At 34.4% G+C, this 230,686-nt stretch carries 192 protein-coding genes and 1 riboswitch (2 of these 193 only partly in view); of the genes, 68 read left to right on the forward strand and 124 right to left on the reverse strand.

Annotated features, from left to right (window positions below; genetic code table 11):
• The 3 genes from ACNFIH_RS02615 to ACNFIH_RS02625 form a co-directional block, all read right to left on the reverse strand.
• Nucleotides 1-130: the 5' portion of a RagB/SusD family nutrient uptake outer membrane protein gene (locus ACNFIH_RS02615; protein WP_426485360.1), read on the reverse strand. It extends 1,481 nt beyond the left edge of the window; only the first 130 of its 1,611 coding nucleotides appear in the window; its start codon is at nucleotides 128-130; its stop codon lies off the left edge, out of view.
• A gap of 19 nt (nucleotides 131-149) precedes the next feature.
• Complete coding sequence (locus tag ACNFIH_RS02620; RefSeq protein ID WP_426485361.1) at nucleotides 150-3,158, reverse strand: SusC/RagA family TonB-linked outer membrane protein; 3,009 nt, start codon at nucleotides 3,156-3,158, stop codon at nucleotides 150-152.
• A 252-nt stretch (nucleotides 3,159-3,410) separates the two neighbouring features.
• Entirely contained in the window at nucleotides 3,411-5,594 is a 2,184-nt protein-coding gene (locus tag ACNFIH_RS02625; RefSeq protein ID WP_426485362.1) for an alpha-N-acetylglucosaminidase, read from the reverse strand.
• A gap of 748 nt (nucleotides 5,595-6,342) precedes the next feature.
• Between ACNFIH_RS02625 and ACNFIH_RS02630 the strand changes: the two genes are divergently transcribed.
• The 5 genes from ACNFIH_RS02630 (at nucleotide 6,343) to ACNFIH_RS02650 (ending at nucleotide 16,421) form a co-directional block, all read left to right on the forward strand.
• A complete protein-coding gene (locus tag ACNFIH_RS02630; RefSeq protein ID WP_426485363.1) occupies nucleotides 6,343-6,720 on the forward strand; it encodes a response regulator in 378 nt (125 codons plus the stop codon).
• A gap of 84 nt (nucleotides 6,721-6,804) precedes the next feature.
• Nucleotides 6,805-8,265 carry an ATP-binding protein gene (locus ACNFIH_RS02635; protein WP_426485364.1) on the forward strand — a complete coding sequence of 487 codons (1,461 nt, stop codon included), beginning with the start codon at nucleotides 6,805-6,807 and terminating at the stop codon, nucleotides 8,263-8,265.
• Entirely contained in the window at nucleotides 8,252-8,683 is a 432-nt protein-coding gene (locus tag ACNFIH_RS02640; RefSeq protein ID WP_426485365.1) for a response regulator, read from the forward strand. The genes ACNFIH_RS02635 and ACNFIH_RS02640 overlap by 14 nt, the downstream gene beginning before the upstream one ends.
• A 119-nt stretch (nucleotides 8,684-8,802) precedes the next feature.
• On the forward strand, nucleotides 8,803-15,177 hold the full coding sequence (locus ACNFIH_RS02645) for a HAMP domain-containing protein (protein ID WP_426485366.1): 6,375 nt from the start codon (nucleotides 8,803-8,805) through the stop codon (nucleotides 15,175-15,177).
• Between the two features lie 20 nt (nucleotides 15,178-15,197).
• A complete protein-coding gene (locus ACNFIH_RS02650; RefSeq protein ID WP_426485367.1) occupies nucleotides 15,198-16,421 on the forward strand; it encodes a sensor histidine kinase in 1,224 nt (407 codons plus the stop codon).
• Between the two features lie 114 nt (nucleotides 16,422-16,535).
• Here ACNFIH_RS02650 and ACNFIH_RS02655 read toward each other — a convergent pair whose 3' ends face one another.
• Nucleotides 16,536-16,721: a hypothetical protein gene (locus tag ACNFIH_RS02655; protein WP_426485368.1), complete on the reverse strand. Its 186-nt coding sequence runs from the start codon at nucleotides 16,719-16,721 to the stop codon at nucleotides 16,536-16,538.
• 251 nt (nucleotides 16,722-16,972) lie between these two features.
• On the opposite strand from ACNFIH_RS02655, the gene ACNFIH_RS02660 reads away from it, so the two are divergent.
• Nucleotides 16,973-18,916 carry a glycoside hydrolase family 97 catalytic domain-containing protein gene (locus ACNFIH_RS02660; RefSeq protein WP_426485369.1) on the forward strand — a complete coding sequence of 648 codons (1,944 nt, stop codon included), beginning with the start codon at nucleotides 16,973-16,975 and terminating at the stop codon, nucleotides 18,914-18,916.
• A 60-nt stretch (nucleotides 18,917-18,976) separates the two neighbouring features.
• On the opposite strand, the gene ACNFIH_RS02665 is transcribed toward ACNFIH_RS02660, so the two are convergent.
• The 11 genes from ACNFIH_RS02665 to ACNFIH_RS02715 form a co-directional block, all read right to left on the reverse strand.
• On the reverse strand, nucleotides 18,977-19,597 hold the full coding sequence (locus ACNFIH_RS02665; RefSeq protein ID WP_426485370.1) for a DUF417 family protein: 621 nt from the start codon (nucleotides 19,595-19,597) through the stop codon (nucleotides 18,977-18,979).
• A gap of 79 nt (nucleotides 19,598-19,676) precedes the next feature.
• A complete protein-coding gene (locus ACNFIH_RS02670) occupies nucleotides 19,677-20,489 on the reverse strand; it encodes a helix-turn-helix domain-containing protein (protein ID WP_426485371.1) in 813 nt (270 codons plus the stop codon).
• Nucleotides 20,490-20,530: 41 nt separating this feature from the next.
• Nucleotides 20,531-21,964, reverse strand: a complete 1,434-nt coding sequence (locus ACNFIH_RS02675) for a glycosyltransferase family 2 protein (RefSeq protein ID WP_426485372.1) — start codon at nucleotides 21,962-21,964, stop codon at nucleotides 20,531-20,533.
• Between the two features lie 10 nt (nucleotides 21,965-21,974).
• On the reverse strand, nucleotides 21,975-22,796 hold the full coding sequence (locus ACNFIH_RS02680; RefSeq protein ID WP_426485373.1) for a hypothetical protein: 822 nt from the start codon (nucleotides 22,794-22,796) through the stop codon (nucleotides 21,975-21,977).
• Nucleotide 22,797: 1 nt separating this feature from the next.
• Nucleotides 22,798-24,012, reverse strand: coding sequence for a YaiO family outer membrane beta-barrel protein (locus ACNFIH_RS02685; protein WP_426485374.1), 1,215 nt, complete (start codon nucleotides 24,010-24,012; stop codon nucleotides 22,798-22,800).
• Nucleotides 24,012-24,377, reverse strand: coding sequence for a response regulator transcription factor (locus tag ACNFIH_RS02690; RefSeq protein ID WP_035644357.1), 366 nt, complete (start codon nucleotides 24,375-24,377; stop codon nucleotides 24,012-24,014). Before ACNFIH_RS02690 ends, ACNFIH_RS02685 begins: the two co-directional genes overlap by 1 nt.
• Before the next feature lie 75 nt (nucleotides 24,378-24,452).
• On the reverse strand, nucleotides 24,453-26,438 hold the full coding sequence (locus ACNFIH_RS02695) for an ATP-binding protein (protein ID WP_426485375.1): 1,986 nt from the start codon (nucleotides 26,436-26,438) through the stop codon (nucleotides 24,453-24,455).
• Nucleotides 26,439-26,771: 333 nt separating this feature from the next.
• Entirely contained in the window at nucleotides 26,772-28,190 is a 1,419-nt protein-coding gene (locus tag ACNFIH_RS02700) for a TolC family protein (RefSeq protein WP_426485376.1), read from the reverse strand.
• Nucleotides 28,171-29,526, reverse strand: coding sequence for an HlyD family secretion protein (locus tag ACNFIH_RS02705; protein ID WP_426485377.1), 1,356 nt, complete (start codon nucleotides 29,524-29,526; stop codon nucleotides 28,171-28,173). Before ACNFIH_RS02705 ends, ACNFIH_RS02700 begins: the two co-directional genes overlap by 20 nt.
• A 2-nt stretch (nucleotides 29,527-29,528) precedes the next feature.
• A complete protein-coding gene (locus tag ACNFIH_RS02710) occupies nucleotides 29,529-31,184 on the reverse strand; it encodes a peptidase domain-containing ABC transporter (protein ID WP_426485378.1) in 1,656 nt (551 codons plus the stop codon).
• Between the two features lie 107 nt (nucleotides 31,185-31,291).
• Entirely contained in the window at nucleotides 31,292-31,696 is a 405-nt protein-coding gene (locus ACNFIH_RS02715; protein ID WP_426485379.1) for a hypothetical protein, read from the reverse strand.
• Between the two features lie 475 nt (nucleotides 31,697-32,171).
• On the opposite strand from ACNFIH_RS02715, the gene ACNFIH_RS02720 reads away from it, so the two are divergent.
• On the forward strand, nucleotides 32,172-32,747 hold the full coding sequence (locus ACNFIH_RS02720; protein WP_426485380.1) for a phospholipid scramblase-related protein: 576 nt from the start codon (nucleotides 32,172-32,174) through the stop codon (nucleotides 32,745-32,747).
• A 738-nt stretch (nucleotides 32,748-33,485) separates the two neighbouring features.
• On the opposite strand, the gene ACNFIH_RS02725 is transcribed toward ACNFIH_RS02720, so the two are convergent.
• The 6 genes from ACNFIH_RS02725 to ACNFIH_RS02750 form a co-directional block, all read right to left on the reverse strand.
• The gene (locus tag ACNFIH_RS02725) at nucleotides 33,486-33,890 is read right to left on the reverse strand and encodes a hypothetical protein (protein WP_426485381.1); all 405 of its coding nucleotides are present in this window, start codon (nucleotides 33,888-33,890) and stop codon (nucleotides 33,486-33,488) included.
• A gap of 20 nt (nucleotides 33,891-33,910) precedes the next feature.
• On the reverse strand, nucleotides 33,911-34,201 hold the full coding sequence (locus tag ACNFIH_RS02730; RefSeq protein ID WP_426485382.1) for a hypothetical protein: 291 nt from the start codon (nucleotides 34,199-34,201) through the stop codon (nucleotides 33,911-33,913).
• Entirely contained in the window at nucleotides 34,180-34,656 is a 477-nt protein-coding gene (locus ACNFIH_RS02735) for a hypothetical protein (protein ID WP_426485383.1), read from the reverse strand. Before ACNFIH_RS02735 ends, ACNFIH_RS02730 begins: the two co-directional genes overlap by 22 nt.
• Nucleotides 34,657-34,658: 2 nt before the next feature.
• Nucleotides 34,659-35,894, reverse strand: a complete 1,236-nt coding sequence (locus ACNFIH_RS02740) for a hypothetical protein (protein WP_426485384.1) — start codon at nucleotides 35,892-35,894, stop codon at nucleotides 34,659-34,661.
• A complete protein-coding gene (locus tag ACNFIH_RS02745; protein WP_426485385.1) occupies nucleotides 35,860-36,126 on the reverse strand; it encodes a hypothetical protein in 267 nt (88 codons plus the stop codon). Before ACNFIH_RS02745 ends, ACNFIH_RS02740 begins: the two co-directional genes overlap by 35 nt.
• Before the next feature lie 212 nt (nucleotides 36,127-36,338).
• The gene (locus ACNFIH_RS02750) at nucleotides 36,339-38,366 is read right to left on the reverse strand and encodes a tetratricopeptide repeat-containing sensor histidine kinase (RefSeq protein ID WP_426485386.1); all 2,028 of its coding nucleotides are present in this window, start codon (nucleotides 38,364-38,366) and stop codon (nucleotides 36,339-36,341) included.
• 144 nt (nucleotides 38,367-38,510) lie between these two features.
• Between ACNFIH_RS02750 and ACNFIH_RS02755 the strand changes: the two genes are divergently transcribed.
• Both ACNFIH_RS02755 and ACNFIH_RS02760 read left to right on the forward strand, forming a co-directional pair.
• Complete coding sequence (locus tag ACNFIH_RS02755) at nucleotides 38,511-39,206, forward strand: response regulator (protein ID WP_426485387.1); 696 nt, start codon at nucleotides 38,511-38,513, stop codon at nucleotides 39,204-39,206.
• Between the two features lie 172 nt (nucleotides 39,207-39,378).
• Nucleotides 39,379-39,999 carry a hypothetical protein gene (locus ACNFIH_RS02760; RefSeq protein ID WP_426485388.1) on the forward strand — a complete coding sequence of 207 codons (621 nt, stop codon included), beginning with the start codon at nucleotides 39,379-39,381 and terminating at the stop codon, nucleotides 39,997-39,999.
• An 85-nt stretch (nucleotides 40,000-40,084) separates the two neighbouring features.
• Here the strand turns inward: ACNFIH_RS02760 and ACNFIH_RS02765 are convergent, their stop codons facing one another.
• The 5 genes from ACNFIH_RS02765 to ACNFIH_RS02785 are packed head-to-tail and all read right to left on the reverse strand — an operon-like array spanning nucleotide 40,085 to nucleotide 45,929.
• Complete coding sequence (locus ACNFIH_RS02765) at nucleotides 40,085-41,179, reverse strand: AI-2E family transporter (protein ID WP_051951312.1); 1,095 nt, start codon at nucleotides 41,177-41,179, stop codon at nucleotides 40,085-40,087.
• A gap of 36 nt (nucleotides 41,180-41,215) precedes the next feature.
• Complete coding sequence (locus ACNFIH_RS02770) at nucleotides 41,216-41,908, reverse strand: ion channel (protein WP_426485389.1); 693 nt, start codon at nucleotides 41,906-41,908, stop codon at nucleotides 41,216-41,218.
• A gap of 41 nt (nucleotides 41,909-41,949) precedes the next feature.
• A complete protein-coding gene (locus ACNFIH_RS02775) occupies nucleotides 41,950-43,518 on the reverse strand; it encodes an MFS transporter (RefSeq protein WP_426485390.1) in 1,569 nt (522 codons plus the stop codon).
• 3 nt (nucleotides 43,519-43,521) lie between these two features.
• Nucleotides 43,522-44,583 (reverse strand): HlyD family secretion protein, encoded by a 1,062-nt coding sequence (locus tag ACNFIH_RS02780; RefSeq protein ID WP_426485391.1) that lies wholly within the window; start codon nucleotides 44,581-44,583, stop codon nucleotides 43,522-43,524.
• Between the two features lie 11 nt (nucleotides 44,584-44,594).
• On the reverse strand, nucleotides 44,595-45,929 hold the full coding sequence (locus ACNFIH_RS02785; RefSeq protein WP_426485392.1) for a TolC family protein: 1,335 nt from the start codon (nucleotides 45,927-45,929) through the stop codon (nucleotides 44,595-44,597).
• Between the two features lie 258 nt (nucleotides 45,930-46,187).
• On the opposite strand from ACNFIH_RS02785, the gene ACNFIH_RS02790 reads away from it, so the two are divergent.
• Both ACNFIH_RS02790 and ACNFIH_RS02795 read left to right on the forward strand, forming a co-directional pair.
• The gene (locus ACNFIH_RS02790; RefSeq protein ID WP_426485393.1) at nucleotides 46,188-46,835 is read left to right on the forward strand and encodes a BamA/TamA family outer membrane protein; all 648 of its coding nucleotides are present in this window, start codon (nucleotides 46,188-46,190) and stop codon (nucleotides 46,833-46,835) included.
• On the forward strand, nucleotides 46,759-47,262 hold the full coding sequence (locus ACNFIH_RS02795; protein ID WP_426485394.1) for a hypothetical protein: 504 nt from the start codon (nucleotides 46,759-46,761) through the stop codon (nucleotides 47,260-47,262). Before ACNFIH_RS02790 ends, ACNFIH_RS02795 begins: the two co-directional genes overlap by 77 nt.
• A 12-nt stretch (nucleotides 47,263-47,274) precedes the next feature.
• Here the strand turns inward: ACNFIH_RS02795 and ACNFIH_RS02800 are convergent, their stop codons facing one another.
• From ACNFIH_RS02800 to ACNFIH_RS02875, 16 genes are all read right to left on the reverse strand, one after another.
• A complete protein-coding gene (locus ACNFIH_RS02800; RefSeq protein ID WP_426485395.1) occupies nucleotides 47,275-48,000 on the reverse strand; it encodes a ZIP family metal transporter in 726 nt (241 codons plus the stop codon).
• 229 nt (nucleotides 48,001-48,229) lie between these two features.
• Entirely contained in the window at nucleotides 48,230-49,297 is a 1,068-nt protein-coding gene (locus ACNFIH_RS02805) for a type II asparaginase (RefSeq protein WP_426485396.1), read from the reverse strand.
• 23 nt (nucleotides 49,298-49,320) lie between these two features.
• Nucleotides 49,321-50,769 carry an aspartate ammonia-lyase gene (locus ACNFIH_RS02810; RefSeq protein WP_426485397.1) on the reverse strand — a complete coding sequence of 483 codons (1,449 nt, stop codon included), beginning with the start codon at nucleotides 50,767-50,769 and terminating at the stop codon, nucleotides 49,321-49,323.
• Between the two features lie 46 nt (nucleotides 50,770-50,815).
• Nucleotides 50,816-52,042 (reverse strand): DcaP family trimeric outer membrane transporter, encoded by a 1,227-nt coding sequence (locus ACNFIH_RS02815; RefSeq protein WP_426485398.1) that lies wholly within the window; start codon nucleotides 52,040-52,042, stop codon nucleotides 50,816-50,818.
• 547 nt (nucleotides 52,043-52,589) lie between these two features.
• The gene (locus tag ACNFIH_RS02820) at nucleotides 52,590-52,841 is read right to left on the reverse strand and encodes a hypothetical protein (protein WP_035644401.1); all 252 of its coding nucleotides are present in this window, start codon (nucleotides 52,839-52,841) and stop codon (nucleotides 52,590-52,592) included.
• Nucleotides 52,842-53,365: 524 nt separating this feature from the next.
• Nucleotides 53,366-54,184 carry a methionine ABC transporter substrate-binding lipoprotein MetQ gene (metQ, locus tag ACNFIH_RS02825; RefSeq protein WP_426485399.1) on the reverse strand — a complete coding sequence of 273 codons (819 nt, stop codon included), beginning with the start codon at nucleotides 54,182-54,184 and terminating at the stop codon, nucleotides 53,366-53,368.
• Between the two features lie 111 nt (nucleotides 54,185-54,295).
• Entirely contained in the window at nucleotides 54,296-54,949 is a 654-nt protein-coding gene (locus ACNFIH_RS02830) for a methionine ABC transporter permease MetI (protein WP_426485400.1), read from the reverse strand.
• The gene (metN, locus tag ACNFIH_RS02835) at nucleotides 54,942-55,973 is read right to left on the reverse strand and encodes a methionine ABC transporter ATP-binding protein MetN (protein WP_426485401.1); all 1,032 of its coding nucleotides are present in this window, start codon (nucleotides 55,971-55,973) and stop codon (nucleotides 54,942-54,944) included. Before metN ends, ACNFIH_RS02830 begins: the two co-directional genes overlap by 8 nt.
• A gap of 258 nt (nucleotides 55,974-56,231) precedes the next feature.
• Nucleotides 56,232-57,716, reverse strand: coding sequence for an aminotransferase class V-fold PLP-dependent enzyme (locus ACNFIH_RS02840; RefSeq protein ID WP_426485402.1), 1,485 nt, complete (start codon nucleotides 57,714-57,716; stop codon nucleotides 56,232-56,234).
• 42 nt (nucleotides 57,717-57,758) lie between these two features.
• Complete coding sequence (locus tag ACNFIH_RS02845; RefSeq protein ID WP_426485403.1) at nucleotides 57,759-58,757, reverse strand: redoxin domain-containing protein; 999 nt, start codon at nucleotides 58,755-58,757, stop codon at nucleotides 57,759-57,761.
• A gap of 287 nt (nucleotides 58,758-59,044) precedes the next feature.
• A riboswitch (SAM riboswitch) is annotated at nucleotides 59,045-59,145 on the reverse strand.
• A 271-nt stretch (nucleotides 59,146-59,416) separates the two neighbouring features.
• Nucleotides 59,417-60,502, reverse strand: coding sequence for an NAD(P)H-dependent flavin oxidoreductase (locus tag ACNFIH_RS02850; protein ID WP_426485404.1), 1,086 nt, complete (start codon nucleotides 60,500-60,502; stop codon nucleotides 59,417-59,419).
• Between the two features lie 17 nt (nucleotides 60,503-60,519).
• A complete protein-coding gene (locus ACNFIH_RS02855) occupies nucleotides 60,520-60,969 on the reverse strand; it encodes a nuclear transport factor 2 family protein (protein ID WP_426485405.1) in 450 nt (149 codons plus the stop codon).
• Nucleotides 60,970-60,974: 5 nt separating this feature from the next.
• Nucleotides 60,975-61,706, reverse strand: a complete 732-nt coding sequence (locus tag ACNFIH_RS02860) for an SDR family NAD(P)-dependent oxidoreductase (RefSeq protein WP_426485406.1) — start codon at nucleotides 61,704-61,706, stop codon at nucleotides 60,975-60,977.
• 5 nt (nucleotides 61,707-61,711) lie between these two features.
• On the reverse strand, nucleotides 61,712-61,930 hold the full coding sequence (locus ACNFIH_RS02865) for a tautomerase family protein (RefSeq protein ID WP_026729644.1): 219 nt from the start codon (nucleotides 61,928-61,930) through the stop codon (nucleotides 61,712-61,714).
• Between the two features lie 4 nt (nucleotides 61,931-61,934).
• A complete protein-coding gene (locus ACNFIH_RS02870) occupies nucleotides 61,935-62,489 on the reverse strand; it encodes a YceI family protein (protein WP_426485407.1) in 555 nt (184 codons plus the stop codon).
• Between the two features lie 332 nt (nucleotides 62,490-62,821).
• On the reverse strand, nucleotides 62,822-63,394 hold the full coding sequence (locus ACNFIH_RS02875) for a Crp/Fnr family transcriptional regulator (protein WP_142449041.1): 573 nt from the start codon (nucleotides 63,392-63,394) through the stop codon (nucleotides 62,822-62,824).
• Between the two features lie 163 nt (nucleotides 63,395-63,557).
• Here ACNFIH_RS02875 and ACNFIH_RS02880 point away from each other — a divergent pair, with 163 nt between their 5' ends.
• On the forward strand, nucleotides 63,558-63,956 hold the full coding sequence (locus ACNFIH_RS02880) for a DoxX family protein (RefSeq protein ID WP_426485408.1): 399 nt from the start codon (nucleotides 63,558-63,560) through the stop codon (nucleotides 63,954-63,956).
• Between the two features lie 210 nt (nucleotides 63,957-64,166).
• The gene (locus tag ACNFIH_RS02885) at nucleotides 64,167-65,756 is read left to right on the forward strand and encodes an ABC-F family ATP-binding cassette domain-containing protein (protein ID WP_426485409.1); all 1,590 of its coding nucleotides are present in this window, start codon (nucleotides 64,167-64,169) and stop codon (nucleotides 65,754-65,756) included.
• Between the two features lie 207 nt (nucleotides 65,757-65,963).
• On the opposite strand, the gene ACNFIH_RS02890 is transcribed toward ACNFIH_RS02885, so the two are convergent.
• The 8 genes from ACNFIH_RS02890 to ACNFIH_RS02925 form a co-directional block, all read right to left on the reverse strand.
• Nucleotides 65,964-66,731: a LytR/AlgR family response regulator transcription factor gene (locus tag ACNFIH_RS02890; RefSeq protein ID WP_142449047.1), complete on the reverse strand. Its 768-nt coding sequence runs from the start codon at nucleotides 66,729-66,731 to the stop codon at nucleotides 65,964-65,966.
• The gene (locus tag ACNFIH_RS02895; RefSeq protein WP_426485410.1) at nucleotides 66,712-67,728 is read right to left on the reverse strand and encodes a sensor histidine kinase; all 1,017 of its coding nucleotides are present in this window, start codon (nucleotides 67,726-67,728) and stop codon (nucleotides 66,712-66,714) included. The genes ACNFIH_RS02890 and ACNFIH_RS02895 overlap by 20 nt, the downstream gene beginning before the upstream one ends.
• A gap of 308 nt (nucleotides 67,729-68,036) precedes the next feature.
• Nucleotides 68,037-68,798, reverse strand: coding sequence for a DUF1223 domain-containing protein (locus tag ACNFIH_RS02900; RefSeq protein ID WP_426485411.1), 762 nt, complete (start codon nucleotides 68,796-68,798; stop codon nucleotides 68,037-68,039).
• A gap of 93 nt (nucleotides 68,799-68,891) precedes the next feature.
• The gene (locus ACNFIH_RS02905) at nucleotides 68,892-69,302 is read right to left on the reverse strand and encodes an organic hydroperoxide resistance protein (protein ID WP_426485412.1); all 411 of its coding nucleotides are present in this window, start codon (nucleotides 69,300-69,302) and stop codon (nucleotides 68,892-68,894) included.
• 81 nt (nucleotides 69,303-69,383) lie between these two features.
• Nucleotides 69,384-70,400, reverse strand: a complete 1,017-nt coding sequence (locus tag ACNFIH_RS02910) for an alpha/beta fold hydrolase (RefSeq protein ID WP_426485413.1) — start codon at nucleotides 70,398-70,400, stop codon at nucleotides 69,384-69,386.
• 349 nt (nucleotides 70,401-70,749) lie between these two features.
• Nucleotides 70,750-71,163, reverse strand: a complete 414-nt coding sequence (locus tag ACNFIH_RS02915) for a cupin domain-containing protein (protein WP_426485414.1) — start codon at nucleotides 71,161-71,163, stop codon at nucleotides 70,750-70,752.
• 34 nt (nucleotides 71,164-71,197) lie between these two features.
• Nucleotides 71,198-72,505 carry an epoxide hydrolase family protein gene (locus ACNFIH_RS02920; RefSeq protein WP_426485415.1) on the reverse strand — a complete coding sequence of 436 codons (1,308 nt, stop codon included), beginning with the start codon at nucleotides 72,503-72,505 and terminating at the stop codon, nucleotides 71,198-71,200.
• A 396-nt stretch (nucleotides 72,506-72,901) separates the two neighbouring features.
• Entirely contained in the window at nucleotides 72,902-73,645 is a 744-nt protein-coding gene (locus tag ACNFIH_RS02925) for an SDR family oxidoreductase (RefSeq protein WP_426485416.1), read from the reverse strand.
• Between the two features lie 357 nt (nucleotides 73,646-74,002).
• Between ACNFIH_RS02925 and ACNFIH_RS02930 the strand changes: the two genes are divergently transcribed.
• From ACNFIH_RS02930 to ACNFIH_RS02960, 7 genes are all read left to right on the forward strand, one after another.
• Nucleotides 74,003-75,811 (forward strand): type VI secretion system Vgr family protein, encoded by a 1,809-nt coding sequence (locus ACNFIH_RS02930; RefSeq protein ID WP_426485417.1) that lies wholly within the window; start codon nucleotides 74,003-74,005, stop codon nucleotides 75,809-75,811.
• A 3-nt stretch (nucleotides 75,812-75,814) separates the two neighbouring features.
• Nucleotides 75,815-77,467, forward strand: a complete 1,653-nt coding sequence (locus tag ACNFIH_RS02935; RefSeq protein WP_426485418.1) for a phospholipase effector Tle1 domain-containing protein — start codon at nucleotides 75,815-75,817, stop codon at nucleotides 77,465-77,467.
• Between the two features lie 67 nt (nucleotides 77,468-77,534).
• Nucleotides 77,535-78,518, forward strand: coding sequence for a DUF2931 family protein (locus ACNFIH_RS02940; protein ID WP_426485419.1), 984 nt, complete (start codon nucleotides 77,535-77,537; stop codon nucleotides 78,516-78,518).
• A gap of 192 nt (nucleotides 78,519-78,710) precedes the next feature.
• Nucleotides 78,711-79,067 (forward strand): DUF3289 family protein, encoded by a 357-nt coding sequence (locus tag ACNFIH_RS02945; RefSeq protein ID WP_426485420.1) that lies wholly within the window; start codon nucleotides 78,711-78,713, stop codon nucleotides 79,065-79,067.
• Nucleotides 79,064-79,516 carry a hypothetical protein gene (locus ACNFIH_RS02950; RefSeq protein WP_426485421.1) on the forward strand — a complete coding sequence of 151 codons (453 nt, stop codon included), beginning with the start codon at nucleotides 79,064-79,066 and terminating at the stop codon, nucleotides 79,514-79,516. The genes ACNFIH_RS02945 and ACNFIH_RS02950 overlap by 4 nt, the downstream gene beginning before the upstream one ends.
• Before the next feature lie 402 nt (nucleotides 79,517-79,918).
• A complete protein-coding gene (locus ACNFIH_RS02955; RefSeq protein WP_026729627.1) occupies nucleotides 79,919-80,335 on the forward strand; it encodes an OsmC family protein in 417 nt (138 codons plus the stop codon).
• 198 nt (nucleotides 80,336-80,533) lie between these two features.
• Nucleotides 80,534-81,304, forward strand: coding sequence for an alpha/beta hydrolase (locus tag ACNFIH_RS02960; RefSeq protein ID WP_142449081.1), 771 nt, complete (start codon nucleotides 80,534-80,536; stop codon nucleotides 81,302-81,304).
• Between the two features lie 141 nt (nucleotides 81,305-81,445).
• Here the strand turns inward: ACNFIH_RS02960 and ACNFIH_RS02965 are convergent, their stop codons facing one another.
• From ACNFIH_RS02965 to ACNFIH_RS02975, 3 genes are all read right to left on the reverse strand, one after another.
• Nucleotides 81,446-82,414 carry a LysR substrate-binding domain-containing protein gene (locus ACNFIH_RS02965; protein ID WP_426485422.1) on the reverse strand — a complete coding sequence of 323 codons (969 nt, stop codon included), beginning with the start codon at nucleotides 82,412-82,414 and terminating at the stop codon, nucleotides 81,446-81,448.
• Between the two features lie 272 nt (nucleotides 82,415-82,686).
• Nucleotides 82,687-83,172 carry a MarR family winged helix-turn-helix transcriptional regulator gene (locus ACNFIH_RS02970; RefSeq protein ID WP_426485423.1) on the reverse strand — a complete coding sequence of 162 codons (486 nt, stop codon included), beginning with the start codon at nucleotides 83,170-83,172 and terminating at the stop codon, nucleotides 82,687-82,689.
• Between the two features lie 2 nt (nucleotides 83,173-83,174).
• A complete protein-coding gene (locus ACNFIH_RS02975) occupies nucleotides 83,175-83,666 on the reverse strand; it encodes a GNAT family N-acetyltransferase (protein WP_426485424.1) in 492 nt (163 codons plus the stop codon).
• 277 nt (nucleotides 83,667-83,943) lie between these two features.
• Here ACNFIH_RS02975 and ACNFIH_RS02980 point away from each other — a divergent pair, with 277 nt between their 5' ends.
• The gene (locus ACNFIH_RS02980; protein WP_426485425.1) at nucleotides 83,944-84,291 is read left to right on the forward strand and encodes a winged helix-turn-helix transcriptional regulator; all 348 of its coding nucleotides are present in this window, start codon (nucleotides 83,944-83,946) and stop codon (nucleotides 84,289-84,291) included.
• A gap of 4 nt (nucleotides 84,292-84,295) precedes the next feature.
• Here ACNFIH_RS02980 and ACNFIH_RS02985 read toward each other — a convergent pair whose 3' ends face one another.
• Complete coding sequence (locus ACNFIH_RS02985) at nucleotides 84,296-84,889, reverse strand: Crp/Fnr family transcriptional regulator (RefSeq protein WP_426485426.1); 594 nt, start codon at nucleotides 84,887-84,889, stop codon at nucleotides 84,296-84,298.
• 152 nt (nucleotides 84,890-85,041) lie between these two features.
• Between ACNFIH_RS02985 and ACNFIH_RS02990 the strand changes: the two genes are divergently transcribed.
• The 9 genes from ACNFIH_RS02990 to ACNFIH_RS03030 all read left to right on the forward strand — a co-directional run bounded on the left by ACNFIH_RS02990 (nucleotide 85,042) and on the right by ACNFIH_RS03030 (nucleotide 93,218).
• Nucleotides 85,042-85,482, forward strand: a complete 441-nt coding sequence (locus ACNFIH_RS02990; protein ID WP_426485427.1) for a GlcG/HbpS family heme-binding protein — start codon at nucleotides 85,042-85,044, stop codon at nucleotides 85,480-85,482.
• 62 nt (nucleotides 85,483-85,544) lie between these two features.
• Nucleotides 85,545-86,540: an L-glyceraldehyde 3-phosphate reductase gene (mgrA, locus tag ACNFIH_RS02995; RefSeq protein WP_426485428.1), complete on the forward strand. Its 996-nt coding sequence runs from the start codon at nucleotides 85,545-85,547 to the stop codon at nucleotides 86,538-86,540.
• A gap of 23 nt (nucleotides 86,541-86,563) precedes the next feature.
• The gene (locus ACNFIH_RS03000; RefSeq protein WP_426485429.1) at nucleotides 86,564-88,027 is read left to right on the forward strand and encodes a glycoside hydrolase family 30 protein; all 1,464 of its coding nucleotides are present in this window, start codon (nucleotides 86,564-86,566) and stop codon (nucleotides 88,025-88,027) included.
• Nucleotides 88,028-88,042: 15 nt separating this feature from the next.
• A complete protein-coding gene (locus tag ACNFIH_RS03005) occupies nucleotides 88,043-88,678 on the forward strand; it encodes a carbohydrate-binding protein (RefSeq protein WP_426485430.1) in 636 nt (211 codons plus the stop codon).
• A gap of 157 nt (nucleotides 88,679-88,835) precedes the next feature.
• Nucleotides 88,836-89,426, forward strand: coding sequence for a TetR/AcrR family transcriptional regulator (locus ACNFIH_RS03010; protein WP_426485431.1), 591 nt, complete (start codon nucleotides 88,836-88,838; stop codon nucleotides 89,424-89,426).
• Between the two features lie 174 nt (nucleotides 89,427-89,600).
• Entirely contained in the window at nucleotides 89,601-90,047 is a 447-nt protein-coding gene (locus ACNFIH_RS03015; RefSeq protein ID WP_426485432.1) for a PaaI family thioesterase, read from the forward strand.
• 55 nt (nucleotides 90,048-90,102) lie between these two features.
• Nucleotides 90,103-91,653 carry a DHA2 family efflux MFS transporter permease subunit gene (locus ACNFIH_RS03020; RefSeq protein WP_426485433.1) on the forward strand — a complete coding sequence of 517 codons (1,551 nt, stop codon included), beginning with the start codon at nucleotides 90,103-90,105 and terminating at the stop codon, nucleotides 91,651-91,653.
• A gap of 69 nt (nucleotides 91,654-91,722) precedes the next feature.
• Nucleotides 91,723-92,310 (forward strand): TetR/AcrR family transcriptional regulator, encoded by a 588-nt coding sequence (locus ACNFIH_RS03025; RefSeq protein WP_426485434.1) that lies wholly within the window; start codon nucleotides 91,723-91,725, stop codon nucleotides 92,308-92,310.
• 95 nt (nucleotides 92,311-92,405) lie between these two features.
• Entirely contained in the window at nucleotides 92,406-93,218 is an 813-nt protein-coding gene (locus ACNFIH_RS03030) for an SDR family NAD(P)-dependent oxidoreductase (protein WP_426485435.1), read from the forward strand.
• Nucleotides 93,219-93,301: 83 nt separating this feature from the next.
• Here ACNFIH_RS03030 and ACNFIH_RS03035 read toward each other — a convergent pair whose 3' ends face one another.
• Both ACNFIH_RS03035 and ACNFIH_RS03040 read right to left on the reverse strand, forming a co-directional pair.
• Complete coding sequence (locus ACNFIH_RS03035; protein ID WP_426485436.1) at nucleotides 93,302-95,506, reverse strand: TonB-dependent receptor; 2,205 nt, start codon at nucleotides 95,504-95,506, stop codon at nucleotides 93,302-93,304.
• Nucleotides 95,507-95,631: 125 nt separating this feature from the next.
• A complete protein-coding gene (locus ACNFIH_RS03040) occupies nucleotides 95,632-96,645 on the reverse strand; it encodes a zinc-binding alcohol dehydrogenase family protein (RefSeq protein WP_426485437.1) in 1,014 nt (337 codons plus the stop codon).
• Between the two features lie 750 nt (nucleotides 96,646-97,395).
• Here ACNFIH_RS03040 and ACNFIH_RS03045 point away from each other — a divergent pair.
• The 6 genes from ACNFIH_RS03045 to ACNFIH_RS03070 all read left to right on the forward strand — a co-directional run bounded on the left by ACNFIH_RS03045 (nucleotide 97,396) and on the right by ACNFIH_RS03070 (nucleotide 102,403).
• On the forward strand, nucleotides 97,396-97,968 hold the full coding sequence (locus tag ACNFIH_RS03045) for an N-acetyltransferase family protein (RefSeq protein ID WP_426485438.1): 573 nt from the start codon (nucleotides 97,396-97,398) through the stop codon (nucleotides 97,966-97,968).
• An 84-nt stretch (nucleotides 97,969-98,052) separates the two neighbouring features.
• A complete protein-coding gene (locus tag ACNFIH_RS03050; protein ID WP_035645151.1) occupies nucleotides 98,053-98,505 on the forward strand; it encodes a carboxymuconolactone decarboxylase family protein in 453 nt (150 codons plus the stop codon).
• A 94-nt stretch (nucleotides 98,506-98,599) separates the two neighbouring features.
• On the forward strand, nucleotides 98,600-98,938 hold the full coding sequence (locus ACNFIH_RS03055; RefSeq protein WP_035644505.1) for a YciI family protein: 339 nt from the start codon (nucleotides 98,600-98,602) through the stop codon (nucleotides 98,936-98,938).
• Between the two features lie 195 nt (nucleotides 98,939-99,133).
• The gene (locus ACNFIH_RS03060) at nucleotides 99,134-100,381 is read left to right on the forward strand and encodes an RNA polymerase sigma factor (RefSeq protein ID WP_426485439.1); all 1,248 of its coding nucleotides are present in this window, start codon (nucleotides 99,134-99,136) and stop codon (nucleotides 100,379-100,381) included.
• 20 nt (nucleotides 100,382-100,401) lie between these two features.
• Nucleotides 100,402-101,274 carry a helix-turn-helix domain-containing protein gene (locus ACNFIH_RS03065; RefSeq protein ID WP_426485440.1) on the forward strand — a complete coding sequence of 291 codons (873 nt, stop codon included), beginning with the start codon at nucleotides 100,402-100,404 and terminating at the stop codon, nucleotides 101,272-101,274.
• A 79-nt stretch (nucleotides 101,275-101,353) separates the two neighbouring features.
• A complete protein-coding gene (locus ACNFIH_RS03070) occupies nucleotides 101,354-102,403 on the forward strand; it encodes an alpha/beta hydrolase (RefSeq protein ID WP_426485441.1) in 1,050 nt (349 codons plus the stop codon).
• Nucleotides 102,404-102,639: 236 nt separating this feature from the next.
• Here ACNFIH_RS03070 and ACNFIH_RS03075 read toward each other — a convergent pair whose 3' ends face one another.
• A complete protein-coding gene (locus tag ACNFIH_RS03075; protein ID WP_426485442.1) occupies nucleotides 102,640-103,518 on the reverse strand; it encodes an NAD(P)H-binding protein in 879 nt (292 codons plus the stop codon).
• 80 nt (nucleotides 103,519-103,598) lie between these two features.
• Here ACNFIH_RS03075 and ACNFIH_RS03080 point away from each other — a divergent pair, with 80 nt between their 5' ends.
• Nucleotides 103,599-103,961: a winged helix-turn-helix transcriptional regulator gene (locus ACNFIH_RS03080; RefSeq protein ID WP_426485443.1), complete on the forward strand. Its 363-nt coding sequence runs from the start codon at nucleotides 103,599-103,601 to the stop codon at nucleotides 103,959-103,961.
• 69 nt (nucleotides 103,962-104,030) lie between these two features.
• Here the strand turns inward: ACNFIH_RS03080 and ACNFIH_RS03085 are convergent, their stop codons facing one another.
• The gene (locus ACNFIH_RS03085; protein ID WP_426485444.1) at nucleotides 104,031-104,471 is read right to left on the reverse strand and encodes a GNAT family N-acetyltransferase; all 441 of its coding nucleotides are present in this window, start codon (nucleotides 104,469-104,471) and stop codon (nucleotides 104,031-104,033) included.
• A gap of 80 nt (nucleotides 104,472-104,551) precedes the next feature.
• A complete protein-coding gene (locus ACNFIH_RS03090) occupies nucleotides 104,552-106,018 on the reverse strand; it encodes a PLP-dependent aminotransferase family protein (RefSeq protein WP_426485445.1) in 1,467 nt (488 codons plus the stop codon).
• Nucleotides 106,019-106,095: 77 nt separating this feature from the next.
• On the opposite strand from ACNFIH_RS03090, the gene ACNFIH_RS03095 reads away from it, so the two are divergent.
• On the forward strand, nucleotides 106,096-106,524 hold the full coding sequence (locus tag ACNFIH_RS03095) for a DoxX family protein (protein WP_426485446.1): 429 nt from the start codon (nucleotides 106,096-106,098) through the stop codon (nucleotides 106,522-106,524).
• A 273-nt stretch (nucleotides 106,525-106,797) separates the two neighbouring features.
• Here ACNFIH_RS03095 and ACNFIH_RS03100 read toward each other — a convergent pair whose 3' ends face one another.
• The 7 genes from ACNFIH_RS03100 to ACNFIH_RS03130 form a co-directional block, all read right to left on the reverse strand.
• Entirely contained in the window at nucleotides 106,798-108,426 is a 1,629-nt protein-coding gene (locus tag ACNFIH_RS03100; protein ID WP_426485447.1) for a DUF5597 domain-containing protein, read from the reverse strand.
• A gap of 92 nt (nucleotides 108,427-108,518) precedes the next feature.
• The gene (locus ACNFIH_RS03105; RefSeq protein ID WP_426485448.1) at nucleotides 108,519-110,720 is read right to left on the reverse strand and encodes an endo-1,4-beta-xylanase; all 2,202 of its coding nucleotides are present in this window, start codon (nucleotides 110,718-110,720) and stop codon (nucleotides 108,519-108,521) included.
• Nucleotides 110,721-110,732: 12 nt separating this feature from the next.
• Nucleotides 110,733-112,097 (reverse strand): glycan-binding surface protein, encoded by a 1,365-nt coding sequence (locus tag ACNFIH_RS03110; protein WP_426485449.1) that lies wholly within the window; start codon nucleotides 112,095-112,097, stop codon nucleotides 110,733-110,735.
• Nucleotides 112,098-112,132: 35 nt separating this feature from the next.
• On the reverse strand, nucleotides 112,133-113,764 hold the full coding sequence (locus ACNFIH_RS03115; RefSeq protein ID WP_426485450.1) for a RagB/SusD family nutrient uptake outer membrane protein: 1,632 nt from the start codon (nucleotides 113,762-113,764) through the stop codon (nucleotides 112,133-112,135).
• 13 nt (nucleotides 113,765-113,777) lie between these two features.
• Nucleotides 113,778-116,945 carry a SusC/RagA family TonB-linked outer membrane protein gene (locus ACNFIH_RS03120; protein WP_426485451.1) on the reverse strand — a complete coding sequence of 1,056 codons (3,168 nt, stop codon included), beginning with the start codon at nucleotides 116,943-116,945 and terminating at the stop codon, nucleotides 113,778-113,780.
• A gap of 528 nt (nucleotides 116,946-117,473) precedes the next feature.
• On the reverse strand, nucleotides 117,474-118,514 hold the full coding sequence (locus tag ACNFIH_RS03125; RefSeq protein ID WP_426485452.1) for a LacI family DNA-binding transcriptional regulator: 1,041 nt from the start codon (nucleotides 118,512-118,514) through the stop codon (nucleotides 117,474-117,476).
• A gap of 103 nt (nucleotides 118,515-118,617) precedes the next feature.
• Complete coding sequence (locus ACNFIH_RS03130; protein WP_426485453.1) at nucleotides 118,618-120,219, reverse strand: Na+/H+ antiporter; 1,602 nt, start codon at nucleotides 120,217-120,219, stop codon at nucleotides 118,618-118,620.
• 328 nt (nucleotides 120,220-120,547) lie between these two features.
• Here ACNFIH_RS03130 and ACNFIH_RS03135 point away from each other — a divergent pair, with 328 nt between their 5' ends.
• From ACNFIH_RS03135 to ACNFIH_RS03155, 5 genes are all read left to right on the forward strand, one after another.
• On the forward strand, nucleotides 120,548-122,026 hold the full coding sequence (locus ACNFIH_RS03135) for an ankyrin repeat domain-containing protein (protein WP_426485454.1): 1,479 nt from the start codon (nucleotides 120,548-120,550) through the stop codon (nucleotides 122,024-122,026).
• A gap of 108 nt (nucleotides 122,027-122,134) precedes the next feature.
• Nucleotides 122,135-122,617, forward strand: coding sequence for a DUF2271 domain-containing protein (locus tag ACNFIH_RS03140; RefSeq protein ID WP_426485455.1), 483 nt, complete (start codon nucleotides 122,135-122,137; stop codon nucleotides 122,615-122,617).
• 48 nt (nucleotides 122,618-122,665) lie between these two features.
• Nucleotides 122,666-124,852, forward strand: coding sequence for a PepSY domain-containing protein (locus ACNFIH_RS03145; RefSeq protein ID WP_426485456.1), 2,187 nt, complete (start codon nucleotides 122,666-122,668; stop codon nucleotides 124,850-124,852).
• A gap of 12 nt (nucleotides 124,853-124,864) precedes the next feature.
• Nucleotides 124,865-125,872: an FAD:protein FMN transferase gene (locus ACNFIH_RS03150; RefSeq protein WP_426485457.1), complete on the forward strand. Its 1,008-nt coding sequence runs from the start codon at nucleotides 124,865-124,867 to the stop codon at nucleotides 125,870-125,872.
• Between the two features lie 87 nt (nucleotides 125,873-125,959).
• Nucleotides 125,960-128,308 carry a mechanosensitive ion channel family protein gene (locus ACNFIH_RS03155; RefSeq protein ID WP_426485458.1) on the forward strand — a complete coding sequence of 783 codons (2,349 nt, stop codon included), beginning with the start codon at nucleotides 125,960-125,962 and terminating at the stop codon, nucleotides 128,306-128,308.
• Between the two features lie 393 nt (nucleotides 128,309-128,701).
• Here ACNFIH_RS03155 and ACNFIH_RS03160 read toward each other — a convergent pair whose 3' ends face one another.
• From ACNFIH_RS03160 to ACNFIH_RS03210, 11 genes are all read right to left on the reverse strand, one after another.
• A complete protein-coding gene (locus ACNFIH_RS03160) occupies nucleotides 128,702-129,736 on the reverse strand; it encodes a DUF2931 family protein (protein ID WP_426485459.1) in 1,035 nt (344 codons plus the stop codon).
• Between the two features lie 8 nt (nucleotides 129,737-129,744).
• Complete coding sequence (locus ACNFIH_RS03165) at nucleotides 129,745-130,023, reverse strand: hypothetical protein (RefSeq protein WP_426485460.1); 279 nt, start codon at nucleotides 130,021-130,023, stop codon at nucleotides 129,745-129,747.
• A gap of 258 nt (nucleotides 130,024-130,281) precedes the next feature.
• Complete coding sequence (locus ACNFIH_RS03170) at nucleotides 130,282-131,253, reverse strand: DUF2931 family protein (protein WP_426485461.1); 972 nt, start codon at nucleotides 131,251-131,253, stop codon at nucleotides 130,282-130,284.
• Nucleotides 131,254-131,255: 2 nt separating this feature from the next.
• Nucleotides 131,256-131,483, reverse strand: coding sequence for a hypothetical protein (locus ACNFIH_RS03175; protein WP_426485462.1), 228 nt, complete (start codon nucleotides 131,481-131,483; stop codon nucleotides 131,256-131,258).
• 85 nt (nucleotides 131,484-131,568) lie between these two features.
• Nucleotides 131,569-132,588 carry a DUF2931 family protein gene (locus ACNFIH_RS03180; RefSeq protein ID WP_426485463.1) on the reverse strand — a complete coding sequence of 340 codons (1,020 nt, stop codon included), beginning with the start codon at nucleotides 132,586-132,588 and terminating at the stop codon, nucleotides 131,569-131,571.
• 58 nt (nucleotides 132,589-132,646) lie between these two features.
• Nucleotides 132,647-134,338, reverse strand: coding sequence for a phospholipase effector Tle1 domain-containing protein (locus tag ACNFIH_RS03185; protein ID WP_426485464.1), 1,692 nt, complete (start codon nucleotides 134,336-134,338; stop codon nucleotides 132,647-132,649).
• A 3-nt stretch (nucleotides 134,339-134,341) separates the two neighbouring features.
• Nucleotides 134,342-136,150: a type VI secretion system Vgr family protein gene (locus ACNFIH_RS03190; protein WP_426485465.1), complete on the reverse strand. Its 1,809-nt coding sequence runs from the start codon at nucleotides 136,148-136,150 to the stop codon at nucleotides 134,342-134,344.
• Between the two features lie 181 nt (nucleotides 136,151-136,331).
• Complete coding sequence (locus tag ACNFIH_RS03195) at nucleotides 136,332-136,775, reverse strand: hypothetical protein (protein ID WP_426485466.1); 444 nt, start codon at nucleotides 136,773-136,775, stop codon at nucleotides 136,332-136,334.
• A gap of 174 nt (nucleotides 136,776-136,949) precedes the next feature.
• Entirely contained in the window at nucleotides 136,950-138,356 is a 1,407-nt protein-coding gene (locus tag ACNFIH_RS03200) for an efflux transporter outer membrane subunit (RefSeq protein ID WP_035644547.1), read from the reverse strand.
• 17 nt (nucleotides 138,357-138,373) lie between these two features.
• Nucleotides 138,374-141,538: an efflux RND transporter permease subunit gene (locus ACNFIH_RS03205; RefSeq protein WP_426485467.1), complete on the reverse strand. Its 3,165-nt coding sequence runs from the start codon at nucleotides 141,536-141,538 to the stop codon at nucleotides 138,374-138,376.
• Nucleotides 141,539-141,544: 6 nt separating this feature from the next.
• The gene (locus ACNFIH_RS03210; RefSeq protein WP_426485468.1) at nucleotides 141,545-142,708 is read right to left on the reverse strand and encodes an efflux RND transporter periplasmic adaptor subunit; all 1,164 of its coding nucleotides are present in this window, start codon (nucleotides 142,706-142,708) and stop codon (nucleotides 141,545-141,547) included.
• A 268-nt stretch (nucleotides 142,709-142,976) separates the two neighbouring features.
• Here ACNFIH_RS03210 and ACNFIH_RS03215 point away from each other — a divergent pair, with 268 nt between their 5' ends.
• The 3 genes from ACNFIH_RS03215 to ACNFIH_RS03225 are packed head-to-tail and all read left to right on the forward strand — an operon-like array spanning nucleotide 142,977 to nucleotide 145,064.
• Nucleotides 142,977-144,020: a sensor histidine kinase gene (locus ACNFIH_RS03215; RefSeq protein ID WP_426485469.1), complete on the forward strand. Its 1,044-nt coding sequence runs from the start codon at nucleotides 142,977-142,979 to the stop codon at nucleotides 144,018-144,020.
• Entirely contained in the window at nucleotides 144,020-144,751 is a 732-nt protein-coding gene (locus ACNFIH_RS03220) for a LytR/AlgR family response regulator transcription factor (protein WP_035644559.1), read from the forward strand. The genes ACNFIH_RS03215 and ACNFIH_RS03220 overlap by 1 nt, the downstream gene beginning before the upstream one ends.
• Before the next feature lie 19 nt (nucleotides 144,752-144,770).
• On the forward strand, nucleotides 144,771-145,064 hold the full coding sequence (locus ACNFIH_RS03225) for a DUF3861 family protein (RefSeq protein WP_426485470.1): 294 nt from the start codon (nucleotides 144,771-144,773) through the stop codon (nucleotides 145,062-145,064).
• A 94-nt stretch (nucleotides 145,065-145,158) separates the two neighbouring features.
• Here the strand turns inward: ACNFIH_RS03225 and ACNFIH_RS03230 are convergent, their stop codons facing one another.
• The 7 genes from ACNFIH_RS03230 to ACNFIH_RS03260 form a co-directional block, all read right to left on the reverse strand.
• Nucleotides 145,159-146,550, reverse strand: coding sequence for a phospholipase effector Tle1 domain-containing protein (locus ACNFIH_RS03230; RefSeq protein WP_426485471.1), 1,392 nt, complete (start codon nucleotides 146,548-146,550; stop codon nucleotides 145,159-145,161).
• Between the two features lie 2 nt (nucleotides 146,551-146,552).
• Entirely contained in the window at nucleotides 146,553-147,599 is a 1,047-nt protein-coding gene (locus ACNFIH_RS03235; protein WP_426485472.1) for a DUF2931 family protein, read from the reverse strand.
• Nucleotides 147,600-147,666: 67 nt separating this feature from the next.
• The gene (locus tag ACNFIH_RS03240; RefSeq protein ID WP_426485473.1) at nucleotides 147,667-147,840 is read right to left on the reverse strand and encodes a hypothetical protein; all 174 of its coding nucleotides are present in this window, start codon (nucleotides 147,838-147,840) and stop codon (nucleotides 147,667-147,669) included.
• 9 nt (nucleotides 147,841-147,849) lie between these two features.
• The gene (locus tag ACNFIH_RS03245; RefSeq protein WP_426485474.1) at nucleotides 147,850-149,658 is read right to left on the reverse strand and encodes a type VI secretion system Vgr family protein; all 1,809 of its coding nucleotides are present in this window, start codon (nucleotides 149,656-149,658) and stop codon (nucleotides 147,850-147,852) included.
• 191 nt (nucleotides 149,659-149,849) lie between these two features.
• A complete protein-coding gene (locus ACNFIH_RS03250; protein WP_426485475.1) occupies nucleotides 149,850-150,461 on the reverse strand; it encodes a thioredoxin family protein in 612 nt (203 codons plus the stop codon).
• A gap of 3 nt (nucleotides 150,462-150,464) precedes the next feature.
• A complete protein-coding gene (locus tag ACNFIH_RS03255; protein ID WP_035644566.1) occupies nucleotides 150,465-150,941 on the reverse strand; it encodes a TlpA family protein disulfide reductase in 477 nt (158 codons plus the stop codon).
• Nucleotides 150,942-151,041: 100 nt separating this feature from the next.
• Nucleotides 151,042-151,359 (reverse strand): winged helix-turn-helix transcriptional regulator, encoded by a 318-nt coding sequence (locus ACNFIH_RS03260; RefSeq protein ID WP_142449160.1) that lies wholly within the window; start codon nucleotides 151,357-151,359, stop codon nucleotides 151,042-151,044.
• A 164-nt stretch (nucleotides 151,360-151,523) separates the two neighbouring features.
• Between ACNFIH_RS03260 and ACNFIH_RS03265 the strand changes: the two genes are divergently transcribed.
• The 4 genes from ACNFIH_RS03265 to ACNFIH_RS03280 all read left to right on the forward strand — a co-directional run bounded on the left by ACNFIH_RS03265 (nucleotide 151,524) and on the right by ACNFIH_RS03280 (nucleotide 154,886).
• Nucleotides 151,524-152,438: a DsbA family protein gene (locus ACNFIH_RS03265; RefSeq protein WP_426485476.1), complete on the forward strand. Its 915-nt coding sequence runs from the start codon at nucleotides 151,524-151,526 to the stop codon at nucleotides 152,436-152,438.
• Nucleotides 152,439-152,609: 171 nt separating this feature from the next.
• The gene (locus ACNFIH_RS03270; protein ID WP_426485477.1) at nucleotides 152,610-153,446 is read left to right on the forward strand and encodes a sulfite exporter TauE/SafE family protein; all 837 of its coding nucleotides are present in this window, start codon (nucleotides 152,610-152,612) and stop codon (nucleotides 153,444-153,446) included.
• On the forward strand, nucleotides 153,433-153,840 hold the full coding sequence (locus ACNFIH_RS03275) for a DUF1634 domain-containing protein (RefSeq protein WP_081909305.1): 408 nt from the start codon (nucleotides 153,433-153,435) through the stop codon (nucleotides 153,838-153,840). The genes ACNFIH_RS03270 and ACNFIH_RS03275 overlap by 14 nt, the downstream gene beginning before the upstream one ends.
• A gap of 23 nt (nucleotides 153,841-153,863) precedes the next feature.
• On the forward strand, nucleotides 153,864-154,886 hold the full coding sequence (locus tag ACNFIH_RS03280) for an LLM class flavin-dependent oxidoreductase (RefSeq protein WP_426485478.1): 1,023 nt from the start codon (nucleotides 153,864-153,866) through the stop codon (nucleotides 154,884-154,886).
• Nucleotides 154,887-155,034: 148 nt separating this feature from the next.
• On the opposite strand, the gene ACNFIH_RS03285 is transcribed toward ACNFIH_RS03280, so the two are convergent.
• From ACNFIH_RS03285 to ACNFIH_RS03325, 9 genes are all read right to left on the reverse strand, one after another.
• A complete protein-coding gene (locus ACNFIH_RS03285; protein ID WP_426485479.1) occupies nucleotides 155,035-157,446 on the reverse strand; it encodes a TonB-dependent siderophore receptor in 2,412 nt (803 codons plus the stop codon).
• A gap of 221 nt (nucleotides 157,447-157,667) precedes the next feature.
• Nucleotides 157,668-158,645: a glycoside hydrolase family 43 protein gene (locus tag ACNFIH_RS03290; RefSeq protein WP_426485480.1), complete on the reverse strand. Its 978-nt coding sequence runs from the start codon at nucleotides 158,643-158,645 to the stop codon at nucleotides 157,668-157,670.
• Nucleotides 158,646-158,756: 111 nt separating this feature from the next.
• Nucleotides 158,757-159,935: an aldose epimerase family protein gene (locus ACNFIH_RS03295; protein ID WP_426485481.1), complete on the reverse strand. Its 1,179-nt coding sequence runs from the start codon at nucleotides 159,933-159,935 to the stop codon at nucleotides 158,757-158,759.
• Nucleotides 159,936-159,956: 21 nt separating this feature from the next.
• Nucleotides 159,957-160,985 carry a glycoside hydrolase family 43 protein gene (locus ACNFIH_RS03300; RefSeq protein ID WP_426485482.1) on the reverse strand — a complete coding sequence of 343 codons (1,029 nt, stop codon included), beginning with the start codon at nucleotides 160,983-160,985 and terminating at the stop codon, nucleotides 159,957-159,959.
• Between the two features lie 311 nt (nucleotides 160,986-161,296).
• Nucleotides 161,297-163,108, reverse strand: coding sequence for a glycoside hydrolase family 2 protein (locus ACNFIH_RS03305; RefSeq protein WP_426485483.1), 1,812 nt, complete (start codon nucleotides 163,106-163,108; stop codon nucleotides 161,297-161,299).
• A 227-nt stretch (nucleotides 163,109-163,335) separates the two neighbouring features.
• A complete protein-coding gene (locus tag ACNFIH_RS03310) occupies nucleotides 163,336-164,376 on the reverse strand; it encodes a glycoside hydrolase family 43 protein (RefSeq protein WP_426485484.1) in 1,041 nt (346 codons plus the stop codon).
• 161 nt (nucleotides 164,377-164,537) lie between these two features.
• Nucleotides 164,538-165,713, reverse strand: a complete 1,176-nt coding sequence (locus ACNFIH_RS03315) for a 1,4-beta-xylanase (RefSeq protein WP_426485485.1) — start codon at nucleotides 165,711-165,713, stop codon at nucleotides 164,538-164,540.
• An 85-nt stretch (nucleotides 165,714-165,798) separates the two neighbouring features.
• Entirely contained in the window at nucleotides 165,799-167,322 is a 1,524-nt protein-coding gene (locus ACNFIH_RS03320; protein ID WP_426485486.1) for a RagB/SusD family nutrient uptake outer membrane protein, read from the reverse strand.
• Nucleotides 167,323-167,340: 18 nt separating this feature from the next.
• The gene (locus ACNFIH_RS03325; RefSeq protein ID WP_426485487.1) at nucleotides 167,341-170,346 is read right to left on the reverse strand and encodes a SusC/RagA family TonB-linked outer membrane protein; all 3,006 of its coding nucleotides are present in this window, start codon (nucleotides 170,344-170,346) and stop codon (nucleotides 167,341-167,343) included.
• Nucleotides 170,347-170,735: 389 nt separating this feature from the next.
• Between ACNFIH_RS03325 and ACNFIH_RS03330 the strand changes: the two genes are divergently transcribed.
• Together ACNFIH_RS03330 and ACNFIH_RS03335 are read left to right on the forward strand one after the other, a co-directional pair.
• Nucleotides 170,736-174,665 carry a hybrid sensor histidine kinase/response regulator transcription factor gene (locus ACNFIH_RS03330; RefSeq protein ID WP_426485488.1) on the forward strand — a complete coding sequence of 1,310 codons (3,930 nt, stop codon included), beginning with the start codon at nucleotides 170,736-170,738 and terminating at the stop codon, nucleotides 174,663-174,665.
• A gap of 126 nt (nucleotides 174,666-174,791) precedes the next feature.
• Complete coding sequence (locus ACNFIH_RS03335) at nucleotides 174,792-176,072, forward strand: acetyl-CoA C-acetyltransferase (protein WP_426485489.1); 1,281 nt, start codon at nucleotides 174,792-174,794, stop codon at nucleotides 176,070-176,072.
• Between the two features lie 131 nt (nucleotides 176,073-176,203).
• On the opposite strand, the gene ACNFIH_RS03340 is transcribed toward ACNFIH_RS03335, so the two are convergent.
• Nucleotides 176,204-176,815, reverse strand: coding sequence for an FMN-dependent NADH-azoreductase (locus ACNFIH_RS03340; protein ID WP_426485490.1), 612 nt, complete (start codon nucleotides 176,813-176,815; stop codon nucleotides 176,204-176,206).
• A 107-nt stretch (nucleotides 176,816-176,922) separates the two neighbouring features.
• On the opposite strand from ACNFIH_RS03340, the gene ACNFIH_RS03345 reads away from it, so the two are divergent.
• The 4 genes from ACNFIH_RS03345 (at nucleotide 176,923) to ACNFIH_RS03360 (ending at nucleotide 183,226) form a co-directional block, all read left to right on the forward strand.
• Nucleotides 176,923-177,294 carry a winged helix-turn-helix transcriptional regulator gene (locus ACNFIH_RS03345; RefSeq protein WP_426485491.1) on the forward strand — a complete coding sequence of 124 codons (372 nt, stop codon included), beginning with the start codon at nucleotides 176,923-176,925 and terminating at the stop codon, nucleotides 177,292-177,294.
• Between the two features lie 76 nt (nucleotides 177,295-177,370).
• Nucleotides 177,371-180,292 (forward strand): PQQ-dependent sugar dehydrogenase, encoded by a 2,922-nt coding sequence (locus ACNFIH_RS03350; protein ID WP_426485492.1) that lies wholly within the window; start codon nucleotides 177,371-177,373, stop codon nucleotides 180,290-180,292.
• 210 nt (nucleotides 180,293-180,502) lie between these two features.
• Entirely contained in the window at nucleotides 180,503-182,410 is a 1,908-nt protein-coding gene (locus tag ACNFIH_RS03355; RefSeq protein WP_426485493.1) for a fumarate reductase/succinate dehydrogenase flavoprotein subunit, read from the forward strand.
• Between the two features lie 69 nt (nucleotides 182,411-182,479).
• Nucleotides 182,480-183,226, forward strand: coding sequence for a succinate dehydrogenase/fumarate reductase iron-sulfur subunit (locus ACNFIH_RS03360; protein ID WP_426485494.1), 747 nt, complete (start codon nucleotides 182,480-182,482; stop codon nucleotides 183,224-183,226).
• Nucleotides 183,227-183,447: 221 nt separating this feature from the next.
• On the opposite strand, the gene ACNFIH_RS03365 is transcribed toward ACNFIH_RS03360, so the two are convergent.
• Nucleotides 183,448-184,197 carry a 4-hydroxy-tetrahydrodipicolinate reductase gene (locus tag ACNFIH_RS03365; RefSeq protein ID WP_426485495.1) on the reverse strand — a complete coding sequence of 250 codons (750 nt, stop codon included), beginning with the start codon at nucleotides 184,195-184,197 and terminating at the stop codon, nucleotides 183,448-183,450.
• A 413-nt stretch (nucleotides 184,198-184,610) separates the two neighbouring features.
• Here ACNFIH_RS03365 and ACNFIH_RS03370 point away from each other — a divergent pair, with 413 nt between their 5' ends.
• The 4 genes from ACNFIH_RS03370 (at nucleotide 184,611) to ACNFIH_RS03385 (ending at nucleotide 188,961) form a co-directional block, all read left to right on the forward strand.
• On the forward strand, nucleotides 184,611-185,045 hold the full coding sequence (locus tag ACNFIH_RS03370; protein WP_035644592.1) for a DUF1810 domain-containing protein: 435 nt from the start codon (nucleotides 184,611-184,613) through the stop codon (nucleotides 185,043-185,045).
• 189 nt (nucleotides 185,046-185,234) lie between these two features.
• Entirely contained in the window at nucleotides 185,235-186,689 is a 1,455-nt protein-coding gene (locus ACNFIH_RS03375) for a sulfatase family protein (RefSeq protein WP_426485496.1), read from the forward strand.
• 268 nt (nucleotides 186,690-186,957) lie between these two features.
• Nucleotides 186,958-187,608, forward strand: coding sequence for a VOC family protein (locus ACNFIH_RS03380; RefSeq protein WP_426485497.1), 651 nt, complete (start codon nucleotides 186,958-186,960; stop codon nucleotides 187,606-187,608).
• Nucleotides 187,609-187,689: 81 nt separating this feature from the next.
• Nucleotides 187,690-188,961: a DUF6624 domain-containing protein gene (locus ACNFIH_RS03385; protein ID WP_426485498.1), complete on the forward strand. Its 1,272-nt coding sequence runs from the start codon at nucleotides 187,690-187,692 to the stop codon at nucleotides 188,959-188,961.
• Between the two features lie 4 nt (nucleotides 188,962-188,965).
• Here the strand turns inward: ACNFIH_RS03385 and ACNFIH_RS03390 are convergent, their stop codons facing one another.
• From ACNFIH_RS03390 to ACNFIH_RS03410, 5 genes are all read right to left on the reverse strand, one after another.
• Entirely contained in the window at nucleotides 188,966-190,966 is a 2,001-nt protein-coding gene (locus ACNFIH_RS03390; protein WP_426485499.1) for a heavy metal translocating P-type ATPase, read from the reverse strand.
• Between the two features lie 398 nt (nucleotides 190,967-191,364).
• Complete coding sequence (locus ACNFIH_RS03395; protein ID WP_426485500.1) at nucleotides 191,365-192,636, reverse strand: efflux RND transporter periplasmic adaptor subunit; 1,272 nt, start codon at nucleotides 192,634-192,636, stop codon at nucleotides 191,365-191,367.
• 2 nt (nucleotides 192,637-192,638) lie between these two features.
• Nucleotides 192,639-193,877, reverse strand: a complete 1,239-nt coding sequence (locus ACNFIH_RS03400) for a TolC family protein (RefSeq protein ID WP_426485501.1) — start codon at nucleotides 193,875-193,877, stop codon at nucleotides 192,639-192,641.
• 152 nt (nucleotides 193,878-194,029) lie between these two features.
• A complete protein-coding gene (locus tag ACNFIH_RS03405) occupies nucleotides 194,030-197,149 on the reverse strand; it encodes an efflux RND transporter permease subunit (protein WP_426485502.1) in 3,120 nt (1,039 codons plus the stop codon).
• A 105-nt stretch (nucleotides 197,150-197,254) separates the two neighbouring features.
• Entirely contained in the window at nucleotides 197,255-197,578 is a 324-nt protein-coding gene (locus ACNFIH_RS03410; protein WP_035644632.1) for a DUF6660 family protein, read from the reverse strand.
• Nucleotides 197,579-197,874: 296 nt separating this feature from the next.
• Here ACNFIH_RS03410 and ACNFIH_RS03415 point away from each other — a divergent pair, with 296 nt between their 5' ends.
• A complete protein-coding gene (locus ACNFIH_RS03415) occupies nucleotides 197,875-198,996 on the forward strand; it encodes a hypothetical protein (RefSeq protein ID WP_426485503.1) in 1,122 nt (373 codons plus the stop codon).
• Between the two features lie 12 nt (nucleotides 198,997-199,008).
• The gene (locus ACNFIH_RS03420) at nucleotides 199,009-199,785 is read left to right on the forward strand and encodes a porin family protein (protein WP_426485504.1); all 777 of its coding nucleotides are present in this window, start codon (nucleotides 199,009-199,011) and stop codon (nucleotides 199,783-199,785) included.
• Between the two features lie 327 nt (nucleotides 199,786-200,112).
• On the opposite strand, the gene ACNFIH_RS03425 is transcribed toward ACNFIH_RS03420, so the two are convergent.
• The 5 genes from ACNFIH_RS03425 to ACNFIH_RS03445 form a co-directional block, all read right to left on the reverse strand.
• Nucleotides 200,113-200,700: a chemotaxis protein CheB gene (locus ACNFIH_RS03425; protein ID WP_035644639.1), complete on the reverse strand. Its 588-nt coding sequence runs from the start codon at nucleotides 200,698-200,700 to the stop codon at nucleotides 200,113-200,115.
• Nucleotides 200,682-201,491 carry a CheR family methyltransferase gene (locus ACNFIH_RS03430; protein WP_426485505.1) on the reverse strand — a complete coding sequence of 270 codons (810 nt, stop codon included), beginning with the start codon at nucleotides 201,489-201,491 and terminating at the stop codon, nucleotides 200,682-200,684. Before ACNFIH_RS03430 ends, ACNFIH_RS03425 begins: the two co-directional genes overlap by 19 nt.
• Before the next feature lie 7 nt (nucleotides 201,492-201,498).
• Entirely contained in the window at nucleotides 201,499-201,864 is a 366-nt protein-coding gene (locus ACNFIH_RS03435) for a response regulator (protein ID WP_426485506.1), read from the reverse strand.
• A 94-nt stretch (nucleotides 201,865-201,958) separates the two neighbouring features.
• Complete coding sequence (locus ACNFIH_RS03440; RefSeq protein ID WP_426485507.1) at nucleotides 201,959-205,549, reverse strand: response regulator; 3,591 nt, start codon at nucleotides 205,547-205,549, stop codon at nucleotides 201,959-201,961.
• Nucleotides 205,542-206,756 (reverse strand): hybrid sensor histidine kinase/response regulator, encoded by a 1,215-nt coding sequence (locus ACNFIH_RS03445; protein WP_426485508.1) that lies wholly within the window; start codon nucleotides 206,754-206,756, stop codon nucleotides 205,542-205,544. The genes ACNFIH_RS03440 and ACNFIH_RS03445 overlap by 8 nt, the downstream gene beginning before the upstream one ends.
• Before the next feature lie 287 nt (nucleotides 206,757-207,043).
• Here ACNFIH_RS03445 and ACNFIH_RS03450 point away from each other — a divergent pair, with 287 nt between their 5' ends.
• Both ACNFIH_RS03450 and ACNFIH_RS03455 read left to right on the forward strand, forming a co-directional pair.
• Nucleotides 207,044-207,892, forward strand: coding sequence for an SDR family oxidoreductase (locus tag ACNFIH_RS03450; protein WP_426485509.1), 849 nt, complete (start codon nucleotides 207,044-207,046; stop codon nucleotides 207,890-207,892).
• 46 nt (nucleotides 207,893-207,938) lie between these two features.
• Nucleotides 207,939-208,199 (forward strand): SemiSWEET family sugar transporter, encoded by a 261-nt coding sequence (locus ACNFIH_RS03455; RefSeq protein WP_142449199.1) that lies wholly within the window; start codon nucleotides 207,939-207,941, stop codon nucleotides 208,197-208,199.
• Between the two features lie 157 nt (nucleotides 208,200-208,356).
• On the opposite strand, the gene ACNFIH_RS03460 is transcribed toward ACNFIH_RS03455, so the two are convergent.
• Together ACNFIH_RS03460 and ACNFIH_RS03465 are read right to left on the reverse strand one after the other, a co-directional pair.
• Nucleotides 208,357-209,151: a hypothetical protein gene (locus ACNFIH_RS03460; protein ID WP_426485510.1), complete on the reverse strand. Its 795-nt coding sequence runs from the start codon at nucleotides 209,149-209,151 to the stop codon at nucleotides 208,357-208,359.
• 359 nt (nucleotides 209,152-209,510) lie between these two features.
• Complete coding sequence (locus ACNFIH_RS03465) at nucleotides 209,511-209,849, reverse strand: hypothetical protein (protein WP_142449202.1); 339 nt, start codon at nucleotides 209,847-209,849, stop codon at nucleotides 209,511-209,513.
• A gap of 226 nt (nucleotides 209,850-210,075) precedes the next feature.
• Between ACNFIH_RS03465 and ACNFIH_RS03470 the strand changes: the two genes are divergently transcribed.
• Nucleotides 210,076-213,282, forward strand: coding sequence for a PAS domain-containing protein (locus tag ACNFIH_RS03470; RefSeq protein ID WP_426485511.1), 3,207 nt, complete (start codon nucleotides 210,076-210,078; stop codon nucleotides 213,280-213,282).
• 62 nt (nucleotides 213,283-213,344) lie between these two features.
• Here the strand turns inward: ACNFIH_RS03470 and ACNFIH_RS03475 are convergent, their stop codons facing one another.
• A complete protein-coding gene (locus ACNFIH_RS03475) occupies nucleotides 213,345-213,776 on the reverse strand; it encodes a response regulator (RefSeq protein WP_426485512.1) in 432 nt (143 codons plus the stop codon).
• A 203-nt stretch (nucleotides 213,777-213,979) separates the two neighbouring features.
• Between ACNFIH_RS03475 and ACNFIH_RS03480 the strand changes: the two genes are divergently transcribed.
• Nucleotides 213,980-214,483, forward strand: a complete 504-nt coding sequence (locus ACNFIH_RS03480) for a pyridoxamine 5'-phosphate oxidase family protein (RefSeq protein ID WP_035644665.1) — start codon at nucleotides 213,980-213,982, stop codon at nucleotides 214,481-214,483.
• 142 nt (nucleotides 214,484-214,625) lie between these two features.
• On the opposite strand, the gene ACNFIH_RS03485 is transcribed toward ACNFIH_RS03480, so the two are convergent.
• The 3 genes from ACNFIH_RS03485 to ACNFIH_RS03495 form a co-directional block, all read right to left on the reverse strand.
• On the reverse strand, nucleotides 214,626-215,339 hold the full coding sequence (locus ACNFIH_RS03485) for a DUF72 domain-containing protein (protein ID WP_426485513.1): 714 nt from the start codon (nucleotides 215,337-215,339) through the stop codon (nucleotides 214,626-214,628).
• Nucleotides 215,336-216,067, reverse strand: coding sequence for a DNA-formamidopyrimidine glycosylase family protein (locus ACNFIH_RS03490; protein WP_426485514.1), 732 nt, complete (start codon nucleotides 216,065-216,067; stop codon nucleotides 215,336-215,338). Before ACNFIH_RS03490 ends, ACNFIH_RS03485 begins: the two co-directional genes overlap by 4 nt.
• 68 nt (nucleotides 216,068-216,135) lie before the next feature.
• Nucleotides 216,136-216,708 carry a ferritin-like domain-containing protein gene (locus tag ACNFIH_RS03495; protein ID WP_426485515.1) on the reverse strand — a complete coding sequence of 191 codons (573 nt, stop codon included), beginning with the start codon at nucleotides 216,706-216,708 and terminating at the stop codon, nucleotides 216,136-216,138.
• 188 nt (nucleotides 216,709-216,896) lie between these two features.
• Here ACNFIH_RS03495 and ACNFIH_RS03500 point away from each other — a divergent pair, with 188 nt between their 5' ends.
• A complete protein-coding gene (locus ACNFIH_RS03500; RefSeq protein ID WP_426485516.1) occupies nucleotides 216,897-217,439 on the forward strand; it encodes a hypothetical protein in 543 nt (180 codons plus the stop codon).
• Nucleotides 217,440-217,536: 97 nt separating this feature from the next.
• Here the strand turns inward: ACNFIH_RS03500 and ACNFIH_RS03505 are convergent, their stop codons facing one another.
• From ACNFIH_RS03505 to ACNFIH_RS03540, 8 genes are all read right to left on the reverse strand, one after another.
• The gene (locus tag ACNFIH_RS03505) at nucleotides 217,537-218,184 is read right to left on the reverse strand and encodes a DUF5661 family protein (RefSeq protein WP_142449209.1); all 648 of its coding nucleotides are present in this window, start codon (nucleotides 218,182-218,184) and stop codon (nucleotides 217,537-217,539) included.
• Between the two features lie 88 nt (nucleotides 218,185-218,272).
• Nucleotides 218,273-218,434 (reverse strand): DUF1328 family protein, encoded by a 162-nt coding sequence (locus ACNFIH_RS03510; protein WP_035644678.1) that lies wholly within the window; start codon nucleotides 218,432-218,434, stop codon nucleotides 218,273-218,275.
• A 105-nt stretch (nucleotides 218,435-218,539) separates the two neighbouring features.
• Nucleotides 218,540-219,625, reverse strand: coding sequence for a DNA topoisomerase IB (locus ACNFIH_RS03515; RefSeq protein WP_426485517.1), 1,086 nt, complete (start codon nucleotides 219,623-219,625; stop codon nucleotides 218,540-218,542).
• A gap of 10 nt (nucleotides 219,626-219,635) precedes the next feature.
• Nucleotides 219,636-219,875: a DUF7218 family protein gene (locus ACNFIH_RS03520; RefSeq protein ID WP_035644680.1), complete on the reverse strand. Its 240-nt coding sequence runs from the start codon at nucleotides 219,873-219,875 to the stop codon at nucleotides 219,636-219,638.
• Between the two features lie 194 nt (nucleotides 219,876-220,069).
• On the reverse strand, nucleotides 220,070-220,753 hold the full coding sequence (locus ACNFIH_RS03525) for a hypothetical protein (RefSeq protein ID WP_426485518.1): 684 nt from the start codon (nucleotides 220,751-220,753) through the stop codon (nucleotides 220,070-220,072).
• Nucleotides 220,754-220,799: 46 nt separating this feature from the next.
• Nucleotides 220,800-221,438, reverse strand: a complete 639-nt coding sequence (locus ACNFIH_RS03530; protein WP_426485519.1) for a hypothetical protein — start codon at nucleotides 221,436-221,438, stop codon at nucleotides 220,800-220,802.
• Between the two features lie 151 nt (nucleotides 221,439-221,589).
• A complete protein-coding gene (locus ACNFIH_RS03535) occupies nucleotides 221,590-222,462 on the reverse strand; it encodes an XAC2610-related protein (protein WP_426485520.1) in 873 nt (290 codons plus the stop codon).
• 24 nt (nucleotides 222,463-222,486) lie between these two features.
• Nucleotides 222,487-222,717, reverse strand: a complete 231-nt coding sequence (locus tag ACNFIH_RS03540) for a hypothetical protein (RefSeq protein ID WP_426485521.1) — start codon at nucleotides 222,715-222,717, stop codon at nucleotides 222,487-222,489.
• A 215-nt stretch (nucleotides 222,718-222,932) separates the two neighbouring features.
• On the opposite strand from ACNFIH_RS03540, the gene ACNFIH_RS03545 reads away from it, so the two are divergent.
• A complete protein-coding gene (locus ACNFIH_RS03545) occupies nucleotides 222,933-223,520 on the forward strand; it encodes a DUF4142 domain-containing protein (RefSeq protein ID WP_426485522.1) in 588 nt (195 codons plus the stop codon).
• A gap of 193 nt (nucleotides 223,521-223,713) precedes the next feature.
• On the opposite strand, the gene ACNFIH_RS03550 is transcribed toward ACNFIH_RS03545, so the two are convergent.
• The 5 genes from ACNFIH_RS03550 to galA form a co-directional block, all read right to left on the reverse strand.
• Complete coding sequence (locus ACNFIH_RS03550; protein ID WP_426485523.1) at nucleotides 223,714-224,697, reverse strand: aldo/keto reductase; 984 nt, start codon at nucleotides 224,695-224,697, stop codon at nucleotides 223,714-223,716.
• A gap of 154 nt (nucleotides 224,698-224,851) precedes the next feature.
• Nucleotides 224,852-225,904 carry an NAD(P)-dependent alcohol dehydrogenase gene (locus tag ACNFIH_RS03555; protein ID WP_426485524.1) on the reverse strand — a complete coding sequence of 351 codons (1,053 nt, stop codon included), beginning with the start codon at nucleotides 225,902-225,904 and terminating at the stop codon, nucleotides 224,852-224,854.
• 250 nt (nucleotides 225,905-226,154) lie between these two features.
• Nucleotides 226,155-226,562, reverse strand: a complete 408-nt coding sequence (locus ACNFIH_RS03560; protein WP_426485525.1) for a cupin domain-containing protein — start codon at nucleotides 226,560-226,562, stop codon at nucleotides 226,155-226,157.
• Between the two features lie 307 nt (nucleotides 226,563-226,869).
• Complete coding sequence (locus ACNFIH_RS03565) at nucleotides 226,870-227,742, reverse strand: helix-turn-helix domain-containing protein (protein WP_426485526.1); 873 nt, start codon at nucleotides 227,740-227,742, stop codon at nucleotides 226,870-226,872.
• 137 nt (nucleotides 227,743-227,879) lie between these two features.
• A protein-coding gene (gene galA, locus ACNFIH_RS03570) for a beta-galactosidase GalA (RefSeq protein ID WP_426485527.1) crosses the window boundary here: on the reverse strand, nucleotides 227,880-230,686 show its 3' portion. Its footprint extends 19 nt past the window's final position; 2,807 of the gene's 2,826 nt are visible here — the last part of the coding sequence; its start codon lies beyond the right edge, outside the window — the gene reads right to left on this strand; the stop codon is at nucleotides 227,880-227,882.

The following is a 230,686-nucleotide window of genomic DNA, read 5'->3' on the forward strand; positions in this document are numbered from 1 at the left end:
GTGCCGAATTCTGAGGAAATACGTCTGGCGTTAATTGTGTCGTAATTGGCACCTCAAGATCGTCGCAAGAACTTACTAAACCACCAGCCACAAGAAGAGGAAGTGCTAAATATTTAAGTATATTTTTCATAGTTTTTACAATTTAATTTTTAAAATACCACGTTCATACCAAACAAAAATGTTGTGGTTTTTGGGTAAAAGTTATTTGAATCTACACCAGGAGCAGTTCCTCCTTGTTCCACCTCAGGATCAATTCCGCTGTATTTTGTGATAACAAAAAGGTTATTTACGGTTTCATAAATACGGATCTTTTTAATGTATCGTCCAACTTTACCAAAATCATAACCTAAAGTCATATTATCTAATCGGATGTAGCTGCCATCTTCTATAAAACGAGTTGAATATTTATAGGCATTAATATCATTTGGCGATTCACCTGCCGCATCTACAAGTATGTTATTAGACATTGCTGTACTCGGCCTAAACAAATCTGCACGAGTTGCATTGAAAATTTTATTACCAAATACACCACGGAAGAAAATATTCAAATCAAATTTTTTGTATGTAAAATTATTGTTCCATCCCATCATGAATTTAGGCTGTGCACTTCCTGCATAATGGTAATCTACACCAATTTGAGGATTAGTTGTTAAACTTCCATCTTTAGCAACATATTGAGAAATACCTGCTGCATTTTTTCCTGCGTATTGAAGCGTAAAGAATTGCCCAAGAGGTTTTCCTTCTTTTAAAATTTGCAACGTACTTCCTGTTTGTCCGCCTCCATCTGGCTGCACTCTTCTAATTGAATCACCTCCAATAAAATAAGGATTTGTCAATTTAGTGATCTCATTTTTGTTGTGTGAAAAATTTAAACTTGTTGCATAACTGAAGTTTTTAGTTTTAACCACATTTGCATTCAAAGTAACCTCGACACCTTTGTTTGACATATTTCCACCGTTTGCAACGATTGTTCCTACTGGTACAAGTACTGGATTTACAGAATAGTTGTAAATCATATCGGTTGTTTTTTTGTCATAAACCTCTACAGAACCAGATAATTTTCCTTTCAATACTGTAAAGTCAAGACCAATATTTGCTGTAGCTGTTTTTTCCCAATTCAAATCTGGATTTGCTGCCTGATTTGGTCCATAAGCTCCAACTTGCTGTCCGTTATAATAAAATGTACCTAGACTTCCTGAGATAAATTGAGCAGTGTAAGCATTAAATCCAGAAGAGTTTCCTGTTTGCCCCCAGCTTGCACGAAGTTTTAAATCGGTAAAGATTTCTTGGTTAGCCATAAAACCTTCTTTGTCAATTCTCCAAGCTCCACCAACTGAAGGAAAGTATCCCCATTGATTATTTGCACCAAATACAGAACCACCATCTCTTCTAATAGATCCTTGTAAAAGGTATTTGTCTTTGAAATTGTAATTTAAACGTCCAAAATAAGAAATCAAACGTTTTTTCTGATAAGCTTTGCTATCTCCGAAATCTACTCTGTAACCTGAAACCGAACTATAATTTCCTAAAGCAAGATTATTGTAACTCACATTGTCTACCGGAAAATTAGTATTTGTTGCCTGAAATCCATCTCCTAAAACATCTTCTTGCCATGAATAACCAAGAACTGCTTTAAGTTTGTGGTTGCCAAAAGCTTTATCCCAATTCAGGAAACTTTCAATAATTGTATTGCTGGTTTGGTATGAATTTCTCAAAGCTGATCCGTTTACACCAAAATTCACTAATGTTTTTGTTTGAGGTGGATCTGGATTATTGTAGAAATTCGAACTATTATATTGTTGATAATAACTGTCATAATATTCACCGTGAAGTGAATTTAATTGTTGGTAAGACAAATTCAAGTTATAAGTGAATCCCCAAGGAAGTTTTACTTCAGACGTTAAACTAGCAACAAGATTATTTGTTTTTGTATCGTCATCTGCATGATTCATCATTGCCACTGGATTAAAATAACCCGTCTGGATGAAATTTTCAAAATAAGTTCCGTTTGGATTCGTTATCGGCGAAACCGGCAAGTGGTTTATCGATTGCTGCAATACCACGTTACGTTGTGGCACATTATTGTATTTACTGTTTGAGTTGGTAACGTTCAAACCAAATTTAACATTATCATCAAAAGCATTCTGCTCAATTGCTAAGTGCGCAATTACGCGTGAAAATTCATTTCCTTGTAATACTCCTTCTTTATTGATATAACTTACACTCGCAAAATAATTACCATGCTCGCCTCCACCGCTCATAGAAAGATTTTGAGTTGTTGACGGTGTGTAACCAGGTCTAAGGATTGCCTTTTGCCAGTCAGTATCTGCACCTTTATCATTTTCAGGAGTAAAACTTAAATTATTTTTGGTTACGAAATCTCTCAATTGAGTAGCATTCATCATATCCAGCTGATTTGATACTTTTTCAAAACCAAAATAATTACTGTAGCTAATTTGAGATCTGTCTTTGCTTCCTCTTTTTGTTGTTACCATGATTACACCATTTGCAGCACGGTTACCATAAATAGCAGTTGCAGCGGCATCTTTCAATACATCAATTGTAACAATATCGTCAGGAGCAATAATAGAAATATCAACACCCGGAATTCCGTCAACTACATAAAATGGCCCTTGAGAACTATTTAATGTCGACGCTCCACGTAAAACAACTGAAGAAGCTTTAGTAGGATCACCACTTGTTGAAACATTCAAACCTGAAACTTTACCTTGCAATAATTGACCAACGTCAGCAATTACACCGTTATTTAAGTCATCTGCTTTTACAGATGAAACTGCAGTTGTTAAGTTTTTACGAGATCCTTTTCCGTATCCTACAACAACAACTTGCTCTAAGTTTGTAGTAGTTGAAGCTAATCTAATTGTGATATTTTGTGATCCGTTAAGTTTGACACTTTGATCTACAAACCCAACAAAAGAAACTAATAGGCTTGCGTTTTTATTTGAAACAGTAAGTTTGAATCTTCCATCAAAATCTGTCATGGCACTATTTTTAGTTCCACTTTCAATTACATTGGCCGCTGGTAATGGCATGCCTTTGTCGTCCAAAACTACACCGGACACATCTGTTTTTTGCGCCCAACAATTCATTGAGAAGCCTGCAAAAAAGATTAGTAATAATAGTTTAAGTTTTTCCATATTATATTTAAGTTAGTTAGTTAAAAAATTGTTAAGCGAAGATAGAATTATGCTTTATTTAATGAATGGACAGATTATTCATAAACATGGATATTTTTGCTTATCCCAATAAAACAAAGGCTTTAGATGCTTATTTCTTCACAATTTATACTTTAAAAAAGGTTAAAATTATTCTAAAGTGCTGTCTGTTAAAAGTTATTAAATCAGGCTTGTTTTATAATTCTCACAAATCTTAATCGAGCATTTTTTCAGTTAATTCATTTTTTCGCTTTCGCACCATTTTGTTTCCCATTCTTTAATAGATTCAACCACTTTCAATTCATCAAATGGTTTGTTGCTGGTAACCGATTCTCTTTGAGCTTGTAAAAACATTTTCCATCTTGGCCAATAAAATCCTTTATACATGCCGCCCCATGCTCTTGAAGCATAATCATTTAAATGTCCTTCGCCTCCCCAAAGCGTAATTATTGTTTTTGCATTTTTTAAATACAATTTCGATTCTGATTCAGAACTTCCGTAATTCCATGCCGACTGCAACCAATTGTTTAAATTATTTAAAGGCTGGCCTTTCATCATATTGTCTATTTCAAAAGCTTGTTTTTCTATCTTTTTAAATAATTCATCTCCTTTTTTCAAGTCTTTCGAATTATAAGCCGCCACACATTCCATTAACATTTCATCAATACAAAGCGAATAATAATGTCTTGACGCATCGATCAAGTCATATTGAAAAAGGTTCTTTTTATCAAAATTCTTAGCTTCTTTATTCAAAATATCCAAAGCCTGTTTCAGCTTTTCCTTATCACCAGGATTTCCTTTAAATTCTGTTATTTTTAAAGTTGGTTTCTTAAAAAACAAATAAGCTCCGGCTTTATCATTCCACCAGCGTGTTTCCCAATATTTCGTGCTGTAAACCGATTCTACCAATAATTGCCAGGCTTTAAGAACGTCGGCTGAATTATCTCTTCCGTATCTGGCTTTCAAATAGTTTTTCAGCCAATCATTTACTGACTCTTTACCCAGCGTCCATGGAAGATCATAAATATATTCGTAAACCGATGAGTTATTATTTAATCCTTCCGGCATGACTCCGTAACCTACAACATTCCCTTTGTTTGTGTTTTTCATCAGGCTAATAAGTTCATTTCTGTAGAAATTAAAATCGCCATAAACAGGATTGGATCCTCCATAATTATGAACATAACCGTATGTCCATTGTTTTCCATAAAATGCCTCCTGATTTTCCCACACTTTATACCTATCATTTGCATAATCCTGAATGATCATTCTATCATTTGGAACTTTGCTCAGGAAAGCTTTTGTTGCTTCTTTCGTCCAAAATTCTTTATTATCGCCAAAAAGCCAGCCCTGCATTACCCATTTTGCTTTTGGTGCCGCATCATTAATAGCTTCAAAAATTGTTTTCCCGTAGTCGGCTAATTCTTCATTTTTATGTCCTTCTGAAACTGGCGGTACTATTTCATTAAAAGAATCGGCGAGATAAAAATCAGATTCTCCATATAACTTCGTATAAATTTCTATAAAGCGTTTTCCAATTTCTTTAAACAAAGGATCTTTAGAATCTAATAAATAAGTACTTTCAAAACCTCCACCCGACCAAGATTTTAGTTCGCTTATTTTTGAATCAGGATGTTTTTCTGCAAATGCTTTCGGAACATATCCACTAAAAGCGGGCACCACCGGATGCATTCCCAATGCTCTCATTTTTTGCAGAATCTTCTTTTGAACAATTTCTTTTTTATTGATCCATTCTTGCGGCAACGGCCCATCAAGACTGTTTATATTTCCCATTCTCTGCCAAGGTAAAAATGCTGGTCCTGCAAAATGCTTTTGTAATTGTTCATCTGTTACGCCATATTCTTTCCAAAGTAATTGCCAAACTGCCTCTTGACCTTCTAATGCAGTAGGCAAATTAATACCATGCAAAGCCATCCAGTCAATTTCTTTTTCCCAGCGCTCCCAATCCCACCACGGAGTCGTGTAACCAAAAGTACAGGCGTTTAAATATTCTCTATATTTAAAAGGAGTAGCTCCTTTTTTTGAATAAACAGGCCACGTTTTAGGCAAATTGATTCTATTTCCTTCCCAACTGACTAAAACAGCACCAATATCTCTCAGAAAATTATACGCCGCATAACAAATTACTGTATTTGATGTTGCTTTAATTTTTACTGCATTTGTTGTTGTTTCAACTTCAAACCAATCTGAATCATCTCCTTCTTTACTTTCTATAATTTCCAGTTGAAAGTCATTTGCGCGATTTCCAATAAGCTTTTCAATTACAGCAAACGAACTTTTTGTTTTTTCTCCATTTTGAGAATACGCATTGAAAATTAAAAAAAATAATACCAGAAAATAAGTAAAACCACCAGCTGAAGCAGTCTCGTTTTTAATTCTCGAACAGTCAGTTTTCATATTATAACACATTTAAAAAATTATTATTTATCATTAATAAAACGCAGCTTAAAAACTCTCCGTTCAAAAGAAATCTACTTGTCTATGAACTAAAATTTCTAAATTTTAAAACTGCTGCAATTCGGTATAAAAAATAAGCTTCAGATTTCAGACTTGTACTTATAAAAAATAGGAGATTATTTTATTAATCTCCCATTTAGTAAAACCATAAAAACAAACTTAATCTTTTAGATAAAAAACCAATGCTTCTCTTGTGTCTGTGAGTTGCAGACTCATTAGATTTTCACTTGAAGTAAAATTATAGATCTTGAATTTTTAATTAATGGACACATTATTCATTATTATAGACATTTTGCACAAATACAGGCTACAAAACCATTAAAGCTATTTGAATTCCAATCATTTTGACCAAAATCAAACTATTTTATAAAAAATCTTTAAACTTAATCATTACGATCTTTTGCTCTTAAATGACTAAATGAAAAATCAAAACATATTAATTATATAACATTAATCTGAAATCATGTAAAAGAAAGGAAAATCTTATTTCTACTTTCATAGATTAATTAACACCAAAAATTCTGAATTCTATGAAACATTTTTACTTCAAAATATACATTGCTGTTTTGTCAATTTCGATAATAAGTTCCCCATTTATTATGTGACAGATTTATTGAATCGCACTTCCTAATTCACCAAAATAATAAGCGCGAAGAATTATCATCTTTTAACAAAACCAAAAACACATATGATTTATAAAAATATACTGCAAATTGACGATGATGTTGACGATTGCGAATTTTTCATGGAAGCACTTCAGGCAGTTTCCGATGCTGATTATACTGCAATGCATAATTCGGTTGAAGCGCTCAACAAATTAATTCGCCTAGAACTTATTCCAGATATTATTTTTCTTGATTTGAATATGCCAATTATGTCGGGTTTTGAATTTTTAGCCGCTATTAAAACACAGAAGATTATTCAGGATATTCCAGTAGTTATTTTTTCTACTTCTCAATTTGAAGAAACAAAACTAAAGGCCAGAAATTATGGTGCAAAAGAATTTATTTCAAAACCGAGTGATTTTAACGAATTAAAGAAGATTATAAGTGATTTTACGGTATAGTGAATTTTTCAAAAATGCAAAATATGCCCATTTTAAAATAAGTCATTTTTTATTATTTAATGCGATTTTCTTAATAGAAAGACAATGAAGTTATCAACTCAAATAATTTTAGCCTTTACACTTATCATTTTGCTTTCTGCTGCAGATTCGTATACCAATTACAGGCTGTCTCTCAAAGTCAATCAAAACTCAGAGTTTCTTTCAAAATCGGAAGCTGTCATCCGAAATTCAAATAAAACTCATAGAGCCATTTTACAAATGCAAAGTGCCGTTCGGGGTTATTTACTGACTAATGACACGACCTATCTGGCGCCTTATTATAGCGGAATAGAAAAAGTTCCTGACTTTTTTGTAGAACAACATACGCTCATTGACAGCAATACGATTCAGTCTTCTATTTTAGATTCGATAAGTATTCTTCATTCGGAATGGCTTTCTTTTACATCCGAATTAATTCGAGCGAGAAGAGAAAATCCTAAAACCTACCAATTCCTTTTAGATACTAAATTTAAGAAGCATATTGGCAAAAATATTAATGATTCGATTACAGAAAAATTTAAAAGATTTGAAAAAATCGAATACAAAACGAGAGCTCATCACAGTGAAATGTTGCTGCATTCTCTAAACAAAGCGCGAAGTTATTCACTGGTTTTTTTATCACTTACCATTTTTGTTGGAATATGCAGCACGGCTTACATCGTAATTATGATTACAAAACGAATAAATTCGATGGTTCGGGTCGCCGATACGATTTCAAAAGGTCGTTTTACTATTGTTCGGGATTTTAAAAAAGATGAACTAAGCGCGCTCGCGGCATCTTTAAATATCATGTCGCGCCGACTCGAAAAGAATATTCAGGAACTGGAAAACAAAAACGAAGAACTTAACAAATTTGCCTATGTTGTTTCTCATGATTTAAAAGCGCCGCTTCGGGGAATTTACAATGTAATAAGCTGGATTGAAGAAGATTTGTCAGGCGAACTTTCTCCTGCTTTAAGAAATTATCTGAATATTATTCCGAAAAGAACACAGCGTATGGAAGCTTTGATTAACGGACTTTTGGATTACGCCCGCATTAACAGAAAGACTTCTCCCGAAATTGTCGATACAAATGCACTTGTTCATGAAATCGCGCAATCTATTGTCCCGAGAGAATTCAAACTCGAAATTATAAACCTTCCTGAACTTGTTACAGAGCGTTTAAAACTGGAACAGGTTTTTTCGAATTTAATCAGCAATGCGGTCAAATATTCAAAACCTGAAAATCCTTATATCGAAATAAAGTGCCAGAAAGTACTCAACTATTATGAATTTTCAGTAACAGACAACGGAATTGGTATCGATGAAGAATATCACCAAAAAATATTTGAAATTTTCCAGACACTGAGAGAGAAAAATGAAATGGAAAGCACCGGAGTTGGACTCGCCATTGTTAAAAAAATCATTGATGATCAGGGAGAAAGTATACATGTAGAATCAAAACTGGGCGAAGGAACCACATTTACTTTCACCTGGAGAAATAACAAACAGCATGAGAAAGCCTAATATTTTATTAATTGAAGATGATGAACTCGATACAATTTCGGTGGAACGTTCATTGAAAAAGCTAGAGATCAAATATATTCTCCATACTGCGTATAATGGTCTTGAAGCACTTCAAATGCTCAGAAACACAGAAAACCCACTTGTTCCGGATGTGATTCTGCTGGATATCAATATGCCAAAAATGAATGGAATTGAATTTCTGAAAATCCTGAGAACTGATGACAATTTAAAAGATTTAAAAGTATTCATCATGACGACTTCTTCAGAAAGCAGTGATCGAATTACAGCCGAAAAATTAGGGATTTCAGGATATATTATAAAGCCTTTAAATTACACCGACAATACCAAAAGACCCGATTCTATGGATGCTTTCGTACAGTTTCATCTTAGGAAAATTTTACTCAATGAAAACGCGTAACAATTATGAGTTATGAATTATGAGTTATGAATTAAAAACTAATAAACCCAAAACTCATAACTCATAACTCATAGCCCAAAATCACCAAAAACAAATCCTTCAGCAAAGATTTACCAATTATGAAAAATAAGACGCATAACGATAAAACATTAAAAAATGACATGCTGATTGCTCTGCCTGTTATTACAGATGAAATAAGACCTAATAGCAAAAGTAGAAAAAGCAAAACTGAGGAATCAATTCTTAGTGACGCTGAGTTTCTTAAAATTTTGCTGAAAGTAAAAAATGGTAATTTCTCCCAACGTTTCCCTACCGATCAGGATGGAACAAAAAGAGCCATTTGCGATACCTTAAATGAAATTATTGACCTGAACGAAAGAATGGTTTTTGAATTTCAGAAGGTTGGAAAAAGCATTGGTAAACAAGGAAAATTAACCAATCGTGTCGTTTTGGACGGAGCGCGCGGTTCCTGGAGTTCCTGCGTCGATTCAGTAAACACATTGATTTCCGATTTAGTTCACCCTACAATTGAAATTGCGCACGTAATTACCTCAGTTGCAAAAGGAAATTTATCACAGGAAATGCCTTTAGCTATTGAAGGAAATCCGTTGCAGGGAGAATTCCTCAGAATTGCAAAAGAGGTAAACGCCATGGTAAAACAGCTGAATCTTTTCTCTATGGAAGTTACGCGTGTGGCGCGTGAGGTTGGTACCGAGGGAAAACTGGGCGGTCAGGCAAAAGTTCGTGGTGTTGGTGGAGTTTGGAAAGATTTGACCGATTCAGTAAATAAAATGGCTTCCAACCTTACCGGACAAGTTAGAAATATCGCCGATGTAACAACCGCGGTGGCAAAAGGAGATTTATCCAAAAAAATTACCGTTGACGTAAAAGGAGAAATTCAGGAATTAAAAAATACCATCAATACCATGGTGGATCAGCTGAACTCGTTTTCTTCTGAGGTAACTCGTGTGGCGCGTGAAGTTGGTACTGAAGGAAAACTCGGCGGTCAGGCTCAAGTAAAAGGTGTTGGTGGAACCTGGAAAGATTTAACGGATTCGGTAAACCAAATGGCATCCAATCTTACCGGACAAGTTAGAAATATCGCCGATGTAACCACAGCCGTAGCAAAAGGAGATCTTTCGAAAAAAATCACAGTTGACGTAAAAGGAGAAATTCTGGAACTGAAAGACACTATTAATACCATGGTGGATCAGTTAAATTCCTTTTCTTCTGAGGTAACCCGTGTGGCTCGTGAAGTGGGTTCTGAAGGAAAACTGGGCGGACAGGCTCGTGTACGTGGTGTCGGTGGAGTTTGGAAAGATTTAACCGATTCGGTGAATCAAATGGCGTCCAACTTAACCGGACAAGTACGAAACATTGCCGAAGTAACTACAGCCGTTGCAAAAGGAGATTTATCTAAAAAAATTACCGTAAACGTTGAAGGAGAAATCCTCGAATTAAAAAATACCATCAATACCATGGTGGATCAGCTGAACTCTTTTGGTGCCGAGGTAACTCGTGTGGCACGTGAGGTTGGTTCAGAAGGAAAATTGGGAGGTCAGGCCAAAGTAAAAGGTGTTGGTGGAACCTGGAAAGATTTAACCGATTCGGTTAACCAAATGGCATCCAACTTAACCGGACAAGTACGTAACATCGCCGAAGTTACAACAGCCGTTGCAAATGGTGACCTTTCGAAAAAAATTACAGCCGTCGCCGAAGGAGAAATCCTTGAGTTAAAGAAAACCATTAACACAATGGTGGATCAGCTAAACTCCTTCTCTTCTGAGGTAACGCGTGTGGCGCTTGAAGTTGGTACAGAAGGAAAACTAGGCGGTCAGGCAAAAGTAAAAGGTGTTGGAGGAACCTGGAAAGATTTAACGGATTCGGTAAACCAAATGGCATCCAACTTAACCGGACAAGTACGTAACATCGCCGAAGTAACAACAGCCGTAGCAAAAGGCGATTTATCACGCCAAATTACCGTTGATACCAAAGGAGAGATTTTAGAGCTTAAAAATACCATTAATACGATGGTGGGTCAGCTGAATTCCTTTGCCTCTGAGGTAACCCGTGTGGCACGTGAGGTTGGTACTGAAGGAAAATTGGGAGGACAAGCACAGGTTGAAGGTGTCGGCGGAACATGGAAAGATTTAACGGATTCCGTGAACCAAATGGCATCCAACTTAACCGGACAAGTACGAAATATCGCCGAAGTTACAACTGCCGTGGCAAAAGGAGATTTATCGCTCCAAATTACCGTTGACGTAAAAGGAGAAATCTTAGAATTAAAAAATACAATTAATACCATGGTGGATCAGCTACGAGGCTTTGCTTCGGAGGTTACAAGGGTTTCGAGAGAAGTTGGAACCGAAGGAAAACTGGGAGGACAAGCAAACGTTCCTGGAGTTGCCGGAACCTGGAAAGATTTAACCGATTCGGTGAACCAAATGGCAGGAAATCTTACCGCTCAGGTACGTAACATTGCCGATGTAGCGATTGCCGTTGCCAATGGCGATATGTCCCGAAAAATTACGGTTGACGTAGCCGGAGAAATTCTGCAATTAAAAGAAACACTAAATACCATGGTGGATCAGCTTCGTGAATTTGCCTCTGAGGTAACTCGTGTGGCGCGTGAAGTGGGTACTGAAGGAAAATTGGGAGGTCAGGCAAACGTGCCGGGTGTTGCCGGAACATGGAAAGATTTGACGGATTCGGTGAACCAAATGGCGGGTAACTTAACTACTCAGGTTCGTAATATTGCCGAGGTAACGATTGCCGTTGCCAACGGAGATATGTCTAAAAAAATTACTGCAGACGTTCGTGGAGAGATTCTTCAATTAAAAGAAACTGTAAATACTATGGTGGATCAGCTTCGTGCTTTTGCTTCTGAGGTAACTCGTGTGGCGCGTGAAGTTGGTACTGACGGAAAATTAGGCGGACAGGCTTTCGTACCGGGTGTTGCCGGAACATGGAAAGATTTAACGGATTCGGTGAACCAAATGGCATCCAATTTAACGGGTCAGGTTCGTAACATTGCTGATGTAACCAAAGCCGTAGCAAATGGCGACCTTTCAAAACAAATTACCGTTGACGTAAAAGGTGAAATTTTGGATTTGAAAAATACGTTCAACACGATGGTGGAACAGTTGAATTCCTTTTCTTCTGAGGTTACCCGTGTGGCGCGTGAAGTGGGTACTGAAGGAAAATTAGGAGGACAATCGGAAGTAAAAGGTGTTGCCGGAACATGGAAAGATTTAACGGATTCGGTTAACGTTATGGCGTCGAATTTAACGGGGCAAGTTCGTGGAATTGCTAAAGTTGTAACTTCAGTAGCAAAAGGAAATCTGAAACAAAAACTTTCTATTGATGCTAAAGGTGAAGTGGCGCAATTGACTGATACAATCAACGAAATGATTGATACACTCGCGACTTTCTCTGATCAGGTTACAACGGTGGCGCGTGAAGTGGGTGCTGAAGGAAAATTGGGAGGACAAGCAAATGTTCCCGGAGCTTCAGGAACCTGGAAAAACTTGACGGAAAACGTAAATCAGTTAGCGGCAAATCTTACGACTCAGGTACGTGCTATTTCTGAGGTTGCATCGGCGGTAACTCAAGGAGATTTAACGAGAACAATTGGTGTTGAAGCAAAAGGTGAAGTTGAGGCGCTTAAAGACACTATCAACCAAATGATTTCAAATCTTAAAGCGACTACTTTACGAAATCAGGAACAAGACTGGCTGAAATCGAATTTAGCTAAATTTACGCAAATGCTTCAAGGTCAAAAAGAATTGAATGCGGTTACTAAAAAAATCCTTTCTGAACTTGCTGCAGTTGTTACGGCTCAGCATGGGCTTTTCTATATTTTAGAAGAAGGTGAAGATTTTATGGATTCAAAATTGAATCTGATCGCTTCTTATGCTTACATTAAAAGAAAAGATTCTATTACGCAATATGCAATGGGTGAAGGACTTATTGGTCAGGTTGCTATTGAAAAGGAACGTTTGATTTTAAGTAATGTTCCGAAAGATTATATCCGAATTAATTCCGGACTTGGAGATGCTAAACCAAAAGACGTTATCATTCTTCCGGTTTTATTTGAAGGAAGACTTAAAGCGGTAATTGAATTAGCTTCGCTTGATACTTTTAACCAGACACACTTAGATTTCCTTGAAGGATTGACTGAAAGTATCGGAATTGTATTGAATACGATTGAATCGAATTCAAGAACCGAAGAATTACTGGTTCAGTCACAATCATTGGCAAACGAGCTGAAAAGCCAACAAGAAGTATTGAAAAATACCAATGAAGAACTCGAAGAAAAAGCGATTTTATTGGCCAATCAAAAAGAAGAAGTTGAACAGAAAAACCAGGAAGTTGAGGTTGCCAGAAAAGCATTGGAAGAAAAAGCAGATCAACTTACTTTGACATCCAAATACAAATCGGAATTCTTGGCGAATATGTCGCATGAGCTAAGAACGCCGCTGAACAGTTTGCAGATTTTGGCCAATGAATTAATCGCCAATCGCGACGGAAATTTATCTGAAAAACAAATTCAGTTTGCCAAAACAATCAATTCTTGCGGTGATGACCTTATTCAGTTGATCAATGATATTCTAGATCTTTCTAAAATTGAATCTGGTTATATTTCTGTGGATTATAATCCGATTAGTTTTGCCGAAATCAGTCGTTTTGTGGAATCAACCTTCAACCCTATTTCTCAGGCTAAACATCTTGATTTTGAAATTTTGATGGACGACAATCTTCCTGAATTAATGGAAACCGATTCACAGCGATTAAATCAGATTCTGAAAAATCTATTATCGAATTCATTCAAATTTACCGAAAAAGGTCAAGTCCGCTTAAGCATTTACAAAGCAGATAATAATTGGAAAACCAAAAACAATAATCTGGAAAATGCAGAAGCTGTAGTGGCATTCGAAATTTCAGATACCGGAATCGGAATTTCAAAAGAAAAACAAAACATCATTTTTGAAGCTTTCCAACAAGCAGAAGGTTCTACAAGCCGTAAATATGGCGGAACAGGCTTAGGATTATCCATAAGCCGCGGACTTTCTGATTTATTGGGCGGAAGTATCGAACTCGAAAGTGACACCAATATTGGAAGTAAATTCACTTTATTTTTGCCATTAAAATCTGTTCATAATCTTGAAATTGAAGATATAAGTGTCAATGAAGAAACGAATGTAATTCACGCCGGAAAAAGCCGTTTAAAATCGCTTCCGTCAGCTAGTTTCAATAAGTCAGATGTTGATTTGTATTTTGTGGATGAGGTTGGTGACGATCGCGCTAATATTAGGCCAAATGACAAAATTCTTTTAATAGCTGAAGACAATATCACTTTTGCCAAAATCCTTCTGGAAAGAGCGCATCAGCATGATATTAAAGCCGTTGTAACGACTAAAGGAAATGATGTAATTGATTATATCAATCAGTTTCAGCCTCACGCCATTACAATGGATTTGAATATGCCGGATACCAGCGGATGGAAAATTCTCGATCGTTTGAAAACTGATTTCACCTTGAGACACATTCCAGTTTATATCATTTCGGGAGAAGATGAAAGAAATAAAGGCTTAAAACGCGGCGCCAGAAACTTTCTTGTGAAACCGGTAAAAAATGATTTATTGACCGCATTATTTAATGACATTCATGATTTCAAAAACAAAAAAGAAAAAAACCTTCTTGTAGTTGATGATAATCCGGTGGATTTAAAACGAATTGTAGAAGCTGTCAAAGGCGAAGACATTTCAATTTCAACCGCTTTAACAGCAAAAGCAGCTGTAGAGCTCATTAAAGAAAAATCCTTTGACTGTATTATATTGGATTTATTTCTTCCAGATGCTGACGGTCTTGACTTAATTAATGATCTCGAAAATAATATAAATAGTCAGGAAACTGCTATCATTATCCATTCTGCAGGCGATGTCAATAAAAAACAAAGAAGCAAACTCAATCGTTTTGCATATAGTATTATAACAAAAAGCGCCACTTCAATTGATGAATTGGTCGATCAGACTGCCCTATTCCTTCATCGTGTGCATAAAGATATGCCTGACAGCATGAGGGAACGAATTGAAACGTATTATTTGAAAGAAGACGTACTTATCAATAAAAAAGTGCTTCTTGTAGATGATGATGTCCGAAATTTATTTGCGCTTACAACTGCGTTGGAACGTTTTGGATTGGATGTTATCAGTGCCGAAAGCGGTCATGAAGCTATTGAAATTCTAAATCAGAATGTCAAAATGGATATTGTTTTGATGGATATTATGATGCCCGAACTTGATGGTTATGAAACCATGAAAATCATCAGACAAAATGCAAAACATAAAGATCTGACCATTATTGCCGTTACCGCAAAAGCCATGAAAGGCGACCGACAAAGATGTATTGAATCTGGCGCATCGGATTATATTACAAAACCCGTTAATGTGGAGCAATTATCTTCATTAATGAGAGTTTGGCTGAAATAATATTTTAAATAAAAAACATCATGGAAAAAGCTCCAGTTAAAATATTATTAGTAGACGACAAAAAGGAAAATTTACTTTCTCTGCAGGTTATTCTTGCTGATTTGGGATATCAATTTGTTGAAGCTACTTCAGGAAAAGATGCTTTGCGAATACTCCTGAAAAGTCAGGATTTTGCTATTATTCTGATGGATGTGCAAATGCCTCTAATGGATGGATTTGAAACGGCTGAACTCATTCGGCAAAGTGAAAAGCTCAAACATGTTCCCATTATTTTTCTTACCGCCAATATGAATACATCCGATTATATTTTTAAAGGATATCAATCGGGAGCGGTTGATTATATGATCAAACCATTATCAGCTGAAATTCTGAAGGCAAAAGTGATGGTTTTTACTGAATTGTATAAAAAAACAAGAGAATTACAACTCAAAGAAGAAGAAACAAATGCACTTAACGCCAAAATTATAAAAGCAAATGAAGATTTGGCTGCCCAATATGTAGCAATCGAAAAATATGCAAACGAATTAAAAAGAAAAAATACCGAATTAGATGCTTTCACGCACATTTCAAGTCATGATCTTCAGGAACCGCTGCGAAAAATTCAGACATTTTCAAATATTATTCTCGCAAAAGAATATGAAAATTTAAGCCCTGACGGAAGATTAAAATTTGATCGTATTTTGTATTCAACCAATAGAATGCGTGAATTAATCAACGATCTTTTGGCTTTTTCCAGAACAAATATTATTGATCGCATCTATGAAAATACAGATCTTGATACTATAATTGAAAATGTAAAAGAAGCGCTCAGAGAAAACATCAAAGAAAAAAATGCTTTAATTATCACCGATTTACACGGAAAAATCAATATTATTCCGTTTTTGTTTATTCAGCTTCTTGAAAATTTAATTAATAATTCACTGAAATTTTCTCAGAAAGAAGTTCCACTTGAAATTACGATTAAAAGCCGAATTGCCACTGGAAAAGATTTGCATAATGATAAATTAATTCCTTTGGAAACTTACTGTCATATCAGTTTTCAGGACAACGGAATTGGTTTTGAACCTGAACACAGCGAAAAAATATTTGGCGTTTTTCAAAGACTACACAGCAGAGATGTTTATGACGGAACTGGTATTGGTTTGGCCATTGTCAAAAAAATAGTTGAAAATCATAACGGAATAATTATGGCTACATCTCAACCTATGAAAGGTGCTACTTTTGATATTTTTATTCCTCAATAAATTTTCTTTAAATAAAATAAAGAAAAACAAATTAAAGATATCCCTCCAAATTGGGATATCTTTAAAATAACTGAATTCAGCCTGTAACTGAGAATTTATGGCTGTTACTAAACATTATTTCCTTAAATTTTTTATTGCTTTTTCAGTACTTTTATCATAATCTTCATCAGTTATTTTTTCTTTTTTAAAAGTTAAGACTTTGCTTTTGACAATAAAAAAGCAGACCGAAAACCCTAAAAAAATAATTGATATTAGGATGATCTCTACTATTAAACTGTTTTCTGCTGTATTACTTATCATATCTTTATTTTAAGATTTTGAAAAAAGAAAACTTAACCTATTCTTATATACGAAAACAACTCAACTTTGGATCAAAAAAGATGGATTTTAATTATTCTTCCCTTTTAGTTATTGTATAATGTTCGAAATATTTGAAATTTTACAAATACTTTCCTTCTCAAAATTTTTCTTTTCAAAAATAGTGTTATTTTTACACTTATTACTATTTTTTGAACATCAAACTTTACTAACCGACCAAAATACTACAAAAAATGAGATATTTCTTTCTTAGTTTTCTCCTATTCATTATTTCAAATTCGCTTCGAGCGCAACAACTTTCTACATTTAGTCCCGATAAAAATTTAAAACTTGAAATTTCTGTCGATAATGGCCTTGCTTATTACCAAGTATTTTTCCAAGGCGAAGAATTTCTTGCCAAATCTCCATTAGGATTAATAAGTTCCGCTGGGGATTTTACCAAAGGGCTCAAATTAATTGGAAGTAAAACAAATAAAATTCAGGAATCGTATCAACTGAATCGCTCTAAAGTAAGTCAGGTAAATTATAAAGCAAATGAAATAAATTGCTCGTTTACAAATGCTGCTAATGATATAATAAACATCATTTTCAGAGTTTCAAATACAGATGTTGCTTTCTCTTATTTGATTCCGAAAAGCAAAAAAAACACTGGAAATTGTACTATTGAAAAAGAAATTACTGGTTTTAAACTTCCTTCAAAAACAACCACTTTTATCACGCCTCAAGCGCCGCCGTTAAGTGGATGGGAAAAAACAAAACCATCTTATGAAGAAGAATATACGAGAGAAGAGCCAATTGGAACAAAATCACAATACGGACTAGGTTTTACTTTTCCGGCGCTTTTTCATTTAGGAAATAAAGGCTGGCTTTTGATTTCTGAAACCGGAATCAGTGGAAACTACGTTGGAACACGATTAAGCGATGCAAGTTCGGAGGGAATTTATACGGTTACTTTTCCGCAAGAAGGAGAAAACAATCATGACGGGCCTGTTACCGCTACTGCCCTACTTCCAATGCAGACTTCATGGAAAACAATAACAATAGGAAAAACGCTGAAACCAATTGTGGAATCAACCGCAGCTACAGATGTTGTAAAACCGCTTGTAAAAACATCAAAAATATTCGATTCCGGCCGTGCAAGCTGGAGTTGGATTGTCTGGCAAGATGAAAGCTGTAATTACAATGACCAAAAAACTTTTATAGATCTTGCCGCTGATATGAAATGCGAATTCATTTTAATCGATGCGCTTTGGGATGTCAATATTGGTAAAGAAAAAATGGCGGAATTGGTTAATTATGCCAAATCCAAAAATGTTGGCGTTTTGCTTTGGTACAATTCGAATGGAAATTGGAATACCGCTCCGCAAACTCCAAAAAACAAAATGAATACTTCAGAAGCCCGACGTTCAGAAATGAAATGGCTACAAGAAATTGGCGTGAAAGGATTGAAAATTGATTTCTTTGGCGGAGACAAACAAGCAACAATGAAATTGTATCACGATATACTCGTCGATGCAGCAGAATTTGGTCTGAACATCAACTTCCATGGTGCTACCCTTCCTCGCGGTTGGGAAAGAATGTATCCAAATTATATGACGAGCGAGGCTGTTCTTGCTTCTGAAAATTTGGTTTTCCAACAAGGATTTAGTGATCGATATCCTTCAACGGCTACTATTTATCCTTTTACAAGAAACGCGGTGGCTTCAATGGATTTTGGCCCTGTTTTTCTGAACAAACGCCTGCATCGCGAACTTAATAAAGGAACAATTCGCAAAACTACAGATGCTTTTGAAATGGCAACCGCAGTTGTTTTCTTTTCGGCGGTGCAACATTGGGGATTAACGCCTGAAAACTTAAAAGAAAAACCTTCTTACTTATTTGATTATCTGAAAAATGTTCCAACCGTTTGGGATGAAACAGTTTATATAGATGGTTATCCTAGAAAATATTGCGTAATTGCCCGCAGAAAAAACACAAAATGGTATATCGCTGCCATTAATGGTGAAAACGCACCAAAAAATATCACAGTAAATTTACCAATGCTAAAAGGTAAAAATGTTTCTATTATAAGCGATGGCGAAGGTCAGGAATCAAAATTCAGTACAAAGAAATTGGATAATGCTTCCTTTAATTTGGAACTTTCTGCAAATGGCGGAACAGTTTTGTATATGCCTTAATTTTTTCGAAAAATAAAAAAATCCCTGTGTATTTAATGCACAGGGATTTTTTATTATTTTTTACTGAATAAACTTTTTTGCTTTGCCAAGAATTCTCTTTGCACTGTCAGAAGCTATAATCAAACCGCCGCTCATCATAATTATATCTTTTAAGACTAATCGTCCTCCGACAGAAAGATATGGAAAACCAAACTCCGGAGTCGGGAAATCACCTCCTAAATTTGGCACATAAGCTTCAGGCGTTGTAATTAAAAATGATAAAGTGACAAAAGACATTCCGAAAGTTAAGAGTCCGCCCCAAAGTCCAATTTTTGGAAACCAAATTCCTAAAAGGACCAATAAACCAATCGAAACAATTACAGTTCCCAATCCGTACGAAAAAATATAAGTGCCATTTTCTTCCTGCCATTTTATGTTTTTTTCTACTGTTTTGCCTTCTAAATTTTTATGCAAGGTGTACGCTTTAACTTGTTTGCCTTCATCATTGGCAACCATTTTATTGGCGTCTTTATAAAAGAAACCCATAAACGGACTATTTGCAACCAACGGAACAATTCCATCGGCTTCATATTTAAAGGCTTTTAAACCTCCAATCCAAGCCATTACAATGAAAATAGCAATTCTTAAAAAGTGAACAAAATTGTTTTGTCTGCCAGCAATAAATCTTATAAATTTTTCCATTTTGATTATGTTTTAAATACACACCAAAATTAGATTACAAGTGTCTGGATAAAAATGGATTTAAAGGAGTTTACATGGACTATTTTGCCACAATAGAAATACCGACTTCTTTTCGGAAATCCTTCGGGGAAATTCCGACATTCTTTTTAAAATATCGGCTGAAATAAAATTCATCTTCAAAATTAAGATCAACGGCAATTTCTCGAATCGGCTTGACCGTTAAATGCAACAGTTTTTTGGCTTCTAAAACAATGCGATCCTGAATAAGTTGCGAAGGTGATTTTCCGAAATGTTTTTTAATTCTTTTACTGAATGTATTCACAGTTAATTTGTATTTCGAAGCGTAAAAAGCTACTTCTTTGGCTTCTCGAAAATGTTCATCAAGCAAATGCTGAAACTGTAAAATAGTAGCATTACCAATCGATTCCTGAATTTCAGAAGGCATTTTCAACTGTTTTTCTTTACTGCTCAATGCTAAAACAACCTGCAAATAGGATTTTAATATCGAATCATCATAATCAAGTTTCGAATCTTCCACCTTTTTCATTCTTTCAATGATGCTGATAATTTCCTCGTAAATAAAATCAGAAATGCTTACGAAAGGTTCTCTATAAATATCATTGAACAAAATTCCGTTGCAGGCCACTTCTTTTTTGTGATATTCAATACAATAAAAATCGCCATGAAAACTCACTTGATTTATAAAAGGCGCTGAAGAATTATTCCATTTAAACAATTGATATGGAGATAAAAAGACAAGACTTTTTCCGCTGCATTCATAATCCGTTAAATCAACTGAAAAAGAAGCATTTCCGTCAAATATCAGAATATAATAATACGGTTCGTTTATTTCTTTTCCAATAAAATCGGTTTTCTTTAATTCAATTTTCATAGCGGAACTCCTTTTTCAGAAATCGGATAATACAAAAATAACTATTCTTTTTTAGTAAATCCTTTTCTGGTCATTTCGCCCCAGCCGTGCGTTCCCTTGATTTTTTCTTTGTAGCCCACTAAAGCTGCGTAAACTGCCATTGGATGAAAATATAGCGGTTCAATAAACGCTGCCAAAAGCAATTTAAAAAAATCGGCATGTTTTGGGTATTTATGAAAAGTACGTTCTTCGCTAAACAATGCCAAAACAGAAAAGAAAACGGCAAAAGTGTACACAAAAAGCAATAGCAAAAGGAAAAAATGCCAATTCAGCAAACCGAAAAGTATAAATATAACCGTTATTAAAAGACCAATAAATTCAATTCCTGGAGCCAGAAACTCAAACAATGTCCAATAAGGAACACTCAGCATTCCCAACAATTTATATTTTGGATTCATGAACATTTTTTTATGGAAACTTAGCGTTTCAATTGTTCCTCTCATCCAACGGCTGCGCTGTTTTTTGAATATCTTAAATTCCTCAGGAGCTTCTGTCCAGCAAAGCGGATCAGGAATATAACTTACCGAATAAGGCAATTTGTTTTCGAGCATATAACGGCGCATTCTAACGACCAATTCCATGTCTTCGCCGACAGTTTTTGTGCTATAACCTCCTGACAATAAAGCAATTTCTTTATCAAATGCTCCAAATGCACCGGAAATCAGCAATAATCCGTCCAGTCTTCCCCAAGCCATTCTTCCTAAAAGAAAAGCGCGCAGATATTCTAAAACCTGAATTCTCGGAATCATGCTGTCTGGAATATTTACTTCGACCAAACGGCCATTTTTAATCACACATTGATTCGCAATTCTGACTACACCTCCCGTTGCAATAATGCGTTTTCCGTGCGATTCTAAGAAAGGTTTGGCAAGTTTTAAAAGTGAATCTTTATCCAAAATGCAATCGACATCGATACAAACCACATACGGATTTTGTGCAATATTTAGTCCAACGTTTAAGGCATCGGCTTTACCACCGTTTTCTTTGTCGGCTACAATCAGTTTTTTGAAAGCGGCATTTCTGGAAGTATAAATTCCTTTTAGTTTTTTGGTTTCAATTTGTTCGTGAAAATCAAAATCGGTCAAAACAAGATCATACTTCTTGATCAGAATTTCCATCGAATTGTCTTTACTTCCGTCATTTACTACAATAACCTGATAATTATTGTAATTTAAAGAAAGTAATGATTTTACATTTTCTTCAATTGTAAAACCTTCATTATAAGCCGGCGCAATTAACGAAAGCTTAGGCGCAAATTCACTTGTAAGAAGCACCTCATAATCAACAAAACTATTTTTTTTAAGATAACTTCGAAGTTCTTTTGTAGAGAGATAAGCTAATATTAGATACGAAGACATGATCAATATAGCATAGCCCAAGATAAGCACTATGTATACATCCAAAAACCATATTAATTCGTTATTTAAAAAACTCATTGACTTGTAATTAAACTGTTAATGTCTGAAACACGTTTTGCGCTTCATATTGAATTAATGTATTTGGCGCGTGATCTATCAATTGCGATACATAAGGAAGTTTCTGCGTAAGTTTCAGCTCTTTTATAAGTTTTAATCCGAGGGTGATAACCGTTGTATTTTTGGATTCTAATAAAAGCTCTACTCCTTTTGTATCTCCAATATCATGCTTTTTAAAAGCGCCAATAATGTTTAATTGTGTCCAGTCATCAATAGGATCAGGATGTTCAGCAAGGTGCACTATACCTTTTGTTCCTGCAAGTTTTATACAAGCATTAATTGATGTGATTTTCAACGTCTTTTTTCGGGCTTTTGAAAATGTTATGATTGTTTCAAATGCTTCGTTTATATTAAATTCCGCCAATTCTGTAATTCCTTTGCATTTTACTTCCCATCTAAAATTTCGAAGTTTTTTGAACGAATCTTTTATCAAACCCGAATCTTGATAAAATTGTTCCAGCTTTTGAGCAAAAACTCCATCGTAATTTTTATGAAGATTTATAATCGTCTCCATTACAACTTCTCTGAAAAAGGCTTTTTTAAAAAGCGCTGCCGAATTTTTATCTTCATTAATAACCGAAAAAGTAACATCTTCAAAAACAACAGCCGACATTAACTTTTCAATTAACTGACTGTATTCAATTCTGCGTTTTTCTCTGTTTATATTTTTATTTCGGCTCCAAATAATGACTACATACAACAAAAAAGAGGCTCCAATAAACAAGTATATTGAAAAAATCAAAAATGGCACCACCCAATCCCCTTTTTCATATAGTTCCCAAACTTTTTCCATATTAAAAACGTTTAGTAACGATTAACTGCAGATTAAACCTGTTTCTGTATTCTCCTGGAGTATATTCCTCGCGCTCATAAAGAAAAATTGGACGCACGAAAAACGAATCGCCTAAACGATGCTGATACTGTATTCCAACTCTAAAAGCTTCTAATGGCTGTGTGAAACCGTTATAAAGATATAAGTACGGAACAGTTCCATATTGAAGTTCCAATCTTATGATTCTTTCTTTTTCTTCATTGGTTTTCTGTAAACTTAAAACATGAGAAAACAATGAATTTCCTGTATCGTAATACGGCCTATATGCCAATGTATAACTTCCTGTATTGTATGCAACTTGTCCTGTAAGTAACGTAATATCATCGCTTTCAAAATGCATAAATCGTGCTCCAAATGCAAAATCAAATTTTTTAACCGGAGCAAAATAATATTCTAAACCAGCCTTTCCAACGGGAAATAGTGTTTCTCCTGTTGAAAGTCCGGCGTTGGCATATAAATAGCTTTTGTTTGAAAATGTTTGGTAGAAATCAGTTTCAAAAAGCATTTGTGTATCATTTCCTGTATTTCCAATATTTGCGCGACCTACAATTGCCGATTTGCTGAATTTATGTGAATATTCAACATACCCATAATGCAAAGGCGATTGCCCTGGCTCTGACGTAGAAATGTTAAGATAAGACGCTGCAATTGCATTTTTAGCTTTTTTGCCAATAAGTGTTCGAATGCTTCTAAACGGCTGAGTGCTATTATCTGCAATTGATGCTTTTTCAATAACTTCCAACGCTTCCTGATCGCGATTCAGTTTTTCAAGACAAGATGCTTTTGTTTTAATTACGTCCACCGATTTTGGATCAATTGCTAAATATTTATCGCAATATGAAATACATTTTTCATATTGTTCCGACCAAAAATAAGTATTGATAATTGCCTGTAAAGCATCAGGATTTGGATTTGCTCTGTCTGTTAATGGTGCTAATATTTTTATGGATGATGGATAGTCTTTTTTCCAGCTGTAAATTCGTCCTGTATACACCTGAATATCTTCGTTTTCAGGGAATTTTGCACGCAAAGGTTCAATTAATGATAATGCTTTATCAAAATTTCCTTTTTCTGTTTCTTGTTTTACCTGAGCCAAAACGGCATCAATATTTATTTCCTGTCCAAAAGAAATGGACGAAACAAACAACAAAACTATTGAATAATATAGAAATTTCATTAAGCTTTGATTTTTAGCAACTTATTAATTCGAACTAAAAGTACAGCAGGACTGATTGGTTTTGCAATAAATTCATTTGCACCAATATCAAAAGAATCCAGTTCTGTCTGTTCAACACCTGAAGAAGTAAGTATAATTATAGGAACATCTGAATTAATAGTTTCCCTGACATATTGCGTAATTTCCATTCCGCTGATACCAGGCATATTTATGTCGGTCAAAATCAAGTCGTAATTGTTTTTTTCGATGGCTTCAAGCGCATCTTTTCCATCAGAAAACTGGTCAACAGCAAATCCTTTGGATTCTAAGAAAAATGATAATGATTTGCGTAGGATATCATTATCTTCGGCTAAAATGATTCTCATTGCTATGATATTTTTGAGGCAAAAATGCCATTTATGTTAGGCGTATATGTAAAGCTAAGGCTTATTTCTTTTTTATCAAAGCTCCTTCAGGATTTTAACGGTCTCTTCGATTCCGCAATGCAAAATATTTATTTTATCAGCACTTTCAGAAGTAAATTGATTATTTATGGCTTCTTCTTCAATAATCGATAAACAATTCGTCAAATCAGTAAGCATGAAAATATCTAAACTGGATTTCATATTATGCGCCAGTTTCTTTACTGTATCATGATCTTCATTTTTAAATGCTTCTTCAAGCTGAGCCGTTTGACTCGGAATTTTATCTAAAAAAAGATCAATCATTTCTTTTCTAAAATCTGGACTTCCGCATGCCATTTCATCCAAAATAGAAAAATCAATAATTCTTCTTCTTCCATGATCAGCATCTTGGCTCATAACCGTTTTTATCGCTTTTAAAAGCACAGACTGTTTAAAAGGTTTTGGTACATATGCATTCATTCCGACTTTGTAACAACGTTCCTGCTCTCCAACAAGAGAATGCGCTGTCATGGCAATAATCGGAATATCTGATTTCATTTCATTTCTGATGTATTCCGTTGTCTGATAACCATCTTTAATTGGCATTTGGAGATCCATCAAAACTAAATCATATTTGTTCTTCGATAAAAGTTCAATGCCTTCTTCCCCGTTTTCAGCGATATCCAATTCAAAACCAAAATTTTGCACAACGCTTTTTGCTAATTTCTGATTTAGCACATTGTCTTCGCAAAGCAAAATTTTCAGATTTCCAAGATCATTTTTTGATATCGTTTTAACTGAATCTACTTTCGCGTCTGCTTTTTTATACGAAAGAACAAAAGAAAATTCTGAACCTCGGCCTTCCTTGCTTTTTACTTGAATTTCAGATTTTTGAAGTTCAATTAACTGTTTTACAATATTTAATCCGAGTCCAGTTCCGCCAAATCTGCGTGTTGTACTTTCTTCAGCTTGTGTAAAACGTTCAAAAATGGAATTAAGTTTATCTTCTGGAATTCCAATTCCGGTATCTTTTACAGAAAATCGAAGCAAATAATGATCTTCTGTTTCTTCCACTTTTTTTACAGAAACCGTTACATCGCCGTCATGCGTAAACTTTAGCGCATTTCCGATAAGATTTACTAAAATCTGATTTAATCTTCCTTGATCGCCAATAACCATATCGGGCATATCGGCATCTAAAAAAAGATTGAATTCTACGTCTTTATGTGCTTTTACTTTTAATAAATTATAAACATGCTTAAGCGTTTTTTTCAGATTAAAAGGCTCGGAATCAATCGTTAAATTTCCTGATTCCATTTTAGAAAGATCCAAAATATCATTTACAATCAAAAGCAGATTTTCTCCTGCAATTTGAACACTTTCAATATAATCACGCTGCGTTTCATCTAGTTCTGTTTGCGCCAAAAGATCTGTAAAACCGATAATGGCATTTAATGGCGTACGGATTTCATGACTCATATTGGCCAAAAAACTATCTTTTGCCAAAACAGCACGTTCCGCAATTTTTTTCTGAGCGGCCAACTCAATATTTTTAGTTCGAACTTCCAGCTGATTTATTACGTGTTTTGCAACAATCGAAAGCGCATTACGCTGATTTTCATCTAATGTTTTTGTAACATGATCTATGGCGCAAATAGTTCCGATGTTGAATCCGTCCGGCGTTGTAAGTGGAACTCCAGCATAAAATCTTACCTTAAAACCTCCGGTAACATTAGGATCATCTTTAAAACGGTCGTTCAAAAATGTATCGTTAATTTCGATCATTTTTGATTCCATAATCGTGTATTTGCAAAAACTGATATCGCGGGGAACTTCGGAAACCCCTATTCCGATTTCTGATTTGAACCATTGTCTGCTTTCATCAATAAAAGAAATATGGGCAATTGGCACGCCGCAGATATAGGAAACAAGCTTTGTAGCATCGTCAAAAGCATGATCTGGAAGTGTGTCTAATATATTATAACGTTTTAGAGCTGCTAAACGTTCAAATTCGTTTTCTGGAATTGGATTTTCTGTACTCATTAATTAAGTGGTAAAGGGTATAAAGTTAAAGTATTTCCACCAAAATTCAGCATAAATCGCCGTTTCAAGGCAATGTTTTACGCTATAATATTCCATAGAGAAAAAATGTAGTCGGTTTCAGACTTCACGTGAGTAACTAATAGCTTAATAAAGCACACAGATAACGCGGATTAAACGGATTTTCACTGATTATTTATAAAATCTGTTTAATCCGCGTTATCTGTGTGCCATTTACAAATGGTTAAAAATTATTAAAAACAAAAACAGCAGTAACAAAAATTACTGCTGTTTTCTCCTAATATAACCAACAACTAAGCGAACAAATAAACTTTTCTAATCTGGATTTGCCAGTATTTTGTATAATTCTGCATTTGAAATGTAAAATTGATTTTCAATGCTGATTTGAGACAGTTTCGCGCTCACCAAATTATTTTCTCTGGAATTAATCAAGAAAATGGAACTTTCGCCAAATGAAAACAGTTTTTCCTCTGAATTTAGCATTGTTACATAATCCTTTACCAGATTATCAATTACCTTTTTTTGCCTTTTTAAAGATGATATTTCAGTTTGCTGGGCTTTGATTTTATTTTTCAGCTCCAATCTTTGCTGTTCGATATCAAATTGTATGTCCTGAATTTTGAATTTTGCCAGTTTAAGGCTTCCTCTTTCTTTTCTCAAAAAAATCGGAATACTGAAATCGACATTAAACTTGTAATCATCAGCGTTGAATGAGCTCCAATACGAAGGCTCTGAAATATAATTATAACCGACATTTAATTTAGGAAGCAATGAATTTGCCTTCAATTTTCTGTTGATTTCCAACATGTCCATCTTCGTTTCCAAAGCCTGAAGTTTTGGATGCGAGTCTAAGCCTTCAACCTCCACCATCATAGCATCGGTTTTTAAGGTTGTTTCCAATGTCTGAATCAGATTTTCTTCTGGTTTTACATTATCTTCCAATTCTACAGGAACATTTTCAATCCATAAATAATTGGACAGATACAATTTGGCTTTGGCTAATTTCAGGTTTCCATTTTCAACATTCAGTTGTCTGTTTCTTACTGTAATTCCAGCTTCAACACTGTCAATTGCCGGAGCGTCTCCTAATTCAATCAGCTTTTTTACGCCTTCAAAACGTTTGCTTGCAAAGCCTAAATATAGATTATAAAGTTCGGCTTCATTATAACTTTTTCTCCATTCAAAATACGCTTCGCTTGCTTTGTACAACACTTCAATTGCTTTTAATTTTCGTTGTGCATCGCTCAATTTTAATTGCAGTTTTCCTTCTCGAACGTCAGCCATTCTTTGATTGATGAACATTCCTTGCCCTAAAGCAACATTTATTCCCAAAGAAGTCAAACCCGCTTCTGGAGTTTTATTCTGTGGATTATAATATTGTCCATCAGTATCGTCAAAACCTGCTTTTATTTCGATTCCGTACCAAGTCGGGATTTTGAAACTGCTGTTTAATAGCGAATAATATTCAGTTCCTTTAAATTGTTTTTTGCTGTAATCTACTTCAATTTTAGGATCAAATCCGCCACGCGCAACCATCAGCGCAGCTTGTGCATTGCTGATCTCAAGATTCGCTTGTTTTACCAGCGGATGATACTTTTTTACATATCCTAAAAATTCGCTGTAACTTAATTCCTCTTTATTAAAATCCTGACCGTATGAAACAGAAAAACCGAATAAAAACAAAAGAGAAAATAGTCGTACAACGTATTTCAATTTATTTTTTGTCCTTTTCATATTTTGCCTCTTTTACATCTGACTTATAATAATTTGGTGGAAAACCATTCAGATTTCGCCATATTTCATACCAAACCGAAACGGTTTCCAGCAAAGCAATACTTTGTGCTCCTGCTCCAATACTCAATTCTTTAGGCCATTTATTGTCCTCGCCATCTGGCGAAATAAGTACTCTGTATTTTCCGTTGGCACTAATAAAATTTTCAATTGCTACAATTTTTCCGCCGTAAGTTCCATAAGATAATCCCGGCCATCCTGAAAACACAATTCTTGGCCATCCATCAAACCAAACTCTTACTTTTGCACCACGATGCACTAACGGAAGATCGATTGGATCTACATAAGTTTCAACCGCTATATCATAACTTGATGGCATGATACTTACAATTGGAGTTCCTTCTTTAATTGTTTCTCCCAAACCAGCCAATAAAGCACGGTTTACATAACCACTTTGAGGTGCTGTTATGTAATACAAACCGTTTCTCAGACTGTAATTTACATATTGATTTTCAAGTTTATTTACCTGAGCTTCTGTGTCATATTGTGTGCTTAGAGCTGTGAATTTATCACTTCTTGATTTCGAAATTTTCTCGGCATATTCGGCTGTAATTCGGTTAATTTCAACTCTTGCGTTTATAAGCTCGTTTTTACTGCTTAAAAGCTTGTTTTGCTGTGTGATGATATAAGCCTCAGATTCCTGAAGTTTCAATCTTTTTTGTTCTACATCTGTCAGCGGTTTTAAACCTTCTTTATTTAAAGCAGTTGAACGATCAAATTGTGTTTTGGCAATTCTCAACTGTGTTTTTACAGCTTCCAAATCCATACTGTCGCTTTTTATTTTAAGCTGTGACTGCTTTATTTTATTTTGCGCCTGCTGTAATTTCAGTTCTCTTTCTGTACTAAGTGATTTTGCCTGAACTTCAAGAGAATTTACTTTGTCGCCATAAGATTCTACAGCCATTTTTTTAGCATCGACCTGCTGTTTTGTATTGCCTACAAGGTTTGGATCCAGATAATCTTCTTTTACTTCCGAAATGAAAACAATCGTATCACCTTTTTTCACATAATCACCTTCCTGCACATACCACTTTTCGATTCTTCCGGCAATGGCGTTGTGAACCGTTTGTGGTCGCTGATCTGGTTTTAAAGTCGTAACCGAACCGCTTCCTGAAATATTCTGTGTCCATGGAAGAAACAGACAGCCAACGGAAAACACTAAAAATCCGATGATGACTCTGTTTAAAATTTTATAATGAGGTCTTCGGGCAACACTTGTTATAGAGGTGTACTTTCCCGGAGTTATAAGTATATTGTTGTCTTTTGATATATTGAGCATGATTATAGCTTTATGTCGTTAATGATTTTTCCGTCGTCAATGGTTATCATTCGGTCGCATTTATTCTTCCAAATATCATTTTTAGAAGTTACGATTACCGTCCAGTCATTTTTTTGAGAAAGTAAAAAATCAACAATTTTTCCCGATGTCAGTTCGTCCATTTTATCAACAGGATCTTCAAGGAATAAAATATTTGGTTTATGAACGATACTTCGCGCAAGCAATATTTTCTGAATATCTGAAGCTGAGAGTTCATGTCCGCCCGGATGAACTTGGTGTTCTAGACCGTTAGGAAAAGTTTTGATGTCCGGCGTTAAGCCAACACTGTCCAAAGCCCATTTCAAATCCTCATTATTTAGTTCTTCATTTCCAAAAAGAATATTCTCTCTGATTGTACCGGCAAAAAGCGTATCACCCTGTAAATACGTACCTGCTTGTGCTCGGTAACTGTCTTCATCAAGTCGGTTCATAAAAGTGTCTGTCACATACATGTCACCGCTTTCTGGCTCAAGCAAACCAGCAAGCAGTCTAAGTAAAGTACTTTTTCCGGCACCATTCGTTCCTCGCAATATTATTTTTTCACCCTGATTTATTTTCAGGTTAATATTTTTAAGTGATTTTTTGTTGTGATCGGGATAATTATAAGCAACACTTTCGGTTTCGATTGTAATTCCAGCTTCATTCACAGTCGATTTTTCCGGAATACACGAAATTTCCATATCCGTTACCTGGCCGATTTTTTCTACAGATGTCAATACATCGTAAAAAGATTCCAGTCCGAAAATGATTTTTTCTACCGAATTGATCAACAATACGATAACAATTTCAGCTGCTACAAACTGCCCAATGTTCATTTGATGGTGAATTACCAGAAAACCACCAATCGACAATAAGGCAGCCGTAACAATAACTTTAAAAATAGTAAGCTGAATGTATTGTTTTTTCATTACCTGAAAGTGCTTTTCACGATTATCGACATATTTCGTTACATAGCCATCATTGCGTTTCAGCGCATATTCAAAACCTCCTTTTCTTCGAAAGCTTTCACGGTTTCTTGCGATTTCCTGAAGCCATGCTGCTACTTTATATTTGAATTTTGATTCGTTAAGACTTGTTTCAAGACCATCTTTATAAGAAAATTTAAAAATGATATATAAAATGGCAATAAACAAAAGTCCGATTACCATAAAAAAGGAATGGTACAAAACCAATAATATGATTCCGAGTCCGACTTGCAAAAAGGCTGTACAAAAATCCAGAAGCAATTTTGCAGTTCCTTTTTGAACCATTAATGTGTCGAAAAATCGGTTTGCTTTTTCTGGCGCATATTCAGAATACATTTCCTTATATTTAATCAAAGGCATTCTGTATGCGAATTCAAACGATGAACGCACAAAAATTCGCTGTTGCAAATTCTCTACAATTCGAAGCTGCAAAATGGTCAAAATACCACCAAAACCAACTCCAATTGTTACCAGAATTACGAGAACAATCCAGGAAACACTAAGTTGCCCGCTTTGAATAAAATTGATAATAGCCTGAATTCCCAAAGGAAGAGAAAGATTTACTAAACCGGCGAATGCGGCATAAAATATAATTTGATATACATCTCGCTTATCCAATGTAAGCAAGTTATAAAAACGTTTAAAAGGTGTCATAAATTTATGTATAAGTATTACATTAATAAATAATTATTAATGTACGAAAAAAAATAATACCCTGGATTTCAGGTATGTGTGATTTTTAATATCAGGAAAAATACTATTTACGCAATATTTTGAGGAGGTCGCAGATGAATTTTGCCATGAAATCCAAAGGAGAAAATTGGATTATTGATATAGTTTTTTCCTTTGGCGTGAACCTGAAAATATAGATCAGCCAATGCGGAATCAAATGGAATTATATATTCAAACAACGGAATACCTTTTGCTTGTTTTGTTGATTTGGTTTCCTTTGTTTCGTAATCATCCAATTCTTCCGAAATGCCATCGCATTTGAATATTTTTTTTAAGAAATTGCATGTGATTCCTTTTACAGAATCCTGTTCGGTATTGTTATTTACAATCCTGACAAATGTTCCGGAAAAATTAATACTGTTCATTAAAAAATAGCCAATCAGCAATGCATGAACGCATTTACAAAAGATACTATTTCTAATTTTACTCAACATTTTTCTGTTCTTAAAGTGGCGCAAGTTAGAACGAAATTTTCGGTGCTACATTAAAACAACATTAGAATTGAATCTGGTTTTGTTATTTTTTTCTTAAAGAAAAAAAGAGTGAAAAATGGCTTATGTTGTATTTTCTTCTGATTTTATTTTTGCACCAAATGTTTAATAGTTTTTCTTTTTTAGAGAACGCTTGTAAACAATTGTTCGAATGGAGTTCCGTTTACCGAAGCACAACATCAAATGAACAGACGAAGCGAATTTATTATTACTAAAATGTAATTTCAGTCTTAAAAGACGCTTTTTTAAAAAAGTTTGAATCGTATATTTTAGTACATTGATTACCAGTGTAGTTATTTTCTTTCAGTACTGTTATTTATTTTATTTTTTAACATACAAACAGGTATTTATACCTATTTCTAACTGTAACTTAAATTCTAATTTTGAGTTCCAAAAATTAACTAACCAACTCAAAACTATGATTTCAGATTTCTTTGAAACTAATAACTATTTTGTGGACAAAAAAGATGGCTTTCAGGAAAGTTGCCATATTTATAACGAAAAAAGAGAAAGAATAGGCCGAATTAAACAAAAATTCAGTTTTATTCAAAAAATCCTTCCAGCAACTATTGGCAAATCAATACTTCCTTTTAATATTGAAATTAGAAGTGCAAATGGTGGTTTAGAAGCTACTATTTCAAAGAGAGGCAATTTCTTAAAATCTGAAATTGTGATCCAAGATGCTACTGGAAAAAAAATAGGCGCAATAAATCCAAAATTTAGCTTTTCTAAACCAGAATTTAAGATTCTAAACACTTCCAATCATGTCATTGCAGAAATTTGTGATGTCTGGAAAAAATCAAATTTTATTATCAATGATTCCTCTGAAAATCAGATTGGATCAATAAACAATAACTGGAACGGAACTCTGAAAAATAAATCTACAGCTACAGACAGTTACAAAATAAGTGTCATGCCAAATTATTCTAAATATGAAGAAAAGATAGCTGTTTTATCTAGCGCAATTGTTCTCAATATGTGTTTTTTAAGCTAGAAAAACATCTATTAACTAAATATAAAAAAGGCTAACTGTAAAAAGTTAGCCTTTAAAATTTACTTGCTTATTTTTTTATAAAGCTTAGACATAAAATAAATTCCTGCTACAAAAAGGGCAACAATAAAGATTTGCCATAAAAGTAATCCAATCTCAAAATCGTCAATTAGTTTATCTATAATACTGTTAATTTTTATTTTTAGCTCTTAATTTAAAAAACTTAATCCCAAAATAAATATTGCCAATTATAAAAAAAGGTAAAACAAAATAGTAATACTTAATAAATCGAAAAGAACCGTTAAAATAGGCGAAATAAATACAATCTGTTATGTACAAATAGGCAAACAAAAACATACAAATTATTACAAAAATTAAATAATTCCTATTTAAAGTGTTTGATCTAAAATATAAATTCGGTGCAAAAAAATACAATAAACATTTTGAAAAAGAGTAATTTGGAGATTTCTTTATTCCTTTTTTTAATCTCACAACTAAAATTTGTTTTAGATAAAAAAGAGCCCCAATAATATATATTGGGAACATCAAATAAAAGTAACTTACGATATAATAAGTATCATAAATATTAATTGTAAAAGAGTATTGAACAAAATAAAAATAGACAAACAGTAAAGTACAGATTACTACAAAAATCAAATAGTTCCTATTTAGTATTTTCATATATTTTCGTTATTAAAAAAAATTATACATTTTAAAATGACCTAGGGAGATGTCCTATAACTATTCAATTTTAAAAACCGGTTCTACTTCAACATATTTTTTTTCCTCATCTTTTTTATTTACTATGACAACAATATAATTATCAAATAGATTCATGATTTTAAGTTCACTAAGCTGTTTCTTGTTGTTAATGCGATATAACTTCGCTGATTCCGCAAATTTTTTAAAACAAAAGACTTCTTGAGGTTTAGTGCACTTTACAACCTTATATTCTTTAAAATAAACTGCACCTTCTCTTACATCATAGTTATTCTTTATGATATAGAGTTTAGACTCCTTATCTTTCGATTTCGAAAGATATTTGCCATCTAATTTAAAAAAAAGGGTATCCTTTGCTTTTTCCTGAGATTTTATGGTATTCACAGAAAGAAGAAATAAAACAATTATAAAAGTATATATTTTCATTGCTAATGTTTCTTAAATGATTAGTTACAAGGCGTCATTTTACTTAATATTGTAGCTCTACTTGCAAGTCTTGTAATTTCTTCTTTTTTAGCTTCTGTCAAATCTGTCCATTCTTTAATATTATTCTCTTTTAAACCTCTCCATGCCATTGCTTCATAAAAAGCATCATTTGGAGCTTCTCCATAATAATTGATGTACTTATTATAATCTTCTGCTGGTGCGAGCGTCTCGCTCGTGCAATAATTGAAATCACAAGCGAGACATTTAACGTTAGCGGATGATTTTTCTTTTATAAATCTGAATATTCCCAATCTACCTCGTATTTAATTACTTTATTATCCTCACTTTTCTCTAATATGTAGACTTTAAAATAAGAATGAATACTAGTAACGGGAAAAGGAGGTGAAAACCCTGTTTCTTTATAGTCAGCTGTTTTTTTAATTTCTTTTTTATAAAATGTAACTTCATTTTCTCTCAGTTTAGAAACATTTTCTAATTTTATACTACCTAAAAAGTCTGATGAACAAGTGTCAGATCTGTGTTTCTTATTATTAAAATAAAATCGTTCAGATTCTATTTTAAAATATATTTCCCCTTTTGCCTTCTGAGTTTTTATATAATTTTCTTTTGGGTAAAAGAAGATATACTTTAAAGGCTTTAAATGTTTGTTTCCTCCTTTATAGAAAGTATAATAATCGCTTTCTTTTACTTGTGCATTTATAATATTAACAAGTAGGAAAAACAATATAGTCATATTTATTTTCATAATTAATTACAGGTTGATGGTCCTTGATAAGCGTTCTGACCGATTAAATTTAAAATTGTCGTTTGTTGTACTGAAGATAAATTAGTCCATGCTACAGTCTTTTGCCCATCTCCTAATTTTCCTAAACCAAACCAAGTTACAGCTTCATAAGTAGAACGAGGAAGGCGGTTGTTGTCAAATTGCTGAATTATATCTGCAATAGTACCCCTATAGTGGCTTGCCATCATGTCGTGATTCCACGTAGGATGAGTTCGGTTATAATAATAATCCATTAAGCCTGGGTAATTATTTTTTAAGGAATTTACATATGCAATTTGTTGCTGAGGTGTCATAGTTTGAGGATCTAAACTTCCATTTTGTGCAGCTGATAACATTTTTCTAAATATCTCGGCATGAATAATCTCATGGGCGAAAACTGTTGCATTTCCTAAATCTGACAAATTTGCTAGTTTAGTATTATCAAATTGAATTTCTGTTATATAATTTACAGGAGGTACCGTAATGGCAAAAACATTTGTATCCAGATTATTATTAATAGTTAATTTTAAATGACTTACAGCAAAATCTCCATCAAATTTTTTTACTGCAGTGCTAAACAAGCCTGAAACCATTAATTTATCATACATACATTTTGCTTTTCCTGTAAGTTCATTAAAAATTTTTTCAGGTGTTGGCGCCGTTATACCTCCCCCTCCAGTATTAGCCCCACCTCCATTTGGAGAAGTATAACCGCCAGTTGTTGGTCCACCAATTTCAGGATTTCGTGGTCCGTAATATTCAACAGGACTTCCCGTACTCGGTGCTTGTACAACAACTTCCCTTAATACTATTCCTTCAAGCTTCGGTGGTGTATTATCACCACCACCTGATTTACCACCGCATCCACCATCACCAAAATCAGCATAAACACAAGGTGCTTCAACTGGAGCTTTGTTTGTTGAGTTTCTCTTTGTATAATCTATGACTTCTACAACACCAGTTTCTATAACTTGATTGTTCTCAAATCTAGCTGCTCTCACAAAACCAGTCTTTAAATTCCAAACACTAATAAAACCCGTAAAGTCACGGCCATCTATAGAATGTTTTTTTAGTGGAACATATTTATTCGTAACAATTTCGTAAACTAACGCCTTATATTCTTCCTTTCCTGTTTTATAAATATACAATCTTTGCTCCCAAAATTCACGATCATCTTTTTTAGATTCAATTATTAGGTACAATCGTTGTTTCCGTGCCATCTTCTGAATTTGTGATTTTTGCTTCATCCCAGTTGTACTTTAAATCAGCCAACAAAAAGTAATTCTCACCCTCGGATTCATATTTGCTAAACCACTTTTGTGTTTCTTTTAATTTAGCGCTTGAATTTCCATCTTGCCTTTCTAAGTTTTCATCATTTGTACAATTAGCAGAAAGCATCATAATACACAAGAAAAGCGCAATTCTCTTTAAAATTTTAATTTTTTGGCTCATAATTTTAAGGTTTAATAATTAATTAAAACCAAATTATGACTCTAAAAATCAAAGACTTGACACTAAAAGCCTGAAAAATATTAAAATAAGATTATTCTTATATTTTAAATCTACTTGCGATTCTGAAAGACAATCACAATTATAAAAAGTCATTTTGTTAATGACTTAAAATTATTCTAAGCATATTAAAAAGTTCAAGACGACTTTTTATTCTAAACATCAAACAAAACAGTAATTTGCGTTCCCTTTCCTCTTTTAGATAAAATTTCAAGATGACCTTTTAAAGAATTTGTTCTTTCTTTAATGTTATTAAGGCCAATTCCTTTTTTTTCAGCAACAACATCAAATCCTTTTCCATTATCTTTAATTGATAATTTTAAAGTTTTGTCATCAATCATTTCAATTTTTATAATGGCTTCTGAAGCATTGGAATATTTATGGATATTCAAGATTCCTTCCTGAATTATTCGGTAAATGTTTATCTTGTAAATATTTAAAATCGTATCCCATTTAAATGCTTCGTCAATTAAATAATGAAATTCTATATCATTTACATCCTTTTGTTTCTCAACTAAATTTAGCAGCAAAGTATTAAAATCGCTATTTTCAAGAAAAGATTCCTGACTCAAATCATGAGAAATTGATCGAATTTCGTTTTCTACATTTTGCAATTCAAAAATATATCCTTTCCTTTTTTCAATTGTATTTTCATCAACTTTGGCATTAAAAAAACCTAAATTCATTCGTATCGAATATATTTTATTCATTACACCGTCGTGAAGTTCTCTGGCAATTTTGTTTTTTTCTTCCTCTTTTGCTCTGTTTATTTTTTCGTTCTGTTCGCTTAAAAGCTGAAATATTTCATCACTGTCACTTTGTTGTTGCTTTACAAATCGCAGTTCTTTGTTTCTATATTTCAAATAAATGTAAAGTGAAATTGCTGAAAGCACTAAAAAAAGGGAAAACGAGAAAATTAAGGTATAAAAGTTCTTTCTGGTCAAAACCCTATTTTCGTTCTCAATACTTTGTGTTTCATATTCGATTCTGGCATATCTATTACTCGAAATTGCCTTAACCCTTTCAATACTATCACGCATTTTAATGTATCTATTGGCATAAAAAAGACTCTTTTTTTTATCTGCTTGAGACAACAATTTAAGACTTGTTAAAACCTCATTTGTATTTCTCTGACCAACAGCGCTTTCATGAGCTTCTTTTAGACTTTTAACTGCTTTTAGGGTATCTTTTTGCGTAAGATAAAATTCTCCTAAATGGATTTTAGCATATATGGTTCCCCCTGGGTCATTACTATTTTTTTTAATTTTAATCGCCTCAAAAAAAAGAGCCTCAACATTTTTATAGTCTTTGTTTTTCATCTTACAATGCGCCAAATTTGTTAGAACAGTAGCGTATGCACTGGGAGACCTATGAAGTAAATCTTGCGTTAACAACTCACTCAAATTTTTTATTACTAAAGGATATTGTCCTTTTCTCTCATAAAGATTACAAATATTAATAACAGAGGTTACCTTGTAATCGTTTACAGCGTCTTTTGTTCCTAATCCTTTTTCTTCCATTGTTTTTAAAACTTCTGATGCCTTTTGATGATACTTTAATGCTTCATCGTACAAAAAAAGTTTTTCTAAACAATTACCCATCATATTATTACACGTAAAAACAGCTGTTAAATTGTCTGTTTCCTCGAAATAATTCAACGCTTTTGTAATTTCAATTTCACATTCAGGATAGTTTCCGTCATAGAATAAAACATAAGCTTTATTAAAATGTACCCGACCTAATTTATCATCGTCGTGGATTTTTTGATAAATTTTTTGAGCCTTTAAATAATAAAAATAAGCACTGTCTTTTTGGGCATTTTCGTAACAATCTCCCATATAATAAAGCGATTTTGCCATTCTCGAACTATCATTTTCTTTAATAGAAAGCTTTAAAGCAACTTTACTATACTTATAGGATTTGTCTAAATTATTTAAGAAGTAATATTCTGCTCCTATTTTTAAATAAAGATTACGAAGAACAGTATCATTCTTTTTATCTGGTAACAGCAATGCTAATGAATCTAAATATTTTACTTTTTTCTCATTCGAAAGTGATTGAAAATATTTCTCCTTAAAAAGGTTTTCTTTCTGTTCGTAATAACGTGATTTATCGAGAAAAAGAAGACACACTAGGGTGATTAAAAAAAAGACTAAAAGCTCTAATTTTAAATTAAACTTCACAATATTCAATATTTATTGGCTCAAATATAAAGCAAAAATAAAATCAAAAGAATAATAAACTTTTTAAGCAGAAATAGATGTACCGAATCAACTTAAATTAGAAATTTTTAAAAAAATATGAATATTTTAACATAATCATTATTTATGTTTGTAAAAAAATTACGCAGAAAAATGCCACTAAATATTCTGATTGTTGATGACCATCCGATGACCGTAGATAGCTATGTAAATCTTTTATCAGACGATTCATTCAATAAAACCGAAGCCGATTTTTATAAAAATTATAACTGCGAAAGCGCATATAAAAAAATACAATTCCTTAAAAAGCAAAATCAAAACATTGACTTTGCGATTCTTGATGTTAATTTACCTGCCTATCCTGAATTGAATATTTTAAGCGGTATTGACTTGGCTGCTGTTATTAGAAAGACACATCCTCAATGCAAAATTTTATTACTTACAATGCATACGGAAGTATTTATTGTCAATAGAGTATTAAGTGATATAAAGCCCGAAGGATTCATTTATAAAGGCGAAATAAACTTTGAATCGTTTCCTTCAACATGCGAGAAAATTTTATCTGGAGAAACGATTTACAGTTCCGAAATCATAAAATCACAGAGAGCATTCTCTAAAAAAGATTATGATTGGGATCAATTTGATACAAAAATTTTAAGTCTTCTTGCAAAAGGCGTAAAAACAGTTGATATGCCAAGCCACATTCCTTTGTCTATGAGTTCAATAGAAAAACGAAAAGCCAATATAAAAAGTAGACTTTTGTTGGGAAGAGGAAGCGATACGGAATTAATAAACAAAGCTCGGCAATTAGGTCTTCTTTAAAATTAATTTTTATTCAATTTTAAAAAATCGAGATTATTTTTCTATTCTGAAATACAAGTACGATTATACAAAATCCATTCTATTGATATTCTAAAATTGGCTTAAAAGGCAATAAATACTTTAATTAAATGTTTATACATAATAGAGATAAACAAATTAATTTTAAGAATATATGCATTTAGTACAATTGAAAAATAGAATAGGATTTTTGTCTTTAATTCTTGCAATCGGAATTTCGATTCAAGGTTATGCGCAAAAAGAACTGGATAACAAATACAAGCCAATTCCGGCGAAAACTCCAAAAACAAAAGAAGTTGTTCCGCCAAAAGAAGAAGCTCCGAAAGTTAATCCGCCTGCTCCTGTTGAAAAGCCAGATCCTTCGAAAATTGATCCAAACGAATTATTCAAGGATACCAATTTGTATAAGTCACCAGCAAATGTAGAAGGGATTTTTTACAGACAAAATCAATTTTTAGGAAGCTTTAAAACGGCAACTTTTACCTCAACAATTCGTTATCGTGACGCCGCTTTTGTAGATGGCGACAAAATAAAAGTATATTTAAACGATAAGGTAATTGAGCCTGAAGTTACAATGAATGGAGAATATCAGGGCTTTAAAATAACTTTGGTTCCAGGAATTAACAAAATTGATTTTGAAGCTTTAAATGAAGGTTCAGCTTCACCAAATACTGCAGAATTCCAAGTATATGATGACAAAGGCGCAGTAATTGAATCCAGCCAATGGAATGTTGGAACTGGATACAAAGCTACAATTGTTCTGTATAAAGAATAATTCAGGCTTAAGAAATAAAAACAGAAATCAAAAATCCCACTTTATTGAAGTGGGATTTTTAGTTCTATACTAATTCAAAAAAAACTTATTCCAAAGGTTCTGGAATTTCCAAAGGATCAACTACAGGTTCTTGATGATCGTTAACCCAAGCAATAAATAATTTATAACCAATTGAAAAAACGATTGGCCCGACAAATAATCCAATAAATCCTGACATAATAAATCCGCCTATAACTCCGAGGAAAATAACTAACATTGGCACAAGAGCACCTTTTCCAAGTAATAACGGTTTTAAAACATTATCTGAAAGTCCACTGATGATGAAAAATATAGTCCAAAAAATGGCATAACCCGAATCTCCTGTCGAAAACAAATAAACGATAACGCCAATATTTATTATAATTGGCCCAATCTGTAAAATTGAAAATATCAGACAAATCAAAGTCAAAATTCCCGCATACGGAATATCGGCTAAAAACAATCCGATTGCCTGAATAATGGTCTGAATAACCGCAACTCCTAATATCCCTTTTACAACCTGATAAATTGTCGAAACTGAAATGGTCATGATTTCTTCTGCTTCATTACCGGCAATTTTTCTTAGAAATTTCATTGCAAAAGCTTTAGCTCCTGGCGTCACCAACAAAATTCCAGCAATAATAACCGACAATATAAACTGTAAAAAAGCTGCTCCAGAACTTAAAATACTTCCCATAATTTTTGCCGAAAATTCTTTGATCTGATCCTGATATTTAATTACGCCTTGCTCCAGATCTGTTGACATAGCAAGCAAAAATTCATATAAAGGTTTCCCTATTATCGGCCACTCTTTTATGGATTGCCCCGGAGGCGAAATTTTAAGTGTTCCTGCTTCAAAACTGCTTTTCAGTTCTAAAAAATTAGCTGTTGCTGCCTTTAAAAAATAAATTAATGGCACTAACATTATTGCGATAATTACAATAGTTATAATTACGGATGCCAATGTTTTTCGTCCCTTTAATACTTTCTGCAGAAACTCAAATAAAGGTAGAAATACAACTGAAAGAATTACCGCCCAAAGAATCGGCATAAAAAACGGCAACAATAATTTGAGACAAAATCCAACAATCAGGAAAATGAAAAATAATTGTAAAATAGTATCAAAGAGCTCTTTGCGTTTAATTGAATTTGAAGTTTCCATGTTTATTTTGATTTAGATATGATTGGTTTAATTTGATTATTCTTGTTTTTTGGTAGAAAAATTGGCATCAGAAACCAATCTTCCTATTAAGATTACGGGATATAAAACTCCAGTAAGAACTTCGATCTGAACTAAAGAACGCGCCAAAGGATGCAACGGTACTATTTCGCCAAAGCCTGTAGAAGTAATACTGACATAACTGAAATACATAAAACTGGCCTGGTCGCTATTAATTTCAAATTGAGACTTGACAATGTTAAAAGAACCTTCAATATGTCTAAACAGAAATAAATATAGCGTACACCAAAGCTGCACCAGCAACATATAAACCACAACTGAACCTATAATGCGATAGGTTGTGACAGGTCCTGGCTCTAAAACCTTTCTTAAAACCAGCAGAATTAAAAGTCCCATAACCGCTATCGTCAAAAAGAGATCTGCGAACAAAATAATGATGTTTCTGTTGAAATAATCGATCCACTGAATGATGACAAACAAAATGGGAATGATAGAAATAATAAACGCCTGCTTTTTATGCTTTGAAAGCGAAAAAATTCCCGCAAACAAAAACAGCATCCAAAAAATATTAAGTCCGACCATAAAACGCGGATAACTTCCAAAAAATGGAATGGCGATAAAATGCATAATGCATAGCAAAATCAGCATACCGCCGAGTCCGCTTTCTTTTTTCCATAAGCCAAATAAAAAGCGATTCTCTTTATCTTTCATAATAACTCATTTTATTAGTTCAATTGCTTTCTTCTAAACCCTCAAATTGGTATTGGCTCTACTTCCACTCTGCCAATTGGTCTTCGCCATAATTTGAAAAGCAGAATTATAAAAATGGGCAAAAAACATATTGCCGACATAACCAGATAAACGTCTTTATAAGCTAATAATATTGAAGCTTGCGAGGTTTGGTTTGAAAGGCTTTTTTCGGCTTTTTTTTGTGCCTCGGCATCCGATAATCCTATATATAAAAAGTTCTTTTTGTAGCTTTCTAATTGATTTTCTGCCATTTTATTAACCGATGATAATTGCTGGCTCAAACCTGTTTTATGTTGCACATTCATATTCGAAATAAAAGTTCCTAAAACAGCACCGCCTAATAATGAAGCAAAAATGGCTTGTGCAATAATTCCGCTCATCATTCTTGAAGTGCTCAATTGTGGCGGCACGCCTTCAGAAATATATAATAGCGAAACAGGAAATAGAAATCCCATTCCTAAACCTTTAAAAACGAGAGGAACAAAAAAATCAGAAGAATCAATTCCGGGATAAAATCTAAAAAATAGAATAATATGATAGAATCCATAGCAGGCAAAACCCATAATCCAAATTGTTGCTAAATAGATTCGTTTGTACAAAAGATAAGTCGAAAGCGGAATCGAAATGCATAAACCAAACAATATTGCCAAATGGGTTAATGCATTGAGAACCGAATCAAAACCTAAAACGTTTGTCATATAGCCTGTTATAACACTTCCAGTTCCGTTTATTATTCCGATATAAAACATTAAAAAAGCACCTATAACTACATTTTTGAATTTATAAACATCAGGATTAATAATAGGATCGTTGGTAAAACGAACATGCAACAGATAAATTCCTGCCATTATAAATAAAAGACCAATTGCTAATACAATTTTAGGATCATTAAGCCAGTTTCTGGTTTGTCCTTCGGCACATAAAAAAAGAATAATCAGAAAAAACAAAAGCATGATAATCCAGCCGCGCCAATCAAATTGAAAGGCCGTTTTCATTGGAGCAACATCAGCTTTATAAAAATACCAAGCCAATAAAATACAGATCAAAAAGTTGACATTCAAAAAATAAATCCCGAATGTCCAATTGTGAAAACTAGTAAAATGAGCTCCAAAATATTGATAAAGATGCTGACTTCCTTTTTGAATAAACTGCAGTATTCCGTACAGCAAAGCCATATTAAAAGCCGGATTATATTTTATTAAAATAGGCACCATTGAAGCAAATATTCCAATCACAGAAACAATTGCCAAAAGCGACCTAAAAAAGACAAACCATTCAATACTTGGCACAAACAATAAAGCCGAATTAAAAATCAGCGACAAAAAACCAGCAGATAAAATCATGGTGCGAACTTTTATCTGTTTTCCTAATTTTAATCCCAAAGGCATAAAACCAAGCATCACAAAAATTGGAATATAAACCGAATATGTAAATACAGTAGTCGAAGCTCCAAAATGGCCCATGACTTGAGAATTATCATAAGTTGTCACGTTGAGGCCATTAAAAAAAGGAATCGTAAGGATATATAATCCTATGAGAGTAAATACGCTTCCTTTTTTTCCTGCAAACATTTCTTATTTTTTTACATCAACGGTTACATTCATTCCTGGTCTTACATCCTGCAACTCTTTTGCTGGCGTTTCAAATTCAATTTTAACTGGAATTCTTTGTGTGATTTTGACAAAATTCCCAGTTGAATTATCCGGTTCAACCATTGAAAATTTTGCGCCTGTTGCCGGAGAAAATCCAACTACTTTTCCTTTAAACTCTTTTCCGTCAAGGGCATCGATTGTAATGGTAACTTCTTGTCCGCTTTTGATTTTTTCAATTTGAGTTTCTTTGAAATTCGCCGAAATCCATAATTTTTGATTGAGAACAATTGTTGCCACGGTCTGATTGGTATTAATTAATTCACCAATTGATAAATTGCGTTCGCCAACAAATCCGTCGCCTGGTGCAATAACACTTGTATAAGATAATTGAAGTTTTGCGGCCGCCAAATCTGCTTTTTTTCGTGCAACTGTTGCTCTTGCTGCTTCAAGATTAATAGTACTTTGTTTCGTTACTGAAGTGCTTGCTTCAAGATTTTTTTGACCGGCTTTTACATACGCTTCCTCCGACTTTAATTTTGAAATTACCTGATCGTATTGGTTTCTTGTCACGGCCGAATCTGCATACATATTTTTGAAACGCTGATAATCTTTTTGTGCTTTTTCGAGACTTGCCATATCGCCTGCCAGTTTTTCTTTTCCAGAAGCCTGATTGGATGCTGATGTTGTAATATTTTGTTCCAATGAATGAAGATTTCCTTCGGCTATAGCCAAATCTGCTTCGGCCTGCATGACTTTTATCACATATTCTGAATCATCCAAAACGACCAGTGTATCTCCTTTATGAACCGATTGATTGGCTTCAAATCTGATTTCTTTAATATGTCCTGTCGCTCTTGCTGCAACACTGTTGATATAAGCTTCAACCTGAGCATTATTGGTCGTTTCATAAGTACTGAAGTCAAAAAACAAACTCAAAATCCACAAACCACCCGCTATCAAAAAAGCAAAAGACAGGACAGTCAAAACGGTATTTCTCCTTTTATCTTTCTGAATGTTTTCATTTTGTGCATTTGCTTCGCTCATACTATTTTATATTAAAGTTTTCCCATTGCATATTGCAGCGAATAATATTGAATGATCAAATCCAAATTGGCATTGACCAATGAAATTCTGGAATTATTTAGCTGTAATTCGGCATCGACTATTTCACTGATTAACGCAAAATCATTGTCATATCTACTTTTTACAATTTTATAATTGCTCATTGAAAGCTCGACATCTTTCTTATATGTTTTAATATTTTCCTTGCTTTCTGCATATCTGACGTAAGCATTCTTAACCTCCGTACTGATTTGATCTTTTGTAACCTGAAGGGCAATATTGCTTTTATCAATTTCCAAACGATCGCCTGAAATACGATGCTTTAAATTGTAAAAACTCGAAACATCCCAATTCAATGAAACGCCAGCCGCCCAGTAATTCAGAAGATTTACATAATTTGGCCATTGTGCCGGATATTCCGTATTCAGGATAAGATTGGCATTTATATTGGGCATAAAACCACTTTTGGTCAAACTCAAAGAAGATTCAGATAATTTGATTTTTACTTCGGCGCGTTTTATTTCTTCTCTGTTTTGAAAAGCTTCTTCCAAACTTTCCTGTAGGTTTATATTTTCGGTCGGAAGCATGCTTTCTGCAACGACGGGTTTCAGAATTGTATTCGTTGGAAAACCAATTAAAATATCCAGATAATTGCTAATCAATTCAATCGTATTTGTGCTTCTAAAAACCGAAACTTTAAAATTAGATTGCTGCAATTCGGTTCTTAAAAGATCACTTTTTATATTTTGACCATTATCTACACGCGATTTCAATTGTCTGATTCGAAGATCTGTATTAATGATATTCTGTTTCGTTACTTCAATTTGCCTGTATAATTTTTCGAGGGTAAAATATTGCTCTGTAATGGCATTTTTGACATCTGCTTCGGTCATTTTAACCGCTGACTGCTGCATTTGGCTTAAGAGTTCCTGTTGATCGATTCGCTTGTTAATGGCGCTTCCGGCGTAAATGGGCAATGATGATATGATATTGGCGAAAGCTTGATGATTATAATAATCTACTGTAATATTGCTTTGATAAAAGCCTTCATAAATTTTTGGATTTCCAATATAAGTATAACCTCCATTTACGCCTATGCGTGGCATTTTTGCAATTTTTGCCTGATCGACATTTTCATTGGCAATGGCCAAATCTGTATTCGCAATTTTGAGTTGACGGTTGTTCTGAATTCCTAATAATATTGCTTCATCCAACTTAATTATTTTTGCATTTCCAAGACTATCCTGCTGTGCAAAATTCAAGTTGAAACAGCAAAATGCCAAAGCCAGAAACTTTGATTTTAAATCTATTAATTGCCAATACCTCATCGAATTTTATGCATTTAATTTGATTTTTGGGAATTGTTTTGAAACCTTCAGAAGCCAACTTTATTCATTTAGGATTTTAACTTTTTTAGGAATATTTTAAGAATTAAATTTAGAGAATTCTTGAAAGCCAAATTTTAATAACTTGTTCCATTTTATAAAATGGAACGTCTTAAATACCTCTTAAGTTTCACGGAAAATAAATTGGTTTTAAATTAGATGTCAGACAATCAGCTGTAACGACCTCATCTCTGAAATCACATGCAAAAGACTCTATTGATTACACTTCTTTTACTTAGTTTTTCATACTCTTGGGCACAGGAAAAAACAACTGATAGCACTAAAACATCAAAAACTAAAAACAAAAACATTGACTTTAATGTTATGCCGTATATCAGTTATAACAGAACTTTGGATTTTATGTTTGGGGCAATTCCGATGATGATGTATAAAACGGATAAAACCGACACCATTTCGCCAAAATCGCTCTCTGGCCTAACCGCTATTTACACAACAAATAAATCTTATTTTGTATGCTCTTTCAATAAATGGCATTTCAATGAAGACAAATGGCGTGCTCAACTTTTTGCTATGACCGGAAATCAAAATTCACAATTTTTCATGGATGATTTTGATGCTCCTACTTTTTATGATTTTAGTACTAAAACAACTTTAGTGAGTGTGAGTGTACTGCGAAAAATCTTCAAATCATTTTATGGCGGATTAGGTTATTCGTATGCGCATTATGACACCACTTATCAAGATGATATTCAGCCCGCTTCTACCTCACACACAAACGGACTGCAAACAATTTTGCTCTATGATACCCGAGATGCCATTTATTATCCAACCAAAGGAAATAAAATTAAGAGCAAGATGGATTACTTATCCGGAATGGTTTGGAAATGAAGTCAGTGCCAATAAAATTATCTCTGAATATAATTCTTATTTTTCCGTACGAAATAAAACAGATGTAATTGCAGCGCGTTTTGCCGGCAAATTCGGATTAGGAAATATTTCTTTTGAACAGCAGGTAACAATTGGTAACGATGATATCAGAGGCTATTCTGAAGGAAAATACCGTGGTGACGGACTTATGGCGATACAAGGCGAATACCGATACAATTTTCATAAAAGAATGGGCGTTGTTGGTTTTGCCGGAGTCGCAACAATTTATGGATCTGATACACCAAGTTTTGACTGGAAATTATATCCTGGCGCCGGCATCGGTTATCGATATAGAGCATTCAAAAATGAAAAATTCAACGTGGGGCTTGATGGCGCGGTAGGAAAAGGTGATTGGGGAGTTTATTTCAGAATTGGAGAGGCTTTCTAAAAACCTCAAAAATCAATGTGCCCTATTTTCGTAAACCACAACACAAACTGAAACGAAAAAACCAATTACGGTATAAACTCCAGCCGATTTATGTCCGTGTTCATACGCCTCCGGAATCATTGAATTAGCAAGCATCATCAAGATAGCACCGCCAGCAAAAGCCTGAATAAAGGAAAGCCATTCGTTTGAGGCATCACCAAAAAATGCATATCCCGCCAAAGAAGCCAAAGCACACAAAACCGTAATAAATATCCAAAGTGAAATAATTTTTAGATTGCTCCAATTTCCTTTTTTCATTCCTGACGAACCGGCAATAGCTTCAGGGAGATTCGAGATAAAAACAGCTACAAGCATTGCCAGACTTCCCGTTTGATGTTTGAAAAAACCTAAACCTATAATTATTGATTCTGGAATTCCATCGAGAATAATAGCCAAAACCATTGGAATAATTAAATTTGATTCTTTTGCTGCGCCAAGTTGCAAGCGATTTTTAGCTCCAAAATGACCTATAAGCCTGTCTGCTCCATAAAATAACAACGCTCCGCCAAAAAAACCAAAAGTTGGATAATTAGTGCCTCTTCCAAGTTTTACCGCTTCAAAAATCAATTCATATGAAATGGCCGAAATCAAAGTTCCCGCTCCAAAACCCATAATTTTTCCGATAAGACGATTACTTAAATTAAACCGAATGGCAATAATCCCTCCCAGAATTAAAGAAGATGTCGCTATTAAACCCATTAAAAAAGCCTGCACCATAGTAATTGCTTAAGATTCAAGTTGCATTATTTCAAAAGATAGCTTCATAGGTTTTATTTTAAACCCCATATAATAAAACCTACTCTGCCATCATTAACTAAACCAATTATAAAAAAAAACGAAACATTAATTAAAGTGTTATGAGGGGCAATTAACTAACTCTTTATCTAAAATATAGCTCAAAAATTGAGTATTCGCGTGTTCATTATTCTTAATATTCCAAGAATATTTTTTGAAGTTCATCTAGTTTTCGAGGTTTCAGCAAAGCCACTGTCAATAAAATTCTAGCCTTTTGCGGATTTAATCCATAAGAAGCAATTAACCCTAATTCATCATCGTTGCATTCTACGTTTCGTCCTACTATTCCAGTTGCCACACGCGTGCTTCGAACCACAATAATTCCTTTTTTACTGGCTCTGGCACAGGCATCCAGCGATGCTTTATTCATATTTCCGTTTCCAACTCCAGCAATTACAATTCCTTTGGCTCCTTTTTCAATTGAAGCATCGATTAAATCTGGTTTCATATCAGCATCGGCATAAATAATATCTACGCGTGGAAAAGAAGTCACACCTTTTACATCAAATTCTGAAGTTTTTCCAAATTTTTGATCAGGATAATGGTAAAAATCATTTACTCCATATGCTGTTGTTCCGATAAGTCCACGTATTGGTGACATAAAAGTCTGAACCGCTGTAGTGCTCACTTTTGTTAATGATTGCGCAGAATGTATCCAGTCGTTCATTACTAAAAGTACACCATGACCTTTTGCATTTGGATCTGCTGCAACGGCAATTGCATTGTATAAATTCAAAGGTCCATCTGCACTAATTGCTGTTGATGGACGCATAGAGCCTACAAGCACAACAGGTTTATCCGTTTTTACAACTAGATTTAAAAAATAAGCAGTTTCCTCCATAGTATCTGTTCCGTGTGTAATTACGAAACCATCTACATCTTTGCTTGAAGCCAATTCATTAATTCTATTTGCTACTTTCATCATAATATCAAATGACATATCCTGAGATCCAACATTGGCAATTTGCTCTCCTTTTATATCTGCCAATTTCAGTGCATCTGGAACCGCGTTTACCATTGCATCAATAGTAACCTGACCCGATGTATATCCTGATTGTACGCCGCTTTTAGCTGCTCCGGCAATTGTACCTCCCGTTGCCAAAATAAGAACTTTAGGCTTTGCCTGTCCAAACACACTGATACTTAGTGATAACATCACCAAAAGAAGCATTCCTTTATAAAAATTTATATTTGATTTCATATTTTTTACTTTTTAAGTTGATGTTATTTTTGACCTGTTAAACTTGCAGGATCCAAAAGTTTTTTGATTTGATCTTCTGTCAGCAATTTCTTTTCGCGAATAAGCTCCAGAATTCCTTTATTTGTAGCAAGTGCTTCTTTGGCTAATTCAGTAGTTTTTTCATATCCTAATACCGGATTCAACGCTGTAACAATACCTACACTTCTTTCCATATAATGACTTAGAACATCTTTATTTACCGTAATGCCGTCAATACAATTTTTTCTGAATAAAGGGAAAGATTTGAAAAATAATCCTTGTGATTCCATCATTGCAATGGCTTCAATAGGTTCATAGGCATTTAATTGCAATAAACCAGAATGCGCTGCAAGAGTCACAGTAAGATCATTTCCCATTACTTTAAAGCAAAGCTGATTCATAAGTTCCGGCATTACCGGATTAACTTTCCCTGGCATAATTGAAGATCCAGGCTGAAGCGCTGGCAAATTGATTTCAAAAATACCTGTACGAGGTCCTGAAGTCAGAATGATAAGATCGCTACTAATTTTAGACACTGCAACCGCCATACTTTTTAGTGCCGAAGAATAAAGCACAAACCCTTGCTGACTGGTTGTCGCAGCAATAAGATCTTTGCTCATTACAATTGGTTTTCCTGTGATTTTTGCCAAATGTGTTGCAACCTTTTCCGCATAACCTGGCGAAGCTGTAATTCCTGTTCCAATTGCAGTTGCACCCATATTTTGCTCACATAAAAAAACTTCGACCTTGCGTAACGTATTCACTTCTGCATCCAGCTGATTTCCAAAAGCATGAAATTCCTGTCCAACAGTCATTGGAACAGCATCCTGCCCTTCTGTACGCCCCATTTTTAAGACATCTTTGAACTCGTCTCCTTTTTTATGAAAGGCCTTAGCAAGCAAATCTGCTTCTTTTACAAGCTTATCATTATGAAGCAATAATGCCACTTTTATCGCTGTCGGGTAAACATCATTTGTAGATTGTCCCATGTTTAAATCATCATGAGGTTCTATATATTGATATTCTCCTTTTTTATGACCACTCATTTCTAAAGCGATATTGGCAAGTACTTCGTTCACATTCATATTTGCCGACGTACCCGCCCCGCCTTGATACAAATCAACAAGAAATTGATCATGGTATTTTCCGTCAATGACAGCCTGACAAGCTTTTTCTATTGCTGCAAGTCGGTCTTTTTTTAGTCGGCCAACATCGGCATTCGCTCTTGCGGCCGCTAATTTTACCATTGCAAAAGCTCTAACATAATCAGGGTAAAATTGTGTTGTCATTCCGCTGATCTGGAAATTCTCCAGTGCACGAGCCGTTTGAACTCCGTAATAAGCATTTGCGGGAATTTGTTTATCGCCCAAAAGATCTTTTTCAGTTCGGGTTTGAGCTTTTAGGGAAGTAATACAGAGACCGCACAGTAGTATGTATTGTATTTTTTTATACATGTTTTCTATTTTTTTTGTTTTATTGGGAACATTCTACAGCTTTTAATTATTGATTTTTTCTATAGAATGTTTCTGAGAAATTGTATTTAAACGAAAATTGTACTTTTGTTATCGAAGTACTCCAACCATCTCTAAAATTATCACGGTCTCCCCATTGAAATTCACCCCCAACCAAGCAGTTTTTTGCTGGAGAATAAAGCACATTTGCTACAATGTATTGTCCTTTTTTGAAGGCATCATTAGTCATTGCGCTAGAGTTGTCAATATCGATCATTGAGTAGCCTATCGAGGTTGTAAATTTTTCATTCCAGGAATGATCAAGAAAAGCAACTACTCCAAGTAAAGGAAGCGCAACACCTTTTACAGGTTTTGTTGGATTCCCTGTGTTTTCAATTCCAATATCAACAGGAGCATCATTCATGTAATTCTGAATGCCTTCTCCGTAAACGACCTGACCTCTGAAAACATCATTTTTTCCAAATTTGACATTTGTACTCAAATTTAAACCCCATCCAACAGCATCTCCTGACAAATCGTATTGATCGTTGTTTTGATCTTTCCACTCTATTTTTCTCACAATCCCAGCTAATTCAAGATAACCCCAGTTGAATGCATGACGATATTCTGCAGATAAATCTGGAAAAGGAAATCTGGCATTCACCCCCTGAAGCTCAATACGATCTTCATAAATTCCCTGATCAGCACTTGCTCCGGGTCTTTCTAATGCAATGGTTAAACGAGTGTCGCCTTGAATTGGCATATAACGAATTTGGATATTTCGGAAAAAGACCATTCCTGTTGGTCCCCAATATTCCAATGTGTTAGGAAACACATCAATATCCATGAAAGGGCTCCAGGTTTGCCCAGCTCCAAACTTTCCTAATTCAGCATAAGCGTGGCGCAAACGAAAAGTGGTTTGTCCGGCATCAACTCCGGTTCCGAACAATTCAAATTCAAAATGAGTTTTTAATTCTCCAATTCCGGTATCAAAATAATTTTTTATACCGAATCTTGTCTGACGTACAGATGCGTAGTAACTTCCATCAACACCATATTGATCTTTGTAAGAGGGTAATTTCGTAGGTCTTACAACATCATACCAATCAGATTGAATCTGATTAAAATTATAGCCAACATCAGTCATGATAAATCCGTAGATTTCCATGCTTTTTTTAGCTCCATCATCCTGACCATGTATGAGGTTTATGATCAGAAGACAAATTAAAATGGTCAGATGCCTGATCTTAACCAGATTTAAAAACTTTTTTTTCATAATGATTTATAGTTTAAAATTGTTTGTTTAATAATAATGAACTAAAACTTATCTCTTATGGGGTAAAAGTCTGGCTGATATTTCTAGGAACTTGGCATTTAAAAAGGGTTTATAACGGAATTTTCATAAATCGATGTTTACAAAATTTCTTTTAAAAAAGAATCTTTTATTTCATGTAGTAGTCAATTTCAAAAACAACAACTAATACATTAATTTACAAATAGTTGTGTTTTAAATTTTATCTTAAATAAAGCATAAAATTACGAAGTAAATTCACATAAGAATATATTATTTTGTTTCATTTTATAACTTGAAACATCTTGAAAAGTATTCTTTATTTTATAAATACGCACCGCAAAGCACTGCAAATACTGGTAATTTTAAAAAGTAAAGAAAAAAGAGGACTGTGTCTTTAAAAACATACCTTAAACAATAGTTAAAGACAGCGATTGTTTTTACGTCTTTCATTCAAAAAAAAACTCATTTCTAATGAAATGAGTTTTTACAGCTTACTAATTAAATAAATGAAACAAACTTCTATGAATTTTTATTTTTTATCCCATCCATTTCTAATCAAATAAATCAGGATTTCTTCTTCTAATTCTTTAGCCAAATTTTCGGCTTCAAGTTTGTATTGAAAGTATTTTTCAAATTTCTTCTTGTACTTCTCTGTTTTAAGCATATTGGAACAATAGTCATCGCAGATCGTTTTAAAATTATCATCTACCAAATACAAAACCTTTAACGATTCTAAGTATTCTGAAAATTTTAAATTATATAACTCTTTGGGAACAGACATACTATACAATTTATAAAATTAAATGAATTCTGCTTTTTGGAATATTTTGAAAATCAACTTCTTGTATTAGAAACTAAAAAACTGTATTTCAACATTATGTATTCTTATCGAAGTATAAAGTTAAGAAGCAATAAAATGTAAAATATCTTTTTTCTACCGCAAGTCTGTTTCATATTATAAAATGAAACCTAAAGTTTTTTAACAGCTTAAAATGCATCATTTCTATTAAAAGAAACTTTTAGTGTAAAAAATTTAACAATCACAAGCTGGTAGCTGTTTTTCAGTCCATAATGAAGTATCTATTGATGATGTTTGAATACCATAATTATATTTTTGCCTTAAAATATATTTTTTAGAATTGTACGAATTACTTTTCGCAATTGTTCCATTTCAGAAAGCAAAATGCAACGTTGACCTTCAGAATCTTAAAAATTAATCTTCCTTCTTTACTCATCAAATAAAAAAAGACGAATAATATCACCGTTGATACCATTCGTCTTTCTTTTATTTAGCAATTTAATTTATTACCAGCCTTTTACTGCGCCGCCTTTAAATTCTTTTTCAGCCGCTTTTTCAACTTCCGGAGATTGAAAAGCCAGCAAAAACTGTTTTACTTTCTCCTCATTTTTATTGTCTTCACGACTAACTACCAAATTCACATAAGGTGATTCTTTATCTTCAACAAATAAAGCATCACGTGAAGGAACCAATCCTGCCTGAGAAGCAAACGTATTATTGATAATCGCAATTGAAACATTGGCATCATCTAAAGCTCTTGGTAATTGTGGCGCTTCTAATTCTAAAATTTTCAAGTTTTTAGGATTACTTATAATGTCTGTTACTTTTGGCAATAAACCCACGCCATCTTTCAATTTCAATAAACCATTTTTCTGCAAAAGCAATAATGAACGCCCTCCGTTTGTTGGATCATTCGGAATAATAATCGTGCTTTCGTTTTTCAATTCTGAAAGGTTTTTTATTTTTTTCGAATAAGCTGCAATTGGGTAAACAAATGTTTTTCCAATGATTGCCAATTTGTAACCACGTTGTTTAGATTGTTCGTCCATGTATGGCTTGTGCTGAAAAGCATTCGCATCGATATCACCCTGGCTTAAAGCTTCATTTGGAATTACATAATCATTAAAAGAAACCAATTCTACTTCTAATCCAAATTTTTCTTTTGCTACTTTTTTAGCTGCTTCAGCCACTTTCAATTCTGGTCCGGCAGCAACTCCAACCTTAATAAAATGTGGATCATTCTTTTTATCATTTCCACAATTTGATAAAACAAGCGCCAAAGCCAAAACTCCAGCCGTTCTTAAAATATTTAATTTATTTTTCATTTCTATATTAATTTTTAATGTTCAATTTCAGGTTTCAGGTTTCAGGTTTCAGGTTTCAGGTTTCAGGTTTCAAGTTCTAACTCATAATTCATAACTCATAATTCATAATTCCTATCGGTGATCGAATCGTTTTGATAATCGATCTCCCACAAACTGGATCAAGAATACCAAAATAACCAGTAAACCCAAAACCGAATTCATCGTTACCGCATCATAACCTATATATCCGTATTGATAACCAACTTGTCCTAATCCGCCAGCGCCAACAGCTCCACCCATTGCAGAATAACCTACAAGAGTAATTAAGGTAATCGAAGCCGCATTGATTAAAGAAGGCAAAGCTTCCGGAAGCAAAACTTTATAAACAATTTGAAAAGGAGTTGCACCTAAAGCTCTTGCCGCTTCAATCAATCCCGAAGGAAGACTTAATAAACTGTTTTCGACCAAACGAGCAATAAACGGCGCTGCACCAATGCTCAACGGAACTAAAGCTGCACTAACACCAATTGAAGTTCCAACAATAGCACGTGTAAACGGAATCATCCAAACGATTAAAATGATGAATGGAATCGAACGAAAAATATTCACCAAAACCGATAAAGTTCTGTTTAAAACAGGCTGTTCTAAAATTTGATTTTTACGCGTCAGGAAAAGTAAAATTCCTGTTGGAAGCCCCAATAAAAAGCCAAAAAAGCCCGATACAAAAGTCATAACTATGGTTTCCCATGTTCCTTTTACTAATAAATCTATAATTGAATCAGACATAACCTAGAATTTCTGTTTTAATGTGTTTTGAATTAAAATATTGAATTGCAGCATCGTAATTCTCGCGTTTTCCTGAAAGTTCAATCAGCATAACACCAAAATTTACTTCGCCAGCCTGATCCATTTGTGCGCTTACAATTTTGAAATCAGTATCAAAAAGTCTTGAAACTTCAGAAATTACAGGTTCATTAACTGATTTTCCTGTCATTTCTAATTTTAATAACGGATTCAGGTTTCCATTGTCTTCTTTTTGCAATTTTTCTTCGTAAACCGATGGAACTTCTATATGTAAAGACGAAGAAATAAATTCTCTGGTCAATTCCTCTTTTGGATCAGCGAAAATTTCTCCGACACTTCCCTGTTCTATCAGTTTTCCGTGGCTGATTACGGCAACTTCATCACAAATCGATTTTACGACTTCCATTTGATGTGTAATAAGTAAAACTGTAATGTTCAAACGTTTATTGATATCTTTCAATAAATTCAAAATTGAACGTGTTGTTGCGGGATCTAAAGCACTGGTCGCTTCATCACACAACAATACTTTTGGATTATTAGCCAAAGTTCTCGCAATCGCCACTCTTTGTTTTTGTCCACCAGAAAGACTTGCCGGATAATCGTTTGCTTTTTCAGCCAAACCTACTAATTGCAGTAATTCCAAAACACGTGTTTTGATTTCACTTTTTGAAGTTCCGGCCAATTCTAACGGAAAAGCAACATTCTCGAAAACAGTTCTTGAAGAAAGTAAATTGAAATGCTGAAAAATCATTCCGATTTGTCTTCTTTCGATTGCTAACTCTCGGTTTGAAAGTTGCATCAACGCTTTTCCATCCACAATAATTTCACCCGAAGTTGGTCTTTCCAACAAATTCACACATCGGATCAAAGTACTTTTTCCAGCACCCGAAGTTCCGATAACACCAAAAATTTTCCCCTGCGGAACTCTCAACGAGACATCAGACAAAGCAGTCACAACTCTGTCTTTCTGATGGAAAGTTTTGGTTACATTTTTTAATTCAATCATTTCTCAATCAAGGTTAAAAACAAAAAAGCCTTTCAAATATTCGTGAAAGGCTTTTTGAAATAAATAATATCATTTTATATAGAAGCCAGCTCAATGAATCGCATTACAATAGTACAGCACATCATACTGTTGTTATAATAATTCTTCATATTCTGGTCGTTTTTTCTCATTGCGATTGCAAATTTAAGTAGTAATTTCCAATTTTAGCACAAAAATCATTAAAACTTTTATTACCCTATCAAAATAATAGATTATTTTTTATTGCAATCTAAACCAATCGTTCACTTCTCTCGAAATGGTATCTTTTATTTCAGGGTTTTCAAATTCATTTGTTGCAGGATTATAGACGTAATCTTTCTGCCATTCTTTATAATACAAAGCCACTTGCTTAATAGCATTACAAATAAATAAAAGCTCTTCATCTGTAGTAATTGGATGCAGTGACAAACGTACCCAACCTGGTTTACTGGTTTGATTTTTATCCAATAATTCATTGGTAATCAAATTGGAACGTTTTTCATCAATATTGAACAGATAATGCGCATAAGTACTCGCGCATGACCAGCCACCGCGAACCTGAATTCCGAAACGATCATTTAAAAGTCTTACGATTAAATTGTAATGAATATCTTCGATCACAAAAGAAACACAACCAATTCGCTTGCTTTTTAAGTCTCCTAAAATGGACAAGCCTTGTATTTTTTGAAGTTTAGAAAAACAAACATCTAATAATTCTTTTTCTCTTTTTGCAATCTGCTCCACTCCCATTTTTTCTTTTAATTCTATTGCCAATGCAGTTCGAATCACTTGCAAAAATCCCGGAGTTCCGCCGTCTTCTCTTACTTCAATTATGTCACTGTACGAATATTTTCCTAACGGATTTGTCCATTTTACATTTCCTCCTCCCGGATTATCAGGAAAATCTGATTGGTATAATTTTTCATTAAAAACCAAAACACCGCAAGTTCCTGGTCCACCCAAAAATTTGTGAGGCGAAAAGAAAATCGCATCTAATTGTTGTTCCGGATCTTTTGGATGCATATCGATTTTGACGTAAGGAGCCGAAGCTGCAAAATCTACAAAACACAATCCACCGTTTTGATGCATGATTTTGGCTAATTCATAATAAGGTGTAATAATTCCAGTAACGTTTGAGCATGCCGTAAAAGAACCGATTTTTACACTTCTGTCAGCGTATTTTTTTATTTCTGAAGAAAGAATTGCCGGATCCACCAAGTTATTTTCATCCGGAGGCAAAATTACAACATCGGCATTGGTTTCATACCACGAAACCTGATTTGAATGATGCTCCATGTGTGTGATAAAAACAACAGGTTTATCATTTGCATTTTCTTTTTGATGATTCTTTCTCAAGCCGATAATGCGCTGTAATTTCGACAAAGCAGCCGTCATTCCGGTTCCGGTTGTAACTAAAACATCAGATTCGTTTGCATTAACCGACTTTTTAATAATGTCTCTTGCTCGTTGATAAGCATAAGTCGAAGCTTTTCCGGTTTGACTTGAAAACGAATGCGTATTGGCAATCATCGGACCAACTTTATTGAGCATAATATCTTCAATCGGGACGTATAATCTTCCGCTGGCAACCCAATCTGCATAAAGCAAATTTTGTTCTCCGTAAACCGATTCAAAAATATGATCAATTCCTAATGTGTTTTCTCTAAACTTATTAAAGTAACACTCAGATTCTGTTGGTTTTGTTGTTGGCTCAATAGCATTCATTTCCCTATCATTTTTAAATTAACAAATTGTATTATCGATTGATTAGTTGTTGCTGACTTTTTTGTCTAAAAGCGATTTTAAAGTTGATTGTAACTCTTCTCCATGAAGATTTTTAGCTATAATAGTTCCTTTAGAATCCACTAAATAATTCGCCGGAATTGCTCTTACGCCATACAATTTTGCAACTGCGCTGTTCCAGAAAAGCAAATCAGAAACATGTGTCCATGTAAGTTTATCGTCCTGAATTCCTTTAATCCAGTTTTCTTTCTTTTTGTCTAAAGAAACGGCGATTATATTAAATCCCTTATCGTGGAATTCTTTGTAAGCTGCCACAATATTTGGATTTTCTCTTCGGCATGGACCACACCATGAAGCCCAAAAATCAACTAAAGTGTAACCTTTTAAATTTTCAGAAAAATGAACCGGTTTTCCTTCTGTATCATTGGCCGTAAAATCTGGCGCTTTTTTTCCAACCGCTAATCCGTCTAATACAATAGCCAAATCTTTTAGTTCTTTCACGTAAGTGATATTCTGAAGACTTTTATCCAACAAAGCAATATTTTTTGTGATTTGCTCTGGAGTAAGTCGATATGACCAGTTTCTATACAAAACATAAGCTGAAACAATCGATTTTGGATTTTCTGTAATGAATTTGCTGATTTCTACATCTTTTGATTTTTTATATGTTTCAAACAAATCTTGTGCAGCAGAACCTTCAACAACTGAATTTGTATAATACTTTTTCGGACTTAATTTAACTGTAATTGGCCCTTTTTCAAGAAAAACATACAATGGCGAATCTGCAGTATTTACACTTAAACCGTATAATTCTGGCGTTTTTACTTTTGTTCTAAAACTGAAATTCCCATCCTTCACTTTTACCGAATCAATTGTGGTAAACATTTTATTATGAAACTTTTGCAAATACACATATTGTGTAACCGTATCGACAACAGTTCCTTTTAACTGCAAATTACTTTCTTGTGCCTGAATTTGGATTGTTCCAAAAAATAAAGCAAAACCTAATAGTATTTTTTTCATTTGTTTTTGATTTTTAGTGATTAATAAGTTTATGATGATTTTTTAAATTGTGTTTTTAAATTGAGCAAAAGACTTCCTGTGCCAATCCTGAAAGACTTGGCAAATCTTGTTTTTAAAAGAAAAATGAAAATCTAAAACCTTTGCATTCGGAAAACTTGAATATTATTTTCTTGAATGAACAAATTGAAACGATCAGAATCGGCGTGTAATAGAACTGACTTGGTTTTCATTTTTTTTAAAATAAATTTTAATACTGATGATCTCATTCAGATTTGTTTTAGAAATCTTTCTTATCTGTCCCGCAAGGCGGGAAGGATTTAGCACCTTGTTTAGCAACAGGTTGCTAAGACTTCACAGGGCCTACTCCCTCAGTCTTTCTGGATAAGTATCATTACAGAAATATTCTGCGTTACAAATATATATTAATTCTACCGAATTAGTCAAGTTTAAAGTTACTTTTTTTGAATTTTATTTTTAATTAAGCGAACTTCACTCAATAATAAACTCAAAAACAATGATTTATAAAACATAAAAATTAGCTTATTATCGATCAAATTAAGTCTATTTTAGCTTTTATATTTAAAAAAAGACATAAAAAAAACTCATTCCGCTTCTGAAATGAGTTCATTATTATCTTAAAAAGTAGCGTAAATACATTATCACGCTTTCAAATCATCAAAATAAGCTGTTGTTTCTTCAATCAAAGAATGCATTAATTCCCCTGCCCTTCTGTGTTTTAGAATTGGTGAAATTTGTCCGCCCCAAAAAAGTATCATATCCCATTTTTCCTGATCTAGTGCCGCTTTTCGCAAATGAGACATAAAAGTAGTCTGCAATGGGAATGGAAGAACATCTGCTTCTTTTCCCATAATTTCTTTTGCAATTCTGCTCGTAATACCACGCCCGAGCCTTCCTGTATAAGCGCGCGATAAAGTTGTATATTTTGATGCATCTGAAAATAACATCTCTCTGTGAATTGGCAAAGCATTTGATTCTTCGGTAGCTAAAAATGCGGTTCCCAATTGAGCGGCGCTTGCTCCTAAAGCCAATGCTGCGGCAATTCCTTTTCCGTTTGCAATTCCGCCTGCAGCAATAACAGGAATTTTTACTTTTTCTCTAATTAATTGCAACAAAACAAAAGTTCCAGTTACTGAAGATTCGGCAGAAGCCAAAAATGAAGGTCGGTGTCCGCCTGCTTCAAAACCTGATGCGATAATCATATCGACGCCTGCATTTTCTAAAAATAATGCTTCGTCTAAAGTTGTTGCAGCGCCAACGGTTACAATTCCTAATTTTTTACATTGTTCCAAAATAGCTGTAGAAAGCGTTCCAAACATAAAACTGAAAACCTTCGGACGAATATCCAGAACAACTTGCAACTGATTTTCAAATCGGGATTGAAATGACGCCGGTTTTTCTGGCAATGGAATTCCGACTTCGTCAAAATAAGGCTTGAACAATTCTTTTGCTTTGTTATATTGTTCATCTGTGATTCCGCTTGGTTCCATATCGGAATCCGAAACCCAAAGATTTAGATTATACGGTTTATTGGTTAAGGCTTTTATCTGTTTGTCAGCTTCATAAATCTCCTGCGGACTCATAGTGTATGCGCCATATCCCCCCAAACCGCCAGCATTTGAAACGGCCGCCGTCAATTCAGGCGTGGACAAATTTCCGCCAAATGGCCCTTGCATAATCGGATATTGAATTCCTAATAATTCTGAAGCTTTAGTATTGTACCACATCACTTTAAAATTTAAAATTATTCGCTTAAATCAGTCAGCATTTTGTTGACAATAAGCCATTTTCCGTTGATCTTATGGAAAGATAAAAAATCACGATAATTAAAATCGTACATTTTCACATTTAGTTCTGCAATCGCGATTGAATTTACGACTTTTATATTCAAAATTTCACCTTTAAAAGGTTTTCCTGAATCTTTTGGACTTTGTCTGTTTTTTACACCATCCAAATAAAGATCCACAGTTTTAAAATACGGCTGACCTTTTACATCTCCAAAAACAAAACTTCCCGGATAAAAAATACTTCCCAAAAGCAATACATCGCCTTCATAAATTCCTTTAAAATAATAGTTTTCAACTGCATCTCTTATCGCTGCAATTTCTGCCTGATTTTCCATTTTGATCGTATTTTGAGCTTTTATGCCCTGAAAACTCCAGAGCATAAAAGCAGTTAATAAAATAGTTTTCATTTTAATTATAAGTTGTGCCCTGCTGCTTTTCCACCGTCAACATTGATAATGGCACCGGTAATAAAATTACTTTTGGCAACAGTGTACACCATTTCGGCAACATCGTCAATTTCTCCAACTCGATTCAGTAAGTGTAAACCAGCGGCCGCATCAGCATTATCACCGTGCATTGGCGTTCTGATTACTCCCGGAGCAACTGTATTGAAACGAATGTTTTGTTTTCCAAATTCCGCCGCTAATTGAACTGTAATAGCGTGAATAGCTCCTTTACTTGCGATAGGTGCCGAAGCTGGCCATCCGCCCAAACCGTGATTTACAAGCGGTGTTCCAATATTGATTACAACACCACCTTTTTGTTCCAACATTTGAGGAACCACAGCCTGAGTTGTAAAATAAGTTCCTTTTAAATTGGTTGTCAAAAATTTATCTAAATAAGCTTCATCAACTTCCAAAAAAGGTTTACTGTCAAAGATTCCGGCATTGTTTACCAAAACATCAACTGAACCAAATTTTTCGATTGCAATTTTTACTAATTGTTTCCCTGTTTCTTTGTTGCTGATATCTCCGGCATACATTGCCAAATTATCGCCTCCGCCAAATTCATTAAAAGCACTTTCTAATGACGCTGGTGTTACTGAATTGATGACAACATTATCTCCTCTGTCCAAAAAGTATTTTGCGATTCCTTTTCCAATACCAGATGCTGCTCCGGTAACGATTATAGTTTGTTTTTTCATGATGTTTATTTTTTATCGGCTGTTATGCCTTTTTCTCTTAATACTGATACTTGTTCTCCTGCGTAACCCCAATCGTCTAATTCAACTTCCTGAATTACAACATGAGTCAAATGCGGATCTTTATTTAAAACCTCGGTAATCAAATTCGTTATTCCGCTTATTAATTGCTGTTTTTGCTCGCGTGTTACGCCTTCGCGAGTCAATTCTAATTTTACGTAAGGCATGGCTTTAGTTTTTAGATTGTTCTGAAAAAATGGCTTCGGCAGTGATATTAAAATCAAGATCAAAGTCATTGTAGATTAATGTATCGCCTAAATCGACAAAGAAATTTCCTGAGCGGAATTTGATATCGTATTTGGTACGATCAATAATCATTTTCCCTGTAAGGGCAATTGTATTTCGATTGTTTTCTAACGTTGCTTCAAAACCTGCAACGTGTGTAATATCTTTTATGGTAAGATTACCTTCAAGATAAAAAGTGGTGTCTGATAATTCTTTTACAGAAAGAACATCAAAAGTTGCTGTTGGAAATTTTTCGATTGAGAAAAAATCATCTGAGGCAAGATGACCTCCGAATTGTGTGTTTGTTGCCGGATCTGTTACGTCCAGAATTTTAATAGAAGCGGTATCAATTACAACTTTCCCGCCTTTTACTTTTCCATCTTGCAAGATGAAATTACCTTCTTTGATACCAATTGTACCATTATGTGCACCGGTTACTTTTCTTCCAGTCCATTCTACGTTGCTGTTTGAGCTTACGATTTTATAATTTGTTGTTTCCATTGTGATTGTATTTAAGTGTATTTAAAATTACAGTACAAAGGAACGACGACTATGGAAATGGGTTACGTGACCTACATCACATTCTTTTTTGAGGTTCTAAGATGCTAAGATTCTAAGGCGCTAAGGTTTTTTTACAGAATGCTTATTTTGGTCTCTCGCAGATTTGGCAGATAAAAAAGATTGAAAAAATAATCCGCTCAATCTGCAAAATCTGCGAGAGCCAATATATTTGCTGTTTTGCGAGATTAATTAGTAGCTACATAATTTGCAAAATCTGCATGAAACAAACTATTTTAATCCATTTCATCCATAAAATCTGTGGTCCATAAAATCTACGAATTATAAAGCCTGCTCAGCGTTTCTCTGGAGACTCCTAAATAAGCCGCAATCAAATGTTTCGGAACAAGATTATACAATTGAGGATATAATGCCAAAAGCTCTTCATAACGTGCTTTGACATTATTATTCATAAACGATAAAAGCCTTTTTTGGGAAGCAATATATCCTTTGTTCGTTCTCCAACGGAAGAAATGTTCTACTTGGTGATATTCTTTGCAGAGTTTTTCGCGGTCTTCGTTTGACAGGCAAAGCACTTCAGCATCGGTAATGCAATCAACGTTTATGGTTGCTTCGGTTTGATTGTACAAAGCGCTGTAATCAGATGTCCACCAGGTTGGCATTGCAAACTGTAATATGTACATTTTGATTTCATCATTTATAAAAAATGCTTTCAGACAACCTGAAATCACAAAATATTCGCAGTTTACTTTATCTCCGGCACTAATAATGGTTTGGCCTTTTTTAAAAGACAATGGCTTAAAATGAGAATAGAAATAATCAAATTCTTCTTCTGTCAATACAGCAGTTTTGGCGATATGTTGTTGCAAAATGGCTTTGGTTTCCATTATTAAATTTCGGTTTTAAAGTATTCTGTAAAGTTATGAAATCAGATGAACTTTCGGATTGTCTATTTCAGAAATCAATTTGTCCGTTTCACCAAAAAACTCATATGTTTTCTGTTGCATCTGACGCAATTTTGTCCTGTTTAACAACTTAAAAATTAAAATCATGAACACAAAAACGACAAAAATTATTTATTGGACAGGAATTATTTTAACTTCTTTATGGTTTGGTGCCAGCGGGTTTTTCGAATTAACTTCAAATCCAATTGTTTGGGGAATAACACAACAATTGGGCTATCCAGCACATTTTATTTACATTCTTGGTGTGTTTAAAGTCGCTGGAGTAATCACATTATTAATTCCGAATAAATTATTACGATTGAAAGAATGGGTCTTTGCCGGAATTTTCTTTGACATCACTTTTGCTTTCTTTTCAAAATTAGCGGTATTAGACTTTCCTTCGACAATCGATGCTATTATTGCTTTTGCCATGGTGAGCGTAACATACGCTATGTTTAGAGAATTATATTCAGCTAATTATTCTAAAAATGCGATTGTAGGCTAATTTTAAGGCTTTTTAAGACCCAAAAAATATAAAAGCGTCTCAAAACCTCTGAGACGCTTTTTGTTTTATTATGAGTTTTTAAAACATTTATTATCTTTGCACTTTCAAATAAACCACTTCCGTACATGTGAATAAATAATTTCTTTCAGATATAGAGACAGCAAGCCAGACTTGGTTTTTGCTGATTTATTAATGCTTAAGAAAGAGATTATGATCATTCTGCAAAACATTTCATATACACATTCTAATACAGAATTGCTGTTCGACGCAATCAGTTTAACAGTAAATACAGGCAATAAAATCGCCTTAACAGGACATAACGGTTCTGGAAAATCAACTTTGCTTAAAATTATAGCAAAAGAATTATTTCCGTCAAGCGGAACAATCGAAATCGAGACTGAACCGTATTATATTCCGCAAATTTTCGGGCAATACAATCATTTAACGATTGCTGAAGCTTTACAAATCGATCAAAAATTGACCGCTTTCCACGAAATTCTTGAGGGAAATGTAAGCGAAACCAATTTAAATCTGCTCAACGACGACTGGACAATTGAAGATCGTTGCAATGAAGCTTTAAATTATTGGAAATTAAATGGTTTAGATTTAAATCAGAAAATGGAACTTTTAAGCGGAGGCCAGAAAACAAAAGTCTTTCTTGCCGGAATTGCTATTCATCAGCCCAAACTTATTTTATTGGACGAACCAAGCAATCATCTTGATGTTGAAGGACGAAATTTATTGTATCAATTTATAAAAACCTCAACTACAACAATGTTGATTGTAAGCCACGACAGAAAACTGCTGAATTTGCTTGATACAACTTGTGAGCTAAAATCAAACGGAATCAAAACGTACGGTGGTAATTATGATTTTTATTTGGAGCAAAAGAATATCGAAAAGAATGCTTTAGCACTTGATATTCATTCGAAAGAAAAAGCACTTCAAAAAGCCAAAGAAAAACAGCGAGAAACGATCGAAAGACAACAAAAATCAGATGCAAAAGGCAAAAAGAAGCAAGAAAAAGCCGGAGTTGCCCGTATTATGATGAATACTTTAAAGAATAAAGCCGAAAACAGCACTTCGAAAACCAAAAGCGTTCATGAAGAGAAAATTGGTGGTATTTCACAGGAATTACGTGAATTGCGTGAAAATGTTTCGAGTTTGGATAAAATGAAATTCGGCCTTGATAATTCACGTTTACACAAAGGAAAAGTGCTCGTAACCGCCGAATCGCTGAATTATAGTTACAACGAAGAAAAGATTTGGAAAACCAATTTAAATTTTCAGATTCTTTCGGGAGAAAGAATTGCGTTAAAAGGAAATAACGGTTCCGGAAAAACAACGCTGATTAAATTAATTTTAAAAGAATTACAGCCAAAATTAGGAAATCTGAAAATTGCAGATTGCAAAAGCGTTTATATTGACCAGGATTATTCCCTAATCAATAACGCGCTAACGGTTTATGAACAGGCACAGCAAAGCAATACGTCGGGTTTAGAAGAACACAATATCAAAATGAGATTGAATCGTTTTCTTTTCGGCAAATCAGATTGGGATAAACCTTGCCAGTTTTTAAGCGGAGGAGAAAGAATGCGTTTAATGCTTTGCGGATTAACAATCACAAATCAAGCACCCGATTTAATCATTCTCGATGAACCTACAAATAATCTTGACTTGCAAAATATCGAAATTCTGACTGCTGCTTTAAATGAATATCAGGGAACTTTAATTGTGGTTTCACACGATGAAATATTCTTAAAAGAAACAAACATAAACAACAGTATTACTTTAACTTAGAATGCTATATATAAATAAAAACTTGAAATGTAATTTATAAATATTTCATACTGAAAGATAGATAATCTAACCGCAAAGGACGCAAAGGTTTACGCTAAGTTCGCAAAGTTTTTTACACATAGCTTTGCGTGCTTTGCGATTATACTAAGTCTTGAATGTAAAAATCTTAGCGTGCTTTGCGGTTAAACTATTTACATTTCACAATTATCAACGGTTTTCCAGCCAGCTCAAAAAAGCCGTCGCTTTCTCTTTTCCCACCAATAATTTTTCCTCTGTTGGAATGGTAAGTTTAATAATCAACTTGCGCGAAAAATAATGCTCCGCTTCTCTTATTGCTGAAAAATTCACTAAATATTGCCTGTTCATTCTGAAGAATTGAATTGGCGACAACAACTTATGAACCTCATCTAACGACTGCGTAATCTGATATTCATTTTTATCAAAAGTCATAATCGTTGGCGTTTCATTTTTGATGTAAAAAAACGCAATATTCTCTGTCTGAATCGTTTGGTATTTATTGTTTTTAAAAACTAAAAAGCTGCTTTTACCTGTATTTTCGCCTGTTCTCGTTAAAAGATAATCGAAATCCGGCATCATTTTTTTATTTCTTTGGAAGAAATTCTTCAATTCGCCCGCTTTTTTAATCGCTTGTGAAATACTGTCTCTCGAAAAAGGCTTCAATACATAATCGATTCCGTTTGATTTAAAAGCCTCAATCGCATAATCATCGAAAGCCGTACAAAATATCACCGGAGACAAAACCTCAACGTTTTTAAAAATCTCAAAACAAAGTCCGTCTGCCAGCTGAATATCCATAAAAATAAGATCAGGCTGATCGTTTTCCATAAGATAACTCACCGCGCCATCAATACTCTGAATGTACGATAAAATCTGGGCATCAGGTCTGATACTCAAAATAAGCTGACCAAGTGCTTTGGCCGTTTTTACTTCATCTTCAATTATTACGATATTCATAAATAAGCGGTATTTTTACTTTAAAAGTCGTGTCGTTTTTATCAATTTCGATTTCCTTGTGAACCAAATGCATAAAACGCTGATTAATATTATCCAACCCAACACCTGTTGACAAAGCGCCTCTTTTCAACTGAATTGGATTTTCAATTACAAGAAAATCATTTTCGGTATACAATTTAATTCGCAGTGGTTTATCCAAAGAAACCACGTTGTGTTTAATACAATTTTCAATCAGCAACTGCAATGAAAAAGGCGGAATGGCACAATCGTATTGTTTTTGATCAATCTCATTTATCACTTCAAATCCGTCTTCGAAACGTGCTTTCAGCAAATAAATATAGGAATCCAATATCTGAATTTCTTCTTTCAGTGATATCAAGTCAAGCTTTCGGCTCTCTAGTGTAAAACGGTAAAAATCAGATAATTTCAAAATAAAATCAGAGCTCTGCGGATCCTGCATATCTACCATTGATTTTAGTGTATTCAAACTATTGAATAAAAAATGCGGATTCACCTGCTGCTTCAAAAGTTCGTATTGTGCACCAAGATTTAAGGCTTTCGTTCGTTCGAGTTCGACTCCAATTTGTTGCGTCTGATAATTCTGAAAAAGCAAATGCAAAAACATATACACAATCAAATTAATCAAAACACCGCGTAGTTCAAACATTATTGGCGCATCCATTTTTGAAACCTGAAAAAGCTCCTGATGCGCGATTACCAGTACAACCATAAGCAAAATCCCCAATACAACACTCAACAATAACTTCCAGTTAAACAAGCTTTTATTAGTACGTTGCGCTGAAAATTTTGGCAAGCTGTAAATGTTGTAATACCAAATAAAAAGAGAAAATAACAAAGTAATCGAAGAATTGATTACCAGATCGCCAGGTGTTGAAACCATGTCGAACAATTTGGGTATTGAGGCAAGAATTGCAAGTGCTATAGAACTTCCCCAAATGACACGTTGGGAAACCTGAAAGCGTTTTACTTTTTCCATAATTTTTGTTTTGTTTTTTAACTCTTGCTTTGCCAAAGATAGCAATAAATTAACGGGATTTGAGTGGACAAATAAAAAGAATTAAATTTGAATCTTCATTCTTTTTTATATTTTTAAAACTTAAATTTTTACTTTTTATTAATGGTTACAAAATACTGGTTTACAAAACATTAAATTGCAAATAAAAACACTAACTGCCATTTCGTCAGAGCTCAAAATAAAGCTTTTTTCACTTTAAATCATGCTCAAAATGGCAGTTTCTGATATTCAAATTTCATTTTAAAAATATTAACCCGTTGCTCATTTTTCTAAAGTAAATTTTGCGTAAAAACTGCTCGGTTTGCGCCCAAAATAATTCCCGAATTCATGTCCTGAACGAAGCCGATAATTTCAAAATCTTTAGCATTAAAACCTTTTGGCAAAGACAAGGAAACATTCCCTTTTTGATTTCCGGTCAAAGCGAAACCATTCAGACTTCTGACAATTTGAAAATGCGACAAAACATGATTGGCATTCTCTCCTCTTTTCACATTGCTTTTAGCTGCTTTTTGAACCACAGCAACATACAGACGATTGTTTTTTGAAATCTTATTTATGTTATAATTTAAATTCAGTTTATTCTCCTGCTGGCTTGCTTCCAAAGTTATTTCGGCAACAGCAGGTTTTAGAAGTGCTGTACGAATTCCGTTTTGAACTGCCGTTTCCTGAGAACCGATATAATCTATTTTCCCATTGATAATAAGTTGTGGCGTATAAATAGGATCTTTTTCCATGAATTTAGCGTAATCGTATTGTCGCTTGGTATTTGCTGCACTGCTAAAAACATCTTTCCAACCTTGTTTGTCCCAATAATCAACATGATACGATAAAACATAAACATTGCTATCTTTGTATTCATGCTGGATTTTTCCCATCAATTCATCTGCTGGCGGGCAACTTGAGCAGCCTTCGGAAGTGTAGAGTTCTAAAAAGGCAAAACCTTTTTTGTCTTTGTTATTTTGGCTGAAAATACTATTCCCGATTAAGAAAAACAGCATTATAAAAGCGCTTATTATTTTTATCTTTTTCATGATTGTAAAGTTAAGAGTTAGACGTTATCAGTTAGGAGTTAAAAGTTAGTTTCAAAAACAACTCATAACTCCTAATTCATAACTTATAACTTTTTAAAGAATATTAAGCTCAACATTAATGTTTCCTCTTGTCGCTTTTGAATAAGGACAAGTTTGATGTGCCTGAGCTGCTAATGCTTTAGAAGTTTCGAGATCCAAACCTGGCAAACTGATATTTAATCTTGCCTGTAAAGAATATTCGCCTTCAGTGACACATAAATCAAACTCAGCATCTACTGCAGTTTCTGCCGGAAGTTTAATTCCTTGTTTTGAAGCTGCGATTCCTAAAGCTCCTATAAAACAAGCCGACCAACCTGCAGCAAACAACTGCTCAGGATTTGTTCCAGGACGTGATGATCCCGGTGAACTTAATTTAATATTCAATTGTTCATCTGAACTTTGAGAAGCTCCTTCTCTACCACCTGTTGTATGTGTTTTTCCTGTGTATAAAACTTTTGTTTCCATGATTTTTTGTGTAAAATGTTATTTGTAAAAAGTAAAATGTTAATTGTTGTTTTTATTGATTTTTAATATTGTTGTTGAAATTTATTTCAAGTTATCTACATCTACAATTGCTTGCGCAAATGCTTTTGGATCTTCTTGTGGCACGTTATGTCCGATTCCTTTTAAAATTCTGTGTTCGTATTTTCCTGTGAATTTGTTGGCATACGCTTTTCCATCCGCGAAAGCGCCGTCAAAATCGCTTCCAATTGTAATTGTTGGAACTTTAATCGCAGGTTTTGAAGCCAGACATTTTTCAAGATTGTCATATTTTGATTCTCCTGCTTCAAGAGATTGTCTCCATCTGTAATTGTGAATCACAATCGCCACATGATCCGGATTGTCAAAAGATTGCGCTGTTTGATCGTAAGTTGCTTTATCGAAATTCCATAACGGAGAAGCGATTTTCCAGATTAATTTATTGAAATCGTACGTATTTTGAGTATAACCTTGTTTTCCTCTTTCGGTTGAAAAGTAATATTGGTACCACCATCCTAATTCAGCCGTTGGAGAAAGCGGTTTTAAATTCGCTTCTAAATTTACCACCAAATAACCGCTTACAGAAACCAAACCTTTTACGCGTTCTGGCCAAAGTGCTGAAACCACAACTGCAGTTCTTGCTCCCCAATCAAATCCGCCAATTACGGCTTTGTCTATTTTAAGTGCATCCATAAAAGCAATAATATCACTCGCTAAGGCCGCTTGCTGTCCATTTCTGAACGTATCTTTTGAAAGAAAGGTTGTTGTTCCAAAACCTCTTAAATAAGGCGTAAAAACGTGATATCCTTTTGCAACTAAAATCGGAACGACTTCGTTATAACTGTGAATATCATAAGGCCAGCCGTGAAGTAAAATCACCGGAGTTCCGTTTGATGGACCTGCTTCTGTATAACCTACGTTTAATAAACCAGCGTTGATTTGTTTTAAAGTCCCAAGTGAACTGCTTGCTTCAATTGTTTGTTTTGGAGCTTGTGCGTTCGTTACATTCACATTCATAAAAAGAATGGCAATTAAGATTGATTTTGCAAAAATGTTGTTTGTAATTTTTAATAGCGTTTTCATAATTTTTATTTTTTGATTAGTTGATTATCAGTTAATTTCTTCGTCAAAGGTATCTTGATAATCCTCGTTTTAAAAGGAGAAAAAAGGTGAAGTGGACAAAGTTTGGGGTGAAATGGACAGGCTTTTAGTTATGAGTTATGAGTTTTGAATTATGAGTTATGTGTTATTGAATGCTGATGATTTAACCGCAAAGCACGCAAAGTTTTTTTGGCTCGTAAGGCTTTGTAAAAGCGCAAGGGACGCAAAGCTAGATGTTGAACAAAATTTTGCGCCCTTTGCGTATGCCTTAGCTCCCGATAGCTATCGGGATTGCGGTTAAACTATTCGCATTTCAACCTGAAACCTGAAACTACTTCTTCAAAACCAAAACAGGTTTTCCTTTTTCTACAATATAAGTTGCCAGTTCAGAAGCTTTTGTATTTGTATTATTTCTTGCTGAATGCACAACGCCTGCCGGAATAAAAAGAACTTCTCCGGCTTTTAGCGTAACCGGCGCCTGACCTTCAACCTCATATTCTAACGAACCTTCGAGTACGTAAATAATCTCTTCACCCGGGTGAAAATGTTTCCCGAAAGCTGAATGACCTTCAAAATCTATTCTGGCCTGAACTGCTTCGCGTCCCGGAATGCTTAAATCATGTTTTTGTAAATCGGTGCGTTTTATTCCGTTTTGAGCTGCAATTTGATTCGGAATCAAAAAGGCTATTATTCCTAAAATGATGATCGCGATTATAACCCAGGTTTTTTGTTTTTTAGTTTCCATAACTTTTTATTTAGTGATTAGTTAATTTTTAGCATTAGTGTTTTCCTCTTAGTCCTCTAAAAGCGTCACGTAATTCAACTGTAAAGATTTGTGGTTCTTCCCATGATGCGAAATGTCCGCCTTTGCTTACTTCATTGTAGTAAGACAGGTTTTTATATGCTTTTTCAGCCCAGCTTTTTGGTGCCTGATAAATCTCTCCAGGAAAAACTGTAATGGCAACTGGAATTTTAATATCAGCTGTTTTTTGTTCCAAAGCATTGAAATTGTTATTGTTATTTTCCCAATACAATTGTGCCGAAGAGTTAGCTGTATTTGTCAACCAATACAATGAAATATCATCCAGCATTTCGTCTTTTGTAAGCGATTTTTCGGCATTTCCTCCGCTGAAGGTCCAATCGTTGAATTTGTCTAAGAAAAATGAAGCCAAACCAACCGGAGAATCCGTCAATCCATAACCCAAAGTCTGCGGACGTGTTACCATCATTCCGGCATAACCACCACCTTTTGTATATAATTTATTAAGCGAATTAAACGCCGCTTTTTCCTTAACCGATAATCCCGCTGGAGCTGAATCACCATTTTTTAAAGCTTTGGCAATATCTGCAGGAACTGTAGCCGGCATGTTTACGTGAATTCCCAATAAACCTTCCGGAGCCTGGCGTGCCATGGCATCAGCAATTACAGAACCCCAGTCACCACCTTGCGAAACATAATGTTTGTAACCCAAACGTTTCATCAAAACATCCCAGGCGTTTCCAATTTTTTCTGGTCCCCAACCTGTTCCTTTGGGTTTTTCAGAAAAACCATAACCTGGCATTGAAGGAATAACTAAATCAAAAGCATCTTCTGCTTTTCCGCCATAAGCAGTTGGATCTGTCAATGGTCCAATTACTTTTAAAAGTTCAAAAAATGAACCCGGCCATCCGTGAGTAATGATCAACGGTAAAGCATTTTTTTGTTTTGATTTGATGTGGATGAATTGAATATCCAGTCCATCGATGTTGGTTACAAACTGTGGAAGTGCATTTAATTTGTCTTCTGTTTTATGCCAGTCATAATCGGTTCCCCAATATTTAACCAAGTTCTGGATCTGATCTAGTTTTACTCCCTGCGCTTGATCTGTTACCGTTTCTTTTTCCGGCCATCTGGTAGCATTTACACGATTGCGAAGATCTGTAATCGCTTCCTGTGAAATGCTGATGTGATATGGGCGAATTAAAGTAGCATCTGATGGAGATTGTTTGTCTTTATTTTGAGCAAAAGAAACCGAAGCTGCCAACATAAAAGCGCCGGTTGCAATTGCGTTTATAAAACTGTGTCTGTTTTTTTGAAGTGTTTTCATTTTTTTTGATTTTTAAATTATGAGTTATCAGTTAATTTCTTCGTCAAAAGTATTTCGATAACCCTTCTTACGAAATGAGAAAACAGTCCAACCGGACAAAGTTTGAGATGAAATGGACAGTCTTTGAGTTAGGAGTTAGGAGTTTTGAATTATGAGTTATGAGTTATGAGTTTTTGAATGCTGGTGATTTAACCGCAATCCCGATAGCTATCGGGAGCAAAGATTTTTAACTCATCTGGCTTAAAAAAAACGCAAAGATCGCAAAGCTATGTGTTCATAACTTTGCGATCTTTGCGTATCCCGATAGCTATCGGGGTTGCGCGCTTTGCGGTTAAAAAATTTTGCGGTTACAAATCAACTCATAACTCATAACTCATAACTCATAATTCATAACTTTTAAGCAAGCACCATTCCCCCATCCATAATGAAATCAGCACCGGTGATGAATTTTGCTGCGTCACTGGTTAAATAGGAAACCATTTTAGCAACATCTTCCGCTTTGCCCATTTCTTTAAGTGGCACTTTTTCGATTACGACATCCATAATACCTTTTACGGTGGTTTCGTCTAAACCGACTTTTTTCATTACTTCTGTTTCTGTTGGTCCCGGACTAACGGAATTCACTCTTATTTTTCGTGGCGCTAATTCCAACGCTGCCGATTTCATAACCGAATTCAGAGCCGTTTTGCTCGCCGAATAAACCGAAGATCCCGGCCCCGGCATACTCGCAGTATTCGAAGAAAGAAATACCACTGAAGCACCGTCTTTTAAAACTGGAATAAATTTGCTTAAAGTAAAATAAGCGCCTTTCAAGTTGACATTCATAATACTGTCATACAATTCCTCAGAAGTTTGTTCGATAGTTCCCAGACCTGCAATTCCGGCATTGATAAAAAGAATGTCAACCGCACCGAAACCAGCTTTCACTTTAGAAACCAGATTCTCAATATCTGCAACACTCGACTGATCTGCCGTAAATGCTGTCACGCCTAATTCCTGACCTGCTTTTTCAATTGCTTCTTTTCGTCTTCCGGTAATGAGAACCTGAGTGCCTTGCTCTTTTAATTGTTTTGCTGTTGCGTAACCAATACCGCTGTTTCCGCCTGTAATTACGGCTACTTTATTTTTTAAATTGTCCATTGTTTTATGTTTTTAAATTAATGGGACAAAGTTAGATTGGAAATTGGGTTGTTTTTTTGGTGGTATCATGGAGTATACCTAATCGAGTTTTATTTATTATGATTTTTTAGGAGCTGTTTCCTGCTGTCCATTATATCTTTTGTGCCGAACCCCGCCACAAAAGGATGCCGCTTCCATCAGGGCTAGGGAATTCGCTTTTATAAGAAGCAGTTTTAAAACAAACCTTATTCTATTGTTTTTAAACCTTATAAAGGCAATTTATCAAAAATTACAAGTATAACTTCACATACTTGGCACAACCCACTTTCAACGGAAAAACCAAAATTCTTTTATTACTTAACCAATCACCAAAAATTTATGGCACATTTCTCAGACCAGGTTCACATTACTATTGGAGGCTTTACCCAAAACATTATTTATTATGATTTGAAGCTGTCGCAAAAAATGGCAGATCATCATTATTTTTCATTTGTCTGGAAATATAACGCAAAAGCAGTCATACCACCAGGAGAGCAAGATAAGGCAATGAAAAGCTACAATGGAAATGAAGTTATTTTTACTTTCAAAAGTCTTACAGGAATCAAACTGATGAGCAAAGGGATCATAACCGGACTGACTTCGATAGACAAGAATGGAAGCCCGGTCGGACTTCACGTGACTGGTACAAGCCACAGCATTGTTATTGACGGTATGCCAAAATCCAGAACCTATCTGGAAAGAGGAATGGATGATATTGTGCTGGATCTTTTGTCTGAAGGCCCTACCGAGTTTTATCAGAGAGATGCTATCAGGTCGACCTATATGAAAGAATTCAGTTATATGGCACAATATAACGAATCCAATTTCAATTTTCTCAAAAGATTGGCGCAGCGTTACGGCCAGTGGTTTTATTTTGACGGAATGCGCATGCAGTTCGGACAAATCAAAAACACAAAGATAAAACTCATCAACGGGGCATCACTCCATGATTTTACCATACAGACCAATATGAGTGCGCATAAAATTTCATTGGCAGGCTACGATTACAGCATTGCAGCCAATATCCGAAATTCATCTGCCAGAACCACATCAGGAAGCAAAGACGGTTTAGCATCAAATATTGGATTTAATCAAGGAACCGTTGCTCAGCCTGATTTGGCTGTTGGAGCCTATACCAACAATGCACAAAACAAAGATGAGCTTGAAGAAATGATTGCACTGCAGACTGCAGCAAGCGATGCTAACAGTGTGTACTACAGCGGAATATCTTATTTTCCTTTAGGGCTGGGACAAATGTTTGCTATCATAGACCAAGATACAGAACGCCATCTGGTTTGTATAGAAGCCATACACCACTCCGAAGTGCATGGCAATTATACCTGTGAATTCAAAGCTATTCCTGCCGATGTTTCAGCACCGCATTATACAGATACAAAAGTTATTGCTAAAGCAGAAACCCAGCCAGCAAAAATAAAAGACAACAACGATCCTGAAGGACTCGGACGCGTTAGAGTTGAATTCTACTGGGCATCAGGAAGCACATCAAGCGAATGGATTAGAATGATTCAGCCTCATACCGGAGCGGGAAAAGGATTTTATTTTATCCCAGAAATCGGTGAAGAAGTATTGGTTGGCTTTGAAGGTGGAAATACACAGTGTCCTTATGTTATGGGAGCGCATTATAACGGGCAGGAATCATCTGGATATTATACTCCAAAAAATGATATTAAAGCGATAAAAACCCGAAGCGGATGCAAAATTGTTATCAACGATACTGACGGTTCTATTCTAACGGAAGACAAAGCAGGAAGCAAAGTTTTTCAGGACGGACAAGGAAATATTGAGGCCAGTGCACCGAAGAATTTTACGATAAATGCAGGTGAAAATATTAATATAAATGCCGGAAAAAACATGAATACCAATGTAGGTCTGAATAAAACAAATACGGTTGGAGGAGATTATACCGAGACCATAACTGGCTCGAAATACCTTACTATTGGAATTAATTTTATTCTCAATGTTACCAGCAATATGTTTGAATGGATAAAAGGAAATAAAGAAACCGAAAGTAAAGATATCAAAGAAATGGCTCAAGAAGTCCTTTTAAATAGTACCGAAAAAAGCATAAGTCTCAGAGCATCTAAAGATGTAAACAGTCATAGTGGTGAAAATTCAAGAAATTATTAAATTATGAGTATAACAAGAATAATTGGCGGTAAACTCACTAAAACTGCCATAGGAAATATAGATATTCATGCTACAAATGGAAACGTACATCTTGCTGCCACTACACATAACAATTGGCATGGAGAGGAAAATGGTATTTTTTATCATGATTATGAGCCTTCGCATCCTGCTGACTCATTGGCAACTTCGATCGACGTTACACTGAACATTTTTTTTGACGGCACACAAAATAACAAGACCAATACCTTAGAAGGCAAATTCTATAAAAAATCAAACCAAAAAGACGACAGCTATACCAATGATTTTACCAATGTAGCACGAGGCTATGATACTATTGACGCTGATGCACCTTTTAATATTAACGTATACATAGAAGGTATTAGCACACACGATTTGGAGAGTGATGATATTTTTCCTGATGTAGCTCTGGGTATGGGTGATCGCGGTGTAAAAGCCAAAGTAGTGAAAGCCTGCGTGGAAGCTGGGAAAAAAATACTAAAATATAAAGGAAAAGAAATCGATGAGCTTATCGTTAATGTTTTTGGTTTCAGCCGTGGCGCCGCTGCGGCCAGGCATTTTTTGCATGTTGCCAATAGCAATGCAACTATTTTTAGCAGAGACGATAATAACAATGCAATTATAATAGCACCTCATGCATACCAAGGCATGACTTCTGGTGATTTAAAAATTAATATTAAATATCAGAATATAGTGGATAAACATGGCTACTTTGCCGCCTGTTTATTAAAGAATAATATTAATCCAAAAAAAATCAAATTCAATTTTGTTGGATTATATGATACCGTTGCTTCTTATGGTCTCTATCACGGTAATGATGTTGCTGATTTGCATTTGGATGCTATAAAAAAAGCTCATTTTGTTTTTCAGCTTTCGGCTGACGATGAATATCGCGAAAATTTTGACCTGACTGATATTACCAGTGCAGGTTTAAATGGATTAGAATATACTTTGCCAGGTGTACATTGTGATATTGGAGGTGCTTACAAAGATATGGAAGATGAAACATCTGTCTTATATTATAAAAGAGAATCAATTTACAACCTAATGATTCACAGCACAGATCAGGAAGTTCAGAAATTCAGAGAAATTGTAATCAAGGATGGCTGGTACAAACCGCATCAAATAACTGCGGGCGTCTCCCATGATTCAGATTTAGACGATGAAGTAGCAAAAGGAAGTGTTGAAGATTCCGAAACATTCTATACTGTTGTAGGAATAAGAAAAGAACTTCGAAACATATATGACAAAATACCACTCAAAAAAATGCTTTACTACTCTAATCAATTTGGGGTAAAATATAATACCATAATTATTGAAAAATCACATGAAATCAATGAGCCTTTTTTGCAACAGGTTTACAATCAATTATTAAATTATATGGTAGCCTGCAATGATTTAAGGAACAAATATGTGCGAGAAAAATCAGCAGATTCGCAAAGTTATTTAAACGAATTAAGACAAATATCCTATCTCGATTATATAAAAGAAGAAGATTTGAAAACATTACGGAATGAGTATTTGCACTGGTCTGTAAAAGCCAACAAGTTTGGTCTGGATACTCGAGAGAGCCAGGCACCTACAAAAGAGGGTGCACTAGAACAGAAATACAGAAAAAGAGAAATACATCATGGTTAAAACAAAAATATTACTTAAGAATTCCTCATTACTTATCGTTTTATTCACAAACTTAATAAGCTGTCAAATGAAAAAAGAATTGCCACAATTTCATGTAGAAATGTGCCATCCGGAAAATAAATACCGAATCGAGCCTGTTTATGACAAAATAAAAACTTTGGAAGGTGTTCACGCCTCTTTCCCTTACGGAGGATCTTCTGGTTCTTGGGGTGATTCCCGAAAATCTTGGACAGAACAATATGGAACTCCAATTGGTGCTGATATTACTTATTACGTAGACTACGAGGATTGCTTTTATAAACTTGATGTAGATTTTCCTGTTGAAACCATGAAAGATTTAACCACAAGGTTTTATGCTATCGATGAAGATTTGAACAATGACGAGCCACTAAAGGAATATGTCTATGAACGAAAAGACAATCAATATGCTGCTTATTCAGAATTTAGCGATATTATTTTTGGCTTTGCACCAAAAGGCATGGTGGTGGTCTGGCTTCGTTATGGAGCGTCGCAAAAAGAATTAGGACGTTATCAAGCGAAAATTGTTAAAGATGATAAAGCCTTGGAGGAAAAATTATTCGCATCTTGGTCTATGAAACGTAAAGAAGTGCGTGAAAAATTTTTAAACCCAAATGCCAGTCCAGAAAAATGGGATAATTATCGCATTAAATATGTATGGAAGCCAGTCATAAGTTCCGAAAATCCAAAATTCAAACTTTTCTGGGTCTTAACAGAATATTTCAATGGTGAGTCTGAAAATGCAGTTCGTCCTATATTATTGCATCCAGCCACGCGAGAAAGAGCAATACCACGTTTAATCACTTTTTTTTGGGAAACGGGAAAAGGCGAAAAATTTGAAGGCAGGGCTTTTTTTGATTGGCAAAAAACCAACGAGAAATTTAAAATTGAAAATAATGGAGATAATCAAATTCAGATAAAAATAGCGCCCAGCAATAATAATTTTGAAGTTTTGATAAATGGAAAACCTTTGGAGTTGATTAACAAAAGAGTTTTTAGAAGTGAATGGAGTTTTAAAGAATCGTATAAGTAATTTTCATTAAGGCTACAAAACATTTGTTTTAGTATACAAAAGCCAATAAATTCTGTTTGGATACCCTGCTCCCGCACGAATCCTTTCGTGTGGTAGCAAGTATGTAAAAGTCTAGTTTTCTTTATAATGGCTTAATATACTAAAAATGAGTATGAATAATGAATTTCAAAATACTGAACGCTTAGTTGGAACGTGCCACACGAAAGGATTCGTGCGGGAGCGGGGGAATCAAATGGTAAATTATTCCAATCTTTAAAAGATAAAAATGTAAAAAGCCCTATTTTTGATGATAATACAAGCGGTTTAAGAATAGCAATAAACGATGTATGGACATATCAGATTTACATTACGCGATATAAAGTAAACGGGAACCATTTTGAGATGGGTCTTGAGTATATTAATTACGATCATTTTGGGTTAGATTTTCCTGATATTCATAAATATGATCAAGATATTTTTTATGCTTCGTTTGTTTTACAACATTTTAAAAATTATAAACCATTCATTACAAAAATAGATATTGTAGGAGAACTAAAAGGAATATTATGAAAAAACACATAACTCTTATGCTCATATTATTTTTTATTTCTTGCAATAATAAAAATTTATCTATAGAGCCTATTGATAAAAAATTTAATTTTGAAGGGTGGCAATTTCAGTACTATGAAATATCGAACTATAAAAATTTTTCAGAGGAAGATTTATTAAATAAATTAGAAAATTTTGTAAAAAACAAATACCCTCTTCAAAAATATAAGAATAAAAATCTAATTGTATTTTTTTATAAAAAATCAATATTTGAAAATTATAAAGATGATCTAAACGAGATAATGGACAAAGACCCAGATTTTGGAACAATTGGTAAATATCGAGGGAATTTAATTGCAAAAATAAATTATTGGAAAATCGATGATTATAAAAAAAGTTATACTCGTATTCTATTTGACAATGATGATAATCAAAAAATGGTTAGAAAAGATACTCTTTTAATAAATTAATATTCAGCATTCTAAAGAATAATTAAATAAATAAAACACAAAAAAATAAGCGTCATTCTAAACTTCAATTTGCTTAATATAAGCATCTTGATCTATATTCTCCTGATTTAGAAAAATAAATTCACGTACTAGTGAGCGTTTTTTTTATTATAAATAACATTATTCTCATAAAAAACTTTAAATTGTATTAAATCAATCGTCCTAATAGCGCACCTTCTTAGAGTTTGCGCTATTTTTATTTTTATCCCCCCATCCTCTCTAAATTCAATAATTATAAATTAAATTAATAACGACAAAAAATTATTAATTTGATTAATAAGCACCTTCACCATACCTTTGCTTCATCAAAATCAAAGAAATGATTTGATCATCTTAAAAAATAACTTTAAAAAATTAGCAATCATGAAATTTACAAGAAGAGCAAACGCAAACTGGAAAGGTACAGGAATGGAAGGAAAAGGAACCATCAGTACACAAAGCACAACTTTAGATAATGCACAATTATCTTTTAAAACTCGTTTCGAACAAGGTGTTGGAACTAATCCTGAAGAATTAATCGCTGCGGCACATTCTGGCTGTTTTACAATGCAATTAAGCTTTTTATTATCGGAAGCTGGTTTTGTTCCAGAAGATTTAGACACAGTGGCTAAAGTAACTTTTGAAGACGGAACTATCACTTTAATTGCTTTAGAACTTACTGGAAAAGTTCCTGGAATCTCTGAAGAAGATTTTCAGAAAACAGCTCAAAAAGCAAAAGAAATTTGTCCGATTTCTAAATTGCTAAATACCGAAATTACTTTGGCTGTAACCTTAAACTAATTTCTAAATAACAAAATTTCAACGCAATCTTGTCATTCTGAGGAACGAGGAATCTCCACGAGAAACTCCGTCCGGTAAGTCGCCAATCTTTGTAGAGCTTCTTGTGAAGATTTCTCCTCCGTCGAAATGACAAGATTGTGTTGAACTTTCAAATAAATAACACAACAATTAAAATCAACAATCTAAAATTTTATAAAAATGAAAACAATATTTAAAAGCTTTTTAGCATTCGCAGTAATAATCTTCAGTTTAGTATTTACAACAGCAAACGTAAACGCTCAAACTGCTCCTAAAATTAAAAATGTAGTATTAGTTCACGGTGCTTTTGCAGACGGTTCTGGATGGAAAGGTTTGTATCAGGTTTTGACTAAAAAAGGGTATAATGTAACCATCGTTCAAAATCCGTTAAGCTCTTTAGAAGACGATGTTAAAGCAACAAATTTAGCCCTTGACAAACAAGACGGACCAACAGTTTTGGTTGGACATTCTTGGGGCGGAACTGTAATTACAGAAGCTGGAAATCACCCAAAAGTTGCTGCTTTAGTTTATGTTGCTGCTTTACAACCTGATAACGGAGAAAACTCTATCCAATGGTTACAAACTGCGCCTCCAGCTCCTGAAAATGGTGTTTTGGCTCCAGACGATAAAGGTATTGCTTATTATGATAAAGCTAAATTCCACGCTGGTTTTGCAGGTGATTTAAGCAAAGAAGATGCTGAATTTATGTTTGCTTCGCAAGGTGCATTTCACGCTCAAGGTTTTGGAACTCCAATTACTAAAGCAGCATGGAGAACTAAACCTTCTTACGGAATCGTAGCAACTGAAGACAAAAGTATCAACCCTGATATCGAACGTGCAATGTACAAACGTTCAAACACTAAAATCACTGAAATAAAAGGAAGCCACGTGGTTTTCATTTCTCAACCTGAGAAAGTTGCGAATGTGATTATTGAAGCATCTAAAAAATAATTGTTAATTATTAATTGTTAATTATCAATTCAATATAAGCTTGTCATTTCTCCCTTCGGTCGAAATGATAAAAACATAAAATTCCAAATTCCAAGTCTTAACAAAATTGGAATTTGGAATTTTTATTTTGGAATTTCAGCATTACATAAACTTACTAACTGCTTTTATAAAATAAGGCGAATCGTTCCAGCGTATTTTTTTATAACTGAAATTTTTTTTGAGTGATTCAGGAAGACAGTTCCAGATCGCTTCATTCATTTTTTCGAGTATTAACTTTTTTGAAAACGAATCGGAAACTACTAAACTTATTTCCCTTACCGGAACTGGTTCTTTAAAAGGTTTGAAAAGTCCAGCCGATTCATTCAATGTCGAAAGCTTCGGAATAATCGCAAATCCTAAATGCGCACGAACCAGATTTTTTAAGGTTTCAATGGAATTGATATCGTACGTGAATTGTTCTTTTATTTTATCCGACGTTTTTAATCCGCAGATATCCAGAAGTTGTGCGTTGTAGCAATATTCATGATGCAACAGTAATAATTCGGTTTTATCGCTAGGTTGCATTTCATAAAATTCTTCATTCGCCATCGGATGGGTCTGATTCAAATAAGCAACAAAAGGTTCTTCAAAAATAACATGTTCTATCAAATTTGGATTTCCCGTTGGCGTCGCCATAATGGCAACGTCAATCGCGCCGGTTTCTAACTCTTTCATTAAAACTCCGGTGTAAGCTTCTTTGATAATAAAATGCACTTTCGGCGCTGCTTCTTTCATGGCCTGAATGAACAACGGAATCAGATATGGCGATAAAGTCGAAATTATACCGAGTTTTATTTCTCCTTCCAATAGATTTTTTTCATTTATCACAAAATCCCGAATTTCATCTACTTCACGAAGAACCTTTTTGGCTTTATTGATAATCTCAATTCCTAAAACGGTTGGCGTGAGTGGTACTTTATTTCGGTCAAAAATCTTGATTCCAATTTCTTCTTCGAGATTTTTTAGCTGAATCGTAAGTCCGGGTTGTGTTACCATACAAACTTCGGCGGCTCTCGCAAAATGACGTTCTTCGTCTAAAGCGACAATATATTTTAATTGCTGAATGGTCATCTTTATAATTTTATTTTATAAAGATACATAAATATCAATTTCATTTATAAACCAAAATTTCGCAGATGTTAAAGTTTTGCAAAAACATCAAAATTACAAAACCAAAACATACGCTTTATCGTACATAATAGAAACGATTTTTAGGTATGTGGTAGATGAGAATGGAGTAGTTTTTGGAGCATATCGAACTTTATCACATATCCTGAATATCAATTTATTCTACGCCAATTATAAAAAGGAAAGCGATCTTAAATTAAGATCGCTTTTTATTTTTACTCCTCTCCTTCACTCTTCAATTGCAAAGCCCGCTGCAAAAAACTCTGATGCAAAATTTTATTTTCGGCTTCTTCAATTGCTCTTAACAGATTATTTTGGTTGGTTGTAATTTCGGTTAAAGCGCTTTTCATGACTTCCCAAACGGGTTTCATTTGTTCAATTAACTCCTGCCCTTTTGCGGTCAGCTGAATTAGTCTTTTTCGTTCGTCAATTTTGTCTTTTTTGGAGCGAATCAGTTTTTGTTTTTCCAGTTCTTTCAACAAACTTATCGTTGACGGATGTGTGTATCCAATTTCATTGGCAATCTCCACAACGCTTAAAGTATCTTTATGATATAAGGTGTAAATTACTGGAAACCATTTCGGTTCAAAATCAATTCCGTATGATTTATAAACCAATGCGCCGTCTTTTCGTAATTGCTCGCTCAAGCGCTGTAATCGCGTCGAAATGGCTAAAATTCCTGATTCGTCTATAATATTCATCTTTATTTCTTTAAAGTTAAATGGCAGAAAACATTATCGGGTTTCATTAATGGAAATTTTTCTGGAAGCGATTCTTTCTCAATTCGCACAAAATCATTCTTTTCATAAAATCGTAATGCGGCTTCTAAAATCGCAACGGTTCCCAAATATAAATCATCGATTCCGGTTTCTTTGCAATATTCTATTAAAGTCTCAAGCAATTTTTGTGCTATGGAAAACTCTTTTCCGCGGAATTCCTTTTTTACAAACATCTTTCGAATTGCCGCCGCATTTTCATCAAATTTAACCAAAGCTATTGTACCAACTAATTCATCATTAATAAAAGCGCCCCAAAAACCGCCGCCTCCAGCATAATAAAAATTCTGAATATTGAATAAATCCGGCTGATCTTCTCTCGTAATCGGAACATTGAATTCATTAATCTGAATGTTTAATATTAAGTCGGCAATTGCATTTTCGAACTTGTTTTCTATCGGAATTATTACAGGTTTCATTTGTTTTAAAATTTTATTATACAAAACTACGTAGTTAAATACATAAATGCAATTATTTATGATTTATTTATACTTTTGTTTAAGTCATGCCACCAAGACGCTAAGACACAAAACTTAATTTGTTTCCCGCAGATTTGGCAGATAATGCAGATTTATCAAGCTGAATAAAATGAATTAAAATATTTTTAATCAGTGGCAAAAAATTATCTGTGCAATCTGCTAAATCTGCGGGAGTAAAAAAAAATATCAAAATTTTCAGTACGCAAAAACTAAAATTATGGCAAGAAATCAAAAAGAAGAATTTCAGGCGCTTCAGGACACTTTGTATGTTTTGGGCGGAAAATGGAAACTTCCAATAATTAATTCGATATGCAACGGAAATAACCGATTCAAAGACATAAAAGAAAGTATTCCTGGAATCACGGCCCGAATGTTATCGAAAGAATTAAAAGACATGGAACTGAATAATTTAGTCAAAAGAACTGAAGATCCAGATGCGCTAATCCCGATTCTTTATGAATCAACGTCGTATTGTCAGTCTTTCGGACCTATAATTTCTGAAATGATCAAATGGGGAATTTCGCATCGAAATCATATCAAGAATAGAGAAGCTTCAAAAAGCTAAGTAGTTATTCCTGTGCTTTTCCGCTTTTTAAGTGTTTTGTGCGTAATCGGCTTAAAAATTCAGGAGTAATTCCGAGATATGAAGCGATATAGTGTTGTGAAACGCGCTGTGAAATAGTTGGATATCGCGTAATAAACTCGACATATTGTTCCATTGCTGTTGAAGAAACGGTTTTAAACAATCGTTTCTGCAGTTTTGACAAATGTCGCTGAATCATCAAACGAAACATTCTTTCTAAATGAGGTACTTCGTTGATTAGATTTTCTTTAGATTGTCTGGTCAGCACTAAAAGCTCACAATCTTCCAGAGTTTCAATATACATATCACTCGGCACTTGGTCTTCAAAACTCGTAATATCGCTCACCCACCAGTCTTCAATGGCAAACTGAAGCGTTAATTCTTGCCCGTTGCGGTCAATAAAATATTCGCGAATGCATCCTTTATTGATATAAGCTTCAAAATTGCAGATTTCTCCAGCTTTGAGCAGAATCGTTTTCTTCGGAACCATTCTGAATTCAAGATTTTTTTCAAAGATTTTTACTTCTTCTTTAGAAAGACGCGCAGATCTGGAAAGGTAATCGTGAATTTTCTGAAACATTTTATCTCTTTTTAGGAATTGGCAATAACTTCATTTACAAACAAAAAGTAAATATAAGAGGTTTTATTTATTATTATTTCTTGATCTAGTTTAAGAAATGAAATAATTTATTACTGCAATTTTGAAAAAATTATTTGCTATAACCTAAAAAAATGAACGAACAAACTATAAAAGCTCAAATTGCTCTGGCTTTCGCCGAAATTGAAAAACTGATTCCAGAATATCTTCAAATAGAAGAAGACAAAAGAATTTCAAACGGAAATGTTGCGGTTTGCATCATTGATGAAAATGGAAGTGTACACGGCAAAATGTACGGAAATGATAAAGCGCGTCAAAGACAATCTTATAAAATTGCCTGGACAAAAGCTAGTCAGGTTTGGCTTACCGGCGTAAAAACAGGAGAATATGAGAAAATGGTTTTCAACGGAATTGTAGATGAAAACGCCAACGGAATCGAAGCTCCAGATTTAATAGGTTGGCAAGGCGGACAACCAATAACGTTAAGCAATGGAACAAAATTATCTATTGGTTTCAGCGGCTTCAGAGGCACAACCGATTTAGAAATTGCTGAAAAAGCTTTTGAACAGCTATAGCCTTTAAGCTTAAAAATAATTCATAATTCATAATTCATAATTCATAATTCATAATTAAAAAAATGACCTATATTCCAGATTCAAACCGTTATCAAAAAATGCAATACCGTCGTTGCGGAAACAGCGGATTACTTTTGCCAGCTCTTTCGCTAGGATTGTGGCATAACTTTGGCGGAATTGACAACGTTGATAATGCACGCGAAATTCTGCATACTGCCTTTAATAATGGTATTACACACTTTGATCTTGCCAATAATTACGGTCCGCCGGCGGGTTCTGCAGAAAGCACTTTTGGCGAAATATTCAAACAAGATTTCAAAAATTATAGAGATGAACTTTTGATCTCAACAAAAGCCGGATGGCCAATGTGGGATGGACCTTACGGTGATTTTGGTTCAAAAAAACATTTAATTGCAAGTTTGGATCAAAGTTTAAAACGAATGGGACTTGGCTATGTTGATATTTTTTATCATCACAGGCCAGATCCAAATACGCCTATGGAAGAAACAATGGCTGCTCTGGATTTGATTGTTCGTCAGGGAAAAGCTTTATACGTTGGAGTTTCCAGTTATAGTCCGGCTGAAACCGAAAAAGCATATGCTATATTGAAGAATTTAGGAACGCCTTGTGTAATTCATCAACCTAAATATTCTATGTTTGAACGTTCTGTTGAAGATGGACTTTTGGATGTTTTAGAAGTAAACGGAATTGGCGGAATTGCCTTTTCGCCTCTCGCGCAAGGGCTTTTGACCAACAAATATTTAAACGGAATTCCGGAAAATTCAAGAGCTAATGCAAATCGCGGGAATGGTGCAATGGAAAAAGATGCTATTACCGAAGAAAATATTGCTAAAGTTCGCCGATTAAATAAAATGGCCGAAGAACGCGGTCAAAGTTTAGCGCAAATGGCATTGGCGTGGGTTTTGAAAGACAAACGAATTTCATCTGTAATCATTGGCGCAAGCAAACCAGAACAAGTAATGGATTCTTTAGGATGTCTTCAAAATACTTCATTTTCAGAATATGAACTGCAGACTATCGATCAGATTTTAAGCTAATATCTAAACCAAAAACCTCAATTATGACTATTAATACGAACAAAACATGTCTGACCATCATGTTATCCGGATTTTTATCTGTTGGTTTACTGGCACAACAAAAAGCTAGTAAAACAACAGATTATAAAAGCGTTACCGTTTATGTAACGGCTAAAAATACGGACAAAAAACTAAGCAAAACCGAAACACTTTCTTTTTCTGCAAAACCACAAACAACAGAAAAAGAAATTGCGGTTTTTGTTGATCCAGCCAAAACTTATCAAACCATGTTAGGAATTGGAGGCGCATTAACTGATGCTTCGGCAGAAGTTTTTTATCAGCTTCCAAAAGATAAACAGCAGGAAATCCTGACGGCTTATTATGATACGGACAAAGGAATTGGATATACTTTAGCACGTACAAACATGCAAAGTTGTGATTTTTCGAGCGATATTTACAGTTATATTCAGGAAGGCGATAAAGATTTGAAAACCTTCGATATTAGCCACGACAGAAAATATAGAATTCCGTTTATTAAAGAAGTTATTGCTAAAGCCGGAGGCAAAATAACGTTGTATGCTTCACCTTGGAGTCCACCAGCGTGGATGAAAACCAATAATAATGTTTTGCAAGGCGGAACTTTAAAACCTGAATATCACCAAAGTTGGGCTAACTTTTTTGTGAAATTTATAAAAGAATACGAAAAAGAAGGCATTCCGATTTGGGGTTACACAGTTCAAAATGAGCCAATGGCGGTTCAACGCTGGGAATCTTGCATTTTTACTGCTGAAGAAGAACGTGATTTCATCAAAAACTTTCTTGGGCCAACCATGCAGAAAGCCGGACTTTCAAAAAAGAAACTGATTATGTGGGATCACAATCGTGATTTAATGTATCAGCGTGTGAGTACGGTTTTGGAAGATAAAGATGCTGCCAAATATGTTTGGGGCGTTGGTTATCACTGGTACGAAGACTGGATGAAAAACGGAATGAATTTCGAGGCTGAACGCCGAGTTGCCGAAGCTTTTCCAGATAAACCTTTAATTTTAACAGAAGGCTGTGCAGCCGATTTTGATCAAAAATTATTAACCGACTGGAGTTACGGCGAGAAATACGGAATGTCGATGATCAACGATTTTAATATTGGAACCGTTGCCTGGACAGACTGGAATGTTTTATTAGATGAAAAAGGCGGACCAAACCACGTTCAGAATTTCTGCATGTCCCCTATTCACGCCGATCTTAAAACCGGAAATTTAATTTATACCAATGGCTATTATTATTTAGGACATTTCTCTAAATTCATTCGTCCGGGAGCGAAACGTATTGCTTGTAATTCAAGCAGTAATAAACTTTTATCTACGGCTTTTGTAAATGAAAACAATAAACTAGAAGTTGTCGTAATGAATTCAGGAGAAACTGATGTTGACTATTTTCTTTGGATAAAAGGAAAAGCGGCGAAAGTAACCAGTGCTGCACATTCAATTGCAACTTTAGAAGTTCAATAATTTAAATACAATTCTATGAAAGCATTTTTAATAGTGAATATCATTTTATTGAATTGTTTTGTTTGTATGTCACAAACATCAAAAGCTTTTAAACCGCAACAGATTCCAGGTAAAATTGAATGCGAATTGTACGATCAAGGTGGCCAAGGAATTGCTTATCATGATACTGATGCTGTAAACAATGGAAGTGGAAAGTTGAATCCCGTAAATGGAAATCCGCTGAATGAATTTCGTATAAAGGAAGGTGTTGATATTTCGTATTCGAAAGACGGTGACATTGATAATAATCCGTATAATAAAGTTCCGAGAAGCATTGGAGATCTTTACATAGGCTGGACAATGCCAGGAGAATGGATTAATTATACGGTTGAAGTAACCAAATCCGGAACTTATAAAATAAGTGCGCTTTATACCGCAAACGGTGATGGCGAAATCAGTATCGAGGTTGACGGAAAAGATGCGACAGGAAAAATGAAAATTACCTCAACACATGATGACAAAGATCCAATCGATTGGCGACAATGGCATCATTGGAACAGTTCAGATTCCATTGGAACAATTAAATTGAAGAAAGGCAAACAAACGCTTCGTCTTCATATTGTTTCAAATGGTAATATGAATTTTGATTATTTGACCTTTACTGCCCAATAATTTATAATGCCCCCAAAAGCTCCCAGTACTAACCAAATGGGAGCTTTTATTTTTTTAAAAAAAATATTTTTCCTCGCTGATTTTAAAATAAATCCAAAAAAAGATTAAAAAATAATACCGATTGGTATATATTTGCATTGTCGAAATGATTTTTATCATGAGTAAAGCAGAAAAAACCAAACAATTTATTATAGAGCAAACTGCGCCCATCTTTAATATGAAAGGCTACAGCGGCACTTCGATGAGCGATATTACGGAAGCAACCGGATTGACAAAAGGAAGTATTTACGGGAATTTCGAAAATAAAGATGAAGTGGCACTTGCGGCGTTTAAATTTAATGTAAAGAAACTTCAGGACGCCTTTTCGAGAGAAATTGACCAACAGACTACTTTTAAAGGGAAATTATTAGCGTACCCAAAGTTATACTCTGAATATGCAAATTTGAAAGTCACAAAAGGCGGTTGTCCAATTTTAAATACCGCAACAGAATCTGATGATACACATCCAATCCTGAAAAAATCGGCGGAAAGAACCCTTAACTATTGGAAGGAAAAAATAATGTATTTCATCGATCAGGGAATTCAAAACGGAGAATTCAAAGCAAAATCAATTGATACTGAAAGAACTGCATTGACTATAATAGCTTTAATTGAAGGCGCTATAATGATCAGCAAACTAACTAACAGTCTAGATAATTTGTCAAGTATTATGACTTCGGTTTACAAAATAATAGACGATTTAGAATAAAGCAATTTCAGATAGTTGCTTTTTTTTAGCAAACAAAATATACCAATCGGTATTATCTAATTATAAATTGTTAATTATGAATTATAAATGTAATTGTCAGGCTGAGCAAAGTCGAAGCCTCTGATAAACTTTAAACTTTAAACCTGAAACCTGAAACTTTAAAATTAAAATAAAATGCAAAAAACAAGATTACAAGTACTTCAAGATCATTTAGACAGAGAATTTACAGCTTCGCCCTCACCTTTTATGCTTTGGATGAAACCAATCGTTATGGTAGCTGAACCTGGTACCGTCACTTTTAAATATATCGTGAGAGAAGAAATGTCAAATCCGATTAAATCTCTGCATGGAGGCGTCACTGCAGCAATTGCAGACGATTGTATTGGTGCTACTTTATTTTCTTTAGATGAAGAACATTTTTACACTACAATCAACCTCAACATTGATTATTTTGCTCCGGCGCATGTTGGCGATACGATTTTAGCAAAAACCGCTATCATCAAAAAAGGAAAACAATTTGTAAACGCCCAATGCGAAATCTGGAACGAAGCTGAAACCCGACTAATTGCCAGAGCTTATTCGAATCTATTTAAAACCAATGTAATCAAAAAAGTGCTTTAATTTTTCAAAGCCTTTTTTTTAATCAAAAATATACCAATTGGTATAAAATATAATTATGACACCATTACAACGAAAACTTCTGATTTTAACCGTAATCCTTGCCGCGATTATGGAACTTATTGATATTTCAATTGTCAATGTTGCGCTTTCGCACATGAGTGGCAATTTAGGCGCAACTTTAGAAGATACCTCTTGGGTCATAACTGCTTATGCCATTGCCAATGTAATCATTATACCTATTACGAGTTTTTTAAGTGCCAATCTCGGACGTCGAAATTATTACATTGGCTCGGTTATTTTGTTTACTTTCTGTTCTTTTATGTGCGGGCATTCATCGAACATCTGGATGCTCGTCTTTTTTAGATTCTTTCAGGGAATTGGCGGAGGCGCTTTATTATCTATATCTCAGGTCGTTGTATTTGAGCTTTTTCCGAAAGACAAACAATCAACGGCAGGCGCTTTATTTGGAGCCGGAATTTTCATCGGACCAACAATCGGACCAACACTTGGCGGTTACATTACTGAAAACTACGATTGGCCCTGGATTTTCCTGATCAATATTCCTATCGGGATTTTGGTTACAATTTCTTGTCTTTTTCTGCTGAAAGAACCACCCGTAAAACCAGAAATCGCCAAAGTAGACTGGATTGGAATTGCGTTATTGGCAATTGGAGTCGGTGCTCTTCAAACTGTTTTGGAGCGAGGCGAAGTCGAAGATTGGTTTGAAACCCGTTATATTGTAGTTCTTGCTGTTATTGCATCAATTTCCTTATTGACTTTCATTTATTGGGAATTAACGATTGATAAACCTGTAGTTAATCTTCGGGTTCTTAAAAGCAAATCACTAAGTATTGCTGCCATTCTAACTTTTGTCACCGGATTTGGAATGTTTATTTCGATATATATCAGTCCCGTTGTGGCACAACGTCTTTTGAGTTTTTCACCATATCAAACTGGTTTGCTTTTGTTACCCGGCGCTTTATTTGCATTGGTCGCCTTAAAACTCTGCGGAACATTATTACAAAAAGGCGTTTCTCCGGTTCTTATTATTGCTTCAGGATTTCTTTTGTTTATTTATTTCAATTGGAGAATGTCTGAAATAACCTTGGATACGAGTGCTTTTGAAGTATCAACAGCTTTAATTTTTCGCGCTTTAGGAATGGCTTTATTGACTGTTCCATTAACGATGCTGGCAGTTTCTTCGCTTGATGATAAAGATGTTGGACAAGGCGCTGCACTCAATAATATGATGCGTCAATTAGGCGGTTCTTTTGGCGTTTCTATTATCAATACCTATATCGCGCATCGTTTTGCAGAACACAGAAATGTTTTAATTTCGAATGTAACTTTGGATAACACAAAAGCCATGAACCGAATTAATGCTTATATCAATTATTTCCAACATAGAGGCTTTTCATATAACGAAGCAAAGTCAAAAGCATTAAAACTAATGGAAAATATCGTGACCAGACAATCTTCTTTATTGAGTTATCGGGATGCTTTTCTTCTTGTAGGTTTATTTTTTGTCATCACGCTTCCCTTGTTATTGCTGGTAATGAACAAGTCTAAAAAGCCAAAAACGAATATAATTTTATCCGATCATTAAAAAAAACATCAAAAAATTTGTTTTTATGACCAATCGGTCATATATTTGTACCGTTAAATAAAAGCTATCATGGCAAAGGGAGAAGAAACCAGACAATTTATCATAGAAAAAGCAGCACCTATTTTTAATACAAAAGGGATTGCAGCAACATCTATGAGCGATATTATGGAGGCAACCAAATTGTCAAAAGGAAGCATGTACGTTCATTTTGAAAACAAAGAAGTCCTGGCCTGCGCTGCGGTCGATCATAATATGAAAGTGTTAGGTGATAAACTAGTGTCAGAAGTCAGTAAAGGCAAAACAGCGAAAGAAGAATTATTTACGTATATCGATTTTTTTAGTAATGCTGTAAATCCACCTTTAACAGGAGGTTGCCCATTATTAAATTTTGGAACCGAAGCTGACGACACCAACCCTATTGTAAAAGAGAAAATCAATAAAGGCTGTAATGCTAATCAACAATTATTAGCCAGCAGTGTCAATAAAGGAATCGCCAACGGAGAATTCAAACCAAACTGGAATGCCGAAGAATTTGCAGTAATCATGTTTGCCATGATGGAAGGCGGTCATTTAATTTCAAGAATGTCAGGCAACAACGATAAAATGAAAATTATCGCTAAAACCCTCAAAAATATAATAGAGAAAAACAGCCTCTAATTTTTTTTATCAAAAAAATGACCGATTGGTCATAAATTTTAAAAATTAAATATAATAATTCACAACTCATCATTAACAATTAAAAATTAGAAAACATGTCAAAAACAATTTTAATTTCAGGAGCATCAAAAGGATTCGGAAGAGCCTGGACAGAAGCATTTTTAGCAAAAGGATACAAGGTAGCTGCAACAGCCAGAAATATTGATACCCTAGCCGACTTAAAAGCACAATACGGAGACGCGATTTTACCTCTTAAACTAGACGTAAACAACCGCTCAGAGTCGTTTGCAGTGATAGAAAAAGTACAACAGCATTTCGGAACTATAGATATCCTGATTAATAATGCAGGTTACGCTTTAAACGGAGCTGTAGAAGAAGCTACAGAAAGCGAAGCAAGAGCACAATTCGAAACTAATTTCTTTGGTACACTTTGGTTAACACAAGCGGTATTGCCAATTATGAGAAAACAACAAAGTGGCCATATTATTCAGGTTTCTTCTATTTTAGGAATCGCTACTTTACCAATCATTGGTTTATATAACGCTTCTAAATTTGCCGTTGAAGGTCTTACTGAAACATTAGCTTCAGAAGTAAAACAATTCGGAATTAACGTTACTTTGGTTGAACCAAATGGTTATGTTACTGATATTTGGGGCAACGGAATCATTAGCGAAAGCATTCCTGCTTATGATGGAATCAAAAAAGCGATTGCAGATGGACATGATCCTGATACTTTCGGAAAAACAAGCGCTACAGTTCCGGCTATCATTAAATTAGTCGAAGCCGCAAATCCTCCTTTACGCCTATTTTTAGGAAAAGTAGCTTTACCATTTGCTAAACAAACCTACGAACAAAAACTAAAAACCTGGGAAGAATGGGCAGATATTTCTGTTGCCGCTCACGGTTAATTTGATTTCTGATTTTAATTGAAAAAGCGAGACCAATTCTGTATAGAAAGTCTCGCTTTTTTTATGCTTAAATTTTTAAGTTTTTACCAGCTGTATTTCAAAATCAATCGGGCATTAAATGGAGTTCCTGCTGTAAAATGAATTTCTTCAACTGGAGCTGTTTCATTTGCTAATCTTGATTCGGTCAAAAATTGGGTTTCTTTCCATTTGGTATCAAAAATATTGTCAATGTTCACTCCTATTGATACTTTTTTAATCTGATAATTTACAGAGAAATCCGTGATGCAATATCCTTTTGCCACAACCGAATTGTCTTCATTTGCTGGACGATCACCCAGGAAACGGGTTCTTAAACTTCCAGAAAAGCCTTTTAAATCTTTTACCGAAAATCCGTTCATCAAAGTATGAACCGGCGCTAATGGCAAATAATCATTTCCTTTTGGCTCGTCAAGCGAACGTGCATGCGTATACGTATAATCAGTATTCCAGAATAACCAATTTGTTAATTGATATCTGAAACCAAAATCAAAACCTTTTCGCTGTGTTTTACCGCTTGGTTCTACAACTGCCTCGTCTCCTACATACACAAATTCCTGTGCCAAATACAAATACCAAATTGCCGAATTCACAATCATTCTTGGAAATGGTTTCCAGTTAATTCCCAAATCTGCTCCGTAAGTTTCAGGTAAAATTTCCTGTCCTTTTTGTGCCACTACAACGCGGGTATCGTTACTATGAAAGCCTTTTCCTAATTTCAGAAAATATTGCAAGGTGTTATTTTGCGTATATAAAAAATTCAGTTTTGGACTTACAATTGCTTTACTTTCAGTTTGATTTGTATATACCGAAGCCAATTGATCTTCATAACCAAATTTGAAATAATCCATGCGCAAGCCAGCATTTACAAGCCATTTCCCAGAAGTAAAATCAAAACTCGTAAAAGAGAAAAGATTCGTCTGATTCACATTTCCTAAACTTAAATAATCTAAAACTGTTTTTCGGTTTAAAGTGTGCGATAACTCGACATCTTTATTATTATCATTTCGTAATCCTGCACCCAGTTTAAAACGCCAATTTTCATCCAATTTCTGGTCATATTCCGACTGAAAACCTACAATGGTTCTGTTTTCTTTCTGTTTGATTTGATCGCCATTTACCGGATCATTCAAGAAAAAAGTAAAATTAGAATACAATTCAAAATCATATTTGCTCAAATAAGCCGTATTTTTTATCTGTGTATTTTCATCAATTTTGGCGTCGTACTGCAAATTAAAATTGGTTCTGTCTGTATTTCCGCCTTCATTTGGATCAATTGCTCCAAAATGTGAAATTGTGCCATCATTCACCGCACGATCCGGAATTTGTCCGCTGGCATCCCACTGGCTTTTAAAATGAGATACAAACAAGGCTATTCGATCGCCGTTGTTTAATTTGGCGTTGTATTTAGCAAACAAATTGATTCGATTAAAGTTTTGAGGCGCGTCAAAATAACCATCGGTCATCATGTATTCTCCCGCAAAATACGCCGACTGATTTTCTTTATTCAATAAATTAAACAAAGCAACCGTTCTAAAAGTATCAAACTGACCGCCTTCAAAAGAAACAGAACTATGTTCCAATGCATTTTTGGTATTAAAACCAACATAACCCGCCGTTGTAAAATCTCCTTTATCAGCAAAATAAGATCCTTTGTCAAAATCAATATTATCAACTGTTTCCGGAATCACAAAGTGAAGATCAGAATATCCTTGTCCGTGCGCGTGCGAAACCATATTTACCGGCATTCCATCAACCGAGATATTAATATCTGTACCATGATCACAGTCAAATCCTCTTAAAAAAATCTGTTCTGCTTTTCCTCCACCAGCATGCTGACCGATGAATAATCCAGGAACTTTTCGCAATAAATCCTGAGAATTTGATATTGGCTGAATTTCTAAATCAATTTTTGAAATTGTATTCAGATATTTCAAATTGTTTGTAATCGTAACCTCTTCAAGCAAAAAAGGTTTTTCTTCTAATGAAATTGTCAAAAAATCTACAGAGACAAGCTTGATTTTTTGAGTAATAAATCCTTGTTTGCTGATTTCTAAACTATCATTTAATTGAGCGCCTTCTAAAGTAAATTTTCCGTTTACATCACTGTGTGCATGATTTTTTGAAACCAAATCACGAATTAAGACTTCAGAAAGTGGTTTTCCTTTTATATCATTAATAACTCCATTTATAGATTGTGCGTGGATTGAATAAGACAGAACGAAAAAAAGAATTGCAGATAAAAATTTCATTAGATAAGAGAAAATGATTTTGTAAATTTTGGTGTAAAAATAGGCCATCAAATACACTTTTCATAAAAAAAACTCCCATTTCTAAAAAGAAATAAGAGTTTTCAGTTTATTCTCGAAAAAATAATTTAGAATTTAATCGCAATTTTCCCAATCGTTTTTCCCGATTCCAAAAGTTGATGCGCTTTCTTTAAATTATCAGCTGTTAGTCCGTTTAAAGTCTCATTTAAAGTGGTTTTTAAAATTCCGTTATCAAGTAAATCCGCAACTTTGTTTAAAATGTGATGTTGCTCGATCATGTCTTCGGTTTGAAACATAGAACGTGTGTACATCAATTCCCATGAAAAAGAAACACTTTTGCTCTTTAAGCTGTTTAATGCAACAGGATTGCTACTTCCTGTAATTGAAGCAATATGACCTTGAGGTTTAATCAATTCAGTCATAATCTCCCAATAAGCATTGGTATCAACAAAATCCAAAATAAAGTCAACATGTTCAAAACCTGCTTTTCTAACTTCTGAAATCAGGTTTTTATGATCTACCACATAATCAGCGCCTTGATTCTTGCACCAATCAATTGTTTCAGGACGCGACGCTGTTGCAATAACCGTTAATCCGGCAATTTTCTTGGCCAATTGAATGGCAATCGAGCCAACACCGCCTGCTCCGCCAATAATTAAAATTGATTTCCCTTTGTCTTTTTCAGCATTAATTCTGATTCGGTCGAACAAAATTTCCCAAGCAGTCAAAGCGGTTAACGGAATTACAGCTGCTTCTTCAATACTTAATGATTTTGGTTTTCTGCCTACAATTCTTTCATCAATAATTTGAAATTCGGCGTTACTTCCTTGTTTTGTAATATCTCCGGCATAATAAACCGGATCTCCAACCTCAAATAAAGTCACTTTTTCGCCAACAGCCTGCACAATTCCAACGGCATCCCAACCAATGATTTTTGGTGTTTCAAGAACAGTATCTTTTGCGCTGTTTTGGCGGATTTTAAAATCGACGGGATTTACAGAAATCGCATCAATTTTTACTAATAAATCATGTGCCCCTGGCACGGGTTTTAGAGTTTCAAATTCTATAAAACTCTCTTTTTCTTCTATGGGTAGCGATGTTTTAAATCCTATTGCTTTCATTTCTTTTTAATTTTATATTAAAATATACTAACAAAGATACTAGTGGTTTAAATTATTGAAGTTGTATATTTTTATCCAATATCGGTAGAAATTTAGCAATCGTTAATTAGTTTCTCGCAGATTACAGATCCAAATCCTTTTTAAACATAAACAACTGAATTCCAAACACTTTAATTCGAGCTGTTTTAAAATTAAAAATATTTCGAACTTTTTTTAATAATTCAAAATCCAAGTTTCAACTTTTATCGTAGTTAAGGAGAAAATAGCTGGGATTCAGGTAAACTCAAATATCACTTTTTGGTCATTTTGAAATTTATCACATTTCTGGCTTTCGCTTGTTTTATTAATTTTTAGGAAATTACAGTTTGGACAAATTAGACATTGAAAGGTTAAAAAAATCTTTACACTATTTAAAGAGTAAACAAAGGGAATTGAAAAGGCATGATGAAAATGAAATCCGAAGTTTAGAATCGATTATTAAACATCAAAAAAACTACATGGTGGAGCAATATAAATTATTGTATTATGAACCATCAATCAAACAAGAAATCAAAAACACCGAAATTTTCATCGGCAAAGTACAGAAAATTATAGACATGTACCCCTAAACTGTTTGCAAGAATTTAATTTGGTTTATAATTCATCAACACTTCTAATTTTTTAAACTTTGACAAAATTTTATGCAATAGCTATATTTATATGGGTTTAAAATAAAGCCTTAAATTTGGTAATTCTAAAATACTTCAAAAAATGAATATCAGAAAAGCCAAAATATCAGATTCAGAACAAATTGCTCCCATTTTATTATTGGCAATGGAAGATATCATTTATAAATTCATCAAAAAAGAAGATTACGCTTCCGCGAAAGATTTCCTGCAGTATTTCATTGGAAGAGAAAACAATCAATATTCTTTTCAGAATTGTTTTATCGCTGAAGAAAATAATGAAATCATTGGCGCTGTGAACATTTATAATGGCGCTGATTTAGAAGCTTTAAGAACTCCAATTATCGAATATATCAGAAAGCATTTTAATCCCGAATTCGATCCTGAATTAGAGACAAAAGCCGGTGAATTTTATATTGATTCTTTGGGCGTGAATCCGAAATATCAGGGAAAAGGAATTGGTTCAAAACTGCTTCTGTTTCTTATTGAAAAATTTGTAACCAAAAACAATCAGACCTTAGGATTATTAGTTGAAGAAGATAACCCGAATGCCAAAAAACTATATTTAAATCTCGGATTTCAGCCTGTTGGCGAGAAAACTTTGGTCGGAAAAAAACTCGAACACCTTCAAATTAGCCCGAAAACATTGGTTTTTTAATTTTTTTTATATTTTTTTTCAAAATTTTGTCCAATTCTGAAACTTCAGTTGTCATTAGGGTATAAACAATTAAAATTATACAACATGGAAACTAGAATTAATGTATTCGAAAAAGGTCAAAAAGCAATCTCAACATTATTTGGCATCAGCGGTTATTTGAAAAAATCAGAACTAGAAAGATCACTTTTCGAATTAGTCGAAATTAGAATTTCTCAAATCAACAATTGCGCTTATTGTCTTGATATGCATACTAAAGAAGCGATGGCGCATGGTGAAACAACACAACGTTTATTTGGTTTGAGCGCATGGAAAGAAACGCCTTATTTTACACAGCGCGAAAGAGTTGCACTTGCTTATGCAGAAGCTGTAAATGCATGTGATGTTCCAGACGAAATCTATGATATCGCTAAAGCCGAATTTTCTGAAGAGGAATTAATCGATCTTACGCTTGCCATTGGTACAATCAACATGTGGAATCGTCTTAACATCGCTTTTGCGAATACTCCAGGAACTTACAGAGTGGGTCAATTTGGATAAATAAACCGAGCTGTTTTTATATTTGGTAAAAACACTAAATTTATATCATTATAAAAACAGCTTCTTTTTTATAAAATCATTAAAACGTATCAAAATGAACGAATTCATATTAATTTTCAGAAGAGATTTTACGACTAAAGAACTTCAGCCTTCGCCAGAAGAATATCAGCAACATTTGCAACAATGGCAAAACTGGTTTGGCGGACTTGCAGCGCAGGATAAATTAGCAAGACCTTTACAACGTTGGGACGGAAAAGGCAAATTGGTAACGTCAAACAAAGGAATCACTGACGGGCCTTTTGTTGAAATTAAAGAATCTATTGGCGGATTAATTGTAATAAAAGCCAAAGATTATGATGAAGCGGCAGCAATTGCACAAGGATGTCCAGTTTTGGACTTTGGTGGCAATGTCGAAATTAGAATGGCTGTTTAAAAATAGTTATGAGTTTTGAATTATGAATTATGAGTTATGAGTTGATAATTCTTAACGCAAAACTCATAATTCATAACTCATAATTCATAACTCATAACTCATAATTCAAAACTCATAATTCAAAACTCATAATTCAAAACTCATAATTCAAAACTCATAATTCAAAACTCATAATTCAAAACTCATAATTCATAATTGGAAAACAAAGAGCTTATACCCAATTTATTCAGAACAGAATACCAAAAAATTGTTTCGGTACTTTGCAGTTTGTTTGGCATTCATCATATTGAAATTGCCGAAGATATTGTGAGCGATACTTTTTTGGCTGCTTCTGAAACTTGGGCTATAAAAGGAATTCCAGAAAACCCAACGGCTTGGCTTTATACCGTTGCCAAAAACAAAACCAAAAATCATTTTAAGCGAAATGACATTTTTGAAAAGAAAATTGTTTCTGAAATCAAACACAATTCACCATTGAATGGTGAGGAAATTGAAATTGATTTATCGGAACAAAATATTGTGGATAGTCAGTTGGCGATGATTTTTACAGTCTGCAACCCTTGCAATTCAGACGAAGCGCAGATTGCATTGGCGCTGAATTTATTATGCGGATTTGGAATAAGTGAAATCTCAGATGCTTTTTTATCTAATAAAGAAGTGATTTACAAACGTATAAATCGTGCCAAAGAAAAACTCAAAGAAGAAAACATCAAAATCCAAAGTCCAAATCCAACTGAAATTATAGCACGAATTGATACCGTTTTAAAAACAATTTATCTGCTTTTTTCTGAGGGCTACTACTCGACTTCACAAAATACCACGCTTCGCAAAGATCTTTGTGCCGAAGCCATGCGCCTGAACTATTTACTGATTCAGAATCAAGCAACAAATTTACCCGCTACTAATGCTTTAATGGCATTAATGTGTTTTCATTCGTCCCGATTTGAAGCCCGAACATCAGAAAGCGGTGAGATTATTTTATATCAAGATCAGGATGAAAAACTTTGGAATCAGGAATTAATTGATCGCGGCACTTATTTTTTGGGTAAATCTTCCATCGGAAATACACTTTCAAAATACCATCTTGAAGCTGGAATTGCGTATTGGCACACCTTAAAAAGTGATACTTCGGAAAAATGGAAACATATTCTGGAACTTTACAATCATTTAATCATTTTAGAATATTCTCCAATTGTAGCTTTGAACCGCACTTTTGCCTTATCAAAAGTTATGGGCAAACAAGAAGCTATAATTGAAGCAGAAAAACTAAATTTGACTGATAATCATTTTTATTATTCTTTGCTCGGGAATTTATATATTGATATTGATAACCAAAAAGCAAAAAATCATTTTGAAATGGCTCTTAAATTGGCCAAAACAGTATCGGATAAAAATATTATCAGTAAAAACATTTTGGAACTTTCGTCCAAAACAAAGAATTAGAAATTAAAATAGCTTTGCCAATGCTCAACCATAATTTTTTTGAATCTAATTATAAAAAACTCGGCTTCTTTGCCTTGAATGAGGATTTTATTGAAGAAATTAATGGCGAAACGTACAAACCTTATATTAAAGTCCTTTATCTTCCTGAAGGATATTCTATCACAATTGATTTTAAACAATATCAGACTTCATGTCCTTCCCTATTCTTTATCAACAGCAATCAATATTTGCAAATTAACAAAGAAGGACAGAAACCAGGTTATTTTATGTATTATAACCGTGATTTTTATTGTGTTCAAATTCATGATGCCGAAGTCGCCTGCGATGGATTACTTTTCAATAATATTTTTGAAATGCCAATGACAGCCATTCCGGATAAAGAAGTTGTTTTTATTGATGGCATTTACAAGCAATTGCAACAAGAATTTGATTCACCCGATTCTTCTCAGGAAGAAATGATCCGAACGTATTTAAAACAGTTGATTATCAAAGCAACCCGAATCTGGAAAATACAGCAATTGGGCGTTTTGAATGATGAACCTTCAAAAGAAATGGATTTTTTCAGAGACTTCAGCCGATTGGTCGAAATTCATTTCAGAACCAAACATACCGTTGCTGATTATGCTGATATTCTTGGTGTTGCTCCAAAAACACTTTCGAATAAATTCAATCGATTAGAACTTCAGCAGCCAAATGATATTATAAAAGATCGCATTATTCTGGAAGCAAAACGACTTTTGGGCTATTCTTCATTAAGCGTAAAAGAGATTGCATATCAACTTGGTTACGAAGATCCGGCCTATTTTAACCGACTTTTTACCAATAAAGTTGGCGACACTCCGTCGAATTTCAAGAAAAAATACCTTCAAGGGAAAAATGTACAATTAGAATAGACTTTTATCTATTTTTAAGGCTTCATAACCACCATATCTTTGTCCTATCAAATTATAAATAATTAAAAAGATAAAAGATATGAAAACTATTAAAGTATTACAACAGCGTTTATTTATTGCAGCATTGTTAATTGTAAGTACAATTGCTTCAGCACAAGAAAGACCTTATAAAGGACAAAATGACCCGGAAATTTTTACAGAAGTCAGAGGCTTTTTAAACGCATTAAATTCAGGTGATGGAAAACCTTTGGAACAATTGCCAGTTGCTGATGCAAGAAATGTATTAGTTGGTGCACAAAAATCAGTGGAAGTTGATTATTCAGGCATTGAAGAATCTGAAAAAGTAATTTCTCAAAACGGATTAAAAGTAAAAATTCATATTACGAAACCTAAAGGCGCAAAAGGAAATGCACCAGTATTTATCTTTATTCACGGCGGTGGCTGGGTTTTAGGAGATTATCCAACTCATAGAAGATTAGTGAGAGATTTGGTTGTTGAAAGCGGTGCAGTGGCGGTTTTCCCAGATTATACTCCTTCTCCAGAAGCAAAATATCCTGTTGCAATCAATGAAATTTATGCAGCAACACAATGGGTTTCTGAAAACGGAAAAGAAATTGGTGTTGATGGTAAAAACCTTGCCGTTGTTGGAAACAGCGTTGGAGGAAATATGACTGCCGCAATCACTTTGATGGCAAAAGATAAAAAAGGTCCGCATATTAAATTACAAGTTTTATTATGGCCTGTAACTGATGCTAATTTTGAAACTGAATCTTATAATTTGTATGCAAACGGACGTTTCCTTACTAAAAATATGATGAAATGGTTTTGGGATAATTATTTACCAGAAACTTCAAAAAGAACTGAAAAATACGCTTCTCCATTACAAGCTAGTTTAGCTGAACTTAAAGATCTTCCTCCTGCATTAGTTCAAACTGCTGAAAATGATGTTTTAAGAGATGAAGGTGAAGCTTATGCAAGAAAGTTAAACGAAGCTGGAGTTCCTGTAACCTTGACAAGATACAACGGATTGATTCACGATTATGGACTTTTAAACCCAATTTCAAATGTTCCCGCTATTCAGACTGCTATTCAACAAGCTGCAATCGTAATCAAAACAACTTTAAAATAATAATCGAATATAAAATTAAAAAATGGGCAGAAATCATTCTGCCCATTTTTATTGCTCAAAAAATTAAAATAGGAAACTGGCTTATAAAAAATATCTTCATTAAATAAACCGTACTTTATCTTCGGGCATACTATTAAAATAAAAAAACAAAAAAAATCCTGTGGCAAAAGTAGCAAGTCATAAAACAGAAAAAATCACTATAAATAGTGATTTTTCGTTTTGGATCTTTTTAATTTTTAGAAATTTGAAGCAAACTCTTTTGCAAAATCTTCCAATTTGATTTTTCCATCGACAGTGGTTTTATTTTTCAGAAAATCTTCGGCAATTGCTCCACTTCTTAAGCCTGTTCCCATTTCTGTGTACAAACCTGCAATTTCTTCGGGCAATCCTGCCTGAGCCATGCCGTTTAAAGATTGTTCATCGGTAAACTCAATCCAAGGCAGTTCTGGTTTGCTAATTGCTGCTCCTAAGACTTTTGCAGCATCGCCTGGCGTACGAACGTCGCTAACAATATAACGGACATTTTTTCCTGATTCTGTTTTCTCTAATTCTTCGGCAACGGCAGTCGCAATATCTTCTGGATGAACATACGGAACAACAGTTGATGCTGGGTAATTTGCACCAATAATTCCGGCTCCTTTTATCATTGGAACATCATTATAAAAATTGGTGAAGAAAAATCCGGCACGTAAAAATGTTATTGAAGTGTTTTCTAACTTTTCGTATATTTTTTCAATGTTGTAAATTCCAGCGATTGGGCCAGTTCCACTTGGTAAATCAGCGCCAATACTACTTAGCATTACTACTCGCTTAATGCCTGAATTTTTAATTGCTCTTGCAAAAGCATTTCCTGCTTCGGTCATATTCGCCAGAATATTTGAACCTCCCATATTTGGTGGCGTCATAACATAAACTGCATCTGCCCCTGTGAATGCTTTTTCTAAAAAAGCAGCATCGCTCACAGAACCAATTGCAGGTTTTCCTCCCAATGCTTCAATAGCTTCGCTTCTATCAGAACTACTGCTAATAACGGTAACTTCATGCCCAGAAGCAATAAGTTTTTTCAATAATGGTTTTCCGATGTTCCCTAAAGAACCTGATATTGTAATTTTCATAAGTATATTTTTTTATTATCTGAAACAAAGGTATATTTGTACTTACTTTTACACAAGTACTTACCCTAAAGTATGCACAAATGACAGCGATCAAAGAATCTTCGACAATTCAGGAAAATAAGCAATATGCATTAGATAAATGTCCCGTAACGTACGTAATGGAGAAAATTGGCGGTTATTGGAAACCTATTATTTTATATCACCTTTCTAGCGGAAGTCAGCGTTACAGTGAATTAAAAAGAGCAATTCCGGCCGTTAGTGAAAAAATGCTGATTCAGCATCTTAAACAACTTGAGGCTGATAATCTTATCATTAGAGAAGCCAAACCTGTTGTCCCTCCTTTTGTAACGTACAGTTTAAGTCCCGCCGGAAACGGTTTGATGCCTGTTATTCAGGCAATGGCAGAATGGGCTTTTATTGATAAAGAAAATGGATTTTTTTGAAGGCACAAAGAGGCAAAGGCACAAAGGTTTTACTGCACTTTTAACTTTGTTGCTTTGCCCCTTTGTACCTTAGTTTTTCAGTTTATTAGATAAATGAACGGCTGTCAATGCAAATCCATTTTTAAGATATACTTTTTGGGCAGTATTGTTTGTGAAAGCAGTGTCTAGAACAACATAATCTTTATCAAGAGAAACTGCAATTCTTTCAACATGTTTCAGCAATTGTGTTGCAAAACCTTTTCCGCGGTGTGTTTCTAAGGTGCACAAATCATCTATATAAATGATATTTCCACTGTGCAGTGAAGTCATAACTCGATAACCGGCAAAGGCAACAACTTTGTTTTGATCCACTATTCCGGCGATGCTGTACTTTTCGTTTTGCATCATTTCGGCAATAGTTGCTTGCCATTTTGTTTTATCCAAATGTGGTCTTAAAACAAAAGCAACATCCCAGCATTGTTCAATTTCTAATTTGGTTTCAATTTTTTTGATTTCATAAATCGTTTCCATAATGTGTTTTTATCCAAAATTACAGCTGTAATCAAAATCCAAAATACTCCAATTTTAAAATCAATACTGGTCCAGAAGTTTTATTGAAGGACTTTCTTCAGAATCACAAAAGCTTTTTCCATTTCATTTTCATTTAAAGAAGCAAATCCCATTCTGATTGCATTTGTGTCGAAAAAATCATTTTTATAAAACTTTCCATTACTTATTGAAAGTCCTTTTGCAGAAGCATCATTTGACATCTTTTCCAAATTAATATTTTGATGAAAATTTGCCCAGACTGCCAATCCGCCTTCGGGAATTTTAAATTCAATTTCATTTTTAAAATCAGATTGAAGAATGTCGCAAAAATGGTTTCTGCGCTGTTTATAGATTTTCAATGATTTTCTGAAATGTCTTTCCATTTCTCCGTTTTCAAATAATACCGCAAAAGCTTCTTCCAAAAGCGTATCGCCCTGCCTGTCAATCATTTTTCGTAAAGCTGCTGCAGCTTCAATAAACATGGGAGATGCAATCATAAAACCAATTCGCAATGCCGGCGCAAAAGTCTTCGAAATAGATCCGATATAAATCACATTCTGATTGTGGTCAATACTCGCAAGAGGCAAATAAGGTTTGTTTTCGTAATGGAAATCAAAATCATAATCGTCTTCAATGATTGCAAAACGATATTCTTTAGCAAGATTTAATAATTTCAAACGACGTTCCATGCTCATTGTAACGCCTGTAGGACAATGATGATGTGGAATAATATAAACCGCTTTTATCTTTTTGTTTTTCAGAATTTCTTCTAAATAATCGGTGTCCATTCCGTTTTCGTCAATCGGAATTCGTTCTAAATTGGCGCCGGAATATTTGAAAGTTTCATCAGCAGTTGTAAAACTCGAAACGCCTACAGCAATGGTATCATTCGGATTCAAAATCAATTGCGAAGCCAGATAAATTCCCATCTGACTGCCTTTTGTGATGATAATGTTTTCGGGAGAAACCGATAGACCACGCGTATTTGAAAGATAGTGACAAATGGCCAAACGCAGATTTTCTGAGCCCATTGTACTGCCATACTTCAGAAAATTTTTGCCATAAAATTTTTTGGACAAACTTCGATATTCGCGCATCAGCTGGTCAATCGGCGCTAAGCGAACATCGGGAAAACCATCATCAATAATGATTTGATCTTTCTGAATACTTTTCCCTGAGATAATAATTTCTTTCTGAAATTTATTTTCCCAAATGAAACCTTCCTGGCGCTGACTTTTATCTTTTTCGGGCAATTTTACTTTTGAAATTATAGGTAATTTAGAAAGTACAAAAACGCCTTTTCTGTCAATTGATTCTGCCCAGCCTTGGCTTATTAATTCTTCGTAAGCTAATTTTACGGTATTTCTGTTAATACCAATGAGTTCCGATAATACACGAGAACTCGGCAATATATCGGACGGTTTCAGAGTTCCGTTTGTAATCAGCGTTATAAAAGTATTGCAAACCTGAATATACAATGTTACAGAAGATTCGCGGTCAATTTGAATTAATGATTTATATGGCAACATCTGGGCTGTAGTTTTTATAAAAATTGGCACACAAATTTACCCAACATATTTTTACTTTTACATAAAAAATTATCCAAATGAAAAATATATCCTTATCAAATGCCGGTTTTATTTTAAGAATCTTTTTAGGAATTACCATGCTTTCTGCCGTTGCAGACCGTTTTGGTTTTTGGGGTGCGCCGGGAGCGCCGGGTGTAGCCTGGGGAAATTGGGAAAACTTTATCGCTTATACACAAACGCTGAATTCTTTTGCGAGTAAATCTTTTGCAGAAATTTTGGGTGCAATAGCTACTTTCCTAGAAATCACCTTTAGTCTTCTTTTAATCATCGGATTTAAAACCAGATATGCCGCTTTAGGAACAGCTGGACTAATGTTGCTTTTTGCAGTTTCTATGACAATAGCAATTTCTATAAAAGCGCCTTTAGATTATTCTGTTTTTACCAGTTTTGCCGCGGCATTAACGCTTTCTTCTATTGAAAAAACTTCTTTTTCTGTCGAAAAATAAATTTTTATTAGGTTCAAAGAGGCAAAGGGACAAAGGAACAAAGGTTTTACTTTGAAAATAGTAAACCGGACTAAAGTCCGGCCCTACAATATGGTTCGAGCTAAAGCTCTTTTCTCGTTCCAAAGGAACAATTATATGTTGTAGAGCTGGACTTCAGTCCAGTTTATTATAAATCAAACCCGACAGATTTTAAAACCTGTCGGGTTTCCTTTGTGAAACACAGTTTAGAAACCTTTGCACCTTTGTCCCTCTGAACCTTTGAACCTTTGAACCTCATTCAAAAGAGTACAATTTTAATTTTTGAATTTCATAATCATCTACAGCAATTCTTAAATGTCGGCCTTGATGTGTTTGATCGCCATTGAAATGACGAATGGTTTTCCAGACTCCATTTTCAAAAATTCCCTGATCTGTTTTTAGAATTCCTGCGTGTAGTTCTTTATTTTTTAAAGGCTTAAAAGTCACTACAATTCCGGAGCCGGAAATATAGAATTCATCTGGAGTAATTTCAATTATAATGGCACTTGTCATTGGCCAAACTGCTTCTTTGGCACCATCTGACCAATTTAAAGTATAATCATGCTTGAATGTAAATTCATAATTTCCCAACTGAATAATTTGCGACTGATTTTCTTTATCCAATAAAACGCCTTCAATCTTTCCTTGTCCTTTATTTGCTTCAATAACAGGCGTTAATTGTTTTACCAATTCATAAATTTTGCCCAAAGGTTCTTTTTTAGCATCTACTACAGATTCAATCGAAAAAGGCGAAAAACCAATTGCTTCATAATGTCCGATTGTATACAAACCTTTGAACGGCGCAGTTGCATCAAAACGATGTTCCGGAATAAACAATGGATCGCCTTGGCGTGTGAACAAGTCATTCCAATGCTTAAAATTAGGATTGTAAAAATCTGGCGATAAAAAATCAATTGATTTTCCTGCAGCTTTCCAAACATCCATAAGATGTGGTAACGGCCCAGCACTTGGATATTCACCCGGTTTTTTCTCTGGTGCATTCAAAGCCGCGTTTACAAACATCGGAATTGAATAGGCTTCTTTTCCTGCTTTTGCCACTTTATTTGTAAATTCTGAAAAATACCAAGCCATAAAAATTTCATCGGTAGAAAGACTTTTTCCGAAAATTTCTTCCCAGTTTCCTTTCGTTTTAAAACCATTTTTTTTCCAGATTTCTAAAAACTCAGGAACTAATTTTTCCTTGTTTGATTGCATGTGTTTTAGGAAATCAGCTGGAACTTCTTTCTGAAAAGCAGTATTTGCAAGTGGAGAATAATCTCGAGCCGTTGGCAACATTCCAATTTCATTTTCAACCTGAATCATGATTACGGTCTGCTCCTTTTGATCAAAATCTTTGATGTGTTGCATCAATTTCTGAAAAGCCTTCGCATCGGCCATTAGATTATTTTCACTGAAAGGCGTCAGGATTTCATGGCTTCTGTTTTTATCATCTTTGATTCTTGGATATTTTTTCTGATTGAGTTTCACCCATTCAGGTGCATGGCTTGACATACTGTTTTTCCAGGAACCAAACCAAAGAAATACTAATTTCAGATTTTCTTTTCTTGCTCTGATAATCAAATCATCGACCAACGAAAAATCGAATTTGCCTTCCTCCTTTTCAATCAATTCCCAATAAATTGGCGTCAGTACCGTATTTAAATTCATATTGGTCAGTTTGGGCCAAATTGGCTCCATGCTTTCTATCGTAGTTGCAGAAGAATTTCCCAATTCTCCTCCACGAATTAGAAACGGGTTTCCGTTGACGATCAACTGCGTTTTATTTCCTTTCTTTTTAAGATTTGGATTTTTTTCCTGAGAAAATCCAAACTGAATAAACAGTGCAAAAAGCAGAAAAAAACTCTTTTTTAGAAAATACTGCATTCTTATTTATTTTAAAAAATTACGAAAACAAATAATCCATGCCACAAACCCTAAATTGAATTTGTGTCATGGATTATTTTAGAATGAAACTATTACTTTTTTACTAATTCACCAGAGAATCCAGTACTTACATCTTTTCCTGCAAGTCCGTCAGCAGTTCCTTTGTATGCATGTTTGCGAACATAATTTGCATCCCAAAGATTTGGAGACTCGTTAGGAAGCCAGTATTCGTGCTCCTTAACACTATCTGAAACACCCCAAATCGTAATTCCGTATTGTTGTGCTGCCGGAATGTATTTTTTATACATATCGATAACATATTGATACATTGCCGCTTGAGATGCCTGTTGCTCAACAGTTGGTGTTGCAGTTCCTAATCTAATATCAAGCTCAGAAATTTTAATCAATTTTCCTGAAGCTGCTAATTTTTGGAACATCTGAACAATTTTGTCTTTATCGGTTGTCAACGAAATGTGCATCTGAGTTCCGATTCCGTCAACCGTAGCACCTTTGCTTTCAATATATTTTACATATTCAATCAAACCATCACATTTGTCTAATCTTGATTCAAGATTATAGTCATTGATGAAAAGTTTATCTGTAGCATTTCCGTTTGTACGCGCTAATTTAAAAGCAGTGACGGCGTAATCTTTTCCTAAATATTTAATCCAAGAAAAATAATCTGTTGCTGTATCGCCTTCATTTCCGCTTCTCAACGTTCCATCTTCTTTCATTGGCTCATTCACAACATCCCAAGCAAAAACGCTTGTTTTATAATGCGCCATCATTTTAGTAATCCAGTCTGCCATTGCGTTCCCAATGATGGTTGTTTTTTCAGCATCTGTTTTATCGATGTTTACTGGTGGAGTTGCGCCTCCGCTTGAACTTCCGTCAGAAACGACCACATTATCAATATAATACGTTCCGGCAGTTCCTCCTAAATCAAAATTCAATCCAGTTTCTGTTCCATTTCCTTTAAACTTCCATTCAATTAGTTTCCATGTTGGTGAAGTGGCCTGATCTCCTTGATAATGCGCTGTTGTTCCAGTTGTTGAACAACGTACAGAACCTGTTGCTTCTGAACGAATCATAAAAGAAATTGTATAATCTTTGTCTAAAGTTAACGTAGAAGTAAAATCAGCGTGAATCTGTGTTTTCCATTGATTTGCTGCGTCGCTTGTAGCATTTACTACTTTCATCGCGCCGTTTCCTTCGTATGCATTTGCGGCTCCAGCAAGACTTAAAGCATCAGTTGCTCCATTGTATTTTGACCATCCGTTGATATCTGTGTTAAATTTACCATTGGAAACCAAGTTTGTAACTCCTACAGGCGCATCTAAATCAACAACTGCCAAAGTGTTTACATCAATTAAATAGGTCACATTTGGCAAATAACCCAAATCGATATTAAACTGAAAAGTGGTACTTCCTGCTTTAAAATCGCCTGGAGCTAATTTAATTTTGACTTGCTGCCAAGATGAAGTTGTTGCAAAAGCTTCTGTCCAGGATCCTCCTGTAGCATACCAATCTTTATAAGGATATTGATTTGTCAAAGATGCATTAAACGAAAGTCGGCCTTTTCCAGCAACATCCGATTTAATGTAAAATGAGATTTCGTAATTATGAGCAGCATTAATAGGAACATTTGGCGATGTCAACTGTAAACTATATGCTGCCGAAGATGTTGCACTTGACTGCAACTGAACTGCTTGTGAAGTACTTGTAAGTCCAGAATTTGCAACCACCGAAATTCCTTTTCCAGGATTATTTCTTGCCCAGTTTGTAAATGCACCGCTTTTTAAGCCAGCAATATCCAGAATATTAGTGCCACTTGAACCAGGAATTACCGTTGGCGCAATAATACTGTTCAGATAACTTGCATTTTGATTCGAATGCCAAACTAAAGTATGACCAAAAACTTTTAAACCAGCTTCTTTAGTTTTAGCTATAAAAGCATCCATTGTTGCGAAGTTTATTTCTCCTTTTGAATTTACCATTGCGCCGTGTTTCATCTCATAACCCGGTGTCACTTCGTCAAAATTTTCATTTACAATTTTGCGATAAGCGGCATCGTTCAGGTATAAATCTGCTCCAATTCCGTTTCCTAAAACGAAATTGGTGTAATTTTTTAACGGCTCGTAACGGCTAATTTTTTCAACTAATTCTAATGGAAGCTCTGCGCCAGTTACGGCACCGTGCTCCGGATCTTTTTCCCAGTCCATTAAATTATCATCACAAGATGATAAAAGTATTAATGACAAGGCAGCTATTGGAAGTATATTTTTATATTTCATTTTGATGCTTTTTTAGTTAAAATCGTTATAAACTGGTGTGTTTAAAGAAACTATTCTCCAATTGTCTGTGTACACTTTTACAGAAGTTGCTTTTGCTACGAATTCTACTTCACTTGCAGTTCCTGTAACATCTTTAAGCTTCACATTAGAGTTTTCGAAATAGATTCCGAAATTCTGATACGTTGCAGCTTCGCGGAATGCCAAAACGGTTTCGAATGTATACGCTTCTTTAGACCAAGCGTAGAATTTATTTAACGGAATTGTTACAGTCTGCCAGCCAGTTGTTTTAAAATCAACTGATTTTCCGTCAACAATCCACGGAACATAATTATAAACAGCGCCTGCCCATTCTCCTCCATTAAAATTATTAATCATGCAAATTTTTAAGAAACCAGACTCTTTCCAAACATCCGGAACAAAAACATCAAATTGAAATGCTACTTTATCAAGCGGTGTATTTGCTGGAATATATGGCGTTAATTGTGTTCTCCAATTATCAACTCCGTTTCCTGCAGTCCAGGTTTCTGAAAGACGATTTTTTCCAGCATCAAAAGAAGCAATACGAGCCGGACGATGCGGAACATATTTTCCTTGCGAAACATTCACTGTTCCAATGGCAGCCGATTCTAAATCTTCTGGCTGAATCATGCTTGTACCTGTTCCCCAATATCCGTGTTGTCCTTGTCCGTCAAAATTAAGAAGCAATCCTTTTTTGAAATTGAAATATGCTGGCGAATAAACTCCACCGTTTGAACCTTCAACAAATAATGAACCTCCAAGATCTGAAACTCCGGTTGGCATTTTAACTGTAAAAAATTCACCATCAGGATCAGAAACAATTCCTGTTGTTACAGTAACATTTCCAGGGAAAACTACTTTTTTAACTTCTGTCAAACCTGAGCCAGAAACCGTAATAATTTCACCCGGATTTGGCATTGTATTCGAAATATCATCAATAACAGGTTTTCCTGAACGAATGTCAAAATTGAATGTCGTTTCAGTATTATCATTTACAAAACGAATTGTATTTCTTACCGCCGGATCAGCTTCAATTGTTGGAGTATCAGCAGAAACACTGATAATCATTGAATTATCAGAAACAAAAACGACATTAAAATAGGTTGAATATCCGTTTATAAAAACTCTTCTAAGTCCGGTAAATCCTGAACCTTCAATACGCAATGTCTGGCCTAATCGGGCAAAATTCACTTCTCTATCGGGAACAGTTGAATTTACATCCTCCAGAAATACTTTGCTTATTACTATTTGGTTACTTGCTCCATCGCTATTGTCACAGGCAGTAAACAGCATACTAAAAACCATCATTCCAAGAAATGCGATGGGTGCCCAATACTTTTTATTTAAAATATATTTCATATTAATCTTTCTTTAGATTTATTGTTTTCAGCTTATTAGAATAAGTCTTTGATTTTTTCTTCCTTAAACTCATAAGGAACGGGATTTTCTCTCAACAACGGATTCTGAACCAATTCTGATTCCGGATAAGGTAAAAGGAAAATAGTCGCATCAATTACACCAATAGAGCGTGTGCTATTACTTCTCGTAGCATCAACTGAAACTGTATTTGTTGCCGAATCATATAAAATTGGTACAATAGTTCCTCTGTTTTGAGATGTTACATAGTTTATTACTTCCTGTTGTTTGTAATACGATCTGCGAACCAAATCATACCAATATTGACCTTCCATACATAATTCTACTCTTCTTTCGTGAATAATATCTGCATAAGTCAAACTTGCTTTTGGATCAAGTCCTGCACGTTGGCGAAGCACGTTTACACCACTAATTGCAAGAGGATCTGCAGTTGAAGCATTGTTCCCTAAAGCAGCTTCAGCATAATTCAAATAAACTTCTCCTAAACGCAACATATAAGTATTTAAACCTGAATTCATACGAGTTGTTTTCGGATTGTCTTTTGTAGAACCCACAACACCTTTTTTCACTGTCAGGAAATCTTTTGAATGATCAACTGTATAACCTCCGTTTGCTTTGTTTATCTCTGGATAAAAATCATCATCAGCCATCCATGTTGCTTTACGGCGGGCATCTTTAGATTCATATTCATACAAAATATTATTAGAAGCTCTTGTCCAATATCCCCAAGCTGCGTCATCTCCTGTAACATCAGAACCTAATGCAAAATAAGCCTGATGCATATTATTCACTCCATAATCACCATTTGGAACCCATTGAAGCGCAAACATTGATTCGGTATTATTGTTATTGTCAATTTTAAACAAATCAGCATAATTGGCCATTAATTTGTACGGCCCAGAATTGATTACTTTTTCGGCTGCTTTTTTAGCCAAATCAAGATATTCTTGTTTTCTTGTACCGCTGTTTGGATTATCGCTTACTCCAGAAAAAGACAAATAAACACGAGACAGCATTCCGTAAGCGCTATATTTTGTCAAACGTCCAGCCTGACCCGCTTGTTCTGGAAGATATTTTGCAGCAAATTCTAAATCGCGAATTGCAAATTCATAAACATCTTTCATCGGATTTTTATTTACAATCGGATTTTTAACCAATTCTCTAGGATCTGTAGTAATAATGGCATCACCCCAAAGCGATGCTAAATACCAATATGCAGTTCCTCTCATAAAACGAGCTTCGGCAATATATTTGTTTTTAATAGTCGTATTTACATTACTATCAGAAATACCAATAATGACATTATTAGACTGTTGCACAACATTATATAATGATCCCCAAGCCGAAACTAAAGGTCCTGTCAATCCTGTTTCAGATAAATCTGTAAATGGATAAACATAATCTGAATATGGTGCATACAAATTATCCGAACGTCCATCGCCTAAACCATAATAGAATTTGTCATTAAAATCGAACCAAACTTTATTGTAAAGTGGCCCAGTAGCTGCCTGAAAATCGGCCTCTGACTGATAGAAATTTTCTTTTGTAATTTGATCTTCGGGTTCAACATCTAAAAGATCACTGCAACTAGTCCAAACAAATGGTAATGCGATCAAAAGAACCGAGTATATTATTTTTTTTGTTTTCATCGTTAGCAATATTTTAGAAATTAACATTTAATCCAAGTGTAGTAATCATTGGCGAAGGATAACGCCCGTTATCGATACCTGTTAAAAGAGCATCTTGATTTAACGAACCAACTTCTGGATCATACCCTTTGTATTTCGTGAATGTCAAAATATTTTGAGCATTTGAATACACTCTGATATTCGAAATTCCGTATTTAGAATATAATTTCTGAGGCAGATTATATCCAATCGAAATATTTTTAATTCTAACATAAGAACCATCTTCTATAAATCGGTTGCTGAAACGGTAATTTGAAGAAGATGAAGCTGATGATGCCGCAATTCTTGGCATATAAGGATCTCCTCCAACAATGTGAACGTTACGATAATCGTTTGGTCCTGTTGGGTCAATTAATTCCAATTGTGCATATCCTAAAGCTGAAGACAATAAGTTAGTGTTTTCACGAGGGTTTTCTAACCAACGTCTTTGGTAGTTTGCAACATCATTCCCGTAAGAACCAGTTACCAAAACACTTACATCAAATCCTAAGAAAGAAAATGAGTTATTAACACCAAAAGTAAAATCAGGATTTGCATTACCAATGTAATCGCGGTCTTTTTCGTTGATTACGCCATCTTTATTGATATCTTCAAAAATATAATCTCCAATCCAAACTCCGCTTTCACCAATTTTCATTCCTTCAGGCAAAGCAGTTGGCTGTACCACACCGTTTTTATCTTTATAATAAAAGTCTGTAGCATTTTCAAAACGGCCGATTACTTTGTATCCGTAGAATTGACCAATTGGTTCCCCAACAGCTGTACGTGTAACAATCGTCACATCAGAACCTTGCTGAATGCTTTTATTCAAAATTCCTGTTTCAGTATTTAAAGCAAGAACTTTGCTTCTGTTCATTGAAAAAGTAACGTTAGATTTCCAAGTGAAATCTTTTCTGTCCATGTTCAAAGTATTCAATGTAAACTCAATACCTTTATTTTCAAGTGAACCAACGTTTACCCAAGGAGAAGATGTTGCACCTTGACCTGTTGTACCAACATAAGCTGGAAGAGGTAATTGTAAAAGTAAATTATCAGTTTTCTTATAATAAACATCTGTTGTAAGCTCGATTCTGTTATTTAGGAATCCTAAATCAAGACCAACGTTAGTTTGAGAAGACGTTTCCCATTTCAAATCTTTATTTGCTGTATTTGCTGCAAGAAGTCCAGTTCCCCAATTTGTTGCAGAAGCATTATATGTTGAAGTGTAAGCGAAATTTGGCACATTCTGATTACCTACTTCTCCCCAACCAACACGTAATTTCATATTGTTGACCACTTTGCTATCTTTTAAAAATTCCTCATTTGAAATTTTCCAAGCTACAGCAGCAGATGGAAACCAACCCCAACGATTTTCTTCATCAAATTTTGAAGAACCGTCACGACGAATAGTCGTTGTCAATATATATTTGTCACTGAAAGAATATATTAATCTAGCAAAATAAGATTTTAAAGCACTTGTATTACTTGCATTTGAGTTTTTAGCCGTTGTCGCATCACCAGCATTTAAGTCTGTTGCTCCATTAGTCAAATATCCTGAACGATAACCGTAAAGATTTTCCCAATGTGACTCTTGCATCTCTTGAGAAACCATTGCATTAATATTGTGCGAACCGAACGTTTTATTATAATTCAACGAATTTGTCCAAAGCCAAAAATCACTATTTGATTTTGTTCTGGTTCCTTCACGAACATCATTTACAAGCGCTCCAAAAGTATAAGATGGACTGAAAGTATAATTATTTGCAAAACTATAATCTAAAGAGTATTGCGTTTTGAATTTCAAGTCTTTTGTAAAACTGATTTCAGCATAAGTGCTCGCTCTCATATTATAATTGATATTATGATTGTCTTTGATAGAAGCTAGACCAATTGGATTATTTTGAACAAATTCAGTTGTATCTGGACCGTCAAAAGTTCCGTCTGCGTTACGTACAGCAACATTTGGAGTTTGTTTAAGTGCCGTCAAAATCAAAGCATCATCATTAACAGTTGTCGTTTGATTAGTTTTGCTCATTGCAAAATTTACACCCACTTTAAAATAGCTTTTTAATTGAGAATCAATAACTCCTCTTAAGTTGAAACGGTCAAAACCAGATCCGATAGCAATACCTTCCTGATCTAGATATCCAATTCCCATTGCATAAGTTGTTGCATCATTACCTCCAGAAGCTGATAAGTTATAACTCTGCATTAGGGCAGTTGTGAAAAGTTCTTTTTGCCAATCGGTTCCTTCTCCTAATAAATCAGGTCTGATGAAAGTATTGTCACGTTGTACAATTCCTAAATCTGAACGCGTGTTTTTAAGCGTACCATATTCTTTTAAATTTAGCAAATCCAAGTGTTTCGGAATTTCCTGCCAACCTACATAACTGTCAAAATTAAGCGCTAAATCTCCTTTTTTTCCACGTTTTGTTGTAACGATAATTACTCCATTTGCCGCTCTTGATCCATAAATCGCAGTTGCTGAAGCATCTTTTAAGACATCCATGGAAACAATATCTGAAGGGTTGATAAAAGATAATGGATTTGAAGTCGTTGAACTTGCCGTACCATCGATGATAACACCATCAATTACATATATAGGTTCGTTTGATCCATTCAAAGAACTGATTCCACGAATACGAACCGAAGAACTTGCTCCCGGCGCACCGCTGTTTGCCTGAATTTGCACACCCGCCACACGTCCTTGCAAAAGCTGATCGACAGTAGTTGTTACCGATTCTGCAACTGCTTTACTTGATATAGAAGATATAGCACCGGTCAAATCGCCCCTTTTCATTGTACCATAACCTACTACCACTACTTCTTTCAAATCATTTAAATCTTCTTCAAGCGTAACATTTATTTTGGTTTGATTAGCAACAGCTACTTCTTTGCTTTTATATCCGATGAAGCTGAAAACTAAAACTCCATTAGCCGGCAATGTGTGAATGGTATAAGCTCCATCAAAATTAGAAACTGTATTAATATTAGTTCCTTTTACAATGATGTTAACTCCAGGGATTGGACCATTTGCATCTGAAACTACTCCAGATACTGTGGTTTGGGCATTTACTGCAGCAGAAAACACAAACATCAGGAACAGCATCCCCAGATTTTTAAAGTATTTCCATTTGCTTTTAGCAATTAAAAAGTTAGTCATAAATGGTTAATTTAATTAGTTAATAGTTATGGTTAGTTAGTTATTTTTTGCAGACTCATTATTTAGTATACATTTTGATTAAATGAAGCCAAAACAAATCTTTATTTGAACAAATATATATAAAATGCAATAACACACAACCGGTTGTGCAATTTTTTTATTAGAATAATTAAAAAAAATACTGTTTTAAAAACACATAATATAATTATTTTGCTAAAATTTTAAAAATAATACAAAACAGGTTCAATTAATCACGAAAACGTTGTAGATAAATTAGAGATTGGATCGATTAGTTAAAAAAAATACAAAAATTAAAAATCAGTTTTCTTTTAAATTCTACTTACAATTATAAGGCAAAGGAAATTGTAAGTAATCTGACAGTTGTACTTAAGCATTGTGGGAAAATTGCCAACGAACCTATTTTATTCAGAAAAATAGACCTAAAAGACAATCGGTTGCTCATAAAGCAAAAAAAATCCCGCCATTTAAATAGCGGGATTGTTATAGTATTGAAATTTATGTCTTAAATTACTTAGGATCTTTTCGATGCGAAGATTCCCTAACCAGAACTTCAGTATTTAAGAATGTAATTTCCTGAACTTCACTCTCTTTAAGTGATTTTAAGTTTTTTATGATGATTTCTGCAGCTGCTTTTCCCATTTTTTCTGCCGGATGGGTAATTGTCGATAAATTGGGATCGATAATTTCAGAAATCGGGTCGTTATTAAAGCCAATAACCGCTAAATCTTCGGGAACTTTTATTCCTCTTTTTTTCGCAGTCTGAACGGCGCTCACCGCTATAATATCTCCCGATGCAAAAATTCCGTCTGGAATCGGTTTCAAATCAAATAATTTGTTGCTGGCTTTTACTCCATCTTCATAAGTAACCGATTTCAAATCAACAATCAATTCCTCAATTATGGGCAAATTATGATCCCTTAAGGCTTCCATATAGCCTCTTCTTCTTTCATTATACAGATTTCCAAATTCTGCGCCAGCAGTTAAATGTGCAATTCTAAGACAGCCTTGCTCAATAAGATGCTTGGTAGCTTTATAACCAGCCGAATAATTATCAATTACAACTCTAAAAGTATTGTAATCTTTTGGAACCCTGTCGACAAATACAAGCGGAATATTATTATTTGAAAATTGTTCAAAATGAGACGTATCACGCGTTTCCATGGCAAGCGAACAAATAACACCGCTCACACGGTTGCTGTATAGTGATTTAGCCATATTTACTTCATCTGCATACGAGTCATGCGACTGCATAATAATTACAGAATAGTCGGATTTTTGTGCCGTAATTTCAATACCACTAATTAGTGATGATAAAAACGGCTGAGTAACCGTTGGAATCAAAACTCCAATGGTTTTTGTTTTATTACCGCGCAAACCTGCTGCCAGAGTATTAGGAACAAATCCCATTTCCTTGGCTGCTTTTTTGACTTTTTTTATGGTTTTATCACTTATTGAATGATGGTCTTTTAAAGCTCTTGATATTGTGGAAGTTGCTAAATTCAACTTCTCTGCAATATCGTAGATCGTTACATGTTTATTCTCTTCCATGAAATAAATAATATGAGATGTAAATATAAGTTATTTTACAACATTATATGATTTCTAAATTTGACTTAAATTAATTGCCTAATTATCTAATTTTCAAATTATCTTATTCTTCATACATTTCCATCCAAAGTCGTGTTTCCTCAAGATCCAGTTCTTTTTCTATTTTTCTAAAAATCTCTTCATTTACAGCACCATTTTTATGCATTACTTCTAGTTTAGCTCGTTCAACATTCAACAGATCAATCTGAAGTTTTGTAAAATCATTAAAAATCTCCCCTCCCATTACATTACCTTTTCCGAAGAAATTTGCCGGAAGTTCCGTTTTCTGCAAACGATTAAATTTTACTTCATATTTGCTTTTAATATTATGGAGTAAATCGTCATTAAGCAATGAAAAATTATCTTCAATGTGTGCAATAGTCTCAGAAACAATCACATTCCGAATTTGATATTCCTCGGCCAAAATAGAATATGGTTGTAATTTTAATTTTCGGATAAGCCACGGAAGTGTAAGTCCCTGAATGACCAATGTAGAAAGGATCACACAGAAAACTAAATAAATTATTAGATTACGAAATGGAAATGCTTCTTTCTCGCTTATCATTAATGGTAAAGCCAATGCAGCAGCCATAGAAACCACGCCACGCATTCCGGACCAGCCAAAAATAATCATATTGCGATAATCAAATTCTTCGTTTTCACGGATTCGTTTGCTGAGAAATCTCGGAAGCAATGTTGCCGGAACAATCCATAAAAAACGCACCAAAATAACAACCGCACTTATACTCGCTCCCCATAAAAACAAAGCAGTTCCCGAATAATTACTGATTCCTGCAATAATATGACGCAACTGGAGTCCGATTAAAATAAAAATCAGCCCGTTTAAAATATTCGTCAAAATATTCCAGATTGTTCCAGCCATCATTCGGCTTTCATGAGTAAAAATTTTACCAGATCTTGCTGAAAGAAAAAGGCCCGTAGTTACAACCGCAAGCACTCCCGAACATTCAAAATGTTCTGCTATTAAATAAGATGCGAAAGGCGTTAAAAGTGTCAGCGTCGCCTCGATTATATCATCGCAAACAAATTTTGTATGAATAATGCTCATCACATATCCAACAAGCAATCCAATTGCGATTCCTAAAGTCGACATGATAAAGAAGTTCAAACCTGCTTCCCAAAGCACGAAATTACCTGCTACAATAGCTGTAAGCGCATATTTATAAGCTACAAGTCCGCTCGCATCATTAAGCAGACTTTCACCTTCAAGAATTGCAATTAATCTCGGATGCAATCCAAGCCCTTTTGTAATTGAAGTTGCTGAAACGGCATCTGGAGGAGAGACAATTGCACCAAGCAAAAATGCTAACGGCCAAGAGATATCATCTATAAGCATATGTGCCGCTAGAGCAACGGCAATTGTGGTAAACAAAACCAGTCCGACTGCAGCGAGTGTAATTGGGCGAATTGTTTTTTTAAACTCAAACCAGCTTGTGTACCAGGCTGCATGATATAAAAGCGGTGGCAAAAATATAATGAAAACTACTTCCGGATTTAAGGCTATAACCGGCAAATCCGGAACTGTGCTGATTGCCACACCGCAAAGAACCAATACAATAGGAATTGGAAAATTATACTTTTTGCTTATTAAGCTTAAAAAAGCGACTCCAAACAGTAACATGATAATTACGGTTATATTCTCCATGTAAAAATTGTTTTTTGGTTTTTGAATTTTAATTCCATTCGGAAATGGCCACTAAATTAATATTTAATGAGAATTATATCCATTTTTGTTTTATAAAATAAATTTTGAACTGAATTAAACTTTTATCTCTCTTATATGTCTTATAGAAGAAAAAAATCTTAAAATATGCTTAAGACCAAAGTTTCTGAGCCAAATAAATTGATTTACTGAGATTAATTTTTACATTTGCGTTATTTTTATTTATTCTAAATAGAATCATTTATTGGAGATGATTTTATCCAAAAGAATAGAAAAGTTTAACTAATTGAAAAACAACAAATACCAAAATATGAAAAGGAATATCTTTCTTTCTTTAGCATTAACTACTACTTTATTTGTTAATGCTCAGCAAAAAAACACATTATTAGAAGCTTCATTTTGGAAAACATCTCCAAATACAGAGACAGTTAAAGCTGAAATTGCAAAAGGAAACAATCCTGCAGAAGCTAATGCAAATGCTTTTGATGTTACAACATTAGCCATTAACAATGATGCACCTTTCGCAACTATAACATTCTTATTAGATCAGCCGGGAAATCCTATAAACAAATCGACACACGATAATCGTATTTATTTGCACTGGGCTGCTTACAGAGGCAATACCGAATTAGTAAACTATTTAATATCAAAAGGATCTGATGTTAATTTTGAAGACAGTCACGGAACTACACCACTTGTTTTTGCTGCTGGCAACGGACAATCTGATCCAGCGCTTTATGAAGCTTTTTTCAAAGCAGGAATCGATCCGAAGAAAAAATATAAAGACGGAGAAAACTTATTGCTTTTAGGTATTCCATCTGACAAAGATTTAAAACTTGCCGATTTTTTAACGACAAAAGGCTTATCTCTAAAAGATACTGATAAAAATGGCAGCACAGCATTTGATTATGCAGCCAGAACTGGAAATATTGTCCTTTTGAAAAAAATATTAGACAGAAAAGTAAAAGCTACTGACAATGCGCTTTTATTTGCGACACAAGGAAGCCGTAGAGAAACAACTTCGCTTGAAGCTTATAAATTTTTAGTTGAAGATTTAAAATTAAGGCCAACTGTAACTGGAAAATCTGGTGAAAATGTACTTCATTTATTGGCTGGAAAGCCAAATCAAAAAGAAATTATCGCTTATTTTCTTTCAAAAGGCGTTGATGCAAATAAAGTAAACAATGACGGAAATACACCATTTATGGTTGCTGCAGGCGCGAGAGAAAATGGCGCTTTAGAATTGTTATTACCAACGGCAAAAAACATCAATCTTCAAAATCCAAAAGGAGAATCGGCTTTAACAATGGCAGTAAAATCAGGAACTCCTGAGGCTGTTGCGCTTCTTTTAGGAAAAGGTGCTGATGTTAAAGTTCTTGATAAAGACGGAAATAATCTAGGTTTTTACTTAGTTCAAGCTTACAGACCAGACCCTAAACAAGATACTTTTGATGCTAAAGCAAAACTTTTACAAGAAAAAGGATTGAATCTTGCTACTCCACAAAAAGACGGAAGCACTTTATATCATTTTGCAGCCGCGAAAAACGATCTTTCTTTAATAAAAAAATTAGCTTCTTTAAATATTGATGTAAATGCAAAAAATAAAGACGGAATCACTGCACTTCATAAAGCTGCAATGGTTGCAAAAGATGACACTATCTTGAAATACTTGCTTTCTATCGGTGCTAAAAAAGAACTTACAACAGAATTTGACGAAAGCGCTTATGCTTTAGCAAAAGAAAATGAGTCTTTAACAAAACAAAACATATCAATCGAATTTTTAAAATAAATTTAAAAAGTTATGAATTATGAGTTATGAGTTTTGAGTTCAATTCGTAACTCACAATTCTTAACTCAAAACTCATAACTCATAACTCATAATTCATAATTGAAACACATGAAATCAATTCTAAAAATCGCACTTACAAGTGTTCTTATCTGCCTAATCTCTTTTCAGTCTAATGCACAAGCAAGTAAATATAAATGCATGCTTCAAATGGCAAATTATATGGGAGAAGGTGCCTATATTGTGGTTTCTTTAATCAATCCAAAAGGCGATTACGAGAAAACACTTTATGTTATGGGAGATGATAAAAAATGGTACAAATCATTAAAAGAATGGAACAAATTTCATACTGCAAAAGGCGATGATGTTAGCGCTATTTCAGGAGCGTCAGTTACTGGAGGAGACAGAAGTGTTACCACTTTCGAAATTGACGATTCAAAAATCAATAAAGGATACAAATTACGATTTGAATCGGCTGTTGAAGATCAAAAATATTATGTAACTGATTTAGAAATTCCATTGACAACAGCTGGTCTTGCTGATAAAACTGAAGGTAAAGGTTACATCAGATATGTAAGATTAAACAAAATTTAATACCTTACATTCCAGATTTATATTTGATTACCCTTTAGCTTATATTCAATGACTCTTTCTTTTTGGCGTTACACACACTTAGCCTTGGCTTTGTTTTCTTCTTTGTTTTTACTGCTGGCATCCGTTACAGGAATTATTTTAGCCGTAGATGCTGTACAGGAAAAAACTTTGCCGTACAAAACAGAAAATTTTGATACCTTAACTTTAGGTCAAACGCTTCCTGTTTTAAAAAAGAAATATGCTGAAATTACCGAATTAAGTGTCGATTACAATCAATTTGTAACGCTTCAGGCAATTGATGAAGATGGAAACGACATCAATGCTTACATTGACGCTAAAACAGGAAAAACATTAGGAACTCCTGCAAAAAAAAGCGAATTTATTCAATGGATTACAAGTCTTCACCGCTCTTTGTTTCTTCATGAAACGGGGCGTTTTTTTGTTGGTGTAATTTCGTTTTTATTATTCCTGATTGCAATTTCAGGTTTTATGCTTGTTTTGAGCCGCCAAAGAGGAATTCGTAATTTCTTTTCGAAAGTAATCAAAGAATATTTTGCGCAATATTATCACGTAATTTTTGGAAGATTAGCTTTAATTCCGATTTTAATTATTGCCCTAACCGGAACTTATCTCTCGCTCGAAAGATTTAATTTTTTCATGGGAGATGAAAAAGCAAAACCTGTAAAAACCGAACTTTCAGCAGAAGCCAAAAAAACTTCAATCTTTGAAAAAACACTTTTGAAAGATGTAAAGAAAATCGAATTTCCCTTTACAGATGATCCTGAAGAATATTATATCATTGAATTAAAAGACCGCGAAATTGAAGTGAATCAGGTTACAGGTGCTGTAATTACTGAAAAGCTTTCACCAATGTCAATTCAACTTGCGGCCTTGAGTCTTGATATTCATACAGGAAGAATAAATGCTATTTGGGCTGTTATTCTCGCAATTGCCTGCTTAAATATTCTGTTTTTCATTTATTCTGGTTTTGCAATAACTTTAAAAAGAAGATCAAGCCGAATCAAAAACAAATTCAAAGCTGCAGAAAGTTCTGTTATTCTTTTAGTTGGTTCTGAAAACGGAAGCACTTTACGTTTTGCGAATGCTATTCTGAAACAATTAATCGATCACGGGCATAAAGCGCATATATCTGAATTAAATAATTTTACTGTTTTTCCAAAAGCAGAGCATATTATAGTTTTTTCATCTACTCATGGTTTGGGTGATGCCCCATCTAATGGAGGGAAATTTGTTTCACTACTAAAAAAATACAATCAACAACAAAAAATCAATTTTTCTGTAGTTGGTTTTGGATCAAAATCGTATCCTGATTTTTGTGGATTTGCTATTGAAATCGATCAGCTTTTAGAACAACAAAATTGGGCAGAGCGCTTTTTAGAATTGCAAACTGTAAACGATAAATCAGCAACCGAATTTGTAGAATGGATTAAGTTATGGAGTACCAAAACTGGAATTTCATTATCGACAACGCCATCTGTTTATAATCATGTTCCAAAAGGATTACAGAAATTAATGGTTTTAGATAAAACTTTGGTTTCAGAATCGGAACAGACTTTTTTAGTGACTTTGCGAGCCAATATGAGAGCCAAATTTACTTCTGGAGATTTACTGGCAATTTATCCCGCAAATGACAGCAGAGAACGCCTCTACTCGATTGGAAATCATTCTGGAAACATACAATTGGTTGTCAAACTTCATCCGCACGGATTGGGATCTGGTTTCTTAAATAATTTAGAAGTTGGAAAAGTAATAAAAGCAAGAATTATCAATAATCACGCTTTTCATTTTCCGAAAAAAACTTCGAAAGTAGTAGCTTTAATTTCAAACGGTACCGGAATTGCACCATTTCTTGGAATGATCGAACAAAACAAGAAAAAAATCGAAACGCATTTGTATTCTGGATTCCGAATGGAAACGGAAATGGTTTCAGGCTACAAAAAATTTGCTTCGGAAATGATGGAGAAAAAACACCTTCATAATTTCCATTTGGCTTTATCGCGCGAAGCTGAACATTTTTACGTCATGGATTTAATTAAAAAAGATGCCAATTTCTTTGTTGATTTATTAAGAGAAAATGGTATTATCATGATTTGCGGTTCTCTTGCTATGCAAAAAGATGTTGAAACTATTTTAGATGAATTATGTCTTGCAAATGGACTGAAAAATGTATCCGAATATAAAAATAATAGGCAATTACTAACTGATTGCTATTAAAAAATTTATATCATGAAGCCTAAATTATTATATAGAATGCTATTGCTTCTTGCAATTTTATGCTTCTTTTCGGGCAATGCTCAGGTTTTGCGAAAAAGAACTACTCTTTTGATGGGCGGGCGTTTTGACATTACAATTGTAGCAAATGATTCATTAGCAGCAGAACAAAATATTGATTTGGTAATTGCAGAGATCTCGCGAATTGAAAATTTAATTTCCGATTGGAAACCAACTTCACAAGTTTCCGAGGTCAATCAAAACGCTGGAATAAAACCCATAAAAGTTGACCGGGAAGTTTTTGAACTTGCGCAAAGAGCCATTAAATTATCTGAAATAACCAACGGCGGATTTGATGTAAGTTTTGCAGCAATGGACAGAATCTGGAAATTTGACGGTTCAATGACTGAAATGCCTTCGGCGGAAGCCATAAAAAAATCGGTTGAGAAAGTTGGTTATAAAAACATTATTCTGGATAGCGTTCAATCGACAATATTTCTGAAATTAAAAGGAATGAAAATTGGTTTTGGCGCTTTAGGCGAAGGTTATGCGACAGATAAATGCCGTGATATGATGCTTGCAAAAGGAATTAAAGCCGGAATTATAAACGGTTCCGGAGATATGAGTACTTGGGGAAAACAGCCAAACGGAACATCTTGGAAAATTGGTATTACAAACCCATTTAATCCTGAAAAACTTCTTGCAGTTGTGCCACTTGAACAGCAAGCTGTTACTACTTCTGGCAGTTACGAAAAATTTGTCGTTTTTAATGGCAAACGTTATTCGCATATTATTAATCCTGCAACAGGTTATCCTGCAACCGGTTTATGCTCTGTTTCAGTTTTTGGCCCAAATGCCGAAACTGCGAACGGTTTAAGTACTTCGCTGATGGTTTTAGGACAAAAAGAAGGTTTGCTTTTGCTTCAAAATTTTCCTGATTACAGCTGCGTTATGATCACCGATAATGGAAAAGTTATCCAATCAAAAAACTTCCGCATTAAAAAATTCAAAGCTAAATTTTAGTTAAGTTTTTCCTTTATTTCCTTACTAATAGTAAGAAGTCGCTTAAAAAAATTTAAATTTGAAAACCCCTAAATTCATTCTTAAATTATGATTCAAAAAAGAAGTTACCTCTATTTATTTGCCTTATTAACTTTCTTATTTTTCGCGCCACACACCTACTCGCAAACTGATACGAAAAAGAAAGAAAGCCGTTCTAAATTATTCGAAGAAACTACTACAGACAGTGATTACTTAATGGCAATTGAAAAAGCCGGCGAAGTAATGGAATCTGCCTATAATGACGCCGATTTTGACAGCGCTTCTCACCATCTTTTTGGAGAAATCAAAAGAACGCAAAGTAAACTTGACCTTATTTTAGCAAGTTTAAAAGGAGCAAATCCTAATGTGCGTAATCAGCAAATGTATCATACGGTTCTAAAAGAGCTTCAATTGCAATTGGACGAGCAGAATACGGCTATTAATTTACGCAACCAAAATCTTGAAAAAATCAAAAGGCGATTTATAGATCTGCGCAAGGACAAAACTTTAACCGGACTTTTAAAAGATACAATTCGACGTAAACAGTTCAAAAAAGAATTTGCGAATCTTAAAAAAAGATATCTCGCCACTGACAGTTTAATGACCAAAAATCAAGGGATTTTAAACGCGAAGAAAAGATTGACGGTGCAAAGAAAAATTGCAGTTTCAAACGCTTTAATTACGGTAGAAAATAATCTGGAAAAGTCAGGAATTAGTATGCTGCATAAAGAATATCCTTTCTTGTGGAACATTAACGATTCAATTCCTAAAAAAACGGTCAAGCAAAATATTGGCGCTAAAATAGCCATTGAAGAAAATGTCGCCGCTTATTATCTCAGCTATCGCACCGGCGGTTTAATTACTTTGATTTTCTTTATAGGGCTTTTGTGTTGGTATATTTCCCGAAATTTAAAATATCTAAAAACCAACGGTTACGAAGAAAACCTCTCTCATTTTAATTTTAAATATTTAAACAGAGGCGTTCTGCTTCCGGCCATCGTAATTGGTCTTAATATTGCCGTTGTCAGCAATTTGTATGCTCCAGCGATGTTTTTAGAATTAATGCAGTTATTTCTACTCGGAATCCTGACTTTGTTGTTTAAAAATAAATGGTCGGTAAAATCGATGAAAAACTGGATCCTTCTTTTAGGATTGTTTTTTGCACTTTGCTTCCTCGACTTATTTATAGAAGTGGGATTATTACAGCGTTGTGCTTTTATCATCATTAATATTTTGGGAATTCGTTATGGTTTAATTCAAATTAAAACGATAAAAGATCAATTGTATATTAAAGGTTTCTTTAAGTGGGCTAGCATAATTTTTATTGGCTTAAATGGCTTGTCGATACTTTATAATTTGTTTGGAAGAGTTTCACTTTCCAATATGTTGAGCCTGACTGCTTTTATTTCGCTTACGCAGATTGTTGCTTTGAGTGTATTACTGAAAATAATTTTGGAAATCGTTATTTTACAGATTTATACAACAAGAATCAAACGTGGTTTCGAAAAGATTTTTGATCACGAAAGCTTATCTGATACATTAAAAAAACCGTTCATCATTGTAATCAGTTATATGTGGCTCGTGGTAATTGCATCCAATTTAAATGTTTGGGAATCGCTACGCACTTCTTTGGGTTCGTTGTTGAGTCATCCGAATACTATTGGAAGCATTACTTTTACTTTAGGAAATATCGTTTTGTTTTTCATTATCATCTGGATTGCGCATCTTTTACAAAAATATGTCGCTTACTTTTTCGGTGAAATCGATGATGAAAACGAAGAAAACGTCAACAAAAGACAACATTCTAAGTTATTAATTACCCGACTTATTGTTTTGATTGCTGGTTATCTTTTGGCCGTTGCGGCTTCAGGAATGCCATTGGATAAACTGAGTATTCTTTTAGGCGCACTTGGTGTTGGTGTTGGACTTGGACTTCAAAATGTAGTAAATAATTTTGTATCCGGAGTGATTTTAATTTTTGATAAACCAATTCAGATTGGAGATGTTATCGAAATTAGTTCAGAATCCGGCCGAGTGAAATCAATGGGATTACGAACTACCAAAATCAATGCGCCAAATGGTGCTGAAATCATTATTCCGAATGGAAATTTATTATCTCAAAACATCACCAACTGGACGTATACAGATAACTTTAAACTTGTTGAAATTTCAATCGAAATTAGTGACGACACAACTCCAGATGCTATAAATGCAATTGTAATGCAGGCGCTTGAAAGTCTTCCTCTAATTAATCTGGAAAAAGCACCTCAACTATATTACACTGCAATTTCAGACGGAAAATATAAACTGCTGATTAAATTCTGGTGCAGTATTTACCGTACCGAAGAAACTATTAGTAGTGCGCGTCAGGTTTTGTTCAGCAATTTTAAAGCAAAAGGATTGACCTTTTCTACTTAAAATTTTAGAATAGAATACATTAAAATCAAAAAACGTCCCGAAATTCGGGACGTTTTTCTTTATGATACTTAGAATAGGAATAGTTCAATGCTAAAAAATATTTTAGGATAAGACAACTTTGTGTTCACGAGCGAGATGCTCGCGGTAGCGAGTGAAAAAAAAGAGGAGAAATTTTTAAGTTTTCTACTCGTAATATATCAAATGTCGAAGCAGATGGAAGAATCATAACCAGACAAAATTTTCAATCATCAAGCGGAATCATATCAAAAATCATAGAATCAATAAATGACACAAAAAAAGAGTAATAATCTTATTTCGTTTTAATTTATTTTTCATCTTGCAAATAAAAAAAAACTTTCAAGATTTCACCTTAAAAGGCTTTCTTTCTACAAATTAATTGTCAATATTATTTCCCCTTGCGACTGGGGAAACATATATATAAGAAGGTAAAATCTTTAACGATCTTTTATCGTTTTTTAGCGTTGCACTTATACTGTCGTTGGAGTTATTTATCTTTAACTCTAACAATAATGGATTTGGTTCTTGCAAAATTTTTAGTTTTCTAAAGGCATTTAAAGTTTCATCACCATTAAAATAAAATTGAGATGAAAATTCCTTTTTACCATTACTCCATGATAAACGGAAACAATCAGGGATCTTATGGAAAATTGGTATTTTTTCAGGTTTCTTGCTTTTGAAATACCAATCTTTTTGATTAAAAAAAGTAAAATTGGAATCACTTAAATAAAATCCGTTCGGCAATTTAATTTCAATTCTGTAAGGATACTGCTCCATTACCAAAGCTACTTTTGTTGATATATCAATAGTTGAAGTAGAATCAATTTGGTCACTTTTATCAAAAATATGCCAGGTTTCATTTACTTCTTTAGCTTGGTAATTTCCAATTTTTAATTTATTTTCATCATTAGAAATCCATACTGCGAGTTTTCCATTAGGCATTATTTCAACTAAAAATCGAAGGATAACTTTGTTTGAATCTGCTCCAAAATAATTATCTCCATCTTGGTTCGTAGTCATTCTCAACTGTTTTGCTTTTTCCAAAATAATTTTATATGGCAAGATGAACTTCCCTTTATAGAACTTTCTTTCAATGTATGAAAACCAACTTATTGACAAACTATCAGGATAAAAGGCATTGCTTTGAAGATTAATGTGATTTATATTATCCCAGCCATCATCAATTATGTTTTCCTTTTGATCGTCATAATTCCAATCTTTGGCATGATGGAAATGACAGCTACTTATTTGAACCACATTTCCTTTGCTACTTAATACGCCACTGCCCCATTCAAACCTTTCATCAGCTTTATAATTGTATTTTTGAATAGTAATGGCAACTAAAATTAACAGTAACAAAATCGAAAGTAATCCGTTTATAATATCTTCGCTTTTGTTAAAATATTTCATAATTATAATTAATGTGAAAATGCTTTTCCTAATTGTGCTACATATAAAAAACCAACAAAAAAAAGTAAAAAAAGAATAGCGCAAACAATTATTATGACACCAATCGTCTTGCGATATTTTGTTTCCTGCGAACTAAAAAAATAAATCAACAGCATCAATATTGCAGTAGTAATAGGAGCTGTCAAAGTTTTTATAATTTCAGAATAGCTCTCTTGAGTATTGTCAAGATAAAACTGTAACGAAAAAGCAATAGCAGTTAATAAAAATAAGGTTACAAATACTTTCATTATGTTATTTTTAATTAAATCTTTAATATCCATAGACTATTTTTATGTTTTTTTTCTATGCAGGCGATAGCGCCACTTCCGTGCACATGACATTCAATTAAATCTTATTAAATCCTATTAAATACACTTTACGTTCACGAGCGAGACGCTCGCGCCAGCAGGGGGAAATCTAGGATTTTCAGAAGTAAATACAAGTTTCCAATTGTAACGCAGACTATAATTTGTGCAATAGCAGAGAATATACTTCCGTCAAGTAAATTAATACTTATTATTAAATTTAATTTTTGAATTTGTTTTCTTATTTATGAGTGAAGCTTTTACAAAATTATAACGATCGCTTAAATTTAATTCTAAAACCAGCAATTCTGATTTGCTACTTTCTTTTCTAAAAGCATTTAAAACTTCATCTTCATCAAAATAAAATTTTGTGGAGAATCTTTTTTTTCCATTTCCCCATTGCAAATTAATTTCTTTTGGCAGGAAATTAAAATTTAAGTTTTCTCTAAAATCATTTTCGCTAGAATACCATATGCTTTGATTATATAACTTAAAGTAGGAATTACTTAAGAGATATCCACTTGGTAATTTAATTTCTAATTTATAAAAATGTTGCTCCATTACTAAAGCAACTTTTTTAACGATATCAGCATCAGAAGTTTTGTTAGTTTGTGAATAATCATCAAGAATATTCCATGTTTCCTTTGTTTCTTTGGCTTTTAATGTGGTGATTTTCAGTTTCAGGTTTTTGTCTTTCTTGTCATACTTTTGTATCCAAAGTGATACTTTTCCTTTTGGTTCAACTTCAGCAACAATGTAAACATGATAATCATTTCTTGTACTATAAGTTATACCCAATTGCTTTGCCTTTTTCAAAATAGACTCGTAAGGCAAAGAAAAAAAACCAGAATAAAATTTTTGCTCGTTGTAAGAAAACCACTTTATAGATAAGCTGTCTGGAAGAAGAGTGTTTTTCTTTTCATTTTCAGAATTGTTTTTTGTCTCCCAACTATTCAGAATCATATTTTTATTAATTCTGTATGAATTTCCATTGAAGTAACAATCCGACACCTGCACAATATTTCCTGCACTGCTTACAACAGTAGTAGTCCAATCAAATCTTTCGAAAGGATTGAATAAATACATCTGTACGCCATTTGCAATTAATGTTCCTAACAGAATTACAAAAAGGATTTTATTTGTTAGGTCTTTAAATTTAACTTTTTTTTTCATAATTAATTTTTATAAGCACCTCCCAAAGCCATCCCATACAAAAAAAATGCACAATAAATACCTGAAATAATTGCGAAATAGATAAAGAATTTTTCTATAGCTTTTCCATATTCAGAATCATCCAGATGACAAATCCAAATAAGGAATAATAGTGCATTAATCATAATAGGAACTGTTAAACCAACAGTCTTTTCGGAATAACCATCATGATTAGAAAGGTAGAGTTGCATTGATATTCCTATTAGTATTAATAGTATGATGGTATTAGTTGATTTTTCCAAAATATTTTTTTTAAGATTTATGAAACCTATTTATTTATTTATAGGAATCATTAAATTCCCGTTTACTGTTAGGATAAATTCTAATGCTGTCAACTTCCAATTTTTTATTGTTTAATAAAACCTCCAGACTTGTGTTGTCTTTGGCAATTTTTATCTGAATTTCATTATCTCCTGAGAGCCCTTTAAAATGGCTGAAGATTTCGTCTTGGCTGAAGAAAATCCTGCCTTCAAATTTTTCTTTAACTCCGGTTTCCCAGAAAAACTGGAAGACGTTTGGCAGTGCCCTGTCTCTCATTTTGTTTTCCAGCAGCCATGGACGCATCATCTGGTCTTTTTCTCCATTGTAATATTCTGTATTTATTTTAAATAATCTGAAATTAGGATTCTCAGAGGTAATTACGGGTTTCCAATTGTATCGCAGACGAAACATATCCCATAAATCACAGGTAGCGTTTGGAATGGAAAATTCTTTTGCCAAATCATCAAAGCGGGCAGACGAAAAACGCCAGATATCTAAATATCTTTTTTTTGCCGATTCCAATTCTTTTGGGTCAGTTACTGCTTTAGCCTGATATCTGCCGATTTCTATCACCGTCAAGCCATAATTTACCCAAACCACCACCATGCCTTTTGGCGCAAAACCAAAAATAAGACTGGACATTCTATGGTATGAATTATAAGCCGCATCTGCATCACTCAATAAATCAGGATCACCTTCATATTTATATTCCTCGATTGTTTTATCTTTTGCTTCCCTCATTGCATAATTTCTCCTTACTAAATCTTTCATCCGCTCTACAGGAAAATCAATTTTTAACCTGTAAAAGGCATTGTCATAACCGGCATAATAGGTTATGTCTGCCCCTATGGGCGTACCATGCTGTTCCGTCCACATTCCTCCCGAATCTCCCCATGTACCTGAGGAACCTCCGTACGGCATGCCTGCAGGAATGCCTTCGAGGGTGACAATTTTGTCTTTTACCATGTCAACTCTATATTTATTTGCAGGATGGCACATTTCGGCATGCCACTCGGGTGTTTTTTCATTTTTCATATGGCAGCTGTTTATCTGTATGCCTATTAAAAAGCATAGTATTATTTTTATAGATCTATTACCCATTGTGTATTTCTCTTTTTCTGTATCGGCCTTCATAAGCGCCGTCTTTGGCAGGTGCCTGACTCTCGCGAGAACCAAGCCCCAGTTCGTTAGCTTTTACAGACCAGTGCAGATACTGGTTTCTTAATTTTTTTAGTACCTCTTCGTCAATATAATTCAGGTAAGATTTTCGTTTGAGTTTCGATAAATACTCTTTATTTATAGAATTTTTATCATACAGATCGCCATTATACATTTCGACATAGCTATTCCGCAAATCGTTACAGGCGTTTACATAATTATTTAAGTTATTGCTTACTGATTTGATAAATTCATCAATGATGGTATGTCTTTTTTCTAGATTTACATCATATTTTACATCAGCATCTTTAGAAAAGTGAAACATTAAATGCAGTGGAATCTGGTCGTAAGTATTATACAGATTTCGTGTTCCTACTACTGCATAAAATCGTTCTAAATCTTCTACAGATCCTTTTTTTATTTTATCGTCAATAGCAGATTTATGCACAACTCCAGCTTCAATTTGGTGTTTTTTATACCAGCCTTCGCTAATTACTATTTTTTTTAGTTTTTCAACTTCTTGATCAGAATGGTGAATCATTTTGTTGTAAAGCGATTCCCTTTTATAGTAAAGAGCCGAAACTTCTTTGGCATTGTTTATATAAGAGCCTCCAATATCTGAGTGCACCCCTGGCAAAGTAAGTTCTAAACCGTGTAGGCCAGCACTCTCTATATTAATTAAATCGAAGTTTTCGCGATATTCATCATCAGATGACAGCTGTAGAACAAAACGTGCTTTTTTAACGGCATCTAGATGCAAATCTATACTGTCGTTGCCATGATAAAGTCCATAAGAAGCCACAGTATCATAAAGCCCCACAAAATTGATCTCGATTTTTTTAATATTAAAATTCTCTTTTAACAGACAAGCGGCGAAGTAACCATGTTGGTCTAAAAGTGGATGATTAGATACAGTAATTATGTTAGTTTTACCCTCCGCCTCCTGAAGATATAATGGTGCCATTACCTTTACTTTATTATCAGGAAGCTGGCTGTATATAACAGCCGGACTATTGGCAATATGCAAAAAATGCCTGGCCGCGGTTGCGCCACGGCTAAAGCCATACACATTCAATTTTAAAACATCTATTTCTTTATCACTATACGGCGATAACGCTTCTGGAGCTTTTACGCATGCTTTTACCACTTTTGCCACTACACCGCGATGGCCCATACCAATAGCAACGTCTGGAAAAACATCATCGCTTTCCAAATCCTCGGTACCAATACCTTCTATATAAAGTCTCTTTTGAAAATCAGCAGTGGGATCTATTGCATCATAACCTCTTGCAACATTGGTATAATCGTTTTCAAAACTATCATCTTCCTTATTCCCTACTTTTAGATAAGCATCATGATCTTTTGAATCTGGTTTTTTAGCATCGGTATTGGTTTTATTATTCTGAGTGCCGTCAAAAAAAATATTTAAGCTTACATTAATAGTGTTATTTAATGAATCTTCAGGATGTAGAGGCTCATAATCTTTCTCAAAAATGCCTTCTTCGCCGCCATGCCAGCGGTTTTTGCCCATAGCATGAATCGTATAATCTCCATCTGTGGCACGCAAATCCATTTTTCCTGTTGTAGTGTTTGTCATTTCACCTTCAACAATTCTTAGAATACTCATGATTTATGAATTTATTGAGTTTTCGCCACTGTATTTATTCAAGTTTTTAGAAGCGTGCACGTTTATATGTTCTTCTGTGCTTATTAAGGAAGCTGTTTTGGCAATTTCCTTTCTTTCTCCTGTTTCAGATTCTCTATTCCCTTTTATAAATTCTGCAAAATTTCCAATTACTTTTATTGCAAAGTCAATTCCAATACTTAAAAATTTTGCACCTGCAATTGTCTCAGTATAATTACCTCCAATTGTATTTGTTTTATTAAGACCAACATTGGTATTCATATTCTGCCCAGCGTTTATATTGATGTTTTCCCCCGCATTTATAGTGAAATTCTTGGGTGCACTAGCCTCAATATTTCCCTGTCCATCCTGAAAAACTTTGCTTCCTGCTTTGTCTTCCGTCAGAATAGAACCATCAGCATCATTGATAATAATTTTGCATCCGCTTCGGGTTCTTATCGCTTTAATATCATTTTTTGGAGTATAATAACCTGATGATTCCTGCCCGTTATAATGCGCTCCCATAACATAAGGACACTGTGCATTTCCACCTTCAAAACCTACCAATACTTCCTCACCGATTTCTGGGATAAAATAAAATCCTTTTCCGACTCCGGTATGAGGCTGAATCATTCTCATCCATTGGCTTTTTGTACTTCCCATTCCCCAATAGAATTCAACTCTAACCCGTCCGAGTCCTTCAGGGTCGTTGTTGTCTTTTATTTTTGCCGGCTGGGTTTCTGCTTTAGCAAAAACTTTTGTATCTGTATAATGCGGAGCGGAGACATCGTCTGGAATTGCTTTGAATTTGCAGGTGTAATTGCCGTGTACTTCTGAGTGGTGTGTGGCTTCTATACAAACCAGATGACGTTCTGTATTTTCGTCTATAATAGTAAACATTTGCCCCAGTCCTAACGGAAAATAAGATATTCCGCTGTAATATACACTGTTTGCATCGCTTGCTGCAGTCTGCAGTGCAATCATTTCTTCAAGCTCATCTTTGTTTTGTGCATTGTTGGTATAGGCTCCAACAGCCAAATCAGGCTGAACAACGGTTCCTTGATTAAATCCAATATTTGACGCTAAACCGTCTTTACTTCCTGACGTGGTTCTGGCTGATGAATTTCGGATATTGGCTGCATCATGATAGTCATAACCACCCAGCGAAATTTTATGCGCACTCATATTGGCCTGTATGGTAAAGTCATGGAGTGATGCCCCGTTGATGAGTTTTATTTTTGTGTTTTTGATTTGCCCAAACTGCATGCGCATTCCGTCAAAATAAAACCACTGACCGTAACGCTGCGCCAATCTTTTGAGAAAATTGAAATTGGATTCGTTATATTGTGCCATATAACTGAATTCTTTCATATAGGTCGACCTGATAGCATCTCTCTGATAAAACTCGGTAGGGCCTTCAGACAAAAGATCCAGCACAATATCATCCATTCCTCTTTCCAGATAGGTTCTGGATTTTGGCATACCGTCAATAACAATGCTGTGGCTTATACCGCTCACGTGAAGTCCGACCGGGCTTCCATTCTTGTCTATCGAAGTCAGTCCGGTTATGATCCCTTTGCTCATCAGTTTGATTCCTGTAAGACTTTTGAAAGTAAAAATAACTTCATTTCCATTGTAGCTTTTCATTGCCTTGTCCTGCTCTGCAGCAGGTATGACTGTTTTTGCGTTATATTTCCAGACAAATGAAAAGTAATGATGATCTGCCATTTTTTGCGACAGCTTCAAATCATAATAAATAATGTTTTGGGTAAAGCCTCCAATTGTAATGTGAACCTGGTCTGAGAAATGTGCCATAGTTTTGATTCGAGTTTTAGTTAGTTAAATAAAAAATTAAAAATCTATTTAGTAAACCTATGCTAGCGAATCAAGAATTTAAACCTGATTAAGTCTTATTTACAACATAATAAGACACACTTTTTCAAAAAAAAAACGTCCCGAAATTCGGGACGTTTTTCTTTGTCATGTTTAAATTTGATTAATGGTGATCGTGGTTTTTATTTGAATGTTTGTCGTTTCCTTTATGTTTCCCGTTATTATGTTTCTCAGGTTTTTCACCTCTGTTTTTCTGAGGTTTTCCATGATATCCTTTTGGATATTCTGCTCTGTGTTTAGAATGATAAGTGTAAGGAGCATCTCCTCTGTAATCATTCAAAACCACTTTATAACCTGAATAAAGATCATAATTTCTGTATCTATCCGGAAGCCTTTTTGCGCGTACCCATCTTCCGTTATTATCTGAAATAAATACGCTTTGATTTATATCATAATAAACATCAATATCTGGCAAATAATAGTATCTGCTGTTATCATAACCAACTGGTCCCCAATTTGGAGGCGTTCCAATATTTACATTAACTGAAACCTGTGCCTGAGCAAAAATACTTGTAAAAAGCATTAAGGCGAATACTAACTTTTTCATCTTTTAAAATTTTAAATATTAATTACAGTAAATAGTAATCTAAAGTAATGCCAAAAATCGATTTAATTGCATTAATTATACAAAACCACCAAACCAATCGACGAAAAGTACTTCACAACCGATATACATTACTAAAAAAAAACATCTCATAATTTGAGATGTTTTTTTTCATTTTTATTTCCAACCGCCGCCTAAAGCTCGGTATAAATCAACAACAGCCTGCAGTTTTTGCAGATTATCATTTACACCGCTCAATTGTGCTGCCAAAAGGTTTTGTTCCGATGTTAAGACATCTGTATAATTCGTAGCCGAACTATATTCCAACAACTGTTTTGTATAATCAACCGCCTTTATTAAAGCTTCAATTTGTTTAGTTCTCGAATCTTCTTTTTCGGCCGCCATTTGATACGTGTACAAAGCATTCGAAACTTCCTGACCCGCTTTTAAAAGACTTTGCTGAAAATTATTGTAGGCCTGTACTTGTTGAGATTGTGTTGTAGTCAATCTCATTTTATTAACGCCTTGATTAAATATCGGCTGTGTTAATCCGCCTATTAACGAGTAAAATACTGAATTAGCAAAAAAGTCTTTTAATTCTAAATTCGAAAAACCACCACTCGCTGTAAGCGTCAAACTAGGATAAAAATACGTTTTAGCCATATTTGTCATTTCAAAAGCAGTTCTGAAATTAAATTCCGCTTGACGAACATCTGGACGATTCTCTAATAATTGCGAAGGCAATCCTAAAGCCAGTTTTTCAGGAACAATCTGTGAGCCTAATTCTCCTCTGTCTATTGGCCCTGGCGCTTGTCCCAGTAAAATATTTATTGCATTTTCAGTTTCGCGAATACTTTGTTTTAAATCTGGAATCAAAACTTCCGCCGCATGCTGATTGGCTTCACTCTGCACAACAGCCGCGCCTGTAACGATCGCACCTTCTTTTAAATCTTTGATTGTCTGAACGTTTTTGATTCGACTTTCTAGGGTTTCCTGAGTTATCGCCAATTGTTTGTCATAAGCTAATAATCGGAAATAATTATTAGCAATATCAGCAATCAATTGTGTTTGAACTGCCTGTTTCGCTGCATCTGAAGCTAAATATGTTGCCAATGCAGCTCTTTTTTTACTGCTTAATTTCCCCCAAATATCAGCTTCCCAAGAAGTGCTTAAACCTAATTTATACGTTGTTGTTAGCGTATTGATATTAATTCCTGCCGGAAAATTAAGTCCTGCTTCAGATTGTTTGGTATGTGTTGCATTTGCATCCAATTGCAAAGTTGGATAATACGCTAATTTACTCTGACGCAACGAAGCATTTGCCTGAACAATATTTTCAATTGCATTTTTAAGATTCAAGTTTTGATCAAGTCCTTTTTGAATCAAAGCATTTAGTTTTTCATCTTTAAAAACAGTCTGCCAAGGCATACTCGCAATTGTAGTCGAATCAGCAGATGTTTGATCTCTATATAACTTGTCTGTTGATAGCGTTGTGGGGCGTTCGTACTTTTTGGTAACAGAGCACGCACTTAAAAGTGCGGCTGTCATTACCAGTAAAATATATTTATTTGAACTATTTGTCATTTCTTTTGAATTAAATTTTATGCTTTATGAGCTTCTAATAAATGATCTTCGTCATCATCGTCATCATCATAACTTTCCTTTGCCGGACCGCTTACTTTTTCCTGTAATGTCTGGAAAATGATAAACAAAACCGGAATCACAAAAACTCCTAAAATGGTTCCAATCAACATTCCGCCAACCGCTCCTGTACCAATTGATTTGTTTCCTACCGCTCCGGCTCCAGACGCAAACATCAATGGCACAAGTCCGAGAATAAAGGCGAATGACGTCATCAAAATTGGTCGCAAACGTGCTACGGCTCCTTCAATTGCGGCTTGAACAATTGGCAAGCCTTTTCGCCTTCTGTCCAACGCAAATTCGACAATCAAAATACCGTTCTTGGCAAGCAATCCAATCAACATGATTAAGGAAATCTGCAGATAAATATTACTGTTCAATTTGAAAATAATCGAGAATAAATAAGCTCCCGCCAATCCAAACGGAATTGATAATAAAACGGCAAAAGGCAAAATATAACTTTCATATTGTGCACTCAACAAGAAATAAACAAACACCAAACATAGAATAAAAATGAAAATCGTTTCACTTCCTGAAGCTAATTCTTCACGTGTTAATCCTGAAAATTCATATCCATAACCTGCTGGAAGATTTTCGGCAGCCACTTCCTGAATGGCTTTAATTGCATCTCCTGAACTGTAACCCGGTTTTGGCGCTCCAGTAATCGAAATAGACGTAAATAAGTTGAATCTTGAAATCGATTCGGGTCCAAAAACTCTCGTCATATTAACAAACTCAGTAATTGGCGCCATTGTTCCGGCATTATTACGAACGAAGATTTTATTCAAGCCTTCTGTATTTGTACGAAATTCTGGAGAAGCCTGAATCATAACACGATATTGTTTTCCAAATTTATTGAAATTCGATGCATACAATCCGCCATAATAACCTTGCATGGTTGACAGAATCGTGTTTACAGAAACTCCTGCATCTTTGGCTTTCGCCAAATTAATATCCATCATATACTGAGGAAAACCAGGGTTAAATGGCGTTGTGGCATATTGAATTTCCGGACGTTCTGATAATTTTGCTAAAAATTCATTATTGACTTTATAGAATTCGGCAGTCGTATGTCCGCCTTTATCTTGCAACTGGAATTCAAATCCACCACTTTGTCCAAAACCTTGAATCGTTGGAGGCGAAATAAAAAATATATTCGCTTCACGAATACCACTTGTTTTCGCAAAAAGCTGCCCGATTACATCATCAACACTTAAGTCACGTTCGTCCCATGGTTTCAATTTCACAATAACCATACTGTAAGCACTTCCCGCTCCTGCTGTAAAGTTTTGTCCAACAATTCGAAGTGTATTTTTTACTCCCGGAATCGTCTTTGCAATACTGTCTACTCTTTTAGCGATAATATCAGAACGCTCCATAGAAGCTGATGGTGGCAAACTAATATTAGCAAAAACAGTTCCCTGATCTTCCGAAGGAACGAAAGCCGATGGAGTGGTTTTCATCATATAAAATAAAGACAAACCGGCAATAATAATTGCAGCTAATGCAATCCATTTTTTTACAGAAAGAAAACTTACTGAACGTTTGTATCTTTCGGTTACATTATCAAACGCAACGTTAAATGAAGTATAAAAACGCTGTAAATAACTTTTATGTTTATGATCATCTGCATGCGGTTTAAGCAAAAGCGCACATAATGCCGGACTGAGCGTCAAGGCGTTTACCGCCGAAAGGATAATCGCCACAGCCAATGTAATACCAAATTGTTTGTAGAAAACCCCTGTTGATCCATTAATGAAAGTAACCGGAATAAATACGGCTGCCATTACCAACGTAATCGAAATAATCGCTCCAGAAATTTCGTCCATTGCGTGAATGGTCGCTTTTTTAGCCGATTTATATCCGTGATCGAGTTTGGCGTGAACCGCCTCGACGACCACAATCGCATCATCGACGACAATACCAATGGCGAGAACCATCGCAAAAAGCGTCAATAAATTGATTGTAAATCCGAATAAATTCAGGAAGAAAAATGTTCCCACAATCGCAACCGGAACCGCAATCGCCGGAATTAAAGTCGATCTGAAATCCTGAAGGAAAATAAATACTACAATGAAAACCAATATAAAAGCTTCAATCAACGTATGAATTACTTTCTCTATCGAAGCATCCAAATTTTCGTTGACATCTACCATAATGGTATATTTCATTCCTTTCGGAAAACTCTTCGCTGCTTCTTCAATTAACTTTTTAGAATTGATAATTACGTCACGCGCATTTGAACCTGGAGTTTGGCTGATTGCCATTGCTGCCGATTCTACACCATTTGTTTTAATTGTTGAAGAATAACTTAACGATCCTAACTCGACTTTAGCTACATCTTTAAGTCGCAACATTTGTCCGTTCCCAACCGATTTGATAATTATATTTTCAAATTCCTGAGCGCTGGTTAAACGTCCTTTGTATTTAATTACATATTGAAACGCCTGATTTCCGTTTTCTCCAAATTTACCTGGAGCCGCTTCGATATTCTGCTCTGCCAAAGCTGCTGAAATATCACTCGGAATCAATTTGTATTGTTGCATTACATCTGGTTTCAGCCAGATTCTCATCGAATAATCTTTTGCACCAAAAACGGTTACATCTCCTACTCCAACGACACGCTGAATTTGAGGAACCAAATTGATCTTCGCATAATTTTGAAGGAATGTCTGATCGTACGCTTTATTATCACTGTATAAAGAGAAAATCAGCAAGTTACTACTCTGGCTTTTGGTTACCGTAACACCTGCCTGAGTTACCTCAACAGGCAATAAACTTGTCGCTCTTGAAACCCTATTTTGCACGTTTACCGCCGCTAAATCAGGGTTTGTACCTACTTTAAAGAAAATTTTGATCGAAGCATTTCCATCATTTGTGGCTGTAGAAGTCATGTACGTCATGTTTTCTACACCATTAATCTGTTCTTCCAATGGAATTACGATACTTTTCAGTACCACATCGGCATTGGCACCTGTATAACTCGCTGAAACATTTACTGTTGGCGGTGCAATATCTGGATATTGAGATATAGGCAACTCAATTAATCCTAAAACACCCAAAATAACAATAATAACAGATATTACTGTTGAGAGTACAGGTCGTTGTATGAATTTTTTAAACATTTGTTTTTATTTTAAATCGGCGTAAACTTTATCTGAAGATTGATTTTGGCTTTTAATTTCTGTTCCGTCTTTAAGTGTTGCCACTCCTTCCAGAACAATTTGATCTCCTGCCTGTAAACCGCTTGTTACCACATAATAATTTCCTGCGCTGTTGTCTAAAATGGTAATATTGGTACTTTTTGTTTTACCATCTTTTCCAACAGTTACTGCAAATATTTTATCCTGAAGTTCATAAGTTGCGGTTTGCGGAATAATTAGAGCTTCTTTTACTTCATTCGGAATACGAACGGTTGTACTGCTTCCGCTTCTAATAATACTTTTGGGATTGGCAAAACGCGCTCTAAAAGTAACCGAACCCGTTTCAGTATTAATTAAACCATTTACCGTTTCAACTCGGCCTTTTTCTGAATAAGGTGTTCCGTCAGAAAGCACTAATGAAACTGCAGGCATATTTTGGATTTTTTGTGCCAATGTCGTACCTGGCGTTTTGCTTTCTGTAAAATCTAAAAGTTTCTTTTCATTGATAGCAAAATAAGCATAAACATTTCCGATGCTAGAAACCGTAGTCAAAGGATCTGCGGTATTTGAACTTACCAAACTTCCTAAACGAAACGGAATTGAACCAACAACTCCATTCACCGGACTTGTTACAGTGGTATAACCTAAATTAGTTTTAGCATTAACTAAAGCTGCATTCGCCTGAGCCAAAGTTGCCATAGCCGATTCATAAGTATATTGCGCTGATTCTAAATCGTATTTACTGATAATTCCTTTTTCAACTAAAGGTCTCACTTTATTCACCGCCAGTTTTGCAGCACTTACTTCTGCCTGAGCGCTTTTAATACTGGCACTTGCGGTTCGAACTTGTTGTTCGTATTCTGGCGCGCTAATTTTAAACAATGGCTGTCCCACTTTTACAACAGCGCCTTCATCGACAAAAATCTTATCAATATAACCTTCAACTCTAGGACGAATTTCAATATTTTGTTGTCCTTGAATACTCGCAGGATAATCGCTGTATAATGTTGCAGATTCTGGCTGCAATGTCAGCGTTTTATACTCTTTTACCTGTGGCGCAGCGCCGGCCTGAGCCGATTTGTCATCTTTCTTACCGCAAGAGGCGATAATAACTGAGGCTGCGAAAATGCTTAAAAACGATTGCTTATTCATTGTGAAAATGTGTAATTATCTATTTATTAATAAGCAAAAGAACTAAAATTGAATGCGCAAAATTTTTCAAATAGACGAAGAGCAAAAGACAATCGATAGAAATAGCCTGACACCCGACGGATTTTTTTTCAGAATTAAACAAGCGTTTAATTTTTAGGCTCGTCGGCTGGAAAATGGTTTTTAATGGCTGTAAATGTATTTTGGGCGATTGGTTCTCAATCATATTCAAATAAAATGTAATATTGTCTTTAAAAAATCATAACTCATAATGGCTTCAAACATCTACAGACCTTATTTATTTATCGGACTGCACATTCTCGGGTGGCTTTTGTTGGGCTTTATCATGCTGTTTTACATCCCTTTAACATGGAATGTAATTCTTCCTGGCGTATTTTGGCTTTGGCAGATCATTGTATTGTTTTTGCTAATAGTCATTTTTTATACTAATGCCAAAGTCATAGTTCCAAAAACCATTATTAAAGACAATACGTCGCCATTTTTGCTGTGGACTTTTCTTGCCATCTGTGCTTTGCAATTCATAGCTTATTTTTATAACACACAAACCGATGTTCATACAAAAGTTAGTTTAGTTTTAGGCTTCAAAAAATACAGAAATCCTTATTTCGACAATTACGTTTTCATGCTTACTTTATTGGTTCTAGGAATAAGTACGAGCTGGGCAATGCTACAACATTGGCAAAAAGCCGCGCAGCACAAACAAAAATTGGAGCAGGATAAAACCATGGCCGAATTAGCAATGCTGAAGGCGCAAATTAATCCGCACTTTTTTTTCAATTCGCTAAATAGTATTTATTCGCTTACTTATACTGATATTGAAGATTCAAGAAATGCACTTCATACTTTAAGCCGAATGATGCGCTACCTACTTTATAGCACAGAAGAAACAACTTCTTTATTGAAAGAAGCCGAATTTATGAAAGATTTCATAGCACTTATGAAACTTCGGGCAAACAGCAAATTGACGATTATTACTGATATTCCTGAAAAATTGCACGATTATCCAATTGTTCCAATGTTATTGCTTCCTTTAGTTGAAAATGCTTTTAAACATGGAATTCACGCAACAGATAAAAGTGAGATTTACATTAAGCTGAGACAAAACGGAAGCAATCTTGATTTTGAAGTAGAAAATACTTATTTCGAAAAATCAGGAACAGCAGCCGAAGGCGGAATCGGTTTAACCAATACCAAACGACGACTTCATTTGATTTATCCGAATAAACATAGTTTGAAAGCCGGCGTTGCTGAAAATGGAAAATACAATGTAAAACTGCATCTAAATTTAGAATAATGATGATATTAAAATGTATAGCAGTTGACGATGAGCCACTGGCATTAAAACTTGTGGAAACCTTTATCCAACAAACGCCTTTTCTGGAATTGGCAGCAAGTTGCGATAATGCTGTAGAAGCAATGGGATTAATTAGAGAAAAACAGCCTGATATTGTCTTTTTAGATATCAATATGCCTAATTTAACTGGTATGGAACTTGCCCGACTTTTGCAGGATACTCCGGGATTAATGCCTAAAATAGTCTTTACAACCGCTTATAATCATTATGCTATTGAAGGTTACAAAGTAAATGCAGTTGATTATCTTTTAAAACCTTTTAGTTATGAAGAATTTCTGCGCGCAGCCAATAAAATTTTACAAATAACTGAAGAATCTTCAAATAACTTTCAGCCTATAACAGCCGATGATGAATTTATTTTTCTGAAAGTAGAATACAATTGGGTCCGAATTTCGCTGAAAGATATTTTATACATCGAAAGTTTGAAAGATTATGTAAAAGTGCATCTCGACGATTCGCAAAAAACGGTTCTTTCTTTAATTTCTTTAAAAGCTTTAGAAGAAAAACTTCCTTCTGCTAAATTTATGCGAATTCATCGTTCGTTCATAGTTTCGCTTGATAAAATAAGCGCCATCAGCAAACATTCTGTCTTTATCGGAAAAACCGAAATTTCAGTTGGAGAACAATATAAAGAACCCTTTAAAACCATCGTTGACAAATGGTTAAAATAAAATAGATTTTTAAATTATCATGGAAAAAAGATCAAACAAATACTATTTAACATTAAGCTTAAAAGAGTACGCAAACGGTGAAACTAAACCTGCAAAAGAACTCGGAATCGAATTTTCTAATCACGATGAGATTTTTGGCATCATTCAAAAAATGAAAGAAAAAAACTTATTTGATGATCCGTCTGAAGCAACTCAGTTTGCAATCGGGCTAAAATTATTCAGTGAAATCAAATTAAAATACCGCAAAAATCCTTTGTTTGATGAATTGAATGAAGTTTTTCCGGTTTTTATGAAAAAGCTGAAAAGTTTATAAAAATAAAAAACGCCTCAAGAAATTGAGGCGTTTTTTGTTTTACAAAATTATTTTTTGAACTATTTTTTTATTTTTTAATATCATTAGTTTTATTCTAAAACGTTTTTCGCTTCCTATCTTTTGTTGGTTCCATACCAAGAGATCCATAATCAGCTGACCAATGCAAATATTTGTTACGAAGTTCTCTTAAATCTTTTTGCTCTTGTAGTTGTTGCTGATAGGCACCAAAGTTTCTATCACCTTCATGAACACCTTTATATTTTTCATGAATATCTCCAAACCATTTAAAAGTATAAGGTTTTCCTTCTCCAAAAACGTAACCACGCAAACGCTTTTTTACACGCATAAGCAACGCATCATCAGAAATACTGTATTTATTAGTTTCTAATTTTTTCATATTGAAAGGTACATTTTGCGCTAAAGATGATTCTGCCATAAAATGCAAAGGAATATAACTGTATGTTTTTTTTAGATTTCTTGTACCTTTTAGCTCATGTTTGGGGCCAAAAAAAGAAATATCTAATTGATCTTCTAAATACCAAGATTCTTTTACCAATTTTTCTGAAAATTTTTCTAATTCTTTTTCATAATTTTTTTCTAGAGCCTTTACTATTTCAATTCCATCATTGTAGCTCCCTCCAACATCTGAATGTACTCCTGGAAATTCCTTTTCATTTCCTGTTGTAGTTTTAGTAAGCGAAAAATTATTGCGATGTTCGTCTACAGCTGTAAAATGCAATACTGTTTTTGCTTTAGCTAAATTATTCAACGGGAGTTGAGTAGTATCGTTATCAAAATTAGGCTTTCCGTCAATTAATGTTGAATAAGACGAAACCGTATCAAAAAGTCCTAAAAAACGAATTTTTATCAAATTGACTTTGATTCCTTTTTTCTCCAAAAAATATCCGAGATAACCACCTTTATTTTTTCTATTAATAGATAAAGGATGAGCTTTTAAGCTGATTTCATCTAGAAAAACTCTAGCTGCAGCTGCTCCACGACTAAAACCAAAGACATCCAAATAAAGTATTGGTATTTCTTTATTTTTACTTTTACTTACTTTAGCTATCCTATCAGCTAAATTTTTGCATCCTTCTTCTACCTTACCTAAAATACCAGTACCATTTAATATAAAACCAGTACCAAGACCCGCTCCTAATAAAGAATCGGCTTTTTCAGTCTCGGTACCAATACCGTCAACATACACAGCAAGGTTTTCAGGATAAGCATCACAAAGCCTTGCCACATTAGACCAGGCATTGTAATAACTGCTACTTTTAGCATCTCTGCCATTTTTTCTATAAGCCTCTGCCGAAATCTCCTCTTTAGGGGTTAGTTTTTCGCCTCTCGCCCTTTTATCATAATATTCTTTGGCCTTGGTGTTATTTTTATTATTATTGGTACCATCAAAAAAAATACCGATAACTATATCATCTTTTCTTGTTTCTACTTTAGGTGGAGTGTAATCTCCAAATATTATACTCATAACTAGTCGTATTTTCCAGAATCATGGCAGATTTGATTAATGCTATAATTTTGACCTGATTGCTCTAAATACATATTCATCTTCCAATCTCTACTATTTTCTTCTATAGGGTTTAATTTTATAACTATTTCTGCAGATTTATTTTTGTCAATATGCTCTTTAAATAAATTTCTAATCTCGTTTTTATCAAAGTCTACAGGAATCTCATCTTCTCCATTGTTTTTATGTGATTTTGCCCAAAACTCAGTATCACTAGTGAAAGCAATTCTTGAGACAAACTCCTGTTCTTTTTTACCACTGCCAATTGACCAGTATATTTGAAAAACATAAGGAATAGCCCTGTATTCCATGCCTATTTCCCTATCCAAAGGGTCTTCAATATCTCCGTTACACATTTTAATATATATTGAAGTTATGTTGCTTCCTTCCGGCAAAATAACTTTAGGTTTCCAAAGATATTTTTCTCTATACGCTTCATAAACTTCGGGAGCGGGATAACCATGTTGTTGAATTTGTTCTCTTAAGTCTTTATTAATTACAAAATCATTATTTAGTTCATCTTTAGCATAGTTTTTCCTAAACATATACTTTTCGTCTTCTGTAATAAGTCTCGGATCAATAACTGTTTCATGAGCCTGAAATCTGGCTACTTCGACTTGTCGTCCATTTCCGGCGACCCAAACTATTACCATTCCTTTTGGAGCAAAACCAATATTTACATATTTATAAGGCTCTACTATGATTTTCTCTCCTATTTTAGAATAAAAACCTTCATCAAAGAGCTGTTGTATTTTTTCGGTTGGGAGTTTCCACTCGCCTGTATAAAATTTATCATCTACATAAGACAACCATGTCATATCAAGACTATCAGGTAATGGAGCTTTTATAAAATTTACACTGCCAGCATTTCCCCAGCCAGCGTTAGTAAAACCTCCCATTTGGCTAAAAAAATAACCGCCTACGGCTCCCGTATATACTTCTATAGGATATTCTCTCGGTGCAGAAATATCTGCAGACCACTCATATTTTTTTTCTATGTATGAACTCATTGTTATTGTTACTACAGTTATCACTATTATTATGATAAAACATAATAATATGTTATACTTTTTAATACTATTTTTTCTCACCGCTAATTATTATTTTTTTTCCACTTACTAAATTCAAATCGTCTTTAGTTGCTTCAAAGTTTAATTTATTTGCACTTTTTTTAAGTTTACCACCAACAATTAATTGATAACCATCTATTACTTTTATTTGAATATTTTTTGCCTTTTTTGTAATCGCCATAACATTAATTTAAAAAAGATTAGAATTTTCTGCACTGTTAATCAAGACTTGTTTGCCACTTTGTATCGTCATGTTTTCTTGGTGGCTATAAAGGCTGGCTTCTGTGGCAATTTCATTTGAAGTATCAGAAGTTCTATTAAAATCTTTATCAGCAATTTCAGTTCGATTATCTGATTTTTCCAAAATATTCCCAATCGCACTAATAAATATATCATTCTCTGCTTCCTGAGAAATATTATTCCCTGCCTCGATTTCAATATTTTCTTTGGCATTTACTTTTACATCTCTTCCTGCCCTAACAATAAAATCCTCGCCAGCTTCAAACTCAATATTTTTTGGTGCTTTAAATCTAATGTTCCCGTCCCCATGAATAACTGCTATAGTTTGTCCTTTTTGACTTTCTATTGTGATATCACCTGTAGAATCATCTGAAATAATTCTGTTTCCACTTCGTGTCTGCAAAACTTTCAAATCATTCTTTTCAGTAGCATAATTACTTTTTGCCTGCCCATTATAATGCGCTCCCATTACATAAGGACACTGCACATTGCCTCCTTCAAAACCAACCAAAACTTCCTCATCAATTTCTGGAATAAAATAAAACCCTTTTCCGGCTCCCGTATGTGGCTGGATCATTCTGATCCACTGGCTTGACCTGCTTCCATTTCCCCAAAAAAATTCAACTCTTACTCGTCCAAGTCCTTCAGGATCGTTGTTGTCTTTTATTCTTGCCGGCTGAGTTTCTGCTTTGGCAAAAACTTTTGTATCTGTATAATGCGGAGCTGTAACATCTGCTGGAATGGCTTTGAATTCACAAGTATAATTACCGTGCACTTCTGAATGATGTGTAGCTTCTATACAGACGAGATGATGCTCGGTAGTTTGGTTAATGATTGTAAATGTCTGCCCAAGTCCTATTGGGAAATACGATATTCCACTGTAGTAAACACTGTTTGCATCGCTTCCTGCGGTCTGCAGCGTGACCATTTCGTCTATTTCGTCTTTGTTCTGCGCGTTGTTGGTATAGGCGCCGATACTCAAATCCGGCTGAGCAACGGTTCCTTGATTAAAACCGACATTTGACGCAAAACTGTCTCTGCTTCCTGTGGAGGTTCTTGGTGAAGAATTTTTAATATTGGTAGCGTTATTATAATCGTAGCCTGCGAGCGAAATCTTGTGAGCAGTCATATTAACCTGAATCTTGAAACTGTGCAGTGAAGCTCCATTTATGAGCTTTATCTTAGAAGTTTTGGTCTGCCCGAACTGCATGCGCATTCCGTCAAAATAAAACCACTGCCCGTAGCGCTGCGCCAGCCTTTTCAAGAAATTGAAACTCGTTTCATTATACTGGGCCATGTAATTGAACTCTTTCATGTAGGTTGATCTTATGGCGTCTCTCTGATAGAATTCCGTCGGACCTTCATATAGAATGTCCAGAACAATGTCATCCATTCCTCTTTCTAGGTAAGTCCTTGATTTTGGCATATCTTCCAATACAATACTGTGGCTTGTTCCGCTCACATGCAAGCCAACGGCACTTCCGTTTTGGTCAACTGATGACAAACCTGTTATGATGCCTTTGCTCATCAGTTTGATTCCTGTCAAGCTTTTGAAAGTAAAAATAACCTCGCTTCCGTTATATCTCATCAGCGCTTTAGCTTGATCTTCAGGTTTTATGACAGCCTTGCCGGTATATTGCCACACAAACGAAAAATAATGATGATCTGCCATTTTTTGAAAGAGCTTCAAATCATAATAAATAATGTTTTGAGTAAAACCTCCTATGGTAATGTGAACTTGATCTGAAAAATGCGCCATAATTTTTATGCGAGTTTTAGTTAGTTAAATAGAGAATTAAAAAAATCTATTTAGTAAACATATACCTACAAATTAAAAAGTACAGCGCAACAAAGTTTTATTAATAACAGAATAAGACTTTTCGAAATTTTATAAAAAAAGGGCTATCTCATTTTTGAGACAGCCCTTTTCACAAATTAATATTCTAAAATTTATGCTTTCGCTTTTCTTTTTACTGTACAGCCAATTTCTTTTGTCTGCGTAATTATTGGCTTTTTGTTGCTTTGCAAAGCAGCAATCACATCTTCGGCATATTTTGTTTTTTCAGCTTTTGTTCCTTCTGGATCATTATCGATTGCTCCCACATATTCAATAACATTTCCTTTTGGAGTTTTAGATACAATAAAAATATGCGGTGTATGTTTTGCACCATATTGATCTGTAACTACTTGTCCTGCATCAAATAAATATGGGAAAGGATAACTTTTATCTTTTGCTAAATCCTGCATTTTATTGAATGCATCTGCTTTTGAAGCTTCAGGATCATTTGGATTAATTGCAATTACAGGATACCCTTGAGGTCTGAATTTTTTATCTAAATCGATAATACGTTGCTCATATGCAACTGCATACGGACATGTATTGCATGTAAAAACCACAATAAAACCTTTTGCTTTAGGAAAACTTGCAAAAGAAACTTCTTTATTGTCAACATTTTTAAGTTTAAAATCTGGTGCTGCATCGCCTGCTTTCAGCGTTGCTGTCTGCGCCTGCGATAACCAGGCTGTAAATACCAATACTAATAAAGTGATAATCTTTTTCATAATTTATAGTTTTTTATATTCAGTTAATAGTTGTTCGTAGGTCAATTCGGTTTCAACAAATTTTCGTTTATCGTCTTTAATGAAAAGTGTTGCAGGAATACTTCCTGACCATGAAGGATCGATTCGGTCAATATATTCCTGCGGGCTGCTTTCGTTTAATAAAAACACTTGATTTTGAAGGTTTTTTCGCTTGACGAAAGGAATTACAGCCGAATTCAATTTGGATTTAAAATCAACACTTACCAATAAAACTGCCAGTTTCTCTGATTTAAATTCGGACTGAAGTTTTTCAAAATGAGGTAATTCCTTAACGCAAGGCGCGCACCAGGTTGCCCAGAAATTGACAACATAAGTGCTGTCTTTTCCATTTTTAATTCGTTCATGAAGTTGGTCGACCGTAATAAGTTTTACGTTCTGACCATAAGAAACTGTCGATAAAACGACCAATAAAAAGAGGCTTAAAAAAGGCTTTGCTTTCATAAAAAACAGTTCTTTAGATTTAATTTGTTCTCTTACAAATATAAACTAATGAAAAGGTATTTTTTGTTAATGAAAATTTAATGAATGTAAATGCTGAAAATTATTTTTCAAAAAAAGATTCTAATTGTCTAAAAACCGGAATTAAAGATTTTCCTTTTTCCGATAAATTGTATTCAATATGAAGCGGTTTTAATTTGATGACTTCCTTATCCAAAAGCCCAAATTCTTCGAGTTCGCGCAGTGCTACTGCAATTGATTGTTTGTTAGAGCCTTTCATATCTCTTAAAAGTCCGTTGAAACGTATTGGTCCATCAACCGCTAATAAGAAAATTTGAGGTTTCCATTTTCCTGATAATAATTTTAGAAGTCCTTCTGCCGGACAACCGCTTTCTTTTTCTTCTTTATTTTCTGTAGTCATATTTTTTTGACTAATTGACTTTTGATTAAACACTAGCGAACTTTGTCATAAAAATATGAAAATTTAAAAGCTGAACGCTAATTTTTCAACCCGTTTTTATGAAAATAGGACTATTATTAATCCTGATCTGCAGTTTAAACTGTAAATCGCAAACGAATTTAAAAATGACAGAAAATAATTCAAATCCGTTAATATGTAATCCTGTAACTGGAACATGTAAAATGCCTTCTAACGAAAAATTAAATGAAACAGCCGTTATTCAAACAGAAAATAAACCCGTTAAAATAATTTATTATACTGATCCTATATGTTCATCTTGCTGGGGAATTGAACCTCAACTAAGAAAACTCAAACTTGAATATGGCGATTATTTTGAAATTGATTATCGTATGGGCGGTCTGCTTCCGGATTGGAGTTATAATAGCGGAGGAATCAGTAAACCGTCAGATGTGGCACATCATTGGGACGAAGCAAGTTTGCATTATGAAATGCCAATTGATGGAGATGTCTGGCTCGAAGATCCACTTGATTCTTCCTATCCTTCTTGTATTGCAATGAAAGCAGCTCAAATCCAAAACAAAGAAAAAGCAATTCATTTCATGCGTATACTTCGTGAGAAATTATATTTAGAAAAGAAAAATATTGCTAAATGGAACAACATTGAAGAAGCTGCAAAATTGGCAAATCTTAACATTGAAAAGCTGAAAGCAGATTATGACGATGCCGAGGAACTTTTTCAGAAAGATTTAGATTACGGAAAAAAATTGGGCGTAAGAGGTTTTCCAACATTTTTCTTTGCCGATAAAAATGACAATCGATTTATGGTTTACGGCTCAAAATCTTATGATGCTTATGAAAATGCTTTATTAGCTGTATTTCCAGAAGCAAAAAAGAAACCAATTCCAAATGAAAACCCTTTATCGCTTTTTGAAATTTATCCCACACTAACACCAAAAGAATATGCTGTCATTTTAAATAAATCTTATTTTGACGCCAGAATGATTCTTGGAAAACTACATGAAAAAGGTGAACTGGACAAAATATCCACAAAAAACGGATCGATGTATATCAAAAAATAAAACTTCTTTAAAGTCACAAAAATGAATCTTTGTGGCTTTTTTGTTGTCTTAAAAAGTTATTTTTAGTGCTTCTGTAAAAAACGTTTTCGCTTTTTTAAGGATTTTTTAAGCTCCTAAAAATTCCTTCACCAAATATCAATTCGTAAATTAGCCAAAACAAAATTTATTCGAATGACAGTACTTACGTTTACGCTGATTATGATTCTTGGTGCTTTTTTAGCAGGTTTTATTGGTTCATTATCAGGATTAGGAGGCGGTATCATTATTATTCCACTTTTAACTGTCATTTTAGGCGTTGATATTCATTATGCAATTGGAGCCGCTTTGGTTTCGGTAATTGCAACTTCTTCAGGTTCTGCGGCAGCGTATGTAAAAGAAGGAATAACTAATATGCGATTGGGAATTTTCCTTGAAATCGCCACAACAATTGGCGCTGTTGGCGGTGCGTTGCTTTCGGCTATTGCTCCAACTTCTTTCATTGCCGTTTTATTCGGACTTACCTTGATTTTCTCGGCAATAAATTCACTTCGAAAAAAAGAAGAACATATTGTTTTAGAATCAAGTCCAATAGCAAAAAAACTAAAATTAGACGGAACCTACCCAACGCATGACGGCCAAGTGGTAAGTTATGGCACTAAAAATGTAATTGGCGGTTTTAGTATGATGGGACTTGCCGGAATGATGTCTGGCTTACTCGGAATTGGATCTGGCGCTTTTAAAGTAATTGCGATGGATAATATTATGCGTATTCCGTTTAAAGTTTCGACTACTACCAGTAACTTTATGATGGGTGTTACTGCAATGGCGAGTTCTGTAATTTATATTCAAAAAGGATATATTGAACCCGGAATTTGTATGCCTGTTGTTATTGGTGTTTTATTCGGTGCAATGGCTGGTGCCAAAGTATTAGTGCGAACAAACCCTAAAAAACTAAGAATATTTTTTGCCTGCTTAATTTTTGTTTTAGCAATTAATATGATTTATAACGGACTTAATGGAAAAATCTAAAAATATGCAGCACGAAAAATTTGGAGAAAAAGATTTTCAGGCTATTGTTGGAAATTTATTGCGATATGGTGTCTGGATTTCACTTTCAGTAGCTTTCATAGGCGGAATTGTTTATTTGATGCATCACGGAAATGATATTGAAGATTATTCTGTCTTCAAAGAAAATGACCGAAATATATTTGAAGTAATTGCCGATGTTTATCGTGGCGTAATTCAGGGAAATGGTGAATTTTTGATTTTCTTCGGAATTATATTATTGTTTCTTACGCCTGTTTTCAGGGTTTTACTTTCATTATTCTCTTTTCTTATTGAAAGGGATTATCTTTATGTTGTTATTACACTGATTGTTATTTTAATTATTATAACCAGTATTTCATTTGGTTTTTCTCATTAGAAAATACATCTAATTTAAACAGTATGGAAATAGGAATTGACAGTTTTGCTTCGGCAATGTACGGAGACAACAACACTTTAAGCAGTGTTGATGCGATGGAACAATTACTTCAAAGAATTGAACTTGCAGATCAAGCTGGTTTGGATGTTTTCGGAATTGGAGAACATCATAAAAAAGAGTTTTTAGATTCGGCTACAGTTGTGATATTGAGCGCAGCCGCGGCAAGAACAAAAAATATACTTTTATCGAGTGCGGTTTCGGTTTTAAGTGCTGCAGATCCTGTGAGAGTTTATCAAAGTTTTGCAACATTGGATTTAATTTCGAAAGGAAGAGCCGAAATTGTTGCTGGACGCGGGTCTTCAATTGAAGCTTATCCCCTTTTCGGATTTGATTTAAACGATTATGATGCTCTTTTCAAGGAAAAATTAGATCTTTTTTTACAAATCAGAGATAATGAATTTGTTACTTGGTCAGGGAAATTTCGTCCCGCTATAAATAATCTTCCGATTTATCCGAGAGCTTTGCAGGAAAAATTACCTGTTTGGCTGGGTGTTGGCGGAACTCCGGAATCTTTTATAAGAGCAGGAAGTTTAGGATTACCTCTAATGGTTGCCGTCATTGGTGGACAAACGCATCGTTTTCGTCCATTGATTGATTTATATCGCGAAGCTGGAAAAGCAGCAGGTTATAAACCTGAAGAACTGAAAGTAGGATTACATTCTCCTGGTTATGTTGGAAATACAACAGAAAAAGCGATTGAAGAATACTATCCTGGTTATGCTGAACTTTGGACAAAATTAGGCTACGAACGTGGCTGGCCTCCTGTAACAAAAGGAAAATTTGACGGACTTATTGATGATTTAGGTGTTTTAATTGTTGGTGGTCCTGAACGTGCAGCCGAGAAAATCCTAAGACACAGCGAAGCTTTAGGAGGCGTTGACCGATTTACTTTTCAAATGGATAATGCCGGATTGACACACACGCAATTAATGAATGCAATTGAACTTATTGGATCAAAACTGATTCCGTTAATTCAAAAAGGATAGTTTTTAGCCACAGATTACACAGATTAAAAGGATTTTTTTTAAACTTAGAACCTCAGAGAATCTTAGCAACTTAGTAGCTAAAAAAAAAGCATCTGCCAATTAAGACAGATGCTTTTTTGATTTGTAATTTTTCAACTAGAACAAACCATTAAAATTTATATGTTACACCAACTCTAAAGTTTGTTGGCGCTTCAGTTTGCCAATAATAAGCATCTAGCCACTGGTAGTAAGAACCGCTGTAAAGGTATTTGTTCAAGATATTAAATACGTTGGCCGTTACTTTAACTTTACCAGTTTCATAAGATAAGCCTCCATCTAATTTAAAATAAGAAGGCAATTTTTGAAGACCTTCACTCCAAGTATCCGTTTGGCGTCCGTCAAGGAAAGTTCCTCCAATAGAAGCTCCAAAACCTTTTAGTTTTCCGCCCTGAACTGTATAATTTAACCATGCATTTGCTGTATGTTTAGCATAACCTGGTACGATATCTCCTTTTTCAATTCCCGTTGCAGCAGAAACTAATGGGTCAACTTTATTTACAATAGATTCTGTAAAAGCATAATTTGCAATAAGGTTTAAACCATCAAATAGTTTTCCTCTAACGTCAAATTCAACACCCTGAGCTCTTTTTTCTCCAAGAACAATTTTATATTGTTCGTTTGGTGTATTTCTAGGATCACCTGTAAGCTCATTCTTTTTCAAGATATTATAAACAGATAAACTTGTATTCCAAGAACCGTCAAACCAGTCTTTTTTAATTCCAAATTCAACATTATTTCCTGTAAGCGGCTTAACCTGACCATCTCTAACAACTCCTGATTGAGGAGAAAAAGCCTGATCATATAATCCGTAAAAAGCTGTGCTTTCGTTTAGAGAATAGCTAACTCCTACACGAGGTGTAATATGACTATCTTCCTGTGGATCATCATAACTACTAGTCTGTTTAATCCATGTATATCTTGCAGCAAGAGTCAATCTTAATTTGTTTTGGAAAAATCCAAGTTCATCCTGAATATAACCAGCCGCATATTCTGAACCATAAAGTCCGCCAGCTCTTTGGCTTAATGGTGTATCGTGGTCAAAAGCAGGAAAACCGTTAGATGGTGTTCCATAATTTGGATTATAAACATTGAATGGATTAGCTGCTGTATCAAGATCATGAGATTGTCCCCAATCTGCCATATAATCTTTACTTCCTAAGTCTACTCCACTTAATATTTTGTGGCTAACAGATCCTGTGTTAAATTTCCCGTTTACAAATATTTGTCCTAAATACATGTTACTTTCTGCATCCCAAATACCAACATTTCTAATAATATTTCCTTTTCCAAGAGCATTATCATCAGAACCAACCATGCTTGGCCATGAACTATATCCTTGTTGAATATATTTAAAATAAGAAGTCTGTGCTGTAAGTTTCCAGTTGTCATCAAACTTATGTTCAAACGTAAAATAACCGCTGTGATCCTGAATATTAGTATCTGGAAGTCCCGGTTGTGTCATGGTAAATCCAACTGGCAATGTTGCATATCCATCAGATGCAGGTCCAAAAACATAGTACGAACCAACCTCAGTCATGTTTGCATACTGAAAATTGTATTCAGCAGTAATTTTTGTTTTATCGTCAATTTGATATGAAATTACCGGAGCAATTACATAACGATTATTATGTTCAAATGCACGGTGCGAACCTTTATTTTGAGCAGTTCCGTTGAATCTGTAGAGCAATTTTCCTTTTTTATCCAATTTCCCGTCAAGATCAAGGCTAACTCTGTAAAAGTCATAGCTTCCTCCAAGTACAGAAACTTCTCCTTTTGTAATTCCGGTTGGTTTTTTAGTCACCACATTATAAAGTCCGCTTGGGTCACCACTTGAAAGCATGAATCCAGCAGGTCCTTTTACAAATTCGATATGATCTACAAAACTCATATCTTCAGTTAATGGCCCCCAGAAAGAAGAAACTACATTAAATCCGTTTCTAAAAGCCTGAATTTGAGAACCACGCATTGTAATATTTGTGTACAAATCGCCCCAGTGTTCCAAACGTACCGCTCCACTCACGTTACGAATAACTCCGTCGCTCATACTTGTAATTTGCTGATCTTTTAAAGTCTGACCGCTTACAATCTGAACGTTTTGCGGGATTTCCAAAACCGGAGTCTGAAGACGCAATGACAACGAAGGTTTATCCTGTTTGTATTTGTTTTTTGTGATAACAACTTCGTCAAGATCTTCCTGACTTTCAGAAAGTGCAAAGTTTTTTGTTGTGACTTGTTTTGCTGTTACAACAATGGCCGCCTCTTGACCATGAATTCCAACTGAATGAATGCTGATCGTGTAAGAGCCTGGTTTGACATTTCTAATGTCGTACTGTCCATTTTCATTGGTTACAGCACTATATTTTGTTCCTTTAAGAGCAACAGATACACCTTCCGCCGGAGCATTTCCGCTCAAAGATACTTTTCCTGTTACCCTGCCTGTATTTTGATTTTGCGCCATCATCGTTAATGATGTTACGAAAAGTACAAAAAAACAGATTTTTTTAATGGTTAAGCTATTCATTTTGTCTGGTTTTAAATTTCGTTGGCAAAAGTAGTTTCTAAAACTTATTTTTCCTAATTATTTTTAATTATTCTAAATAAGGATAATTAAAAGATGTAAAACCAACACTTATAACACAATGACTATCAATAAAAAAGCCTGCTTTAAAATAAAACAGGCTTCATTGAAATTTCTATGATTCTAAATAAGAATGGAATGATTTTTTAAATAACGTTTTGAAGTTAATTTTTGTTCAAAAAAATAAAACTCTCTGGATTTGCTACTAATTTATCTCCTTTAAATTCAATTGAAATCATTCCGGCTTTTCTAGGTGAAACGGCACTTTCATTAAAATGCGTGTGCAATACGTAATGCATTTTATTGTCTTTGTCCCAAAATACATCACCATGCCCTATTCCATTTTGTTTGGTATTTTTCCTGCTGATAATTGGGCTGTCTGTAGCTTTTTCCCAAGGTCCAAGCGGACTTTTGCTTGTTGCGTAACCGACGGCATAATCGATGTTTCTAAAATCATTTGCCGAATAAATCATGTAATACAAACCATTGTGTTTTAAAACAGTTGGACCTTCAGTAACTGGCCAGCTTACGTTTTGTGTATTTTCCCATGGTAAAACTCCTGAAATACACTCAGTTAATGTTTCTGGTTTAATACTTTGAAAATCATCATTTATTTCAGCAACAAAAATTCGGTTTCCATTTGTCAAACGAACATGATATAAGTATTTTTTTCCATCTTCATCAATAAAAATAAAGGGATCAATTTGGTTTCCTGTTTTAATTATCGGCTCTTTAGATTCGTTTTTAAATGGCCCAAGCGGACTATCACTTGTCGCAAAAGCTATATTTTCATTGGCCGTATAAATCATATAAAATTTGTTTTTATACGAAAGAATTTGAGGTGCCCAGAAACCTTTGTCTCCAAAAGCATCTCCTTTTTTCAGCGCTAAACCATTTTGAGTTCCCGCGGGACCTTTCCAGTCTTTTAAATCAGAAGAAGTATAAACTTGAAATCCTTCACCATTTGGAAAATCCCCACTTGTAGTTCCATACAAATAATACAATCCGTTATTGTAGAAGATGGTTGGGTCCGCTAGGAGAATTGTATTTGATTTTGCTTCTTTGGGTTTGTCTGTACTTTTTTCCTGTGAACAAGCTGTAAAAGCACAAAATAATATTATAATGGATAGTGTTTTTTTCATGTTTTATTGAGTTTAAATTTTTAACCGCAAAGAGCGCAAGGAATTACGCTAAGGGCGCCAAAGTTTAAAATGATTTGCGCTCTTTGCGCTCTTTGCGGTTAAATTATGTTGCTACTTTTTCAAAGAAAACTGATAATAAGAAACCGTATGATATTTTTGTCCCGGTTTTAAAACAATCGGAGCAAATTTTGGCTGATTTGGTGCATCTGGAAAATGTTGCGTTTCCAAAGCAAAAGCAGTTCTGAAATCATCTTTTGCACCGGATTTAAATGTATTTTTTGACTGCATGAAATTTCCACTATAAAACTGCAACCCCGGTTCTTCTGTAAAAATGTCCATTGTAATTCCCGATTTATCTCCTGAAATTGTCGCTGCATGATTTAATCCGTTTTTCTTCGTTCCGTTTAAAACGTAATTATGATCGTAGCCTTTTCCGAATTTCAATTGTTCGTCTTTAGTTTCGATTCTTTCCCCAATAGTATGTTTTGAAGTAAAATCAAATACCGTATTCTTTACCGATTTTAATTCGCCACTCGGAATCAAGCCTTCGTCAACCGGGGTAAATTCGTTAGCGTAAATTTGTAATTCATGGTTTAAAATTGTCCCGCTTCCTTCACCATTCAAATTAAAAAAAGCGTGATTTGTTAAGTTTACAAGCGTCGTTTTATCAGTCGTCGCTTCATATTCCATTTTTATTGAATTATCATCTGTAATTGTATAAGTCACTTTTACAGACAAATTTCCAGGAAAACCTTGTTCTCCATTTGGTGAAACATAAGTAAAAACCAAAGTGTTTTCATTTGTTTTTTCGGCATTCCAAACTACGTCCTGAAAGCCTTTTACGCCACCATGCAAAGCATTTTTACCATTATTTAACGGCACTTGGTATTGTTTTCCTTCCAAAGTAAATTTCCCTTTTCCGATTCTGTTTCCGACTCTTCCGATTGTAGCTCCAAAATAAGGTTCTGTAGATGTTTTAAAACCTTTTGCACTGTTCATTCCGACTACAACATCGGTTGGTTTTCCATTTTTATCATTAACCCAAAGTCCAATCAATCTTCCACCATAATTGGTAAAAGCAGCTTTAATTCCTTTATTTTCTATCCAATATAAATTGACTTTTTTACCATCAATAATCGTATCAAAATTTTTAGTTTCTAAAACGGTTTTTACCGAATCTGAACTTATTTCGGTAGTTTCTTTTGAGGCTGCATTTTCCTTTTTATTGTCTTTACAATTAAATTGAAAAAGTGCCAGTAAAATGACTGCAGCAATTTGAATATTTTTCATTTTTATGATTTTATGATGATTTTATTTTGATGGAATTGCCAATTTGGTTTCTTCACTAACTGGTTCACCTAAAACCGGAAATCCGTTGGCATCCCAATTAATTTTCTGCATTCTTGGAGATCTTTTATTTCCGCAACCTTCTCCGGGATTTGAATTGGCGTGATATAAAATCCAGTCTTCTTTTCCGTCAGGAGATTTAAAAAATGAATTATGTCCAGGCGCGTAAACTTTGTTTTTATCGGATTGTTTGAAAATTGGCTCAGGCGATTTTTTCCACGCATTTGGGTCTAATAAATTATCACCTCCATTAAACGCTAACAATCCTAAAGAATAGAAATCAGTCCAGCATCCACTTGCCGAAAAAACAATAAATATTTTGCCATTTCTTTCTAAAAACTGAGGCCCTTCGTTTACATTCACTTGTGGCGGATTTACATCATCGTGCAATGCTCCGTGTGTTTCCCAATCGTTTGTTGGCGAAGAAAGCTTAACGCGATCACCATCAATTTCAAGCGGACTTTTCATTTTAGCGATGTAAATATTTTGTTGTCCGTTGGTGTCGCCTTCCCAGCCAGCCCAAATCATATAGAGTTGTTTTTTGTGTTCAAAAACATTTCCATCAATTGCCCATTTATCGGTTTTGGCAGCGATTTTTCCTTTAAACTCAAAATTCCCTTTAAACGGATCTGATGCTTTATTTTCTAAAACATACATTCTGTGATTGTTGTTGTCGCCATTATCTGCAGCAAAATAACAGTACCATTTTCCGCTGATAATATGAAATTCTGGTGCCCAGATTTCAGCCGAATAATTAGTATTTTTTGGCGGTGTCCAAATCACTTTACTTTCAGCATTTTTAATGTCTGACAAGTCTTTTGTTTTCCATAAAACCAATTTATTCCCAAGCGTATTTGTATAGTAATAATACCCCTTATAGTAGGTACTGTAAGGGTCTGCGCCCGATGGCAAAATGGGATTTGTGAATGTTTTTTGCTGTGAATATCCAGCCGAAACAATCACTAGCAAAAAAAGAAATAGATGTTTTTTCATTTTTAGTTTTTTTATTGTGGGGCGCGTTTTTTTTTTAAACACATAGAAACATAGTTTTGCTTTGTCTTAAAAAGGCGTTTCACTTAATTTAAATAAACAATAGAATACAGCCCATTTTGTCATTCCGAGGAACGAGGAATCTCCGCAAGTAGCTCCGTATAGAGAATCGCCAATCTTTGTAGAGTTACTCGTGGAGATTCCTCGTTCCTCGGAATGACAAGATTGTGTGAACTATGTGTGGAAACTAGTTTCTTTTACTTCCTTTTTTTCAAAACTAAAAAACTATGTCTCTATGTGTTTAAAATCAATAATTATTTATTCAAAGCATTTATAACTTCAGTATTAATCTTATTTACAGCTTTGAAATCCATTTTGTCCACTTTTCTATCGTATGTCATAAAACCATTTACTTCACCTTCAACATCAGTTGTTTGCGTATAAACTGCAGCTGAGAAACCCGTTTTTACGTAGTTTTTAAGAATCTTGGCATACTTGATATATTCGGCAGTAACTTCGGCTTCATTTTTAAATTTAATGTAGCCCCAGTTGTCATTTGCTCTCCATAAATGTCCTTCCAACGGAAGCCCGATTCCTCCATATTCTCCTAAAACAGTAACTCTTCTTGCATCATAAAGATACATTTCTGGTCCAGGATAATTATGCAAATCTAAAATATCGCCCGTTTGGAAATGATTTCCTCCACTTGATGAATTTGTTAATCGGCTTGGATCATGATTTTTAGTCCATTCAGTTATCTCAACCGTTTTGAATTGTCCCCAAGCTTCATTAAATGGAACCCAAACGACAATACTTGGATACGAATACAAATGATCCATTATTTCCTTCCATTCTTTTCTGTAGATTTCTTCTGATTTTGCAGAACGATGCAATTCTGTTCCGTCAAAATATTTTCTGTTTTGCCAAATCGGCTGATCGTCTCCACTTGGCATATCCTGCCAAACCAGAATTCCTAATTGGTCGCAGTGTGTATACCAGCGTTCAGGCTCTACTTTTACGTGTTTACGAATCATATTAAAACCTAATTCTTTTGTTTTAATAATATCGTATTTCAACGCTTCGTCAGTTGGAGCGGTGTACAATCCGTCTGGCCACCAACCTTGATCAAGAGGTCCGTACTGAAAATAATCCTTATTATTCAACTGCATTCTCATGATTCCGTTTTCATCTCTTTTTGATGAAATTTTTCGCATTGCAAAATAACTTTTCACCTCATCAACGACTTTATTTTTGCTGATTAAACGAATTTTCGTCTGATACAAAAACGGACTTTCAGGCGACCATAATTTTGGAGCATTCAAAACAATATCATTGCTTTCGCCAACAATCGCTTTTTCTTTTGCAATTTCTTTTCCGTTGTCTAAAACCGAAATTTCAACTACATCTCCTTTTTCAGCTCCATTTACATCGGCTTTAATGCTGATTGTATTTTGATCAATGTTCGGAGTTGTTTTTAATTCAGTAATATTTTTAGCATTTACAGGTTCAATCCAAACCGTCTGCCAAATTCCCGTTACTGGTGTGTACCAAATTCCTTCTGGATTTTTGACTTGTTTTCCTCTTGGCTGAGGCCCGTCATTTGAAGGATCCCAAACTTTTACAACCAGCTTTTGATTTTTTCCCTTTTGAATAAAAGGTGTAATATCAAACGAAAACGGTGTATATCCGCCAGTATGCGAACCCACTTTTACGTCATTTATAAAAACTTCCGTTTTCCAGTCGACAGCACCAAAATGCAAAAGAATGTTTTTACCGTTCCAGCCTGATTCAATCGAAAAATTGGTTTCGTACCAAAGTTCATTTTTGGCTCCAACATTTTTCATAACACCAGACAAACTTGATTCGGCCGCAAACGGAACCAGAATTTGCCCATCATATTTTGAAGGCGCTGCTTTTCCAAATTCTTGAATGGCGTAATTCCACAAACCATTCAGATTTTTCCATTGGCCGCGCTCCATAATCGGACGGGGGTATTCAGGTAAAGTTTTGTTCGGATCAACCTGCTCTGCCCATTTTGTTTTGATTTTATCTCCTTGTGGCTTCCATTGTGCATTTGCTGCTAACACTGAAATCAAGGCTAAAAAAAAGATACTTTTTCTTTTCATGCTATATATGTATTGGGCATTTTTATTTGAAATAATGCCATAATATTTCTTCTAAATCAAAATGAATTACCAGACTTATAACCAACATAAGCCTGGTAAATTCTCAAACTAACTTAACTAACCAAATCTTCTTAATTATGAGTTTTGAGTTATGAATTATGAGTTTAACTTAAACACCACTAAACTTGTAATTCATAACTCATAACTCATAATTCATAATTTATACTTTATAACTTTTTCGTAATTCCGAATTTCTTCACCAAACTGTCGTATTCTTTTTTTGAAATTGTAATCATGCAACCATGACGCACTTTTTCTGGAAGACTGTATTTGTCCCAATCAGAGAAAAAAGTGTAGCCTGAGGCTTGAAACCAAGGTCCGTTTAGGTTATCTGCGATTGATAATCCGTACGAAACGCCTGGGTATTGTTCGTAATACATGTACCATATTTTGTCATCAGGAGAAGGAATCAACATTGGTGCTTCTCTGAAGTTTGGACTGATAGATTGCTGGGGCAAAGAATACGGTCCTAAAAGGGATTTTGATTTGGCAATTCGGATGGTTTTTCCGGTTGTCCAATACAAAGTTGGATAGGTTTCGTCTTTAATCACGGCGTAGTAGGAATCGCCGATTTTACGGATGAAAACATCAATTGTTCCCATATCCCAATCGAATAAACGGTTTGGAGTTCCTTCGAAGGTTTTTAAATCTTTAGACAAAACATACAACGTGCGTTGACTTGCCCAATAACGTTCTCCATCTTCTTTTGTTCCTTCCAAATGCGGCGTGTGCCAAGTCATAATGAACTTTTCAGAATCTTTGTCGTAATATAATTTTGGCGCTCCAATTCGCTGTAAAGCATTTGAATAATCTGGGGTACTTTTTAAATCAGGAGTATAATCAGAATGTTTTTTCCAAGTGATTAAATCATCCGAAACCCAAATATTGATACTTTTAGCATCATCACCAGTATTTCCAGCAATATAATATTTCCCGTCTGGCCCTTTACAAATGTCGGGATGCCCTTTGTATTCTTCGAAAACGCGTTTTCCATTGTTCAGATTTTCCCAATGAAGTCCATCTAAACTAACTGAATAATACAATCGGCCGTAATCATTATGCGTCATGTGCGCAAAAAGATAGGCTTCGTTTTTCGGTTTTTCATTTCCCTTCACTTGTCCCGGCGGATCTGGTTGTTGCGCTTTCGCGGAAAATCCAACCAAAATCATCGCTAGAAAAAAGAGTTGTTTTATTGTGTATATTTTCATTGCTGTTACGTTTTATTTTATTGCCCACGGATTTTACAGATTAAACAGATTTTCACTGATGTAGTTTAAAATAATCGGCGGAAATCCGTTTAATCCGTTTATCCCGATAGCTATCGGGAGTGGCCAAAAACAATTATCTAATTATCAAATTGACACATTATCTAATTCTTCTTATTCGCTTCAGAAGTCATTTTTTTAATCAAGTCAGTTTCGGCTTGAATATATGGCGTTCCGTCAGTATGAAGCACTTCATGAAACCATAATTTTGGTTCTGCAGTATAGGTTTTAGTCCAACTGTCCCAAGCGTATTTTGTTTGTGTTTTTCCATCAACAAATCCCCAGTTGATCATACCAATATTATATTTTCTGGCAATTGGAAGAAATCCTTCGAAAGTACTTCCGTTTGGTCTTGCCATATATTCTGTACAGATTAATGGTTTTCCGTAACGTTGTAATTGTTTGATTACTTTTTCGAAATCCTGAGGTGTGTTGTAATTGTGGAAAGAAACTACATCAGACTGCTCAATCTGCATTTTGTGCATTGGTTGCATTTTAGCTTCGTCGCTCCAATCTCCAACCCAAACTCCAGAAGTCAATGGTTGTGACGGATTGCTTGATCTTGCCCAAACAAAAACATCTTTTAAAAGTGGCAGAATCAAATCAACTTTGTTTTTGATTTCTACTTTTTCGTAAGATGGTCCTGTCATATTATCTGGTTCGTTCCAAACGTCCCAACCTAAAATTCGTTTATCATCTTTAAAATGACCAACCGTTTCTTTTACATATTTCTCTAAACGAGGATATTGTGTTTTGTCTTGAAGTGCTTTTTGTCCCGGAGCCTGAACCCATCCAGAATTGTGTGTATGCGGTTTTGGCGCACGTTGTTTTCCTAAAACAGGAAACGGATCCCAGCAAGAATCAAACAAAACAAAAAGTATTTTAATATGATGTTTATCTGCAATTCCTAAAAAAGTATCCATGCGTTTATAAAGACCTTCTGCATCTTGCTGGTGCAATAAATCGTGCAAATAAACACGCATTACATTCATGCCAACACCTTCTGCCCAACTTAATTCCTGATCAATTCTTTTTGGATCAAAAGTATCTTCCTGCCACATCTCTAACTGATTTATAGCTGTGCTAGGAGAATAATTTGCGCCTACTAACCAAGGTTGTTCTGCGTACCATTTATTGGCCTGATCTTTAGTCCAGATTTCTCTTTTTTCTACTGAAGTGTTTTCTGTTTTGTTTTCTTCAGAATTACTTTTTTTATTGTTGCAGCTAAGCAATACTAGCCCTGCCAACACTAATGTCAGACACAATTTTACTTTCTTCATTTTCAATATTGTTATTATGAACAATTGTTCTTTATGATAAGGGAATCAGATTTGAAGCATCTGATTCCCTCAAAAAATTTAATTTTTAATATCCTGAGTTTTGATCTAGATTTGGATTATTATCAACATCTGTTTGTGGAATTGGCATTCTGTGATTTTTACCCACTTTAAAGTTTTTAAAATCTGAATCACGAAGTGCGATTTTATCAACAGAAGCCTGAGTATTCAAATCTCCCCAACGTTTTAGATCTTCCCAACGAACACTTTCACCAGCTAATTCTAAAACTCTTTCCGTTTTTAATCTTTCCAAGAACAAATCATGATTATTTCCAATTTCAGGATGCGCTACGGCTAATGTGTTCATGTTAGCACGCGCTCTTACCATGTCAACATATTGATACGCTTGCGCAGTATTTCCTAATTCGTTCAAAACTTCTGCGTAGCGCAACAAAATATCACCATAACGAACTAATCTGTAATTTACTTGAGAATAGTAGTCTTCATTATCTCTGTAATAATCACGGCTTCCTTTTCTGAACCAAGCTTCGTTATTGTTCCATTCCCAGTTTCTATTGTATGTTTTGTCTCCAAAATCAGCTAACAATTGAGGATAATACAAAGTCCATCTTAAACGGATATCAAGATTTCCATCCTTGTTTTTTTCTTCCTTGAAAGCATTTACTAACCAAAAACGAGCTTGTCCGTCAGACCATCCAATTCCTCTTGGCGCAAAAAACTGACAACGGTTGCTTGAAACTGCAGCATTTTGATCTTCTCCAGTTCCGCCTTTTCTTTGATCTCCAAATTGAATTTCAAAAACAGATTCGCTATTGTTTTCATGCAAATCTGTAAAATTGTCTCTGTAGTTTGCTTGCAAGCTGTATTTAGCTCCTGCTCCAGAAATCAAATAGTCTAAAGAAGTTTTTGCTTCAGCCCATTTGTGTTGTTGCATATAGACTTTTGCAAGAAAGGCTTTTGCTGCTCCTTTATCAGGTCTTCCAATATCTGCACCTGACCAGTCTCTTGGCAAATCTGCGAAAGCTTCGTTTAAATCTTTTTCAACTTGAGCCCAAACTTCAGTTACTTTTACTTGCTTTGGTAAATCTGCCGGCGTAGATGGTTCTAAAACCAACGGAATATCTTCCCAAATTACTGCTGCATAATAGTAATGCAATGCTCTCAAAAATTTAGCCTGCGCTATAATTCTCTTTTTTGTGTCTTCATTTTGGAAAGTAATATTTGGAACATTTGCCAAAACTTGGTTACATCTAAAAATCGCTTTGTAAGTATCTCTCCACGTTACAGCATTTCCTTCCCAGAAGTTATAATTGATGTAATTGAATCTTGTCCAATCTGCTAATTCTGTCCACGGGCTTACGCTATATCCTTCATCAGAAGTCAAATCCAAACGGAAATAAATCCATCTTGCCCACAAACCATCTTTGTAAAACATGGCGTAAATTGAATTTACTCCGGCTTGTGCGTCACTTTCAGTTTTCCAATATTGGTCAACTGTAATATCATTTGGGCTATTTAGGTCAAGTTCTTTTTCGCATGAAGCAAAAATGAGACCTAGAAGAGCTACGGTTATTATGATTGATTTTTTCATTATGCTATTTTTTTTAAATTAAAAGCTAAACTCTACACCAAAAGAATATGTCTTAAGATTTGGGAAAGCCCCATTGTCAACACCTCTTTCAAAAATATTACCGTTTGTAAATTCAGGATCTAAACCTTGATATTTTGTAATAGTAATAATGTTTTGTGCTGAAATCGTTAATCTTGCTCTTGTAATACCAGAGTTTTTCAAGACACTGCTTGGCAAATTATAGCCAAATCCGATGTATTTAAGTCTGATAAAATCACCGCTTTCTAAGAAACGGTCGCTGTCTCCCCTTGAGTTTAAAGTGGAACCTTTTGTAATTCTAGGGAAATCAGTATTTGGATTTTCTGGCGTCCAAGGCTGAATTCCTGTTCTGTAATTACTATTGTCATCAAAACGATCTACAACGCTTCTAAATCCGTCATAAACAGTTGCTCCGTGTGAAGCAATCCAGTTCATAGAAAAATCAAAACCTTTGTAATCTGCTCCTGCATTGAATCCCATTTCAAATTCTGGCCACGGACTTCCAACAACAGCTTTGTCTTCATTCGTAATTTGTCCATCTCCGTTATTATCTTTAAAACGAATGTCTCCAGGAACAGCATTTGGCATAATTACTTTTCCGCCTGCAGTTTTATAATTATCGATTTCTTGTTGATTTTGGAACAAACCATCTGTTTCTAAAACATACCACATTCCTACTGGCATACCAGCTCTTGTAACTGTATTTCCAGAAAAGTTTTCGTTTTGTCCGTTACCCAATGAAACCAGTTTGTTGTTTACTTTTGTAAAATTCACAGAAGCATTAAACGAGAAATCATTGATTTTTTTGTTATAAGCTAATTCTAATTCAAAACCTTTATTTTCAACAGTTGCAGCATTCGAAATTGGGTTTCCTCCATCATTTCCTGTTGTCAATAAAATTGGGAATCCAAACAATACATCTTCTGTACGAGCAATAAAATAATCTGCGGTAAGACGCAAATCATTATTTAAAACGCCAAGATCTACTCCAAAATTCGTTTGTTTTAATTTTTCCCAACGCAATTCTGAATTTGATAATTTTACCTGAGCCGCAGATGGATACAACTTTTGTTCGTTACCCATTACGATTTGTCCAAAATTATTTACGAAGCTTTTGTATTCGTAATTTCCAATGTTTCCTGAACCCAATTCTCCGTAACTAGCTCTTAATTTTAAATCTTTAATAAATTCTGATTTAAAGAAAGATTCGTTGCTTACTCTCCATCCTGCAGAAAGTGAAGGGAAATTACCCCATTTGTTTGCGTCGCTGAATCTTGATGATCCATCACGTCTTAAAACAGCATTAAATAAATAACGATTGTCATAATTATACTCTAACCTTCCTAAGTAAGATGCCAAAGCTGCTTCGTTAATGAAACCACCAACAACTGGCGAATCTCCTTGATTTAGAACTTCGTAATATTGACCTGTTCCAGAATTCATAGGAAGATTTCTCTTTGTTCCATAAATTTGGTTGTAGTTGTCTTTTTGGTAAGTCTGACCAACTAAAAGAGTAAAATCATGTTTACCGAATGCCTTTTTGAAAGTCAATGTATTTTCAAACAACATTGTTTCTGAACGACCTTTGTTTTGATCGGTATACGATTGATCAATTGGCTGATTTAAAGACCAGTTTCCAACTTTTCTTAAGAATTTATAAGAGTCGAAACTTGTTTCATATCCAAAATTGAAACGGTATTTTAACCATGGAGCAAATTTTAATTCTGACCAGATATTTCCTCTAATTCTGAAATTTTCATTAATAGTATTTGCAAAATCAGCGATCGCCAAAGGATTTGTTCCAAAAGTATCTGCAACGCCTTGTTTTCCGTAACCGTATCCACCAGGATTTGATGCATCGTAAAGCGGAATTGTCGGTGTCATTCTGTACACATCAATAATTGGGTTTCCAGACATTTCATCTGTTTTAGAATTACTGATGGCCAAGTTTTCTCCAATACTGAAAATTCCTTTTGTGCCGCTTGAATTTACACGGAAAGAGATTCTGTCGAAATCAGTTCCGACAACAGTTCCTTCATTTCCAAAATAATTCCCAGACATAAAGAAAGTTGAGTTTTCATTTCCACCAGAAAAACTTGCGTTGTAATCCTGCATCATTCCTGTTTTGAAAACAGCATCTTGCCAATCTGTATTTACAGCCATGTTCAAGTTTTGTCTTGTAAATCCAGCATTGTCATAAGCCATGTTATTGTATTTTGCAAACTCTTCAGTTCCCATTAAGTCGTAACGTGGCATAACTTGAAAGCTCGTTTTAGCCGAAACCTCAACCTGAAGTGGTCCTTTTTTTCCTTTTTTAGTAGTAATGATGATTACGCCATTTGCAGCACGTGAACCATAAATTGCAGCAGCCGATGCATCTTTCAAAACTTGAATACTTTCAATATCATTTGGGTTAAAATCTCTGTTTGCTGATGTTACTAATCCATCAATAACATATAACGGATTTGTGTTTTGAAGATTCTTTAAACCACGAATTTCAACGCTAGCTTCCTGTCCAGGGCGCCCGCCACCACGAACTTTTACTCCGGTAACTAAACCTTGAAGTCCGTCAGCAACTGTTGTAATTTGTCTTTTCTGAATTTCATCTGGCTTCACTAAAGAAACTGCTCCTGTAAGGTCTTTTTTCTGTTGAGAACCATAACCTACAACAACAATTTCGTCGAGTTTCATGGCATCTTCTTCTAACGTAACATTTATAGAAGTTCGATTGTTAATAGCAATTTCAGTTGTTTTATAGCCTTGTGAGCTAAAAACTAAAGTTTGGTTTGCGCCAGCGGTAATTTTATAGCTTCCGTCAAAATCAGTAACGGCTCCATTTGATGTGCCTTTGATGACAACATTCGCAAACGGAATCGATTCGCCAGAAGCGGCAGAAACTTTTCCGGAAATTGCAATTTGCTGCGCATACGTTTGCTGGAATAATAAACTAAAGAAAAACAAGAGGTAATATCTCTGCTTTAAAATTTGAGTGAACTTTGTTTTCATTGATTTTTCATTTTAGATAGTTTTCATTTTTTGGTTGGTTTTACAATAAATAGTTAAAATTTTAATCATCTCTGATTCGAGCAAAAAGGGAATCGATCATGCTCTTTGGTAATAATGTGTTCATTTGGTTTCAAAATTGTATTTGGTTCTATTTTTTAAACAAATAATTATTGATAGTATATTTTTTCCTCTTAAAAATTATCAATATCATTTATTTGAAAATTCAAAGTAGATGATTTTAATTCAAAATAAAATGCTTCATTTGTGTCAATATCTCTCTCAAATGATTCAAATTGTATAAAAAAGGTCAGAAAAACAAAGGCTTGCAACATTTGGTAGAATATTGACACGATTTGAAGAAATTTATTTTTTTATAAAAAAACATAACAATGCGTAAATTCTTTCTTTTTACATTTTTATTCCTTTTTTCTATAAATTTTATTCACGCGCAGGAATATTATTTTAAACATTTTCAAGTTGAAGAAGGACTTTCTAACAATACCGTTATTACATCGACTCAGGATGAAGATGGTTTTATGTGGTTTGGAACTAAAGATGGTTTGAACAGATTTGACGGTTATCGTTTTAAGACGTACAGAAGCCAATCTGACCCAATTCACAGTCTTGGAAGTAATTATATCCAATCAATTCATGCTTTTAACGGAATCATTTGGGTAGGAACTGATAAAGGATTGTATCAATACAATAAAAAGACGGATCAATTTGCAGTTTTGAACGAAGCCATAAATGACAGAATCAATGATATCAATCATGATAAAAAAGGAAATATTTGGTTTATTTCGGGAAATATACTTTATAAATATTCGACAAGCAAAAAAGAAACTAAGACCTTTAATCCGAATAAATATTTTGTTACAACCTCTATTTCTAGAGATGAAAATGGCGAAATCTGGGCTTCTTCCTTAAATAAATTATATCATTATTCTGAGGAAAATCTTTCGTTTGAAAATATCACACTGAATCCGCCAGCTGATAAAAGCAATTTCAGAATCACGGTTATTTATGCATTAAATAAAAACAGCATTTTGATTGGTACACAGGATCATGGCGTTTTGGTTTATAATAAAAAAGATAAAACTACAACTGCAATTCAATTTTCAACAAAAGAACCCGTTTTTGTCCGCCAATTCAAAAAACGTGGCGACAACGAAGTTTGGATTGCGAGCGAATCTGGCGTTTACGTATATAATCTGAGAACAAAAACAAGCATTAATCTGAAAAAAAATTACAACGATCCGTATGCAATTTCAGATAATGCCGCCTACTCGATTACGATTGATAAGGAAAACGGAATCTGGATTGGAACTTATTTTGGCGGAATCAATTATCATCAAAAACAATACACGCAGTTCAAAAAATATTTTCCACAGAAAAACCAAAATTCTATTAGCGGAAGTGCCGTACGAGAAATCCACAAAGATGATTACGGCGATTTATGGATTGGAACTGAAGATGCCGGAGTAAACCGTTTCAATCCTAAAACACAGCAATTTACTTCTTACCCTGTTTCCTATTATAATATTCACGCTTTAATGCCTCGAAAAGATAAAATTTGGGTAGGAACTTTTGAGCATGGTTTAGATGTTTTAGATCGAAATTCTGGCGCTGTCATAAAACATTATAGCGCCAATAATCCTTCTTCTGGATTGCACAGTAATTTTATTTTTTCATTTTATGAAACGAATAAAAAAGACCTGATTGTGATTACAACAATGGGGCTTTATCGCTATAACGACCTCAACGATAATTTTGATATTCTGAAAACTTTTCCCGAAACTACGCACTATACAACATATAAGGAAGATAGCCAGGGAAATTGCTGGGCAGGAAGTTATCGCGACGGTTTGTTTTATTACAACCCAAACACCAGAAAAAAAGAAGTTTTCACATACGATTATAAAAATCCTGACGGAATCAGTAATAACTCTATCAATTATATTTTTGAAGACAGCTCTAAAAATTTATGGTTTGCTACAGAAAACGGACTGAATTTATTCAACAGAAAAAACAGGACTTTTAAAAAATTCACCACAAAAGACGGACTTCCAAGTAATGTTGTTTATTCGATTTTAGAAGATGACAACAAGAATTTATGGTTGACAACTTCAAAAGGTTTGGTGAAATTTAACCCAGATCATAAAAGCGTAAAAATTTATACAACCGCAAACGGATTATTGAGCGACCAATTCAATTATGCATCGGCTTTTAAGGATACAAATGGCGATATGTATTTTGGAAATCTTAACGGAATGATCAGTTTCAACCCGAAGAATTTTACCAAAAACAAATACACGCCTTCCATTTTCATTACCAATCTACAAATCAACAATAAAGATATTGATGCCAATGAAAATGATTCGCCAATAAAACAATCCATTTCACATTTAGATGAATTAGAATTGAACAACGATCAATCTTCATTTAACCTGGAATTTGCTTCTTTAAATTACACTGCGCCAGAACTTACCGAATATTGGTACAAATTGGAAAATGTCAATAATGAATGGGTTTATTTGGGCAGAAACAATAAAGTTTTCTTTACTGAACTGGCGCCAGGCGATTATGTTTTTAAAGTAAAATCGTTGAACAGTTTTGGCGTTTGGAGCAAAGAAATTAAAATGAAAATTACTATTCTGCCTCCATTTTGGGCAAGTTCTTATGCTTACTTTTTCTATTTTCTTCTGATTTGTGGTTCGTTTTACTATATCATTCGTTATTCTCAAAATCTGACGCAGATTAAAAATAACCGAAAAATAAAGCATTTAAACGACGAAAAAGAAAAAGAAATCTATCAGGCAAAAATTGACTTTTTTACCAATGTAGCGCACGAAATTCGTACCCCTTTGACACTTATCAAAGGACCTTTGGAGAAACTTTTAGTGATGGAACACCAATCGGCTGAAGTTCCTCAAAATCTTTCGATTATGAAGAAAAATACGTCCCGATTATTAAAATTGGTGAACGAATTGCTTGATTTTAGAAAATCAGAAATCGGAGGGCTTAAACTTACTTTTGTTGAAGCGAATATTTCGTCAATTGTACGAAATCTGCATTTAAGATTTACGCCATTAATTGAAGAGAAAGAGATCGATTTTGAATTAGAATTGGGCGAAAAAGACATTTTTGCTTTTGTAGATAAGGAAGCTTTCAAAAAAATCCTAAGTAATTTAATTAGTAATGCTATAAAATATTCTAAAGAAAAAGTTTCTATTTCGCTTTATAGAGATGATAAAAAACTGACTTTAATTGTCAAAAATGATGGAAATCTGATTCCGTTTCAACTGAAAGACAAGATTTTTGAACCCTTTTTCAGAGTAGACAATATGGATAATACTTCGGGAACCGGAATTGGGCTTTCGCTTGCGCATTCGCTCGCACAACTTCATAATGGAAATCTGCAGTTAATTGCGAATCCAAAATTAAACATCTTTGAACTCGTTGTTCCATTACATCAGGAAGAAGAATTTATGTTTTATACAGAATCCGAAAAAGAGCTTAATCAGTCAGAATCCGAAAAAACAGAATTGGAAACCAAACTGGAAAAACCTCAGATTTTAATCGTTGAAGACAATCTTGATCTTTTAAATTTCATTACTTCTGAATTGGCTTCAAGTTATACCATTTTAAAGGCTGAAAACGGCGAAGATGCATTAAAAGTAATTCATAATCAAAACATTCAACTCGTAATCAGCGACGTTTCAATGCCTATTATGGACGGAATTACGATGTGCAAGGAAATTAAAACAAATTTAGAAACCAGTCATATTCCGGTTATTTTATTGACGGCCAAAAACTCACTAAAATCTCAGATTGATGGTCTAGAAGTTGGCGCAGATGCTTATGTTGCAAAACCTTTTTCAATGGATTATTTGAAAGTTCAGGCCAATAATTTGATCGAAAACAGAAAACAGATTATGAACTATTATGCGAGTTCACCGCTTTCGCACATCAAAAGCATTGCGCACAATAAAACAGACGAAAAATTCCTTAAAAAACTGGATGATGAAATCCTCAAAAACATCACCGATCCTGATTTAAGCGTAGAATCTCTAGCAGAAATCATGAACATGAGCCGTTCTACTTTGTACCGAAAAATTAAAGATTTGTCAAATTTGAGTCCGAATGAATTGATAAACATTGTACGTTTAAAAAGAGCTGCAGAATTGCTTTTAAACGAAAATTACAAAATGTATGAAATCGCTGAAATGGTTGGTTATAAATCACAAACAAGCTTTGGTAGGAACTTTCAGAAGCATTTTTCTATGTCGCCTTCGGATTATATTGCGATGAATAAGTAGAATTAGATAATGTGCCAATTTGATAATTAGATAATTTATAGATGTTTATAATTTTCTAATTGGCACATTATCTAATTATCACATTTTCCACTTATCTTTAATCTTCAAAACAAATCTAGTTTTAAGATGAACAATACCACAACAATTAGAAAAGTCGCCATTGTAGGCTATAATCGAATTCCCTTTGCGCGAGCAAATACAGCTTATTCGAATGTTGGAAATCAGGAAATGATGACCGCCTCGTTAAACGGACTTATTGATAAATACAATTTAAAAGGACAATTATTAGGTGAAGTCGCTGGCGGAGCAGTCATAAAACATTCCTATGATATGAATTTGATCAGAGAATGTGTTATGAAAACTTCTCTTGATCCCGCAACTCCTGCCTGCGATTTACAACAGGCCTGCGACACCGGAATTGAAAGCGCCGTTTATATTGCTAATAAAATTGCACTTGGACAAATTGATTGTGGAATTGCTGGTGGTGTAGATTCGATAAGTGATATTCCTATGGCATTCAGCGAAAAACTTCGAAAAATTCTATTGGAAGCGCGACAAGCAAAGTCATTTGGCGGAAAAATTAAATCTTTTCTGAAAATTCGTCCGAAAGATTTATCACCATTAGTTCCTCGAAACGAAGAATCTCAAACCGGACTTTCGATGGGCGGACATACCGAAATTACTGCCAAATATTATAAAATACCAAGAGAAGATCAAGATCAATTTGCATTGAAAAGCCATTTAAATATGGCAAAAGCTTATGAAGAAGGCTTTTTTGATGATATGATTACCCCTTTCAACGGACTTGAAAAAGACAACAATTTAAGAAAAGACAGTACAATTGAAAAATTGAGAGGCCTGAAACCAGCATTTGACAAAACAAATGGAACATTGACAGCTGGAAATTCAACTCCGCTGACAGATGGCGCATCTTGTATTCTTTTAGCAAGCGAAGAATGGGCAAAAGAGCAAGGACTTCCTATTTTGGCTTATATCACTTTCGCAGAAATTGCAGCAATCGAATATGTCAAAAATCAGCAAAATCTTTTATTGGCACCTTTATTTGCCGCATCACGAATGCTTGAAAAAGCAGGTTTGAATCTTCAGGATTTTGATTATTATGAAATTCATGAAGCTTTTGCCGCACAGACTTTAGCAACTTTAAAAATTTGGGAAAGCCCAGAATTAAGTGCCGAAATTGGTTTAAAGAAAACACTTGGCGCAATCGACAGAGAAAAACTGAATGTAAAAGGAAGCAGTCTCGCAGCCGCGCATCCTTTTGCAGCAACAGGAGGCCGAATTATTGGCGTAATGGCTAAACTTTTGAACGAAAAGGGTTCAGGAAAAGGTTTTGTATCGATTTGTGCCGCTGGCGGGCAAGGTGTTACAATGATTATTGAGAAATAATACTGATATTCAAACCCGACAGGTTTTTAAAAACTGTCGGGTTTACTTTATAAAAATCTGCTAAATCTGCGAGATCTGCGTGAAAAAAAATACTCTCGCAGATCTCGCAGATTTAGCAGATTTTTTTCTTCTTAAAAAGCAAATTCTTCTACAGAAGACAAGGCTTTTGGCAATGCATTTGCAGCAAAATCAGGGATTGCTGTTCCTTCAACACGGAAAGTAGTAACATCTGTCATGCCTAAAAAACCAAATACGGTGCGCAAATACGATTCTGAGAAATCATAACTTTTATATGGTCCTTCAGAAAATATAGCTCCGGAAGCAATAGATAAATATACTTTTTTATCTGTAACCAATCCTTTTGGACCTTCGGCACTATAACTAAAAGTTTTTCCTGCTCTGGCAATTTGGTCAATCCATCCTTTTAAAACTGCTGGAATTCCAAAATTGTACAAAGGCACTCCAATTACAATAACATCTGATTCTAATAACGTTTTTATCGCCGCATCAGAATATTTCAATGCCTCGGTTTGTTCTGGCGAATGCGCATCTTCAGGCGTATAAACGGCATTAATATGCGAACCCGTCAAATAAGGTAAAGGTGTTTTAGTAAGATCCAGTGTCTGAACTTCAGTTTCAGGATTTGATGCAGTTAATTTTTCAATAACTGCATTAGATAATTGATTACTAAACGAAGTATCTCCGTTGGTACTAGTAATTATGCGTAGAATTTTTTGGCTCATAATTTATATTGTTTGTTTTACAATACAAACTTATCTACATTTGCTATACATTTTATAGTACTATCCTCGAGGATAGCGCTATCATTGAGGATAGTAAAGCAATACGTATGAAAACAAAAACCGAAATAACAAAAGAAATGGGCTGTGAGCCAGAAGGATGTCTGGCCGCATTATTACCAGTAAGAGATGCATTAGAAGTTTTAAGCGGCAGATGGAAATTGCCAATTTTGATTGCATTATCAAACAGGCCAAAACGATTCAAAGAGATTTCTAAAGATATAAATGGAATTACAGATAAAATGCTTTCTAAAGAGCTGAAAGATTTGGAAATGAACAAACTGGTTACCAGAACGGTTTATGATACTTTTCCGCCAACCGTTGAATATGCAAGAACAGAACATAGCCATACTTTATATAATGTCATTGGAGCGTTAAATGAATGGGGAACTTTACATCGAAAAGAAATTATTGGCAAATAAGTAATTGTTAGATAAGTAATTAAGAGGAAAAAGATTAAATTTGGTTACCCAAATTTATTAATCCTATTAAATACTTATGAAAAAAAACTTACAGGTCCGAATTAAAAAAAGGCGACAATTACTGCATTTATTTTGTGTTTTCATTTTATTAATGACCTCAAAATCCTACAGTCAGTACATTACACAAAATCTTGCTCCTACAGCAGTTATCAAAGAAGGACTTTCGCTGGAACAATCTTCTGACGGAAGAATTTTCATCGCAGAAAGAGGCGGTATTGTAAAAGTTTTTCAGAACAATGCTGTTTCTACCGTTTTTACTGTAAATACCGTTACAGACAATGAACAAGGTCTACTTGGTTTGACTTTGCATCCAGATTTCGCTACAAACGGTTATATTTATGTTTTTTATTCGATCAACGACGGAACTGTAATCAGACATCGTATTGAAAGAATTAAAATTGATAATGCCAATCAGGTGGTAAACAGACAGGAAATTTTACTTTTAGAACCTATTGGCGGTGGTTTTCATAACGGAGGTGATTTAAAATTCTTTAACGGTTTTCTGTATGTAACTGTTGGTGACAGCCAGCAGAATACCAATTCTCAGGATTTGGATACATACAAAGGAAAAATCCTCAGACTTACAGAAAATGGACAGCCTGCACCAGGAAATCCATTTTATGGAAGCGGTTCTTTACAAAGACAAAGCATCTGGGTTTATGGTTTTAGAAATCCGTGGAGGCTGGTTCCGAACATAAAAGCCAATAAATTATTTGTTTTGGATGTGGGAACTTCTTGGGAAGAAATAAACGAAATCAGCAATCCGACCATTCGTAATTATGCCTGGGGACATCCACAAGGAGGTGACGGAAAACAGACAGAAACCAATTTATTTACCAATCCGATATTTACCTACGGAACAGGAACTATTGGTAATGCATTGACCAATGGTGTATTATATAATCCTGATACGCCACGTTATCCTAATCTTGAAGGCAAATTTATTATCAAAGATTTTGTTCGAAATGCCATACGCTATTTTGACCCAAATATTGCTGATCCTGTTTCTACTGAATTTTATTCGGCTCCACAACAGCAGGCTCTCGGAATGATGCTAGGCAATGACGGCTATATTTATTATTGTGCATACGGAAACAATGGTGCGCTTATTAAACTTGATTACATTGCAACTGCTGCTCCTACTATTGTAAATCATCCACTTTCCCAATCCATAATGGAAACAAAACCTGCAACATTTACAGTTTCGGCCAGTGGTATTGGACTTACTTATCAATGGCAGTATAACAATGCGAATATTAACGGTGCAACTGCCGCTAGCTATACAATTCCAAATGTGACCACTGCAAATGCAGGGAATTATCGCGTTATTGTCACAAATACAGCCGGAAATGTAACCAGCAATAATGCAGTTTTGACAGTAACACCTTTTACAAATGCACCAACAGTTTCTATAGTTTCTCCTTTGCCTTCTTTAAAATGGAATGCTGAAGATATTGTCCATTTTGAAGCAACGGCATCAGATATTGAAGACGGCACATTACCTGCAAGCGCTTTTTCATGGAGTATAGATCTTTTTCATGAAGATATTCCGGGAGCCGGACATTCGCACCCAGGTGCAAGTCCACAAGGCGTAAAATCAGGAAATTTTACAGCATCAAATCAAGGCGAAAAAACACCAAATGTATGGTATCGTTTTACGGTAAAAGTAACAGATAGCAATGGTTTAACAGCTACGGCTTTTGTTGATATCAAACCTAATCTGGTTGATGTTACAGCAGCTTCTTCACCTGTACCTCTTAATTTAGAATTTAATCAAAAAACAGTTACAGCGCCTTCAACAAAACAAGTTGTGGCAAACGCGGCTTTACAGACTTTAAATGCGCCAACTCCGCAATATGTTGGAAATATTCGTTATGACTTTGATCACTGGAGTCAGGGTGGAACGGCCAATCAAACTTTTAAAGCTCCAGCAACAGGGACAATTACTTATACCGCTTCTTATACAGCAACTCAGCTTCAAAATGCACCTTATCAAGGATTAGTGGCTCAGATTCCTGGAATTATTGAAGCCGAAAATTATGATGTCGGTCCCGGTGCTTTTCTGGATAAAAATGGCGGTGGTGATACTGCATACAGAGCTGGCGACGGCGTTGGAACAGAAATTTGTAATGAGGGCGGATTTAATCTGTCTTACGTAACAAAAGATGAATGGCTGAAATATACCGCAAAAGTAAACACTACCGGAACTTATACTATTAATTTAAGAATCGCAACACCTTACAATACCCGAAAATTACATTTAGAAGTTGATGGTACAAATGTAACGGGTGTTGTGAACATTCCAAATACGGGAGGTTTTCAGGCTTGGCAAACTGTTGCTATTCCAAATATTAATTTAACACAGGGCGATCACATTATTACTTTGTATTTTGATGAAAACGACATCAACGTCAATAAAATGGAATTTATTCTCACAGCAGGCACTGCAGCTCCTATTGCCGATTTTGAGTTTACGCCTCAAATGGGTTGTACAAATACTGCTGTCACTTTTACTTCTGTTTCTGTCGGTACTATAGATACTTATACTTGGAATTTTGGCGTAAATGCACAGCCTGCGACAGCAGCAGGAATTGGTCCGCATTCTGTTATTTACAGTACAGAAGGTGATAAAGAAGTTTCTTTGACTGTAACTAATTCTGGCGGAAGCAATACTAAAGATGTATCCTATATGGTTCATGATTGCCATCTTGGTGTAGAAAATCCGGATGAAACATCCAATAAAATCATCGTTTTTCCAAATCCTTCTAAAGGAATTTTCCATTTATCTAAAGAATTGGAATGGACAGTATTTTCTCCTTTGGGAACTAAAATCAAACAAGGCAAAGGAAATCTGATTTCGATCTCTGAACATGCTGCAGGAATTTATTTCATCAAAACAAATGAAACCAGCAAAGCAATACCAATCGGCAAGCAATAAATTTTAGAAAACAATTATAAACCCGCATAACCAAAAAAGAATGGTTTTGCGGGTTTGTTTTTTTGTTTCAATCTTAAAAAACACTTTATAAAATGAAGTTTAAATTTTGACAAATTATTCGTAATTAAATAATTTATAGTAAATTAGAGTGCCCTTACAATTTCGATTTCTTTAAAATTTTGTCTCAACTATTTTAAACAGCTGAAAAGAATGGAATCAAAAATACCCGAAGGACCTCTTGTCGAAAAATGGAGTCATTACAAAGAAAAAGCTAAACTTGTAAATCCAGCCAACAGAAAAAAATTAAACATAATAGTTGTTGGAACTGGACTTGCAGGTGCTTCATGCGCTGCTTCTCTGGCAGAACAAGGCTATAACATCAAATCATTTTGTTTTCAGGATTCTGCCCGAAGAGCACATTCCGTTGCGGCTCAAGGCGGTGTTAATGCCGCAAAAAACTACAAAAATGATGGCGACAGCACTTACAGAATGTTTTATGACACCATCAAAGGGGGAGATTTTAGATCTCGTGAAGCAAATGTTTATCGTTTAGCAGAATGTTCTGCTGCGCTGATTGATCATGCTGTAGCCCAAGGCGTGCCTTTTGCAAGAGAATATGCAGGTTATTTGAATAATCGATCTTTTGGTGGTGTACAGGTTTCAAGAACTTTTTATGCTCGAGGTCAAACCGGACAACAGCTTTTGCTTGGTGCTTATCAAGGTTTACTTCGACAAGTTTCACTTGGAAAAGTAGATTTACATACTCGACATGAAATGCTGGAATTAATAGTTATTGACGGAAAAGCAAAAGGTATTATTGCAAGAAATCTTGAAACTGGTGAATTAGAACGTCATGCCGCCGATGCTGTTGTTCTGGCTTCTGGTGGCTACGGAAAAGTATATTATCTCTCAACATTAGCAATGGGCTGCAACAGTTCGGCTATTTGGCGAGCGCACAAAAAGGGCGCTTTTATGGCTGGAGTCAGCTGGATTCAGTTTCACCCTACTTCTTTACCACAGCATGGTGAGAATCAATCAAAATTAACTTTGATGTCGGAATCACTACGAAACGATGGCCGAATCTGGGTTCCAAAAAAAGCCGCTGACGACCGAAATCCAAATACAATTCCAGAAGAAGAACGTGACTATTATCTGGAACGAAAATATCCTTCCTTTGGAAACCTTGCTCCCAGAGATATTTCTTCAAGAGCCGCAAAAGAGCAAATTGATGCCGGACATGGCGTTGGCCCAATGAAAAATGCTATTTATCTCGATTTCTCCGATGCTATAAAAGCGCAAGGAAAAGATAAAATTGAAGCCAAATACAGTAATCTTTTTGCGATGTATGAAAAAATCACCGGAATCAATGCCTACAAAGAACCAATGCTGATTTCACCTTCGGCGCATTTTACAATGGGTGGACTTTGGGTTGATTACGAATTAATGACAACAATTCCTGGTTTATTTGCTTTAGGAGAAGCCAATTTTGCCGATCACGGTGCTAACAGGCTTGGGGCAAATTCATTGCTTCAAGCTTGCGTTGATGGCTATTTTATTGCCCCTTATACAATTCCGAATTATCTTTCTGGAGAATTAAATGTGCCAAAAATAGATATTTCGCACCCTGCTTTTGAAGAAGCCGAAAAAACAGTCAGAAGACAATTGGATCGTTTTTTACATACCAACGGAACTCTTTCAGCTGATTATTTTCACAAAAAAATCGGGCGTCTTCTTTACGAAAAATGTGGTCTTTCGCGAAGCAGAAAAAAGCTGGAAGAAGCTTTAATCGAAATTCGAGAACTCAAAGCTTCATTTGAAAAAGATCTCAGAATTACTGGTGATAACACTTTAAACAGCGAATTAGAAAAAGCCGGCCGAATTTCCGATTATATCGAATTAGCCGAATTAATGTGTTATGATGCCTTGCAACGTGAAGAATCCTGCGGTGCACATTTTAGAGAAGAATATCAAACCGCTGACGGAGAAGCTGTCCGCAACGACGATGAATTTTGTTATGTATCGGCTTGGGAATGGAAAGGGCTGAATAACGAACCTCAACTTCACAAAGAGCCTTTAACTTTTGAATCGGTAGAACTTGCAGTGAGAAGCTATAAATAAATGGTGAATTGTTAATTGTAAATTATTAATTAACAACTCATAATTCAAAACCCATAACTCATAATTACTATGAAACTTTATCTGAAAATATGGCGCCAGTTTAACTCTTCATCAAAAGGAAAAATGACAGATTATGAAATTGATGGAGTATCAGAACATATGTCGTTTCTGGAAATGCTGGATCTTTTGAATGAATCTCTTGTTCAAAATGGAGAACGCGTTATCGAATTTGATCATGACTGTAGAGAAGGAATTTGCGGACAATGCGGTGTAATGATTAATGGAAGAGCTCATGGCCCTTTAAAAAACACTACAACTTGTCAGCTTCATATGAGAAGTTTTAAAGATGGCGACACCATTTATATTGAACCTTTTCGCGCAAAAGCTTTTCCCGTCTTACGCGATTTAAAAATTGACAGAAAAGCATTTGATTCGATTATTGCAGCCGGTGGTTTTATTGGAGCTGCAACGGGTCAGGCGCCAGAAGCAAACAGTATTCCTATTTCATACGAAACCGCCGAAGCTTCTTTCGATGCTGCTGCTTGTATTGGCTGTGGAGCTTGTGTCGCCAGTTGCAAAAATGCCAGTGCGGCTTTGTTTACGGGCGCAAAAATCACACATCTTGCTTTGCTTCCACAAGGTCAAATTGAGGCTTCAAAAAGAGTTTTAACGATGGTTCAGCAAATGGATGCATTAGGTTTTGGTAACTGTTCAGATACTAGAGCTTGCGAAATTGAATGTCCACAAGGTATTTCGGTACTTTCGATTGCAAAAATGAATTATGAGTATAGTAAAGCTATTCTTCTTAGAAAATAACAATTGATTAATTATTATTCAAAATAATACATTCCTATTTAGAACAGTTTGTCATTTCGACGAAGGAGAAATCTCTTTAAGAAGCTCGACAAAGATTGGATTAACATTGCGGAGTTACTTGTGGAGATTTCTCCTTCGTCGAAATGACAAAAATGAGAAAATACGTTGCACTTATCCTTCGACTTCGCTCAGGATGACAAAAAGTAGCTTATTAAAAATTTCTAAACAACAAAATACGGCGTCAGAATATCTTCAAAATTATAAAGTCCTTTTTGTTTGTCTTTTAAATTTTCGGCTACGAAAATAACTCCGTTTCCAAAAGCTTCTCTCGAAATAGACTCGTGAATTAATCTGACGGTTTGAAATGGGAAACCAAAAATAACTTCGTGTTTTCCAACAATTCCTCCTGCTCTCACCGAATTGATATTTTCTTTTTCAACCTCCAAAGCTTCAGCGATTTTTATTGCCGTTCCTGATGTTCCTTGTTTCGTTTTAAAATGTTCTTCATTTACTTCAATATCAACCCACGGCGCGATTTTCTTCAAAAATTTGGCGGCAAACAATAAATAATTAACTCCGAGTGTAATATTTGGCGACCAAAATACAGTCGTTTTTTGCGAAAGCTTTTTTAGAAATTGCAGTTCCTTGTCTTTATAATGTGATATTGCCGAAATAATTTTGACCTTCTTTTTGGCCGCTGTTTCGCCATAAGTATAAATTCCTTCATTTGATGAAAAGTCAATTATGGCATCAACCGGATGATTTTCAAGTAATTCTTCAATTGAAGTTTTGGAACTCGAATAAATTAATCCGGGTTCGTTTGACTCAATACCAAAAAATTCAGGAACAGATCTATGTTCCAAAACACTGCTTTGTCTTAAAACCCATTCGAGTGAGAATTTTTTATTTTCAAGTAATATTGATGCCACTGATTTTCCAGTTTTCCCGAATCCGATTAATCCTATTCTCATATTTTATTTATTTTTTTGGACGAAATGTCCGTTAGTAGAAATTGGCATTTTATTGAAATTAATGCCGACTAAAAACGATAATTAGTAAAACTGTTAATTATCGTCTTTTGCTAAAATAGGAAAAATATCACGGGAATCCCATCAAAATCCCTCTTATGTAACCACAAAAAAAATGCTTAATAAGAATAATATTGCTAAATTGATTTACTCCCTCAAATTCATTTTTCCATTATTGTTTTCTAAAAGTCGTCTTTTTTAGCAATCTCTAAATCGCAGGCAGGATAAGCCTTACATAATTATATTTCTGTTATTTCTTTAAAAATTAAGAGTAAAAAAAGTGATTTTGAAGTGTACAACTAAACATATTTTCAGTAGTTTTATCTCGTGATTGTCCCAAACAAAATCATCATATAATGGCCTACAATACAAATGAGTTAATGCGTTTTTTAGACGCACAAAATAAATTGTACCTATCAGCGCTGGCTGAAATTAAAAAAGGTAAAAAAGAATCGCCATGGATGTGGTTTGTATTTCCGCAAATAAAAGGATCAGGATCGTGTGATACTTCAAAATTCTATGAAATTAAAAATGCAGATGAAGCAATTGCCTTTTTGGAACATCCCATTTTAGGAAAACATCTCATTGAAATTACTTCAGAATTAATTAAGACTGAAGAAAAAACAGCCGAAGAAATATTTGGTACTCCTGATGATGAAAAACTTCAATCGTGTCTGACTTTATTTGCCAGCGTACAAAATACGGAGCCTGTATTTCAGGAAGCACTCCATAAATATTTTGACGGTTCAACCGATTTTCATACACTGCAATTATTATACAGTAACTTATAATTCCAAAAAAAATAAAGATTAAAAGTTTGTGAATGCGCCCCAAAATTCACAAATTTTCAAGCCTGTTTCTATTTTTGAAACAGGCTTTTTGTTTTATCTCTAAGTTTCTAATCTCACTTTTAAATATATTTGTAGCCAACCAAACTTATACAAGCCATTACACTATTTAAAATCCTAAAACCGTAAATCATGAAAAGAAGTTTCTTTTTAATGCTTCTTTTGGCAATTACTTCCTTTAGTATTGCTCAAAGTAAAAACTCAAATGCTAAACCCAACATCATTATCATCAACATGGATGATATGGGTTACGGCGACACCGAGCCTTATGGAATGACGGGCGTAAATACGCCTCATTTTAACCAAATCGCGCAGGAAGGAATGCGATTTACTAATTTTAATGCCGGGCAAGCCATTTGTACAGCATCGAGAGCGGCTTTATTGACAGGCTGTTATCCTAACCGAATTGGAATGTCGGGCGTATTGCTTCCCGGAGCACATCATGCATTAAATCCAAATGAAGAAACAATTGCTTCACTTTTAAAGAAAAACGGATATAAAACGGCTAATTATGGAAAATGGCATTTAGGTAATCAACTACCATATTGGCCAACAAATTATGGTTTTGATGAGTTTTATGGCATTCCTTATTCGCATGATGTTTGGCCAATTGATTATGATGGTTATTCAAAAGTTACGGATTCTAAAGATATGCGTTCGAGCTTCCCTCCGCTTCCGTTAATCAGCAATACAACCATTATTGATACGATTGAAAATATAAAAGATGCTTCAAAATTGACGACTCTTTTTACCGAAAAAGCAATTGGTTTTATCAAAAAAAATAAAAAAGATCCTTTCTTTTTATATCTCACGCATCCGTTGCCACACGCACCTTTGGCGGTTTCTGATAAATTTAAAGGAAAAAGTGATTTAGGACTTTTTGGCGATGTAATTATGGAACTAGATTGGTCTATTGGTGAAATAATGAAAACTTTAGATCAAGAAGGAATTGCTAAAAATACCGTTTTAATCATAACCAGCGATAATGGTCCATGGTTGGTTTTTGGCGATAATGCAGGTTCTTCGGGCGGTTTTAGAGAAGGAAAATCTACAACTTGGGAAGGTGGCACTAGAGTTCCATTCCTGATTCGTTGGCCCGGAAAAATAAATGCAGGAACCGTAAACAGCTCTTTAATGACAAACATGGATTTGTTGCCAACAATTGCAGCAATTACAGGAGCTTCATTACCAAAAAACCAAATCGACGGTTTGAATTTTCTTCCTTTGTTAACTGGAAAAACAGCTAATGGGCCAAGAGAGATTTTTTATTATTATTTTGGAGTTGGAAGCAACAATCTCGAAGCGATTCGGTACAAACACTGGAAATTGGTTTTTCCTCATAAAGGCACTACTTACAATAAAAAATTACAAGGAAAAGATGGACTTCGTGGTGAAGGCGCTTCCGCAGAATTTCCGATGGCGCTTTACGATTTAGCACATGATCCCGGAGAAGTTCGCGATGTTCAGCAATTGTATCCTGAAATTGTATCTCAAATTCAAAAAATTGCCGATACAGCGAGAGAAGATCTTGGTGATGATTTGAATCAAAAAGTGGGAAAAAATGTTAGAAAACCTGCTACTTACTAAAACACAAAAGCCCGATAACAATTGGGCTTTTTTATTTAAACTAATCGAATACAAAATGAAAGTTTTTTCGATAATCTTACAACTATGATAATTTGTCTTTTTGTAACTTTAATAAAATATTTAGAGATGCTATTTAACTCCAATCAATAATTATTTACTATCCTTTCATTGACGCATAAAATAACGCCACATCCTTGATATCATTAGCATTTTTTAAATTTGTCTGTCACGCTAAAGAAGCTTTTTTCTTTTATAAAAAATTACTGCCATGAGAATAGATCAGATACAAATTAAAACAAACGATATTCAAAAAACAAAAGCATTTTATCAGAACCTTTTTGGGCTTTTTATTCTGGAAAATGACCAAAAATCGATAACGTTTCAGGCTGGAACTTCTATTTTAAAATTTATTGAAGATCCAGAATTTAATTCTATATATCATTTTGCCTTTAATATTCCTGAAAATCAGCTTGAAGAAGCTATTCAATGGTGTAAGAACAAAGTTGATTTAATTGTTTTGGATGATAAAAGTGTCGTTACTCATTTTGAAAACTGGAATGCGCATTCTATTTATTTCTTCGATCACAATGGAAATTTACTAGAATTCATTGCCCGTCATGACCTTAATAACGAACAACTTGGTGAATTCAGCTCTGCTTCTATTTTAAGCATAAGCGAAATCGGAATTGTTACGGAAAGTCCATTAAAATTAGGAAACCAATTAATCGAGGAACACGGATTGCATTTCTTTTCTCAAAATACAAATACAGAAAAATTCGCAGCAATTGGCGATCATGAAGGTTTATTGATTCTGGTGCAACCCAATCGAAATTGGTATCCAACTCAAATTCCTTCTGAAAGTAATCCAATGAAAATATCACTGGAAAACAATGAGAATTTAATTGAATTACGTTTATAAATCATTTCATATCAAATAGATAAAAATATAATTTGTATTTTCATCACAGAAAAAAATATTTATAATATAGTTTTAACCTGTATGAAAAGATACTTCTTCCTCATATTATTATTTTGGAGCTTTTACGTTTCTAACGCGCAAACCAATCTCGCATATGAAAAATTAATCGCAGAAGCTTCTTTACTTCATCTTCAAAAAGATTACAAAAACGCTATTATAAAACTGGAAAAAGCTTTTTTGCTTAAAGAACCTGATGCATTAAATGCTTATAAAGCTGCGGGAATGTATTCGTTAGCTCAAAATGAAGCTGAAGCTTTTAAATATTTAAATATAGCTCTAAATAAAGGATGGACTGAGGCAGAGCAACTTTCCATAGATCCGTATTTTGATTTTTTACTTGCTAAATATCCATATAAGTGGAAAACGATTAAACAAAAAGCACAATTGAAAGAGCAGCAATATGAAAAGAAATTAAAACTTCCAGAATTGCGTAAACAAATCAATGCAATGGGAATTGCAGATCAGAAAATTAGATATTGGAAAATACAAACTTCAGATCCTGTTCTCTTGAATGAATTACAGCTGAAAATTAACGACTTAGATTTTAAAAATCTGTCGAAAGCAAAAGAGATTCTGAAAAACTATAACTGGCCAAAAATATCAGAAATAGGAAAAGACGGTGTCCATAATTTCTGGCTAATTGTACAGCATGCAGATCAGGATATTTTATTCCAGAAAGCAGCTTTACATGAAATGGATAAATTAAAAGGGACGAAAGAATTGGACATGGAAAACTATGCTTTTTTGTACGACCGAGTGCAATGCAATCTCAATTATAAACAAGTTTACGGAACGCAGGTAAATTGGACACAAAATGGTGAAGCTTCAAGTTTTAGAGGTATACTTAAAGAAAATGAAGCTGATAAAAGAAGACATGAATTTGGACTTCTTCCTTTAAAAATTTATGCTTTAAATTATGGTTTTAAATACACGATTCCAACAATTGAAGAAGCATCAAAAAAGGATAAAAAAGATACTGAAAGTACATTAAATTTAATAAATGAGGCTAAAAAGTATTACGAGAAAAAAGAGTTTCAGAAAGTATATGATAATTATAATAATGCGTCCATGATTTTGGGCGGAATGACAAGTGAACAAAATTTTGAAGCTTCTGAACTGTTTGCAAAAATTTACAATCAAACTCGTGACGAACAGTACAGAAGCATTTCTTTAGATTTTTTAAATTTGAATTATCTCAGAGGTGATTTGGATAAAAAAGTACTCTTATCAAATAAAGAATTTAATACATTTTATTCCGAAAAAAGATGGAAAGATATTATTGATTCTTTATGATACTCTAAAACTTCATCTTCTGAATTCTAACCGCATTCAAAATCGCCAACAACGCCACACCAACATCAGCAAAAACAGCTTCCCACATAGTTGCTAGTCCGCCAGCGCCCAGAATTAAGACAAAAGCTTTTACAACAAAAGCCAGCGTAATATTTTGCCAGACAATTTTTTTGGTTTGTTTTCCAATGTTGATTGCCATTGCAATTTTACTTGGTTTATCATCCTGAATTACAATATCTGCGGTTTCAATAGTAGCATCACTTCCTAAACCTCCCATTGCAATTCCGACAGTACTGAGCGCAATTACAGGCGCGTCGTTAACACCATCGCCTACAAATGCGACTGATTCGTTTTTGGCTTTAATTTCGTTTACCTTATTAACTTTATCTTCAGGAAGCAAATCTCCAAACGATTTTGTAATTCCAAGGTTATCAGCAACAAATTGAACTACATTGGTTTTATCACCACTTAACATCGTTAGTTTGACACCTAAAGATTTTAATTTTGAAACCGTTTCTTTTGCATCCTCCTTAATTTCATCTGCAATAGTTAAATATCCGGCAAATTTTCCGTCGTAAGCAATCGCAATTGTGGTATAAACTATTGTTGACGGATCAATATCATAAATAATATTGAATTTATCTAGAAGTTTAAAATTCCCAACGTACAATTCTTTTCCGTTATAAGAAGTTTTTAATCCATGTCCGGAAATTTCTTCGATATTTTTCAATTCTACGGAAGAATCAATTGGTCCGACATGATTATGAATTGCAGTTGCCACAGGATGTGTACTTCGGCTTTCTAAGGCATTTACAATTTTCAGGATTTCTTCTTTATCAAATTCAGTTTTTATAATAACTTCCTGAACTTTAAAAACACCTTCTGTCATCGTTCCGGTTTTATCAACCACCACATTCTGAATTGTCGAAATACTGTCCAGAAAATTACTTCCTTTAAACAGAATTCCGTTTTTACTTGCAGCACCGATTCCTCCAAAATACCCAAGCGGAATACTGATAACCAGCGCACAAGGACAAGAAATAACTAAGAAAACTAATGCTCTGTATAACCAGTCGCTAAAAACGTAATTGTCTACGAAAAGCATCGGAACCAAGCAAATTGCGATTGCTAAATACACCACAATTGGCGTGTAAATTTTGGCAAATTTTCTGATGAATAATTCCGCAGGTGCTTTTTTGGTTGTAGCGTTTTGCACCAACTCCAAAATTTTAGATAATTTACTGTCGTTGTAAGCGGTTGTAACTTTTACTTCAGCAATCGTATTTTCGTTTATCATTCCTGCCAAAACAGTTTCACCTTTCTTCTTGGTATCAGGTTTACTTTCTCCTGTTAAAGCTGCTGTATTAAACGAAGCAGAATCTGATAATAATTCGCCATCTAAGCCTAATTTTTCACCCGCTTTCAGTTGAATAATCGCTCCAATCTGAACGTCTTTTGCCTTGATTTTTACAGCAACATTATTTTCTAAAATCGTAACCTCATCAGGACGCTGATCCAGCAAACTTTTAATACTCGATTTCGCCCGGTTGACTGCCATTCCCTGAAAAGTTTCTCCAATTGTATAAAACAACATAACTGCAACACCTTCTGGATATTGACCAATTGCAAAAGCGCCAATTGTTGCAATACACATCAGGAAAAATTCAGAGAAAACATCGCCTTTTACAATGCTTTCATAAGCTTCTCTCAAAACGGGAATCCCAACCGGAAGATAAGCAATAATATACCACGCAATTCTGATATATCCTGTAAACCATTCTTGCGGAAAATAGTTATCAAATCCAATTCCGATTAGCAGTAAAACAAGAGAAATTATGGACGGCATAAATAGTTTAAAAAGCCCGCCTTCAGTATTGTGTTCATGATCATGACCTCCGTGATCGTGTCCATCATTTTCTAAATGTATTGGTTCATCGTGCGAGCAACAGCAGGAAGGTTTGGGCTTGCTTTTTGTATTTTTTACTTCTTTATCTTGATGTATCATTTTTTGAGTTTCAAGTTTCAAGTTTCAGGTTTTAGTAGCACCGAAACTTTTTTAAATAATGTTCTAAATTTAAGCATTTTGTATTAAAGTTTATTGCTACAAAGGCGCTAAGTTTTTTCAGTTCGAAGGAATTAATCTCGCAAAGTCGCAGAGCCGCAAAGTTTTTTTCTCATTTTATGTCATTTCGACGAAGGAGAAATCTCCACGAGAAACTCTACAAAGATTGGATTTTAGGAACGGAGCTACTTGAGGAGATTTCTCCTTCGTCGAAATGACAAATAATACATTTATTCTCTATGTGAAAAACTTTGCGGCTCTGCGACTTTGCGAGCAAATTACACTCCAACAAAAAAACTTAGTCCCTTAGTATCTTAGCAACTTAGCCCCTTTAAAAAAAATCAATGCTCATGCTCTCCTCCGCCTTTCATTGCTGAAAGCAGATAAAAAGCACCTTTCGTTACAATTTTAGCATTCGCAGGAATTTCATTTACAAACTTAACTTCTGTAAAACCTAAATCTGTTGTTCCGGGAACTACTTCTATAGCTTTAAAATGGACTTCCTGTTCATTAACTTCTTCTTTTTCGCCAGCTGCATAATCGTGTTTTTGCTCTGTTTTTTCATTCTCTTGCATAAATACAAAATACTTATCTGCGTTTTTAACCACAGCATCTTTTGGCAACGCAGGAACCGTAGCATTGGTAATATTAATATTCGCCGAAACATACATTCCCGGAATTAAACCTTTTGCGTCAGCAGGATCGATTTTAGCGTGAACAGCAACGGTTTTACTTTCATTAGAAAATGATTTATTAACTCCGAAAATCTTTCCTTTAATCGATTTATTCGACTGATTTGTTAATACAAAATCAATTACCTGACCAATTGAAATCGAACCTAAATCTTTCTCATAAACATTTAAATCCAAATGCATCTGGCTATTATCAACTACTTCAAAAAGTGAAACCCCTGTATTTGCAAAAGCGCCTTTGGCAATATTAATTTTTCCAACATAGCCATTTATTGGTGAAACAATCGGCACTACTGACGTTGTTCCTTTTGTGCTTACATGCAAAGCATCAAGTTTATTTTTTGCTGCCTGTGCGCGTGCTCTTTCAGCGGCTAATTTTGCTTTTACTTCCTGAAAAGTCTTTCTCGGATTTACATTTTCATCGCTTAAAATTTTCTGACGGTTGTATTCCAATTGCAAATATTCCACATTCGCTGTAGCCGAATGGTAATCTTCCTGCATTTCTATTACTTCCAGATTTTGAATTGTTGCCAAAACTTTTCCTTTATTGACAAAAGTTCCTTCCAAAACATAAATATCTTTTACCGTTCCGCCAATTAAAGTCGAAACCTCAGCAGAATTTTGCGGAGGAACTGTTGTGTATCCATTCGCTTTAATGATTTTATTCAGATTTCGGTCTTCGACAATTCCGGTTTCAATCCCGACTGTTTTGTATTGAGAAGTGGTTAAAACAACTTCTGTACTTGATTTTTCTTCTTCTTGCGGTTCTTCAGTTTTCTTATCATTACAGCTTGTTAGAGTAATATTAACCGCAAGGATCGCAAAGGCAAAGCGCAAGGCACGAAAGGAAATTAAACTTTGCGAACTTTGCGTTAAAATCTTTGCGTTCTTTGCGGTTAAATAATTCAGTATATTTTTCATTTTTAATTGTTTTTGATGGTTGGGAATTGAAGTTCAATCGCACTTTGATTATAGCTGTGCGTAGCCTCTGCAAATTGTTTTTTAATATCAATTGCCTGATTTAAAAAACTGATATACGACCAATAACTCATATCGCCATTAGCATAACTTTTCTGCGCCGTTTCAATAATCTGATTGGCGTATTGCGAGCCTTCACTCTTAAAATAAGCTAAATTTTTCTGCTGCTTTTCGAAATTGTTCTGCAATTCATCTCTTTGCAGATTCAGTATCATTTTATTTTTGTCTAAAGCCAATTGTGATTGGGAAATGCTGATTTCTGCCGCTTTGGCTTTCGTTGTATTCACACCTCCAAAAAGCGGAATCTGTAATCCTGCTGTAAAACCCTGAAAAAGAGATTCTGTATTAATGGTTTGAGCAAAATAACCTAAACCAACTTTTGGTGTTCTTAGAGCTTTAAAGGTTTGAGCTTCTTTTTGATAAACTGAAATCTGTTGTTGATACAAATCCGTTACTAAAGTTTCTGCTTTTGTGGTTTGTTGATTTTCTATGAAGGTATATTGCAATGCTGTATTTTGGTCGGGAACAATATTTTCATTCGTCTGAATAAAAAACTGCAATTGTTTTTGATAAATCGCCAAATCATATTCTAATTGTGCTTTCTGCGTTTCAATTTCTTTTACTTTGGCTTTTGCACTAATTACTTCAATATTTCCGCTTTCTCCGGTTTTAAAACGAAGTTCAGCATTCTTAAGGAATTTGGTATAAATCTCATTCAGTTCAGCGTTCAATTTCTGAATCGAAACGCCATACAAATATTGATAATACGCCAAAGTCACCGCTTTTTCAATTTCATAAGAAGACAAAGCTTTTCTTTTTTCAGCCAATTTTGCCAACTCTTCCTGTAATTGCCGATTGGCTTTTGTAATATTTCCTAAAGGAAAAAATTGTTGTACTGAAACGTTATGATCATAATCGGCACTATTGAATTGCCCGCCTTGATATTGTACTTGCAGTGGATCTGGCTGAAAAGCTGCTTTTTTCAAAACCGTTTGTTTTTCGATTTCTTTATCTGCAATTTTTAAGTCGATGTTGTTTGATTTTGCGAGTTCTATTGCTTTTTCAAGACTTATAGATTGCTGTGCTGAAATAGTGGAACTTACCAGTAGGAACATGCTTAACCGCAATCCCGATAGCCATCGGGAGCAAAGTTTTTTCTGTATTTTATAAATTGAATTTTTCATTTTTATATTTTTTGTCTCTCGCAGATTGCGCAGATTAGGCGGATTGATTTAAAAAGAATCAAAAAAAATATGCTCAATCTGCCAAATCTGCGAGAGAAATTTATCTTCTACACGCAGTAATAAATTATCTAATTATCAAATTTTCTCATTTACTAATTATCTCTGCGGTTAAATTTCTCCAGCATTAAATAAAAAATCGGCAAAACGATCAAGGTTAATAAAGTTGCCGAGATTAATCCACCAATAACCACGGTTGCTAATGGTTTTTGTACTTCTGCCCCGCCGCTTGTTGACAATGCCATTGGCAAAAATCCTAATGAAGCTACAGAAGCTGTCATTAAAACCGGTCTTAATCTTGTTTTGGTTCCGATTAAAACACGTTGTAACGGATCTAAAATTCCTTCTGTTTTTAATTGATTGAAATACGAAATCAGCACGATTCCATTTAAAACCGCAATTCCGAATAAAGCAATAAAACCAATTCCGGCTGAAATGCTAAACGGCATTCCTCGCAGCGAAAGCGCAAAAACACCTCCGATCGCTGATAATGGAATGGCACTAAAAATCAGCAACGCTTGTTTTACGCTTTTGAAAGTAAAATAGAGTAAAACTAAAATCAATCCCAGAGCAATTGGCAGCGCGACAGAAAGTCTTTTCGAAGCTTCAATTAAATTTTCAAATTGACCGCTGTATGTTACGTAATAACCTGCGGGAAGTTTAAAATTTTTATCCAATTTTAACTGGATTTCTTCAACGACACTTTTTATATCTCTTCCTCTCACATTAAGTCCAACTGTAATTCTTCGTTTTCCGTCTTCGCGGATAACCTGCACCGGACCTTGTTCGTATTCAACCGAAGCCACTTGAGAAAGCGGTACTTGCTGGCCATTTGGAAGCGGAATAAACAAATTGCTTACATCTGTAATATCACCGCGATTGTCTTCATTCATTCTTACGACAACATCAAATCTTTTGCTTTCTTCATAAATTTTTCCGGCGCTTTCGCCAGCAAATGACGAACGAATGATTTGATTGATATCTGAAATATTCAATCCGTAAAGCGCAATTTTATTGTAATCGTATTTAATTGTAATTTGAGGCAATCCTGTGACTTTATCTGCTTTTAAATCGCCAATTCCTTCAATGTTTTTGATTTTCGAAATCAATTCTGTTGCTTTCGAATCCAGAATATCCAAATCGTCACCAAAAATTTTAATGGCAATATCCGATCGGCTTCCGGTCATTAATTCGTTAAAACGCATTTGGATTGGCTGTGAAATCTCAATATTGGCACCAGGAATTACTTCCATTTCTTCTTTCATCGCATTCGCCAATTCTTCCCAATTATGATATTTGCCTTTCCATTCTTTTTTGTCTTTTAAAACAATAATTAAATCGCCACTTTCAATTGGCATTGGATCGGTTGGAATTTCGCCGCTTCCTATTTTGGTTACAATCGTTTTGATTTCAGGGAATTTAGCTTTTAAAATCTGTTCAAATTTTGTAGTAGTTTCGACCATCTGCGTGAGCGAACTTCCGGTCATAATTGTGGCATTTATAGCTAAATCACCTTCTTCGATTGTTGGAATAAATTCGCCTCCCATATTTTGGAAAATAATAAATGCCAAAGCAAACAATCCTAAAGCGATAGAAAGCACCACTTTTTTAAATTCCAAAGCTTTATTTAACAAAGGCGTATATTTATTTTCTAACCAGGCAATCATTCGATCACTAATATTTTCTTTATGATCTGTTTTTTTAGATAAAAACAAAGCACTCATCATTGGAATGTAAGTCAGCGAAAGAATAAACGCCCCAATAATAGCAAAACCAACTGTCATTGCCATTGGCTTAAACATTTTCCCTTCAGTTCCAATTAAAGCAAGAATCGGCAGATAAACGATTAAAATGATTATTTCTCCAAAAGCGGCACTATTCCTGATTTTTGAAGCCGAATTATATACTTCGGAATCCATTTCTTCCTGCGTTAATTCTTTTTTGTTTTTCAATTTCTGAAGATGATGCATTGTGGCTTCGACAATGATTACGGCGCCATCGACAATGATTCCGAAATCTATTGCGCCTAAACTCATCAAATTCCCGCTTAGGCCAAAAGCATTCATCAGAATAACAGCAAACAACATCGCTAACGGAATTACAGAGGCAACTATCAATCCGGCGCGAAGATTTCCTAAAAATAAAATCAGTACAAAAATGACGATTAAAGCTCCTTCTAATAAATTCTTTGCAACAGTTTTGATTGAATTATCCACGAGTTTTCCTCTGTCTATAAAAGCTTCGGCAACAACTCCTTCCGGTAGACTTTTGTTTATCTGAGCCATTTTTTCATGAACACGGTTCACAACTGCACTAGAGTTTTCTCCTTTCAACATTAAAACCATACCTGAAACAATTTCTCCTTTTCCGTCTTTTGTAGAAGCGCCATATCGCAATGCCACTCCTTCACGCACCTCAGCTACATTACGCACTAAAACGGGTGATCCGTTTCGGTTTTTTACCACAACATTCTCAAGATCTTTTATGCCTTTTGCCATTCCTACTCCACGAATAAAGTAGGTATATTGATCTTTTTCAATATAAGCGCCACCTGTATTTTGATTGTTTTTTTCTAAAGCATCAAAAATTTCGGTAATGGTAACGCCTAAACTATTGAGCATATTTGGGTTTACGGCGATTTCGTATTGTTTTAATTTTCCGCCCCACGCACTTACCTCAGCTACACCACGAACACCTTGCAATTGCGGAATAATAATCCAATCCTGAATTGTTCGTAATTCGATGGCGCTGTATTTGTTTTCGTAGCCTTTTTTGGCATAAACGTCATATTGATAAATTTCGCCCAAACCTGTAGAAATAGGCGCTAATTCCGGAGAATTTACATAATCCGGAATATTTTCTTCGGCTTGTTTTAAACGTTGAAATATCTGTTCACGAGCCCAGTAAATATCTACATCGTCTTCAAAAACAACAGTTACAACTGATAATCCGAAACGGGAGATACTGCGGAGTTCGATTACATTCGGAACTGTTTTTACAGCTCTTTCCAAAGGATAAGTAATTAATTGTTCCACTTCCTGACTCGCCAAAGTTGGCGCTGTAGTGATAATTTGCACCTGATTGTTGGTCACGTCTGGCAAGGCATCAAGTGGCAATTTTTTAAGCGAATAACTTCCCCATGCAATGAGCACAAGGGTAAATAATAGTATAACGAATTTGTTCTTTATACTAAATTGAATGATTTTATCTAGCATTTGAATAATATAATGATATGAGAAATTAGGCAGAATATTGCCCGAAATGTGCGGAAGGTTCGCAACTCTCTATCCTGATCCTAATTTAAACTAGGTCAGGCATCATTATGCTATCTGAGGGGGTTGCCAAATACTTCCATAGAAATTGGAAGCAAAAACAGAATTATAACTTGGTAAAGGAATTGAAATAAGATGATTTTCTGAAGGAAACTCAAAAACTGCAACATTTTGATAATTTAAGACCTGAGCTCCACAGCAGTTACAGGCACAAAATGGTGAGCATAAATCGTTGTCTTTATCGTGAGAATGATTTGCCTCAGAAGAAAACTGAGCTGTTTTATGCGCAGCACTATTCACTTCCATATCTGCACAAGGCATACTTGAAAGTGCTATCAAATAAATTGATAATAATACTGTAATCCATTTCATGTTGTAAAAATACTATTATTTTTTAAAAATATAAATTATTGATATTGATAAATGTAAAAACAACAAACCAGCTTTTAAGAACTGTTAACTTATTTTTTAAGCGAATTGATACTTTATTAAGAAATTTTGCAAGAGGTAAGAAAATTTCGTTAACTTTAACATTAATTAACACATTATGAAGCCTTAAGCATAATTAAAAACCTACACTAGTATAGCAGATAAAAAGATTACCCCATAATTATTAGTGCATATTTATTTTTCGAAGTTTATTAATTAACATTAAAACACTCTAATCAATGAAATGTAAAACATTAATATCAGCCTTTTTATTATTATTTAGCATACAAATTTTCGGGCAGGTTTACACCGACAAAATTGTAGGAAAAAAAAATGAAGAATTAAAAGACAGTCTAGCTGTCGAAAAATACCCTTATGCTTTGCCAATCTGGGGTGAAAAAGTAGCCCAAAAAGGATATAAACTTCCTTATTCTGCTGGAGTTTCTGTTAATTATTTTTGGCAAGAATCTGAGATTGTAATTAATAATCTGGAAGTTGGCTTTAATCACGGTCCGCTTTATAATTTAGACGAAATTGTACGATTCGATAAATCTACTGTAGAAGCTGGCGCTTTGACCGTTAGACCTGATATTTGGTTGCTTCCCTTCTTAAATATTTATGGAATTTTTGGAAAAGCTAATACTTCCACAAAAATTAATGCCGGTATTTGGGTTCCCGATGCCGATAATAACTGGTCTGAAATTGCAAATTTCAGCACCAAAGCAAATTTTGATGCTACGACTTTTGGTATTGGTATGACGCCAACAATTGGTATTGGTGGAGGCTGGCTGGCACTTGATATGAATATGGCCTGGACTGATATCAGTTCGCTTGATAAACCTGCATTTTCTTATGTTTTTGGACCGAGATTAGGAAAAACATTTAAATTCAATAAACCAGAACAAAATATTGCAGTTTGGGTTGGAGGTTTCAGAGTTCATATTTCTGGTGATACTAACGGAGATTTGCCTTTGTCTGATTTTATTGATTTAAGCAGCGCTCAGGCGAAAGTAGATAGCGGACTTCAAAAAGTATCCGAAAACCAAACAAAAGTAGATAATTGGTGGGACAGCTTGAGCCCAGCTGAACAAAAAAATCCTGTTAATATAGCCAAACATAATACTGCCGACAGAGCTTTAGATAGAGCAGGAACTTTCCTTGCAACTCTCGACGGAGCATTGAGCACAGCCGGAGATTCATCTGTACAGTATTCACTTCAAAAAAGACCAAAAGATATGTGGAACTTTATTATTGGGTCGCAATTTCAATTCAACAAACATTTTATGTTTCGTGCAGAATGTGGTTTTTTAGGAACCCGAACTCAAGTTCTGGGAAGTCTTCAATATCGTTTTGGACTGTAATTCATCCATTTTATGAAAAAGATTTTATTAATCGTCTTCACTTTTTTCATCATTTCATCGGCACGGTCACAAGTTTTAATTTCCTTGATTTTTGGAGACAAACTGAACTCTGAGTTTTTGGAATTTGGTTTAGAAGGTGGCGTTAATTTTTCTACGATTTCAAATATGGATTCTTCAGGAACGAATCCTGGTTTTAATCTTGGATTTTATTTTGACCTTAGATCAAGAAAAAATCCTGCCTGGATGATTAATACTGGTGTAATCGTAAAATCTCCTATGGGTGCGCAGGGAATTCCGGTTTATCCTACTGGCGATGTAAATTTAGACAATACTTTTGCCGGAGGAAGTGTGAACCGAGAAATACGTTATTTTAATGTTCCGATTTTAATCAAATATCAATTCAAAAACAATATTTATGTTAAAGCCGGACCTCAGTTTGGTTTATTGGCGAAAGCCTTTGATGAATTCAAAACTGAATATGAAAAAGATGATGTAATCTACAAAAGAAATATCCGCGATCAAATTCACGTTATTGATGCTGGGCTTGCTGCAGGTCTTGGATATCATTTAAATGTTGGAAACGGACTTAATTTTACTGTTCAGTACTATTATGGCCTTGTAACTGTAATGAAAGGCGACGGACCAAATAATCAATATAACAGATCTTGGTATATTACGGCTGGATTACCAATTGGAAAAGGAAAAGCCGCTAAAAAAAGAGCCGCAGAAGAAGCTGAATTAAATAAAGTTATTCTTCCTGAAGATGAAAAACCAGCGCCGAAAAATTAAGACATAAATTCCTGAAAGGTTTCCAAAACCTTGTAGGTGTCTATAAATATGCAAATAATACTTACAAGCTTGCTAACAAATTTGATTAAACTTGTAAAAATTCATTCGGACTATTTTTTTGTCCCGCTAGGGATTAAATATTGGTAGAAAAAAAATATCCCAGTTTTATTTTGTCCCGTAGGGACTATATGTTTAATGCCATTTTTATTTGAATTTATGCAAAATGTAGTCCCTACGTGACAAATGGGTGTGAGGTAAAACTAATTTCTACCAATATTTAATCCCTAACGGGATAAAAAAACAAAATAATCTAACTCAGACTCTGGTCTATTTTGTATTTATTGAAGCAATAAAATGAAGTATTTCCTGAGTATTTAAAATGAAATCAGGATTTGTGTATAAAATGGCGTTATTAGGCATAAAAGGCATTTCGGCTGAAAGAGGATTTTGAACCGCAATTATTCCGCCTGCTGCTTTAATCGCTTTTAAACCTTCTGTTCCATCTGAATTTGAACCCGATAATAAAATGGCAATTAAGGAAGATCCATAAATTTCTGCCGCCGATTCAAAAGAAACATCAATACTCGGACGGCTGTAGTTTATTTTTTCTGAAGTATCTAAAGCCAGAATTCCTTCTTTTTCAAACAGCAAATGATAATTGGATGGCGCGATATAAATAAACCCAGGCAAAAGTGGTGTTTTATCTTCAACGGGCTTTACTTTTATATTTGATTTCAGTGTAATTAAATCTTCTAAAGTCTCTTCATCTGTACTTTTTCTGTGAAGAACAAGTACAAGTGCAAAATCATTGAGTTTTATAAGCTCCGGCAAAATCTGCATTAAAGCATTCAGACTTCCCGCAGATCCTCCAATGATCACTACTTTACAATCTGATATTATTTTAATTTCCTCCATATTTTATCTTTATCCAATTGTTTGTATTTATTTGGAGCAATAGAATATTTTATAGTTTCTTTAGTTCCTAAGGCCAAGAAGCCTAAAACAGCCAAACTTTCATCAAACAAATTAATTACACGTTTTTGCAAATCGGCATCAAAATAGATCAAAACATTTCGGCACAAAATCATATCAAATTCATTAAATGAAGTATCTGAAACGAGATTGTGTTGTGAAAAAACCATCTTCTCTCCTAAATCGCTATTAAATTTTGCGATACCATAATTGGCCGTATAATAACTTGAAAAATCCTCCTGACCTCCTGAATCACGATAGTTTTGCGAATACTCTTTCATCATTCGGAGCGGGAAAATTCCTTTTTTGGCTGTTTCTAGAACCGTTGCATTTATATCGGTTGCATAAATTAAAGATTTATGCAGAAGCCCGGCTTCTTTCAGCATAATCGCCATCGAATACACTTCTTCGCCTGTAGAACAGCCGGCATGCCATAATCTAATAAAAGGTTTTGTTCCTAATAAAGGAAGAATTTGTTTTCGCAAAACATTATAAAATGCGGGGTCACGAAACATCTCGGTTACATTCACCGTAATTTCGTCGACCATTCTTTTATAATATTCCGGATCTGAACGAACTTTTGAAAGAAATTCATGAAAATGCTTAAAACCATCCAAATGAAAAATCCGGTTTACACGACGTTTTAGTGAAGCTCTGGAATAACTTCCAAAATCAAAACCATAGTATTCGTAAACTTCATTGATAAGCAGCTCTAATTCAATATCCTCAATCATATTTCGTTCAAATTTTGCTTAAAACAAGCAGTAACTTATCAACATCAACTGGTTTTGAAATATAATCATCTGCCCCAGCCTCTAAACACTTTTCTTTATCACCCGTCATTGCCTGAGCTGTTACCGCAATAACAAAAATAGATGCTCTTGACGGAATCGCTTTTATTAACGGAATTGCATCATAACCATCCATTTCCGGCATCATCATATCCAATAAAACCGCATCAACCTTTTCATCTGATTTTAGCAGTTTTAAAGCTTCTTCGGCACTTGTACAAGACAAACAATCGTATGATTTGACACGCAAAGTATGTTCTAATGCGAAGATATTTCTGGAATCGTCATCAACAATTAAAAGTCGTTTTTTACTCATATTATATTTTTTTTTTGCCACTGATTACACTGATTAAATGTTTTTTTTTAAATCAAAATCTTATATAATCTTTTAATCTGTGGCATAACTTTTTTTAAACTTTATCATACAACCAAACACGCAATAATGACAACAGCTGATCAACATCAACTGGTTTTGTAATATAATCTGATGCTCCTGCTTTAATACATTTTTCTCTGTCTCCTGTCATAGCTTTTGCAGTTACGGCAATTAGCGGCAAATTCAAAAATTTAGGATTTGACCTAATTTTTTCTGCTGTTTCGTAACCATCCATATTCGGCATCATCATATCTAATAAAACAACATCCGTATCTGAATTTTCATTTAATATTTTGATAGCTTCTTTTCCGTCAAAAGCCGTAATAATATTCATTTTAAATACTTCTAAAGCTTTTGTAAGCGAATAAATATTTCGAACATCATCGTCAACAATCAGCACTTTTTTATCGTGCAGAACGTTATTCAGTAAATTTAGTTTTTTATACCCTTCTTTTTGGTCTTTTCCTTCTTTTTTGTCTTCAACCAAATGCAGAAAAAGAGAAACCTCATCCAACATTCTTTGATACGAATGTGCCGTTTTTACAATAATCGAATCGGCATATTTCTTGATTTTTACTTCTTCTTTAAGTGATAAACTTTTTCCTGTAAAAACAATTACTGGTAAATTCTCCAGACCTGGATTTTTCTTTACACCATCCAAAATCTGATAAGCTTGTTTATCTGGAATTCCCATATCCAGAATTACACAATCAACCTCAGTTTTATTTAAAGCCTGAAGACCTTCAGAGACTTCGCTTTTTATCTCTGAATTAATATTATAAGTTTCTAAGAAATAAGCTAAAGCTTTGGCATGTTTTGGGTTATCTTCAATAATTAAAACCTTTTGCGCTTCTTTATTGATGATATGTTCGATTCGCAAAAACACGTCTGGAATTTTTTCAAAAGCGACAGGTTTATCTAAGAAATCAACTGCACCTTTTAGCAAACTTTCCTGTTTTAATTTGTGCGACGACATAATATGCACCGGAATATGTTTTGTTTCGGCGTGGTTTTTTAATTCTTCCAAAACCTCCCAACCGCTTTTTACCGGAAGTTCAATATCCAACAAAATACCAACTGGCTTATAAAGAATTGTAAAATTCAATGCATAGTCACCACGAACGGTAACAACTCCTTTGTATCCTTTTTGACGTGTAAAAGCCAAAAGTGACTTCGCAAAATTAACATCGTCTTCCACTATTAAAATCACCTTATCGTCTTCTTTAATTGAATTTCGGTCATCGTCGATTTCATCAGGAATTACAAGACTTATGTATTTTTTAGCCGGAGCTTCTTCTTCAGGCTCAACTTCTGTAAAATCCGTTGGAGGTATTTTCTCTACATTTACTTTATTGTATGCTGCTCCAAAAACGGGCAGACACAATGTAAACGAACTTCCTTCATTAACTTTACTGTGCAGGATAATTTCTCCTCGAAGCAATTTTGCCAATTCTCTACTTATAGAAAGCCCTAAACCAGTTCCGCCATATTTACGTTTTGTTGAGCCATCTGCTTGCTGGAAAGCTTCAAAAACTAGAGGTTGTTTCTCTATTGGAATTCCTATTCCGGTATCTTTCACAATGAAACAAATGATTTTTTCATCATCTGTATTGACTTTTATTTCCAGACTAACTTTTCCTTTTTCGGTAAATTTAATGGCGTTTGAAATTAGGTTTTTCAAAATTTGCTCCAAACGCATCTTATCTGTTTTGATGACAATTGGTGCTTCTTTCGCAATAATTTCAAATTCAATTCCTTTTTCTTTGGCAACCAGATTAAATAAGTTCCAAAGCGAATCTGTAATTTCTTTAGTCGAAACATCTAAAAATTCCAGTTCCATTTTTCCGGCCTCGATTTTAGATAAATCCAGAATTTCATCAATCAAGCCCAATAAACTGTTTCCTGAACTCTGAATCACTTTTGCAAATTCAATTTCTTCCTTATTCATGCTTTGATTATTATTTTCAGATAATAATCGGCTTAAAAGCAGAATGGAGTTTAACGGAGTTCTTAATTCATGCGACATATTGGCTAAAAACTCTGATTTATATCGTGTTGTAAGTTCCAGAGCTTCCGATTTTTTCTGAATTTCATTGTTTTTTTCTTCCAATAAAACGCTTCTTTCCGACAATTCTTCATTGGTCTGTTCCAATTCTTCTTGTTGCACTCTTAATTCTTCTTCAGATGCCTGAAGTTTTTCGGTTTGCGCTTCCAATTCTGCATTAATTGCTTCCAATTCACTGTGTTGTTGCTGTAACTCTTCAGATTGTGCTTTGGTTTCTTCAAGCAATTCCAGTACTCTTCTTCTGTTTTGAGTTGATCGTATCGCAATCCCGATGTTGTTTGTAACGGTTTTCAAAAACTCTAAATGCAGTTCTGAGTATCCGTAAATACTAGCAAGTTCAACTGCACCTTCAATTTTATTATCATACAATGGCAATGCTACAATATGAGTTGGCTTAATTTGTCCTAAAGCATAATTAATTTGAATATCATCTGGTGTTAACGTTTTTAATTCTAACATTTTGCCAGAAGTAACAGCCTGACCAATAAGTCCTTCTCCTTTTTTTATGCGTTCTCTATTTTTACTTGGTATATAACTATAACCAGCAGCAACGGCAAGTTCATCTCCGTCAATCACATACATAACACCTGCACTGCTGTTGGTATAATTACATAAAAATTCTATAATATCTTTTGATAATTTCTGCAATGGTTTTTCGCCTAACATTGCATTATTCAATTCTGCAATTCCAGTTTGAAGCCATTCTTTTTGCGATAATAAATCAAATGAATTTTTCAGATTAATACCCATTATATTAAGCGATTCACCTAAGCTTCCCAGCGCATCCGCTTTTGTATCATCTACACGAATATCATAATTTCCGTTCGAAATATTATTAGCAATAGTACTGATTGCATCAATTCGCTCCGCTGTTTCCAAGTCTTTCTTCTCTAATTCAAGTTGTAAAGCAGTACGTTCGTTGAAATCTTTCAGAATTCTGATCAGGAAAACAATTGAAATAATAAAGGCGATAAAAAAAGCAGTGATAATCAACATTAAACTGTAATTCCCGTATCGTTCTGAATTGGCATTGCGTTCTGCTAAAAGTCCTTGTTCAGTAGCTTCGACTTTCTTAATTACGGCCCGTAGATCGTTCATCATCTTTCTGCCTTCATTTAAATCGAAAACGGCAGTATTTTTTCCAAGACGTTTTTTGACTATCTGATTGTTTAAATATTTAAAAAAATTAGCGCGCATTACTCGTAATTCTTTCAATTGTTTTTGCTGCGAAGTATTATCAACAGTAAGTTCGTCTAATTTGTCAAAATAACTGTTCGATTTAGCTTCAGATTCATTGTATCGGTCCACAAACTGTTCGTCACCCGTGATCAAATAACCGCGCATACTGGTTTGTGCTTCTGTGATAATTGCTGAACCTTCGTTTAAATTATAAATAACTTCCTGAGTATGATTGACCCAAAAATTGCTGTGCAATAAACTTTTAATGCTGATAAACGAAGCAACAGAGCTGATTGTAAGTACTAGTAACGAAACTAAAGAACTGATTAGCAGATTTCTTTTAAAATTATTCTTCATATTTGTTGATACTGTTTTATTCATATTTTAAAGGAAGTACAATAATAAAGCTTGCGCCTTTGCCTACTTCGCTTTTAGCAGTGATTAATCCGTTGTGTTTTTCTATGATTTTTTTCGCAATTGCAAGTCCAATTCCGGTTCCTTCATAAGTTTGACGATCATTCAGGCTTTGGAAAATGATAAATATGCGATCCAGATAAATTTCATCAAAACCAATTCCGTTGTCTTTTACAATAATGCGGCAAAACTTTCCATCGGGAGAAGTTGGACTATCAAATGATTTTTCGGCAATAAATTCCGAAGTAATTTCAATTAAAGGCGGCTCATTTGCGCCGGAGAATTTTATCGCATTCCCGATCAGATTTTGAAAAACCTGTCGCAATTGGCTTGGAATACTATCTATAGTTGGAAGTTCAGAGGTTTTGACCGTCGCGTTTTTTCGGTCAATTAAATAATCAAAATCCGATAGCACTTCCTGTAAAACCACATTAAGATCTGTAGTTTCTGGTTTAACTTGTGCCGATAATCGCGAATAAGCCAAAAGATCGGTAATCAAAGTCTGCATTCGCTCTGCCGATTTTATCGTTCGGTCAACATAATCGATTGCTTTTGCATCGGTTGTCAAATAAAGATCTTTGATGATTTTTATGAAAATCTGAATTTTCCGAATTGGTTCATTTAAATCGTGCGAAACCACCCAGGCAAATTGCTGCAATTCGTGGTTTTTCATCTCCAATTCTTCATTTTTTAAAACCAGTTCTTTTGTTCTTTCGGCAATTTTAATTTCAAGATTATCCTGCGCTTCCTTTGTAATTTTTATTTCTTTTGAAAGAAGATCTTTAATGCCTTTTAATTCGTTTTGTTGTTCGTAAATTTTGATAAAAGTTTTCACTTTTAGCATCAGCAAATCAGTATCTACAGGCTTTGTGATATATTCAACTGCACCGGTTTCGTACCCTTTAAAAATGTATTTTTTTTCAATGTTTAAAGCCGAAAGGAATATAACAGGAATATCTTTTGTACGTTTATTTCCGGAGAGAATTTTCACTACTTCAAAGCCGTCAAGTCCCGGCATCTGAACATCCATAATAATGAGGCAGTAATTTGTCTTTAAAATTTTCCTCAGTGCTTCTTCCCCAGATTCGGCAGAATCGACATCAATATTATGCAGCTCTAATGTTTTTTTTAAGGCAATAATATTTGCCTTTATATCGTCTACAATTAATACCATCTGTTAGGGGTAAAAGTGTTATGAAATTAAAATGTTTTGGTTTGAATGCATTCAAGCAACGAGTTCAAAACATCTGATCCTATTTTGAACAGCTTTGGCGCAACTTTCAAATTTATAAAGAAAAGTTAAAATTATATTTCATCAGAAATCTAATTCGTTATATAATTCCCATGTCTTGATTGAAATAATATAAAATCATTTATTGAGGCAATCAAAAAATTCTTTAGGTCAATTCATTTATATAAAACGATTTAAATTAGAATTGAATTGTTTTAAATGAAATTAATATGGAAAAGAGAAAAACATTTCCTGAACAAAAACAGGAACTTCCCGGAAATGAATATTTAATGCATCCAGAGCCTGAAATCATTCGGGAAAATTATACTGGAAGCGGTAAACTTCTCGGAAAAGTTGCTTTTATTACGGGTGGTGACAGCGGAATAGGAAGAAGCGTTGCTGTTCATTTTGCAAGAGAAGGCGCCAACATTGCAATTGTTTATTTAAAAGAAGATAAAGATGCGCTACTTACAAAAGAATTAGTCGAAAAAGAAGGACAGCAATGTCTTTTGATAAGCGGTGATTTAAAAGAGGAAAAATTCTGTAAAAGTGCCGTTAAAAAATGCATCAGCTCATTTAAAAAAATAAATGTTTTGGTTAATAATGCTGCGGTTCAATATCCGCAAAACGAATTAGAAAAAATCACTGCTGCACAGCTTCAAAAAACATTTGAAACTAATATATATCCGTATTTCTATATAACAAAAGCGGTGTTGCCATTTCTAAATGAAAATGACACTATTATCAATACAAGCTCCGTAACGGCTTACCGAGGCAGCGAACATTTAGTAGATTATGCCAGTACAAAAGGCGCTATTGTAAGTTTTACCAAATCACTTTCGGCTATGCTTGCAAAAAGAAAAATCAGGGTCAACGGCGTTGCGCCAGGTCCTATCTGGACACCGTTGATTGTAGCGAGTTTCGACAAACTATCTGATTTCGGAAAAGATAATCCGATGGGAAGAGCCGGGCAACCCTCAGAAGTTGCACCAGCCTATGTGTTTTTAGCCTGCGCGGACAGCAGCTATATTACAGGACAATTTATTCATATTAATGGCGGGGAATTAGTTGGAGGTTAAAAAAATCTTAGCACCTCAGCATCTTAGCACCTCAGAACCTTAAAAAATGAGCTACATAGACATCATAGGATTATTTGCTGGAACCTGCATTACAGTATCGACAATTCCGCAGATTTTAAAAGTTTGGAAAACTAAGAAAGTAAAGGATATTTCGCTTAAGACTTTTGGAATTTTGACTTTTGGAATCATTGTCTGGATTATCTATGGAATTTTGAAAGAAGATCTTCCTATCATAATAACCAATAGTGTTTCCTTATTCCTGAATTTAGTGATGATCTATTTTATAATTTACTATGAAAAAGAGTGATCTAAGATACTAAGGGACTAAGATACTAAGGGACTAAGTTTTTTTAGCTTAGAATCTTACAAAAAAACTGAGATGCCAAGTTAAAAACTTGGCATCTCAGTCCCGATAGCTATCGGGATAGCATCTTAGTATCTCAAGATAAAATATATAATGCTTGCTAGCTAGCTAATTTCTGGTTATAAAGTTTAAATGACCAATGATGTTTGGCTCTAAAAAGTTTTACAGAAGCCATTACATCAGAAAAACTCATAGCCGAAATTCGTTTGATTTCGTTAATTCGTTTTATGGCTATATCCACAATTGGTTCTACTGTTTTTAAATAATTAAAAGCATGTTGTTCGATCTCCATTTCTACGATATGGCTCAGAATGCTTTTTTTAAGAAGTGTGCCTACAATTCCTTTTTCCGGCATTGTTTTAAATTGCTCAATCTTTTTTGAAATCCGCGAGTTTTCTTTTCCAATGTAAATGTAATTTCCGGAATCATTTGTAAAATGCTGTTTTACCTGAGATACTAATGGCACATTTTTATTGTCCATTGTTGGCATTCCCAATAAAGTAAATTGGATGCGTTTATGACTCTCAAAGTATAAAACACTATTTATAACAGAAGAATTGTTTAAAACTGCCGATTGATTTTTATGCAGAACTTTCTTTTCTCCATTTGAACCAAAACTGTGGCATACATTTCCGTTTTCGCAGTACACAAAAAATACTGGCGCCGACTGGAATGCTTCTATACTCAAACTTACATCCTGGTGAAAAACCAAGTCAAAGTGCATAAACAAAATCTTATTATCAAAGCGAGTGCCTTTTATAGAACCTTTAGTCCATTTTGACTGAATATCTAAATTATAATTATTATCGTTAGCACTCAACGTACCATTAAAACTATCTTTAAGATCATTAAAAACAGTATCAAATTCACCATTGTTTAAGTATAGTTTTTTCATTTTAGTTCGGTTTTACAAAGTAGTCAATACTTGATTAGTTTTATAAAAATTAATTGAATAACAATTCTCATTTTCTATAATTCAAATTTCGTACTAATTGCAAATCAAACTCTTACACAATTTCAGTCAGATATTTCATAATTTTTATTTACATAGATTCTAAGATTCTGAGATGCTAAGGTTCTGAGATGCTAAGGTTCTGAGATAATAAAATATATACTGAATGTTTTTGCAAAGTTTTAAAAACTTAGTGCCTTAGAATCTTAGCATCTTAGCATCTTTTAAAAAAAAACAGCTGCCCCAGAATAAATCTGGAACAACTGCTCCTCAGCAAAATAAAAATACCTATTTATTTTATCTTATGTAAGTTCACTGATATCGGCGTTTTTTGAATAATTCTTTTTAGGAATATCTTTAAAAAACTCCGCTTCATCTAAGTCAGCCGTAGGGCCGTATCCTAATAGATGTGTCCCTTTTATATGATCCTTTGTTTCGATTACATACAATATCGACATGTCGTCAGGATTGCTCATACCTTCATATCTATGATGTGCGACAATATAAATTTCATCGGGCTGATAAGCGTATTTTGAATCAGTATCGATCAGAGAGCCGTTGTCAAATAAAAAATTTGTGGTATAGCCTTCATCCTGATATTTCTGAATATAATCGGTTTCGTGTTTTTGCTCTTTTTTCATGATTTTAAATTTGAATTACCATTTCTGCAATCTTGGTTTATCAAATTTCATCATATCTTACAAATAAAATTAACTCAAACGATTTTAAAATTAGCTCATTCAAAAAAGCGCTTTTTCAGTCCTGAAATTTTTTATTACTTTTAATTTCTAGGTACTTACAAAGTAAAAAGTATTATATTTAGTATATAAAATTTATTTTTTCAACTCCCAGCAAAAACAAATTTTAATGAACAATTCAAGTTACGATTTTCTTTCAAAAGGAGGCGAAATGGGTGCCCTCACCCGTGCCAAAGATTGGAGTAAAACCGCTGTTGGTGCAGTCGAAACCTGGCCACAAAGTCTTCGAACAACTTTAGGAATTCTCCTGAATTCAAAATTCCCCATGTTTTTATTTTGGGGACCGGAACATATATGCTTTTACAATGATGCTTATCGCCCGAGTCTTGGCAATGAAGGAAAACATCCTGACATTTTAGGGCAAAAAGGAGCTGAATACTGGCCAGAAATTTGGGATTTCATTGGTCCATTAATAACTCAGGTTTTAGAAAATGGAGAAGCTACCTGGCATGAAGATCAACTGGTTCCTATTTACAGAAATGGAAGTTTAGAAGATGTTTACTGGACCTTTAGTTATAGCCCCGTAATCAATGACGATGGCAAAATTACAGGAGTTTTAGTTGTATGCACCGAGACAACTGATAAAGTAAATATCCTCAAAAGTCTTGAAGAAAGCAATAAACGCTATCGTGATAATATACTGCAGTCGCCAAATGCAATGTGTATTTTGAGAGGAAAAGATTTTGTTGTTGATATTGCCAACCGGCTAATGCTTGAAATTTGGAACCGCGAGGAACAAGAAGTTCTTAATAAACCCATTTTTGAATCATTGCCAGAAGCTGCCGGACAAGGTATAGAAGATATTTTGCTGAATGTTTTTACAACGGGCGAACGCTTTACGGCAAATGAACTTCCTGTAAAATTAACCCGAAATGGCAAAATTGTAAATACTTTTATTAACGTTGTTTATGAAGCTTTTAAAGAGCCTGACGGCACTATTTCCGGAATTGTAGCAATTGCAAATGATGTCACGCTTCAGGTTATGGCGCGCAATGCAATTGAAGAAAGTGAAAAACAATTTAAAAATATCGTACAGCAAGTACCATTGGGAATTGCAATCCTAAAAGGCAAAGATTTAATTGTTGAATTAGCAAATGATACTTATTATCAAATTGTAGATAAAACCGAAGAAGAAACCCTTTATAAATCGGTTTTTGCGTCGGTTCCTGAAAGCAAAGAAACCGTTTATCCGTTGATTTCTAAAGTGTATGAAGAAGGAATTCCTTTTTTTACAGATGAATTGCTCGTAACTTTAAATCGATATAATAAACAAGAAGAATGCTATTTTAATATCGTTTTTCATCCTTTGAGAGAAGAAAATAATGAAGTCTCAGGCGTTATTGTTGTTGGTTATGAAGTAACAGAATCTGTACGGGCTAGATATCTTTTGGCAGAACAGGAAAAAGCTTTTAGAAATTTAGTGATGCAATCGCCCATTGCCATGACGATTTTTAAAGGAAAAGACCATATTATTGAATTAGCAAATACTACAATGCTAAATGATATCTGGCAGAAAAAAGAAAGTGAAACGATTGGCAAACCCGCCTTAGAAGTTTTTCCAGAATTGTTAGATCAAAAATATCCGAAGCTGTTAAACGATGTATTGAACGACGGAAAAATTATTCGCGAAAATGAATCTGTTGCTTATATTAATATTAAAGGAAAACTGGAAAAATTTTATCTGGATTATCAGTATACACCTCTTTATGAGCCAAATGGTGAAATTTCGGGTGTAATGATTAATGTTAATAATGTTACTGATAAAGTAGAAACCCGAAAAAAAGTAGAAGATGCAGAAGAACGGGTTCGATTAGCTTCAGAAATTGCCGAAATCGTAACCTGGGATTTGAATGTTCCAACACAGGAATTAATTTATTCTGAAAATTTATTATCCCTTTTCGGACTTGAAAAAAACAAAAAAATTGCGCGTTCACAGATTTTAAATCAAATTATTCCAGAAGATATTCCTGTTATCGAAAAAGCATATGCAAAAGCATTAAAAACAACTATTTATAAATACGAAGCCCGAATTATCAAACCCGATAATTCAATTGCGTGGATTCGCGTTCATGGCAAAATGTTTTTTGATGAACTAAAAAATCCTGCAAAAATGCTCGGAATTGTGATGGACGTTACAGACGAGAAAAACAGTCAGGAAGTTTTAATGAAAAGTCAGGAAAAATTCAGGCTCCTCGCCGACTCTATTCAGCAATTTGTTTGGACTAGCGATGCAATGGGAAATATGAATTATTTTAATCAGTCGCTTTATAATTTTTCTGGTCTTTCAAAAATCAATATCAACCAAAACGGATGGCTCCAAATTATTCATCCTGATGATCGCGAAGAAAATATAAACCGTTGGATGGAATCCATAAAAACGGGCAATGAATTTTTATTCGAACATCGATTTCAGCGTCATGATGGTAAATACAGATGGTACGCCAGTCACGCCATTCCGCAAAAAGATGCCGATGGAAAAATCCAGATGTGGGTAGGAACAAGTACTGATATTCAGGAACAAAAAGATTCCACTACTCTTTTAGAACAGCAGGTTTTACAGCGTACAGAAGAATTAGAAAGCAAAAACAGAGATCTGATTAACATGAATATTGAACTTCAGTCTTTTGCCTACATTTCAAGCCACGATTTGCAGGAACCTCTTCGAAAAATCCAAACTTTTGCAAGCCGATTAACCGATTTGGATGAACAAAATATTTCGGCCAGAGCCAAAACTTATTTAGAGCGTATTGAGTTTTCAGCCAAAAGAATGCAGGCATTAATACAAGATTTACTTACCTATTCGAGAACAAATTCGGCTGACCGGACTTTTATAAAAACGAATTTGGATGAAATTGCAGAAGAAGTTCTTATGGATTTTTCGGATCGTATTGAAGAAAAAAATGCCGTTATTGATCTTCATCCAATTGGCGAAGGAACTGTAATGCCTTTTCAATTCAGACAATTGTTGCATAATTTAATTGGGAATGCTTTGAAATTTTCCCGTAAAGATATCCCGCCTCATATTCAGATTAAAGCGAAAAGAGTAATGGGTGATAAATTAAATTTAAAAGTCGACTATCCGGACAAAATGTATTTCTGCCTACGAATCGCCGATAACGGAATTGGGTTTGATGACGAATACAAAGAGCGCATTTTTGAAGTTTTTCAAAGACTGAATACCGAAAGTGAATTTGTAGGAACCGGAATCGGACTGGCAATTGTGAAAAAAATTGTCGAAAACCACAAAGGAATTATTAAAGCCCACAGTGAAAAAGACAAAGGAGCAACTTTTGAAATCTTTTTACCTGAGTTATAAAAAAAACACCAGATTCATTTTAGTAAATAAATCTGGTGTTTCTTTTGTAATGTGTGCTGAGATTATAACTTGTAAACAAAAGTTTTTCGATCTGGAGTAAATTCTTTCCAATTTATGGTTAAAGAATATTCGATAGCTTTTATAATATCTTTCATTAAAACTGGTTTTGTAATAAAAAAATTCGCTCCTAAAGTGAGACATTTTTCAATAATACCTGGTTCATTTGAAGTTGAAAAAATGATAACCGGTATATCATTGTTCTTTTCAGATCCTTTGAGTTCTGTTAAAACATCAAAGCCATTTTTGCCCGGCATATTGAGATCTAAAAAAATGACATTGGGTTTTGGAGGCGAATGTGCAATTGCATTTAGAAGCTTTTCTCCACCCGAATAAGTCTGTAGAATGATATCTTTTTCTAATGATTCAACGGCATCAGCAAAAATGCTTAAATCATCTTCATCATCATCTGTGTAGAAAATTAACAAATCGTTCATGTAGAATGGGTTAAAACTGTTTCGTAAAGATAAAAAAAATATTTTTATATGGAGTAATGTGCTGTTTTATTCTGACAAAAACTGAAAAATTGAAATCTGATAATTTTAAAAGACAATTCTATAATTTTTTCAGATTCAAAAATCCCAACTTTGTTTAAAACTAATACTATCAAACATTTACAACAACATTAAACATAAAAGTCATGGGAGATCATAAAAATCTTACCGAAGAATTAGCGGTAAACAAAATAAAAGAATTGGCAGAGAATATTAAAACCTGTATGTTTTGTACTTACAACAGCGACCGTCTGCAATCAAGACCAATGTCTGTTCAAAAAATTGATGATTTGGGCAATCTTTGGTTTTTATCGGACCGAAACAGCAGCCAAAATGCTGAAATTACATTGAATCCAACCGTAGAAATATTTTTCTCTGAACCACACGACAAATTCCTGACACTGCACGGATCAGCTACTATTTCTTATGAAAGAGAAATTATCAAAGATCTATATGATCCTATTGTAAAAGTCTGGATGCCTGGCGGTATAGATGATCCAAATTTAAGTGCTATAAAAGTAGTTCCTGAAGATGGCTATTATTGGAATAATAAACATGGAAAAATGGTTGCAATCGCAAAAATGACTGCGGCATTAGTAACCGGAAAAACCATGGATGACGGAATTGAAGGAAATTTGCAATTGCAGTAATTTTTTTTAACAGAAAAAAATATCCTCATTTTTGTCATTTCGAGGAACGAGAAATCTCCGCAAGTAACTCCACAATGAGAATCCAATCTTTGTCGAGCTTCTCGTGGAGATTTCTCGTTCCTCGAAATGACAAAACTATGTCTTAATAAAAAATTCTCTTCATTTCTAAAGCATCTAAAATTCCTGCATCACTTGCCGTATTGTTAAAATACACAAATCCAGATTTTAGCGCAATTTCTCGTTTTATATGAAATAATTCATCGAAGGAATAACTGGAATAAAACATTTTAGGAATGCCGTGAAACCGAATATAAATCAAAGGAAAATCGGTAAAAATAGTTTGTGGCAATTTGGGATGGCTGACACTGCAAAACGTAATATTGTTTTCTAAAAATAAATCCCAAACTTCCTGATTCCACCAGCTTTCATGGCGAAATTCAATTACGTTTTTGAAATTTAAATCCAAATTCTCAATAATATGCAGCAATCGCTCAGAAGTAAAAGAATAACTTGGCGGAAACTGAAATAAAACACAAGCCAACTTTTCTTTGAAGCCATCTGCACAGCATAAATAAAAGTCTTTTAATAAATCTTCACAATCAACAAACTTTCTGATGTGCGTAATTTCTTTTGGCGCTTTTACAGAAAATAAGAAGTTATCTGGTGTTTTATTATACCAATTTCCAAAAATTCTTAAAGTTGGAAATTTATAAAAACTTCCGTTGAATTCGTACGTATTAAAATGTTGGCAATAAAAATCGAACCATTTTGATGAAGGCAAATTTTCAGGGTAAAAAACGCCTTTCCAAAATCGATTATTATAGCTTGAACATCCTATTAAAATATCATTTTTCATATGTGAAGTTGTTGACAATTAGTACAGAAAAAACTTCTGCGATTCCATTTTCCTGTTTTCTTTCTGATGATCGGCAAATTACAGCGCAGACAAGTACTTTTTGTATAAGCAAGCCAATGTTTCTTTAATTCAAATTTCTTCTTCCAATACAAAAATTCGAAACTATAAACAGAGCATTCCGAGATAATTTCAGTAATTTTTTCGGATGGAATTTTCCCTACCAATGATTCAGGATGAACAAAACATCGGTACAAAACTTCATTTTTAATGATATTTCCTACTCCCGAAAATATATTCTGATCCAAAACTGCATCACAAATCATAAATTCCGGAATTTTATCCAGGCTTTCTTTTGCTTTTTTCGGATTCCAGTTTTCATTCAATACATCTTCGCTCCAGTCGTAATACTGATTTATATCGCCTTCCAGAATTTTAATCGAACAGGTGTAAAAATTGATTTCGCCATTGGTAAATTGTAAATGCAATCTCGGCTTCGTTTCTTTCTGTTCATTAACTCGGTAAGTACCAAACATCAGTAAATGAATTTTTACAGTAAAATCATCAAAGCAAATTAAAAAATGTTTTCCCCAGGTTTTAAACGACACTATTTTTTTGTTTTTTAAACGCTGAATATCAATGCTGCTGTTTCCTGAAACTTCAATAACTTTTTGGCCTGTAAACTGTTGTACTTCTTCTTTTAAAATTAATATTGATGGACCTTCAGGCATGATTTCTCTTTTTAAATTATTAAAAAAGTGCAGCTTACACTGCACTTTTAGATTTTGACTTTATAATCTTAATCTGCTTCGGCAGCTTCAAGATTTACGGCATTTACGGCAACTTCTGTTAGTAATTTGTCGGCTCCTTTTTCTTCATCGAGCGTTAATTCTAATAAAGATGCGGCTTCTTCTAAACCAAGCGTTTCGGCAAATTGTCTCAAAGTTCCGTAAGTCGCAATTTCATAATGTTCGATTTTCTGGCTTGCGGCAATAATTCCGGCATCTCTTACAACGCCGATTTCAGTTTCTTCCAAAATTCCTTTTCCTTCTTCAATCAAACCTTCCATTGCATCACATTTTTTTGCAGTTGCTTTTTTGCCAATTAGCTCAAAAACTTTTTCTAAACGTGTTACATGTTCTTCTGTCTCAACCAAATGATTATTGATAGCCGAAATCAATTCTTCTGATGTTGCGTTTCTTGCCATTATTGGAAGTGCTTTCGTTAAAGCTTTCTCAGCCCAATAAACATCTTTCAGTCCATCTTCAAATAATTCTGTCAAACCCGCAGCTGCATTTGATTTCGGTTTTGTAACGCCTCTTTTCACTTCTTGCTTAATCGGAGCTGCTTTTTTCTTATCCGTCGTTTTCATGGTAATTGTTTTTATGATTAATAGATGATAAAATTACCATTCGAAATTCCAGCAGGGTTATAGCATTCTTTAATTAAATTCTATTCTACACATCTGATAATTATGCAATTACACCAAACAATTCTATAAAGAATTCTCTTGCATTTCGAAGTAGATTTGTTTTATAGAAATTATAAAAATCAGATATCATGAATACTATAAATAAAAACAACAGCATTCTTAACAGAAATCCTAACGCCGCAAACCGAAATACGGTAATGAATGAAGAGTTATACGATTTAAATGATCAAAAAGATATCGATAACAGCATTGAAGAAACTGCAAATCGCGGTTATACGGTAAGAAACGGGCATAATCCTGATAAGCCAAATCCTGATGAAAACGCTTATAGCGATGATGATTTAGACGATCTGGATGATGATTTTCATACTGATCGCGACTTAGAAGACAATAATGATGACGTCTACGAAATTGAGCTTGAAAATGATGATGATTATATAGACGAAGATCTTGACGAAGAAGAAGAAAACGACGAATTTGATAACCCCGCCGACACTTTTGAAAACGACTTTAATGAAACCGAAGATGACTTGGAAGATTTAGAAGATGAGGATGAAGATGACGACGATTTTAATGATGAAGACGATGATAACGATGATGATACTACTTATGTTGAGGACGACGTTCAGGAAGATGATGACGCGTACTCAGATGACGATTTACGAAGATAAAGTTTAAACTTTTAAAAAGAAAAGCCGTTAAGATTAGATATTCTTAACGGCTTTATTTATGCTTTTTATTGAGTAAATCAGATGTTTAATTTTAGTATTAATCGCCTATTTTTTCCAGCGTTGGAATATCATCCATTTTTTGAAGACGCTCTGTTAAGCCGGCTCTGGCTTCGGTTAATTCGAGTTCGGCTTTGCCTAGTTCTTTGTACCATTCTTCTTTTCCTGTTGATGCGTTTTCAATTTTTCGCATAATTTCATAAATCTCACCTTCGGCTTCCATTACTTGTAAACGTTTGTAATACGTCAAACTTTCGGTCATATGAGCAAGCGCAATCATTGCCGTTAGAAACGGATGATTGTTGGTCACATTCACATCTTTAATTTTTCCGTGCTCTAATTCGACCTTCAAGGCATAGGCGAATTCTTCCATATTAAATTCGGCATGTTTGCTTTTCGGATTTAAATAGGCCTTAATTGCCTCGACATTATTCATCGTTGATAAATCAACTTCGGTATGCTTATTATCCATTAAATCTTTGTAAACTACATTTGCAATCGCCCGTGCTTCGGCATTTGTAGGGTCGTTTTTTGGATTTTCAAAATCACGAACCGACCAGTCCCAGTTTTGAGGATGAACAGGTTTGATGTATTTTTCACAAAAATCTGTCACATCATTTTTCAAGCTTACCATTTCGTCTTCTCTTTTTACATAGACATCTTGATAAGCACCGCTTTTTGTTCCCATGATATTTTCTTTTTTAAAGGAAAAACGACACATTTATCGAAATATATGTGTCGTTATAATTTAATCTAATTCACTGAGATTATCAGTACTAAACACTTCTTCTTCCGCTGATTAGCGAAATGATAAATAATACTAAGAATATAAAAAATAAAATTTTTGCTATACTAGCGGCTCCAGCGGCAATACCACCAAAACCAAATATTCCCGCAATTATTGCCAGAATAATAAATATGACTGTCCAACGTAACATAATAATTGATTTTTAGTTAATAACGATTTTGTTTCTCTAATTTCATGCTTTTAAAGGAGATGCATTAACTCTAAACAATTTATTTCTAGTGCTATAAATGACTATTTACTTTAAATTGACCTGATAATTTTCAATCAATTCTGCAAAGGCACTTTCAGAGCGTGAGAAGTATTTTTTATTGCTTCGGCTCTTTTTTACTTTGTCAAAATAAGGTTGAATAGATCCATCTTCGTAAGTCGAAACCAATAGCGGATGAACGTAATAATTTTTGCATACATTTCTTGTGTTGCCAAGCGCTTCGGCAGTGGCGTCGTATGCGGTTAAAATGTTTTTTTTAATTTCTTTTTCGTCAGATGAAATTCCGATTTCCATTAAATTTTCAAAGAATAATATCGATGCAGCCCAGGTTCTGAAATCTTTGGCGCTGAAATATTCGCCCGAAATCTGATGCAAATATTCATTGACCATATGGCTGTCTAAAACTTTTCTTTCTCCATTATTGTCATAATATTTAAAAACTTCCCAACCCGGAATTTCTTCACAGCGACTCACCAACTTTATTAATTGTTTATTTCTAGTTGTAATGGTATGTTGTTTTCCTTTTTTTCCGATGAATTCAAAACGGAGGGAATTTTTATTGATGTTGATATGGCGCTTACGCAAAGTTGAAAGCCCGTATGATTTATTGTCTTTAGCATATTTTTCATTTCCGATTCTAATATGCGTTTCTTCCATTAATCGAATTACGAGTGCAATAACCTTATTTTTAGACCATTCTTTTTCTTCTAAATCCTGATCGACTTGTTTTCTTATTGCAGGCAGTTTTTGTCCAAATTCAGCGATTTTATAAAATTTAGTCTGATTTCGGATTTGATTCCATTTTGGATGATAACGGTATTGTTTTCTGTTTTTTACGTCTAAACCAACGGCCTGTAAATGCCCGTTTGCTAAATCTGAAATCCTGACATTTTCCCAAGCTGGCGGCAAAACCAAACTACTGAAACGCTTTAATTCGCTTTTCTGTTTAATATATCGTCCGTTCTTTTTATAAACAAATCCATCTTTTTCCTGCAATCGCTCAATTGGCAGTTTTTGATTGCTGACATAAACCAAATCCAATTTTTCAAGTACCAAATGTGGAGACTTGATTAACTGATTCATAAGTTTTTGCTGAGCGATTTTTACAGGCATGGTTTCCGTTTTAATTATTTCTTAAAGAATTGATCAAAGCTTTTTTGTTCATATACGAACGTCCTTTTATACCAACTCTGATTGCTTGTTTCAGCAATTCATCTTTTGTCCATTCTTCATACGGCTTTGCTTTTCCGCCTTTTACTCCTGCATCTGGCGTATTGGCAATTCGGGCCGATTTCTCTTTGCTGTATCCTTTTTCTACTAAAGCCTGATACTGCTTTTCATTTTTAATTCTTGGATTAGGCATGACTTTTAATTTTAGGTTAATGATTTAAGATGTATGGTAATCCAAAGTTCCCAAAAAGAAAGATTTTTCTGTTATATAATTTTTGGTTTAACTTTCATAATTTGAGTTAGTTGAAAAGTCATAAAGTCGAAAGTTCAGAGCAAAAAAAATCCCAATTCTTTTGGAATTGGGATTTTGTAATTTTAAAAGTGAGATTATTTAACTTTTTTAAAACTAAATATTTTTTCCTTTTTTATCTGAGTTTCATAAGAAATATCAAATCCTATTTTATCTGCATTTAATGTCAGCAGAGAAATTTCATCTTTTTTAATTTTCTTTCCTTTAATAATTATATCAGTGCCAAAATAACCTTTAAACTCAATTTCCAAATTTGTTTTTTTTATTTTATATTCAATTTTGGTAACTGTAAAATCTGCTTTATTTTTAATAGATGCGGGATTTAGTATTTTAATTATTTTTTGATCAAAACCCAAAGAAACTCCTTGCGCTCCAATCTCTATTCTACCGCTTCCTTCTTCATTATCTCTATCTATAAGCTCCTCAAAAGTAACAGGAAAAGAAGCAGATTTCTCTCTTAAACTCATGTTGAATCTTAAAAACACTCCCGAATTTAAAAAGTTATACTCACGCACAGAAGTTGGTACAACTTTAAAAGCATAAAAACCACTAGATCTGCTCGTAGATGTTTGTGCGTCGCCCACATAAATGGTTTTACTGGCAACTTTTAATTCTTCTCTAAAATAATTAAGCTCCGGACTAAATAGAGATTCATCAGGGTCGTTTAAAAAGAAATCTGTAAATCTTGGATAATAGGAATATCCTTGCGCAGAAACACTAAGATTTAAAAGAAACAATATAAAAAGGAAAAGTTTTTTCATTATTAAATTAATTAGCTCCAGTTTATTTTTATTACTGTTTCATCAATTACAATGCTTTGTCAAAAGAAAGTTTAATTGTATCATCATTTTTTGCTGCATCCCAAAAGACATATGGCTCTTCTACTCTAATTCCGGCAAGATCTTTTTCAAAATTATTCTGATAACTCACAAAAGGTTCACCGTTTTCAGCATATTCATTAAATAATATGTTTCCGATATATTGAATCTCTCCTTTATTTACTTTGAAAGGAATTGTAAAACCATTTATATTACTGGTTTTCTGAAGAACTTGAAAACCGCTATTTGAAAAAAGTCTAATATTTGTAATTGCATATTCTCCTTCCGGTTTTTCAACTGCAAAAAGATAAGTCAATCCTCCATCTAAATCTCCTTTGTGTCTCATTCTTGTAATTTGTGCAGGAATAAAATGCACTTCTTTTGAATATTTCCTAACCAATTTAGGATCAGTAGATTTATAACTTATTAGCATATAATAGCCGTTAAATCTTGCTTTTTCTTTTGGAAAAGTAAATGAACCGAAAATCAATCCGTTATCTGTTTTCTTTGGATTATAGGTCAATTTTTGGGCTCTTGCTTTAGATAAAATACCACAAGAAATAAAAGCACATAAAAATAAAATACGAAAAGTCAATGTGAATGATTTGGTTTTTGAGGCTGTTTTCATTTATTACGATGTTTTTGGTTTTTCTTCATTAAATATATTCAACAAAATAATGCATCCTATTTATTCAAAACAAATATTGCAATTAAAAACAAATTTATTTTACGGGAAACCATAAAAATGTAAGCCGTGCAGAATGAGTTTAATGTTTAATTTAATCACATTTACTTTCCACCAAATCACCAGTTTTTTCATCTAATTCCAGACAAGTTTTCTTTATTAAAACCATTTTATTATTCACCACTTTATATTCAGCATTCATGTGGCTGCTGCCGGCACAACATTGATTATGCTCATAAATTCTTTTGGCCTTCGAATCAAATTCTAAAGAAGTTCCGCTGAAAATGCTCTGAAAATATTTTCCAGTTTTTGGATTGTAAAGGATATATAAACTTGATGTATTTGGTCCGGCATAACTACTTTCAAAAACAGAGAAGTCAGGAATTCCATCAAAATTATAATCGTCAATACTTATATTGTTCAATCCCCAAAGCTGACATTCTAAATCTATTTTCTGAATCAGTTTATCTGTCTTTTTCTCAATGATTTTTACACCAGCAACTTGGGCATAAAAACGACCTTTTTCTTTCGACACAATCAACTTGAAATATTTGTCTTTAAAAGATTCCGGTTGCAGAATTTCTCTATCTGTCCATTCAACATTATCGCCATAATCGATCACAAATTCTTTCGATAAGATAATTTTGAGTTCTTTTCCTGAATTTAAATCTTTCCATATTCCATTTAACTGTTGGCTTTTTTCATTATAATTCTGAAAAGTCAATTTTGCAGTTTCTTTATTCGTTTTATCTTTTTCGGTGAAAACCAAAGTCTTTCCGGTAAGTTTGGCGCTCAAAACAATTGGAGTGTCAAAATTAGAATAAGCATAAATCGCCGTTCCTACCCCGTCAGAATAAAGATAGGTTACAAATTCTATTGGATATTTATCGATAAATCCCGTATAGCTTATTTGGGCAGAAAGAAAAGTTGTTGCGAGAAGAAATAGTAAAGTAATTTTTTGTTTCATTTATTGGGGATTAATTTCAGGAAATTATTTTCTTTTTTTGCGAATACTTTTCTTTATTAAAACTTTTTCTTCATCAGCATTATCTTTTCGTTTATTTATTTCTATTTCATCTTTTTTCAGTTTTAAATAAGTTAGAAAAGACATACTCAATACGATAAAAGCTATAAATATGGTTCCGTTTCCATCTATTGTTTCAGTAGAAATTCCTCTTTTCCCAAATACTAAACTAGTGGAAGAAATTTCAAATACCTTCATAATTATACCACCAGAAAGGAAAAATAATCCGACGAACAAGCATAGTTTAAAAAAGATTTTCCTTGAATACATACATTAATAATTGATTTAGTGCTAATATAAAATTTTCATTTAATAATAGCATCCAAATCATATAACAATCTCTAAAAATCCTGTAAGGCATTTCTGCTGCTTCATGAATAATTTTACATCATAACATTCAAACTATTAAAATCATGAAAAAGATACTATTAGCCGGAAAAGTAATTTTAGGAGCAGGACTAATCATTATATTCTTGAATTCTTGCAAAAATGAAACGAAACAAGAAGATCCGAAAGAGGTTGCAGAAGATGCCAATGAAGCAAAATTCGACTCAATTGACAGCAAAGAAGATGATTCTGAATTTTTAGTGGATCAAGCCGAAATTAATTTGGCTGAAATCGAAATTGGAAAATTGGCACAACAAAAAAGTACTAATCCTGAAGTTAAAAAATTCGGAAAAATGCTTGTTGATGAACATACTAAATCGGCTTCTGAAGTTAGTGCTTTGGCAAAAGCCAAAAACTATACATTGCCAACTTCTTTAACAGAAGAAGGTCAGGAAGAATACAATAAACTGAACGAAAAATCGGGTGTAGATTTTGACAAAAAATTTGCCGATATGATGATCGACGGTCACGAAAAAGCAATTGATAAACTTCAAAAAGCCTCTAAAGATGCCACAGATAATGATGTAAAATTATGGGCTTCTAATAATATTGCTGGTTTAACAGCACATTTGGAACATGCTAAAATGCTGAAACAGAATTTAGACAAAAAATAAAATAGATTTAATTGGTTATTATTTATTTTAAACGAAGATTCTGAGATTCTGAGATACTAAGTTAAGTGAGCATCTAAGAACCCCAAATCTTTGCTAAAAACCCCTCAAGAGTTGAATTGCTTGAGGGGTTTGTTTTTTTTAAATTGGCTAAGGTTCTAAGGTACTAAGATGCTAAGTTTTTTTTCTTAGAACCTTATTTCCCAGCTATTTTCTGTAGATGTTCTGGGTATCTTGAGCCTTCGATTGTTATTTTTGAAGCTGCTTCGTTGATTTCTGAAAGATCAGCTGCAGAGAGTTTTAAATCTAACGCGCCAAGATTTTCTTCTAGACGATGCAATTTAGTTGTTCCCGGAATTGGTACAATCCAAGGCTTTTGAGCTAAATTCCATGCTAATGCAATTTGTGCATTTGTTACTCCTCTGTCGGCTGCCATTTTTCCTAATAATTCAACAAAAGCCTGATTTGTTTTTCTGGCTTCGGGAGCAAAACGAGGTAATGAATTTCTAAAATCAGAACTGTCGAATTGCGTATTCTCATCGATTTTTGCAGTAAGAAAACCTCTTCCTAACGGACTGAAAGGCACAAATCCGATTCCGAGTTCTTCTAATGTTGGGAAAATTTCTTCCTCTGGAGTTCTCCACCAAAGTGAATATTCACTTTGCAGTGCTGTAACTGGCTGAACGGCATGCGCACGACGAATACTTTCTGCTCCCGCTTCTGAAAGTCCAAAATATTTTACTTTTCCTTCCTGAATTAAATCTTTTATAGTGCCGGCAACATCTTCAATTGGAACATTTGGATCAACACGATGCTGATAATACAAATCAATTACATCTGTATTTAATCTTTTTAAGGATCCTTCAATACTTTTTCGAATCCATTCAGGACGGCTATCCAATCCTTTTTTAGAATCGCCTTCCAAAAAACCGAATTTGGTAGCAATTACAATTTTATCGCGAAAAGGCGCTAAAGCTTCTCCTAAAAGTTCTTCGTTTAAATGCGGTCCATAACATTCTGCAGTATCAAAAAAAGTAATCCCTTTTTCATACGCTGAACGCAAAAGACTTATCATTTCATTTTTATCATGGGCAGGTCCATATCCAAAACTCATTCCCATGCAGCCAAGTCCCAATGCTGAGACTTCAAGACCGCTATTTCCTAGTTTTCTTTTTTGCATTTTCTCTTTAAGGTTCTAAGGTGCTGAGATGCTAAGGCTCTAAGCTTATTTTCTTTGTCTTAAATCTCAGCACCTATTTAATTTTAATTTTAAAATTGCCAAAATTTAAAGATTCTAATTTCTTAGTATCTTAGAACCTTAGCAACTTAGTATCTTATTTCAAAGAAGCCATATCAATTACAAAACGGTATTTAATATCCCCTTTTAATAATCTTTCATAAGCGTCGTTTACTTCGTTTACGCCGATTATTTCGATGTCTGCAGTAATGTTGTGTTCCGCACAAAAATCAAGCATTTCCTGAGTTTCGGCAATTCCTCCGATAGCTGAACCAGCAAAACTTCTTCTTCCTAACAAAAGGCTGAATGATGTTACAGGAAGTGGTTCCATTGGTGCACCAACAAGCGTTAGAGTCCCGTCAACTTTTAGTAAATTTAAGTACGAATCAATATTATGCTCTGCAGAAACACAGTCCAAAATGAAATTTAAGCTTTTAGCATGTCTTGCCATTTGTGCCGGATCTGTAGACAAAACTACTTCATCGGCTCCAAGTTCTTTTGCAGCATCAAATTTAGATACCGATGTTGTGAAAACCACTACATGAGCGCCCATAGCTTTTGCTAATTTAATTCCCATATGCCCTAAACCGCCAATTCCAACAATTCCTACTTTCTGTCCAGGTCCAACTTTCCAATGTTTTAATGGCGAATACGTTGTGATTCCAGCGCAAAGTAAAGGTGCTACTCCTGCAAGATCTAGTTTATCAGAAATATGAAGTACATAATTTTCATCAACGACAATGCTTTGAGAATATCCTCCAAAAGTATGTCCGCCCAAATGTTTATCTGGCGAATTGAAAGTCAATATACTTCCTTCGTCGCAATATTGCTCCAAATCATTTTTACAATGGTCGCATTCTCTGCAAGAATCCACCATACAGCCTACTCCAGCTAACTGACCAACTTTGAAGTTTTTAACATGATCACCAACTTTCGTTACGCGTCCTACGATTTCGTGTCCTGGTACAATTGGATACATTGTTCCGTGCCACTCATTTCTCGCTGAATGCAAATCAGAATGGCAAATTCCGCAGTACAAAATTTCAATTTCTACGTCATGCGCCTGTACAGCTCTTCTTTTAATATCTAATGTTTTTAACGGTGCTTCGGCAGCTTCTGTACCAAAGGCTTTGATGTCTTTTGTTTCCATAATTTTATTTTGTTGTTTTTTGAAGTTTGAAGTTTCAGGTTTCAAGTTTTGGAACGACTAAAAGTTGCACGCAGATTTGGCAGATTTAAACAGATTTATTTTATATCAAATTGATAATATGAAAGTTACAAAAATATTCTTTCATTAATACTAAAAAATCATTGCGAAATCTGCATAAAAACTTAGCTAAGATGCTTAATATCTTAGTCCCGATAGCTATCTGGATAGAACCTTAGTATCTTAAAAAAAATTAAGCGCTTTGAAAAGAAAAATATTCTTCGTCTGTCACTTTTTCAAGCCAGGTTCCAAAACCTTTATCAACTTCTGTGATAATAGCGATGTATGAAAATTTATTGAACGGAGTTGCGCCATACCAATGTTCAACGCCTGGTAAAATAGTCACTACTTCGTCTTTTTGAAGCATTCTGATTTCGCTTCCTCTTTCCTGATAATAACCAGTTCCGCCTGTAGCAATCAACATTTGCAAACTAACATTACTGTGCCAGTTGCTTCGTGCGCTTGGTTCAAATGAAACTTCTTTGATAACTGTATTTTCAGGATGAATTTCACTGGTTTGCTTTTTATATGACACTTCACCTGTCATATAAGTATTTGGAACTTTTCCTTCTTCGGTCACTGTGGTGTATTGTGTCGACATAATTTAGTTGTTTTTAGGTTAATAATTATTTTAAAAGTTATTGTACAAACTATCTTTCGATAGCAAAATCAAAGTGTCTAACCACTTTAAAAAGAGATTTCGGATTTATTTATTCTTTAAAATTTTATATTATTTTATATCAAGCATTTAAAACTAAACCGTAAAGCTGGGACCTCGCTTTTATGAAGTATTCTTTAGTCTTTAAAAACCGATAAATGATTTGTTTATTAATCTGGGACAAATGTAGTGCAATACTAAAGTCCAGAAATAACAATATTCAAACAAAAAATTATGAAAATGAAACAATTTACATTCTCAACGATTTTGGAACCGTTCCTGTAAGTCTTTTAAAATAATTATTAAAGTAGCTAGGATATTCAAATCCTAATGAATAACCAATGTCTGAAATACTCCAATCGGTATGTTGCAAAAGTGCTTTTGCTTCGTTAATAACTCTTTCTGTAATATGCGAAGTGGTTGGTTTTCCTGTAACTTCTTTAACCGAGCGATTTAAGTGATTTACGTGCACAGCAAGACTTTGTGCATAATCCTGAGGCGTTTTTAATAAAAGGGGTTGATCTTTTGTTTCAATCGGGAATTGTCTTTCTAATAATTCCAAAAACAAAGAAGTGATTCTGGAAGAAGCATTTTTCGGCTTGAAAAAGTTTTCCGAAGGTTGCATTTTCATAGATTCATGCAAAATCAAATTGATGTAATTGCGCATTAAATCATCTTTAAAAGCATAATCCGTTTCATATTCCTGAATCATTTTTTGAAACAATGAATCTATAAAACTCTTTTGATCAGCTGTTAAAGAAAAGATTGGAGTTCCTCCTATTTTAAACAACGGAGATTCGTGAAGTGCTTCTGAACGTTCTTTTGATTTTAAGAATTCTTCTGTAAAAACACAAGCATATCCCTCATACTCTCCTGAAATGGTTTCCCATGAATAGGGAATAATTGGATTACCGAAAAACAAAATCGTACCGTCTGTTTCTATTCCGCGGTCAGCATATTGTATGATACTTTTACTAGTATTTATACAAATTTTGTAAAAATCCCTTCTACTATAAACCGGAATCTTGCTTTGATCTCCATTTATTTGATAAACCTTAAAACCTTTCAGTTGTAAGTCTGAAGTAAAATCGCAATTATTAATATTTTGTGCCTGATTATTCATTTTGCAAAGTTATGAAAATCAAACAATATTATTTTGTTATTTTTTTGTTTCAGGTTTCAGGTTTCAGGTTTCAGGTTTCAGGTTTCAGGTTTCAGGTTTAACGCGACGCAACAAAACTTAAAACCTGAAACTTGAAACTATTTTTTCAAAACTAAATTTGCAGATCGTAATCCTTTCGCGGAAGCGGATAAAATAACTTCTTTGGCATTATCCTCTTTTTGAATGATAATTTGAGCGTAGCCGTTAAAAAGTTTTCTTTTCCAAGTTTCAGCTGGCATTACAACCTGAATAATTCCGGGATCTGTATTCATGACATCCCAGTCTTTTACTTTTTGCAATGGTGTTGCTACAATATGAATTGTGTTTTTTCCTTCTTTTAAAATAGCCGAATTCAAAATATACTTTTGCAAATCTTCAGGACTTGGATTTATTTTATTTCCGTTAATGAAAACAACTGTTTCAACTCCAATTTTCTTGTAAAAGAAACTTACAATATTTGATTTCGAAATAGCATTCAAATCAAATTCTCCTTTATAAATATAAGAAGGCGCCTGATTTTTATAATCTCGGTCTTTAAAAGCCGTTTGCCATTCATTTTCAGGATAATTTTGCAATTCCTGAGGCAAATTAGCTGTCGTTCCTTTTTGTTCTTTAAAATTGGCTATTGCAACTAATGAAACATCATCAATAAACTGATCTTTTTCCAATGAAGTCGGGTCGCCGTTTCCAACTCCTAAAATCTTTCCATTTTTTATAGAGAATGTGATTTCGTCATTTACAGTTGGTACATGTAAACCATTTTTATCTGTAACTTCAACCGAAACAACGGTTACTTTTGCATTGGAAGGATTTTCTTTATCTACAGAAAGTTTAATATTTTCAGGTTTTTCAGTCGTTTTCTGAATTTCAGTTAAGACTTTTTTCCCATTTTTATAACCAACAGCTTCAAGAGTTCCAGGAGTATATTTTACTTTCCATTCCAAATGGCTGTTGATTTCCATTTTCTTTTTTCCTAAACTTTTTTTGTTTAGAAAAAGTTCAACTTCATCGCAATTCGACTGTACCCAAACATCGATTTCTTTGCCTTCCATTCCGCTCCAGTTCCAGTGTGGCATAATGTGCAAAACGGTTTTGTTTCCCCACCATGATTTCAAATAAAAAACATTGTCTTTTGGAAAACCACAAACGTCCATCATTCCAAAATAAGAAGTCACCGATGGCCATCCGTAAGGTGTTGGCTCTCCGCGGTAATCAAATCCTGTCCAAATAAACATTCCTGCCAAGTATGACCTTTCAGCATAAAATTTCCAACCTTCTTCAATACTATAAAAAGTGGGTCTAGGTTTTTGGTCGTAAGCACTTTTATAATGTTTGGCATCGTCTGTAAAATAAATTCCACGTGTTGCAAAAGTTGAACCTTCTTCTGTTCCCATTCCGGGTTGTTGTTTGAATTCATTTCGATGGGCGTCAATATCGCCGTTTCCGAGATAATTATAACCCATAATCTCTACTACAGATGAAATTCCGCTTTTAAATCCGCTGCTGATTCCAACAGTTACAGGTCTTGTCGGATCAATACTTTTGGCGAAATCCTGCATCACATTTGTAATTCTTTCACCGACAATATTTCCTTCAATATTCCATTCTTCATTTCCAACTGACCAACAAATTATGCTCGGATGATTTCGATCGCGTTTCATCATTCGCTCTAAATCATTCAAATGATAATCATTAATTCCCATTAAACGGGTTTCGTCAATTACAAGCATTCCGAGTTTATCGCAGGCATCCAGAAGTTCAGGTGTTGGCGGATGATGCGAGCAGCGATAGGCATTCGACCCCATTTCTTTTAATTTCTGAATTCTATAATACTGAATTTCATCTGGTAAAGCCGTTCCAATTCCGGCATGATCCTGATGATTGTTGGTTCCTTTTAATTTTAAAGATTTTCCATTTAGAAAAAAGCCTTTTTCTGAGTCAAACTTAACGGTTCTAATTCCGAAAGAAGTTTCGTAAATGTCTATTATTTTTTCGTTTTGTTTAATTTGAGTTTCTAAACGATATAAATTTGGATTCTCAATATCCCACAAAAGCGGATTTTTCACATTTAATTTTGAAGCATAAATATTGCTTTTATAAAATTCAGGAGTATTTACATTTTCCGAAACACTTGCGATTTGTTTTCCTGATGCATCAAAAATCGTCTGGATTATTTCAATCGAACCTTTATAATTTCCTTTATTTTCAACTGAAACTTCAGTGCTAATTTCTGCTTCATTATTTTTAATTTCCGAAGTAACATATGTTCCGTTTGTCTTAACATGAATCGGATTTGTTTTCTGTAGATAAACATGTCTGTAAATACCCGCACCTTCATAAAACCAGCCTTCTTCCATTGATACATCGGCACGAACAACTATCGTATTTTCTCCGCCATAATTTACATAAGCCGTAACATCATATTCAAATCCGTTGTAACCGCTTTCTTCTGTTCCGATATAATAGCCGTTAAAAAACACTTTTGAATTTCTGAAAACACCGTCGAATTTCAGAGAAATGATTTTTCCATTATCAGATTCAGGAATAGAAATTTTCTTTCGATACCAACCGATACTTTTCTCTGGAAAACCTTTTCCCGCCGTTTTAAATCCGTGACTGAAGCTTCCATTTTCACTGAAAGGTTGCTCTACTGCCCAATCATGTGGCAAATCAATTTTTCGCCAGGCGCGATCATCAAAATCTTTAGCCGCCGGACCGTCGCCAAAACCTGTTTTTGTTAGATACGAAAAATAGCCCGTTGCATGTCCAAAATCTTTTTCGGTATCAAATAAATGTCCAAATGAAAACCGCCAGTCTTTATCGATCAAAATCAATTCTCTGTCTGATTTCTTTTGGGCGAAAGCCAAAAACGAAATCAAAAAAACAAAAACAGAAAAGACTTTTT

This window comes from Flavobacterium sp. 2, from assembly GCF_049949195.1.
Lineage (GTDB): Bacteria > Bacteroidota > Bacteroidia > Flavobacteriales > Flavobacteriaceae > Flavobacterium.

Coding starts and splice junctions, on each gene's coding strand:
- ACNFIH_RS03260 (WP_142449160.1), bottom strand. CDS start 151,359: ATGACTACAGAAAATAAAGAAGAAAAAGAAAGCGGTTGTCCGGCAGAA.
- ACNFIH_RS03390 (WP_426485499.1), bottom strand. CDS start 190,966: ATGATACATCAAGATAAAGAAGTAAAAAATACAAAAAGCAAGCCCAAA.
- ACNFIH_RS02850 (WP_426485404.1), bottom strand. CDS start 60,502: ATGTGGTACAATACTAAAGCTTCAGAATTATTAGGAATTCAATATCCG.
- ACNFIH_RS02800 (WP_426485395.1), bottom strand. CDS start 48,000: ATGGGTTTAATAGCGACATCTTCTTTAATTCTGGGAGGGATTATTGCC.
- ACNFIH_RS03335 (WP_426485489.1), top strand. CDS start 174,792: ATGAACAATACCACAACAATTAGAAAAGTCGCCATTGTAGGCTATAAT.
- ACNFIH_RS02870 (WP_426485407.1), bottom strand. CDS start 62,489: ATGGAAACAACAAATTATAAAATCGTAAGCTCAAACAGCAACGTAGAA.
- ACNFIH_RS03310 (WP_426485484.1), bottom strand. CDS start 164,376: ATGAAAATATACACAATAAAACAACTCTTTTTTCTAGCGATGATTTTG.
- ACNFIH_RS02965 (WP_426485422.1), bottom strand. CDS start 82,414: ATGACCATTCAGCAATTAAAATATATTGTCGCTTTAGACGAAGAACGT.
- ACNFIH_RS02680 (WP_426485373.1), bottom strand. CDS start 22,796: ATGGAAAAAGTTTGGGAACTATATGAAAAAGGGGATTGGGTGGTGCCA.
- ACNFIH_RS02735 (WP_426485383.1), bottom strand. CDS start 34,656: ATGAAAATAAATATGACTATATTGTTTTTCCTACTTGTTAATATTATA.
- ACNFIH_RS03100 (WP_426485447.1), bottom strand. CDS start 108,426: ATGCAGTATTTTCTAAAAAAGAGTTTTTTTCTGCTTTTTGCACTGTTT.
- ACNFIH_RS03380 (WP_426485497.1), top strand. CDS start 186,958: ATGAGAATAGATCAGATACAAATTAAAACAAACGATATTCAAAAAACA.
- ACNFIH_RS02830 (WP_426485400.1), bottom strand. CDS start 54,949: ATGTCTGATTCAATTATAGATTTATTAGTAAAAGGAACATGGGAAACC.
- ACNFIH_RS02810 (WP_426485397.1), bottom strand. CDS start 50,769: ATGTATAAAAAAATACAATACATACTACTGTGCGGTCTCTGTATTACT.
- ACNFIH_RS03350 (WP_426485492.1), top strand. CDS start 177,371: ATGAAAAAAAACTTACAGGTCCGAATTAAAAAAAGGCGACAATTACTG.
- ACNFIH_RS03325 (WP_426485487.1), bottom strand. CDS start 170,346: ATGAAAACAAAGTTCACTCAAATTTTAAAGCAGAGATATTACCTCTTG.
- ACNFIH_RS03545 (WP_426485522.1), top strand. CDS start 222,933: ATGAAAAAGATACTATTAGCCGGAAAAGTAATTTTAGGAGCAGGACTA.
- ACNFIH_RS03460 (WP_426485510.1), bottom strand. CDS start 209,151: ATGAAAAAACTATACTTAAACAATGGTGAATTTGATACTGTTTTTAAT.
- ACNFIH_RS02905 (WP_426485412.1), bottom strand. CDS start 69,302: ATGGAAACAAAAGTTTTATACACAGGAAAAACACATACAACAGGTGGT.
- ACNFIH_RS03320 (WP_426485486.1), bottom strand. CDS start 167,322: ATGAAAAAATCAATCATAATAACCGTAGCTCTTCTAGGTCTCATTTTT.
- ACNFIH_RS02710 (WP_426485378.1), bottom strand. CDS start 31,184: ATGACACCTTTTAAACGTTTTTATAACTTGCTTACATTGGATAAGCGA.
- ACNFIH_RS03510 (WP_035644678.1), bottom strand. CDS start 218,434: ATGTTACGTTGGACAGTCATATTTATTATTCTGGCAATAATTGCGGGA.
- ACNFIH_RS02650 (WP_426485367.1), top strand. CDS start 15,198: ATGGAAAAAGCTCCAGTTAAAATATTATTAGTAGACGACAAAAAGGAA.
- ACNFIH_RS02820 (WP_035644401.1), bottom strand. CDS start 52,841: ATGTCTGTTCCCAAAGAGTTATATAATTTAAAATTTTCAGAATACTTA.
- ACNFIH_RS02950 (WP_426485421.1), top strand. CDS start 79,064: ATGAAAAAACACATAACTCTTATGCTCATATTATTTTTTATTTCTTGC.
- ACNFIH_RS02925 (WP_426485416.1), bottom strand. CDS start 73,645: ATGGACAATTTAAAAAATAAAGTAGCCGTAATTACAGGCGGAAACAGC.
- ACNFIH_RS03030 (WP_426485435.1), top strand. CDS start 92,406: ATGTCAAAAACAATTTTAATTTCAGGAGCATCAAAAGGATTCGGAAGA.
- ACNFIH_RS03395 (WP_426485500.1), bottom strand. CDS start 192,636: ATGAAAAATATACTGAATTATTTAACCGCAAAGAACGCAAAGATTTTA.
- ACNFIH_RS03365 (WP_426485495.1), bottom strand. CDS start 184,197: ATGAGAATAGGATTAATCGGATTCGGGAAAACTGGAAAATCAGTGGCA.
- ACNFIH_RS03025 (WP_426485434.1), top strand. CDS start 91,723: ATGGCAAAGGGAGAAGAAACCAGACAATTTATCATAGAAAAAGCAGCA.
- ACNFIH_RS02855 (WP_426485405.1), bottom strand. CDS start 60,969: ATGAAAACTATTTTATTAACTGCTTTTATGCTCTGGAGTTTTCAGGGC.
- ACNFIH_RS03370 (WP_035644592.1), top strand. CDS start 184,611: ATGGCCTACAATACAAATGAGTTAATGCGTTTTTTAGACGCACAAAAT.
- metQ (WP_426485399.1), bottom strand. CDS start 54,184: ATGAAAAATAAATTAAATATTTTAAGAACGGCTGGAGTTTTGGCTTTG.
- ACNFIH_RS03080 (WP_426485443.1), top strand. CDS start 103,599: ATGACAGCGATCAAAGAATCTTCGACAATTCAGGAAAATAAGCAATAT.
- ACNFIH_RS02620 (WP_426485361.1), bottom strand. CDS start 3,158: ATGGAAAAACTTAAACTATTATTACTAATCTTTTTTGCAGGCTTCTCA.
- ACNFIH_RS03265 (WP_426485476.1), top strand. CDS start 151,524: ATGACAGAAAATAATTCAAATCCGTTAATATGTAATCCTGTAACTGGA.
- ACNFIH_RS03295 (WP_426485481.1), bottom strand. CDS start 159,935: ATGAAAAATATTCAAATTGCTGCAGTCATTTTACTGGCACTTTTTCAA.
- ACNFIH_RS02795 (WP_426485394.1), top strand. CDS start 46,759: ATGCCATTTATTATCCAACCAAAGGAAATAAAATTAAGAGCAAGATGG.
- ACNFIH_RS03195 (WP_426485466.1), bottom strand. CDS start 136,775: ATGAAAAAGTTAGTATTCGCCTTAATGCTTTTTACAAGTATTTTTGCT.
- ACNFIH_RS03450 (WP_426485509.1), top strand. CDS start 207,044: ATGGAAAAGAGAAAAACATTTCCTGAACAAAAACAGGAACTTCCCGGA.
- ACNFIH_RS02740 (WP_426485384.1), bottom strand. CDS start 35,894: ATGGCACGGAAACAACGATTGTACCTAATAATTGAATCTAAAAAAGAT.
- ACNFIH_RS03000 (WP_426485429.1), top strand. CDS start 86,564: ATGACTATTAATACGAACAAAACATGTCTGACCATCATGTTATCCGGA.
- ACNFIH_RS03240 (WP_426485473.1), bottom strand. CDS start 147,840: ATGGCGATTACAAAAAAGGCAAAAAATATTCAAATAAAAGTAATAGAT.
- ACNFIH_RS03300 (WP_426485482.1), bottom strand. CDS start 160,985: ATGAAAAAACATCTATTTCTTTTTTTGCTAGTGATTGTTTCGGCTGGA.
- ACNFIH_RS03535 (WP_426485520.1), bottom strand. CDS start 222,462: ATGAAACAAAAAATTACTTTACTATTTCTTCTCGCAACAACTTTTCTT.
- ACNFIH_RS02695 (WP_426485375.1), bottom strand. CDS start 26,438: ATGAGTACAGAAAATCCAATTCCAGAAAACGAATTTGAACGTTTAGCA.
- ACNFIH_RS03180 (WP_426485463.1), bottom strand. CDS start 132,588: ATGAAAAATGAAAAAACACCCGAGTGGCATGCCGAAATGTGCCATCCT.
- ACNFIH_RS03330 (WP_426485488.1), top strand. CDS start 170,736: ATGCGTAAATTCTTTCTTTTTACATTTTTATTCCTTTTTTCTATAAAT.
- ACNFIH_RS03375 (WP_426485496.1), top strand. CDS start 185,235: ATGAAAAGAAGTTTCTTTTTAATGCTTCTTTTGGCAATTACTTCCTTT.
- ACNFIH_RS02865 (WP_026729644.1), bottom strand. CDS start 61,930: ATGCCTTACGTAAAATTAGAATTGACTCGCGAAGGCGTAACACGCGAG.
- ACNFIH_RS03125 (WP_426485452.1), bottom strand. CDS start 118,514: ATGGAAGAGAATAAACATGTAACGATCTACGATATTGCAGAGAAGTTG.
- ACNFIH_RS03530 (WP_426485519.1), bottom strand. CDS start 221,438: ATGAAAACAGCCTCAAAAACCAAATCATTCACATTGACTTTTCGTATT.
- ACNFIH_RS03305 (WP_426485483.1), bottom strand. CDS start 163,108: ATGAAAAGAAAAAGTATCTTTTTTTTAGCCTTGATTTCAGTGTTAGCA.
- ACNFIH_RS03385 (WP_426485498.1), top strand. CDS start 187,690: ATGAAAAGATACTTCTTCCTCATATTATTATTTTGGAGCTTTTACGTT.
- ACNFIH_RS02980 (WP_426485425.1), top strand. CDS start 83,944: ATGGCAAGAAATCAAAAAGAAGAATTTCAGGCGCTTCAGGACACTTTG.
- ACNFIH_RS02675 (WP_426485372.1), bottom strand. CDS start 21,964: ATGAGTTTTTTAAATAACGAATTAATATGGTTTTTGGATGTATACATA.
- ACNFIH_RS03340 (WP_426485490.1), bottom strand. CDS start 176,815: ATGAGCCAAAAAATTCTACGCATAATTACTAGTACCAACGGAGATACT.
- ACNFIH_RS03135 (WP_426485454.1), top strand. CDS start 120,548: ATGAAAAGGAATATCTTTCTTTCTTTAGCATTAACTACTACTTTATTT.
- ACNFIH_RS03115 (WP_426485450.1), bottom strand. CDS start 113,764: ATGAAAACAAAAAAAATAATATACTCGGTTCTTTTGATCGCATTACCA.
- ACNFIH_RS03165 (WP_426485460.1), bottom strand. CDS start 130,023: ATGAAAGTATTTGTAACCTTATTTTTATTAACTGCTATTGCTTTTTCG.
- ACNFIH_RS03245 (WP_426485474.1), bottom strand. CDS start 149,658: ATGGCGCATTTTTCAGATCAAGTTCACATTACCATAGGAGGTTTTACT.
- ACNFIH_RS03355 (WP_426485493.1), top strand. CDS start 180,503: ATGGAATCAAAAATACCCGAAGGACCTCTTGTCGAAAAATGGAGTCAT.
- ACNFIH_RS02640 (WP_426485365.1), top strand. CDS start 8,252: ATGAGAAAGCCTAATATTTTATTAATTGAAGATGATGAACTCGATACA.
- ACNFIH_RS03410 (WP_035644632.1), bottom strand. CDS start 197,578: ATGAAATGGATTACAGTATTATTATCAATTTATTTGATAGCACTTTCA.
- ACNFIH_RS02685 (WP_426485374.1), bottom strand. CDS start 24,012: ATGAAATTTCTATATTATTCAATAGTTTTGTTGTTTGTTTCGTCCATT.
- ACNFIH_RS03440 (WP_426485507.1), bottom strand. CDS start 205,549: ATGAATAAAACAGTATCAACAAATATGAAGAATAATTTTAAAAGAAAT.
- ACNFIH_RS02845 (WP_426485403.1), bottom strand. CDS start 58,757: ATGAAAAAAATACTATTAGGTTTTGCTTTATTTTTTGGAACAATCCAA.
- ACNFIH_RS03095 (WP_426485446.1), top strand. CDS start 106,096: ATGAAAAATATATCCTTATCAAATGCCGGTTTTATTTTAAGAATCTTT.
- ACNFIH_RS02755 (WP_426485387.1), top strand. CDS start 38,511: ATGTTTGTAAAAAAATTACGCAGAAAAATGCCACTAAATATTCTGATT.
- ACNFIH_RS03015 (WP_426485432.1), top strand. CDS start 89,601: ATGCAAAAAACAAGATTACAAGTACTTCAAGATCATTTAGACAGAGAA.
- ACNFIH_RS02955 (WP_026729627.1), top strand. CDS start 79,919: ATGAAATTTACAAGAAGAGCAAACGCAAACTGGAAAGGTACAGGAATG.
- ACNFIH_RS03490 (WP_426485514.1), bottom strand. CDS start 216,067: ATGCCTGAAGGTCCATCAATATTAATTTTAAAAGAAGAAGTACAACAG.
- ACNFIH_RS03005 (WP_426485430.1), top strand. CDS start 88,043: ATGAAAGCATTTTTAATAGTGAATATCATTTTATTGAATTGTTTTGTT.
- ACNFIH_RS03420 (WP_426485504.1), top strand. CDS start 199,009: ATGAAAAAGATTTTATTAATCGTCTTCACTTTTTTCATCATTTCATCG.
- ACNFIH_RS03500 (WP_426485516.1), top strand. CDS start 216,897: ATGAATACTATAAATAAAAACAACAGCATTCTTAACAGAAATCCTAAC.
- ACNFIH_RS02900 (WP_426485411.1), bottom strand. CDS start 68,798: ATGAAAAAGATAAAAATAATAAGCGCTTTTATAATGCTGTTTTTCTTA.
- ACNFIH_RS03010 (WP_426485431.1), top strand. CDS start 88,836: ATGAGTAAAGCAGAAAAAACCAAACAATTTATTATAGAGCAAACTGCG.
- ACNFIH_RS03565 (WP_426485526.1), bottom strand. CDS start 227,742: ATGAATAATCAGGCACAAAATATTAATAATTGCGATTTTACTTCAGAC.
- ACNFIH_RS03170 (WP_426485461.1), bottom strand. CDS start 131,253: ATGAAAAAAAAAGTTAAATTTAAAGACCTAACAAATAAAATCCTTTTT.
- ACNFIH_RS02985 (WP_426485426.1), bottom strand. CDS start 84,889: ATGTTTCAGAAAATTCACGATTACCTTTCCAGATCTGCGCGTCTTTCT.
- mgrA (WP_426485428.1), top strand. CDS start 85,545: ATGACCTATATTCCAGATTCAAACCGTTATCAAAAAATGCAATACCGT.
- ACNFIH_RS02885 (WP_426485409.1), top strand. CDS start 64,167: ATGATCATTCTGCAAAACATTTCATATACACATTCTAATACAGAATTG.
- ACNFIH_RS03155 (WP_426485458.1), top strand. CDS start 125,960: ATGATTCAAAAAAGAAGTTACCTCTATTTATTTGCCTTATTAACTTTC.
- ACNFIH_RS03345 (WP_426485491.1), top strand. CDS start 176,923: ATGAAAACAAAAACCGAAATAACAAAAGAAATGGGCTGTGAGCCAGAA.
- ACNFIH_RS02660 (WP_426485369.1), top strand. CDS start 16,973: ATGAGATATTTCTTTCTTAGTTTTCTCCTATTCATTATTTCAAATTCG.
- ACNFIH_RS03085 (WP_426485444.1), bottom strand. CDS start 104,471: ATGGAAACGATTTATGAAATCAAAAAAATTGAAACCAAATTAGAAATT.
- ACNFIH_RS03110 (WP_426485449.1), bottom strand. CDS start 112,097: ATGAAATATATTTTAAATAAAAAGTATTGGGCACCCATCGCATTTCTT.
- ACNFIH_RS03415 (WP_426485503.1), top strand. CDS start 197,875: ATGAAATGTAAAACATTAATATCAGCCTTTTTATTATTATTTAGCATA.
- ACNFIH_RS02860 (WP_426485406.1), bottom strand. CDS start 61,706: ATGAAAAAACAAACTATAATCGTTACCGGAGCAGCATCTGGTATTGGA.
- ACNFIH_RS02875 (WP_142449041.1), bottom strand. CDS start 63,394: ATGGAAACCAAAGCCATTTTGCAACAACATATCGCCAAAACTGCTGTA.
- ACNFIH_RS02760 (WP_426485388.1), top strand. CDS start 39,379: ATGCATTTAGTACAATTGAAAAATAGAATAGGATTTTTGTCTTTAATT.
- ACNFIH_RS02775 (WP_426485390.1), bottom strand. CDS start 43,518: ATGTTTGCAGGAAAAAAAGGAAGCGTATTTACTCTCATAGGATTATAT.
- ACNFIH_RS02970 (WP_426485423.1), bottom strand. CDS start 83,172: ATGAATATTATAGACGAATCAGGAATTTTAGCCATTTCGACGCGATTA.
- ACNFIH_RS03230 (WP_426485471.1), bottom strand. CDS start 146,550: ATGAGTATAATATTTGGAGATTACACTCCACCTAAAGTAGAAACAAGA.
- ACNFIH_RS02745 (WP_426485385.1), bottom strand. CDS start 36,126: ATGAGCCAAAAAATTAAAATTTTAAAGAGAATTGCGCTTTTCTTGTGT.
- ACNFIH_RS03470 (WP_426485511.1), top strand. CDS start 210,076: ATGAACAATTCAAGTTACGATTTTCTTTCAAAAGGAGGCGAAATGGGT.
- ACNFIH_RS03555 (WP_426485524.1), bottom strand. CDS start 225,904: ATGGAAACAAAAGACATCAAAGCCTTTGGTACAGAAGCTGCCGAAGCA.
- ACNFIH_RS03035 (WP_426485436.1), bottom strand. CDS start 95,506: ATGAAATTTTTATCTGCAATTCTTTTTTTCGTTCTGTCTTATTCAATC.
- ACNFIH_RS03280 (WP_426485478.1), top strand. CDS start 153,864: ATGGAAATAGGAATTGACAGTTTTGCTTCGGCAATGTACGGAGACAAC.
- ACNFIH_RS03315 (WP_426485485.1), bottom strand. CDS start 165,713: ATGAAGAAAGTAAAATTGTGTCTGACATTAGTGTTGGCAGGGCTAGTA.
- ACNFIH_RS03210 (WP_426485468.1), bottom strand. CDS start 142,708: ATGAATAAGCAATCGTTTTTAAGCATTTTCGCAGCCTCAGTTATTATC.
- ACNFIH_RS03040 (WP_426485437.1), bottom strand. CDS start 96,645: ATGAAAGCAATAGGATTTAAAACATCGCTACCCATAGAAGAAAAAGAG.
- ACNFIH_RS02920 (WP_426485415.1), bottom strand. CDS start 72,505: ATGAAAACACTTCAAAAAAACAGACACAGTTTTATAAACGCAATTGCA.
- ACNFIH_RS02765 (WP_051951312.1), bottom strand. CDS start 41,179: ATGGAAACTTCAAATTCAATTAAACGCAAAGAGCTCTTTGATACTATT.
- ACNFIH_RS03200 (WP_035644547.1), bottom strand. CDS start 138,356: ATGACAAATAGTTCAAATAAATATATTTTACTGGTAATGACAGCCGCA.
- ACNFIH_RS02700 (WP_426485376.1), bottom strand. CDS start 28,190: ATGAAAAGGACAAAAAATAAATTGAAATACGTTGTACGACTATTTTCT.
- ACNFIH_RS03130 (WP_426485453.1), bottom strand. CDS start 120,219: ATGGAGAATATAACCGTAATTATCATGTTACTGTTTGGAGTCGCTTTT.
- ACNFIH_RS02720 (WP_426485380.1), top strand. CDS start 32,172: ATGATTTCAGATTTCTTTGAAACTAATAACTATTTTGTGGACAAAAAA.
- ACNFIH_RS03255 (WP_035644566.1), bottom strand. CDS start 150,941: ATGAAAGCAAAGCCTTTTTTAAGCCTCTTTTTATTGGTCGTTTTATCG.
- ACNFIH_RS03050 (WP_035645151.1), top strand. CDS start 98,053: ATGGAAACTAGAATTAATGTATTCGAAAAAGGTCAAAAAGCAATCTCA.
- ACNFIH_RS03270 (WP_426485477.1), top strand. CDS start 152,610: ATGACAGTACTTACGTTTACGCTGATTATGATTCTTGGTGCTTTTTTA.
- ACNFIH_RS03465 (WP_142449202.1), bottom strand. CDS start 209,849: ATGAAAAAAGAGCAAAAACACGAAACCGATTATATTCAGAAATATCAG.
- ACNFIH_RS03120 (WP_426485451.1), bottom strand. CDS start 116,945: ATGACTAACTTTTTAATTGCTAAAAGCAAATGGAAATACTTTAAAAAT.
- ACNFIH_RS02780 (WP_426485391.1), bottom strand. CDS start 44,583: ATGAGCGAAGCAAATGCACAAAATGAAAACATTCAGAAAGATAAAAGG.
- ACNFIH_RS02655 (WP_426485368.1), bottom strand. CDS start 16,721: ATGATAAGTAATACAGCAGAAAACAGTTTAATAGTAGAGATCATCCTA.
- ACNFIH_RS03475 (WP_426485512.1), bottom strand. CDS start 213,776: ATGAACGATTTGTTAATTTTCTACACAGATGATGATGAAGATGATTTA.
- ACNFIH_RS03140 (WP_426485455.1), top strand. CDS start 122,135: ATGAAATCAATTCTAAAAATCGCACTTACAAGTGTTCTTATCTGCCTA.
- ACNFIH_RS03520 (WP_035644680.1), bottom strand. CDS start 219,875: ATGCCTAATCCAAGAATTAAAAATGAAAAGCAGTATCAGGCTTTAGTA.
- ACNFIH_RS03105 (WP_426485448.1), bottom strand. CDS start 110,720: ATGAAATATAAAAATATACTTCCAATAGCTGCCTTGTCATTAATACTT.
- ACNFIH_RS02815 (WP_426485398.1), bottom strand. CDS start 52,042: ATGAAAAAAAAGTTTTTAAATCTGGTTAAGATCAGGCATCTGACCATT.
- ACNFIH_RS02895 (WP_426485410.1), bottom strand. CDS start 67,728: ATGGAAAAAGTAAAACGCTTTCAGGTTTCCCAACGTGTCATTTGGGGA.
- ACNFIH_RS03515 (WP_426485517.1), bottom strand. CDS start 219,625: ATGCCTGTAAAAATCGCTCAGCAAAAACTTATGAATCAGTTAATCAAG.
- ACNFIH_RS03185 (WP_426485464.1), bottom strand. CDS start 134,338: ATGAGTATTCTAAGAATTGTTGAAGGTGAAATGACAAACACTACAACA.
- ACNFIH_RS03045 (WP_426485438.1), top strand. CDS start 97,396: ATGAATATCAGAAAAGCCAAAATATCAGATTCAGAACAAATTGCTCCC.
- ACNFIH_RS03090 (WP_426485445.1), bottom strand. CDS start 106,018: ATGTTGCCATATAAATCATTAATTCAAATTGACCGCGAATCTTCTGTA.
- ACNFIH_RS03020 (WP_426485433.1), top strand. CDS start 90,103: ATGACACCATTACAACGAAAACTTCTGATTTTAACCGTAATCCTTGCC.
- ACNFIH_RS03250 (WP_426485475.1), bottom strand. CDS start 150,461: ATGAAAAAGATTATCACTTTATTAGTATTGGTATTTACAGCCTGGTTA.
- ACNFIH_RS03215 (WP_426485469.1), top strand. CDS start 142,977: ATGGCTTCAAACATCTACAGACCTTATTTATTTATCGGACTGCACATT.
- ACNFIH_RS03505 (WP_142449209.1), bottom strand. CDS start 218,184: ATGGGAACAAAAAGCGGTGCTTATCAAGATGTCTATGTAAAAAGAGAA.
- ACNFIH_RS03235 (WP_426485472.1), bottom strand. CDS start 147,599: ATGAGTTCATACATAGAAAAAAAATATGAGTGGTCTGCAGATATTTCT.
- ACNFIH_RS03485 (WP_426485513.1), bottom strand. CDS start 215,339: ATGAAAAATGATATTTTAATAGGATGTTCAAGCTATAATAATCGATTT.
- ACNFIH_RS02670 (WP_426485371.1), bottom strand. CDS start 20,489: ATGAAAATTGAATTAAAGAAAACCGATTTTATTGGAAAAGAAATAAAC.
- ACNFIH_RS03150 (WP_426485457.1), top strand. CDS start 124,865: ATGAAGCCTAAATTATTATATAGAATGCTATTGCTTCTTGCAATTTTA.
- ACNFIH_RS03430 (WP_426485505.1), bottom strand. CDS start 201,491: ATGATTGAGGATATTGAATTAGAGCTGCTTATCAATGAAGTTTACGAA.
- ACNFIH_RS03205 (WP_426485467.1), bottom strand. CDS start 141,538: ATGTTTAAAAAATTCATACAACGACCTGTACTCTCAACAGTAATATCT.
- ACNFIH_RS03160 (WP_426485459.1), bottom strand. CDS start 129,736: ATGAAATATTTTAACAAAAGCGAAGATATTATAAACGGATTACTTTCG.
- ACNFIH_RS03540 (WP_426485521.1), bottom strand. CDS start 222,717: ATGAAGGTATTTGAAATTTCTTCCACTAGTTTAGTATTTGGGAAAAGA.
- ACNFIH_RS02770 (WP_426485389.1), bottom strand. CDS start 41,908: ATGAAAGATAAAGAGAATCGCTTTTTATTTGGCTTATGGAAAAAAGAA.
- ACNFIH_RS02630 (WP_426485363.1), top strand. CDS start 6,343: ATGATTTATAAAAATATACTGCAAATTGACGATGATGTTGACGATTGC.
- ACNFIH_RS03055 (WP_035644505.1), top strand. CDS start 98,600: ATGAACGAATTCATATTAATTTTCAGAAGAGATTTTACGACTAAAGAA.
- ACNFIH_RS03175 (WP_426485462.1), bottom strand. CDS start 131,483: ATGCAACTCTACCTTTCTAATCATGATGGTTATTCCGAAAAGACTGTT.
- ACNFIH_RS02705 (WP_426485377.1), bottom strand. CDS start 29,526: ATGCTCAATATATCAAAAGACAACAATATACTTATAACTCCGGGAAAG.
- ACNFIH_RS02890 (WP_142449047.1), bottom strand. CDS start 66,731: ATGAATATCGTAATAATTGAAGATGAAGTAAAAACGGCCAAAGCACTT.
- ACNFIH_RS02840 (WP_426485402.1), bottom strand. CDS start 57,716: ATGAATGCTATTGAGCCAACAACAAAACCAACAGAATCTGAGTGTTAC.
- ACNFIH_RS02785 (WP_426485392.1), bottom strand. CDS start 45,929: ATGAGGTATTGGCAATTAATAGATTTAAAATCAAAGTTTCTGGCTTTG.
- ACNFIH_RS03525 (WP_426485518.1), bottom strand. CDS start 220,753: ATGAAAAAACTTTTCCTTTTTATATTGTTTCTTTTAAATCTTAGTGTT.
- ACNFIH_RS03400 (WP_426485501.1), bottom strand. CDS start 193,877: ATGAAAAATTCAATTTATAAAATACAGAAAAAACTTTGCTCCCGATGG.
- ACNFIH_RS02915 (WP_426485414.1), bottom strand. CDS start 71,163: ATGGAAACTAAAAAACAAAAAACCTGGGTTATAATCGCGATCATCATT.
- ACNFIH_RS03560 (WP_426485525.1), bottom strand. CDS start 226,562: ATGTCGACACAATACACCACAGTGACCGAAGAAGGAAAAGTTCCAAAT.
- ACNFIH_RS02940 (WP_426485419.1), top strand. CDS start 77,535: ATGAAAAAAGAATTGCCACAATTTCATGTAGAAATGTGCCATCCGGAA.
- ACNFIH_RS02645 (WP_426485366.1), top strand. CDS start 8,803: ATGAAAAATAAGACGCATAACGATAAAACATTAAAAAATGACATGCTG.
- ACNFIH_RS03285 (WP_426485479.1), bottom strand. CDS start 157,446: ATGAATAGCTTAACCATTAAAAAAATCTGTTTTTTTGTACTTTTCGTA.
- ACNFIH_RS03455 (WP_142449199.1), top strand. CDS start 207,939: ATGAGCTACATAGACATCATAGGATTATTTGCTGGAACCTGCATTACA.
- ACNFIH_RS03290 (WP_426485480.1), bottom strand. CDS start 158,645: ATGAAAAAAACACTATCCATTATAATATTATTTTGTGCTTTTACAGCT.
- ACNFIH_RS03225 (WP_426485470.1), top strand. CDS start 144,771: ATGGAAAAAAGATCAAACAAATACTATTTAACATTAAGCTTAAAAGAG.
- ACNFIH_RS02690 (WP_035644357.1), bottom strand. CDS start 24,377: ATGAGAATCATTTTAGCCGAAGATAATGATATCCTACGCAAATCATTA.
- ACNFIH_RS03405 (WP_426485502.1), bottom strand. CDS start 197,149: ATGCTAGATAAAATCATTCAATTTAGTATAAAGAACAAATTCGTTATA.
- ACNFIH_RS02665 (WP_426485370.1), bottom strand. CDS start 19,597: ATGGAAAAATTTATAAGATTTATTGCTGGCAGACAAAACAATTTTGTT.
- ACNFIH_RS03065 (WP_426485440.1), top strand. CDS start 100,402: ATGCTCAACCATAATTTTTTTGAATCTAATTATAAAAAACTCGGCTTC.
- ACNFIH_RS02960 (WP_142449081.1), top strand. CDS start 80,534: ATGAAAACAATATTTAAAAGCTTTTTAGCATTCGCAGTAATAATCTTC.
- ACNFIH_RS03425 (WP_035644639.1), bottom strand. CDS start 200,700: ATGGAGGAAATTAAAATAATATCAGATTGTAAAGTAGTGATCATTGGA.
- ACNFIH_RS02935 (WP_426485418.1), top strand. CDS start 75,815: ATGAGTATAACAAGAATAATTGGCGGTAAACTCACTAAAACTGCCATA.
- ACNFIH_RS03445 (WP_426485508.1), bottom strand. CDS start 206,756: ATGGTATTAATTGTAGACGATATAAAGGCAAATATTATTGCCTTAAAA.
- ACNFIH_RS02805 (WP_426485396.1), bottom strand. CDS start 49,297: ATGAAATCAAATATAAATTTTTATAAAGGAATGCTTCTTTTGGTGATG.
- ACNFIH_RS03190 (WP_426485465.1), bottom strand. CDS start 136,150: ATGGCACATTTCTCAGACCAGGTTCACATTACAATTGGAGGCTTTACC.
- ACNFIH_RS02880 (WP_426485408.1), top strand. CDS start 63,558: ATGAACACAAAAACGACAAAAATTATTTATTGGACAGGAATTATTTTA.
- ACNFIH_RS03550 (WP_426485523.1), bottom strand. CDS start 224,697: ATGCAAAAAAGAAAACTAGGAAATAGCGGTCTTGAAGTCTCAGCATTG.
- ACNFIH_RS03275 (WP_081909305.1), top strand. CDS start 153,433: ATGGAAAAATCTAAAAATATGCAGCACGAAAAATTTGGAGAAAAAGAT.
- ACNFIH_RS02625 (WP_426485362.1), bottom strand. CDS start 5,594: ATGAAAACTGACTGTTCGAGAATTAAAAACGAGACTGCTTCAGCTGGT.
- ACNFIH_RS02910 (WP_426485413.1), bottom strand. CDS start 70,400: ATGAAAACGCTATTAAAAATTACAAACAACATTTTTGCAAAATCAATC.
- ACNFIH_RS03360 (WP_426485494.1), top strand. CDS start 182,480: ATGAAACTTTATCTGAAAATATGGCGCCAGTTTAACTCTTCATCAAAA.
- ACNFIH_RS02790 (WP_426485393.1), top strand. CDS start 46,188: ATGCAAAAGACTCTATTGATTACACTTCTTTTACTTAGTTTTTCATAC.
- ACNFIH_RS02975 (WP_426485424.1), bottom strand. CDS start 83,666: ATGAAACCTGTAATAATTCCGATAGAAAACAAGTTCGAAAATGCAATT.
- ACNFIH_RS02990 (WP_426485427.1), top strand. CDS start 85,042: ATGAACGAACAAACTATAAAAGCTCAAATTGCTCTGGCTTTCGCCGAA.
- ACNFIH_RS03495 (WP_426485515.1), bottom strand. CDS start 216,708: ATGAAAACGACGGATAAGAAAAAAGCAGCTCCGATTAAGCAAGAAGTG.
- ACNFIH_RS02725 (WP_426485381.1), bottom strand. CDS start 33,890: ATGAAAATATATACTTTTATAATTGTTTTATTTCTTCTTTCTGTGAAT.
- ACNFIH_RS03070 (WP_426485441.1), top strand. CDS start 101,354: ATGAAAACTATTAAAGTATTACAACAGCGTTTATTTATTGCAGCATTG.
- ACNFIH_RS03075 (WP_426485442.1), bottom strand. CDS start 103,518: ATGAAAATTACAATATCAGGTTCTTTAGGGAACATCGGAAAACCATTA.
- ACNFIH_RS03220 (WP_035644559.1), top strand. CDS start 144,020: ATGATGATATTAAAATGTATAGCAGTTGACGATGAGCCACTGGCATTA.
- ACNFIH_RS03480 (WP_035644665.1), top strand. CDS start 213,980: ATGGGAGATCATAAAAATCTTACCGAAGAATTAGCGGTAAACAAAATA.
- ACNFIH_RS02715 (WP_426485379.1), bottom strand. CDS start 31,696: ATGTTGAGTAAAATTAGAAATAGTATCTTTTGTAAATGCGTTCATGCA.
- ACNFIH_RS03145 (WP_426485456.1), top strand. CDS start 122,666: ATGACTCTTTCTTTTTGGCGTTACACACACTTAGCCTTGGCTTTGTTT.
- ACNFIH_RS03435 (WP_426485506.1), bottom strand. CDS start 201,864: ATGAGTAAAAAACGACTTTTAATTGTTGATGACGATTCCAGAAATATC.
- ACNFIH_RS02635 (WP_426485364.1), top strand. CDS start 6,805: ATGAAGTTATCAACTCAAATAATTTTAGCCTTTACACTTATCATTTTG.
- ACNFIH_RS02930 (WP_426485417.1), top strand. CDS start 74,003: ATGGCACATTTCTCAGACCAGGTTCACATTACTATTGGAGGCTTTACC.
- metN (WP_426485401.1), bottom strand. CDS start 55,973: ATGATTGAATTAAAAAATGTAACCAAAACTTTCCATCAGAAAGACAGA.